197 protein-coding genes and 2 pseudogenes (1 of these 199 only partly in view) are annotated in these 227,535 nt (G+C 74.0%); 88 read left to right on the plus strand and 111 right to left on the minus strand.

From position 1 onward, the window contains the following. Positions 1-91: 91 nt before the first annotated feature. The 4 genes from ACF1AL_RS15275 to ACF1AL_RS15290 all read right to left on the minus strand — a co-directional run bounded on the left by ACF1AL_RS15275 (position 92) and on the right by ACF1AL_RS15290 (position 3,840). Positions 92-883, minus strand: coding sequence for an ATP-binding cassette domain-containing protein (locus ACF1AL_RS15275; protein WP_366838134.1), 792 nt, complete (start codon positions 881-883; stop codon positions 92-94). Then, positions 880-1,911: an ABC transporter permease gene (locus ACF1AL_RS15280; protein ID WP_366838135.1), complete on the minus strand. Its 1,032-nt coding sequence runs from the start codon at positions 1,909-1,911 to the stop codon at positions 880-882. The genes ACF1AL_RS15275 and ACF1AL_RS15280 overlap by 4 nt, the downstream gene beginning before the upstream one ends. Next, positions 1,908-2,921 carry a sugar ABC transporter substrate-binding protein gene (locus ACF1AL_RS15285; RefSeq protein ID WP_386584193.1) on the minus strand — a complete coding sequence of 338 codons (1,014 nt, stop codon included), beginning with the start codon at positions 2,919-2,921 and terminating at the stop codon, positions 1,908-1,910. The genes ACF1AL_RS15280 and ACF1AL_RS15285 overlap by 4 nt, the downstream gene beginning before the upstream one ends. A 181-nt stretch (positions 2,922-3,102) precedes the next feature. Further along, positions 3,103-3,840, minus strand: coding sequence for a GntR family transcriptional regulator (locus ACF1AL_RS15290; protein ID WP_384213718.1), 738 nt, complete (start codon positions 3,838-3,840; stop codon positions 3,103-3,105). A 129-nt stretch (positions 3,841-3,969) separates the two neighbouring features. Between ACF1AL_RS15290 and ACF1AL_RS15295 the strand changes: the two genes are divergently transcribed. Next, positions 3,970-4,998 (plus strand): Gfo/Idh/MocA family oxidoreductase, encoded by a 1,029-nt coding sequence (locus ACF1AL_RS15295; protein ID WP_391826118.1) that lies wholly within the window; start codon positions 3,970-3,972, stop codon positions 4,996-4,998. Positions 4,999-5,139: 141 nt separating this feature from the next. On the opposite strand, the gene ACF1AL_RS15300 is transcribed toward ACF1AL_RS15295, so the two are convergent. From ACF1AL_RS15300 to ACF1AL_RS15310, 3 genes are all read right to left on the minus strand, one after another. Beyond that, a complete protein-coding gene (locus tag ACF1AL_RS15300; RefSeq protein WP_391826119.1) occupies positions 5,140-6,324 on the minus strand; it encodes a cytochrome P450 in 1,185 nt (394 codons plus the stop codon). Between the two features lie 63 nt (positions 6,325-6,387). Next, positions 6,388-7,068, minus strand: coding sequence for a response regulator (locus tag ACF1AL_RS15305; RefSeq protein ID WP_391826120.1), 681 nt, complete (start codon positions 7,066-7,068; stop codon positions 6,388-6,390). A 133-nt stretch (positions 7,069-7,201) separates the two neighbouring features. Next, positions 7,202-8,491: a sensor histidine kinase gene (locus ACF1AL_RS15310; RefSeq protein ID WP_391826121.1), complete on the minus strand. Its 1,290-nt coding sequence runs from the start codon at positions 8,489-8,491 to the stop codon at positions 7,202-7,204. A 170-nt stretch (positions 8,492-8,661) separates the two neighbouring features. Between ACF1AL_RS15310 and ACF1AL_RS15315 the strand changes: the two genes are divergently transcribed. Further along, positions 8,662-8,862 (plus strand): hypothetical protein, encoded by a 201-nt coding sequence (locus ACF1AL_RS15315; RefSeq protein WP_366838141.1) that lies wholly within the window; start codon positions 8,662-8,664, stop codon positions 8,860-8,862. 31 nt (positions 8,863-8,893) lie between these two features. On the opposite strand, the gene ACF1AL_RS15320 is transcribed toward ACF1AL_RS15315, so the two are convergent. Both ACF1AL_RS15320 and ACF1AL_RS15325 read right to left on the minus strand, forming a co-directional pair. Next, positions 8,894-9,289: a ribonuclease domain-containing protein gene (locus ACF1AL_RS15320; protein WP_366838142.1), complete on the minus strand. Its 396-nt coding sequence runs from the start codon at positions 9,287-9,289 to the stop codon at positions 8,894-8,896. 114 nt (positions 9,290-9,403) lie between these two features. Beyond that, positions 9,404-10,219 carry an AIM24 family protein gene (locus tag ACF1AL_RS15325; protein WP_366838143.1) on the minus strand — a complete coding sequence of 272 codons (816 nt, stop codon included), beginning with the start codon at positions 10,217-10,219 and terminating at the stop codon, positions 9,404-9,406. Between the two features lie 190 nt (positions 10,220-10,409). Between ACF1AL_RS15325 and ACF1AL_RS15330 the strand changes: the two genes are divergently transcribed. Beyond that, entirely contained in the window at positions 10,410-11,183 is a 774-nt protein-coding gene (locus ACF1AL_RS15330; protein ID WP_391826396.1) for an SDR family oxidoreductase, read from the plus strand. Positions 11,184-11,398: 215 nt separating this feature from the next. Here the strand turns inward: ACF1AL_RS15330 and alc are convergent, their stop codons facing one another. Both alc and allB read right to left on the minus strand, forming a co-directional pair. Beyond that, entirely contained in the window at positions 11,399-12,514 is a 1,116-nt protein-coding gene (gene alc, locus ACF1AL_RS15335; protein ID WP_366838144.1) for an allantoicase, read from the minus strand. A 79-nt stretch (positions 12,515-12,593) separates the two neighbouring features. Next, entirely contained in the window at positions 12,594-13,931 is a 1,338-nt protein-coding gene (gene allB / locus ACF1AL_RS15340) for an allantoinase AllB (RefSeq protein WP_391779751.1), read from the minus strand. A 295-nt stretch (positions 13,932-14,226) separates the two neighbouring features. Here allB and ACF1AL_RS15345 point away from each other — a divergent pair, with 295 nt between their 5' ends. Then, positions 14,227-15,030, plus strand: coding sequence for an IclR family transcriptional regulator (locus ACF1AL_RS15345; protein WP_366838146.1), 804 nt, complete (start codon positions 14,227-14,229; stop codon positions 15,028-15,030). Positions 15,031-15,388: 358 nt separating this feature from the next. After that, complete coding sequence (locus ACF1AL_RS15350) at positions 15,389-17,779, plus strand: ATP-binding cassette domain-containing protein (protein ID WP_391826122.1); 2,391 nt, start codon at positions 15,389-15,391, stop codon at positions 17,777-17,779. A gap of 91 nt (positions 17,780-17,870) precedes the next feature. Here ACF1AL_RS15350 and ACF1AL_RS15355 read toward each other — a convergent pair whose 3' ends face one another. Continuing rightward, entirely contained in the window at positions 17,871-18,179 is a 309-nt protein-coding gene (locus tag ACF1AL_RS15355; protein ID WP_391658050.1) for a DUF5955 family protein, read from the minus strand. 180 nt (positions 18,180-18,359) lie between these two features. On the opposite strand from ACF1AL_RS15355, the gene ACF1AL_RS15360 reads away from it, so the two are divergent. Beyond that, positions 18,360-18,968, plus strand: coding sequence for an NTP transferase domain-containing protein (locus ACF1AL_RS15360; RefSeq protein WP_386417377.1), 609 nt, complete (start codon positions 18,360-18,362; stop codon positions 18,966-18,968). Between the two features lie 222 nt (positions 18,969-19,190). After that, complete coding sequence (gene aceB / locus ACF1AL_RS15365; RefSeq protein ID WP_391826123.1) at positions 19,191-20,816, plus strand: malate synthase A; 1,626 nt, start codon at positions 19,191-19,193, stop codon at positions 20,814-20,816. Between the two features lie 51 nt (positions 20,817-20,867). On the opposite strand, the gene ACF1AL_RS15370 is transcribed toward aceB, so the two are convergent. From ACF1AL_RS15370 to ACF1AL_RS15410, 9 genes are all read right to left on the minus strand, one after another. Further along, complete coding sequence (locus ACF1AL_RS15370) at positions 20,868-21,770, minus strand: HipA family kinase (protein ID WP_384213598.1); 903 nt, start codon at positions 21,768-21,770, stop codon at positions 20,868-20,870. A gap of 129 nt (positions 21,771-21,899) precedes the next feature. After that, positions 21,900-23,657, minus strand: coding sequence for a class I adenylate-forming enzyme family protein (locus ACF1AL_RS15375; protein WP_391826124.1), 1,758 nt, complete (start codon positions 23,655-23,657; stop codon positions 21,900-21,902). Further along, positions 23,654-25,429 (minus strand): CoA transferase, encoded by a 1,776-nt coding sequence (locus ACF1AL_RS15380; RefSeq protein ID WP_391826125.1) that lies wholly within the window; start codon positions 25,427-25,429, stop codon positions 23,654-23,656. Before ACF1AL_RS15380 ends, ACF1AL_RS15375 begins: the two co-directional genes overlap by 4 nt. Further along, the gene (locus ACF1AL_RS15385) at positions 25,426-26,247 is read right to left on the minus strand and encodes a methyltransferase domain-containing protein (protein ID WP_366838155.1); all 822 of its coding nucleotides are present in this window, start codon (positions 26,245-26,247) and stop codon (positions 25,426-25,428) included. Before ACF1AL_RS15385 ends, ACF1AL_RS15380 begins: the two co-directional genes overlap by 4 nt. Before the next feature lie 92 nt (positions 26,248-26,339). Continuing rightward, positions 26,340-27,908: an AMP-binding protein gene (locus ACF1AL_RS15390; protein WP_391701890.1), complete on the minus strand. Its 1,569-nt coding sequence runs from the start codon at positions 27,906-27,908 to the stop codon at positions 26,340-26,342. Further along, a complete protein-coding gene (locus tag ACF1AL_RS15395) occupies positions 27,895-29,265 on the minus strand; it encodes an FAD-dependent oxidoreductase (protein ID WP_391826126.1) in 1,371 nt (456 codons plus the stop codon). The genes ACF1AL_RS15390 and ACF1AL_RS15395 overlap by 14 nt, the downstream gene beginning before the upstream one ends. After that, entirely contained in the window at positions 29,262-30,236 is a 975-nt protein-coding gene (locus tag ACF1AL_RS15400) for a UbiA family prenyltransferase (protein ID WP_391658041.1), read from the minus strand. Before ACF1AL_RS15400 ends, ACF1AL_RS15395 begins: the two co-directional genes overlap by 4 nt. A 189-nt stretch (positions 30,237-30,425) precedes the next feature. Next, the gene (locus tag ACF1AL_RS15405; protein ID WP_391826127.1) at positions 30,426-31,568 is read right to left on the minus strand and encodes a DegT/DnrJ/EryC1/StrS family aminotransferase; all 1,143 of its coding nucleotides are present in this window, start codon (positions 31,566-31,568) and stop codon (positions 30,426-30,428) included. After that, complete coding sequence (locus tag ACF1AL_RS15410) at positions 31,565-32,659, minus strand: DegT/DnrJ/EryC1/StrS family aminotransferase (RefSeq protein WP_391826128.1); 1,095 nt, start codon at positions 32,657-32,659, stop codon at positions 31,565-31,567. Before ACF1AL_RS15410 ends, ACF1AL_RS15405 begins: the two co-directional genes overlap by 4 nt. A gap of 373 nt (positions 32,660-33,032) precedes the next feature. Between ACF1AL_RS15410 and ACF1AL_RS15415 the strand changes: the two genes are divergently transcribed. Genes ACF1AL_RS15415 through ACF1AL_RS15440 form a run of 6 tightly spaced genes read left to right on the plus strand, consistent with a single transcriptional unit; the run spans position 33,033 to position 39,130 of the window. Next, the gene (locus tag ACF1AL_RS15415) at positions 33,033-34,184 is read left to right on the plus strand and encodes a Gfo/Idh/MocA family protein (protein ID WP_391826129.1); all 1,152 of its coding nucleotides are present in this window, start codon (positions 33,033-33,035) and stop codon (positions 34,182-34,184) included. A 1-nt stretch (position 34,185) separates the two neighbouring features. Further along, positions 34,186-35,271 (plus strand): TIM barrel protein, encoded by a 1,086-nt coding sequence (locus ACF1AL_RS15420; RefSeq protein ID WP_391826130.1) that lies wholly within the window; start codon positions 34,186-34,188, stop codon positions 35,269-35,271. Further along, the gene (locus ACF1AL_RS15425; protein ID WP_391826131.1) at positions 35,268-36,548 is read left to right on the plus strand and encodes a M20/M25/M40 family metallo-hydrolase; all 1,281 of its coding nucleotides are present in this window, start codon (positions 35,268-35,270) and stop codon (positions 36,546-36,548) included. Before ACF1AL_RS15420 ends, ACF1AL_RS15425 begins: the two co-directional genes overlap by 4 nt. Positions 36,549-36,558: 10 nt before the next feature. After that, the gene (locus tag ACF1AL_RS15430) at positions 36,559-37,677 is read left to right on the plus strand and encodes an Ldh family oxidoreductase (RefSeq protein ID WP_391701866.1); all 1,119 of its coding nucleotides are present in this window, start codon (positions 36,559-36,561) and stop codon (positions 37,675-37,677) included. Further along, the gene (locus ACF1AL_RS15435) at positions 37,674-38,669 is read left to right on the plus strand and encodes a Gfo/Idh/MocA family protein (protein ID WP_391826132.1); all 996 of its coding nucleotides are present in this window, start codon (positions 37,674-37,676) and stop codon (positions 38,667-38,669) included. The genes ACF1AL_RS15430 and ACF1AL_RS15435 overlap by 4 nt, the downstream gene beginning before the upstream one ends. Further along, the gene (locus ACF1AL_RS15440) at positions 38,666-39,130 is read left to right on the plus strand and encodes a DUF6917 domain-containing protein (RefSeq protein ID WP_391779736.1); all 465 of its coding nucleotides are present in this window, start codon (positions 38,666-38,668) and stop codon (positions 39,128-39,130) included. The genes ACF1AL_RS15435 and ACF1AL_RS15440 overlap by 4 nt, the downstream gene beginning before the upstream one ends. 142 nt (positions 39,131-39,272) lie before the next feature. Here ACF1AL_RS15440 and ACF1AL_RS15445 read toward each other — a convergent pair whose 3' ends face one another. The 3 genes from ACF1AL_RS15445 to ACF1AL_RS15455 all read right to left on the minus strand — a co-directional run bounded on the left by ACF1AL_RS15445 (position 39,273) and on the right by ACF1AL_RS15455 (position 42,400). Then, positions 39,273-39,806, minus strand: a complete 534-nt coding sequence (locus ACF1AL_RS15445) for an EF-hand domain-containing protein (RefSeq protein ID WP_391658033.1) — start codon at positions 39,804-39,806, stop codon at positions 39,273-39,275. A gap of 359 nt (positions 39,807-40,165) precedes the next feature. Further along, positions 40,166-40,474, minus strand: a complete 309-nt coding sequence (locus ACF1AL_RS15450; RefSeq protein ID WP_391701857.1) for a hypothetical protein — start codon at positions 40,472-40,474, stop codon at positions 40,166-40,168. 399 nt (positions 40,475-40,873) lie between these two features. Beyond that, entirely contained in the window at positions 40,874-42,400 is a 1,527-nt protein-coding gene (locus ACF1AL_RS15455) for an IucA/IucC family protein (RefSeq protein ID WP_391826133.1), read from the minus strand. Between the two features lie 92 nt (positions 42,401-42,492). On the opposite strand from ACF1AL_RS15455, the gene ACF1AL_RS15460 reads away from it, so the two are divergent. From ACF1AL_RS15460 to ACF1AL_RS15470, 3 genes are read left to right on the plus strand one after another with little or no spacing between them, the layout of a single operon-like run. Further along, positions 42,493-43,983: an IucA/IucC family protein gene (locus tag ACF1AL_RS15460; protein ID WP_391826134.1), complete on the plus strand. Its 1,491-nt coding sequence runs from the start codon at positions 42,493-42,495 to the stop codon at positions 43,981-43,983. 44 nt (positions 43,984-44,027) lie between these two features. After that, positions 44,028-45,290, plus strand: a complete 1,263-nt coding sequence (locus tag ACF1AL_RS15465) for a VWA domain-containing protein (protein ID WP_366838172.1) — start codon at positions 44,028-44,030, stop codon at positions 45,288-45,290. Next, complete coding sequence (locus ACF1AL_RS15470) at positions 45,290-46,093, plus strand: hypothetical protein (RefSeq protein WP_391826135.1); 804 nt, start codon at positions 45,290-45,292, stop codon at positions 46,091-46,093. The genes ACF1AL_RS15465 and ACF1AL_RS15470 overlap by 1 nt, the downstream gene beginning before the upstream one ends. 453 nt (positions 46,094-46,546) lie before the next feature. Here the strand turns inward: ACF1AL_RS15470 and ACF1AL_RS15475 are convergent, their stop codons facing one another. After that, on the minus strand, positions 46,547-47,188 hold the full coding sequence (locus ACF1AL_RS15475; RefSeq protein WP_391701842.1) for a winged helix-turn-helix transcriptional regulator: 642 nt from the start codon (positions 47,186-47,188) through the stop codon (positions 46,547-46,549). Between the two features lie 81 nt (positions 47,189-47,269). On the opposite strand from ACF1AL_RS15475, the gene ACF1AL_RS15480 reads away from it, so the two are divergent. The 5 genes from ACF1AL_RS15480 to ACF1AL_RS15500 all read left to right on the plus strand — a co-directional run bounded on the left by ACF1AL_RS15480 (position 47,270) and on the right by ACF1AL_RS15500 (position 51,152). After that, the gene (locus tag ACF1AL_RS15480; protein ID WP_384213658.1) at positions 47,270-48,478 is read left to right on the plus strand and encodes a pyridoxal phosphate-dependent aminotransferase; all 1,209 of its coding nucleotides are present in this window, start codon (positions 47,270-47,272) and stop codon (positions 48,476-48,478) included. Positions 48,479-48,631: 153 nt separating this feature from the next. Further along, entirely contained in the window at positions 48,632-49,231 is a 600-nt protein-coding gene (locus ACF1AL_RS15485) for a histidine phosphatase family protein (RefSeq protein ID WP_391779731.1), read from the plus strand. Positions 49,232-49,304: 73 nt separating this feature from the next. Beyond that, positions 49,305-49,934, plus strand: a complete 630-nt coding sequence (locus tag ACF1AL_RS15490) for a hypothetical protein (protein ID WP_391779730.1) — start codon at positions 49,305-49,307, stop codon at positions 49,932-49,934. Between the two features lie 110 nt (positions 49,935-50,044). Next, positions 50,045-50,467 carry an acyl-CoA thioesterase gene (locus ACF1AL_RS15495; protein ID WP_391658027.1) on the plus strand — a complete coding sequence of 141 codons (423 nt, stop codon included), beginning with the start codon at positions 50,045-50,047 and terminating at the stop codon, positions 50,465-50,467. 220 nt (positions 50,468-50,687) lie between these two features. Next, entirely contained in the window at positions 50,688-51,152 is a 465-nt protein-coding gene (locus ACF1AL_RS15500; RefSeq protein WP_391826136.1) for a hypothetical protein, read from the plus strand. Between the two features lie 13 nt (positions 51,153-51,165). Here ACF1AL_RS15500 and ACF1AL_RS15505 read toward each other — a convergent pair whose 3' ends face one another. After that, on the minus strand, positions 51,166-51,567 hold the full coding sequence (locus ACF1AL_RS15505) for a winged helix-turn-helix transcriptional regulator (RefSeq protein WP_384213673.1): 402 nt from the start codon (positions 51,565-51,567) through the stop codon (positions 51,166-51,168). 115 nt (positions 51,568-51,682) lie between these two features. Here ACF1AL_RS15505 and ACF1AL_RS15510 point away from each other — a divergent pair, with 115 nt between their 5' ends. Next, positions 51,683-53,143 carry an MFS transporter gene (locus ACF1AL_RS15510; protein ID WP_391826137.1) on the plus strand — a complete coding sequence of 487 codons (1,461 nt, stop codon included), beginning with the start codon at positions 51,683-51,685 and terminating at the stop codon, positions 53,141-53,143. 149 nt (positions 53,144-53,292) lie between these two features. Next, positions 53,293-53,913, plus strand: coding sequence for an exonuclease (locus ACF1AL_RS15515; RefSeq protein WP_391826138.1), 621 nt, complete (start codon positions 53,293-53,295; stop codon positions 53,911-53,913). Positions 53,914-53,929: 16 nt separating this feature from the next. Here the strand turns inward: ACF1AL_RS15515 and ACF1AL_RS15520 are convergent, their stop codons facing one another. From ACF1AL_RS15520 to ACF1AL_RS15555, 8 genes are all read right to left on the minus strand, one after another. Next, entirely contained in the window at positions 53,930-55,255 is a 1,326-nt protein-coding gene (locus ACF1AL_RS15520) for a nucleobase:cation symporter-2 family protein (RefSeq protein WP_384213723.1), read from the minus strand. A 305-nt stretch (positions 55,256-55,560) separates the two neighbouring features. Then, the gene (locus ACF1AL_RS15525; RefSeq protein ID WP_384213682.1) at positions 55,561-56,946 is read right to left on the minus strand and encodes an 8-oxoguanine deaminase; all 1,386 of its coding nucleotides are present in this window, start codon (positions 56,944-56,946) and stop codon (positions 55,561-55,563) included. A gap of 69 nt (positions 56,947-57,015) precedes the next feature. Next, the gene (locus ACF1AL_RS15530) at positions 57,016-58,428 is read right to left on the minus strand and encodes a nucleobase:cation symporter-2 family protein (RefSeq protein ID WP_391826139.1); all 1,413 of its coding nucleotides are present in this window, start codon (positions 58,426-58,428) and stop codon (positions 57,016-57,018) included. A gap of 65 nt (positions 58,429-58,493) precedes the next feature. Continuing rightward, positions 58,494-59,429 carry a factor-independent urate hydroxylase gene (gene pucL / locus ACF1AL_RS15535; RefSeq protein WP_391658021.1) on the minus strand — a complete coding sequence of 312 codons (936 nt, stop codon included), beginning with the start codon at positions 59,427-59,429 and terminating at the stop codon, positions 58,494-58,496. A gap of 8 nt (positions 59,430-59,437) precedes the next feature. Beyond that, complete coding sequence (gene uraH, locus ACF1AL_RS15540; RefSeq protein WP_391826140.1) at positions 59,438-59,839, minus strand: hydroxyisourate hydrolase; 402 nt, start codon at positions 59,837-59,839, stop codon at positions 59,438-59,440. 8 nt (positions 59,840-59,847) lie between these two features. Further along, positions 59,848-60,357, minus strand: a complete 510-nt coding sequence (gene uraD / locus ACF1AL_RS15545; RefSeq protein WP_391779726.1) for a 2-oxo-4-hydroxy-4-carboxy-5-ureidoimidazoline decarboxylase — start codon at positions 60,355-60,357, stop codon at positions 59,848-59,850. Between the two features lie 247 nt (positions 60,358-60,604). Continuing rightward, positions 60,605-60,973 (minus strand): helix-turn-helix domain-containing protein, encoded by a 369-nt coding sequence (locus ACF1AL_RS15550; protein ID WP_366838189.1) that lies wholly within the window; start codon positions 60,971-60,973, stop codon positions 60,605-60,607. Beyond that, positions 60,970-61,227: a hypothetical protein gene (locus ACF1AL_RS15555; RefSeq protein ID WP_366838190.1), complete on the minus strand. Its 258-nt coding sequence runs from the start codon at positions 61,225-61,227 to the stop codon at positions 60,970-60,972. Before ACF1AL_RS15555 ends, ACF1AL_RS15550 begins: the two co-directional genes overlap by 4 nt. A gap of 150 nt (positions 61,228-61,377) precedes the next feature. Between ACF1AL_RS15555 and ACF1AL_RS15560 the strand changes: the two genes are divergently transcribed. From ACF1AL_RS15560 to ACF1AL_RS15580, 5 genes are all read left to right on the plus strand, one after another. After that, positions 61,378-62,217: a TIM barrel protein gene (locus ACF1AL_RS15560; protein ID WP_391779725.1), complete on the plus strand. Its 840-nt coding sequence runs from the start codon at positions 61,378-61,380 to the stop codon at positions 62,215-62,217. Positions 62,218-62,285: 68 nt separating this feature from the next. After that, entirely contained in the window at positions 62,286-63,200 is a 915-nt protein-coding gene (locus ACF1AL_RS15565) for a 2-hydroxy-3-oxopropionate reductase (RefSeq protein ID WP_391701809.1), read from the plus strand. Between the two features lie 221 nt (positions 63,201-63,421). Next, on the plus strand, positions 63,422-64,885 hold the full coding sequence (locus ACF1AL_RS15570; protein WP_366838193.1) for a catalase: 1,464 nt from the start codon (positions 63,422-63,424) through the stop codon (positions 64,883-64,885). Between the two features lie 428 nt (positions 64,886-65,313). Beyond that, positions 65,314-65,601, plus strand: coding sequence for a hypothetical protein (locus ACF1AL_RS15575; protein ID WP_391826141.1), 288 nt, complete (start codon positions 65,314-65,316; stop codon positions 65,599-65,601). A gap of 135 nt (positions 65,602-65,736) precedes the next feature. Further along, positions 65,737-66,453 carry a TIGR04222 domain-containing membrane protein gene (locus ACF1AL_RS15580; protein ID WP_391826142.1) on the plus strand — a complete coding sequence of 239 codons (717 nt, stop codon included), beginning with the start codon at positions 65,737-65,739 and terminating at the stop codon, positions 66,451-66,453. Between the two features lie 84 nt (positions 66,454-66,537). On the opposite strand, the gene gcl is transcribed toward ACF1AL_RS15580, so the two are convergent. Next, the gene (gene gcl, locus ACF1AL_RS15585; protein ID WP_391820894.1) at positions 66,538-68,325 is read right to left on the minus strand and encodes a glyoxylate carboligase; all 1,788 of its coding nucleotides are present in this window, start codon (positions 68,323-68,325) and stop codon (positions 66,538-66,540) included. A gap of 249 nt (positions 68,326-68,574) precedes the next feature. On the opposite strand from gcl, the gene ACF1AL_RS15590 reads away from it, so the two are divergent. Then, positions 68,575-69,195 (plus strand): hypothetical protein, encoded by a 621-nt coding sequence (locus ACF1AL_RS15590; protein WP_391779720.1) that lies wholly within the window; start codon positions 68,575-68,577, stop codon positions 69,193-69,195. A gap of 67 nt (positions 69,196-69,262) precedes the next feature. On the opposite strand, the gene ACF1AL_RS15595 is transcribed toward ACF1AL_RS15590, so the two are convergent. The 3 genes from ACF1AL_RS15595 to ACF1AL_RS15605 all read right to left on the minus strand — a co-directional run bounded on the left by ACF1AL_RS15595 (position 69,263) and on the right by ACF1AL_RS15605 (position 73,172). Beyond that, positions 69,263-69,799 carry a hypothetical protein gene (locus tag ACF1AL_RS15595; protein WP_391826143.1) on the minus strand — a complete coding sequence of 179 codons (537 nt, stop codon included), beginning with the start codon at positions 69,797-69,799 and terminating at the stop codon, positions 69,263-69,265. A gap of 116 nt (positions 69,800-69,915) precedes the next feature. Next, positions 69,916-71,505 (minus strand): AMP-binding protein, encoded by a 1,590-nt coding sequence (locus tag ACF1AL_RS15600; protein WP_391826144.1) that lies wholly within the window; start codon positions 71,503-71,505, stop codon positions 69,916-69,918. Then, positions 71,502-73,172, minus strand: coding sequence for an AMP-binding protein (locus ACF1AL_RS15605; protein ID WP_391826145.1), 1,671 nt, complete (start codon positions 73,170-73,172; stop codon positions 71,502-71,504). Before ACF1AL_RS15605 ends, ACF1AL_RS15600 begins: the two co-directional genes overlap by 4 nt. Positions 73,173-73,298: 126 nt before the next feature. On the opposite strand from ACF1AL_RS15605, the gene ACF1AL_RS15610 reads away from it, so the two are divergent. The 4 genes from ACF1AL_RS15610 (at position 73,299) to ACF1AL_RS15625 (ending at position 82,064) form a co-directional block, all read left to right on the plus strand. Further along, positions 73,299-74,177 (plus strand): LuxR C-terminal-related transcriptional regulator, encoded by an 879-nt coding sequence (locus tag ACF1AL_RS15610; RefSeq protein ID WP_391779716.1) that lies wholly within the window; start codon positions 73,299-73,301, stop codon positions 74,175-74,177. Between the two features lie 759 nt (positions 74,178-74,936). Further along, positions 74,937-77,753 carry an AAA family ATPase gene (locus ACF1AL_RS15615; protein WP_384214172.1) on the plus strand — a complete coding sequence of 939 codons (2,817 nt, stop codon included), beginning with the start codon at positions 74,937-74,939 and terminating at the stop codon, positions 77,751-77,753. 222 nt (positions 77,754-77,975) lie between these two features. Then, the gene (locus ACF1AL_RS15620) at positions 77,976-78,779 is read left to right on the plus strand and encodes a S1 family peptidase (protein WP_386420859.1); all 804 of its coding nucleotides are present in this window, start codon (positions 77,976-77,978) and stop codon (positions 78,777-78,779) included. A gap of 165 nt (positions 78,780-78,944) precedes the next feature. Continuing rightward, positions 78,945-82,064: a hypothetical protein gene (locus ACF1AL_RS15625; RefSeq protein WP_391826146.1), complete on the plus strand. Its 3,120-nt coding sequence runs from the start codon at positions 78,945-78,947 to the stop codon at positions 82,062-82,064. Positions 82,065-82,199: 135 nt separating this feature from the next. Here ACF1AL_RS15625 and ACF1AL_RS15630 read toward each other — a convergent pair whose 3' ends face one another. Beyond that, positions 82,200-83,300, minus strand: a complete 1,101-nt coding sequence (locus ACF1AL_RS15630) for a winged helix DNA-binding domain-containing protein (RefSeq protein WP_391779713.1) — start codon at positions 83,298-83,300, stop codon at positions 82,200-82,202. A 165-nt stretch (positions 83,301-83,465) separates the two neighbouring features. Here ACF1AL_RS15630 and ACF1AL_RS15635 point away from each other — a divergent pair. The 3 genes and pseudogenes from ACF1AL_RS15635 to ACF1AL_RS15645 all read left to right on the plus strand — a co-directional run bounded on the left by ACF1AL_RS15635 (position 83,466) and on the right by ACF1AL_RS15645 (position 85,624). After that, positions 83,466-84,148 (plus strand): annotated as a pseudogene (locus tag ACF1AL_RS15635) (MgtC/SapB family protein). A gap of 48 nt (positions 84,149-84,196) precedes the next feature. Next, positions 84,197-85,102: a polysaccharide pyruvyl transferase family protein gene (locus ACF1AL_RS15640; protein WP_391826147.1), complete on the plus strand. Its 906-nt coding sequence runs from the start codon at positions 84,197-84,199 to the stop codon at positions 85,100-85,102. A gap of 213 nt (positions 85,103-85,315) precedes the next feature. Further along, positions 85,316-85,624, plus strand: coding sequence for a DUF3040 domain-containing protein (locus ACF1AL_RS15645; protein WP_366837518.1), 309 nt, complete (start codon positions 85,316-85,318; stop codon positions 85,622-85,624). Between the two features lie 94 nt (positions 85,625-85,718). Here ACF1AL_RS15645 and ACF1AL_RS15650 read toward each other — a convergent pair whose 3' ends face one another. The 12 genes from ACF1AL_RS15650 to ACF1AL_RS15705 all read right to left on the minus strand — a co-directional run bounded on the left by ACF1AL_RS15650 (position 85,719) and on the right by ACF1AL_RS15705 (position 98,231). Next, on the minus strand, positions 85,719-86,615 hold the full coding sequence (locus tag ACF1AL_RS15650; RefSeq protein ID WP_386420862.1) for a glycosyltransferase family 2 protein: 897 nt from the start codon (positions 86,613-86,615) through the stop codon (positions 85,719-85,721). Further along, positions 86,612-87,475 carry a glycosyltransferase family 2 protein gene (locus ACF1AL_RS15655; RefSeq protein WP_391820903.1) on the minus strand — a complete coding sequence of 288 codons (864 nt, stop codon included), beginning with the start codon at positions 87,473-87,475 and terminating at the stop codon, positions 86,612-86,614. Before ACF1AL_RS15655 ends, ACF1AL_RS15650 begins: the two co-directional genes overlap by 4 nt. Further along, complete coding sequence (locus ACF1AL_RS15660) at positions 87,472-88,419, minus strand: glycosyltransferase family 9 protein (RefSeq protein ID WP_391826148.1); 948 nt, start codon at positions 88,417-88,419, stop codon at positions 87,472-87,474. Before ACF1AL_RS15660 ends, ACF1AL_RS15655 begins: the two co-directional genes overlap by 4 nt. Next, positions 88,416-90,062: a D-glycero-beta-D-manno-heptose 1-phosphate adenylyltransferase gene (gene rfaE2, locus ACF1AL_RS15665; RefSeq protein ID WP_391826149.1), complete on the minus strand. Its 1,647-nt coding sequence runs from the start codon at positions 90,060-90,062 to the stop codon at positions 88,416-88,418. Before rfaE2 ends, ACF1AL_RS15660 begins: the two co-directional genes overlap by 4 nt. Before the next feature lie 4 nt (positions 90,063-90,066). Then, positions 90,067-90,657, minus strand: coding sequence for an SIS domain-containing protein (locus ACF1AL_RS15670; RefSeq protein ID WP_391826150.1), 591 nt, complete (start codon positions 90,655-90,657; stop codon positions 90,067-90,069). Positions 90,658-90,689: 32 nt separating this feature from the next. Next, the gene (locus tag ACF1AL_RS15675) at positions 90,690-91,910 is read right to left on the minus strand and encodes a glycosyltransferase (RefSeq protein ID WP_386420868.1); all 1,221 of its coding nucleotides are present in this window, start codon (positions 91,908-91,910) and stop codon (positions 90,690-90,692) included. Next, entirely contained in the window at positions 91,907-92,839 is a 933-nt protein-coding gene (locus ACF1AL_RS15680; RefSeq protein ID WP_391701538.1) for a glycosyltransferase, read from the minus strand. The genes ACF1AL_RS15675 and ACF1AL_RS15680 overlap by 4 nt, the downstream gene beginning before the upstream one ends. Beyond that, positions 92,836-93,822 (minus strand): glycosyltransferase family 9 protein, encoded by a 987-nt coding sequence (locus ACF1AL_RS15685; protein WP_391826151.1) that lies wholly within the window; start codon positions 93,820-93,822, stop codon positions 92,836-92,838. Before ACF1AL_RS15685 ends, ACF1AL_RS15680 begins: the two co-directional genes overlap by 4 nt. Beyond that, positions 93,819-94,400 carry a D-glycero-alpha-D-manno-heptose-1,7-bisphosphate 7-phosphatase gene (locus tag ACF1AL_RS15690; protein ID WP_384214144.1) on the minus strand — a complete coding sequence of 194 codons (582 nt, stop codon included), beginning with the start codon at positions 94,398-94,400 and terminating at the stop codon, positions 93,819-93,821. Before ACF1AL_RS15690 ends, ACF1AL_RS15685 begins: the two co-directional genes overlap by 4 nt. Continuing rightward, positions 94,397-95,401, minus strand: coding sequence for a glycosyltransferase family 2 protein (locus tag ACF1AL_RS15695; RefSeq protein ID WP_391781305.1), 1,005 nt, complete (start codon positions 95,399-95,401; stop codon positions 94,397-94,399). Before ACF1AL_RS15695 ends, ACF1AL_RS15690 begins: the two co-directional genes overlap by 4 nt. After that, positions 95,398-97,047, minus strand: coding sequence for a carbamoyltransferase (locus tag ACF1AL_RS15700; protein WP_391781306.1), 1,650 nt, complete (start codon positions 97,045-97,047; stop codon positions 95,398-95,400). Before ACF1AL_RS15700 ends, ACF1AL_RS15695 begins: the two co-directional genes overlap by 4 nt. A 221-nt stretch (positions 97,048-97,268) precedes the next feature. Further along, positions 97,269-98,231: a UDP-glucuronic acid decarboxylase family protein gene (locus ACF1AL_RS15705; protein WP_366837533.1), complete on the minus strand. Its 963-nt coding sequence runs from the start codon at positions 98,229-98,231 to the stop codon at positions 97,269-97,271. Between the two features lie 129 nt (positions 98,232-98,360). Between ACF1AL_RS15705 and ACF1AL_RS15710 the strand changes: the two genes are divergently transcribed. After that, positions 98,361-99,152 carry a polysaccharide deacetylase family protein gene (locus ACF1AL_RS15710; RefSeq protein WP_366837534.1) on the plus strand — a complete coding sequence of 264 codons (792 nt, stop codon included), beginning with the start codon at positions 98,361-98,363 and terminating at the stop codon, positions 99,150-99,152. A 52-nt stretch (positions 99,153-99,204) separates the two neighbouring features. Next, entirely contained in the window at positions 99,205-99,648 is a 444-nt protein-coding gene (locus tag ACF1AL_RS15715) for an SRPBCC family protein (RefSeq protein WP_391781307.1), read from the plus strand. 35 nt (positions 99,649-99,683) lie between these two features. Here the strand turns inward: ACF1AL_RS15715 and ACF1AL_RS15720 are convergent, their stop codons facing one another. The 6 genes from ACF1AL_RS15720 to ACF1AL_RS15745 all read right to left on the minus strand — a co-directional run bounded on the left by ACF1AL_RS15720 (position 99,684) and on the right by ACF1AL_RS15745 (position 107,368). After that, a complete protein-coding gene (locus ACF1AL_RS15720) occupies positions 99,684-100,502 on the minus strand; it encodes a hypothetical protein (RefSeq protein ID WP_391826153.1) in 819 nt (272 codons plus the stop codon). A gap of 81 nt (positions 100,503-100,583) precedes the next feature. After that, positions 100,584-101,735, minus strand: a complete 1,152-nt coding sequence (locus ACF1AL_RS15725) for an XdhC family protein (protein ID WP_391826155.1) — start codon at positions 101,733-101,735, stop codon at positions 100,584-100,586. A gap of 52 nt (positions 101,736-101,787) precedes the next feature. Next, the gene (locus tag ACF1AL_RS15730; RefSeq protein ID WP_391826157.1) at positions 101,788-103,254 is read right to left on the minus strand and encodes an NCS2 family permease; all 1,467 of its coding nucleotides are present in this window, start codon (positions 103,252-103,254) and stop codon (positions 101,788-101,790) included. Positions 103,255-103,479: 225 nt separating this feature from the next. Continuing rightward, entirely contained in the window at positions 103,480-105,864 is a 2,385-nt protein-coding gene (locus ACF1AL_RS15735; RefSeq protein ID WP_391657990.1) for a xanthine dehydrogenase family protein molybdopterin-binding subunit, read from the minus strand. Positions 105,865-105,866: 2 nt separating this feature from the next. Then, a complete protein-coding gene (locus tag ACF1AL_RS15740) occupies positions 105,867-106,475 on the minus strand; it encodes a (2Fe-2S)-binding protein (RefSeq protein ID WP_391826159.1) in 609 nt (202 codons plus the stop codon). Continuing rightward, positions 106,475-107,368: an FAD binding domain-containing protein gene (locus ACF1AL_RS15745; RefSeq protein WP_391826161.1), complete on the minus strand. Its 894-nt coding sequence runs from the start codon at positions 107,366-107,368 to the stop codon at positions 106,475-106,477. Before ACF1AL_RS15745 ends, ACF1AL_RS15740 begins: the two co-directional genes overlap by 1 nt. Before the next feature lie 334 nt (positions 107,369-107,702). Here ACF1AL_RS15745 and ACF1AL_RS15750 point away from each other — a divergent pair, with 334 nt between their 5' ends. Further along, the gene (locus tag ACF1AL_RS15750; protein WP_366837543.1) at positions 107,703-109,376 is read left to right on the plus strand and encodes a PucR family transcriptional regulator ligand-binding domain-containing protein; all 1,674 of its coding nucleotides are present in this window, start codon (positions 107,703-107,705) and stop codon (positions 109,374-109,376) included. A 131-nt stretch (positions 109,377-109,507) separates the two neighbouring features. After that, positions 109,508-110,275, plus strand: coding sequence for a hypothetical protein (locus ACF1AL_RS15755; protein WP_366837544.1), 768 nt, complete (start codon positions 109,508-109,510; stop codon positions 110,273-110,275). A gap of 51 nt (positions 110,276-110,326) precedes the next feature. On the opposite strand, the gene ACF1AL_RS15760 is transcribed toward ACF1AL_RS15755, so the two are convergent. Together ACF1AL_RS15760 and ACF1AL_RS15765 are read right to left on the minus strand one after the other, a co-directional pair. Next, positions 110,327-111,172 (minus strand): class II glutamine amidotransferase, encoded by an 846-nt coding sequence (locus ACF1AL_RS15760; RefSeq protein ID WP_391826163.1) that lies wholly within the window; start codon positions 111,170-111,172, stop codon positions 110,327-110,329. A 432-nt stretch (positions 111,173-111,604) separates the two neighbouring features. Beyond that, positions 111,605-112,417 (minus strand): GntR family transcriptional regulator, encoded by an 813-nt coding sequence (locus ACF1AL_RS15765; protein ID WP_391826165.1) that lies wholly within the window; start codon positions 112,415-112,417, stop codon positions 111,605-111,607. A 156-nt stretch (positions 112,418-112,573) separates the two neighbouring features. Here ACF1AL_RS15765 and ACF1AL_RS15770 point away from each other — a divergent pair, with 156 nt between their 5' ends. Then, positions 112,574-113,407: a (2Fe-2S)-binding protein gene (locus ACF1AL_RS15770; RefSeq protein ID WP_366837547.1), complete on the plus strand. Its 834-nt coding sequence runs from the start codon at positions 112,574-112,576 to the stop codon at positions 113,405-113,407. A gap of 303 nt (positions 113,408-113,710) precedes the next feature. Then, positions 113,711-114,754, plus strand: a complete 1,044-nt coding sequence (locus tag ACF1AL_RS15775; RefSeq protein ID WP_366837548.1) for a DUF2637 domain-containing protein — start codon at positions 113,711-113,713, stop codon at positions 114,752-114,754. 91 nt (positions 114,755-114,845) lie between these two features. Here ACF1AL_RS15775 and ACF1AL_RS15780 read toward each other — a convergent pair whose 3' ends face one another. From ACF1AL_RS15780 to ACF1AL_RS15790, 3 genes are all read right to left on the minus strand, one after another. Further along, the gene (locus ACF1AL_RS15780) at positions 114,846-115,292 is read right to left on the minus strand and encodes an ATP-binding protein (RefSeq protein ID WP_386418979.1); all 447 of its coding nucleotides are present in this window, start codon (positions 115,290-115,292) and stop codon (positions 114,846-114,848) included. 365 nt (positions 115,293-115,657) lie between these two features. Further along, positions 115,658-117,400 carry a pyruvate dehydrogenase gene (locus ACF1AL_RS15785; RefSeq protein WP_391781381.1) on the minus strand — a complete coding sequence of 581 codons (1,743 nt, stop codon included), beginning with the start codon at positions 117,398-117,400 and terminating at the stop codon, positions 115,658-115,660. 61 nt (positions 117,401-117,461) lie between these two features. After that, positions 117,462-118,349, minus strand: coding sequence for a protein phosphatase 2C domain-containing protein (locus ACF1AL_RS15790; RefSeq protein WP_391826167.1), 888 nt, complete (start codon positions 118,347-118,349; stop codon positions 117,462-117,464). Positions 118,350-120,150: 1,801 nt separating this feature from the next. On the opposite strand from ACF1AL_RS15790, the gene ACF1AL_RS15795 reads away from it, so the two are divergent. The 3 genes from ACF1AL_RS15795 to ACF1AL_RS15805 all read left to right on the plus strand — a co-directional run bounded on the left by ACF1AL_RS15795 (position 120,151) and on the right by ACF1AL_RS15805 (position 122,483). Further along, entirely contained in the window at positions 120,151-121,134 is a 984-nt protein-coding gene (locus tag ACF1AL_RS15795; protein WP_391826169.1) for a helix-turn-helix domain-containing protein, read from the plus strand. Between the two features lie 185 nt (positions 121,135-121,319). Continuing rightward, positions 121,320-121,802 (plus strand): DUF456 domain-containing protein, encoded by a 483-nt coding sequence (locus ACF1AL_RS15800; RefSeq protein ID WP_366837552.1) that lies wholly within the window; start codon positions 121,320-121,322, stop codon positions 121,800-121,802. Positions 121,803-122,111: 309 nt separating this feature from the next. Next, entirely contained in the window at positions 122,112-122,483 is a 372-nt protein-coding gene (locus ACF1AL_RS15805; RefSeq protein ID WP_384208253.1) for a PPOX class F420-dependent oxidoreductase, read from the plus strand. 22 nt (positions 122,484-122,505) lie between these two features. Here the strand turns inward: ACF1AL_RS15805 and ACF1AL_RS15810 are convergent, their stop codons facing one another. From ACF1AL_RS15810 to rsgA, 3 genes are all read right to left on the minus strand, one after another. Beyond that, positions 122,506-123,003 (minus strand): methylated-DNA--[protein]-cysteine S-methyltransferase, encoded by a 498-nt coding sequence (locus ACF1AL_RS15810; protein WP_366837554.1) that lies wholly within the window; start codon positions 123,001-123,003, stop codon positions 122,506-122,508. Beyond that, positions 123,000-124,394, minus strand: a complete 1,395-nt coding sequence (locus ACF1AL_RS15815) for an AlkA N-terminal domain-containing protein (protein WP_391826171.1) — start codon at positions 124,392-124,394, stop codon at positions 123,000-123,002. The genes ACF1AL_RS15810 and ACF1AL_RS15815 overlap by 4 nt, the downstream gene beginning before the upstream one ends. Positions 124,395-125,002: 608 nt before the next feature. Further along, positions 125,003-126,124 carry a ribosome small subunit-dependent GTPase A gene (rsgA, locus tag ACF1AL_RS15820; RefSeq protein WP_391703752.1) on the minus strand — a complete coding sequence of 374 codons (1,122 nt, stop codon included), beginning with the start codon at positions 126,122-126,124 and terminating at the stop codon, positions 125,003-125,005. Positions 126,125-126,619: 495 nt separating this feature from the next. On the opposite strand from rsgA, the gene ACF1AL_RS15825 reads away from it, so the two are divergent. Next, positions 126,620-128,209, plus strand: coding sequence for a N,N-dimethylformamidase beta subunit family domain-containing protein (locus ACF1AL_RS15825; protein WP_391826173.1), 1,590 nt, complete (start codon positions 126,620-126,622; stop codon positions 128,207-128,209). 12 nt (positions 128,210-128,221) lie between these two features. Here ACF1AL_RS15825 and ACF1AL_RS15830 read toward each other — a convergent pair whose 3' ends face one another. Both ACF1AL_RS15830 and ACF1AL_RS15835 read right to left on the minus strand, forming a co-directional pair. Next, a complete protein-coding gene (locus ACF1AL_RS15830) occupies positions 128,222-129,544 on the minus strand; it encodes a radical SAM protein (protein WP_366837559.1) in 1,323 nt (440 codons plus the stop codon). A gap of 57 nt (positions 129,545-129,601) precedes the next feature. Beyond that, complete coding sequence (locus ACF1AL_RS15835) at positions 129,602-130,297, minus strand: pyridoxamine 5'-phosphate oxidase family protein (RefSeq protein WP_366837560.1); 696 nt, start codon at positions 130,295-130,297, stop codon at positions 129,602-129,604. Between the two features lie 105 nt (positions 130,298-130,402). On the opposite strand from ACF1AL_RS15835, the gene ACF1AL_RS15840 reads away from it, so the two are divergent. The 5 genes from ACF1AL_RS15840 (at position 130,403) to ACF1AL_RS15860 (ending at position 137,511) form a co-directional block, all read left to right on the plus strand. After that, a complete protein-coding gene (locus ACF1AL_RS15840) occupies positions 130,403-131,647 on the plus strand; it encodes an FAD-binding protein (protein WP_391703746.1) in 1,245 nt (414 codons plus the stop codon). Positions 131,648-131,768: 121 nt separating this feature from the next. Beyond that, the gene (locus tag ACF1AL_RS15845; RefSeq protein WP_391779544.1) at positions 131,769-133,013 is read left to right on the plus strand and encodes an ROK family transcriptional regulator; all 1,245 of its coding nucleotides are present in this window, start codon (positions 131,769-131,771) and stop codon (positions 133,011-133,013) included. Between the two features lie 39 nt (positions 133,014-133,052). After that, positions 133,053-135,914 (plus strand): glycoside hydrolase family 2 TIM barrel-domain containing protein, encoded by a 2,862-nt coding sequence (locus ACF1AL_RS15850; RefSeq protein ID WP_391826176.1) that lies wholly within the window; start codon positions 133,053-133,055, stop codon positions 135,912-135,914. 201 nt (positions 135,915-136,115) lie between these two features. Then, on the plus strand, positions 136,116-136,700 hold the full coding sequence (locus ACF1AL_RS15855) for a TetR/AcrR family transcriptional regulator (protein WP_391820919.1): 585 nt from the start codon (positions 136,116-136,118) through the stop codon (positions 136,698-136,700). Beyond that, positions 136,693-137,511, plus strand: a complete 819-nt coding sequence (locus ACF1AL_RS15860; RefSeq protein WP_391826178.1) for an alpha/beta fold hydrolase — start codon at positions 136,693-136,695, stop codon at positions 137,509-137,511. Before ACF1AL_RS15855 ends, ACF1AL_RS15860 begins: the two co-directional genes overlap by 8 nt. Before the next feature lie 21 nt (positions 137,512-137,532). Here ACF1AL_RS15860 and ACF1AL_RS15865 read toward each other — a convergent pair whose 3' ends face one another. The 3 genes from ACF1AL_RS15865 to ACF1AL_RS15875 form a co-directional block, all read right to left on the minus strand. Then, positions 137,533-138,312 carry an isocitrate lyase/phosphoenolpyruvate mutase family protein gene (locus ACF1AL_RS15865; RefSeq protein WP_391826180.1) on the minus strand — a complete coding sequence of 260 codons (780 nt, stop codon included), beginning with the start codon at positions 138,310-138,312 and terminating at the stop codon, positions 137,533-137,535. Further along, the gene (locus ACF1AL_RS15870; RefSeq protein ID WP_391826182.1) at positions 138,309-138,791 is read right to left on the minus strand and encodes a hypothetical protein; all 483 of its coding nucleotides are present in this window, start codon (positions 138,789-138,791) and stop codon (positions 138,309-138,311) included. The genes ACF1AL_RS15865 and ACF1AL_RS15870 overlap by 4 nt, the downstream gene beginning before the upstream one ends. A 62-nt stretch (positions 138,792-138,853) precedes the next feature. Further along, the gene (locus ACF1AL_RS15875) at positions 138,854-139,228 is read right to left on the minus strand and encodes a VOC family protein (RefSeq protein WP_391703727.1); all 375 of its coding nucleotides are present in this window, start codon (positions 139,226-139,228) and stop codon (positions 138,854-138,856) included. Positions 139,229-139,322: 94 nt separating this feature from the next. On the opposite strand from ACF1AL_RS15875, the gene ACF1AL_RS15880 reads away from it, so the two are divergent. Next, complete coding sequence (locus ACF1AL_RS15880) at positions 139,323-140,213, plus strand: MBL fold metallo-hydrolase (protein WP_391703724.1); 891 nt, start codon at positions 139,323-139,325, stop codon at positions 140,211-140,213. A gap of 12 nt (positions 140,214-140,225) precedes the next feature. Here the strand turns inward: ACF1AL_RS15880 and ACF1AL_RS15885 are convergent, their stop codons facing one another. After that, entirely contained in the window at positions 140,226-141,308 is a 1,083-nt protein-coding gene (locus ACF1AL_RS15885; RefSeq protein ID WP_391703721.1) for a rhamnogalacturonan acetylesterase, read from the minus strand. A 191-nt stretch (positions 141,309-141,499) separates the two neighbouring features. Between ACF1AL_RS15885 and ACF1AL_RS15890 the strand changes: the two genes are divergently transcribed. Continuing rightward, positions 141,500-143,179 (plus strand): rhamnogalacturonan lyase B N-terminal domain-containing protein, encoded by a 1,680-nt coding sequence (locus tag ACF1AL_RS15890; RefSeq protein ID WP_391703719.1) that lies wholly within the window; start codon positions 141,500-141,502, stop codon positions 143,177-143,179. Positions 143,180-143,182: 3 nt separating this feature from the next. Here ACF1AL_RS15890 and ACF1AL_RS15895 read toward each other — a convergent pair whose 3' ends face one another. After that, positions 143,183-144,262, minus strand: a complete 1,080-nt coding sequence (locus ACF1AL_RS15895; RefSeq protein ID WP_391826184.1) for a family 43 glycosylhydrolase — start codon at positions 144,260-144,262, stop codon at positions 143,183-143,185. A 166-nt stretch (positions 144,263-144,428) separates the two neighbouring features. On the opposite strand from ACF1AL_RS15895, the gene mmuM reads away from it, so the two are divergent. Further along, a complete protein-coding gene (gene mmuM / locus ACF1AL_RS15900; protein WP_391826186.1) occupies positions 144,429-145,370 on the plus strand; it encodes a homocysteine S-methyltransferase in 942 nt (313 codons plus the stop codon). Between the two features lie 110 nt (positions 145,371-145,480). On the opposite strand, the gene ACF1AL_RS15905 is transcribed toward mmuM, so the two are convergent. Further along, the gene (locus ACF1AL_RS15905) at positions 145,481-147,106 is read right to left on the minus strand and encodes a carboxylesterase/lipase family protein (RefSeq protein ID WP_391826188.1); all 1,626 of its coding nucleotides are present in this window, start codon (positions 147,104-147,106) and stop codon (positions 145,481-145,483) included. Between the two features lie 313 nt (positions 147,107-147,419). Here ACF1AL_RS15905 and ACF1AL_RS15910 point away from each other — a divergent pair, with 313 nt between their 5' ends. Further along, positions 147,420-148,466, plus strand: a complete 1,047-nt coding sequence (locus ACF1AL_RS15910; protein WP_391826190.1) for a LacI family DNA-binding transcriptional regulator — start codon at positions 147,420-147,422, stop codon at positions 148,464-148,466. A gap of 95 nt (positions 148,467-148,561) precedes the next feature. Here ACF1AL_RS15910 and ACF1AL_RS15915 read toward each other — a convergent pair whose 3' ends face one another. Beyond that, positions 148,562-148,717 (minus strand): hypothetical protein, encoded by a 156-nt coding sequence (locus ACF1AL_RS15915; protein WP_391662352.1) that lies wholly within the window; start codon positions 148,715-148,717, stop codon positions 148,562-148,564. A 197-nt stretch (positions 148,718-148,914) separates the two neighbouring features. Continuing rightward, a complete protein-coding gene (locus ACF1AL_RS15920; RefSeq protein WP_391703703.1) occupies positions 148,915-149,847 on the minus strand; it encodes an oxaloacetate decarboxylase in 933 nt (310 codons plus the stop codon). A 316-nt stretch (positions 149,848-150,163) separates the two neighbouring features. Here ACF1AL_RS15920 and ACF1AL_RS15925 point away from each other — a divergent pair, with 316 nt between their 5' ends. Next, positions 150,164-151,153 carry a teichoic acid biosynthesis protein C gene (locus tag ACF1AL_RS15925; RefSeq protein ID WP_391657962.1) on the plus strand — a complete coding sequence of 330 codons (990 nt, stop codon included), beginning with the start codon at positions 150,164-150,166 and terminating at the stop codon, positions 151,151-151,153. 73 nt (positions 151,154-151,226) lie between these two features. Here ACF1AL_RS15925 and ACF1AL_RS15930 read toward each other — a convergent pair whose 3' ends face one another. Beyond that, entirely contained in the window at positions 151,227-153,722 is a 2,496-nt protein-coding gene (locus tag ACF1AL_RS15930; protein ID WP_391826192.1) for an ATP-dependent Clp protease ATP-binding subunit, read from the minus strand. Positions 153,723-153,983: 261 nt separating this feature from the next. On the opposite strand from ACF1AL_RS15930, the gene ACF1AL_RS15935 reads away from it, so the two are divergent. Both ACF1AL_RS15935 and ACF1AL_RS15940 read left to right on the plus strand, forming a co-directional pair. Then, on the plus strand, positions 153,984-154,619 hold the full coding sequence (locus tag ACF1AL_RS15935) for a VOC family protein (RefSeq protein WP_391826194.1): 636 nt from the start codon (positions 153,984-153,986) through the stop codon (positions 154,617-154,619). Positions 154,620-154,702: 83 nt separating this feature from the next. Further along, positions 154,703-155,101 (plus strand): VOC family protein, encoded by a 399-nt coding sequence (locus ACF1AL_RS15940; protein ID WP_366837589.1) that lies wholly within the window; start codon positions 154,703-154,705, stop codon positions 155,099-155,101. Positions 155,102-155,166: 65 nt separating this feature from the next. Here ACF1AL_RS15940 and ACF1AL_RS15945 read toward each other — a convergent pair whose 3' ends face one another. Continuing rightward, on the minus strand, positions 155,167-155,862 hold the full coding sequence (locus tag ACF1AL_RS15945) for a helix-turn-helix transcriptional regulator (protein ID WP_366837590.1): 696 nt from the start codon (positions 155,860-155,862) through the stop codon (positions 155,167-155,169). 130 nt (positions 155,863-155,992) lie between these two features. Then, positions 155,993-157,150: a YihY/virulence factor BrkB family protein gene (locus ACF1AL_RS15950; RefSeq protein ID WP_384208304.1), complete on the minus strand. Its 1,158-nt coding sequence runs from the start codon at positions 157,148-157,150 to the stop codon at positions 155,993-155,995. A gap of 135 nt (positions 157,151-157,285) precedes the next feature. Between ACF1AL_RS15950 and ACF1AL_RS15955 the strand changes: the two genes are divergently transcribed. The 15 genes from ACF1AL_RS15955 to ACF1AL_RS16025 all read left to right on the plus strand — a co-directional run bounded on the left by ACF1AL_RS15955 (position 157,286) and on the right by ACF1AL_RS16025 (position 172,376). Then, positions 157,286-158,920, plus strand: coding sequence for an acyl-CoA dehydrogenase family protein (locus ACF1AL_RS15955; protein WP_391820934.1), 1,635 nt, complete (start codon positions 157,286-157,288; stop codon positions 158,918-158,920). A 305-nt stretch (positions 158,921-159,225) separates the two neighbouring features. Then, positions 159,226-160,515, plus strand: a complete 1,290-nt coding sequence (locus tag ACF1AL_RS15960) for a GAF domain-containing protein (RefSeq protein ID WP_366837593.1) — start codon at positions 159,226-159,228, stop codon at positions 160,513-160,515. 267 nt (positions 160,516-160,782) lie between these two features. Next, positions 160,783-162,015 carry a hypothetical protein gene (locus tag ACF1AL_RS15965; protein ID WP_391820935.1) on the plus strand — a complete coding sequence of 411 codons (1,233 nt, stop codon included), beginning with the start codon at positions 160,783-160,785 and terminating at the stop codon, positions 162,013-162,015. 74 nt (positions 162,016-162,089) lie between these two features. Further along, positions 162,090-162,662 (plus strand): GNAT family N-acetyltransferase, encoded by a 573-nt coding sequence (locus ACF1AL_RS15970; protein ID WP_366837595.1) that lies wholly within the window; start codon positions 162,090-162,092, stop codon positions 162,660-162,662. A gap of 127 nt (positions 162,663-162,789) precedes the next feature. Beyond that, the gene (locus ACF1AL_RS15975; RefSeq protein WP_360594463.1) at positions 162,790-162,873 is read left to right on the plus strand and encodes a putative leader peptide; all 84 of its coding nucleotides are present in this window, start codon (positions 162,790-162,792) and stop codon (positions 162,871-162,873) included. Positions 162,874-163,002: 129 nt separating this feature from the next. Continuing rightward, a complete protein-coding gene (locus ACF1AL_RS15980; RefSeq protein ID WP_391657956.1) occupies positions 163,003-164,703 on the plus strand; it encodes a nitrite/sulfite reductase in 1,701 nt (566 codons plus the stop codon). Then, positions 164,700-164,882: a hypothetical protein gene (locus ACF1AL_RS15985; RefSeq protein WP_366837597.1), complete on the plus strand. Its 183-nt coding sequence runs from the start codon at positions 164,700-164,702 to the stop codon at positions 164,880-164,882. The genes ACF1AL_RS15980 and ACF1AL_RS15985 overlap by 4 nt, the downstream gene beginning before the upstream one ends. Continuing rightward, positions 164,879-165,589 carry a phosphoadenylyl-sulfate reductase gene (locus ACF1AL_RS15990; protein ID WP_391657955.1) on the plus strand — a complete coding sequence of 237 codons (711 nt, stop codon included), beginning with the start codon at positions 164,879-164,881 and terminating at the stop codon, positions 165,587-165,589. The genes ACF1AL_RS15985 and ACF1AL_RS15990 overlap by 4 nt, the downstream gene beginning before the upstream one ends. Beyond that, a complete protein-coding gene (gene cysC / locus ACF1AL_RS15995; protein ID WP_391826197.1) occupies positions 165,586-166,158 on the plus strand; it encodes an adenylyl-sulfate kinase in 573 nt (190 codons plus the stop codon). Before ACF1AL_RS15990 ends, cysC begins: the two co-directional genes overlap by 4 nt. Before the next feature lie 91 nt (positions 166,159-166,249). Further along, positions 166,250-167,188, plus strand: coding sequence for a sulfate adenylyltransferase subunit CysD (gene cysD, locus ACF1AL_RS16000; protein WP_366837600.1), 939 nt, complete (start codon positions 166,250-166,252; stop codon positions 167,186-167,188). Between the two features lie 2 nt (positions 167,189-167,190). After that, positions 167,191-168,525, plus strand: a complete 1,335-nt coding sequence (locus ACF1AL_RS16005) for a GTP-binding protein (protein ID WP_366837601.1) — start codon at positions 167,191-167,193, stop codon at positions 168,523-168,525. A 236-nt stretch (positions 168,526-168,761) separates the two neighbouring features. Then, the gene (locus ACF1AL_RS16010) at positions 168,762-169,874 is read left to right on the plus strand and encodes an aliphatic sulfonate ABC transporter substrate-binding protein (RefSeq protein ID WP_391820936.1); all 1,113 of its coding nucleotides are present in this window, start codon (positions 168,762-168,764) and stop codon (positions 169,872-169,874) included. Positions 169,875-169,910: 36 nt separating this feature from the next. Next, positions 169,911-170,696, plus strand: a complete 786-nt coding sequence (locus ACF1AL_RS16015) for an ABC transporter ATP-binding protein (RefSeq protein WP_366837603.1) — start codon at positions 169,911-169,913, stop codon at positions 170,694-170,696. Continuing rightward, entirely contained in the window at positions 170,683-171,624 is a 942-nt protein-coding gene (locus tag ACF1AL_RS16020) for an ABC transporter permease (protein WP_391657952.1), read from the plus strand. The genes ACF1AL_RS16015 and ACF1AL_RS16020 overlap by 14 nt, the downstream gene beginning before the upstream one ends. 5 nt (positions 171,625-171,629) lie before the next feature. After that, positions 171,630-172,376 (plus strand): sirohydrochlorin chelatase, encoded by a 747-nt coding sequence (locus ACF1AL_RS16025; RefSeq protein WP_391820937.1) that lies wholly within the window; start codon positions 171,630-171,632, stop codon positions 172,374-172,376. Positions 172,377-172,488: 112 nt separating this feature from the next. Here the strand turns inward: ACF1AL_RS16025 and ACF1AL_RS16030 are convergent, their stop codons facing one another. Then, positions 172,489-173,148 (minus strand): NAD(P)-dependent oxidoreductase, encoded by a 660-nt coding sequence (locus ACF1AL_RS16030; protein WP_391826398.1) that lies wholly within the window; start codon positions 173,146-173,148, stop codon positions 172,489-172,491. 9 nt (positions 173,149-173,157) lie between these two features. Continuing rightward, positions 173,158-174,021 (minus strand): annotated as a pseudogene (locus ACF1AL_RS16035) (EamA family transporter); the annotation flags it as partial. 79 nt (positions 174,022-174,100) lie between these two features. Here ACF1AL_RS16035 and ACF1AL_RS16040 point away from each other — a divergent pair. Next, a complete protein-coding gene (locus tag ACF1AL_RS16040; RefSeq protein WP_384208324.1) occupies positions 174,101-174,982 on the plus strand; it encodes a LysR family transcriptional regulator in 882 nt (293 codons plus the stop codon). Between the two features lie 80 nt (positions 174,983-175,062). On the opposite strand, the gene ACF1AL_RS16045 is transcribed toward ACF1AL_RS16040, so the two are convergent. Both ACF1AL_RS16045 and ACF1AL_RS16050 read right to left on the minus strand, forming a co-directional pair. After that, a complete protein-coding gene (locus ACF1AL_RS16045; RefSeq protein WP_366837607.1) occupies positions 175,063-175,680 on the minus strand; it encodes a DsbA family protein in 618 nt (205 codons plus the stop codon). 97 nt (positions 175,681-175,777) lie between these two features. Then, complete coding sequence (locus ACF1AL_RS16050; protein ID WP_391820939.1) at positions 175,778-176,323, minus strand: DUF1697 domain-containing protein; 546 nt, start codon at positions 176,321-176,323, stop codon at positions 175,778-175,780. A 427-nt stretch (positions 176,324-176,750) separates the two neighbouring features. Between ACF1AL_RS16050 and ACF1AL_RS16055 the strand changes: the two genes are divergently transcribed. Next, positions 176,751-179,000: an MMPL family transporter gene (locus ACF1AL_RS16055; RefSeq protein WP_391779561.1), complete on the plus strand. Its 2,250-nt coding sequence runs from the start codon at positions 176,751-176,753 to the stop codon at positions 178,998-179,000. Positions 179,001-179,101: 101 nt separating this feature from the next. Here the strand turns inward: ACF1AL_RS16055 and mgt are convergent, their stop codons facing one another. The 5 genes from mgt to ACF1AL_RS16080 all read right to left on the minus strand — a co-directional run bounded on the left by mgt (position 179,102) and on the right by ACF1AL_RS16080 (position 184,505). After that, positions 179,102-180,307, minus strand: coding sequence for a macrolide-inactivating glycosyltransferase (gene mgt, locus ACF1AL_RS16060; protein WP_391826199.1), 1,206 nt, complete (start codon positions 180,305-180,307; stop codon positions 179,102-179,104). A 42-nt stretch (positions 180,308-180,349) separates the two neighbouring features. Continuing rightward, positions 180,350-181,135: an ErmE/ErmH/ErmO/ErmR family 23S rRNA (adenine(2058)-N(6))-methyltransferase gene (gene erm / locus ACF1AL_RS16065; protein WP_391826201.1), complete on the minus strand. Its 786-nt coding sequence runs from the start codon at positions 181,133-181,135 to the stop codon at positions 180,350-180,352. Between the two features lie 270 nt (positions 181,136-181,405). Beyond that, a complete protein-coding gene (locus ACF1AL_RS16070; protein ID WP_391826203.1) occupies positions 181,406-182,707 on the minus strand; it encodes an ABC transporter substrate-binding protein in 1,302 nt (433 codons plus the stop codon). Positions 182,708-182,739: 32 nt separating this feature from the next. Next, positions 182,740-183,573 carry a carbohydrate ABC transporter permease gene (locus ACF1AL_RS16075; RefSeq protein WP_391826205.1) on the minus strand — a complete coding sequence of 278 codons (834 nt, stop codon included), beginning with the start codon at positions 183,571-183,573 and terminating at the stop codon, positions 182,740-182,742. Beyond that, positions 183,570-184,505 carry a carbohydrate ABC transporter permease gene (locus tag ACF1AL_RS16080; protein ID WP_386418951.1) on the minus strand — a complete coding sequence of 312 codons (936 nt, stop codon included), beginning with the start codon at positions 184,503-184,505 and terminating at the stop codon, positions 183,570-183,572. The genes ACF1AL_RS16075 and ACF1AL_RS16080 overlap by 4 nt, the downstream gene beginning before the upstream one ends. Positions 184,506-184,653: 148 nt before the next feature. Between ACF1AL_RS16080 and ACF1AL_RS16085 the strand changes: the two genes are divergently transcribed. Next, positions 184,654-185,514, plus strand: coding sequence for a phosphotransferase enzyme family protein (locus tag ACF1AL_RS16085; RefSeq protein WP_391826207.1), 861 nt, complete (start codon positions 184,654-184,656; stop codon positions 185,512-185,514). A gap of 75 nt (positions 185,515-185,589) precedes the next feature. Here ACF1AL_RS16085 and ACF1AL_RS16090 read toward each other — a convergent pair whose 3' ends face one another. Continuing rightward, a complete protein-coding gene (locus tag ACF1AL_RS16090) occupies positions 185,590-186,525 on the minus strand; it encodes a LysR family transcriptional regulator (RefSeq protein ID WP_391826209.1) in 936 nt (311 codons plus the stop codon). Positions 186,526-186,619: 94 nt separating this feature from the next. On the opposite strand from ACF1AL_RS16090, the gene ACF1AL_RS16095 reads away from it, so the two are divergent. After that, complete coding sequence (locus ACF1AL_RS16095) at positions 186,620-187,600, plus strand: DMT family transporter (protein WP_391826211.1); 981 nt, start codon at positions 186,620-186,622, stop codon at positions 187,598-187,600. 215 nt (positions 187,601-187,815) lie between these two features. Here the strand turns inward: ACF1AL_RS16095 and ACF1AL_RS16100 are convergent, their stop codons facing one another. Further along, complete coding sequence (locus ACF1AL_RS16100) at positions 187,816-188,538, minus strand: 3'-5' exonuclease (protein ID WP_391657941.1); 723 nt, start codon at positions 188,536-188,538, stop codon at positions 187,816-187,818. Positions 188,539-188,645: 107 nt separating this feature from the next. Then, positions 188,646-189,884, minus strand: coding sequence for an SAV2148 family HEPN domain-containing protein (locus tag ACF1AL_RS16105; RefSeq protein WP_391820946.1), 1,239 nt, complete (start codon positions 189,882-189,884; stop codon positions 188,646-188,648). Positions 189,885-190,289: 405 nt separating this feature from the next. Between ACF1AL_RS16105 and glgX the strand changes: the two genes are divergently transcribed. Next, positions 190,290-192,401 (plus strand): glycogen debranching protein GlgX, encoded by a 2,112-nt coding sequence (gene glgX / locus ACF1AL_RS16110; RefSeq protein WP_366837621.1) that lies wholly within the window; start codon positions 190,290-190,292, stop codon positions 192,399-192,401. 69 nt (positions 192,402-192,470) lie between these two features. Here glgX and arr read toward each other — a convergent pair whose 3' ends face one another. Next, a complete protein-coding gene (gene arr, locus ACF1AL_RS16115; protein ID WP_391826213.1) occupies positions 192,471-192,899 on the minus strand; it encodes an NAD(+)--rifampin ADP-ribosyltransferase in 429 nt (142 codons plus the stop codon). 220 nt (positions 192,900-193,119) lie between these two features. Then, on the minus strand, positions 193,120-194,487 hold the full coding sequence (locus ACF1AL_RS16120) for an MFS transporter (RefSeq protein ID WP_391826215.1): 1,368 nt from the start codon (positions 194,485-194,487) through the stop codon (positions 193,120-193,122). An 81-nt stretch (positions 194,488-194,568) separates the two neighbouring features. On the opposite strand from ACF1AL_RS16120, the gene treY reads away from it, so the two are divergent. Next, positions 194,569-196,920, plus strand: a complete 2,352-nt coding sequence (treY, locus tag ACF1AL_RS16125; protein WP_391826217.1) for a malto-oligosyltrehalose synthase — start codon at positions 194,569-194,571, stop codon at positions 196,918-196,920. A gap of 107 nt (positions 196,921-197,027) precedes the next feature. Then, positions 197,028-198,278 carry a M14 family zinc carboxypeptidase gene (locus ACF1AL_RS16130; RefSeq protein WP_391826219.1) on the plus strand — a complete coding sequence of 417 codons (1,251 nt, stop codon included), beginning with the start codon at positions 197,028-197,030 and terminating at the stop codon, positions 198,276-198,278. A gap of 367 nt (positions 198,279-198,645) precedes the next feature. Here ACF1AL_RS16130 and ACF1AL_RS16135 read toward each other — a convergent pair whose 3' ends face one another. From ACF1AL_RS16135 to ACF1AL_RS16145, 3 genes are all read right to left on the minus strand, one after another. Beyond that, the gene (locus ACF1AL_RS16135; RefSeq protein WP_386418947.1) at positions 198,646-199,068 is read right to left on the minus strand and encodes an SSI family serine proteinase inhibitor; all 423 of its coding nucleotides are present in this window, start codon (positions 199,066-199,068) and stop codon (positions 198,646-198,648) included. Next, complete coding sequence (locus tag ACF1AL_RS16140) at positions 199,065-200,447, minus strand: M14 family zinc carboxypeptidase (protein ID WP_391779572.1); 1,383 nt, start codon at positions 200,445-200,447, stop codon at positions 199,065-199,067. The genes ACF1AL_RS16135 and ACF1AL_RS16140 overlap by 4 nt, the downstream gene beginning before the upstream one ends. A gap of 97 nt (positions 200,448-200,544) precedes the next feature. After that, a complete protein-coding gene (locus ACF1AL_RS16145) occupies positions 200,545-201,096 on the minus strand; it encodes a DUF1707 and FHA domain-containing protein (protein ID WP_366837628.1) in 552 nt (183 codons plus the stop codon). Positions 201,097-201,294: 198 nt separating this feature from the next. On the opposite strand from ACF1AL_RS16145, the gene treZ reads away from it, so the two are divergent. Continuing rightward, positions 201,295-203,040 carry a malto-oligosyltrehalose trehalohydrolase gene (treZ, locus tag ACF1AL_RS16150; RefSeq protein ID WP_391826221.1) on the plus strand — a complete coding sequence of 582 codons (1,746 nt, stop codon included), beginning with the start codon at positions 201,295-201,297 and terminating at the stop codon, positions 203,038-203,040. A 113-nt stretch (positions 203,041-203,153) separates the two neighbouring features. On the opposite strand, the gene ACF1AL_RS16155 is transcribed toward treZ, so the two are convergent. From ACF1AL_RS16155 to ACF1AL_RS16170, 4 genes are all read right to left on the minus strand, one after another. After that, a complete protein-coding gene (locus ACF1AL_RS16155; protein ID WP_391826223.1) occupies positions 203,154-204,083 on the minus strand; it encodes an aminoglycoside phosphotransferase family protein in 930 nt (309 codons plus the stop codon). A gap of 52 nt (positions 204,084-204,135) precedes the next feature. Then, complete coding sequence (locus ACF1AL_RS16160) at positions 204,136-205,263, minus strand: M24 family metallopeptidase (RefSeq protein ID WP_386418943.1); 1,128 nt, start codon at positions 205,261-205,263, stop codon at positions 204,136-204,138. A gap of 269 nt (positions 205,264-205,532) precedes the next feature. Continuing rightward, on the minus strand, positions 205,533-206,132 hold the full coding sequence (locus ACF1AL_RS16165; RefSeq protein WP_391703621.1) for a PDZ domain-containing protein: 600 nt from the start codon (positions 206,130-206,132) through the stop codon (positions 205,533-205,535). Positions 206,133-206,278: 146 nt separating this feature from the next. After that, positions 206,279-207,145: a LysR family transcriptional regulator gene (locus ACF1AL_RS16170; protein WP_391826225.1), complete on the minus strand. Its 867-nt coding sequence runs from the start codon at positions 207,143-207,145 to the stop codon at positions 206,279-206,281. Positions 207,146-207,231: 86 nt separating this feature from the next. Here ACF1AL_RS16170 and ACF1AL_RS16175 point away from each other — a divergent pair, with 86 nt between their 5' ends. Continuing rightward, on the plus strand, positions 207,232-207,969 hold the full coding sequence (locus ACF1AL_RS16175; RefSeq protein WP_391703616.1) for a hypothetical protein: 738 nt from the start codon (positions 207,232-207,234) through the stop codon (positions 207,967-207,969). A gap of 69 nt (positions 207,970-208,038) precedes the next feature. Here ACF1AL_RS16175 and phsA read toward each other — a convergent pair whose 3' ends face one another. Further along, complete coding sequence (phsA, locus tag ACF1AL_RS16180; protein ID WP_391826400.1) at positions 208,039-209,925, minus strand: O-aminophenol oxidase PhsA; 1,887 nt, start codon at positions 209,923-209,925, stop codon at positions 208,039-208,041. Between the two features lie 198 nt (positions 209,926-210,123). Here phsA and ACF1AL_RS16185 point away from each other — a divergent pair, with 198 nt between their 5' ends. Next, positions 210,124-211,056, plus strand: a complete 933-nt coding sequence (locus tag ACF1AL_RS16185) for a hypothetical protein (RefSeq protein WP_391826227.1) — start codon at positions 210,124-210,126, stop codon at positions 211,054-211,056. On the opposite strand, the gene cyc2 is transcribed toward ACF1AL_RS16185, so the two are convergent. Continuing rightward, positions 211,049-213,211 carry a germacradienol/geosmin synthase Cyc2 gene (cyc2, locus tag ACF1AL_RS16190; protein WP_391826229.1) on the minus strand — a complete coding sequence of 721 codons (2,163 nt, stop codon included), beginning with the start codon at positions 213,209-213,211 and terminating at the stop codon, positions 211,049-211,051. The genes ACF1AL_RS16185 and cyc2 overlap by 8 nt on opposite strands. A 156-nt stretch (positions 213,212-213,367) precedes the next feature. On the opposite strand from cyc2, the gene ACF1AL_RS16195 reads away from it, so the two are divergent. Then, positions 213,368-214,207 carry an alpha/beta fold hydrolase gene (locus ACF1AL_RS16195; RefSeq protein ID WP_391826231.1) on the plus strand — a complete coding sequence of 280 codons (840 nt, stop codon included), beginning with the start codon at positions 213,368-213,370 and terminating at the stop codon, positions 214,205-214,207. Continuing rightward, a complete protein-coding gene (locus ACF1AL_RS16200; protein ID WP_391779577.1) occupies positions 214,204-215,466 on the plus strand; it encodes a cytochrome P450 in 1,263 nt (420 codons plus the stop codon). The genes ACF1AL_RS16195 and ACF1AL_RS16200 overlap by 4 nt, the downstream gene beginning before the upstream one ends. Before the next feature lie 3 nt (positions 215,467-215,469). On the opposite strand, the gene ACF1AL_RS16205 is transcribed toward ACF1AL_RS16200, so the two are convergent. The 6 genes from ACF1AL_RS16205 to ACF1AL_RS16230 form a co-directional block, all read right to left on the minus strand. Continuing rightward, positions 215,470-216,654: a damage-control phosphatase ARMT1 family protein gene (locus ACF1AL_RS16205; RefSeq protein WP_391826233.1), complete on the minus strand. Its 1,185-nt coding sequence runs from the start codon at positions 216,652-216,654 to the stop codon at positions 215,470-215,472. Positions 216,655-216,740: 86 nt separating this feature from the next. Further along, on the minus strand, positions 216,741-217,397 hold the full coding sequence (locus ACF1AL_RS16210; protein ID WP_366837642.1) for a ScbR family autoregulator-binding transcription factor: 657 nt from the start codon (positions 217,395-217,397) through the stop codon (positions 216,741-216,743). A 254-nt stretch (positions 217,398-217,651) separates the two neighbouring features. Continuing rightward, a complete protein-coding gene (locus tag ACF1AL_RS16215) occupies positions 217,652-218,605 on the minus strand; it encodes a glycine betaine ABC transporter substrate-binding protein (protein ID WP_391820957.1) in 954 nt (317 codons plus the stop codon). Positions 218,606-218,728: 123 nt separating this feature from the next. Next, positions 218,729-219,397, minus strand: coding sequence for an ABC transporter permease (locus ACF1AL_RS16220; protein WP_384208395.1), 669 nt, complete (start codon positions 219,395-219,397; stop codon positions 218,729-218,731). Then, positions 219,394-220,092, minus strand: coding sequence for an ABC transporter permease (locus ACF1AL_RS16225; RefSeq protein ID WP_391779579.1), 699 nt, complete (start codon positions 220,090-220,092; stop codon positions 219,394-219,396). The genes ACF1AL_RS16220 and ACF1AL_RS16225 overlap by 4 nt, the downstream gene beginning before the upstream one ends. Further along, positions 220,089-221,219, minus strand: a complete 1,131-nt coding sequence (locus tag ACF1AL_RS16230) for an ABC transporter ATP-binding protein (RefSeq protein WP_391779580.1) — start codon at positions 221,217-221,219, stop codon at positions 220,089-220,091. Before ACF1AL_RS16230 ends, ACF1AL_RS16225 begins: the two co-directional genes overlap by 4 nt. 217 nt (positions 221,220-221,436) lie before the next feature. On the opposite strand from ACF1AL_RS16230, the gene ACF1AL_RS16235 reads away from it, so the two are divergent. From ACF1AL_RS16235 to ACF1AL_RS16245, 3 genes are read left to right on the plus strand one after another with little or no spacing between them, the layout of a single operon-like run. Beyond that, a complete protein-coding gene (locus tag ACF1AL_RS16235; RefSeq protein WP_391779581.1) occupies positions 221,437-222,033 on the plus strand; it encodes a LysE family translocator in 597 nt (198 codons plus the stop codon). A gap of 3 nt (positions 222,034-222,036) precedes the next feature. Beyond that, entirely contained in the window at positions 222,037-222,738 is a 702-nt protein-coding gene (locus ACF1AL_RS16240; RefSeq protein WP_391657923.1) for a B3/4 domain-containing protein, read from the plus strand. Positions 222,739-222,747: 9 nt separating this feature from the next. Further along, entirely contained in the window at positions 222,748-224,226 is a 1,479-nt protein-coding gene (locus tag ACF1AL_RS16245; RefSeq protein WP_391826235.1) for a PLP-dependent aminotransferase family protein, read from the plus strand. Between the two features lie 111 nt (positions 224,227-224,337). Here ACF1AL_RS16245 and ACF1AL_RS16250 read toward each other — a convergent pair whose 3' ends face one another. The 4 genes from ACF1AL_RS16250 to murC form a co-directional block, all read right to left on the minus strand. Continuing rightward, a complete protein-coding gene (locus tag ACF1AL_RS16250; RefSeq protein ID WP_391826237.1) occupies positions 224,338-225,573 on the minus strand; it encodes a PP2C family protein-serine/threonine phosphatase in 1,236 nt (411 codons plus the stop codon). Between the two features lie 119 nt (positions 225,574-225,692). After that, positions 225,693-226,433, minus strand: coding sequence for a PP2C family protein-serine/threonine phosphatase (locus tag ACF1AL_RS16255; RefSeq protein WP_384208410.1), 741 nt, complete (start codon positions 226,431-226,433; stop codon positions 225,693-225,695). Between the two features lie 92 nt (positions 226,434-226,525). Beyond that, positions 226,526-226,933: a peptide-methionine (R)-S-oxide reductase MsrB gene (gene msrB / locus ACF1AL_RS16260; protein WP_366837653.1), complete on the minus strand. Its 408-nt coding sequence runs from the start codon at positions 226,931-226,933 to the stop codon at positions 226,526-226,528. Between the two features lie 13 nt (positions 226,934-226,946). After that, positions 226,947-227,535, minus strand: the end of a protein-coding gene (gene murC, locus ACF1AL_RS16265; RefSeq protein WP_384208413.1) for a UDP-N-acetylmuramate--L-alanine ligase. 800 nt of this gene lie beyond the right edge of the window; the window shows 589 of its 1,389 coding nt (coding positions 801-1,389); its start codon lies beyond the right edge, outside the window — the gene reads right to left on this strand; its stop codon occupies positions 226,947-226,949.

Consider the following 227,535-nt stretch of genomic DNA (forward strand, 5'->3'; position numbering starts at 1 on the left):
CAACGGCTCGATCACCGCCCACGACTCATCTGTCAGCTCATGACGACGCACCACGAACAGACCAACGAGCCCACCACTTTGCGGACACGACCTAGGGGCGCTGCAGTTCGTGGCGGAGAGCGTCGAGGTCGCTTCCGCCGGCCATCTGCTGGGTCAGTTCGTCCAGGGTGATCTCGTCGCGGGTGTGGCTGCCCACCATCGTGCCGCGCTTGAGCAGGACGAACCGGTCGCCGACCAGGTAGGCGTGGTGCGGGTTGTGGGTGATCAGCACGACACCGAGACCCTCGTCACGTGCCGCCGCCACGTACTTCAGGACCACGCCGGACTGCTTCACGCCGAGCGCGGCCGTCGGCTCGTCCAGGACGAGGACCTTGGCGCCGAAGTGGACCGCCCGCGCGATCGCCACGCACTGGCGTTCGCCGCCGGACAGGGTGCCGATGGGCTGGTCGACGTCGCGCAGGTCGATGCCCATGCGCAGCAGCTCCGCGCGCGTGGTGCGGCGCATGTGGTCGACGTCCATGCGCTTGAAGGGGCCGGCGCCCTTGCGCGGCTCGGAGCCGAGGAAGAAGTTGCGCCACACCGGCATCAGCGGGACGACCGCGAGGTCCTGGTAGACCGTGGCGATGCCCCGGTCCAGCGCCTCGCGCGGCGAGGACAGCCGGGTCTCCTCGCCGTCGATGCGCAGGACACCCTCGTCGTGCTGGTGCAGACCGGCAATCATCTTGATCAATGTGGACTTGCCGGCGCCGTTGTCGCCGAGGACGCAGGTGATCTCGCCCGCGTGGACCTCGAGGGACACGCCCTGCAGGGCGCGGATGTTCCCGTAGTGCTTGCTGACGTCCGACAGCTCCACGAGCGCCGTACGGGCCTCGGTCTGCGTCATGTGGTGGCCTCCGCGCGCTTGCGGACCCAGGCGTTGAGCAGGGTCGCGAGGAGCAGCATCGCTCCGAGGAAGAACTTGAACCAGTCGGGGTTCCACTCGGCGAAGACGATGCCCTTGCTGGTCATGCCGAAGATGAACGCGCCGACCGCGGACCCGACCGCGCTGCCGTAGCCGCCGGTGATCAGGCAGCCGCCGATGACGGCCGCGATGATGTAGATCAGCTCGTTGCCGACGCCCTCGCCGGACTGGACGACGTCGTAGCTGAACAGCAGGTGCTGTCCGGAGATCCAGGCGCCGAAGGCCACGCCCATGTAGAGGCCGATCTTGGTCCTGGCGACGGGGACGCCGACCGCGCGGGCCGCGTCCTGGTTGCCGCCGACCGCGAAGATCCAGTTCCCGGTGCGGGTGCGCAGCAGGATCCAGGAGCCGACGGCGACCAGGCCGAGCCACCACAGGATGGTGACCTTGAAGTCGACGCCGCCGACGGTGAGGGTCGAGGCGAAGACGTCGTGGGCGGTCGGGAAGCCCTCCATGTCGGCGATGGTCTTCGTCGACACCGTGCCGTCGATCAACTTGGTCAAGCCGAGGTTCAAGCCGGTCAACATCAGGAAGGTGCCCAGCGTGATGATGAAGCTGGGCAGCTTCGTCCGGGTCAGCATGAAGCCGTTGAAGGCGCCGATGGCCAGCGTGACCAGCAGGGACACCCCGACGCCGACCCAGACGTTCGCGGTCATCTGAAAGCTGAACATGGACGAGATCAACGCCGACGACGTCACCATGACGCCGGCCGACAGGTCGAACTCGCCGCCGATCATCAGCAGGGCGACCGGCACCGCCATGATGCCGATGGTCGAGGAGGCGTACAGCACCGTGCTGAGGCTGGAGGCGCGCAGGAAGCTGTCGGCGAAGAACGCGAAGAAGACGAAGACGGCGAGCGCGCCGACCACCGAGCCCAGCTCGGGGCGGGCGAGCAGCTTGCGCAGCGGCGAGGTCTCGACGAGCCGCTCGTCGGCGGTGGTGGCGGTCATCGGGTGCCTCGCCGGGCGTACTCCTGCAGCGCGGCCGCCTGGTCCTTGGTGATGATCTGCGGGCCGGTCAGGACGGGCCGCCCGCCGCCGAGGACGTCGTTGTTGTACTTGTACAGCCACAGCAGGTCGACGGCCTGGTAGCCCTGCAGGTAGGGCTGCTGGTCCACGGCGAAGCCGAGGGTGCCGTCCTGGAGCTCGGCGGCGACCTTGGCGTTGAGGTCGAAGGTGTCGATCTCGGCCTTGCTGCCCGCGTCCGCCTTGGCCTTCACGGCCGTGTCGGCGTAGGGGGCGCCGAGGGTGACGACGGCGTCGATGGACTGGTCGGCCTGGAGCTTGGCCTCGATACCGGACTGCACGTCGGGCATGTTGGTGCCGTTGACGTAGACGCGCTGCAGGGTGCCGTGGAAGGTCTTGCCGATGCCGTCGCAGCGCTGCTCGTGGCCGACGTTGCCCTGCTCGTGCAGGACGCACAGGGCCTTCTTCCTCCCGCGCTTGTTCAGCTCCTCGCCCACTGCCTCGCCGGCGATCGTCTCGTCCTGGCCGACGTGGGTGAGCGCGCCGAACGCCTTGGACTCGGCGGAGCCGGAGTTCACGGTGATCACCGGGATGCCGGCCTTCTCGGCGCGGGCGACGGCGGCCTTCATGGCGTCGGGCTTGGCGAGCGTGACGATGATGCCGTCGACCTTCTTGTCGACGGCGGCGTCGACCAGCTGCGCCTGCTGCTGGGCCTCGTCGTCGTGCGAGTACAGGAAGTTGATGTTGTCCTTGACCGCGGCCTGCTTGGCGCCGCTCTGGACGATGTCCCAGAAGGTGTCGCCGTCACCGGAGTGCGTGATCATCGCGAAGGTCCAGCGCGGGGTGTTCACCGCCGCGCGGCCCTGCGCGGCCGCGGCCTTGCGGGCGTCCTCGGCGCGTTTGCCGCCGGTACTGCTGCACGCGGTCACGGACAGCGCCGTCACGCACAGCACCCCCGTCAACGCGATCCCTGTCCAGGTCCGAAACCGTGCCACGAGGCAGTGCCCTTCTTGCTGTGTCTGTGCGGAGTAGCGATCGGGCCGGCCTGTCCTGTCTCACCGGCCCCAAACGCCCCAGTATCAAACACAGGGCACTCCGGCCACGTGACCGGGGTGCCGCGTCGGTCACGTTGTCCGGACATTGCGACCATCGGGGGCCGCCCGGCGGTGCGGGCGGTCAGGAGCGGACGAGCAGCTGGAACTCGAAGGAGTAGCGGCTCGGGCGGTAGATGTGGTCGCCGAACTCCACCGCGCGGCCGGTGTCGTCGAAGGTGGTGCGCTGCATGGTCAGCAGCGGGGCGCCCGCGCTCTCGGCGAGCCGCTCGGCCTCGTCGGCGGTGGCGCCGCGGGCCCCGATGGACTGGCGGGCGCTGTGCAGGGTGATCCCGGCGCTGCGCATCAGCCGGTACAGGCCGGTGGACTCCAGCTGGTCCGTGTCCAGGTCCAGCAGTCCGGGGGGAAGGTGGTTGCACAGGTACGCCATCGGCTCGCCGTGCGCGAGCCGCAGCCGCTCCACCCGGTGGACGTCGCTGCCCTCGGGGACGCCGAGAGCGGCCGCGACCTCGGCGGACGCCGGCACCACCGCGTTGACCAGGACCTTGGTCGCCGGGCGCTGTCCGGCCGCCTCCAGGTCGTCGTAGAGGCTGCTCAGCTCCAGCGGGCGCTTGACCTGGCTGTGCACGACCTGGGTGCCGACGCCGCGGCGGCGCACCAGCAGGCCCTTGTCGACCAGGGACTGGATGGCCTGGCGGACCGTCGGCCGGGACAGGCCGAGCCGTGCGGCGAGCTCGATCTCGTTGCCGAGCAGGCTGCCCGGGGTGAGGGTTCCGTGTTCGATCGCCGCTTCGAGCTGCTGGGAGAGCTGGAAGTACAACGGCACGGGGGAACTCCGGTCCACCCGGAGGTCGAGCTGCACGGTCGGGTCCACATCTGGTTTCGGCACGGCCCGAGCGTAGCTCCGTGCGCTGTTGACGGGAAGTTGTGTAGTTCGGTTGTCCGGACATACGCATTGACAGGGTGGCGATCGCGACCGCACTTTGTTTCCATGCGCATCGGGGTCATCGGTACGGGCCGGATCGGCACCATCCATGCGAACACCCTCCGTCGCCACCGCGACGTCGGTTCGCTGATCCTCACGGACGCCGACCCGGCGCGGGCCCAGGAGCTCGCGCTGCGCCTCGGCGAGACGGCGGCGCCCGGCGTGGACGAGATCTTCCAGTGGGGGGTCGACGCGGTCGTCATCACGACGGCGACACCGGCGCACGCCGAGCTGATCGGGCGGGCGGCCCGCGCGGGACTGCCGGTGTTCTGCGAGAAGCCGATCGCCCTCGACGTGCCCGGCACGCTCCAGGCCATCGCCGAGGTCGAGGCCGCCGGCACGGTCCTGCAGATGGGTTTCCAGCGGCGCTTCGACGCCGGGTACGCGGGCGCGCGCGAGGCCGTGCGCTCGGGACGGCTCGGGCGGCTGCACACCGTGCGGGCGATCACCTCCGAGCAGGCTCCGCCGCCGCCCGCGTGGCTGCCGCTCTCCGGGGGGCTGTACCGGGACACGCTCATCCACGACTTCGACGTGCTGCGCTGGGTGACCGGGCGGGAGATCGCCGAGGTGTACGCCGCCGGGTCCGACGCGGGCCCGCCGATGTTCCGTGAGGCGGGTGACGTGGACACCGCCGCGGTGGTGCTGACGCTGGACGACGGCACCCTCGCCACCGCCACGGCGACGCGGCTGAACGGCGCCGGGTACGACGTGCGCATGGAGCTCGCCGGGGAGCGGGACCAGATCGTCGTCGGGCTGGACGACCGCACGCCGATCACCTCCACGGAGCGGTCGGGGCCGCCGGCCGCGGACAAGCCGTGGAGCGGATTCCTGGAGCGCTTCGCCCCGGCGTACGAGGCGGAGCTGGCGGCGTTCGTGGAGGTGGTGCGTGGGGAGCGGGCCAATCCGTGCGACGGGCGTGAGGCGCTGCAGGCACTGCGGGTGGCGGAGGCCTGCGAGTGGTCGCGACGGGAGCGCCGGGCGGTGCGGCTGACGGAGATCCCGGACGCGGCGGCGACCGCGCCGGGGCGGGTGTGACGGGGCCGGCCGTGGACGCGGTGGTGACCGCGCCCGGGCGGGCGTGACGGCCCCGGAGGCCGTGGCGACCGCGCCGGGGGGGGGTGTGGGCCACTACCCGCGGTGGCCCCCGGTGCGGACCACGCCCCGTGCCCCCGGCGGCTACCAGCGCACCGGCAGGTGACGCACCCCCCTGATCAAGGTGCCGGGGAGCCAGGGGCCCGCCGGGCCGGCCAAGGAGAGGTCCGGGGCGCGGTCCAGGAGCGCGCGCAGGGCGGTGCGGGCCTCCAGGCGGGCCAGGGGCGCGCCGAGACAGTAGTGGATGCCGTGACCGAAGGCGAGGTGGCCGCGGGTGTCGCGGCGGATGTCGAAGCGGTCGGCGTCGGGGAAGCGGCCGGTGTCGCGGCCCACGGCGGTCAGGCCGACGAGCACCGGCTCGCCCCGCTCGATGCGGGCGCCGCCGATCTCCACAGGCTCCGCGGCGAACCGGAACGTGGTGTTCTCCACCGGCCCCTCCCAGCGCAGCGTCTCCTCCACCGCGCCGTCGACCAGGCTCATGTCGGCGCGCAGGGCGGCGAGTTGGTCGGGATGGGTGAGCAGGGCGTACACCGCGTTGGTGATGAGATTGACCGTGGTCTCGTGCCCGGCGATGAGCAACACGAAGGCCATGCCGCGCAGTTCGCCGGCGGAGAGCCGGTCGCCGTCCTCCGTGACCGTGCGGATCAGATCGCTGAGCAGGTCGTCGCTGGGGCCCGAGGAGCGCTTGTCCTCGATCAGCTCGGCGAGATACGCACCGAGCCGGGTGAAGGCGTCCTGCTCGCTCGCGGCGCTGGTGGGCGCCACGGCCTCGGTGGACATGCGGCGGAACTCCGCGCGGTCCAGGTCGGGCACGCCGAGCAGTTCGCAGATCACGGTGATCGGCAGCGGGTAGGAGAACGACTCGACCAGGTCGGCGCTGCCGAGCGGCAGCATCGCGTCGAGCAGGTCGTCGGTGATCTGCTGGATCCGCGGGCGCAGGCGCTCGACGCGGCGCATGGTGAACGCGCGCGAGACCAGCCCGCGCAGCCGGGTGTGCTGTGGCGGGTCGGTGGTGAGCAGGTGCTTTCCGATGAACTGGTCGTCGAGGAAGGCCTGTCCGATGCGTGCCGTGTCCTTGACCAGCCGCGGGTCGGTGAGCGCGGCCCGCGCCTCCTCGGGGCCGACGACCAGCCAGGTCTCCTGGTACCCGTCGCCGGCGGGCAGGCGCACCCGGTGCACGGGGCCGCGCTCCCTGAGCCGCGCGTACGCCGGATGCGGGTTCGCGGTGAACCCCGCGCCGAACTCCTCCACGTCGATCACATCGCCCACGGCTCTCCCCCTCGTCGCCGGCCGCTCGGTGGCCTCTGTCTCCCCAACGTGCGGGCGTGCCCGTCAGTGCCCGCCGCGGCTCTCCTCGTCGACCAGCCCGGCGTCGTACGCCAACAGGGCGACCTGGACACGGTTGTTGAGGCCGAGGCGGGACAGGATGCGCGAGACGTGCGCCTTGACCGTGGCGACGCTCATGTAGAGCTCGGCGGCGATCTCCGCGTTGGACAGGCCGCGGCCCACCGCGACCGCGACCTCGCGTTCGCGCTCGGCCAGCGCGGCGAGCCGTTCACGCGCGCGTGCGCCGCGCGTGTCGGCGGCGGTGCCGGCCGCGTGCCGCATCAACTGCCGGGTGACGGCGGGCGACAGCACCGGATCGCCGGCGGCGACCTTGCGGACCGCGTGCAGGATCTCGGCGGGCGGGGTGTCCTTCAGGACGAAGCCGGCGGCGCCCGCGCGCAGGGCGCGCAGCACCTGGTCGTCGGCGTGGAACGTGGTCAGCAGCACGACCTGGGGCGCGTCGGGGCGGCCGCGCAGCCGCTCGGTGGCGGTCAGTCCGTCCACGGCAGGCATGCGGATGTCCATCAGCACGACGTCGGGGCGGCTGCGGTCGACCAGCGCCTCGACCTCGCCGCCGTCGCCCGCCTCGCCGACGATCTCGATGTCGTCCGCACCGCCCAGCATCAGGGACAGTCCGGCGCGCACCAGTGGGTCGTCGTCGACGAGGAGCACTCTGATCACAGTCATGGCCTTACCAAACCACGGCCGCCGCACGGTTCGTGACGGGTTGTCGGCAGCCGTACCGCGTCCGGGGACGACCGCACGAGCCGCGCGGCGAACGGGACGTGGCGGGCCGCGCAGGCCCCTGCACCGGTCCCGCTCACGCCCGCCCGCTCCTCTGCTCCCCCGGCCACGGCAGCCATGCCCGGACCTCGAAGCCGCCGTCCGCGCGCGGGCCGTGGCGCAGCTGACCGCCGGCCAGCGTGGCACGTTCGGTGAGGCCGATCAGGCCCTGGCCGGAGCCGGGGACCGGCGGGGCGTCGCGGGTGGACGGCGGGTTGTGCACGACCACGGTGAGGCCGTCGCCGGGAGCGCCGGTGACCGTGACGGTGACCTCCGCGCCGGGTGCGTGCTTGCGGGCGTTGGTCAGCCCCTCCTGGGCGATGCGGTAGGCGGTGCGGCCCACGGAGGCGGGAACCCGGGCGGGCTCGGTGACGTGCTGGTCGAGCGTGACCTTCATGCCGGCCTCGCGGGACTCGGTGACCAGCGCGTCCAGCGCGGCGAGCGTGGGCTGGGGGCGGCCCGCGTCGTCGGAGTCCCCGGCGCGCAGCACGCCGATGATCTCCCGCAGGTCCTGCAGGGCCTCGTGGGCGCTCTCCCGGATGACGCCGGCCGCCCGCGCGATCTCCTCGCCGGAGGCGTCGGGGCGGAACTCCAGCGCTCCGGCGTGCACGCTGAGCAGGGTCAGCCGGTGGGCGAGCACGTCGTGCATCTCGCGGGCGATGGCCTCGCGGGCGAGCCGCTGCGCCTGCTCGGCGCGCAGCCGGGCCTCCGTCTCGGCCCTCCGCGCCCGGTCCCTCAGGCTCAGCAGCAGCTGCCGCTTGGACCGGACGAACATGCCCCAGCCGACGACGGCGACGGTGAACACCACGACGAAGGCGACGGAGGCGAGGTAGGGGAGGTCGGGGTCGGGGCGCAGCCAGTAGTACAGCGGGCACAGGGCGAGCTGGGCGCCGCCCACCCAGGCCACGTACCGGAAGGGCCGGTGCACGGCGAGGGTGAACAGGGCGACCAGGCAGGCGCCGCCGGCCGTGTCGGAGACCAGCCCGACGGCGGTCAGGGCGACGGCGAGTCCGACCGGCCAGCGGCGGCGCAGCCACACCGCCGCGCAGGCGAGACCGCCGAGCGTCTGGTCGGCGACGGCGAGGGCGTGCGGGAGGTCGGGGTTGTCGCGGACCGTCTGGGCGGCGGTGAAGCCGATGAGGACGGCCAGCGCGAAGCAGGAGAAGTCGACGACCCAGTCGCGCGCGGTGCGGCGGGGCCGCCCGGAGCGCCCGGTGACCGGGTCCGGTTCATGGGTGAGCGCGGACGGCAGCCACCACCGCCGGCCGGGGAGCACGGGCGGCTGCACCGGTCCCGCGTCGTTCGTCGTCGGCTTCACGGTCGACAAATCTACGCAGGGCGCGGCGCCCGCACCCGCCTGTGCGGGCCGTCGTCGACCGAAGTCGCCCGGGTGCAGACTTTGGTCGTACGGCCCCTCCGCGGGCGGCTACCGAGGGCGCGGACGGCTCGCCCGGCGGCCGACGCGGGTGACGGGGCCACGGCACGAGGCTCGTGCCCATGAAGGCGTTGCTGGAGTGTCTGGGATTCGTCGCCCTGGTGCAGGGTGCCCTCGGTCTGCTGCACGAGTTCACCGGCTGGGACGCGGGTCTGGTGCAGCGGATCGGCTTTCTCGACGGCCACGAGGTGTACGCGAGCGTCGCGCTGATCGGGCTGGCGATCGCGCTGTTCGCGGCCGCCGAGAGCCGCAAGGCGGACTAGTACCGACGGGAAGCTCAGGACGGGGCGTGGCTCAGCAGCCGAAGTCGATCAGGTCGAACGTGGCGTAGTGGTCGGCGGTGTAGTAGTCCTCCTGGTACCGCTCACCGGTGACGATGCGGCGCGCGCCGCGGGTGGGGGAACCAGGCGTGATCACCGTGTACTCGTGGTAGTAGCCGCCGGCCCGGGCCGGCAGGACGCCTTCGCGGTTCTGGAAGACGCTGCCGTCCTGGTCGTAGGGGAACGGGCCGCCTTGCTCGATGAGGTTCAGGGTGTCGTGCGCCTGGGAGGGCAGGTCGCCGGCGCAGATGCTGCCGACGGACGCGGTGGCGGCACCGGCCGGGCCGGCGGAGACGGTGCCGCCGACGAGGAGGGCGGACAGGACGGCGGCGGTGGCGCCGAGGCGCGAGATACGTGGGGGGAATCTCATGGCGTCATGATGACGCGCGTAGATGATGGCATGTCAATGACAATCACAGGGTCTCCCCCTTCTCCTCCCGTGTGTTCTCGGGCCGTTAACCCGTCAGCGCCCGCTCGGTGACGCTCACCCGGCGTGGGTGGAGAACAGTCCTCCGGTCGGGCCCTGCTTGTCGCCGCCCTGGGCCTTCTTCAGCGCGTTGGCGAGGGACTCGATGGTCAGCGACTGCAGGATGACGCGGCCGTGGCCCTCCAGGGTGGCCAGGGACAGCCCCTCGCCGCCGAAGACGGCGTTCATGATGCCCTGGCGGTTCAGGCCGCCGACGCGCTGGACGCCGTACTGGATGCCCTCCTCGAAGGCGACGACGCAGCCGGTGTCGACCTCGATGCGGCCGCCGAAGTCGGCCGGGTTCAGGTCGATGAAGTTGCCCGCGCCCGCGATGATCACCGTGCCCTGGCCGGTGAACTTCTCCAGGACGAAGCCCTCGCCGCCGCTCATGCCGGTGCGGCCGCCCTGGAAGGCGATGCCGAAGTCGACGGTGGACTCGGCGGCCACGAAGGCGTCCTTCTCGGCGAACCACGCGCGCGTGCCGTCCAGCTCCAGGGCGCGCATCTCGCCGGGCAGCACGCCGGCGAAGCCGACGGTGCCCCCGCCGCCCTGCGCGGTGAAGTACTGGAAGGCGATGGACTCGCCCGCGAGCATGCGCTGGCCGACCTGCATGGCGGTGCCCATGGCCTGGCGCAGCATGCCGCCCATGCCGCCGCCCCCGGCGCCCGACTGCTGCCCGCCGTTGCCCGACGGGCCGGACAGGCGGGTCTCCATGGTCACGTTCGTCGTCTTGAACAGGAACTTCCCGGCCTCGCAGTACACGGTCTGGCCGGGGTGCAGGTTGACGACCGCCATCTGCATGGCGTTGCCGACGATCTCTTGCTGAAGTGTCACGCCTGTGACAACGCGGGAGGGCAGCGGGGAAGTTCCGGTGGCCTGCGCCGGACGGGCGACCCGGGGGCGCGCGACGCCTGCCCCCCGGCCGCGGGGCCGTGATCTCGATGTCCGTTCGCCGCCAGCGTGGGCCGGCGCGGGGCGGTGGGATGAGGACATGGCCGAGAACACGACGAACGCGACGAACCTAATGAACACGATCAACACGACCAACACGATGAACGCGACGAACACGGCTCTCGACGGCAAGGCGGCCCTGGTCACCGGTGGCAGCCGGGGCATCGGTGCCGCGACGGCCCTGCGGCTGGCGCGCGGGGGCGCCGACGTGGCACTGACCTATGTCGACGCGAAGGAGTCGGCCGAGGACGTCGTACGGGCCGTAGAGGCCCTCGGACGGCGCGCGGTGGCGCTCCGCGCGGACGCGGCGGACGCCGACGAGGCGGCGGGTGCCGTGGAGCGGGCCGTCGATGCGCTGGGCGGGCTCGACGTCCTGGTGAACAACGCGGGCGTCGGGGTGCTGGGCCCGCTGCAGGACCTGTCGCTCGCCGACGTGGACCGGGTGCTCGCGGTGAACGTGCGGGCGGTCTTCCTGGCGGCGCGGGCGGCCGCGGCGCGGATGGGCGACGGCGGGCGGATCATCACGATCGGCACCTGCATGGTGCAGCGGGTGCCCGGTCCCGGCGGCACGCTGTACGCGATGAGCAAGTCGGCGCTGGTCGGGCTGACCAGGGCGCTCGCCCGTGAGCTCGGGCCGCGCGGGATCACCGCGAACATCGTGCACCCGGGCCCGATCGACACCGACATGAACCCCGCGGACGGTCCCTTTGCCGCCGGTCAGGCGGCGATGACGGCCCTGGGCCGCTTCGGCCGGGCCGAGGAGGTCGCCGACACGGTCGCGCACCTGGCGGGCGCCGCGTACATCACGGGCGCCGAGTTCGCGGTGGACGGCGGCCACGCGGCCTGAGCCGCCGACGCCGACGCGGACGCGGACGCCAACGCCGACGCCGACCATGACGCCGACGAGGCCACGCGCCGCGGGTCCCCCTGCGGCGCGTGCGGCACGCGGGCACGCGCGCGTGCCCGTGTCGGCGCCTGCCCGTGTACGGAACGCACGCGCGCGTGGGGCGCACCGGTGCTGTCGGGCCGGTGCGCCCCACGGGTCCTGCGGGAGGCCGTGGATCAGCCGCCCAGTTCCTGGTGGCGGGCCGCCAGGCGGGTGGCGCCGGCCTCGGTCAGGGAGCCGAACAGGCGCAGGCGGGAGATGCCGCCGTCGGGGAAGATGTCGATCCGCGCGTGCGTGCCGACGGCCGGGGCCGGCAGGACGAAGCGGTGGTTGGTGTCGGGCTGCATCCGGGTGCGCGGGAGGATCTCCACCCACTCGCCGTCCTCACCGTCCTTGACGGACACCGACGCCCAGCCGGCGCTGTTGCCCTTGAGGTAGGCGGTGTCGATCTCGAGGGCGCGGATCTCGGACTGGGCGACCAGCTGGTAGCGGATCCAGTCGTTGCCCTGGTCGCGGCGGCGGCGGGTCTCCCAGCCGTCGTCCATCTTGCGCGAGCGGCCCGGCTGGATGGTGTTGCTGGCCGGCGAGTAGAAGAGGTTGGAGGCGTCCTCGACGCGGCCGCCGTTCTCCAGCGCGACCACGTCGAAGGTGCCGAGCACCTCCAGCCACTTCGGGTCGGGTACGACCTCGCCGTAGACGCGCAGGCGGGCGATGCCGCCGTCGGGGTGCTGCTTGAGCCGCAGGTGCGTGAAGCGCTGCTCGGCGGTCACCTCGAAGCCGTTGGCGGCGTGGCCGCCGACGGGCGTGCGCGGGACGATCGTCGTCCACTTCACGTCGTCGCCGAGCAGCTCCTCGGGCGACGGGGAGCCCGGTACGGAGGTGGCCTCGACGGAGACGGCCTGCGGGTAGTTGCCGCGGAAGTGGGCGGTGTCGACGACGACCCCGCGGATCACGCCGGGGGCGCCGAGGCGGATCAGCGCCCAGTCGTGGTCGTCCTCGGTCGGCCAGGGATGCTCGGCGGAGGCGCCGCGCCGGCGGCGGGTCTCCCAGCCGTCCATGACCTTGCCCTTGTGGCCGAAGTGCTCGGGGTCGAACTCGGCGGCCTCGGGGACCAGCAGGTTCTCCCGCTGGGCGAAGAACTCGTCGTTGGCGGCGATGACACCGGCGCCGAGCTGCCGGTCGGCGAGGTTGGCGTGGTGGGTGAAGGGGAAGTCGGCGGTGCGGTAGTCCGCGTACGGGTCGCCGCCTCCGTAGGGGTTGGCGTCGCCGGTGAAGCTGGGTATCGCCGTCACGGTGATCAGGTCCTGCCTTTCAGGTCTTCGGGTCGCTACGGGGTGGGAGTGGTCGGTGGTGTCCCTTCGCCTCGCGGCGTCACGCGGGCCGGTTCAGCAGACGGCCCCTGGGCTCGGTGAACTCGCCGTCCGCGACGATCCGCTCGCCGCGCAGCCAGGTGGACCTGACCACGCCGTACAGGGTCCGCCCGGCGTAGGCGGTGACGCGGTTGCGGTGCTGGAGGGCGGCCGGGTCGACGGTGAAGGTGGCGTCGGGGGCGAGGACGGCGAAGTCGGCGTCGCGGCCCACCTCGATGGCGCCCTTGGAGCCGAGGCCGACCAGGGCGGCCGTGCGGGCGGACATCCAGCGCACGACGTCCTCCAGGCCGTGGCCCCGCTCGCGGGCGGCGGTCCACACGGCGGACAGGCTGAGCTGGAGGCCCGAGATGCCGCCCCAGGCGGTGGCGAAGTCGTCGGTCTTCAGATCGGCGGTGGACGGCGAGTGGTCGGTGACGACGCAGTCGATGGTGCCGTCGGCGAGCGCCTCCCACAGCAGGTCCTGGTTGGCGGCCTCGCGGATGGGCGGGCAGCACTTGAACTCGCTCGCGCCGTCGGGGACCTCCTCGGCGGTGAGGGTCAGGTAGTGCGGGCAGGTCTCGACGGTGATCGCCACGCCCTCCGCCTTGGCCTGCCGGATGAGCGGCAGCGCGTCGCTGGAGGACAGGTGCAGCACGTGCACGCGCGCGTTCAGGCGCCTGGCCTGCGCGATGAGGTTCGCGATCGCGGTGTCCTCGGCGTCGCGCGGGCGGGAGGCGAGGAAGTCCGTGTAGCGGGGGCCGCCGTGCTGCGGGGCGGCGTCGAGGTGGTGCGGGTCCTCGGCGTGCACGATCAGCAGGCCGTCGAAGCCGGCGATCTCGGCCATGGACTGGGCGAGCTGTTCCTGGTCGAGGTGCGGGAACTCGTCCACGCCGGAGGGCGACAGGAAGCACTTGAAGCCGAAGACGCCGGCGTCGTGCAGCGGGCGCAGGTCCTTGACGTTGTCCGGCAGGGCGCCGCCCCAGAAGCCGACGTCGATGTGGGCCTTGTCGCGGGCCACGTCCTGCTTGACGCGCAGGTGGTCGACCGTGGTGGTGGGCGGCAGGGAGTTGAGCGGCATGTCGATCAGCGTGGTGATGCCGCCGGCCGCGGCCGCGCGGGTGGCGGTCCAGAACCCCTCCCACTCGGTGCGGCCGGGGTCGTTGACGTGCACGTGCGTGTCGACCAGGCCGGGCAGCAGGACGTCGTCGCCGAGGTCCTCCAGGCGGGCCGTGGCCGGTACCTCCGCGTCATGGGGCAGTACGGCGGTGATCGTGCCGTCGGCGACCACGACGGACGCGGGCCGCGTCCCCTCGGGAGTGATGACGCGCCTCGAACGCAGGACCAGTTCAGCGTCGGACACCCGGACCCCTCTCTGAAGCCGCCGGGGCACGCCTCGGAGGCGTCAGCGGCCTCCGCGCGTCTTCCACACAGCGGAATTTCAACGAACTGTTGAAGCTATCTCGGGAGTCTTCACTCCCGCCTTCGCGTCGTCAAGGGCACACTCATCCACAGTGCACCCGATCCGTCCACCCTGGACGTTTCCACAAAGCGGAATTAGAATTCCGTCAGTTAGAACGTAGCTACGCACAAGCGGGGAGTCAACCGCCTGCCGGGTAGGCTGCTGCCTCTTCAGTCAGTCCCGAAAGGAACGCGCCGTGCCGACGTCCAGCGCCAGCACCACCGACTCCGCCAAACCCGCCGCCACGGGGGGTGTCCAGTCCCTGGAGCGCGCCTTCGACCTGCTGGAGCGCATGGCGGACGCCGGCGGCGAGGTCGGGCTGAGTGAGCTGTCCGCGAGCAGCGGGCTGCCGCTGCCGACCATCCACCGCCTCATGCGCACCCTGGTGGCGTGCGGCTACGTCCGCCAGCAGACCAACCGGCGCTACGCCCTCGGTCCACGGCTGATCCGGCTCGGCGAGTCCGCGTCCCGGCTGCTGGGCACCTGGGCGCGCCCGTACCTCGCCCGCCTGGTGGAGGAGACCGGCGAGACCGCCAACATGGCCCTGCTCGACGGCGACGAGATCGTGTACGTGGCGCAGGTGCCGTCCAAGCACTCGATGCGCATGTTCACCGAGGTCGGCCGGCGCGTGCTGCCGCACTCCACGGGGGTGGGCAAGGCGCTGCTCGCCGACTACCCGCCGGAGGAGGTGCGCGCGCTGCTGCACCGCACCGGCATGCCGGCCGCCACGGACAAGACGATCACCACGCCGGACGACTTCCTGGCCTCCCTGGAGGAGGTCCGCCGGCTCGGCTACGCGGTCGACGACAACGAGCAGGAGATCGGCGTGCGCTGCCTCGCGGTGTCCGTGCCCAACTCCCCCACCGCCGCGGCCATCTCCATCTCCGGTCCCGCGGGCCGGGTCACCGAGGCGGCGACGGACAAGATCGTGCCGGTCCTCCAGCAGGTCGCCGAGGAACTCTCCGAGGCCCTGACCAGCTCGGGCGCCAACGGAGGCTGAGCGCACCGCGCGCGGCGTGCGCGTCGCCCCGGCCGGCCCTCGGACCGGCCGGGCTATTGCCGCACCCGCGCACGGCGTGCCCACCGGCCGGGTCGTCCCCGTACCCCGCGCACGGCGTGCCCACCGGCCGGGTCGTCCCCGTACCCCGCGCACGGCGTGCGCACCGGCCCGTCCCCGTCCGCCGAGGTGAGGTCCGGCCCGGCCCGGCCCGGCCCCTGGCGAGGATCAGGATTCGAGAAGCGCGAACCGTGCCGCTCGCCGTAGCGTGAGCGGCACGGGCAGCGCGCACCCGTGGCCGCGGGGAGCCGCGCCGGGCGGGCGGTGTCCGTGATCGAGGGTCTGACCGGATGGAGACACGATGACCAAGGCCACGGGGAGGGGTTCCGCGACGCCCGCGCGGCACGCCGCCGACCGCCACGACCTGATCCGCGTGCACGGGGCGCGCGAGAACAACCTCAAGGACGTCAGCGTCGAGCTGCCCAAGCGCCGGCTGACGGTCTTCACCGGTGTCTCCGGTTCGGGCAAGAGCTCGCTGGTGTTCGACACCATCGCCGCCGAGTCGCAGCGGATGATCAACGAGACCTACAGCGCGTTCGTGCAGGGCTTCATGCCGACCCTGGCGCGCCCCGACGTCGACGTCCTGGACGGCCTGACCACCGCCATCAGCGTCGACCAGCAGCGCATGGGCGCCGACCCGCGCTCCACGGTCGGCACCGCCACCGACGCCAACACGATGCTGCGCATCCTCTTCAGCCGGCTCGGCACCCCGCACATCGGCTCCCCCAAGGCGTTCTCCTTCAACGTCGCCTCCATCAGCGGCGCGGGCGCGGTCACCGTGCAGCGCGGCGGGCAGACGGTGAAGGAGCGGCGCAGCTTCAGCATCACGGGCGGCATGTGCCCGCGCTGCGAGGGCCGCGGCTCGGTCACCGACATGGACCTCACCCAGCTCTTCGACGACTCCAAGTCCCTCAACGAGGGCGCGCTGACCGTCCCGGGCTACAAGTCGGGCGGCTGGAACCACCGCCTCTACACCGAGTCCGGCCTCTACGACCCGGACAAGCCGATCCGCAAGTTCACCAAGCGGGAGCTGCAGGACTTCCTGTACCGGGAGCCGACCCGGATGAAGATCGCGGGCATCAACATGACCTACGAGGGTCTGGTCCCGCGGATCCAGAAGTCGATGCTCGCCAAGGACAAGGAGGCGATGCAGCCGCACATCCGGGAGTTCGTGGAGCGGGCGGTCACCTTCACGGTCTGTCCCGAGTGCGAGGGCACCCGGCTGAACGAGGGCGCCCGGTCGTCGAAGATCAAGGGCCTGAGCATCGCCGACGTGAGCGCGATGCAGATCAGTGACCTGGCCGCGTGGGTGCGCGGCCTGGACGAGCCGTCGGTGGCGCCGCTGCTGGCCTCGCTGCGCGACACCCTCGACGGCTTCGTGGAGATCGGCCTCGGCTATCTCTCGCTGGACCGGCCGGCGGGCACGCTGTCCGGGGGCGAGGCGCAGCGGGTGAAGATGATCCGGCACCTCGGCTCCTCGCTCACCGACGTGACCTACGTCTTCGACGAGCCGAGCATCGGGCTGCACCCGCACGACATCCAGCGGATGAACGACCTGCTGCTGCGGCTGCGCGACAAGGGCAACACGGTGCTCGTGGTCGAGCACAAGCCGGAGATGATCGCGATCGCGGACCACGTCGTCGACCTCGGCCCGGGCGCCGGCACGGACGGCGGGACGGTCTGCTTCGAGGGCACCGTGGAGGAGCTGCGGGCGAGCGGCACGCTGACCGGGCGCCATCTGGACGACCGGGCCCGGGTGAAGGACACGGTCCGCACGCCCACCGGGAAGCTGGCGATCCGTGACGCGACCACGCACAACCTGCGGTCCGTCGACGTCGACATCCCGCTCGGCGTGCTGGTCGTGGTCACCGGTGTCGCCGGTTCCGGCAAGAGCTCGCTGGTGCACGGGTCGATGCCCGCCGACGCGGGTGTGGTGTCCATCGACCAGAGCCCGATCCGCGGCTCACGGCGCAGCAACCCGGCGACCTACACCGGGCTGCTCGACCCGATCCGCAAGGCGTTCGCCAAGGCCAACGGCGTGAAGCCGGCCCTGTTCAGCGCGAACTCGGAGGGCGCCTGCCCGACCTGCAACGGCGTCGGCGTCGTCTACACGGACCTGGCGATGATGGCCGGGGTCGCCACGACCTGCGAGGAGTGCGAGGGCAAGCGGTTCGACGCGTCGGTCCTGGAGTACAAGCTCGGCAGCCGCGACATCAGCGAGGTGCTGGCGATGCCGGTCAGCGAGGCGGAGGAGTTCTTCTCCGCGGGCGAGGCGAAGACGCCGGCCGCGCACCGGATCCTGGACCGGCTGGCCGACGTGGGCCTCGGCTACCTCACGCTGGGCCAGCCGCTCACCACGCTGTCCGGCGGCGAGCGGCAGCGACTGAAGCTGGCCACGCAGATGGGCGACAAGGGCGGTGTCTACGTCCTGGACGAGCCGACGACCGGCCTGCACCTGGCGGACGTGGAGCAGCTGCTCGGGCTGCTGGACCGGCTGGTCGACGCCGGGAAGTCGGTGATCGTGGTGGAGCACCACCAGGCCGTCATGGCCCATGCGGACTGGATCATCGACCTGGGTCCCGGGGCGGGCCACGACGGCGGGCGGGTCGTGTTCGAGGGGACGCCGGCCCAGCTGGTCGCCGCGCGCTCGACCCTGACAGGTGAGCATCTCGCCGCGTACGTCGGCGGGTAGCCTCCGCCGGTTCGGCGGCCCGCCCGGTGCCTCGGGGCCGGGCGGCCGCCTTCTCGCCCGCCGGATCGTCCTGCCGGTCGGGGGTGGCGCGTCAGCCCGGTCCGCTGAACGACTCCACCGCCGTGCGGACCTCTCTCAGCGCCTCCGACAGGGCGCTCACCGAGCCGATCGCCCCCGCTATCAGCAGCAGGGAGCGGCGCAGAAGGGCCGGCTCGGGTGCGCCCCGGGCGGCCATGGCCGTCAGCGCGGCCAGCTCTTCCTCCGCTATGTCCCGGTCCCGTAACTCGGCCGGGTACGCGGCCAGTTCGCGGTGCAGCCGGGACGCCGCCGCGCGCAGCCGGCTCGCGCGCAGGTCCCCGTCGCCGCCGGTGACCGGTTTGTGCTGGACACTGTGCAACACGGCCCTCCCCCTCGCACTCCGTCGTGCGAATCTCCCTGTGCCGTCGCCCGCGCCGGGTGCGGTGAGCCGGGCGGGGGAGCCAGTAAACGCCACCCCGCCCGGCGAGCGCCAGTCCGCTGCGTCATCGAGTTGCTGCGCTGCGTGAGCCGCGCAGGCCGCGGGGTGCGGTATGCAGGGCGCATGACGACTTCCGAGACACCTGAGAGCCCTGTCGCGGGGCTGCTGCTCGCCGCCGGGGGCGGCCGGCGGCTCGGCGGGCGGCCCAAGGCGCTGCTGGAGCACCGGGGGCGGCCCTTGGTCGAGCACGCCGTCGGGGTGCTGCGCGCGGCGGGCTGCACGCGCGTGCACGTCGTGCTGGGCGCGGCCGCCGACGCCGTACGGCAGCGGGCGCGACTGGAGGGCTGTGTGCTGGTCGACAACCCGCGGTGGGAGGAGGGGATGGGCTCCTCGCTGCGGGCCGGGCTGGCCTCGCTGGCCGGGTCCGGGGCGCGGGCCGCGCTCGTCTCGCTCGTCGACCAGCCGGGGATCGGGCCGGAGGCGGTCGCGCGCGTGCTGGGCGCCTACGAGGACGAGCGCACCCTCGTCTCGGCCGCCTACGACGGGGTGCGCGGCCATCCGGTGCTGTTCGGCGCCGCGCACTGGGCGGGCATCGCGGCGACTGCCTCCGGGGACCGCGGGGCACGCGCCTACCTGAAGGAGCACGCGGACGCGGTGCGGCTCGTGGAGTGCGCGGACGTGGCACAGCCGTACGACATCGACACCGAGGCCGACCTGGGCCACCTTGAGTGAACGGGGTGGCACCGAGCGCCACCTTTCCTCGACCCAGAGAATCTCGACATCAACAAACCATTGAACTTCCACCATGCGATAACTACTATCCACTGTTCAGAAGCACCCGACCGCACAGCGGGTGCGAACTGCCCCATTTCTGCCTCCAGGCACCCCGTGCCAGGGCAGGGTGGCGATGCACGTGGTTCGCTGAAACAGCTCCCCGTAAGGAAGTGACCGCTCATGTCCGCACCAGCGCCGTCCACGCTGGCCATCGTCGACGCCGAGCCCCTGCCGCGGCAGGAAGAGGTCCTCACCGACGCGGCGCTCGCCTTCGTGGCCGAGCTGCACCGGCGGTTCACGCCGCGCCGCGCCGAACTCCTCGCCCGCCGTGCCGAGCGCCGCGCCGAGATCGCCCGCACCTCCACCCTCGACTTCCTGCCCGAGACGGCCGCCATCCGCGCGGACGACTCCTGGAAGGTCGCCCCGGCCCCGGCCGCGCTGCAGGACCGCCGTGTCGAGATCACCGGCCCGACGGACCGCAAGATGACCATCAACGCCCTGAACTCGGGCGCGAAGGTCTGGCTCGCGGACTTCGAGGACGCCTCCGCTCCCACCTGGGAGAACGTCGTCCTCGGCCAGCTCAACCTGATCGACGCCTACACGCGCTCCATCGACTTCACCGACCCGAGGTCGGGCAAGACGTACGCCCTGCGCCCGAACGAGGAGCTCGCCACGGTCGTCATGCGGCCCCGCGGCTGGCACCTGAACGAGCGGCACCTCGTCGACGCCGACGGCACCCCGGTCCCGGGCGCCTTCGTCGACTTCGGCCTGTACTTCTTCCACAACGCCCAGTGCCTGCTCGACCTCGGCAAGGGCCCGTACTTCTACCTCCCGAAGACGGAGTCGCACCTGGAGGCCCGCCTCTGGAACGACGTGTTCGTCTTCGCCCAGGACTACGTCGGCATCCCGCAGGGCACCATCCGCGCCACCGTCCTGATCGAGACGATCACCGCGGCGTACGAGATGGAGGAGATCCTCTACGAGCTGCGCGACCACGCCTCCGGTCTGAACGCCGGCCGCTGGGACTACCTGTTCTCCATCGTCAAGAACTTCCGTGACGGCGGCGAGAAGTTCGTCCTGCCGGACCGCAACGCGGTCACCATGACGGCCCCGTTCATGCGCGCCTACACCGAACTCCTCGTGCGCACCTGCCACAAGCGCGGTGCCCACGCGATCGGCGGCATGGCGGCGTTCATCCCCTCCCGCAAGGACGCCGAGGTCAACAAGGTCGCCTTCGAGAAGGTCCGCGCCGACAAGGACCGCGAGGCGAACGACGGCTTCGACGGCTCCTGGGTCGCCCACCCCGACCTGGTGCCGATCGCCATGGAGTCCTTCGACAAGGTCCTCGGCGACCAGCCGAACCAGAAGGACCGGCTGCGCGAGGACGTCGACGTCAAGGCGGCCGACCTCATCGCCATCGACTCCCTGGACGCCAAGCCCACCTACGGCGGCCTGGTCAACGCCGTCCAGGTCGGCATCCGCTACATCGAGGCCTGGCTGCGCGGCCTCGGCGCCGTCGCCATCTTCAACCTGATGGAGGACGCGGCCACCGCCGAGATCTCCCGCTCCCAGATCTGGCAGTGGATCAACGCCGGTGTCGTCCTCGACAACGGCGAGAAGGTCACCGCCGACCTCGCCCGCAAGGTCGCCGCCGAGGAACTGGCGCACATCCGCGAGGAGATCGGCGAGGAGGCGTTCGCCGCCGGCAACTGGCAGCAGGCGCACGACCTGCTGCTGCAGGTCTCCCTCGACGAGGACTACGCCGACTTCCTCACCCTGCCGGCGTACGAGCAGCTCAAGGGCTGAGCCGGGCACGCGCCGAGGGGGCCCGGGATCACCCGGGCCCCCTCGGGCCGTTCAGCCCAGGTGCACCGACCAGTCCTGCCGCGCGGCCGGCTTGCCGTGCAGGTCGGGGACGCGCTTCAGCCAGTCCGGGCGGCCCGCCTGGGTGCGCTCCGCCCGCCGGGCCTCCTCCGCGGCCAGCTCCTCGCGGCTCGGGAAGTCGGTCGGCAGCCACGCCCCGGAGGCCCGCACCCGCGCGTGCAGATACGCCACGTAGGCCTCGCGCATCTCCTCGGGGCTCGCGAAGTCCGTCAGCCACGCGTCGGGCACCTCGGCGACGATCGCGCGCAGCAGCTCCTCGGTGACCCTGGGCGCCAGTTCGGCGTCGGCGGCGCGCACGTCGGGGCCGTAGTGGCCGAGGGCGTGGTGGCGGAAGTCGTAGGCCTTGGCGGGGTCGGCGCCGTCCCAGCGGTGGTGGAAGACGAGGGCGGCGCCGTGGTCGATGAGCCACAGCCGCGGCGGGGCGACGCCGAGGGTGGGCCACACCATGAGGTTGGAGCTGTGCACCGTGCGGTCGACGTTCGCGGTGAGCGCGTCGAGCCAGACGATACGGCCGGCCTCCAGCGGGTCCACCGGGAACATCCCGGCGACCTCGGGAGTGAGGTCGACCGCGCCCGGCAGGTAGTCCATGCCGAGGTTGAGGCCGTGGCTGGCGTCGTGCAGGTCCCGCACCTCCTGGTGCGGCTCGTGCGCGGCGATCCCCGGGTCGAAGTGCACCAGCACCAGCTCGGGGAAGCGCAGGCCCAGCGCGCGGGCCAGCTCGCCCACGATCACCTCGGCGACCAGCGCCTTGCTGCCCTGCGCGGAGCCGGTGAACTTGACCACGTAGGTGCCGAGGTCGTCGGCCTCGACCACTCCGGGGACGGACCCGCCGGAGCGCAGGGGTTCGATGTATCGCGTCGCGACGACCTCTCTCATCGGCTCCCACGACCCCACCGGTCGTATGCCTTGCATTCCATGTCCAGCTCCGGCGTCAGGCGAACGGGCTCCCGCCCATCATCGCCGACGGCGCGCCGGCCCGGCGGCCCGCCCGCCCCGCCATGGCGCTCAGTGCGGGCTCTCGACCTCGGCCGCCGCCCGGGCGGCCAGGGTGCGGTGGCAGATCTTGCCGGTGGGGCCGAGCGGCATCTCGTCCACCAGCAGCAGCCGTTCGGGGTGCTTGCGGCGGGCCAGGCCCCGCGCCGCCAGGTGGCCGGTCAGGTCGGCCAGCGCCGGCGCGGGCCCGCCGGGGACCGGGCGGACGCACGCGCACAGCCGCTCCCCCAGGTCCGCGTCCGGCACCGGCACACAGACCGCCTCGGCCACCGCGGGATGGGTGCCCAGGGCGTGTTCGACCTCGGCGAGGCTGATGTTGAGGCCGCCGCGCACGGCGATCCGCTTGAGCCGGCCCAGCACGTGCAGCCTCCCCCGCTCGTCCAGCAGGCCGAGGTCGCCCGTGCGCACCCAGCCGTCGGGGGTGCGGTAACGGGCGTCCAGCTCGGTCGCGTTGACGTAGCACAGGGGCGTCATGGGGCCCAGCGCCTCGATCTGCCCGGCGCTTCCGGCGGGCACGGGCGTGCCGTCGGGGCCGGTGATCCGGATCCGGGCGACGGCCGGGTCCGGGGTGCCCGCGCTGGTGCCGGGCGGCTCCTTCTCCCCGGCCGTGTGGCAGTTCACGCCGTCCGAGGAGCCGTAGACGGTGACCACCGGCCGTCCGAGGCGGCGGCGGCACGCGCGGGCGGTGGCCTCCGGGAGAGGGGCGCCGCTGGAGACGACCGCCGACAGCGACGAGGTGTCCTCGCCCGGCCGCTGCGGCAGGTCGGCGATCCGCCGGAGCATGGTGGGCACCGCGAAGAGCAGGGTGGGGCGGTGCTCGGCGACCAGCCGCAGCGCCTCCCGCGGGTCGAACGCCGACCGCACGATCAGGGTGCCGCCCAGAGCGGCCAGGGTGACCGGTGTGCCCAGCGAGCCGAAGGAGGAGGCCAGCGGGACGAGGACCAGGTGGCGGGGCGGCCGCGTGGCGTCCGGGTCGAGGCCGCGCACGTACCGGGCGCGGCCCCCGGCCAGGGTGTGATGGCTGTAGGCGACCATCTTCGGTTCGGCCTCGGAACCGGACGACACCAGGATGCGGGCGGGTCCGTACGGGTCGATGCGGGCGGGTCCGTACGAGTCGGCCGGGCGGGGCGGCCAGGGGCCCGGGGGGTGCACGCGGTCCGCGCCGGCCAGGGGGTTCGGGCCGGACGTGCGGACGCCGTCCCGGCCGGAGAGCAGGTGCAGGCCCGGCCCGCCCCCGCCGGACACGTACACCGCCCCCAGATGGGGCAGGTCCGCGACGGCGTCGGCGCGGGAGGGCGAGGCGAGGACGGCGCCGGCGGCCCGTGACCGGCCGAGCAGTGCCCGCAGGTCCCGGTCGTCGCCGCCCGGCGGGATCGGCAGGGCCACCGAGCCGATCGCGTAGACGGCGAGCTCCGCGGCCACGGCGTCGCGCCCGTCGGGCAGCGCGATCGCCACCACGTGCCCCTCCCCCAGACCGGCCCCGGCGAACAGACCGGCGATTTGGCGCACGTGCGCGTCCAGCTCCGCGTAGGTCAGCGCCCCCGCGTCGTCCACCAGCGCCTCGCGCCGCGGATGGGCGCGGACCCGGGCGGCGAAGAGCGTGTACAGGTCGGCGTCCGGGCACAGTCCCGCCGCCACCCAGGCACGCCGGCGCGCGCGGGGCACCAGATCGGGGAACGGCACGCCGGCGCGCGAAGTCCACACCGGCGGCCCTTCCGGGCGCGCGGGCGGGGCGGTGGTGCGAGGACGGGTCGCGGGGGTGGCGGTCATGCGAACTCCCAGGGCGGGCAGGGGCGGGCGTGGCCACCGGCCGGGCCGGCGGGGACGACGGCCGCCCGGAAGGCGGGATCGCGGGCGAGCGCGGTCAGATCGGTGAGGACGGGTGTCGCGGACAGGCCGGCCTCCGCCAGCCGTGCCGTCCACTCCTCGCTGGTCCGGCGGGCGAAGCGGGAGGTGAGGTCGCCGGGGGCGCCGGCGCGGTCCAGCAGGCGCAGCACCGCGTCGGGGTGCGCGCGTGCCTCGGGCCCGAGGTGGAGGTGGCCGTTCGCGGTGCGCAGCGGCCGGTCCAGCGGCGTGAAGCGGACCCGGTGCGCGGGGCGCGGGACGACGGCGGCCGCGGAGAGCAGGGAGGAGTCCACGCGGCAGCCCCGGCCGGTCGTCTCCCGGGCCGCGAGTGCGGCGAGCACTCCTTGGGCGCAGACCAGGCCGCCGAGGACGTCGGTGAGGGTCATCAGGGAGGGGGCCGGGGGCTGGTCGGCCGGCCGTACCGCCGCGGCGAGGCCGCCGTGCACCTGCGCCAGGTAGTCGGTGCCCAGGGGCGGCGGCCGGTCGCCGAAGGCGTCCCCGAAGCCGGAGGCCCACGCGTACACCAGGGCCGGGTGCGCGGGCAGCAGGTCGGCGGCGTCCAGGCCGAGCCGGGCGGCCTTCCCGGGGGCCCAGTTGTGCAGGAAGACGTCGGCCCCGGCGACGAGCGCGCGGACGGCGGCGCGGCCGTGCGCGGTGGTCAGGTCGGCCTCGACCACCGGCTTGCCCGCGTTGAGGGCGCCGAAGCGGGCCGAGCAGTCCCCCGCCAGCGGGGCGAGCCAGCGCATCGGGTCGCCGCCGGGCGGTTCGACGCGGATCACCTCGGCGCCGAGCAGCCGCAGGACGTGGCTGGCGAGCGGTCCCTGCACCCTGCGGGTGGACTCCACCACCCGCAGGCCGGTCAGCGGCAGGGCGGCTCCGCGGGCGGGGGACGCGCCGGGGGCCGGTTGCGCGCGGGGCGGGGGCACCGCAGCCGGTGCCGGGGTGAGCCGCCAGGGGGCGGGGCGGACGGCGGGGGCCGGGTCGGCGCCGACGGCGAGGAGACTGACGCCGGTGTCCCGCGCGGCGTCCCGCAGGTCCGCGAGGCAGCGGCGGCGGGCGGCCTGCCGCAGCGCCTCGGGCAGCGGGCACACGGCGGTGGCGAACCGCTGCTGGAACGGCTGCCAGCCACGGCCGGCGAGCGCCGGGGCCACCCCGAGCCGCGCCCAGAACTCCCGCCACGCCGACGGGTCGAGCGTCTCGATCTCCACGCGGACACCGTCGGACGTCTCCAGGGTGGCCAGGCCCTCAGCGGGCGGTGGTGTCCGCGACACCTGGGGGTCCGCCGGCTCCGAGCCGCCGTCGTCGGCCGTCGCCGCGGCGAGGTACTGGCCGATCGCGAGCAGGGCTCCCTGCGCCACCGAGGTGCGCACCTCGCGCAGGTCCAGGCCGCGTGCCCGCGCCACGCGCACGGCGGTGACCCCCTGCGCGGCGAGCACCCCGGCCACCGTGGAGGCGTAGTCGACGGCCAGCGGGAGCGGGCCGCCGGTCGCCCGGCCGTGGACATGCATGAGCCCGCAGGCGGCCTGCACGGCGCGTTCGTCCGGCAGGTCCGCGTCCACCGGGCCCACCCAGTCGAGGGTGTACGGCACGTCGTCCCCCGCGCGGCCGGCCCGCTCGGGCGCGGCGTGCCGCAGCAGCCGGTCGGCGACCACGGCGGCGACGGCCGGCCGGGTGGCGGTGCGCGTGCGGGCGGTCACGGCGCCGCCCGGCCGGGCCTGCGGCCCTGCACCGAGTACAGGACGCTGGAGGCGGCGCGGAAGGCGGGGTCCCGCATCAGCTCGCCCACCCGGTCCAGTTCGCCGGCGGTCATGCCCTGCTCCGTCAGCCGGTCGCGGAGGTTGCGGGTGTGGTTGAGCTGGAGCCCGAGGCCGGGGTCCCCGGCGTGCCGTACGCCGATGTGCAGGTGGACGTCGAGGGCGGTCAGCCCCGCGGCCCGCATCGCCGCCGGCACCTTGCGGCCCCAGTGCGGGTCGCCGCCCGCGGCCCGCATGGCCGCCTGCTTGGCCCGCAGGAAACGGGTGTACAGCGCCTCGGCCCGCGGATCCGGGGTGAGCAGCGGCGGCTCGTAGGAGGCGTCGATCTCGTCGATCTGCAGCAGGCCGCCGGGTCTGAGCGCGCGCACCAGCTTGCGCAGGACGGTGTCGCGGGAGGGCAGGTGCTGCAGCACCAGGCGGGCCACGACCAGGTCGTAGGCGGCCTCCGGTAGCGGGTCGCGGGCCACGTCGAGGGCGGCGACCTCCAGGCCCGGGCCGGGCGTCAGGTCGCGGGGGTCGAGGTCGGTGGCGAGCACCGAGCCGCCCGGTGCGACCCGGTCGGCCAGCCAGCGCGCGATGCTGCCGCCGCCCGCGCCGATCTCCAGACAGCGCCAGCCGGGGCCGACCCCCGCGGCGGCCAGGCGCGGCAGGGTCACCGGGTCGTAGGCGGCGGCGAGGCAGCGGTGCTGGTCCCGGCTGTGCGCGGTGCCGTTGGCGAAGACCGCGCGGGTGCCGTCCCGGGCGGGAGCGTGCTGGGACACGGTAGGACTCCTCTCCTCACAACAGGGCTCGGTGTTCACGCGGGCATCGGAGGCTCGGTGTTCACGCGGGCATCGGACGTACCGCCACCTCTTCAGGTCGTGACCGGGGCGCCGGTGAGGCGGTGGGCCAGGACGGCGCGGCGGACTTTGCCCGTGCCGGTGCGGGGGACCTCGTCCCAGGTGAGGACGGCGGGATCGCGCAGCGGCGGCAGGCCCTGGACGGCCTGTTTCCACGCGTCGGGGTCCAGCCGGCCGTCGGCGGTGACCACCACGGGCAGCGGAGCGCCCTGCGGGGCGCCGAGGACCACGCATTCGAGGGCCTGCGGCAGCCGCTGCTCCAGCATGTCCTCGGTCCGCAGGCAGCTCAGGCCGGGCAGGCGGTCGACCGCGCGGTCCAGGAGGCTGACGCTGCCGTCCCGGTGGTGCACGCCCAGGTCGCCGGTGGACCACCAGTCACCGGCGCGTTGGGCGTCCCAGCGCGCCGGTTCGCCGAGATAGCCGAGGGCGAGGGCGGGGGTGCGGACGAGGAGCAGACCGGGCCGGCCGCGCGGCACCGGGCGCAGGGTGTGCGGGTCCACCACGCGCAGCCGGGTGCGGCCCGGCACCGGGCGGCCCAGTCGGCGCGTGGTGGTCTCCGCGTCGGGGGCGAGCGCGCTGCGCCGGGTGTGGAAGCGAAAGGTCAGCGGTCCGGTCTCGGTCTGGCCCCAGCCCTGCATCCACAGCGGCCGGGGGCGGCGGCTGGCGGCCAGGTACGCGCGCAGGGTGGGCGGGTGCACGGCGTCGTAGGTGCTGATGTAGAGGCGGACGTGGCGGAAGGGGTTGTCCAGCCGGGCGGTCAGGGGCCGCAGCCGGACGTAGGCGGCGGGCAGGGCCTCGACGACGGTCGGCGGGTGGGCGCGCAGCAGCGGGTCGGCGCGGTCCGGGTCGTCGCCGGTCAGGATGACGATCCCGGCGGGCGCGAGCGACAGCACCACGGCCGTCCAGCAGAACGTGCGCCCGTGTCCGTACGCCCCGGCGTGGGCGAGGACGTCGTCGGGGCCGATGCCGATACCGGGCAGGCGCACCGCCTCGAAGCGGGCCAGCTTGTGCACGAGGGTGCGGGTGGAGTGGACGACCAGCTTGGGCACGCCGGTGGTCCCGGAGGTGTGGTGGACGGTCAGGGGTTCGTCGGCGTGCCGCCGCACGGGTGGCCGGGGGCGGGAGGCGTCCAGTGCGGCGAAGTGGACCGCGCCGGGCGCGGCGGCGTCGAGGGTGACGCAGACGGGCGCGAGCGGGCCGGTGACCGTGTCCCGGCACCGGGCGAGCAGCGCGGAGGTGGTGACGAGCGCGGCCGGGCGCAGCCGTTCCAGCAGGGTGCGCAGGCCGGTGGTGTCCAACCGCGCGGACAGCTGTGCGGGGACGGCGCCGAGCCGGACCGCGGCGCAGGCGAGCAGGTCGCAGTCCCAGTGGTTGTCCTTGAGGATCGCCACGCGGTCCCCGGCGCGGACCCCGGCGTCGGCGAGGCGGGCGGCGGTGGCGCGGACGAGGGCGGCGAGTTCCGGGACGGTCCAGCGGGTGCCGGAGTGCGGGGCGATGTCGAAGGGGCGGTCCAGCCGGACGACGGTGCGGGCGCCGGCCGCGGCCGCGTCGTCGAACAAGGTGCCCATGTCACGCGGTCGCACGGATCGCCTCCGCTCGCTCGGTGCCGGCCGGACGGTGTCCGCCGAGCCGGCTCAGGACACGGGAGGCGGCCAGCGCGCCCGCCCGGACGGCGCCCTCGGAGGCGGGCCGCAGCATGACCCAGTCGCCGGCGTACTCCACGGCGCGCACGGGGCGGGCCAGGAAGGCGCCGCGTTCCCGCAGGGCCTCGGGGGTGGCTTCGGGCAGGCCGTGACGGAAGGCGTGCACGAGGTGGTCGCGGCAGGCGCCGCCGATGCCGGGGACATAGCGTTCGGCCGCGTCCGTGAGGAGGCGGGCGACGTCGTCGGGGGCGGCGTCCAGCAGTTCGGGGACGCGGCGCGGGCCGGCCACGAGGGTGACCAGGCCCCGGCCGGCGGGGGCGCGGCCGGGGTCCTTGGCGTGGTCGACGACGACGCCGGAGAGCACGTCCTCCTCGACGGCCGGGGTGAGCAGGACGTGCACGGGGCGGCGGGCGGCGGGGGCGAGCGGCCGCTCCAGCAGGCAGCTGACCTTCAGCATGGGGGTGAAGGTGCAGGCGGTGAGGAACGGCCTTTCGTCGGCGGGGGCGTCGGGGCGCAGGGCCGCGGCGACGGGTGCCGGTACGGCGAGCACGGCGGCCCGCGCCCGGACCTCGCCGTCGTCGCACCGCAGGACGGCGTGGTCGCCCGCGTCGGTGACCTCGCGCACCGGGTGGCCGGTGACGACGTCGGTGTCCGCGGCGAGCCGGCGGGCCAGGAAGTCCATGCCGTCGCGGTAGGTGTGCCAGCCGGCCGGGGAACCGGCCTCCAGCAGCAGGCTGACCAGGGGTGCGGCCGCGGAGCGGGCGGTGTCCCAGCCGAAGAAGCAGCCCGCGACCGGCTGGAAGAGGTAGTCGTGCAGGTCGCGGTGGTAGCGGGCGGTCGTCTCCCGTACGGTGGCGGCGCCCAGCGGGCTGTCCTCGGGGCGGTCGCCGTCGAACCGGGCCCGGCGGCGGCCGGTGCGGGCGGTGAAGGCCGCCAGGTCGAGTCGCGCCCGGGCGGACAGCCCCGCTCCGGTGACCACGGCCGAGGGCTCGCCCACCCCCGAGTGGACCCGGCCGTCGCGCCAGACGGCCACGCCGCCGCCGACCCGCGGTACGTCCGCGGGGGTGGCGCCGACGCGGCGCAGCAGCTCCCACGTCGCGCGGTACCCGCGGGGCGCGACCTGCTCGGCGCCGGTGTCCACGGTCCAGCCCTGCCGGCGCACGGACCGCATCCTGCCGCCCACCTGCGGCAGTTGCTCGTACACCCGGACCGTCAGCCCGGCGCGGCGCAGTTCGTGCGCGGCGGTCAGGCCGGCGATGCCCGCGCCGACGACGGCGACGTCCAGTTCCGGTGTCATACGGCGGCCACCGTCCCGGCCAGCACGTTGGCCACGGCCATCAGCACGACGCTCAGCCGGTGCACCGCGAAGCCGGTGCGGCGGGCGGTCATGATGTCGCCGCGGACGAACCCGGTGAGGTACTGGCGGGCCCGCAGCGCGCTCGCCGGCAGCATCAGCAGCACGAACCACCAGGGGGCCGCCCCGGTCGCCGAGGCGAGCGCGCCGATGAGGAACTCCGCGGCCGACAGCGCCCCGATGAAGACGGCGTTGCCGCGTTCCGAGACCAGGGCCGCCACCGTCGGGCGGCCCACGGCACGGTCGCCGGCCACGTCGTTGGTGTTGGAGTAGACGCCGAACATCAGCGGCCCGAAGCCGAACAGCACCGCCTGCACCATGAGGAAGCCGGAGAAGCCCCCCGTCACCAGGCCGTAGGGCACGATCACCAGCACCGCGCCGAGGGCCACCAGGAACACCTCCTGGAAGCCGTGGTAACTGATCTTCAGGCCGTAGGAGTACTGCAGCGACACCACGAACAGCGCGCCGGCCGCGACCAGCGCCCACAGCGGACGGTGCGGTGCGATGCCGGCCGCCGCCGCCCACAGCACCGCGCCGGCCGCCGCGCAGACCCACGCGAAGCGCAACGCCTGAGGCACCGTCAGGGTCCCGGCGACCAGGGGCTTGCGCGCCTTGCTGCGCAGCGGGTTGTCGGGGCCGTAGTTGGCCAGGTCGCTGCCGTCCCGGTAGCCGGTGACGTCGTCGAGGGCGACCATCGCCATGAGGACCGCGACCTCCCCGGCCAGGAACAACGCCAGTACCGCCGCCTGCCGGGCGGTGAGGGCGCCGGCGGGGAACAGCGCCGCGGTGAGGGCGAGGAAGATGCCGAGGTAGTAGTCGTAGACGTCGAGTTTGCCGAGCCGCGCGTAGACGCGCAGGCGGCCGGCGCCGTGGGCGGTGGCGGCCGGACGGCCGGCCGCGATGCTGTCCGTCATGGGTACCTCTTGGGGGGTGGGGGGTGTCTGCGTCCGAGGGGGTGCGGCGAGGCGCGGTGGCCGGGCGCCCCTCCTCGGGTGGGCGGCCGGGGCGTCCGAGACGGCCGGTCAGCCGGGGTCGTACGAAACGGCCGGTCAGCCCGGGTCGTCCGAGACAGTCGGTCAACCCGGGTCGTCCGAGACGGCCCGTCAGCGGTGTCCGGTGGCGAAGGCGCACACGAGGTCCGCGACGTGCTCGACCTGTGCGTCGGTCAGCAAGTGGTGCACGGGCAGGGCGAGATGGCGGCGCGCGGCCTGTTCGGCGTGCGGCCAGTGGGCACCGGGCGGTGCGTAGGGGGCGAAGGCGGGATGGGCGGGCAGCGGGCGCGGATAGTAGACGTGCGTGGCCACCCCGTGCGCGGCGAGGTGGGCGCCGAGTGCCTCCCGGTCGTCGGCGAGGACCGTGTAGACGTAGAAGCACCGGCCGTCCTGTCCGGGCGGTGGCGGTACGACGCCGTGGCCGGCCAGCGGGGTGAAGCGCTCGGTGTAGTAGGCGGCGATCCGTGCGCGCCGGGCGAGGCGTGCCGGGAAGCCGGCGTAGCGGTGGGTCTGGAAGGCGGCCTGGATCTCGTCGAAGCGGCTGTTGAGTCCGACGGCGTGGTGGACGAAACGCCGCCCCGCGTACTGGCCGTGGTTGCGCAGCATCCGGACCCTCTCGCCGAGCGCACCGTCCCGGGTGACGACCACACCGCCCTCGCCGGGCATGCCGCAGGTCTTGACCTGGACAAAGGAGTAGACGCCGGCCTCGCCCCACAGTCCGGCGGGGACGCCCCGCAGCACGCCTCCCTGGGCGACCGCCGAGTCCTCCGGCAGGCGCAGCCCGCGCCGCCGGGCCAGCTCGGTGAAGCGGGGCATGTCGGCCATCACGGAGAACATGTGGGCGGGCATCACCGCCTTGGTCCGCCCGGTGACCAGCCGGTCCGCCTCGTCGGGGTCCATGGTCATGGTGTCGGGGCGGATGTCGGCGAAGACCGGTGTGGCGCCGGTGCCGGTCACCGAGGCGGCCAGCGGCGCGCAGCCGAACGCGGGCACGATCACCTCGTCGCCGGGGCCGATGTCCATGGCCCGCAGCACCAGGGAGAGCGCGGACGTGCCGCTGGAGCAGGCGACGACGTCGGCGGCCCCCAGGTCCTCGCGCAGCAGGTCCTCGAAGGCGGCGGTGCGCCGGCCGAGGATGAAGCGCTGCTCCGGGTCGAGCCCCACCTCGCGGAGCAGGGCGAGCAGGGCCGTACGGTCGGCTTCGAAGAGGGCGGGAGGGAAGAAGGGGACGGCGGGAGCGGGCGGTGCGGTCATGCGGTCGTCCTCGTTCCGGCGAGGAAGGAGCGGAGGGTGGCGCAGACGCGGTCCACGTCCGCGAGGGTGAGATCGGGGTGGAAGGGCAGGGCCACGGCGTGCTCGGCCGCGGCCTCGGCGTGCGGGAAGTCGTCCCGGCGGTGGCCGAGACGGGCGAAGGCGGGCTGGTGGGGCAGCGGCACCGGGTAGTAGACCTCGGTGCCGATGCCGTGCCGGTCGAGGTGGGCGACCAGGGCGTCGCGGTGCTCGGTCTCGATCAGGTAGACGTAGAACACGTCGCGGTCGTCCGGTGTCCGGGCGGTGGTGCGCGGCAGCCGCACGATGCCGGGTACGTCCCGCAGGCGTGCGGTGTAGGCGTCGGCGAGTGCGGCGCGGCGGGCGATGTGCTCCTCCAGCAGGGGCAGTTTGGCGAGCAGGACGGCCGCCTGGAGGTCGTCCATCTTGCTGTTGACGCCCGGCAGGGCGCTCTCGGTGGAGATGGCCGGGAAGTCGTTCAGGGTGCGGCCCGCCCTGCCGTGGTGACGCAGGGCCGCGACGGTGGCCGCCACGTCCGGGTCGTCGGTGAGCACGGCGCCCGCGTCGCCGAGCGCGCCGAGCGTCTTGGAGGGAAAGAAGGACAGCACCCCGCCGGCGCCGTGCAGGCCGGCGTGCACACCGCGCCGGCGCATGCCGATCGCCTCGGCGCTGTCCTCCACGACCGTCAGCCCGTGCCGCCGGGCGACCTCGCCGACGGCGGCCGTGTCGGCCATGGTGTGGAAGAGGTGGACCGGCATCACGAACCGGCTGCGCGGGGTGACGGCGGCCTCCAGCGCCGCCGGGTCCATGGCGTAGGTGTGCGGGTCGATGTCGACGAACTGCGGCTGCCCGCCGGCCAGGACGACGGCCGACGCGGTCGCGAAGAACGAGTACGCCGGGACCAGCACGCCGTCCCCGGGGGCCAGTCCGCAGGCCCGCAGCAGCAGCACGAGCGCGTCGGTGCCGCTGTTCACACCGATGACGTGCCGTGCGCCGGTGTAGTCCGCGAGGGCCGCCTCCAGCTGACCGACCTGCTGTCCGTGGGAGAACTTGCCGCTGTCGAAGACCTCGCCCACCGCCTTTTCGATGGACGGCCACAGCTGTTCGAAAGTCGCCGCCTGGGAGAAGAAGGGAATCGGCCGGGCTGTTTCCGGTCCGGCCGGTAACGCGTGTCCGTCCCGCGCCGCGAGCTGTCCGTCGGAAGGCAATCTCTCACCCGTCTCGTCCGTGGTCCGTCTTCCTTCGGAATGCCCACGCTAAGGGGCGACGGAACGGACGGAGAAAGGAAGGGAATCATCTTCACACGTTGTGGGGAAAAGCGCTCGGGCACGCTTGACCCATTCCGCGCCGGGCAGCAATAGTCCTGCCGCGTAATGGAGTTGCGCCTTTGCCTGGCCGAATTTCCCTCCCGCGCGCTCCCATTCACCCTGACTTTCTCCAGGAGGCCTTGTGCTGCAGCCCCTCGTGGTCGGGCTCGGCCGGTCCGGATCCGGACTTCACTTGCGGACCCTCGTGCGCCTGGCCCGGCGGTCGGCGGCCGCGGGGGACCCGCTCGTCGCCCTGCCCACCGTCGGCTGCGACCCGCGCGCCCGCGCGTTACGGCCCCTGGGCGCGCCCGGCGAGGTCACCGTCGTCGCCACGCTCGAAGAGGCCCTGGCGCACGTGGACCCCGCGAGGACGGTCGCCCATGTGTGCACCCCGCCCCGGCTGCGGCACGAGCTGATCGCAGAGCTCGCCGGTCACGGCGTCCGCCGGCTGATCGTGGAGAAGCCGCTCGCCACGTCCCCGGACGAACTCGACGCCCTCGTCCGGCTCCGTCAGGAGGCCGGCCTCGATCTGGTGGTCGTGGCGCACTGGACCTCCTCCCGGCTCGCCGCCCGGCTGCGCCGGCTGATCCGCGGCCGGCACCTCGGCGCGCTGCGGCGCATCACCGTGGACCAGCACAAACCCCGCTTCCAGCGGTCGCTGACCTCCGACGGGCACACGTCCGCGCTGGACGTGGAGATCCCGCACTCCCTGGCCCTCGCGCTGGACCTGGCCGGTCCGGCCGAGCTGCGCACCGCGCGCTGCTGGGACCTGCTGTGCGAGGACCGCCGGCTGCCCGGGCTCGGCGGCGCGCACGTCGAACTGGAGCACCGGTCCGGCGTGGTGACGCTGCTGCGCTCCGACCTCGGCGCGCCCGTCCGGCAGCGCAGCGTCGTCTGCGCCTTCGAGGGCGGGACCGTCACGGCCCACTTCCCGCTCAGCGAGGACGACGACCACGCCCAGCTCCTCGTCGTCCCCTTCGACCGCGGCCCGCAGCCGCCGGGGGACGGCCTCCCCGGCGGGCCGGGAGCGGTGGCCGGGGCCGGGCACCACGTCTTCCGCGACGACGCCCTGACCGCCTTCCTCGAAGACACCTACCGCGGCTTCGCCGCCGGAGGGGCAGGCGCCGCCGGAGGAACGGGCGCCGCCCAAGGAGCGGGCACCGCCGGAGGGGCGGGGGCCGCCCAAGGAGCGGGCGCCGCCGGATTCCCCCTCGCCTGCGCCGCCACCCGCCTGCTGTGCGCGGCCCGCGAGCGCAGTGCCGCCGTGCCGCCCGTCCGCGCCGGGAGCCGCTGAGATGACCGGACAGCACGCGAGCGGGCCGGGCCTCGGAGGGTTCGGCCCGCCGGCCGGCATCGGCGACGAGGCCGCGCCCGACACCGACGGCCAGCTGGCCGCGCTGCGGCGCCTGGGCTGGAACACCATCGAGCTGCGCTCGGTCGACGGCGTCGCGCTCGCCGATCTCTCCCGGGCCGCCTTCGCCGCGCTGGCGCGACGGCTCGGGGACGCCGGCGTCACCGTCGTGGCCGTCGCCTCCCGGATCGGCAACTGGTCCCGCCCCGTCACCGGCGACTTCGGCGTGGACCTCGCCGAACTCGACGTCCTCGCCGAGCGCTGCGCCACGCTCGGCTGCCGTCTGGTGCGGATCATGTCGTACCCCAACGACGGCCTGCCGCAGGAGGAGTGGGCCGACCGCGTCATCGCCCGCACCGCCGTCCTCGCGGACCGCGCCGCGCGCGCGGGCCTGGTGCTGGCGCACGAGAACTGCGCGGGCTGGGCCGGGGACCGGGCCGACCGTGCGCTGCGCCTGCTGCACGCCGTCGACAGCCCGGCACTGCGCCTGCTGTTCGACATCGGCAACGGCGTCCCGTACGGCTACCACGCCCCGGACCTGCTGCGCCCGCTCGCCCCGTACGTCGTCCACGTCCACGTCAAGGACGCCGTGCGCACCCCGGACGGCGGCGCCGCCTACACCCTGCCCGGCGCGGGCGAGGCCGGGGTGGCGGAATGCCTGCGGATCCTGGCCGCCCAGGGGTACACGGGCGCGCTCTCGCTCGAACCGCATCTGGCCGTACGCCCGCACGAGGGCCTGACCCGGGCCGGCGAGGACGCGGCCGACCTGTTCGTACGGGCGGGGCAGGCGCTCACCGCGCTGCTGGACGGCGGGCGGCCACCAGCCGGACGACCGGATACCGACCCTTCGGACACCCGGCTGCCGCCCGCCGATCGGCCGCAGCCTCGTCAGCCGCACGCCGGGCCGGCGGACACCCCACAGCCGCACGCCGAGCCGTCGGACACCGGGCTTTCGGGCCCCGCGCCTTCGGACACCGGGCCGACGGGCGCCGAACGGCTGGGCGCCGCCCCCGCGGGCGGCGCGGCGTGAGCGCACTCTTCACCGGCCGGCACCGTGAGCTGCTGCTGGAGCTGCTGCGGCTGCCCAGCGTCAACCCGCTGGAGGCCGGGCCCGACGATCCGCCGTCCCGGCTGCCCGACCTCCTGCGCCGGTACGCCACGGCCGCCGCCGCGTCCGGGTTCCGCACCGTGCGCCTCGCTCCCCCGCCCCCCGCCTGCCTGGACCGGCCCGGCGTACCGGCCACGGTCCTGGCCGCCGCCCGCGATCCGCGGTTCCTGGCCGGGCAGCCCAGCGCGCTGCTGCGGCTCGGCCCACGGCTGCCCCGGGCGCGCACGGTGATGTTCAACGTCCATCTGGACACCGTCGCCGGGTACGCCCCGCCTGCCTTCGACGGTGCCCGGTTCACCGGCCGGGGCGCGGTCGACGCCAAGGGTCCCGCGGTCGCCCTGCTCGCGGGGCTGGAGGCCGCCGCCGCCCACCCGGCCGTCGGACGGGAGGTCGCCGTCCTGGTCCAGGCCGTCGCCGGGGAGGAGGGCGGCGCCCTCGGCACGTACGGCACCCGCCCGCTGCTGGAGGCCGGTCACCACGGCCGCCTCAACGTGTTCTGCGAGCCCACCGGGCTGCGGGCCCTGCCGCGGGCCACCGCCGCCCTGACCGCCCGGATCACGGTCGCCGGCGAGGACGCCGTGGACGACCAGCCGGACGCCGGGCACAACGCCACCGTGCTGCTCGGTTTCCTCGCCCAGCACCTCGCCGCCCGCCTGGACGGCTGTGTGCCCGGCGGGCGGGTGTGCGTCGCGGGACTGTCCACGGGGCGCACGCACAACCGGGTCCACGGCACCGGCACCCTGCTGCTGAACCTGTCCTACCGGTCCACCGCCGACGGCGACCGCCTCGAAGCCGCGGTGACCCGGCACCTCGCCGAGGGGCTGGACGACTTCGCCGAACGCTTCGCCGGCACCCGGGAGTTCGCCCGCACGGCCCGCGACGCACGGCACATCACCCGGCTCGGCTGGGACAAGCGGGGGCTGCCCGCGCTGGACGACCACGACCCGTGGGCCGAGAAGCTGCTGGCCCGCGCGGGCGCCCGGCCGGCGGCCGGCGACCCTGGCTTCACCTGCGACGCCGTCTGGGCCGCCGGCCTGGACGACGCGTTCACCGCCGTGCTCGGCCCCGGCGATCTCGCCGCCAACCGCGCCCACGCGCCGGGCGAGTTCGTCGACCTGGCCGACCTGGAGGACTTCGCCGGCGTGATCCACCGGCTCGTCACCCTCTTCGCCGAAGAGCACCGACCCTCTCTCCCGTGAGGAACCCCGGATGACCGCACCCCCCGCCCGCCCCGTCGCACCCGACCACACCCCCGTCCTCGTCGGCCACGAGGAGCTGCGCGACGCGCTGACCGGCCTGTTCGCCGGACACGGCATCCCGGCCGCGCGGGCCCGGCTCGCCGCCGAGGCGCTCTGCCACGGCGACCTGACCGGCCAGGACTCGCACGGCGTGTTCAACCTGACCCGGCTCTACCTGCCGCTGCTGGAGTCGGGGCGCTGCGATCCGCGCGCCGAGCCGCGCACCCTGACCGACCTGGGGGCCTGCGCGGTCGTCGACGCCCGCCGCGCCCTGGGCCTGTGGGCCGCGGCCGAGGCCATGGACGACGCCGTGGCCCGGGCGGCCCGGCACGGCATCGGCCTGGTGTCGGTGCGCGGGGCCACCCACTTCGGGTGCGCCGGCTTCCACGCCCTGCGCGCCGCGCGGGCCGGGATGATCGGCGTGGTCGCGAGCAACTGCGGCGGGCAGCGCATCGCCCGGCCGCCGGGCGGCGCGGTGGCGATGCTCGGCACCAACCCGCTCAGCGTCGCCGCGCCCGCGCTCGACGCGCACCCGTTCCTGCTCGACATGAGCACCACCGTCGCCCCGACCGGACGGGTCCGCGTCGCCGCCCGGCGGGGCCTTCCGGTGCCGGCCGGCTGGCTGGAGGACGCGGCGGGCGCCCCGGTGACCGATCCGCACGCCTTCGACCGCGGTGAGGCCTTCCTGCGCTGGCTGGGCGGCACCGCCGAGACCGGTGTGCACAAGGGGTACGGGCTCGGCATCGCCGTGGAACTGCTGGCGGCCGTGGTGTCCGGCGCGGCCGTGGGACCGGCGCCGGACGCCCTGGACGGGGACGGCCGGCCGCACGGCAGCGACGACGACATCGGCTTCCTCCTCCTCGCGATCGCCCCCGAGGTGCTGCGTCCCGGCGCCGACCTGGCCGCCACCACCCGGTCCCTGTTCGGCACGCTCGTGGCCTGCCCGCCGGTGCCCGGCGGGGAACCGGTGCGCTATCCGGGCTGGTGGGAGGCGGAGCGCGCCGCCGAACGCCGGCTTCACGGCATCCCGCTGCCGCCCCACCTGCACGCGGAGCTGACCGCGCTGGGCCTGCTGGGCGGCGACCGGTGACCCGGCCGCTGCGGCTCGCCGTCGTCGGGCTCGGCGCGATCTCGCCGTACTACCTGGCCGCGGCGCGGCGGCTGCCCGGGTGGGAGCTGACCGCCGTGTGCGACGCCCGCGCCGAGGCGCTGGAGCGGGTTCCCGGCCCCGTCGCGCGCTTCCGCGACCACCGCGCGCTGCTGTACCGGGCGCGGCCGGACGCCCTGGTGGTGTCCGTGCCCAACGACGTGCATCTGCCGCTGTGCCGGGACGCGCTGGCCGCCGGCGTCCCGGTGTGCGTGGAGAAGCCCCTGGCCCTGACCGCGGCCGAGGGCCGGGTCCTGGTGGACCTGGCGCGGCGCGCGGACGTCCCGCTGATGACGGCGTTCCACCGCCGCTACAACGCCGCCGTCCGGACCCTGGCCCGCCGTACGGCGGGCCGGGAGATCGTGTCCGTGCGGGTGCGGTACCTGGAGCGCATCGAGGAGCACCTGGGCGGCGAGGACTGGTACCTGGACCCGGCCCGCTGCGGCGGCGGCTGCGTGGCCGACAACGGGCCCAACGCGCTGGACCTGGTGCGGCTGCTGCTCGGCGACCTCACCGTCACCGGCTGCGCGATCCGGCGCGACGGCCACGGCGTGGACCGCCAGGCCGTGATCGGGCTGCGCGGCGGCGCGGCGACCGCGTCGGTGGAGCTGGACTGGTCGTATCCGGGCGAGTGCAAGGACCTGGAGGTGGAGCTGGCAGGCGGGGAGGTGCTGCGCGCGGACATGCTCGCCGGGCACAGCGGCTTCAAGGCGTCGCTGTGGCACGAGTACGAGGCCGTGCTCACCGAGTTCGCCGCGCTGGTGCGGGGCCGCGTCCCGGCCGGCCCGGGGGCCCATGGGGGTCTGGCCGCGCTGGAGCTGGTGGAGGCGGCCTACCGCTGTGCCCGGCCCGCGTCCGGGACGATCGCCCGTCCGGCGGCCGAGGCGATCGCCCGTCCGGCGGCCCAGCCGAGTGCGGCGGAGGTGGACCGGTGAACCCGTCGGAGGACGGCTCGAAGCGCGAGGTGCGCGGGGCGCTGGTCAAGGTCCTGGTGCATCGCCGGACCGACCGGGGCATGCGGCTGGAGGAGCACGCGGCGCGCTGTGTCCGCCGGGGCGAGGTGCACGAGCTGGTCACCACCGACCAATGGGACCCGCGCCCCGGCGCCCGGATCGACCGGGTGGGCTTCCTGGGCTTCGCCGAGCTGGCGTGCGGCGGGGTGATCGACCGGGGGGACCTGGTGCGGATCGGGCAGACGACGGTGGGCACGGTGCTCGGCTTCGACGCCTGCCATCTGCCGAACCACTACAACATCCTGATCCACACGCCGGGCCCGGTCAGCGGCCGGGACCTCGGCCTGCAGCCGGAAACCCCGGTGGTCTTCGTCCAGGGGCGGCCCGGCGAGCCGGTCACCGGCCCCGCCACGCCCGGAACCCCCGCACCCGGCGGCTCCTGAGACACCGCGCCCCGGATGGTGCCGCCCTCGCGGGCCGCGCCATCCGGTGGCCGTGGGTCCCGGGCAAACGGCCCCGGTGACCCGGGCGGCCGAGCGCCCGGGTCACGCGTGCCGGTCCGCCGGGTCGGCCGGGGCCGCCGGGTCAGCCGAGCAGCTCGACCTCCAGCCGGCCGAAGTGGAAGTCGCGGACGACCTGGAGCAGTTCGTCCTCGGACAGCCGCCCGTCGCCGTTGAGGTCCACCTTGCCGAACATCTGCCCGGCCTGGGAGGCGGGGACGCCGACGGCGGTCAGCCAGGCCTGGAACTCGCGGGCGTCGATCTCCCCGTCGTGGTTGTCGTCGCACAGCTGGATGAGCGCCTTCACGACGGGGCCGAGGGCCTGGTCGAAGCTCGCCTCGCCCTCGCCGAACAGCATGTTCCCGGTGGCGTCGAGGAACTGGTCCCGGGTGATGGCGCCCCCGGAGCCGACGCCCGCCTTGTCCGCCAGGTAGTCGAACAGCCCCTGGAAGGCCCGGTGGAGCTGCTGCACCTCCGGCGAGTCGGCGCTCTTGCCCAGGTTCTGGGCGATGCGGGCGGCCTCACCCTGGAAGTCGCTCGCCTCCAGGACACCGTTGCCGTCGGTGTCCCACTTCTCGAATCGCTTCACCAGACGGTCGTTGGCGACAGCGGTGCTCATGTGTGTCTCCTTGCCCCGGGGTCGTCCCGGATCGTGTGACGGACTGCGGCACCTGGGCAGGGCCGCGACCACGCAGGGCGGTGCCGCTGCGCGGAGTTCGAGGGGCCGGTGGAAAGGCCGGCGGGGAAAAGGAATCAGAGGACGGCGGCCGCGCGGCCCACGGCCTTGCCACGGCCGTGCGGAAACAGCGCGCATTCCGGCGGCAAGACGAAATGGACCTCACACCTGAAGGCGTGTGGCTTCCGGGATTTCGACTTTTCCGTCTCGTGGGGCGCGCGGCAACCGCTCATGAATTCCGTGGAATTACTCTCCCGCGCACCGCCCGCTGCCGAATTGGGGCAACGGACCGCGGAGGGTGGTCAAGCGGAGAAGCTGCCGCTGCCGGGCGCCACGTGCGAGCCGTATCCGGGCTGCACGGTGAGGCCGGGGGTCAGGCAGAACGGGTCCCCGTAGATGACGACCGGCCGGTCGGTCTGGTTGGTCAGTACATGCGCGTCGGGCGGAAGCTTCTGGCAGCCGCTCGGGTCGTGGTAGACGGTCAGCGGCGCGAGTTCGGTGGAGAACACCACGACGTCTCCGGGCTCCGCCGCGCGGGCGGTGACGGTGCCCGCGCTCGCCGCGAGCAGCGCGCCCGCCGCGGCCAGCAGGACGGTACGAGTACGGCGCATGGGGCCGCCTCCTTGTCGGTGGGGGGCTGTCGAGATGATTGTTTGCTCCAGCACAGCGCCTTAAGCCAGAGGCATCTGCCATGAGCCCGAACCAGGGATGGAGTCAAGCGAAGTTGACCACCCCCCGCGCGACGGTCTGCGCCCCCTCTGCCCACCCCGCGCGCCGCCCCCGGGCGCACGCAGGGCCCTCCCGCACGGGTGGTGAACCGGTGGAATCCCCTGCCATGAGAGGGAGTTGGTGATGCCGCGCGCCCCTGCGGCCGCCGTCCCGGCTCCCCGGACGCAGGACTGGCACCCGCCCGCGCCGACGGGGCCGACGGCACGGCGTCCGGTCCGGGCGCGGTGGTGGCCGGATACCGCCGGTGGCCGGATTGCGACGTCGCTCCGGCGAAGGTGATCTCAGCCGGCGGCCAGCGGGTTGGGCAGCGGCAGGTAGCGGGCGGCGGCACCGTCGGCGCCGGTCCAGCGCAGCAGCAGGTTGGTCTTGCCGGGCAGGGTCGGCGAGGCGAGCAGCGCGGCCGCCTCGGGCAGCCCGTGACGGCCCAGCTCGCGGCGGGCCGCCGGCCAGGGGTCGAGCCCGGGGTGGCGCTCGGCCAGGGCGGCGGCGACCTCGCCGAGGTGGTTGACGACCAGGCAGTACACCAGCCGCTCCCAGCCGGCCCGCGGGGTCACGTCCGGCAGCAGCTTGACGCCCTCGGCGTCCCGGAAGAGGGCCTGCACGGGCATTCCGGCGGCGTCGACCGCGACCAGGGTGTTCTGCAGGTGTGCCTCCAGGACGACCCCGTGGTCGGCGTAGGCGGCGAGGGCGGGCGGGACGACGGCGCGCAGATACGCCTCCCACCAGGCCGCCGGATCGGCCGCGGCGGCGAGCGGACTGCCGTCGAAGCCCTCCACCAGGGCGGCGGCGAGCAGCGGGGTCGCGCCGGGCAGCAGGGCGCCGCGCAGACCGTCGCGGACCACGACGGCCAGCTCCTCGAAGGCGAACGAGGTGGTGCGGTAGCCGCGGTCGCTCAGCCAGGCCGCGGGTCCGCGGAGCGCGGCGAAGGCGTGCCCGGCGGCCTTGTCGGTACGGCGCAGCCGGCGCAGGTCGTGCTCCCACAGCCGGCGGATGTCGTTGGTGATCCGCACGTCGAGGCTGAACTTGAGGAACAGGTCCTCCCCGGGCGCGTACAGGGTGCGGATCGCCGCCGTCGGCCACGCCTGGAAGGCGGTGGCGCCGAGCCGGATCAGCCGTCCGTCGGCGAAGGCGTCCGCGAGGGCGGGCGCGGCCAGCCGCAGCTGCCAGGGGTGGGCGGGCAGCAGCCGGTAGCCGGGCGGGGCCTCGCCGAGCGCGTCGAGGGCGCTGGTGTCCCCCTCCTCCACGACGGTGTCGGCGCGCACCCCGAGCAGCGCCAGCGGGAAGCGGGCGTGCGCCTCGGGGGCGTACGGCAGCCAGCCGGCCGGCGGGCCGCCGCCGCGCGCCTTGGGGGCCGGGTGGTGGGGGTGGCCGGTGATCAGGGACTGTTCGGAGCGCAGGTACGGGTCGGCGGGCGCGCTGGCGTGGGCGCGGGCGGCGAGCAGGGCGGCGACCACGTCCCGGCTGTCGGTCATCTCGGCGACCAGCCCGGGGTTGGCGAGCCCGGTGTGCCGGCGCAGCTCGTCGGCGACGAGGGCGACCAGCCCGGCGTGGTCCAGCGGCCGCCAGGCGCCGCCGTCGTCCTGGACCTCGGGGTGGGTGGGGCGGCGAGCGCCGCGCGCCCGCAGCAGCCGGCCGGAGGCGGCCAGCCGGTGCACGGGCCGGCCGTCACGGGTGCCCGCCGGGTGGGCGGCCTCGCGCAGCAGGCAGTTCAGCAGCGGCGCGGCCGCGTGGGCGTCGGCCCGGGCGGCGAGGTCGTCGCGCGGCGCGGGATCGCCGATGGTGGGAGTCAGGAGGTCCACGCGATCCACTCGTTCCCTACGGTCCTGTCGTTCGGAGACGATCAGTATCCCTGCCGTCACGGCCCGCCGTGACGCCGTCCGCGTACCCGAGGAGCCCGCCCGTGCACCGACCCCCCACCGCCGAGGCGGAGGTCGCCGCAGAACTCGCCGCCGAGCGTCCCGGACTGCTGCCGGGGTACCGGGCGGCGCTGCCCGGCGCGCGTGCCGCCGTCCTCACCCGCTTGTGGCGGGCCTTCGGCCATGAGCCGCTGCCGTGGATCACCCGCCGCGAGGAGTACGGCGACGGGCTCACCCTGCGCCTGGCCGACGGCCGCCGGCTGCACGGCCCCGTGCCGGACGCGTACGCCACCGGCGGCTACGTCACCGCCGTACACCTCGACGGGGTGGCGTACGAGCGGCCCGAGCGGCTGATGACGGACCTGGCGGTACCGCACGCGGCGGGGTTCGCGGCCGAGCTCGGCCACAGCGTCGCCTCGCTCGCGCTGTCCCGGGCCGGGCAGGAGGACGGGTGGCCGCCGGGACCGCCCGTGCACGGCTGGGAGTGGGAGCAGCGGGTCGTGGACGGGCACCCCTACCACCCGTGCTGCCGTGCCCGGCCCGGTTTCTCGGTGGCGGAGCAGCTGGCGTACGCGCCGGAGCACCGGCCGGTGGTGGAGCTGGGGCTGCTGCCGGTGGCGGCGGAGGACTGCCTGGTGGCCGGTGACTGGCCGGGGTGGCTGCGGGAGGAGGGGCGGGTGATGCTGCCGGTGCATCCGTGGCAGGCGGCGCATGTGCTCAAGCGGTCGGGTGAGGGGACGCTCGCCGCTCATCCGCTGATGGCGTTGCGCACGCTCGCGCTGCCCGGCGGGCCGCATGTGAAGACCGCGCTGAGCGCCCGGCTGACGTCGTCGGTGCGGGACATCTCGGTGGGCTCGGTACGCATGGCGGCGTCGCTGTCGGCGTTCGGCGAGACGCTGGCGGAGCGCACGGACGGGCTGCTGCACATCACGCGCACGCTGGGCGCGGCCACGGCCCACTCCCCCGACCTGGCGGCCCTGCTGCGCGAGGCGCCGGAGGTGTACGCGGGGCCCGGGGAGAGTGTCGTGCCGGTGGCGGCGCTCACCGGCCCGCACTCCCCGGCCTGGCTCGCCGCGTTCGCCCGGCTGGCCCTGACCGTGGGGCTGCGGCTGCTGGAGCTGGGCGCGGCTCTGGAGGCGCACGGGCAGAACCTGCTGGTGGTGCTGGGCCCGGCGGGCGAGCCGCGGCGGCTGGTCTACCGGGACCTGGCCGACATCCGGGTCAGCCCGGCCCGGCTGGCCCGGCACGGCATCGCGCTCCCCGGCGATCTCGCGGGGCGGATCCTCACCGACGACGTGACGGCGCTGCGGCGCAAGCTGTTCGGCTCCCTGGTGGCGGGGGCGCTGGCGGCCACCGCGGGCGGCACGGCCGCGCTGCGGGCGGCACTGGAGGCGGCGGTGCCTCAACTACCTAGCACACCCGACCTGGTGGCGCTGCGTCAGGAACCCTTGCCCGTCAAGGCGTTGACGCTGATGCGGCTGTCGCCGGACGTGCCGGGGGACCAGTGGACGGTGCTGCCCAACCCGTTGCGGTGAGACCCGTTTTGAAGCCGGGGCCCGCTGATCAATAAGATCCGCCGATGATCAGAAGACAACGGCTGGCGGCGGGCCTCGGCGCCCTGCTCGCCGCGCTCGCGGCCGGGCTCGCGTTCCCGGCCGGGGCGGTCGCCGACGAGACCACCGCAAGCGCACCGAAGGTCGACCTCGTGATCGACGTCAGCGGGTCGATGCGGACGCGGGACATCGACGGCCAGTCGCGGATGTCGGCGGCCAAGCAGGCGTTCAACGAGGTGCTGGACGCCACGCCCGAGGAGGTCCAGCTCGGCATCCGCACCCTGGGCGCCACGTACCCGGGCGACGACCGGCAGACCGGCTGCAAGGACACCGCGCAGCTGTACAAGGTCGGCCCGCTCGACCGCACCGAGGCCAAGACCGCGGTGGCCACGCTCAACCCGACCGGCTGGACGCCGATCGGGCCGGCCCTGCTCAAGGCGGCCGGCGACCTCGACGGCGGCACCGGTTCCAAGCGGATCGTGCTGATCAGCGACGGCGAGGACACCTGCGCCCCGCTCGACCCGTGCGAGGTGGCCCGCGAGATAGCCGCCAAGGGCATCGGCCTGACCATCGACACGCTCGGCCTGGTGCCGAACGTGAAGATGCGGCGGCAGCTCAGCTGCATCGCGGAGGCCACCGGCGGCACCTACACCTCGGTGCAGCACACGGACGAACTCGCCGACAAGGTCAATCAGTTGGTGGACCGTGCGGCCGACCCGGTGGTCACGCCGGTCGCGACCGAAGGCGCGGCCTCCTGCGCCAAGGCGCCCACGCTGAACTCCGGTCTGTACACCGACCGCGAGGAGTTCGGGCAGCAGCGCTGGTACCGGGTGGACGTGAAGCCCGGCCAGGAGCTGCGCGCCTCGGTGAGCGTGGCCGCGGACCGCTCGATGCACCCGGACTACGGCGTGCTGCTGCGCGCCGTCACGGTGCACGGGCGGGAGATCGTGCGCGGTGAGGCGGCCGGCACCGGCCGCACCGACGTGATCTCGACGGGTCTGCGCTACCCGAAGGCGGACAGCGACGACGACAACGCCCCGGCGGAGACCGTGTGCCTGGCGGTGACGAACTCCTTCTCGGCGGCGCCCGGCGTGAAGACCACGCCCGGCATGCCGGTGGAGCTGACCGTGGACGTGGTCGACGGACCCTCGCAGGCCGACGACGTGGCGTCCTTCGGGCTCGGCCGCGGCTGGTGGCTGCTCGGTCTGCTGGTGCTGATCGGCTTCCTCGCGGGTGTGGTGTGGGGCTGGCTGTCGCGCTGGCGTGTCGCGGTGTGGAGGACCAACTGATGAGGATCACTCACGCGCTGGGCGCGGCCCTGTTGACGCTCGGCCTCGCCGCCGCCCCCGCGGCGGCCGACTCCTCCCCGTCCGCGAGCCCGTCGGGCGGCACCTCGGCGCCGGCCTCGGCGGGCACGTCGTTCCGTACGGCGACGGAGGTCGAGCAGGGGCAGACGGCCACCGCGAGCGCCTCCACCGGTGACTACCTGTACTGGTCGTTCCCCGCGGACGCGAAGCAGCGGCCCACCGTCAGGGCGACGGTGAAGCTGCCGCAGACGCACCTGCGGCAGACCTGGCAGGTCGACGTGTACGACGGCCTGCGGCGCCGGCAGGCGTGCCAGTACGGCGCCCAGACCCGCACCGCGGACGCGGGCACCGCCTCGCTGGAGCTGGCGTGCGTGATGCGCACCGTGCGCGCCTGGTCGGAGCCGTGGGCGGACGACCCGCTGCCGGGGACGTACTACGTCCGGCTGACGGCGGTGGACGTGCAGACGGCCGACCTCGGGCAGCCGGTGGACGCCGAACTGCGCGTCGATTCCAAGGACATCGGCGGCGCGGCGGCCGTGGACGGCCGGCTGGCCGAGCCGCTGGTGCCGGGTGCCGCCGTCAAGGCACAGCGGGACAAGGACGACTCCAAGGCTGCGGCCGTGCTGGCCAGTGTCGAGCCGGACGGCGGCTGGTCGTCCGGCTGGTGGTCGGACCGCTGGGTGTGGACCGCGATCGGCGGCGTGCTGGCCGCGCTCGCGGGCATCGGCGGGTACGCGCTGACACGCGGCCGGGGCCGCCCGCCGTACGTGCCGCCCAACGCCTGACAGCTCACCGAAGGCCCGCCGCACACGCCGCGCGGCGGGCCTTCGGCGTTCGGGGCGTAGGCCATGCGGCGGGCCCTCGGGGTTCGGCGCGTGCGCCAGGCGGCGGGCTCTCGGGGTTCGGCGCGTGCGCCAGGCGGCGGGCTCTCGGGGTTCGGCGCGTACGCCAGGCGGCGGGCCCTCGGGGTTCGGCGCGTACGCCAGGCGGCGGGCCCTCGGCGTTCGGTGCGTACGCCACGCAGCGGGCCCTCGGGGTTCGGCGCGTACGCCACGCAGCGGGCCCTCGGCGCTCGGCGCGTACGCCACGCAGCGGGCCCTCGGCGCTCGGCGCGTACGCCACGCAGCGGGCGGCCCTGGGCGCTCGGGCGGCGGGCCGCCTCGGGTGCCCCGGCGCGGCGAGCCGTCGGGGCCGCGTCAGGGGTGTCCGGTGTTCCGGGCGAGGGGCGCGCCTGTGGTCTACGCGGTGGGGCCGTCCCGGAGTTCCTTGGCGAGGGGGCCGTCGCCGGACAGGTCGGCGTGGCCGGTGCGGACGGCGTCGGCGAGGCGCAGCCGTCCGCCGGCGATGGCCGTGGCGGTCGCGGAGTCCAGGACGAGCCGGGCGTCGGGCTCGCCGGGTGCGGGACCGTCGCCGTAGACCGGCCCCTGAGCCGCCCCGGCGTGCAGATGGAACACGCCTTCCTCCAGCCGTACTTCGAGCAGCCCCGGCCCCTCGATCGCGCGCAGCAGCGGCAGCGCGAACCAGTGCGCGCGGACCGCGTCGGTGGGCCGCCGCTCCCCGAGCTCGGCCTCGCCCCACGCGCCGAGGGCCTGCAGCACGGGCAGCAAGTCCCGTCCCCGCGCCGTCAGTTCGTACACGAAGACCGCTCCCGGGGGCGGCAGCCGGCGACGGGTGGCGAGGCCGCCCTGCTCCATGTCCTTCAGCCGTGAGGCGAGCACGTCCGTGCTGACGCCCGGCAGGTCGGCGTGCAGGTCGGTGTAGCGGCGCGGTCCGGCGAGCAGCTCCCGGACGATCAGCAGGGTCCAGCGGTCGCCGACGAGGTCGAGGGCGCGGGCGGTGGAGCAGTACTGGTCGTAACTACGGCGCGAGCGGGGTGACATGCGACGCAGTCTAGACGTCTTGTTGGACTTTCCAAGCTCCCGCTTGGTAAAACCAAGCATCACGAGTTCCGGGAGGGGCCCATGGAGTTCCGGCAGTCGAACAAGCTCAGCGAGGTCTGTTACGAGATCCGCGGGCCGGTGATCGAGCACGCCAACGCGCTGGAGGAGGCCGGGCACAGCGTGCTGCGGCTGAACACCGGCAACCCGGCCCTCTTCGGCTTCGAGGCGCCGGAGGAGATCCTCCAGGACATGATCCGGATGCTGCCGCAGGCGCACGGCTACACCGACTCGCGCGGCATCCTCTCCGCCCGCCGCGCGGTCGCCCAGCGCTACCAGACGCTCGGTGTGGAGGTCGGCGTCGACGACGTGTTCCTCGGCAACGGCGTCAGCGAACTGGTCTCCATGGCCGTCCAGGCGCTGGTCGAGGACGGTGACGAGATCCTCATCCCCGCCCCGGACTTCCCGCTGTGGACGGCCGTGACCACCCTCGCGGGCGGCAAGGCGGTCCACTACCTGTGCGACGAGCAGGCCGAGTGGTACCCGGACCTGGCCGACATGGAGGCGAAGATCACCGACCGCACCAAGGCGGTCGTCCTGATCAACCCCAACAACCCCACCGGCGCGGTCTACCCCAAGGAGATCGTCGAGGGCATCCTCGACCTCGCGCGCCGGCACCACCTGATGGTCTTCGCCGACGAGATCTACGACCAGATCCTGTACGACGACGCCGTGCACCACTCGGCCGCCGCGCTCGCCCCCGACCTGGTGGTCCTCACCTTCTGCGGCCTGTCCAAGACGTACCGGGTGGCGGGCTTCCGCTCCGGCTGGCTCGTCGTGACCGGGCCGCGGCAGCACGCCAAGGACTACCTGGAGGGCCTGACCATGCTGGCCTCCATGCGCCTGTGCGCCAACGCGCCCGCCCAGTACGCCATCCAGGCCGCGCTCGGCGGCCGGCAGTCCATCCACGAGCTGACCGCGCCCGGCGGACGGCTGCGGGAGCAGCGGGACGTGGCCTGGGAGAAACTGAACGAGATCCCCGGAGTCTCGTGCGTGAAGCCGAAGGGGGCGCTGTACGCGTTCCCGCGCCTTGACCCGAAGGTGCACCCGATCCACGACGACGAGAAGTTCGTCCTGGACCTGCTGCTGCGGGAGAAGATCCAGGTGGTGCAGGGCACCGGCTTCAACTGGCCGCGCCCGGACCACTTCCGCGTGCTGACCCTGCCGCACGCGGAGGACCTGGAGGCGGCCATCGGGCGGATCGGCCGGTTCCTGAGCGGATACCGGCAGTAGACGGATACCGGCAGGAGACGACGGATACCGGCAGTAGGCGGCCTGACGGGCGGGCATCCGGGGGGCGTGCGGGGCCGAACGGATGACCGGCCCGGGGCCCCGGGCGCGTCGGACCTCGCGCGGCGGGAGGGCCGGGCCCGTAGCCTGTGAGGCGTGGGTGATCTCTTTCTCGTGCGGCACGGTGAGACCGAGTGGTCGCGGTCCGGCCGGCACACCGGGTGGACGGACGTCCCGCTGACCGAGCACGGACGGGAGGAGGCGCGCCGGCTGGCGCCCCTCGTCCGGTCGCACCGGATCGGCGCCGCCTTCGTCAGCCCGCTGCAGCGGGCCCGGGAGACGGCCGAGCTGATCGGGGTGCACGACGCGCGGGTGGACGCCGACCTGCGGGAGTGGGACTACGGCGGGTACGAGGGCGTCACCACCGTGCAGATCCAGCGGGAGCGGCCCGGCTGGTTCCTGTTCACCGACGGGGTCGCGCCCGGGCCGCCGGAACGCCCCGGGGAGAGCCCGGAAGAGGTCGGCGAGCGCGCCGACCGCATGCTCGGCAAGGTGGACGCCGCGCTCGCGAACACCGAGGGTGTCGTCCTGCTGGTCGCCCACGGGCACTTCCTGCGGGTGCTGACCGCCCGGCGGCTCGGGCTGCCGGCGGAGCAGGGGGCGCTGTTCCAGCTGGCGACCGGTTCGCTGTGCCGGCTGGGCACCGAGCACGGGCGGCCGGTGATCGCGGGCTGGAATGTCAGACCCCCGGCGTAGCCTGCGAAGCGGGTGAGATCCCGCCGCCGTCCGCGTCCTGCGGCGGGCGCCCGCGCGCAGGAAGGAACACGCCGTGACCCGACCGCCCACCGCCGCCCAGCGGCGTGTCATCGACGCCGCCGATCCCGTCACCGGACGGCTGCGCGGCACGCCGGCGCAGCTCGCGGCACTGGTGCGGCACGGACTGGCCTTCCGCCATCCGCGGCCACCGCACGACCACTTCCTGACGCCGGCCGGGCACCGGATACGCGAGACCCCGGTGACCGCGCCGCCCGAGCCGGCGCCCGCGGAGCCGGCCACGGGCGTCTTCACCGCGCGGGTGGGCGGCGAGGAGGAGCCGCCGGACACCGGACCGGCGCGGGTGCGCGAGGTGCACAGCGCCTGGCAGGGACTGCTGGAGCTGCGCCGCATGACCAACCCGGACGGGTCGGTGGACCGGCCGTGCGGCTGGGAGCGCACGCACCTGGTGCGGGCCGCGGCGCTCGCCCTGGAGGCGGCGGGGATACGGCCGGCCGGCGGAGGCCGGGAGGGCTACCGCGTCCGGGCCACACCCCAGCCGGAGGCCGTCGCCGTCCACGCGGACGACCCGCGGTCCCTGAGCGCCTGCGCGACCGCGCTGGAACGGGCGGGCTGGCAGACCGGCGAGTACACCGAGCCCCGCACCAGGGCCCGCTATGTGCTCGCCTCCCCGCGCAGGGTGTGAGGACGTCGCCGCGCACGGGCGGGCGTGCCGGGCGTGCGGAAGTCGCTTCGCACCGGCGGACGGGCGTGCCAAGATCGATGGGCAGTGCACCGAAGACGAAGGGGGAAGTGATGAGCGAGCCGTTCTCCGTGCGGATCACCGTCCGCGGCTACGAGACCGACGTGCAGGGGCACCTGAACCAGAGCGTGTACCTCAACTACGCCGAGCACGCGCGCTGGTCGCTGCTGCAGGCGGCCGGGATCACCCAGTCCCGGCTGATCTCGACCGGCGTCGGCCCGGTCGCCCTGGAGACCACCATCCGCTACCGGCGCGAGCTGCTCGCCGGTGACGAGGTCGACGTGACGTGTGCCTTCGAGTGGGGCGACGGCAAGACCTTCCGCATGCACCAGACGATCCGCAAGACCGACGGCACGGTCGCCGCCGAGATCACGGCGGTCGGCGGCCTGCTGGACCTCAAGGCCCGGCGCCTGGTGGCGAGCCCGCAGGCCCACTTCAAGGAACTGGCCGAGGACCCCGCCCTGTTCGGCCTGTGATTCAAGGGAAGGCAAAATCGAGGGCCCGGGGACGCTGTAGTTGTAAAGTGAACGAAGTGTGCGCGGTACGCTGTGTACCGGCACCGTGACGCGAGGTGTCCGCTCCTGACTGTCGGTTCGGAAGACCGGATTCACCCACGTGCTGAAGTTCTCCTCGTTCCTCCAGGGTGCTCGGGGCCCGCGTAGACGCACCCCGACGCGTTCCGGACCGTCGTCCGACGTGACCGCACAAGCCGCACCCGCCGACACCGGCGCCCTCGCCCTCACCGCCGCCGAACTGGCCGACCTGCTCCAGGTGCTGGACCACGCGCGGGAGCAGATCACCGAGCTGAGCAAAGCCGACGCGGACACCGTCGCGGCCGCGAGCGGATCCGCCCTGATCCCGGTGCTGTGCGCGCGGGCCGGCATCGCCGCCCTGCGCGGACACGGCAGCATCCCCCTGCTCGCCCCGGAAGCCGGCCTCCTCGAGGCGGCCGTGCTCAACCTGCAGTCGTACCAGGGCAACGAGGCGGTCCTGTGCACGGGCCACGCCCTTCTGGACGCCCTCGACAGGCGCGAGCACGTCACCGGCCGCCTGGTCGTGGTGCACGGCATCCTGGCCTTCGACGGCGACACCGAAACGGAAACGGACGGCCCGGCCAGCGCCCTGACCCCCGACGGGGGCGGCCTGAACGCGCCGTTGTAGCAGCACCCGCTCCCTAGGCGTCGACCAGGTCCGGGTTGTGCTCGGTGTCATATGCGGCGCGGGCCTCGGCGATGTACTGCCGGTTGCGCTCGGCCCAGTCCGTGAGGCGCTGGAGGGTCTCGTGGAGCTCGCGGGCGACCGGGGTGAGCGCGTACTCCACCCTCGGCGGCACCGTCGGGTGCACGGTCCGGGTGACCAGGCCGTCGCGCTCCAGCTGGCGCAGGGTGAGCGTGAGCATCCGGCGGCTGATGCCCTCGATCCCGCGCTCCAGTTCGGTGAACCGGATCGGACCGTGGGCGGCCGCGACAAGGATCTGCACGCTCCACTTCCCGGCGACCCTGTCAAGGACTTCCCGAACGGGGCAGGCGTGCGCGTTCACGACCTGCGGGGTAACACCGGTGTTCCTCTGGGACATCGAACTGCCTCCTTACGCCGGCCTTCAGGGTCACTCACGATGACCTCCGTTACAAGTCGTGCACCAAGGGCACGACCGATGCCCTGGCAACGAAGGATCCCGGAGGCCGTTTCCCATGTCGACCCTGACCGAGTCACCGGCGCGCGGCGCGGCCGGGCGGCGGACGCACCCGCGCTGGGCGTCCCTGGCCGTGCTGTGCGCGGGCACCCTCATGACGATCCTGGACGGCAACATCGTCACCGTGGCGATGCCCGCCATCCAGCGCGACCTCGGCTTCAGCGGCCCGGGGCTCGCCTGGGTGGTCAACGCCTATCTGATCGCCTTCGGCGGGCTGCTGTTGCTGGCCGGGCGGCTGGGTGACCTGGTGGGCCGCAAGCGGATGTTCACCACGGGGCTCGCCGTGTTCACCACCGCCTCCGTGGTCTGCGGCGTCGCCACCGGTCAGGGGATGCTGATCGCGGCGCGGGCCGCGCAGGGCGTCGGCGGGGCGATGGCCTCGGCGGTGGTGCTCGGCATGCTCGTGTCCCTCTTCCCCGAGCCGCGTGAACAGGCCCGCGCCATCGCGGTGTTCAGCGCGGTCGGGGCGGCCGGCGGGGCGCTCGGCACGTTCCTCGGCGGCGCGCTGACCCAGTCGGCCGGCTGGCACTGGATCTTCCTGATCAACCTGCCCATCGGGGTGGTCGCGTGGTGGGCCGCCGTCCGCGTCCTCGCCCCCGAGCGCGGCGCCGGCCTGGGCTCAGGCGCCGACTACCCGGGCGCCGCGCTGATCACGGCCGCGCTCATGCTCACCGTGTACGTCATCGTCGGCGCCGCGGACCGCGGCGTCACCGCGACCGTGGCGTCGGCGGTGCTCGCCGTCGCCCTCTTCACCGGGTTCGCTGTACGTCAGGCGCGGGCCGCGCGTCCGCTGCTGCGGCTGCGCCTGTTCCGGTCCCGCGTGCTGAGCGGGGCGAACGCCGTCCAGGTGCTGATGATCGCCACGATGTACGGCTTCCAGTTCATCGGCGCGCTGTACCTGCAGCGGGTCCTCGGCTACGGCGAGCTGGCCACGGGCACGGCGTTCCTCCCGGCGCCGGTGGTGATCGGACTGCTGATGCTGGGGCTGTCGGCCCGGGTCGTGGGACGGTTCGGCCCGTACCGGGTGCTGCTGGCCGGGCTCGTCCTCATCACCGCGGGGACGGCGCTGCTGGGCCGGGCGCCGGCCGACGGGGTGTACGCCCGGGACGTGCTGCCGGCGATGCTGCTGCTGTCCGTGGGGTTCGCCGCGGCCATGCCCGCACTGACCGGGCTCGCGATGTCCGGGGCGCGCGAGGAGGACGCGGGACTCGCGTCGGGACTGTTCAGCACCACGCAGGTGGTGGGTGGTTCGCTGGGGCTCGCCGCCCTGTCCACCCTGGCCGCGAGCCGCACCGGCGGCCTGCTGCAGCGGGGTGCCGAGCTGGTCCCGGCCACCGCGGAGGGGTACCGGCTGGCCTTCCGGGTGGCGACGGGCATCGCGGTCACGGCGCTGCTGCTGGCGGCGGCGGTGCTGCGCCCGCACCGAGGCGGCCGGCCCGCACCGGACGCCTCCCGGTGATCCCGCGCTCCCGGCAGGACGCGCCACCCCGCTCGCACGGCACTGAACCGGCCGGTCCGCACAGAGCGCGCCGCCCCGCCCACCGTCCCGCCCTGCCGGGCCGAAACCGGGATGCGCGGGTCCGCAAGGGGCTGGCATGCTCCGGTGCCATGTCCGCACGCCGTGTCAGACCCAGCCTGTACCTCTCCGTCGACATCGAGGCCGACGGGCCGATTCCGGGGCCGTACTCGATGCTCAGCCTGGGCGCGGCGGTCGCCGGGGTGCAGGACGCGGACGGGTTCCGGGCCGCCGATCCCGAGGAGCGGACCTTCTACCGGGAACTGAAGCCGATCAGCACGGAGTTCGTGCCCGAGGCGCTCGCGGTGAGCGGGCTCGACCGGGAGCGGCTGGCGGCCGAGGGCGCCGAACCGGCCGTCGCGCTCGCCGAGTTCGCCGCCTGGGTGCGGGAGGTGAGCGAGGGCGCGCAGCCGGTGATGTGCGGCTATCCGGCGCCGTACGACTGGACGTTCCTGTACTGGTATCTGGTCCGGTTCACCGGCGGCAGCCCCTTCGGGCACTCGGGCTGCCTGGACATGAAGACGCTGTACGCGGCCAAGGCGCGGGTGCCGCTGCGGGCCGTCGCCAAGCGGACGATGCCGCCCGAGCTGCTCCCCCGCCGGCGGCACACCCATCACGCGCTGGACGACGCCGTCGAGCAGGCGGAGTTGCTGGCCCGGCTCATGGAATGGCCGGGGGTGACGGTGAACAACCCGTCTCCCCCGGCCGGTTAAGTCCTGAGCGTCCCTCTCAGTGCGCAGCGGCGATCTCCTCCCCGGCCTCCATGGGGTGGGTGACGTCCTGGGCCTCGCGGCCCTTGCCGATGTGGTTGAAGATCAGGTTGAGCAGCACGGCCGTCACACAGCCCGTGGAGATGCCCGAGTCCAGGACGATCTTCGCGGTCTCGGGGAAGGAGTGGTAGAACTCCGGCGCGGTGATCGGGATGATGCCGACGGCCAGGGAGACGGCCACGATCAGGACGTTGTTGTCCTTGTCCAGGCCGGCCCGGACCAGGGTCTGGATGCCGCTCGCCGCGACCGAGCCGAACAGCACCACGCCGGCGCCGCCGAGGACCGGGCGGGGCACGACCGCGATGAGCGAGGCGGCCATCGGGCACAGGCCCATCAGGACCAGGAAGCCGCCGCCGGTCGCGACGACGTAGCGGCTGCGGATCCTCGTCATCGCCACCAGGCCGATGTTCTGCGCGAAGGCGCTGCACATGAAGCCGTTGAACAGGGGGCTGATCGCCGAGCCGAGGGTGTCGGCGCGCAGGCCGGCCGCGATGGTCTTCTCGTCGGCGGGCCGCTCGACGATCTCACCGAGCGCCAGCATGTCGGCGGTCGACTCGGTCATCGACACCACCATCACCACGCACAGGGACAGGATCGCGGCGAGCTGGAACTGCGGGGCGCCGAAGTGGAACGGGGTGGGGAAGCCGACGATGTCCGCCTCGCCGACGGGGCTGAAGTCGGTGACGCCGAACGGTATCGCGATGAGCGTGCCCGCGACCAGGCCGAGCAGGACCGCGATCTGCTTGACGAAGCCGGTGGTGAACCGGCGCAGCAGCAGCACGATCAGCAGGGTGATGCCGGCGAGGGTGAGATAGGTCGTCGACCCGTAGTCGTCGGCCTTGGGGTTGGGCCCCTGGGCCCAGCCGAAGGCGACGGGCAGCAGGGAGACGCCGATCAAGGTGATCACGGAGCCGGTGACGACCGGCGGGAAGAAGCGAATCGCCTTGCAGAAGATGGGGGCGGCGAGGAAGCCGAGCAGACCGGCGACGATGACCGCGCCGAAGATGATCGGCAGGGCGTCGGACTTGTCGTGGGTGGAGGCGACCACCGCGGTCATCGGGGCGACGCCGGCGAAGGTGACGCCGTTGACGAACGGCAGGCGGGCACCGATCTTCCAGATGCCGAGGGTCTGCAGAAAGGTCGCGAGGCCCGCGGTGAACAGGCAGGCGCCGGTGAGGAACGTCAGGTCGGTGCCGGACAGGCCTACGGCCGCGCCGACGATCAGGGGCGGGGCGACGACTCCGGCATACATGGCGGCCACGTGCTGCAGGCCGCTGGTCGCCATTTTCAGGGCGGGGAGCTTCTCGTCCACCGGGTGGGTGGCGAGCTTTTCGTCTACGGATTGGGCGGCCACGGCTGCTCCTCCGGGCGGGTAACACGTCGTGGGGCGACGTGGGTTTCTAGGAGGTGGTGCGAGGTCGTGCGGGACCTGACGGGGGGTGGCACTGGTGAGCGGTGAACGGTGTGACCGTTCCGGGGCGCGCGTTCGCGCGCGCCCCGGAGACGGCTTCCGTGGATCCCGCTCGGATCCACGGTCCCGGCCGGGAGCCGTCCCTCCCGGCCGGAGTACTTGAGGACCCTGCGAGGGGATCAGCCCTGCGCGCTGATCCGGGCGAGGCGCTGGGCCTCCTCGCGGGTGGAGCGGGCGACGGCGTCCTCGTCGACGGTCAGCAGGCGGCCGTCCTCGACGATCTGCCGGCCGTTGACGAAGGAGGCGGTGACCGGGGCGGCCGCGCCGAACACCAGCGCGGTCACCGGGTCGGCGATGGAGGCGTGGGCGAGCGTGTCCATCCTCCACAGCACCACGTCGGCCAGCTTGCCCGCCTCCAGCGAGCCGATCTGGTCGGCGCGGCCGAGCACCTGCGCACCGCCGTGGGTACCGAGCCGCAGCGCCTGGCGGGCGTTCAGCGCGGCCTCGCGGTGCGCGCCGAGGCGGTTGATCAGCAGGGCGTTGCGCAGCTCGGTGTGCAGCTCACCGGACTCGTTGGACGCCGTACCGTCGACGCCGAGGCCGACCGGGACGCCGGCCTTGAGCATGTCGGGGACGCGGGCGATGCCGGCGGCGAGGCGGGCGTTGGACGACGGGCAGTGGGCCACGCCCGTCCTGGTGCGGGCGAACGCGGCGATGTCGGAGTCGGTCATGTGGACGCAGTGCGCCATCCACACGTCCTCGCCGAGCCAGCCCGTCGACTCGAAGTAGTCGGTCGGGCCCATGCCGAACAGCTCGTGGCAGAACTTCTCCTCCTCCACGGTCTCCGAACCGTGGGTGTGCAGCCGTACGCCGAGGCGGCGGGCCAGCTCGGCGCCGTCGCGCATCAGCTCGGTCGACACGGAGAACGGCGAGCAGGGCGCGACCGCGACCTGGGTCATGGCGTCGAAGGAGGCGTCGTGGTGCTTCTTGACGGTGTCCTCGGTCGCCGAGAGGGCACCCTCCAGCGTCTCCACCGCGAAGTCCGGCGGCAGGCCGCCGTCCTTGACGCTGCGGTCCATCGAGCCGCGGGCCAGCGTGAAGCGCACGCCCATCTCGGCGGCGGCCTTGATGATCGCGCCGGACAGGTCGCCGGAGCCCTGCGGGAACACGTAGTGGTGGTCCATGGCGGTGGTGACACCGCCGCGGGCCATCATGGCGAGCGAACCCTGCGCGGCCGAGTAGCACATCTGCTCGTCGATCCGCGCCCACGTCGGGTACAGCGCGACCAGCCAGTTGAACAGGTTGTGGTCGGTGGCCAGGCCCCGGGTGATCCACTGGTAGAAGTGGTGATGGGTGTTGACCAGACCGGGAGTGGCCAGATGGCCGCTCGCGTCGATCCGGCGCACCACGTTCTCCAGGCCCTCGGGGGCCTTGCCCGCGCCGACCGACTCGATCCTGTTGCCGGCGAGGACGAGGTGTCCCGACGCGTACTCGGTGTCGCCCGCGTCCACGGTCGCGATCGCACAGTTCTCGATGACGATGCGCTGGGCTGCCGATGGTGCCATCGTGCTTCCTTGTCTTTCAGTGGCGGCCCGTGAACGGGAGAGTGTCCACGGGGAGGGCACGGCAGGACCCTAGGAGGATTTGAGTGCCGGGGCGGTCCGGCCGCTCCGGGTGCCGAGATGGTGGAAGAACAGATTGAGTGCGACCGCGACGAGCGCGCCGGCGCTGATGCCGGAGCCGAGCACGGTCTGCGCCCAGGCCGGGAAGTCGGCGTAGAAGGTGGGGGCGGCCAGCGGGATGATGCCCGCGCCGAGCGCCACGGCCACCAGGATGATGTTGGAGCTGTCGTCCAGGCCCGCCTCGGACAGGGTGCGGATGCCGCTGACGGCGATCGAGCCGAACAGCACGATGCCCGCGCCGCCGAGGACCGGCATGGGGACCAGGGAGACGACCGCGCCGAGGACCGGGAAGGCGCCGAGGACGAGCAGGGTGCCGCCGGCGACGGCCACGACGTAGCGGCTGCGCACCCGGGTCAGCGAGACGACGCCGACGTTCTGGGCGAAGGCGGAGGTGGGGAAGCCGCCGAAGACGGGGCCGATCAGGGTGGCGAGGCCGTCGGTGCGCAGGCCCCGGGTGATCGTCTTCGCGTTCGCGCGGCGGTCGCAGATCTCGCCGAGGGCGAGCATGCCGGCGCTGGACTCGGTCATCAGCACCAGCATCACGATGCACAGCGACAGGATGGCCGCGGGCTGGAACTCGGGGGCGCCGAAGGCGAACGGCGTGGGCAGCGCGGCGACCGGCGCCGAGGTGAAGGAGCTGAAGTCGGCCATGCCGAAGGGGATGGCGACCAGCGTGCCGACGAGCAGGCCGAAGAGCAGGGCGACCTGCTTGACGAAGCCCTTGCCGAAGCGCTGGATCAGCAGGATGACGGCGAGGGTGAAGCCGGCCAGCGCCAGGTACTTCATGGCGCCGAAGTCGGGGGCGGTCTTGTCGCCGCCCTGGGCCCAGCTGACGGGCACGGGCATCAGGGTGACGCCGATGAGCGTGATGACGACGCCGGTGACCAGCGGCGGGAAGAAGCGCAGCAGCCGCCCGAAGAAGGGGCCGACGGCCAGGCAGAAGACCCCGGCGACCATCACCGCGCCGTAGATCGCGGGGAGTTGGTGGCCCTGGTCGTTGGTCTCGGCGATCGCGAGGATCGGCGCGATGCCCGCGGAGGAGGCGGCGTTGACGAAGGGCAGCCGGTTGCCGACGAAGCCCTTGACGCCGATGGTCTGCAGGATGGTCGCGACGCCCGCGATGAGCAGGGACGCGGCGATCAGCCGGGTGCGGGCCGCGATGTCGAGTCCGCAGGCCTGGCCGATGATGAGCGGAGGAGTGACAACGCCTGCGTACATGGCGGCGATGTGCTGGAGCGCGGCGGGGACGAGCCGCGAGAGGTGGAGCTTCTCGTCCACCGGGTGCACGGACGTGACGGCGTCCTCGGTGTGCACCGGCGGGGTGGAACAGGAGCCTTTCACCGGCTCCCTTGCAGGCTGTGCCATGGTGTTCCCTCCGGTGTGGCGCATCCCCGGCCCCGGCGTGCGGGGCCGGGGACACGCGTCCCGCGTCAGAGGTTGGTCATGTCGACCGGGATGAGCTGCTCGGCGCCGTCCCGCAGGATGGTCGCCTCGATCAGGCCGTAGGGGCGGTCGGCGGCGTAGTACACGGCGCCGTCCTTGGCCTCGTTGTCGATCCCGAAGGGCGACAGGTCCGAGCGGAAGTGGTGCTTGTTCGGCATCGAGAAGCGGATCTCCTCGACCTCGTCACGCGAGTTCAGCACCCGCACACCCATCTCGAAGAGGGTCTGCTGGAGCGAGTACGAGTAGGTCTCGGCGAACGCCTGCAGCGCGTGCTTGCGCACCCCGTTGTACGAGCGGTCCCAGTCCGGGGCGTGCGAGTCGATGCCGTCCCAGTTGTGCCGCCACCAGGTGGAGACGGTGGTGGCGAGGATGCGGTCGTAGTCCTCCTGGAGGGTGGTGTACTTGTCCTTCAGGAAGCCCCAGAACTCGGAGTTCGTCGTGTTCAGGACGGTCAGGTCCTTGAACCCGGACAGCACCTGGATGCCGTGGCCGTCGTAGGTGATCTGCGCGACGCGGGTCTCCTGGCCCTTGCGGACGAAGGAGTGGGCGATCTCGTCGGCGCCGACGAAGCGGGCGCCGCCCTTGGAGGTCTCGATCCGCTCCCAGCCGTACTCCTCGATGCGGATGCGGGCCCGGTGGATGGACGAGGTGTTGTCCACGAAGTGGCGGGCGAGCTTGACGCCGAAGTCCTCGGCGCTCTCGATCCCGTGCTCCTTGGCGAAGGCGTACACCGTGTTCTTGGTGGTGTCGGTGGGCAGGACGTTCGCGTTGGAACCGCTGCGGTGGACCTCCTCCATGTCGCCGGACAGGGCGACGGAGACGTTGAGGTCCTTGATGTGGTGCGTGTCGCCGTCACGCGTGATCTTTACGACGCGGTTCTCTGCCTTGCCGTACTGGTTCTGTCCCAGGACGAAACGGGTCATGGTGTCGGTCAGCTCCCTCGGTAAACGGAGTAGCCGAACGGGTTGAGCAGCAGCGGAACGTGGTAGTGCTCGCCGGGCACCACCGCGAAGGCGATGGTGACCTCGGGGAAGAACACGGGCCGGCCGTTCTCGCTGTCCCGGAGCGCGGGGGCGTCCTGCTGGGCCGCGGCTTGTTTCTTGGCGAAGTACGTCTCGGTGTCGAAGTCGAGCCGTACGTGGGTGGTCCCCTCCGGCAGGGCCGGGAGGTCCTTGCACCGCCCGTCCGCGTCGGTGGCCGAACCGCCGAGTGCCTGCCAGTCCGCGTCCGGCCCGGAGCGGGCGGAGAGGCGGACGGCTACGGCCTCGGCGGGCCGGCCTACGGAGGTGTCCAGGATGTGCGTCGACACCGAGGCGGTGGTGCTGGTGCTCATGGCTGCTGTCAGTCCTCTTCGACGAGTCGTGCCAGTCGGATGCGGTTGATCTTGCCCAGCTCGGTGCGGACGATCTCCCGCTCCTGCTCCGGCGCGTTACCGATCCGCTCCTTGACGGCGTCCCGCATCTGCTCACCGGTACGGCCGGTGGCGCAGATCAGAAAGACATGACCGAACTTCTCCTGGTAGGCCAGGTTGAGTTCGAGCATCTCCGCCTTGAGCTCCTCGGATGCGCCGGCCATGCCGCGCTGTTCCCGCGCCGAGGTGGGGTCCCCCGGCTTGGGGCGGCCGATCGGCGGGTGCCCGGCCATGGCCTCCTCGAGGTCCTTCTCGGTCAGCTCGGCCATGGCGGCGTCGCTGGCTGCGTAGAGGTCCTCGGGGCCGGCGTAGGGGCGGGCGGCCAGCAGCCGCCGCGCCCATGCCGTGGAGCTGCACGCCTCGTGGAGCGCGGCGAGCGCCGCGTCCTCCTCCAAGGCGTTGAAGCGGGCCAGGCCCGGCGGCGTGGAAGTCGAAGTCACGGGTGCCTCCGTGGCCTTGTGCTGTTCGGGCTGCCGATAGCTAACGCCCTCCGGAAACACTGCGTCAACAGTTTGTTGAAAATTCGGGGTAACAAATACGAGCGCTTGACGAACGGGGTCCGCGGGGGTACCCGAGAACGCCGGGAGCCGCCGTCCGGACGTGCCGGGCGGCGGCTCTCCAAGGGGGCGGCCGGGCACCGACCGGGCTCCGGACCAGGATCTCACCCGGACCGTGACCCAGGCGGGATCAGGCGTCCTTCTGCCGGTTCAGGTAGTTGTAGACCGTGAAGCGGCTGACGCCGAGCGCGCCGGCCACCGTTTCGACACCATGGCGGACCGAGAAGGCGCCGCGGGCCTCCAGTATGCGGACGATCTCCTGCTTGGCCTTGCGGTCCAGGTCGGCCAGCGGCATGCCCTTGCGGCGCTCCATCGCGGCCAGGATGTGATCGAGGGAGTCGGCGAGCTGCGGCAGCCGTACGGCGACGACGTCCGCGCCCTCCCAGGCCAGGACCACGTCGTCGGGACGGGCCTCGTCCGGCGGCACCATCTCGCCACCGATCGCGTCGATCAGCGGCTTCACGGCCGCGATGAACGGCTCGTCCCCGGTGCCGGTCACTCGCCCTCCCCGTTCCCGTCGATCACGTTGACCTGCAGCGAGATACGGGTGGCGCCGGCGGCGAGGCTCTTGCGCAGCAGCGCGTCCACCGCGGTGAGCACGGCGTCGGCACCGCCCTCCGCGGTGTTGCCGAACGGTCCGACGTCCACGGCGTCCAGTTCGGCGGCCTCGATGACCTCGCGGGCGACCACGGCGTGCGGCGGCGCCTCGTCGAGATCGAAGGGCTCGGTCGTGAACTCCACTCTCAATCGCACGCGCACAACCTAACGCCCGGCACGCGGTTTCGGACGTCCACGGAACGGGCCCCTCTTGACAAGCACCGACACCCGACGGCAATCTTCCATTACGCAGAAACGAACTTCCGCCATACGGAAACTCGACCACGGAAGGGAGCGCGGCCCCCGATGGGATTCGCAGACCAGCGCTTCAACGTCAACCTGTCGATCCTCTTCACGGAACTCCCGCTCCTGGAGCGACCCGCGGCCGCCGCCGCGGCCGGCTTCACCGCGGTCGAGCTGTGGTGGCCCTGGATCGAGACCCCCACCCCCGAGCAGTCCGAGCTCGACGCCCTGAAGAAGGCGATCGAGGACGCGGGCGTGCAGCTCACGGGCCTGAACTTCTACGCCGGGCAACTGCCCGGCCCGGACCGGGGCGCCCTGTCGATCCCGGGCGCGGAGTCGGAGAAGTTCCGCGCCAACATCGACGTGGCGATCGCCTTCGCGCAGTCGCTCGGCTGCACCACGTTCAACGCCCTGTACGGCAACCGCGTCGACGGCGTGGACCCGGCCGAGCAGGACGCGCTCGCCCTGGAGAACCTGACGCTGGCGGCGCAGGCCGTCGGCCGGGTCGGCGGCACGATCCTGATCGAGGCCCTCAACCAGCCCGAGTCGCCGAAGTGCCCCGTCGTGAGCGCGCCCAAGGCGATCGAGATCGTCGACCAGGTCAACGAGGCGACCGGCCTCGGCAACGCCAAGTTCCTCATGGACCTGTACCACCTGTCCATGAACGGCGAGGACCTGCCGTCGGTCATCGAGCAGTACGCGGCGAAGACCGGCCATGTGCAGATCGCCGACAACCCGGGCCGCGGCGCCCCCGGCACCGGCTCACTGCCGCTGGAGGACCTCCTCGACCAGCTGAAGAAGGCCGGTTACGACGGCTGGGTCGGCCTGGAGTACAAGCCGGGCGACCGGCCCAGCGCCGAGGCCTTCGACTGGCTGCCCCGCGAGGCCCGCGCCGCCCGCTGACACCCGGGGCGCCCGTCAGCCGGCGCCACCTCACCGACGTAGCACAGCAGTAAGAGAGGCACCCCGTCATGAGCAACCTTGCAGATTCCTCCCGCCCGACCCGCCCTGCGATCGCCTGGATCGGCCTCGGCATCATGGGCTCCCCCATGTCCGAGAACCTGATCAAGGCGGGTTACCAGGTCACCGGCTTCACCCTCGAGCAGGAGAAGCTCGACCGCCTGGCCGCCGCGGGCGGCACCGCGGCCTCCTCCATCGCCGAGGCCGTGCGCGACGCCGACGTGGTCATCACGATGGTGCCCGCCTCCCCGCAGGTCGAGGCCATCGCCTACGGCCCGGACGGCATCCTGGAGAACGCGAAGTCCGGCGCCCTGCTGATCGACATGTCCTCGATCACCCCGCAGACCTCCGTCGACCTGGCCAAGGCCGCCAAGGACAAGGGCATCCGCGTCCTGGACGCCCCGGTCTCCGGCGGCGAGGCCGGCGCCATCGAGGCCGTACTGTCGATCATGGTCGGCGGCGAGCAGGCCGACTTCGACGAGGCCAAGCCGATCTTCGACGCCCTCGGCAAGACCATCGTGCTGTGCGGTCCGCACGGCTCGGGCCAGACCGTGAAGGCCGCCAACCAGCTGATCGTCGCCGTGAACATCCAGGCGTGCGCGGAGGCCGTGGTCTTCCTGGAGAAGTCCGGCGTGGACCTGCAGGCCGCGCTCGACGTCCTCAACGGCGGTCTGGCCGGCTCCACCGTGCTGACGCGCAAGAAGGACAACTTCCTCAACCGCGACTTCAAGCCGGGCTTCCGCATCGACCTGCACCACAAGGACATGGGCATCGTCACCGACGCCGCCCGCAACGTCGGCGCGGCCCTGCCGGTCGGCGCCGTGGTCGCCCAGCTGGTCGCCTCGCTGCGCGCCCAGGGCGACGGCGGCCTGGACCACTCGGCCCTGCTGCGGGCCGTCGAGCGCCTCTCCGGCGCCCAGGTCTGACCTCCGCCGGACCAGGTCCGACCCTCCCGGAACTTCCGGGCCGTGGCGGCGCCGACACCTGTCCCGTCGCGCCCACGCGCCGCCACGGCCCGGAACCCACGCATGCCCACCCGTTCAACAAAACGTTGAAATAGACTTCAACAAACTGTTGACGTGCCTGGTCAGGCGTCCCTACGCTCACTCCACCGCCAGGCTTCAGCAGTCCCGTTCGGAAGGTCCCCATGTCGAAGCGCGTGCTCACGACCGAGTCCGGCGCCCCCGTCGCCGACAACCAGAATTCCGCCTCCGCCGGCGTCGGCGGCCCGCTCCTGATCCAGGACCAGCAGCTCCTGGAGAAGCTCGCGCGCTTCAACCGCGAGCGCATCCCGGAGCGCGTGGTGCACGCCCGTGGTTCCGGCGCCTACGGCCACTTCGAGGTGACCGACGACGTCACCGGCTACACCCACGCCGACTTCCTCGGCGAGATCGGCAAGCGCACCGAGGTGTTCGTGCGCTTCTCCACCGTGGCCGACTCGCTCGGCGGCGCGGACGCCGTCCGTGACCCGCGCGGCTTCGCGGTGAAGTTCTACACCGAGGAGGGCAACTACGACCTCGTCGGCAACAACACCCCGGTGTTCTTCATCAAGGACCCGATCAAGTTCCCCGACTTCATCCACTCGCAGAAGCGCGACCCGTTCACCGGCAAGCAGGAGCCGGACAACGTCTGGGACTTCTGGGCCCACTCCCCCGAGGCCACGCACCAGGTGACCTGGCTGATGGGTGACCGCGGCATCCCGGCGTCCTACCGCCACATGGACGGCTTCGGCTCGCACACCTACCAGTGGACGAACGACAAGGGCGAGGGCTTCTTCGTCAAGTACCACTTCAAGACCGACCAGGGCATCCGCTGCCTGACCAGCGAGCAGGCCGCCGAGATCGCGGGCAAGGACCCCAACTCCCACCAGACGGACCTGCTGCAGGCCATCGAGCGCGGCGTGCACCCGTCCTGGACGCTCTACGTCCAGATCATGCCGGCGGCCGAGGCGGCCAACTACCGCTTCAACCCGTTCGACCTGACCAAGGTGTGGCCGCACCGGGACTACCCGCTGCAGCGCGTGGGCCGCCTCGTGCTGAACCGCAACCCGGACAACGTCTTCGCCGAGGTCGAGCAGGCCGCGTTCTCCCCGAACAACTTCGTCCCGGGCATCGGCCCGTCGCCGGACAAGATGCTCCAGGGCCGCCTGTTCGCCTACGCCGACGCGCACCGCTACCGCCTGGGCGTGAACCACACCCTGCTGCCGGTGAACGCGCCGAAGGCCGTCCCCGGCGGCGCGAACAACTACGGCCGCGACGGCTTCATGGCGCTCAACCCGCAGGGCCGGCACGCCAAGAACTACGAGCCGAACTCCTACGACGGCCCCGTCGAGACCGGCCGCCCGCTGTCGGCGCCGCTCGCGGTGTCCGGGTACACCGGCAACCACGAGGCCCCGCTGCACACCAAGGACGACGACTTCGTGCAGGCCGGCGAGCTGTTCCGGCTGATGTCCGAGGACGAGAAGGCCCGTCTGGTCGCGAACATCGCCGGCGGCCTGTCCCAGGTCTCCCGCAACGACGTGATCGAGAAGAACCTGGCCCACTTCCACGCCGCCGACCCCGAGTACGGCAAGCGCGTGGAGGAGGCGGTCCGCGCCCTGCGCGAGGACTGACCCTCCGGGCGGCCGTCAGGCTGCGTCCGGAACCCGGCGGGGAGGCCGGGATCCGGACGCGTACGACCCGCCGCCGCGTGATCCGGATGAGGGGTGATCACGCGGCATGGCGGGCAGGGCGAGGACCGCGGTGGCCTGCGAGCCAGTGCGGTGGTCAAGGAACGTGACAGGACTGCCGACGTGAGGCAGGACCGTCCGGCTCCGTCGCACCCACCGCGGTCCCAGCCATTCCCCCGGTCACCGGGGGCCCACAGACTCCGTCCGGCGGCGCGAACGTCCTGTCGCGCCCAGTCTCGCGCCGTCGGACGGCCACAACCGAACAAGACCCACCGGCCGGACGGCGCCGGATGCGGACGGTCCCGCATCCGGCGCCGCTCGGCGTTTCCCGCCCGGGTGCGGCCCCGCCCGCGCGGCATCAGCCTGGAGTCATGACGCACGCAACCGAGCATCCCCATGTGGTGGTGCACCCGCCCGCGCTGGACGGTTCCCGGCGGGTCACCGCGGGCGACGAGACCCTGGGCGTCGCCACGCACATCGACGACGTCGCCGAGTTCCTGCGGCTGGCGGACCTGTATGTGACGGACGTGGCCGAGAGCGACTTCATCGAATGGCAGGGCGGCGGCCCCGACGACTGGCCGGGTCTCTCCGAGCACCACGAGGCCCCCGCCGGCGGCACGTCCCCCGCCGCCCAAGAAGGCGTACACAAGGCGACGTAGCGGCCGTACGCAACCCTCAAATCAAGCTCTGAACCCGGCCCGGGAAGGCTTCGACGCCCCCCGGGCCCGGGCACATCCCCCTCACACGGGGCCCGCCGGCACGGGGGCGGCGGGCCCCGCACGGGGGTGAGGGACATGAGCGCGCAGGCGACGACGGCCCCGCCGGGGCCCCACGAGACCGCCCTGCTGCGGGCCGGCCCGCGCGCCGCCGTCACCGTCGCGGTCACCGCGCTGCACCTGCGCGGCGCGGTCGCGGCCGGGCGGCCGGGCACCCTGCGCAGGACGGCGGGCGGCGAGGCGCCGGCCTTCCGGCATCCACTGGAGAAGGCCGTGCGCACCGCGCTGTACCGGCCCGCGGGGCCCCGGGAGTTGCTCGAACGGGCCGTGGTGCGCCGCGCCCTGGCCAGGATGCGGGCCGACCTGGTGGCGGCCGGTCTGCTGCGCCCGCTGCCGCCGCGCCGCACCCGCGCCGCCCGCCGGCACTTGGCGGACCTGCGCGAGCGCCACCCGCTGCCCGAAGGGCCGGGTGGGACGGCGGAGGAGGACGTCCTCTACGCCGTCGCCCTGCACGGCGAGGCGGCGCTGACCGTGCTGCTCCCCGGCTTCGCCCGCGCCTCGCGGCTGACCGGCCGCGGCGCGCTCGCGGACGAGGGTCTCTTCCCCTTCGGCGCGGGCGCCGGCATACGCGGCATTCTCGGCGGCGAGGCCTTCCTGGACGGGGACGACGACCGCGACGGGGGCGGGGACGGGACGGACGGCCATCACGGCGGCCACGACAGCGGCCATCACGGCGGCTACGGCCACCACGACTCCGGTGGCTTCGGATGCGGGGGCGGGGGCGGCGGCGACTGACCCCGTGGCCCGGATGCCGCGCCGGGCATGCCGAAGGGCGGCCCCTCCCCCGGTGGGGAAGGGCCGCCCTCGGACGGACCGGTGTCAGACCTTCAGCGGCTTGATGGCGGTCGGGGCGTGGCCCGGCTCGGTGGCCAGGTCCTCGAACTCGCTGATGTCGCTGATGTCCATGGTGCGGCTCATCGAGATGTTGGTGATCCGCTCCAGGATCGCCTCGACGACGACCGGCACCTGGTACTCGGCGGCCAGCTTCTTCGCCTGCTCGAACGCCGCGCCCAGCTGGTCCGGCTCGGTGACCCGGATCGCCTTGCAGCCCAGGCCCTCGGCGACCTTGACGTGGTCCACGCCATAGACGCCGATCTCGGGCGAGTTGATGTTCTCGAACTCCAGGTTGACCTGGAAGTTGATGTCCAGGCCGATCTGCGCCTGGCGGATCAGGCCCAGGTAGGAGTTGTTCACCAGCACGTGGACGTAGGGGACCTTGTGCTGGGCGGCGACCGCCAGCTCCTCGATCATGAACTGGAAGTCGTAGTCGCCGGAGAGCGCGACGACCGGGGACTCCGGGTCGGCCTTGGCGACGCCGATCGCGGCCGGGATGGTCCAGCCGAGCGGGCCGGCCTGGCCGCAGTTGATCCAGTGGCGCGGCTTGAAGACGTGCAGCATCTGCGCGCCGGCGATCTGGGAGAGGCCGATGGTGGTGACGTAGCGCGTCTCCGGGCCGAAGGCCTTGTTCATCTCCTCGTACACGCGCTGCGGCTTCATCGGCACGTTGTCGAAGTGCGTACGGCGCAGCAGCGTGGCCTTGCGCTCCTGCGTGGAGGCGACCCACGCGCTGCGGTCGGGCAGCTTGCCCTCGGCCTTCAGCTCCTTGGCGACCTGGACGAACAGCTCCAGGGCGGCCTTGGCGTCGGAGACGACACCGTAGTCCGGCGGGAAGATCTTGCCGATCTGGGTGGGCTCGATGTCGACGTGGACGAACTTGCGGTCGCCGCGGTAGGTGTCGAGCTTGTAGCCGGTGTGGCGGTTGGCCCAGCGGTTGCCGATGCCGAGGACGAAGTCCGACTCCAGGAAGTTGGCGTTGCCGTAGCGGTGCGAGGTCTGCACGCCGACCATGCCGGCGTTCAGCTCGTGGTCGTCGGGCAGGGTGCCCCAGCCCATCAGGGTGGGGATGATCGGGGTGCTGGTCAGCTCGGCGAACTCGACCAGCAGGTCGGAGGCGTCGGCGCCGATGACGCCGCCGCCGGCGACGATGACCGGGCGCTCTGAGGCGAGCAGGAAGGAGATCGCCTTCTCGATCTGCGCGCGGGTCGCGGCCGGCTTGTAGACCGGCAGCGGCTCGTAGGTCTCGGGGTCGAACTCGATCTCGGTGAGCTGCACGTCGATCGGCAGGTCGATGAGGACCGGGCCTGGGCGGCCGGAGCGCATCAGGTGGAAGGCCTGCTGGAAGACGCCGGGGACCTGCGCGGCCTCCAGGACGGTCACCGCCATCTTGGTGACCGGCTTGGCGATCGAGGCGATGTCGACGGCCTGGAAGTCCTCCTTGTGGATCACATGGGTGGGCGCCTGGCCCGTGATGCACAGGATTGGGATCGAGTCGCCGATCGCGGAGTACAGACCGGTGATCATGTCGGTGCCGGCCGGGCCGGAGGTACCGATGCAGACACCGATGTTGCCCGGCTGGGTCCGGGTGTAGCCCTCGGCCATGTGGGAGGCGCCCTCGACGTGGCGGGCGAGGGTGTGGTCGATCCCGCCGCCCTCCTTCAGCGCCTTGTAGAACGGGTTGATCGCCGCGCCCGGCACACCGAACGCCTGGGTGACGCCCTCGCGCTTGAGGATCTCGACTGCCGCGCGGGCAGCGGTCATACGAGCCATGGAGTACTCCTGCTTCGGCTGTCGGATTCGCTCTCCCCGTCGCGCCCTGCGGTGAGCTCGTGTCCGCGTCCAGTCCATCCGCCGGCCGGTCGTCCCCGTGCGATCCGGTGAACTTCCGTATAGCGGAAACTTACTTCTACTATCTGGAAGCAATGTAGGGGGCGGGACGAAGACCGTCAAGAGACGGACAAGGGGTGGACCGGTGGAGCACCATGGGAGCGCCGAGCCGAGCCATGCCGGGGAGGGGCCATGCCCGAGAGCGTGCCGGTGCGCTGCCCGTCCTGCCGTCGCGAGCGGCGCTACACCGCGCCCGCGTACGCGTGTGCGTGCGGGGCCGCCGTCGTACCGCCGCTGGATCCGGCGGCGGTGCCGACGGCCGTCACGCACCGGGTGTGGGACGAGCAGTGGGTGTCGCTGCGCTGCACGGCCTGCGGGCGCGCGGGCCAGTGGCCGCAGCCGGAACTGGGCTGCCCGTGCGGGACGCTGGTGCGGATACCGGTGGCGCGGGACGGGACGGGACCGTGGGACGAGGTCGTGGCGGCCGCGCGGCTGCTGCACCGGCTCGGGCACCGGGACGTCCGCCGCGCCGGACGGCGTCCGTCCGGCGGTGTCGCCCTGATGTCCACCGGCCTGCTCGCGCATGTCACCGCGGGCGGACGCCCGGCCGCCCTGCGGGACGTGGAGATCCTGTGGCTGGCGGCGATGGCCCGCTCGGCGCGGTGCGTCCACTTCTCCGGGGCCGGCTACACCGCCGACGCCCGCGCCCGCGCGGACGGCCTGGCCGTCCCCCTGTTCGCGCTCACCGCGGCCACCACGCCCCGCCCGCTCAACGACGCCGCCCGCGCCTTCCTCGGGCCGGCGGCGGACTGAGCCCGCGGCGCCCGCATCGCGCGGCGGCGCGGGCGGGGACGGGGCCTCCCGCGCCACGCGCCGGCGCTCAGGCCCGGGACCTACGGCGGCGCCAGTAGTGGGTGGTGACCGCGGCCAGGAGCGGGCCCCAGGCCGGCAGGGGGAGGTAGCAGGCGTTCATCAGCCACAGGCCCCGGCGGGTGATGTCCATCTGCGCGTGCAGCGTCGTCCACACGAACAGCGCGCCGTAGACGGTGCAGGCCGGCGCGCCCAGCCCGGCCGGGACGACGGCCGCGAGCACGGGGACGGGGCGGCCGCGCAGGACCGGCAGCCACCGGGGCCACCGCTCGCCCCACGGGCGGACCAGCCCCAGCGTCAGCGCGGTCGGCGCCTCCTGCGCGAGGGACAGCAGCGGCAGCGCCAGGTAGCCCCAGCCGGGGAGCAGCATCGCCTCGTACTCGGTGTCGCCGAGGCCGAGCGGCACGCCGAGCACCACGGCGAGACGCCACAGCCCGGAAGGCAGGTTCACCCAGACGACGGCGGCCGCCGCACGCCGCGCCCACCCGGGCACGGGCGCGGCGGTGCCGGGCGTCACAGGGGCGGCGGGGGCGGCGGCGACGGTCATCGGGGGCTCCTCGCATCGGGTGCTTACTGCGTCGCACCCGATGCTGTCGGCCACGGCCCCGCGCCCGCGTCCGGCCGCGGGGCGAACCCGCCTCCCCCCGCGCGGTGGAGGCGGCCTCAGCCGGCGTACCGCTGCCGGAGCTCCACCTTGCGGACCTTGCCGGACACCGTCATCGGGAAGGTGTCCAGCAGCTGCAGCCGGCTGGGGATCTTGTAGTGGGCCAACTGCCCCTCGCAGAAGGCGCGGACGTCCTCGAGGGTGGGCGGGTCGGCCGGGTCGTGCGGGATGACGCAGGCCAGCACCTCCTCGCCGTACTTCTCGTGCGGGACGCCGACCACCTGCACGTCGCGGATCTTGGGGTGGCCGTAGAGGAACTCCTCGATCTCGCGCGGGTAGATGTTCTCCCCGCCCCGGATGATCATGTCCTTGATGCGGCCGACGATCTCGACGTACCCGTCCTCGCGCATCATCGCGAGGTCGCCGGTGTGCATCCAGCGCCCGGCGTCGATCGCCTCGGCGGTCTTGTCCGGCTCCTGCCAGTAGCCGAGCATCACGCTGTACCCGCGGGTGCACAACTCCCCCGCCCCGCCGCGGGGTTGGGTGATCCCGGTCGCCGGGTCGACGATCTTCACCTCCAGGTGCGGCAGCACCCGGCCCACGGTCCCGGTGCGGTGCTCCAGGTCGTCCTCCATCCGCGTCTGCAGCGACACCGGGGAGGTCTCGGTCATGCCGTAGCAGATGGAGACCTGCTCCATGTGCATCTCGGCGACCACCCGCTTCATCACCTCCACCGGGCACGGCGAACCCGCCATGATCCCGGTGCGCAGCGAGGTGAGGTCGTAGGAGGCGAAGCCGGGCAGGTTGAGCTCGGCGATGAACATGGTCGGCACGCCGTACAGCGAGGTGCAGCGCTCCTGCTGCACCGCCTCCAGCGTGGCGGCCGGGTCGAAGGACGGGGCCGGGATCACCATGCACGCACCGTGCGAGGTGGCCGCCAGGTTGCCCATGACCATGCCGAAGCAGTGGTAGAAGGGCACCGGGATGCAGATCCGGTCCTGCTCGGTGTAGGCGATCAACTCGCCCACGAAGTACCCGTTGTTGAGGATGTTGTGGTGGGAGAGGGTCGCCCCCTTGGGGAAGCCCGTCGTGCCCGAGGTGTACTGGATGTTGATGGGGTCGTCGCAGGACAGCGCCTCGAAGGTCACGTCCGGGGTGGCGCGGGCGAGCAGCGCGTCCCAGCTCGGGTCGCCGATGTGGACGACCTCGCGCAACGCGGGGCATCTGCCGCGCACTTGCTCGACCATCGCCCGGTAGTCGCTCGTCTTGTGGCTCACGGAGGCGACGAGCAGCCGCACACCGGACTGGTTGAGGACGTACTCGACCTCGTGGGTGCGGTAGGCCGGGTTGATGTTCACCATGACGGCGCCGATGCGGGCGGTGGCGTACTGCACCAGCACCCACTCCGGGCAGTTGACGGCCCAGATGCCGACCCGGTCGCCCTTGGCGATCCCGCTCGCGGCCAGCGCCCGCGCCAACGTGTCGACGTCGGCGCCGAACTGCGCGTACGTCCAGCGCCGCCCCGACGGCACGTCGACGAGGGCCTCGCGCTCAGGCCAGGCGGCGACGGCCCGGTCGAGGTTGGCGCCGATGGTGTCGCCGAGCAGGACGGTTTCGCTCGTGCCGTGCGTGTACGACAGCGCGCTCACCGGAAGTCCTCCTCGCGGTACTCGTCGTCCGACCCCGCGGCCGTGGCCTCGCGCAGCTCGATCCGGCGGATCTTGCCGGACACCGTCTTCGGCAGCGCGCCGAACTCCAGCCGCCGGATCCGCTTGTACGGCGCCAGCACCTGACGCGAGTGCTCGAAGATGACCTTGGCGGTGTCCGGGCCGGGCTCGTAGCCCTCGGCGAGCACGACGTACGCCTTCGGCACCGCCAGGCGCAGCTCGTCCGGCGCGGGCACGACCGCCGCCTCGGCGACCGCCTCGTGCTCCAGCAGGGCGCTCTCCAGCTCGAACGGGCTGATCTTGTAGTCGCTGGCCTTGAAGACGTCGTCGGCGCGGCCGACGTAGGTGAGGTAGCCCTCCTCGTCGCGGGAGGCGATGTCGCCGGTGCGGTAGTAGCCGCCGGCCATCGCCTCCGCCGTACGGTCGGCGTCGCCGTGGTAGCCGGTCATCAGGCCCACCGGGCGCTCCGCGAGGTCGAGCGCGATCTCGCCCTCGGTGGCGCCGGGCGCGCCGGAGACCGGGTCGAGCAGCTCGACGCGGTAGCCGGGGCTGGGGCGTCCCATGGAGCCGGTCTTGAGGACCTGGCCGGGGGTGTTGGCGACCTGCACGGCGGTCTCGGTCTGCCCGAAGCCGTCCCGGATGGTGCGGCCCCAGGCGCGCCGCACCTGCTCGATGACCTCCGGGTTGAGCGGCTCGCCGGCCGCGACGACCTCGCGGGGCGGGGTGGCGAGCTGGGACAGGTCGGCCTGGATCAGCATGCGCCACACGGTCGGCGGGGCGCAGAAGGTGGTGACCCCGGCCCGGTCCATCTCCGACATCAGACGGGCCGCGTCGAAGCGCGTGTAGTTGTGGATGAAGACGGTCGCCTCGGCGTTCCACGGGGCGAAGAGATTCGACCAGGCGTGCTTGGCCCAGCCCGGCGAGGAGATGTTCAGATGCACGTCGCCCGGCTTCAGGCCCACCCAGTACATCGTCGCCAGGTGCCCGATCGGGTACGAGGTGTGGGTGTGCTCGACCAGCTTGGGGCGGGCGGTGGTGCCCGAGGTGAAGTACAGCATCAGCGGGTCGTCGGCGCGGGTCTTGCCGTCCGGGACGAACCCGGCGGGCGCCGCGTGGCCGTCCTCGTACGGTTCCCAGCCCTCCGTGGGCAGGCCGCCGACGCTGATCCGGGTGTAGGTGCCGGGGACCTCGTCGAACTTCTCCGTGTCGGCCGCGCGCACGATCACGTGCTTGACCCGGCCCCGCTCCACGCGGTCGCGCAGGTCGGCGGGGCCGAGCAGCGGGGTCGCCGGGATGACCACCGCGCGCAGCTTCATCGCGGCCAGCGCGGTCTCCCACAGCTCCGCCTGGTTGCCGAGCATGACCAGGACGCGGTCCTCGGGGGCCACGCCGCGGTCGCGCAGCCAGTTCGCGACCCGGTCCGAGCGGTCGGACAGCTCCGCGAAGGACAGCTTGGTCTCGGTGCCGTCCTCCTCGACGATGTGCAGCGCGGTGCGGTCGTTGCCGTCAGCGACGACGTCGAACCAGTCGAGCGCCCAGTTGAAGTACTCGGGGCGCGGCCAGCGGAAACCCTCGTAGGCGGCTGCGTAGTCCTCGCGGTGCTCCAGCAGGAAGTCCCGTGCCCTGCGGAAGTCGTCCGTCGCCGTCATCTGTCCTCCTGTTGTGCCGGACCATTGCCGGGCGGCTCGGGTACATCGTGTAATCCGTGATGCAGGTCTCACTACCCCCGAACGGGGGTGGAGGCCGCGGAACCACCGCAGTGAGGGGTCGAGCAGGTGACAGCGGACGCGCCCGGAGTGATGGAGATTCGCGGTGCGCTGGCGCGGCTGCGCCGGGGCACCGGACTGCCGGTGGCCTTCGGCGGGCTCGTGGACGCCGGGCACCGGTGGATCCGGATCAGCGAGCTGAACGGCAACGACACGGCGGCGCTGCGCTCGCTCGCGGTGACCGCCGGCAACGGGCTGGGCGGCAAGGCGATCGCCCTGGCCCGGCCGTGCGCGGTGGTGGACTACTCCTCGTCGCAGCAGATCAGCCACGAGTACGACGCCGCCGTCGCCGAGGAGGGACTGCGCTCGGTGCTCGCGGTGCCGGTGGTGGTACGGCGGCGGGTGCGGGGGGTGCTCTACGGCGCCCTGCGGAGCGCTCAGCCGCTGGGCGACCGGGTGCTGGGGGCGGCGGTGGCCGCGGCGCGGGACGTGGAGCAGGCGCTGGTCGTGCGGGACGAGGTGGGGGAACTGCTGGCGGTGGGCGCGGCGGCGGGCGCCGCGGCCGCGGACGCCGCGCGGGCGGGCGGGGCGGCGGCGGCCGGGGCCGGGTGGGAGCAGGTGCGGGAGGCGCATGCGGCGCTGCGGGCACTGGCACCCCGGATCGGTGACCCCGCGTTGCGGGCGGAGCTGCTGGCGGTGTGCGGGCTGCTGACGCCCGGGGCGGCGGGGGCCGGGGCCTCCGGCGGGGTGGGGGCGGCTCTCACTCCTCGGGAGGTGGATGTGCTGGCGTGTGTGGCCGCCGGGGCTACGAACGCGGGGGCCGGGGAGCGGCTGGGGCTGGGGGTGGAGACGGTGAAGTCGTACCTGCGGTCGGCCATGCGGAAGCTGGGGGCGCACACGAGGGGGGAGGCGGTGGCGGCTGCTCGGCGGGCGGGCGCCCTGCCGTAGCCTCCGGCGGTTGTGCGGGTGGGTGCGGTGTGTTGCCGGGTGCGGTGTCTTGCCGGGTGCGGTGTCTTGCCGGGTGCGGTGTCTTGCCGGGTGCGGTGTCTTGCCGGGTGCTGGTCTCGTCGTGGCTGGTCGCGCAGTTCCCCGCGCCCCTGAAATGCCTGCGGCGGCCCGCGCGGGTCCGGTGACCGGTTGCGGTAGCGCCTTCTGCCGGTGAGTGAGTCGGGGCCGCGGTGGGGGGTGTCCGTCCTCGGTACGGCCCTACGTTTCTCCGAGAGGCTGACGAAAGGCAATGCCGTCCGCTGCGGGCGGACACCCCCCACCACGCCCCCTTCTCGCCGTCGGCGGCTATCCGCCTACGTAGCTGCGGGCAGTCGTGCCGCTGGGGCGGCACGGGTGGGCGCAGCGGCACCCCGCAACGCCGGGCCGCGCAACCCCGGCGGTGACCCCGGCGCCGGGCGCCACGCACTCCGGGGCACCGCGCCCCACGGCGGGCATCGCACCCCAGGGCACCGCGCCCACGGCGGCCACCGCGCCCCCGGTGCATCGCACCCCACGGCACCTGACCCACGGAGTTCACCGCCGCCCCTGATGTCACCGCGCAGCCGGGCGGCACGCCCTACGCTTTCGGGGGGAGGTGGGGCGTGAATTTTTCGTCGAGTGAGGGTGTTGTTATATCCCTCACGACCTCGTCCGTCCGAATTTCCTGCGCGGTTGCCTAGAATTTGGCCCGGACACGACACACGGAGGGGAGCGGTAACCGTGCGACGGGACTTCCAGGAGCCTGCCCGATGCCGCCCCGACCTGGTCATCGGCCGGGAGGAGCTGTTCACCGCGGCGCGTGAGCGGCTCGCGTCCGGGGGCAGCGTCCTGCTGCACGGACCGGCCGGAATAGGAAAATCGACCGTGCTGCGGGCATTGGCCGCGGAAAACTCCTTCCAAGCGGGCACCGTCCTTCGCTGCTCGGCGACCGAGTCCGAATCGCATCTGCCGTTCCTCGCGCTGGCCGACCTGTTCGGGCTGGTCCTGGACCGGATCGCCGACCGGCTGCCCGGCGCGCAGCGCACCGCGCTGGAGTCCGCGCTGACCGGACGGGGCGAGTCCACGCTGCAGCGGGACGGCCTCGCGCTGCGACTGGCCGTGCTGTCCGCGCTGCGGGCGCTGGCCGAGGACGGCCCCGTGCTGGTCGTGGCCGACGACTTCCAGTGGCTGGACCCGGCCAGCGCCGAACTGCTCGGCTTCGCCGCCCGGCGGCTCGGCGACACACCGGTGCGCATGCTGTGCGCGGTGCGCACCGAGGCGCAGGAGTACGACCGGTACCTGCGGGCCTGCCCGCCCGACACGCTGGCGGTGCGGCTCGGCCCGCTGACCCGGGCGCAGGTGTCCGCGCTGCTCGACCACCGGGGGTACGGCGGGCTGCCGCGCTCCACGGTGCGGGAGATCCACCGTACGAGCGGCGGCAATCCGCTCTTCGCGCTGGAACTGGGGCGGGCGCTGGCCGAGAACCCGACGCCGCCGCGACCGGGCGAGCCGCTGCCGGTGCCGACCTCGCTGCGGGCCCTCGTGCTCAGCCGGCTGGACCTGCTGTCCGCCGAGGCGCGCCGCACGCTGCTGGTGGCCAGCGCCGGTGCCCGCCCCACGGCGGCGCTGCTGCACGCGGCCGGCCGGGACAACGCCGAGGCCGAGTGCGCGCAAGCCGCCGAGCTGGGGCTGCTGACGACCGAGCCGGAGGCGCCGGCGGTGCGGTTCGCGCACCCGCTCATCTCGGCCGCGCTGTACGCGGAGGCCCCCGCGCACGAGCGGCGCGCCGCGCACGCCGCGCTGTCCACGGCGGCGTCCGACCCGATCGAGCGGGCCCGGCACCTGGCGCTGGCCACGACCGGCACCGACCCGGACGTCGCCGCCTCGCTGGCGGAGGCCGCCGCGCTCGCCCGGGACCGCGGGGCACCCTCGGTGGCGGCCTCGCTGGGGCTGCTGGCCGCCCGGCACACCCCGGCGGACGGGACGCCCGCGCCGGACGAGCGGCGGCTGCAGGCCGCGGAGGACGCGATCACGGCCGGTGAGGTGGACCTGGCCCGGGACATCGCGCGGGAGGTGCTGACCCGGGCCACCGTGCCGGCGGAGCGGGTGCGGGCGTGGATGGTGGTGATCGAGGCGGCCGGGCAGGCCCTCGGGGACGTGGACGCCGTCTTCCCGCAGGCGCTCGCCGACGCGGGCGACGATCCGCGGCTGCTGGCCCTGGTCCACTACCAGCTGGCCTGGCGCGCGCTGGTCGTGGAGGGCGACTTCGCCGAGGCCCGGGAGGAGGCCGCGCACGCGGCGGAACTGGCCGCGCGGGCCGGCGACCGGCGCACCGAGCTGATGGCGCTGTCCTTCCAGGCGTCCACCGAGACCCTGATGGGTCATCCGAACGCGCCGGTCACGGTCAAGCGGGCACTGCAGGAGCCGCAGGACCCGCATGTGGCGTGTCATCACAACGGCGCCGCCGCGGCCCGGTTCCGCTGGCTGGTGATGAGCGATCAGCTGCCGGAGGCGCGGACGACGATCAGCGCGCTGCTGCGCGAGGTGCGCCGGCGCGGCATGGTCGAGAGCGAGGTGCACTTCCTGCGCGCGCTCGCCGAGACGGAGTTGCTGTCCGGGCACTGCGGGCGGGCCCTGGACCTGGCCCGGGAGAGCCTCCGGCTGGCCCGTGACTCCGGCATCGGGGAGAGCGCCTCGGCGATGCTGGCCTCACTGGCGGAGGCCTCCGCCGGGGACGTGGAGCGCGCGGAGGCGCTGGCCCGGGAGGCCGCGGCGCACGCCGAGGAGGACGGCGACCAGATGTACCTGTCGCGGGCGCTGGCCGCCCTGGGCCACGCCCAGTTGGTCGCCGGGGACGCGCGCGGGGCCGTGGTGTCGCTGCGCCGGGTGCGGGAGCTGGAGGCGGGCCTCGGCATCACCGACCCGGCCCGGGGCCGCTGGCACGGCGACCTCGCGGAGGCGCTGGTGCGGATCGGTGAGGTGGGCGAGGCGCAGGAGGTCGTGGACACCGCGCGGGAGCACGCGCTGCGGCTGCGGCGGGAGAGCGTGCTCGCGGTGCTGGACCGCGCCGAGGCGCTGGTGCGGGCGGCGCGGGGCGACACGGAGGGTGCGCTGGCGCAGCTGACGTCGGCTCAGGACCGGCTGGCGAAGCTGGGGTACGGGCTGGAGGAGGCGCGGGCGGCGTACGCGCTGGCCCGGCTGCGTGCGGGACGCCCGGGCCCGGCGTCGTACGACGAGGCGGCGCGGCTGTTCCGCCGCTGCCGCGCGCTGCCGTGGCTGCGGCAGGTGGAGGCGAGCGCCGAGGCCGCGACGGCGGCGGCCGTGCAGCGGCCCGCCCCGGCGCCGGCCGGGCTGCACACCGCGCTGGACTCGCTGGCCTCGATGGAGCGTCAGGTCGCCGGTCTGGTCATGGAGGGCGCCACCAACCGGGAGATCGCGGCCCGGCTGTTCATCAGCGTCAAGACGGTCGAGGCGACGCTGACCCGGGTCTACCGGAAGCTGGGGATCCGCTCCCGGGTGGACATCGTCCGCCTGGCGGCGGGGCGTCACGCGAAGTGAGCCCGGCGCGGGTTTACTGCCCTCGTGGGGGCGAGGCCCCGCGACCGAGGGTTTTCCCTGCCCGACTCGGTTAGGGGGTTCCCTCATTGGGAGCGGGGCGGCCGCGGTCCTAGCGTGAGGGACGTGCCGCTCGCCCGGGCACACGGGGGTCGGTCCCGCGACCCCCGTGCACCACCCCCACACCCGTGCGAACCCCCACCGGCAACCCCACCGAGGAGACTGATGTCCGGGCTCACCCGTGCGAGAGCGACGGCGAGGAGGACCGCGGCCGTGGCCGTCGCGTCCGCCGCGGCCGCCGCCACGGCGGTCCTCGGAACTCCCTCCGCCGTCGCCGCCCCGCAGCCGATCGTGGGCGGTACGACCACCACGACGGCGGCGTACCCGTTCATGATGCAGATCACGGACGCCGGGCAGAACCAGTTCTGCGGCGGCACCCTCGTGGCCCCCACCAAGGTGGTCACGGCCGCGCACTGCATGGCCGGCGAGACCACCTCCAGCGTCCGCGTGGTCGGCGGCCGCACCTACCTCGACGGGACCAACGGCACGGTCAGCCGGGTCAGCAGGATCTGGATCGACCCGGACTACACCGACGCCACCCGCGGCGACGACGTCGCCGTGCTGACGCTGGCCACGTCGATGCCGTACGCGACGGCGAAGTACGTCGCCCCGACGGACACCCCGGTGTACGCGGCGGGCACCACGGCCCGCATCCTCGGCTGGGGCACGACCGCGGAGAACGGCGGCTCCTCCAACCAGCTGCGCACCGCCACGGTCCCGATCGTGTCCGACGCGAGCTGCAAGACTTCCTACGGCTCTGACTTCGTGCAGAGCGACATGGTGTGCGCCGGATACCCGTCCGGTGGCGTGGACACCTGCCAGGGCGACAGCGGCGGTCCCCTGCTCATCGGGGGCGTCCTGGCAGGGATCACTTCCTGGGGTGAGGGATGCGCGGAGGCCGGTTACCCGGGTGTGTACACCCGGCTGACCACCTTCTCCGCCCTCGTGACCGCGCAGGTCACGTCCTAGCCCCGAGGACTCCTGAGTATCCCTCAGGTGAATACCAGGGGGGCGTTGCGAGCTTCCACGAGCAGCCCGCAGCGCCCCCCTTCCAACACCGCCCAGCGGGCGTTGTCGGACCCCTGTGCGATCATCACGGCGAATCAGTGATCATCACTTCCGGGGGGACCGGGAATGCCTCGACCCAGGGCGCGAAGACGCGCGCCGTTCACCGCTTGGCCCGCCCTGTTCGCGCTCGTGCTGTCGCTGCTGCTCCCGGTCCTGGTGACCGGTCCGGCGGCACCGGCTCGGGCCGCGGACGGCGTGGACCTCACCGACTGTGTGAGCACACCCGTGAACGACTGCGGCACCGCTCCCACGGCGGTGACGCCGCCGGGCGCCTGCCGTTCCTTCACGGCGCCCACCACGGGGCCGTACGACGTCCTCGGGATCGCCGAGTCCGACGGCACGCGCACGCGTCTCGCGGTGTACGACGAGACGGGTGCGACGGTGTGCGAGCCGTCGGGCGACTGCCGGCTGACCGCGGGCGGCACCTACCGTGTCGCCTCCGACCGGCCGACGCTGGTCCTCGACCGTTCCTCCGCGCGTGGCTGCACGGCGGCCGCGGTCCCCGGCACCGCGGCCGGCTCCTTCGACGCGCCCGGCGAGACGGACTGCCTGTCGCTGTCGCTGCCCGAGGGTGCGCAGCTGCAGTACCTCACGCAGCTCGACGCTCCCCCGCCTTACCTCCCCGCGGAGGTGGTGAACCGGGCGGGCGAGACGGTCTGCCCCAGCGCGGGCATGGGCGACCACTCCTGCGAGCTGACCGGGCCGGCCCCCTACCGTGTGCTGCTGTCCGCCGCCGCCGGCGCGGCCCCCACCGGAACCTACCGGCTGGCTCTGTACCGCACGGACGTCCCGGAGGGCTGCCCCGTGCTGCCGGCCGGTGACTTCACGGCAGACGGCCCCAAGGGCACCGTGAAGGGTTCCGCCGAGGTCTTCTCGCAGTGCTTCTCGATCCCGGCCGGCGACCACACCACGACCGAAAGCATCCACGCCGAGTACGCCGACGGCACCCCGGCCACCGCCGAGTACACGGTGATGGACCCGACGGGCGCGCAGGTGTGCGGCACCCGCTCCGCCGTCTGCTCGCTCACGCCCGGCACGGGCTACACCGTGCTCGTACGCGCCCACCTGTACGCGTACTTGTCCCTCGTCCGCCGGGACGTGACCGGCACCGCCCGCGGATGCGTCGCGCAACCGGCGACGGCGGCGGGCGGCGTCTCCCGGGGCGGCCCCCTCGGCAAGCCGGGCACCCTCGTCTGCCACCAGGTGACCACCGACGACGCCCGGGACGTGCTCCACGTCGACCTGCGGGACGCCAAGGACGAGGCGAGGGCCTTCGTGTACGACGCCGAGGGCCGGCCTGCCTCGTGCCCCCTGCTGAGGCATGCCTGCGCCCTGACCGGCTCGACGCGCTATCAAGCGGTGTTCAGCACGCCGTACCGGCCCGCGCCGTCCTACCGGATCGACGCCCTGCGCATCGCCACCGCGGCCGGTCCGGCACCCGAGTGTGTGCGCGTGCCCAACCTCCGCAACCCCTACGGGCCGATCACCGGCACGCTCGACGAGGACCACCCGGCCGTCTGCGCCGTCCTGCCCACCATGTCCGCCGACGACCTGCTGGTGCCGGTCAGGGACACGGCCGGGGGAACGTCGACCACGGCCAAGGCCTCCCTGTGGGACGCCGGGCTCGTCGACCGGTGCCGCTTCGAGCGCGGCTCCTATCGCTGCGCCCTCGGCGACCAGCCCGACGTGTCGAAGCCCTCCCCGAGCACCCTCGTCCTCGGCCTGCCCGACTGGGCGTCGCAGACGGCCTACGCCGCCGACGTCACGTGCAACACGGCCGTCCGGCCGCTGTGCGGTGGCGAGCCGGTGTCGGCCACGTCCGTCTCTCCGCCGTCCGCCCCGCGCGGCGCGCGGGTGACGCTCACCGTGCACGGCACCTCGCTGAGCCCCAAGGACCCGGTCGTGCTGACCAGGAACGGGACGACGCTGCGGGCCACGCCCGTCGCGGTGTCGCCGGACGCCAGGACCCTGACGGTGACGGTCGATCTGAGCACCGCGGCCGTCGGCGAGTGGCGGGCGCACGTCTACGCGCTGGGCGCGGATCACGTGCCGGGCACCGTCACGGTGACCCCGGCGGTGTCCGGTCTCGGCAGCTACGTCCCGGTCACCCCGACCCGGCTGATGGACACCCGGTCGGGGATCGGCGTGGCCGCGGGCAAGGTCGGCCCGGGCGGCACGGTGACGCTGCAGGTCACCGGCCGGGAGGGCATCCCCGCCACCGGGGTGAGCGCCGTCGTCCTGAATGTGACGGCGACCGGCCCGACGGCGTCGAGCTTCGTCTCCGTCCATCCGAACGGCACCCCCCGCACCAGCGCCTCCAACCTCAACTTCACCGCCGGCCGGACCATCCCGAACCTCGTCGTCGTCCCCGTCGTCAACGGCAAGGTCGACTTCTACAACCGCTACGGCACCGTCGACCTCGTCGCCGACGTCGCCGGGTACTACGTCACGGACGGGACGGGGGCGACGTACAAGCCGCTCACGCCGACCCGGCTGATGGACACCCGGTCGGGCATCGGGGTGCGGGCCGGAAAGGTCGGCGCGGGGCAGACCGTGACCCTTCCGGTCACGGGCGTCTCCGGCATCCCGGCCACCGGTGTGACGGCGGTCGTCCTGAATGTGACGGCGACCGGCCCCAGCGCGTCGAGCTTCGTCTCCGTCCACCCGAACGGCACCCCCCGCACCAGCGCCTCCAACCTCAACTTCACCGCCGGCCAGACCATCCCGAACCTCGTCGTCGTCCCCGTCGTCAACGGCAAGGTCGACTTCTACAACCGCTACGGCACCGTGGACCTCGTCGCCGACGTCGCCGGGTACTTCACCACCGACGGGACCGGCTCGGCGTACAAGCCCATCACGCCGACCCGGCTGATGGACACCCGCTCCGGCATCGGTGTCCGGCAGGGCAAGGTCGGCCCGGACCAGACGGTCACGCTCGGCGTGCCGGCGGAGGTGACGGCGGTCGTCCTGAACGTGACGGCGACCGCCCCCAGCGCGTCGAGCTTCGTCTCCGTCCACCCGAACGGCACCCCCCGCACCAGCGCCTCGAACCTCAACTTCACCGCCGGGCAGACCATTTCCAACCTGGTCGTCGTCCCCGTCGTGAACGGCAAGGTCGACTTCTACAACCGGTACGGCACCGTCGACCTCGTCGCCGACGTCGCCGGGTACTACTACCTGTCCTGACGGCCGGTCGATGCCGGGAAGGAGGGGCCGTGGCGGAACGCGCCGCGGCCCCTTCGCCGTTCCGGCCCCCGCGCCGGGGCGAGGCGCGTCGGGGGCGTACGCGGCGCGCGGGCCGTCAGCGGCCGGCGCGGGCCGTCAGCGGCGTACCGTGCCGAAGCGGACGGTGTGCGACGCCTGCGGGTGCAGGGTCGTCAGCAGCCGCTCCGCCTCGGCCGTGACCTCCGCGCGGCGGGTGCGGTCCAGCGGGGCGAACGGTTCGATGACGAGGGCGTCCGCCTCCAGGGTCCACAGTCCTGCCAGGAAGCCGTCGACGAGGAGGGTGCGGTAGGCCTGGTTGCCCTGCCAGTTGCGGCCCCAGTACTCGGGCGGGACGACCCGGCCGCGGTCGGCGTGGGAGAGCAGCAGGTTGTCGAACTCCGGCAGGAAACGGGGCGGGGCCGGGGTGTCCGGGTCGGGGCGGGGAGCGTCGGGCAGGTCGAACAGCTCGACGCCGTGCTCGTCGCGGAAGGTGACCAGCCGGGGCCGGAGCCGTTCGAAGGCGTCGCGCAGCCGCGTCAGGCCCGCCCAGGTCTGCATGTCCTTGACGGAGGCCGGGCCGAAGGCGGCGAGGTAGCGCAGCACGGTCGCGTCCGGGCCGGCGGGCGGCTCGGTGGGACGGCCCAGCCAGTTCTCGGCGGTGGTGAGCGCGACCTGGCCGCTCGCGCCCCACAGTCCGCGCGGGGTCACCTGGACCAGCGGCAGCGTGCAGCGGGCGGCGACGCCGAGGGCCTGCGGGTCGGCGTCCGGCCAGTGCGGCCGCAGGGCCTCGCGCAGTTGCTTCATGGTGCGCGGCTCCTCCTCCACCAGCTCCCGGGCGAGCGCGGCCAGCCGGCCGAGGTCGACGCCGGTCAGGCCCGTGCGGAAGGCGGTCAGCTCCCGCTCGCGGGCCGGCTGCACCAGGGGGCGCAGGGTGAGGCAGTCGTCGGCGGTGTGGGTGTGGATCGTGGAGCGCAGAGTGACGATCCGGGCGACGGCACGGTCGGCCATCAGCCGGGACAGCTGCTCGGGCGCGAAGCCGTCGAGGCGGGCGGCGAGCGCGTAGTAGGGCGGTGTGACGTTCTGCGCCTGCAGGCCGAGCAGGTGGCCCACCGCCTCCTCGGCGCTCAGCGGCGACCGGGCCAGCAGCAGCTGCCGGGCGAGGGTCGCGCGGTTGAGGGCACGGGTGCCGAGCACGGGAGCCGTCGTCGTCTTCACCATGGTCCGACGCTAGCGGCCGTCGCGGACAACCACTGTCCGCAAGGCTCACCGTGTCCGAGAAGGGGGAGGACGTGGTGTGCGCGACAGTGGGGGCCGGTCGCGGACGGGTGCGGGCGGGCCACGGGTACCCCGTCCGCGTTACGTTCGACGTGCTCGGGAGGTGGGATGTCCGCGCTGGCGGTGCCGCTGTGGGACGTGTCCAACGGCCAGGGACTGCGGCAGCTGGCCGAGCTGGGGCTCGCGCTGCTGCTGTCGAGTTTGATCGGCTGGGAGCGGGAGGCGCAGGCGAAGAGCGCCGGGCTGCGCACGGTTTCACCAACGTGCTGGGCCTGGACCACGTCTCCTTCGACCCGTCCCGGGTGGCGGCCCAGATCGTCTCCGGCATCGGCTTCATCGGCGGCGGGCTGATCTTCGTACGGCGGGACGCGGTGCGCGGGCTGACCACGGCGGCCACGATCTGGCTGACCTGCGCGGTCGGCATGGCCTGCGGGGGCGGGCTGCCGGTCCTGGCGCTGGCGGTGACGGCACTGCACTTCCTCGTGGTGCGCGGCTACCCCCCGCTGTCCGCGCGGCTGCGGCGCGGGGCGGCGGTCGCCGAGGTGGAGGTGCGGCTGACGTACCGGACGGGGCGGGCGCTGCTGCCGCGGCTGCTGGAGACGTGCACGCGCCGCGGGTTCCGGATCGTGCACGTGCGGGCGCAGGACGTGCCGGAGGAGGGCGCGGACCGTACGGCGCGGGTGCTGCTGCGGCTGGAGGGCCGGGGCGACGCCGGGCGGCTGACGTCGGAGCTGTTCGAGGTGGACGGCGTGCTGGACGCCGGGCTGGACGTCGGGACGGACGACGCCTGACGGCATGCCCGGCATGCCCCGGGCCGCCCGGGGGCACTCGGGGGCACTGTGCGAGGACGGATTCTGCTGACGGGGTGGTTCACCTTCCGCGACGGGGAGGCGACCGCCGGGGACGTGCTGGCGCTGGACCGGGTGCGGGCGGTGCTGGACCGGGAGGGGCTGCCGTACGACGTCGTATGGAGCCCCGGCTTCCGGGCCCGCGCCCTGCACCTGGACGAGGTGCGCCCCGAGGCCTACACGCACCTGGTGTTCGTGTGCGGGCCGCTGCACGGCCGGCAGGTCGAGGAGCTGCACCGGCGGTTCCCGCACTGTGCGCGGATCGCCGTCGGCACCTCGGTGATCGACCCGGCGAGCCCGGCCGTGACCGGGTTCCACCGGGTGCTCGCCCGGGACGCGCCCGGCGCCGCACCGGCCCTTGACCTGGCGGCCCGCGCACCGGCCGCGCCCGCCCCGCCCGTGGTCGGGGTGGTGCTCACGCACGGGCAGCACGAGTACGGCGGGCAGCGGCGGCACGCCGAGGTCGCCGAGCGGGTCACCTCCTGGCTCGCCGGGCGCGACTGCGCGCGGCTGGAGCTGGAGACCCGGCTGGACGCGCACGACTGGCGGCTGTGCGGCACGGCCGCCCAGTTCGAGGCGGTGCTCTCCCGGCTGGACCTCGTCGTCACCGACCGGCTGCACGGCCTGGTGCTGGCGCTGCGGGCCGGGACGCCCGCGCTGGCCGTCGGCCCCGTCGCGGGCGGCGCCAAGGTGAGGGCGCAGGCGCGGGCCTGCGGCTGGCCCGCGCTGCTGCCGGCCGACGAGGTGGACGAGGCCGGGCTCGCACGGTGGTGGGACTGGTGCCTGGGCGAGGGCCGCGAGCGGGCCCGGCGGACCGCGGCCCGCCTGCGCGGGGACGCGGTCGAGGACGGCGCGGACCTCCTGCTCGACGCCCTGCGGACCCCCGTGCCCGGTTAGCCCGCCCGGGCCTGCTGCCCCGGCACCCGGTGAACCCCTGCTGCCGGTCTGGTGCGTCCGGGCCTGCTGCTCGACACCGGCGGACCCCTGCTGCCGGTCGGTGCGTCCGGGCCGGCTGTTCGGCGCCGGTGGACCGCCGTCGCCGGTTAGCCCGTCCGGGGGGAGGGGCACCCGCACAGGGCGCCCCTCCCCGTACGTCCCCCTGGAGGCACCGTGTCGACCGGCCGACTCCCCGACCACGAACAGCGGATCCTCGACGAGCTGGAGCGGGACCTGCGCCGCGACCGGCGGCTGTCCCGCCGGCTGCGCACCCTGCAGCGGCGACGCAGGTCCTGGCTGTCCTCCCTCGCCTCCTACCGGCCGCATCCGCTGACCGTCGCCGTGCTGCTCGCGGTGGCGGTCGGGCTGATGGTCGCCGGCATCACCACCTCGCACCCCGGCGTCATCTGGGCCTTCGCCGTCATGTGGCCGGTGACGCTGTTCGCGGTGTTCCGGCTGCTGTGCCGGTGGACGGAACCCTGAGCGCGGCCGGAGAACGCCGACCGAGCCACCCGGACGTGTGTGAGGGGGCCGCCGTACGCCACGGCGGCCCCCTCACACGCGTCCACGCCCCCGCTCAGCCCACGTACTTGCGCGCCTTCGAGCCGCGCTGGGTGTCCTCCAGCAGCCGCATCCGTGCCTCGACCTCCGCCGGCAGCACCCGCCGCTCCCGAAGCACCCACGGCAGCGCGGCCGCGGCCTCGGCGAAGGCGCGCAGCGACACCGTGTCGCGCGGGACCGTGCGCGCGAGGTGCACGGTGCGGCGCAGCGCGGGGCGGGCCGGGCGGCGCAGCCAGGTGAACCACAGCGTGTTGCGGATGCCGTGCGCCCGGCGCAGCGTGGAGTCCCGGGCCCGGGAGGGTTGGTGATGGATCGTCAGATGGTCGGCGTACGTCAGCCACCAGCCGTTCGCGGCGAGGTCGGCGGCGAGCAGCTCCTCCTCGCCGCCCAGCCACAGCCGCGGGTGGAAGCCGCCGGCCGCGCGGAAGGCGTCGGTGCGCAGCACGGTCGCGGCGGCCAGGAAGGAGCCGAGCGCCGGGCCGGGCAGCCACCGCGGGCCGCGGACGGGCGAGTTGCGCAGTTCCTCGGTGATCGGGTCCTCGCCGGCGCCGGGTTCGACGAGGATGCGCGCGGTGACGGTGGCGAGGGCGGGATGCCGGTCGAGCAGGTCGGCGGCGCCGGACAGGGCGCCGGGCGACCACCAGGAGTCGTCGTCGCAGAACGCCACGTAGGGGGTGCGGACCTCGCGCACGGCGAGGTTGCGGCCGACGGCGCCGAGATTGCGGCCGGGCCGCAGCAGCCGTACCCGGGGATGGCGCTCGGCGACGGCGCCGGCGGTGCCGTCCGAGGAGCCGTTGTCGACGACGATCACCGGCGGGCGCTCCGGGAGTTCGGCCAGGCGGTCGAGGGTGCGCAGCAGTTCGGCGCGCCGGTTGTGGGTGATGACGACGACGGTGGTGCGCGGGTCGGTCATGGGCGGGCTCCGTCCAGCGTGCGGGCGGCACGTTCCAGGTGCGGGGGCAGGCGGTGGCGGGCGCGCAGGGCGGCGGGCAGCCGGGTGAGGGTCTCGCGCAGCGCCTGCCGGGCGACGGGGTCGCGGCGGGCGCCCGCGGCGAGCGCCCCGGTGCGGGCCAGGGCCTGCGGGAGGGGGCGGCGCAGCCAGGCGGTGAGGACGTCGTTGCGGCGCTGGGCGGCGGGGCGGCCGGGGCGCGGCGACGCCGGGTCGGGGTGGTGGTGGGCGACGACGTCGGGGCAGTGGGTGACGCCCCAGCCGCGGGCGGCGAGGTCGTAGGCGAGCAGGGTCTCCTCGCCGCCGAAGAACAGCACCGGGTGGAAGCCGCCGGCGTCCAGGTAGGCGGCGCGGCGCACCACGCTCGCGCAGGCCAGGAAGCCGAGGACCTGGACGCCGGGCAGATCGGTGGCGGGGCCGAGCGGCGAGCGGGCGAGGACGTCGTTGAGCGGGTCCTCGTCCTCGGCGGGGCCGACGAGGGTGCGCGCGGAGATCAGTCCGAGCCGGGGATGGGCGTCGAACAGCTTGGCGGCGAGTTCCAGGGCGCCCGGTTCCCACCACGAGTCGTCGTCGCTGAAGGCGACGTACGGGGTGGTCAGCGCGCGGACGCCGGCGGTGCGGGCGAGCGCGCCGCGGTTGTGCGGCAGGGCCAGCACGCGCACGTGCGGGAAGTCGCGGGCCAGCAGGGCGCGGGTGCCGTCGGTGGAGGCGTTGTCCACGACGAGGATCTCCGGGCGCTCCGGCAGGGCGGTGAGCCGGCGCAGGGTGCCGGCCAGGCGGTCCGCGCGGTCGCGGGTGGCGATGACGATGCCGAGTTCGGTCATGACGGAAGGTCCTCGCAGGCGTGCAGGACGTCGTCGGGGGTGATCCGCAGCAGGGCCGGGTCGGGGCGGCGGCCGTGCGGGTCGCCCTCCTCGGGGCCGGGCCGCCACAGCGCCCGGTGGCGCGGGTCGTCGGGGGGACCCCAGCGGCTCGGCGGGACGGGCCCGAACAGGGTCACCGAGGGCGTGCCGTGGGCGACGGCGAGGTGCGCGATGCCGGTGTCGCCGCTGATCACGGTGTGCGCGCCGGCGACCAGCGCGGAGAGCCAGCCGAAGGGCAGACCGCCGCCGAAGGTGTCCGTGTCGGGCAGGTCGGCCGCCTTGGCGAGCCGGGCCACCAGGTCCTCCTCGCCCTCTCCCCCGGTGACCACGACCCGCCGGCCACGCTCGCGCAGGGCGCGCGCCACGGCCGCGTACCGCTCGACGGGCCAGCAGCGCGACGGCGCCCCCGCGCCGGGGTGCAGGACGACGGCGTCCGGGGCCGGGGACGGTCCGGGCGGCACGGGCAGCCGCAGGTCGGAGGGGTCCGCGGGTACGCCGTAGTACCTCAGGAAGCGGCACCAGCGGTCCCGTTCGTGTTCCTCCGCCCACCACGGCGGGCCGTCGATCTCCGGGGTGCCGGGGTGCGCGAACGCCCACAGCCGGCGCGGGCCGAGCGTCTGGAGCAGCCGGTGGCTGGGCGGCCCGTTGCCGTGCAGGTCGACGGCGAGGTCGGGCGGCGGCCCGGTCCACTCGATCCGCTCCGGTACGGCACGGCCGGGCGCGGACGCGGGCAGCAGCCGGTCGACGGCTTCCGTGGCCTCGGCGACCGGGGCCAGGGCGGCGGGCGCGGCGAGGATCAGCTCGTGGCCGGGGAAGGCGCGGCGCAGGGCGCGCAGCGCGGGCACCCCGGCCAGCAGGTCGCCGAGGCCGAGGGCGCGCAGGACGAGCAGCCGGGGCCGGGTCACCGGGCGCCCTCCGCGGCGCGGGCGATCAGCGCGGTGGAGGAGCGGCCGTCCAGGTAGGGCAGCAGGACGGCCTGGCCGCCCCACTGGCGCAGCTGCGCGGCCTCGGGCAGGTCGGCGCCGGTGTAGTCGCCGCCCTTGACCCACACGTCGGGGCGCAGCTCGGCGAGCAGCCGCTCGGGGGTGTCCTCGTCGAAGACGGCGACCGCGTCGACGCAGCCGAGGGCGCGCAGCACGCGGACCCGGTCGGCGAGCGGGTTGACGGGGCGGCCCTCGCCCTTGCGGCGGCGTACGGAGGCGTCGGAGTTGACGCACACGACGAGGCAGTCGCCGATCCGCCGGGCGGCCTGGAGCAGGCCGACGTGCCCGGCGTGCAGCAGGTCGAAGCAGCCTCCCGCGGCGACGACGGTCCCGCCGGCGGCGCGGACGCGGGCGGCTACGGCGAAGGGGTCGTCGTCGGGTGCGTCCCGGCCGGCGTCCGCGGGGGCGGGCGGGGTGCCCGTCCCGCCGGGTGCCGGGCGGGTGCCGCCGGGTGCCGTCGCGGTGATCGCGGCGGCCCCGCCCGCGCCGACGAAGGCCGTCGCGGCGGCGACGGCGCCCTGCAGCGCCTCCCCCACCAGCGCGCCGTCGGCGAGCAGTCCGGCCGCGGTGGCGGCGAAGCGGTCACCTGCGCCGCACGGGTCGCCGTCGTGGGCGGCGGGCGCGGGGACGAGCAGCGGGTGGTCGCCGTACGACAGCAGCGCCCCGCGCACGCCCAGGGTCACGGAGACGGCACCGACCCGCCAGTGCCGCACGAGCGCGGCGGCCTGCCCGGCGGCGGCGTACAGCTCGTGCCCACGGGACCCGTGCGCCGCCGGCTCGCCGGCATCTCCGGCGGCCACGCGCCCACCGCGCGGCGCAACCGCCCCGGCCGCAGGCTCCCTCGCGGCCCCCACCGAGGGCTTGCCCGTGCCAGGGGTCGCGTCCGCGTCGGAGCCCGGCGAGACCGCGTCCACGTCGGAGCCCGGCGATGACGCATCCGCGCCGGACCGCGCCCGGGACGCTTCGTCTGCCTCGGCTCGGTGTGCGAACGCCTGTGCCTCCGAGCGGGCCGGGGTGACGAGGCGGGTGCCCGGGACCGGGGGGCCGCCGCGGGGGTGGGGGTCCCAGACCAGGGGCGGGCGGGCGGTCAGTTCGTCGCGCAGGGCGTCCGCCGCGCCGCGGCCGTAGTCGGAGACCAGGACGGCCGGGGCCGCCCGCAGCGCCGCGCGGGCGGCGTCGGTGGCCGCGCGGACCCGTCCGTCGCCGCGGTCCAGCCGGACGACGGGGCGGCCGCGGGCCAGGACCCGGGTCTTCTCCGACAGCGGCCCGGTCAGCGGCAGCGCGATCACCTCCACGCGCCCGTCGAGCAGTTCGCGCAGCCGCCCGCTCGCCGGGTCGTCGCCGAGGCCGGTGATCAGGGTGACCGGCCGGCCGTCGGCGGCCGCGAGGTACGCGGCGAGGGCCGCGCCGCCGGGCCGGACCCGTTCCTCGCAGTCGTCGACGACCGGCACCGGCGCGTCCGGGGCGAGCCGGTCGGCGTGGCCGGTCAGGTCGCGGTCGAGCAGCGCGTCGCCGACCACGACGAGGGGGGCCTTGGCAGAGCCGTGCGTGCCGTGCGCCGTCATCCGGTCACCTCCCGTTCATCCGCTCCACTGCCGCGTCGAACGCCTGGCAGATCATGTGCACCGCGACCAGATGGAGTTCCTGCACGGTCGCCGTGGAGGCGGCGGGCACGCACAGCGCCTCGTCGCTGCCCGCCATCAGCGGGTTGGGGGCGGCGCCGGTCAGCGCCCACACGCTCAGGCCGGCCCCCCGGGCCGCGTCGGCGGCGGACAGCAGGTTGGCGCTGGCGCCGGACGTGGACAGCAGCATCAGCACGTCGCCGGGGCGGCCGTGCGCGCGGACCTGCCGGGCGAACACCTCGTCGACGCCGTAGTCGTTGGCGATGGCGGTCGTGGAGGAGGTGTCCGCGTGCAGGGCGATCGCGGAGAACGGCGGCCGGTCGTCGCGGTAGCGGCCGACCAGCTCGGCGGTCAGGTGCTGGGCCTGGGCGGCGCTGCCGCCGTTGCCCGCGGCGAGGAGGCGTCCGCCGCCGCCGAGCACCTTGGCGAGCTGCTCGCCCCACCGCTCGGTGAGGGCGGAGCGCTCCCTGAACCGTCCCAGCGCGTCGAGGAGTTCGTCGCAGTGCGCCGCCACCGGCGACGGTGCGTGGGTGCTCATGCCGGCACCTTTCGTGTGTGCGGGAGCGCTCATCACGCCACCTCCGTGCGCAGGCCGCGCCCGACGGCGACCTTGCGGTAGACCTGTTCGACGCCGTCGGCGACCCGGTGCCAGGTGTAGCGGGCCAGGACGCGTTCGCGGCCGGCCTCGCCCATCCGGCGGCGCAGGCCGTCGTCGCCGAGGAGTTCCCGTACGGCCGCGGCGACCGCCCAGGCGTCCCCGGCCGGGACCCGGCGTCCGGTGACGCCGTCGGCGACGGTGTCCTTGTGGCCGCCGACGTCGGTGGCGACGACCGGCACGCCGCAGGCCATGGCCTCCAGCGGCACGATGCCGAACGGCTCGTAGACGGGCGTGCACAGCACCAGGTCGGCGCTGCCCATGACGGCGGGCATGTGCGCGGGGTCGACGGCGCCGATCAGCCGGACCCGGTCGGCGACACCGGCGCGTTCGGCGAACTTCAGCAGCCGCTCGGCCTCCGGGTCGGTCTCCAGCAGTCCGGGCGGCGGGCCGCCGGCGACGATCAGTTCGGTGTCGGGGATGCGGGTCAGGGCGCGGATCGCCTTGTCGTAGCCCTTGCGGCGCACGAGCCGCCCGCAGGACAGGATGCGGTGGCGCTGTTCGCGCGGCGGCACGTGGCGGCGGTCGCGGGCGCCGGGGTGGAAGTGGTCGGCGTCCACGCCGCACGGCACCACGGACACCTGCTGCGGCGAGACGCCCATCTCGGCCAGCTCGTACACCTCGTCGGTGCAGGTGGCGAGCACGCGGCTGCAGCCGCGGCCCAACTGACGCTCGATGCCGATGCGTTCGAAGGGGCTGGTGTCGCGGCGGCCCTGGTGGCGCCGCTTGACGGTGCCGAGGGCGTGGAAGGTCTGCACGACGGGGACGCCGTGGGGGTGGGCGCCGATCCGCGCGGCCATGCCGGACATCCAGAAGTGGGCGTGCACGGCGTCGGGCCGTTCGCGCTGCCAGGCCCGCGCCAGGTGCGCGCCGAAGCCGGGCATGTACGGGAACAGCTCGTCCTTGGGGACGGGCCGCGGCGGTCCGGCCGTCACGTGCTCGACGACGGTGCCGCCGGGCATGGTCACCCGCTCGGGCAGGTCGGTGGAGTCACGCCGGGTATAGACGGTGACGTCGTGTCCGCGGGCCGCCAGCTCCTCGCTCAGGCGGGCGACGTACACGTTCTGGCCACCGGCGTCCACCCCGCCGAGCACCGCGAGGGGGCTCGCGTGCTCGGACACCATGGCGATCCTCATCGGGTCACCTCCTTCAGCAGCCGCTCCCAGTCGTCCAGGAAGCGGGTGAGCCCGTAGCGGGCGAGCGCCGCGGCGCGTGCGCCCTCGCCGACCGCGCGCGCGTGCAGCGGGTCGGCGACGAAGTCCCGTACGGCGTCTTTCAGTACGTCGATGCGGTTGGAGACCACTCCGGCGCCCTCGGGCACCGCCTCGGTCACCTCGGTGGTGGCGAGCGCCACGACCGGCATCCCCAGGTGCATCGCCTCCAGCAGGGACAGGCCGAGGGAGGTCCAGCGGACCGGGTGGAGGTAGAGCCGACGGCGGGCCATCTGCGCGTGCAGTTCGCGCTGCGGCAGGTCGTGGGTGCGCACGCCGGGCAGGTCCAGCAGGTCGGTCTTCATGCCGAACACGTCCAGCGAGGCGGCCTCGGCGAAGTACGGCAGCAGGTCGGTGCCGGTGGTCCGGCCGCGCCGGACGGGCTCGTTGACGACGACGGCGGCGTGCGGCAGCTCGCCGGTCCACAGCGGGCCGGGGTCGACGATGCCGTGTTCGACGACGGCGGTGGGGGCGCGGCCGTTGTCCCACATCAGCCGGTTGAAGTGGGTGACGTGCACGATCGGGACGTCGCTCTGGTCCGCCATCGGGTGGCGGGTGTCGGGGACGTCGCCGTGCGGGGCGTTGTGCTCCAGGTACACCAGGGGCGGGCGGCGGCCCAGCCAGTCGTCCACGAGGGCGAGTTCGTGCGGGCGTTGCAGGACGACGAGGTCGATCTCCTCGTCCCGCAGCCGCTCGGGCGGCACCTCGATCACGGTGCCGGGCCAGTCGAAGGTGCGGGCGCGGCCGAGGCCGTCGGGTCCGCGGTCGGGGGTGACGGGGACGAGGTAGGTGTGCGGGCCCTGGACGAAGGACGTGGTCCAGGAGCCGTGCACGTGCCAGATGAGGATCCTCATGCCTGCATCACCTTCTCCACTGCGGCGACCACGTCGTGGGCGGTCACGGACTCGAGGCACGGGTGGCCCGGGACGGGACAGGTGCGGGCCCGGCTGCCGGCGCAGGGCGCGCTCTGGTCGCCGAGCAGGACGTAGGCGACGCCGTAGGGGCGCCAGCGCTCGGCCGGGACGACGGGGGCGAACAGGGAGACGACGGGGGTGCCGACGGCGGCGGCGAGGTGCGCGGGCCCGGTGTTGCCGGTGACGACGGCGGCGGCGCGGGCGAGGACGCCGGCGAGGGCCGGGGCGTCGGTGCGGCCGCCGAGGTCCAGCCCGGTGTCGCCGGCGACGCGCGCGGTGAGCTCCCGCTCGCCGCGCCCGCCGGTGACGGCGACGCGGTGTCCGGCGGCGGTCAGTTCGCGGACGGCGTCGGCGCAGCGGCCGGGGCTCCAGGCGCGGGCGGGGACGCTGGCGCCGGGGTGCAGGACGACGTAGGGCTCCTCGCCGGTCAGGTCGCGGGTGTCGGGCGGCGGCAGGATCGCGAGCCGGCCGTCGTCGACGCGCGGGAAGCCGGCGGCCTCGGCGAGGTCGAGGGCGGCCTCGGCCTCGTGGGCGTGGGGGGCGCGCTGGTGGCGTACGTCGAGCAGGGAGCCGGGGTAGTCGACGCTGTCGGCGGCGAGGTGCCGGACGCCGGCCAGGCGCAGCAGGAGCGCGGTGGGCAGCGGGGACTGGTGGAAGGAGGTCAGGATGAGCGCGGTGTCGGCGTCGAGGGCGCCGGTCAGCCGCTCGATCTCGGCGCGCCGCACGGGCGGCGGGTCGAAGCCGGCCCAGGGGGCGTCCCAGACGACGACCTCGTCGACGCCGGGCAGCATGCGGGCGGCGGGCTCGCCGAGGGGCCCGCACAGCAGGGTGACGTGGTCGGCGCGGGCGGCGACGGCACGGATCGCGGGCCCGGCGAGCAGGACGTCGCCGAAGCTGTCGAGCCGGGTGACGAGGGCCTTCATCGCGTCTCCCGCCAGGCCTCGGCGAGCGGGCGCTCGTCGGCCAGGACGTGCCCGCGGGGCGGCCCGTCGAGCAGGGCGCGTACGGCGGTCACGAGGTCCTTGGCGACGTGGTCGGCGCTCGCGGTCTCCTCCGGGCGGGTCACCGGGGTCGGGACGAGGACGCCGTGGGCGCCGGCCCGGCGGGCGGCCTCGACGTCGGCGCCGATGTCGCCGACGACGGCGAGCCGGCCGGGGGGCGTGGACAGCTGCCGCGCGGCCCACAGGACCATCCCGGGCTGCGGCTTGCGGCAGGGGCAGCCGTCGTCGGGGCCGTGCGGGCAGTACGCGAACACGTCGAAGGGGCCGAGGAGTTCGTCGACGCGCTCGTTGACGCGGCGCACGTCGGCCTCGGTGATCAGGCCGCGGGCGACGCCGGACTGGTTGGTGACGACGCCGGTGCGGACACCGTGGGCGCGCAGCAGCGCGACGGCCTCGCGGGCGCCGGGCATGGGGCGCACCCGGTCGGGGTCGCCGTTGTAGGGGACGTCCTCGACGAGGGTGCCGTCGCGGTCGAAGAGCACCGCCCGGATCGCCGTCACAGCGCCACCTCCCGCCAGGGGGCGGCCCCGCGGTGCCGTACCAGGCCGCTGAGCCAGTGCCAGGTGGCGGCGGGCGGGATGAGCACGCTGGTGGCGAGCATGGTGTCCACCTCGTGCCGGGTGCGCGGGCCGGGCGCGATGCGCGCCCAGGCGAACTCGGCGGTGCCGGCCGCCCAGCCGAGCGCGGCAAGCAGGGCGGCCCGCCGGCGTCCGGTGAGCGCGCAGCCGAGCGCGGTCAGCCCGGCGGCGGTGGTGGCCATGTGGCCGCGGATGCGGCCGCGCGGGGCGAGGGCCCGCTGCCACCAGTCGGGGCCGTGCAGGTGGCGCATGAGCGCGTCGTCGGCGTTGCCGCGCTGGGCCCGCAGGGACACCCAGCGGTCGGCGGGCCGCACGGGGTGCCGGGTGGTGCGCCGGCCCTGCCGGATGCGCCAGCCCGCGTCGAGGACGCGCAGGGCGAGGTCGGCGTCCTCGCGGAAGGCGCGCCGGAAGCGTTCGTCGAAGCCGCCGACCTGTTTGAGCGTCTCGGTGCGGTAGGCCATGTCGGCGGTGATCCAGCGGGCCTGGGCGAGGCCGGCGGTGGCGCGTTCCCAGTCGGTGGGCCGCCGGTGCCCCGGCAGGGGGACGGCGATGACGCCCTGGACGGCGCCGGTGTCCAAGGTGGCCTCCTCGAGGTCCTGGACGAGCTGGTCGCACCAGTGCGGGCCGACCTGCACGTCGTCGTCGAGGAAGGCCACCCAGGGGGCGGTGACGGCCTGGGTGCCGGTGTTGCGGGCGGCGGCCGGGCCGCGTCCGCCGCCGGTCACCACGAGGGTGCGCTCGCGCAGGTCGCCGAGGACGCTGAGCGGGTGGTCCAGCGCCTGCGGGTCGGGGTCGGGGCCGGGCCGGTCGTCGACGAGGACGATCTCGTCGGGGCGCGGTCCGGTCGCGGCGGCGAGCGCGGCCAGGCAGTCGGCGAGCGTGTCGCGCACGAGCGTGGGGATCACCACGGCGTAGGCGGTCATGCGGGGGACCCCTTCGCGTAGGCCCGGCCGCGGCGCACCACGTACGGACCGATCGCCAGCAGGTCCACGGGGGCGGAGCCGAAGCACTCCAGTGCGTCGCGCGGGTCGTCGACCATGGGGCGGCCCGCCGTGTTGAGGCTGGTGTTGACGACGACGGGAAGTCCGGTTCGGCGCTCGAACGCAGCCAGCATGCGGGCGACGAGCGGTTCGCGCCGCTCCTCGACGGTCTGGATGCGGGCGGTGCCGTCGACGTGGACGACGGCGGGGATGCGGTCGCGCCAGGCGGGGTGGACGTCGTGCACGAACAGCATGTAGGGGCTCGGCAGCGGCCCGTCGAAGAGTTCGGCGGCGCGTTCGGCGCGCACCATCGGCGCGACCGGGCGGAACTCCTCGCGGCCCTTGACGTGGTTGAGCCGTTCGAGGTTCTCGGCGCGGCCGGGGTGGGCCATCAGCGAGCGGTGGCCGAGGGCGCGCGGGCCGTATTCGCTGCGGCCCTGGAACCAGGCGACGATGCCGTCGCGGGCGAGTTCCTCGGCGACCGCCTCGGCGATGTCGTCGGGGCGCTCGTAGGGCACACAGGCGGTCTCCAGCCAGGTGCGCAGTTCTTCGTCGCTCCAGCCGCGGCCCAGGTCGGCGCCGGGCATGGGCTCGGTGTCCTCGGCCTGCGCGGCGAGGAAGAGGGCGCCGCCGAGGGCGGTGCCGGCGTCGCCGGCGGCGGGCTGCACCCACACGTGCTCGAACGGGCCCCGCTGGGCGATCTTGGAGTTGGCGACGCAGTTGAGGGCGACGCCGCCGGCCATGGTGAGGGCCTCGCCGCCGGCCTCGCGGTGCAGCCAGCCGACGAGCTCCAGCAGGGTCTCCTCCAGGACGGCCTGGGCGCTGGCGGCGAGGTCGGCGTGGTCCTGGGTCCACGGCTCGTCCTTGCCGCGGGCCGGGGCGAAGGACGCCCAGTCGACGCCGCGGGCGCGAAAGCCGCCGTCGCCGGTGGCGTGGACGTGCGCGCGCAGCCGGTCGAGGAAGCGCGGCTTGCCGTAGGAGGCGAGCGCCATGACCTTGAACTCGTCGCTGGACCGCAGGAAGCCCAGGTGCTCGGTCAGCTCCTCGTAGACCAGGCCGAGGGAGTCGGGCAGGGCCTGTGTGCGCAGGGTGTCGAGTTTGCCGTCGTCGAAGCGTCCGGCCAGGTGGGAGGCGGATTCGCCGCGCCCGTCGAGGACCAGGACGGCGCTGTCGGGGTGCGGTGAGGCCGGTCCGGCGGAGGCGGCGTGCGCCACGTGGTGGGGGACGAAGACGACCCGTTCGGGGTCGAGTCCGGGCAGCGCCTCGGCGAGGAATTCGGGGGCGCGGCGGGCGTACTCCAGGCGCAGAGGGTCCCAGGGGTCGTTCAGACCCATGTCGGCGGCGGGCCGGGCGAGCCCGGGGTCGAAGGAGTACGTGACGGCGTCCAGGTCCTGCGGCCGCAGCCCGGCGTGTTCCAGGCACCAGCGCGCCGACAGCTCGGGCAGTTCCCAGGCGGAGAAGGGCACCGGCCGCTTGCCGTGCTTGCGCCGGCTGAACCGCTCCTCCTCGGCGGCGGCGACGGTGCGTCCGTCCACGACCAGAGCGGCTGCCGGGTCATGGAACAGGGCGTTGATTCCAAGGATGCGCATGGGGCTTGCTCCGTCCCGGGAGGCGGTCGGGGGCTCTGGGCTGTGCGGGTGCCGCACTGCAGCTGTCTCAAACACGTGAAGACAACTGCGGCCACGAAGGGGTGATTTGTCACGTTACGTAAGGAAATGGGACCGCAGTGTGAGGCTGCGAGGGCGCCGGAAGCCCCCGTGCGGCCGTAAGGCGAGGCACCGGGACGGCGAGATTCGGCCAGTGGTGCGGCTCAGGCGGCCACGGACCGGGAGAACCAGCCGATGGTCCGCTTCAGGCCCTCGGTCCAGTCGACGCGGGGCTGCCAGCCGAGCAGCTCACGGGCGAGCGAGGTGTCGGGGCGGCGGCGGCAGGGGTCGTCCACGGGGCGTTCGACGAAGCGGACGCGGGAGGCGGAGCCGGTGAGGTCGATGATCCGGCGGGCCAGCTCCAGCATGGTGATCTCCTCGGCGCCGCCGATGTTGACGGGGCCGCTCTCGCCGGAGGCGGCCAGGGCGAGGATGCCGTCCACGGTGTCGTCGACGTAGCACAGCGAGCGGGTCTGGCCGCCGTCGCCGGCCACGGTGAGGGGCATGCCGTCCAGGGCCTGCGCGATGAAGGTGGGCACGGCACGGCCGTCCCCGGTGCGCATACGGGGGCCGTAGGTGTTGAAGATGCGCACGATGGCGGTGTCGGTGCCGTGGACCGAGCGGTGGGCGGTGACCAGGGCTTCCGCGAAGCGCTTGGACTCGTCGTAGACGCTGCGCGGGCCGTTGGGGTTGACGTTGCCCCAGTAGCTCTCGCGCTGCGGGTGCTCCAGGGGGTCGCCGTAGACCTCGGAGGTGGAGGCGAGCAGGAAGCGGGCGCCGTCGGCTTGCGCGCGCTCCAGGGCGAGGCGGGTGCCGGTGGAGCCGACGTCGAGGGTCTCCAGGGGCAGCCGCAGGTAGTCGGCCGGGGAGGCCGGGCAGGCGAAGTGCAGCACCAGGTCGAACCGGCCGGGCAGGGCCCGCCAGGCGGCGGGGTCGGTGGCGTCGCCGCGGACGAAGCGGAAGCCGGGGCGGGTGTTCAGCTCGGCCACGTTGGCGCGGGAGCCGGTGGCGAGGTTGTCCAGGCAGACGACGTCGCAGCCGTCGTCGAGCAGCCGGCCGCACAGGTGCGACCCGACGAATCCGGCTCCGCCGGTGACCAGCACCCGGCGCCAGGGGTGTGCGCTCACGGTGCTCTCCTTCCTCTCGCCTTCACTTGCGTGTCCGCGCGAGTAACCGGTGAGCACCGTCACATTCATGAATCAGGCAGCGACAATGGACTATGCATTCCGTGTATACACGCTATGTATAGTCGCTCCATGCCTTCACTGACCAGGAAGACGACAAGAACGGGGAACGCGTTCCGGGCCGCGGCGGTCTTCTCGGCCGCCGCCGGACTGACCCTCGCCCTCAGCGGCTGCACGCGCCTGGACACCACCGCGCCGAGCGACGCCCGCGCCCACCCGGCGACCACCGTCCAGGCGGCCGGCTACGGCACGGTCGACTGCCGCTCCGCCAAGTGCATCGCGCTCACCTTCGACGCCGGCCCCAGCGAGAACTCCGCGCGGCTGCTCGACATCCTGAAGCAGAAGCGGGTCCCGGCGACGTTCTTCCTGCTCGGCAAGCGGCACATCGAGAAGTACCCGGAGCTGGTCAAGCGGATGGCGGCCGAGGGCCACGAGGTGGCCAGCCACACCTGGGACCACAAGATCCTGACGCAGATCAAGCCGGACGAGATACGCGACGAGCTCAAGCGTCCCAACGACGCGATAGAGCGCCTGACCGGGCGCAAGCCCACGCTGATGCGCCCGCCGCAGGGCCGCACGAACGACACGGTGAACGAGATCTCCAAGGAGATGGGCCTGGCGGAGGTCCTGTGGAGCGTCACCGCCAAGGACTACACCACGAACGACTCCGCGCTGATCGAGAAGCGCGTGCTCGACCAGGCGTCCCGGGACGGCATCATCCTGCTGCACGACATCTACCCGGGCACCGTCCCGGCGGTCCCCGGCATCATCGACGCGCTGAAGGAACGCGGCTACGTCTTCGTGACCGTGCCGCAGCTGCTCGCGCCGGGCAAGGCCGAGCCGGGGAAGGTGTACCGGCCCTGAGGACGGGCCGTGTCCGGCGCGGCACACCGGCCGGAGTCCCTATGATCACGACGTGGTCGACTTCCGCCTCGAACGCACCGTGCCGCTCTCCCAGCCGGAGGCCTGGCGCCGGATCACGCACTGGCCCGGGCACGGTGCGGTGGTCCCGCTGACCCGCGTCAGAGCGCTCACGCCGCCGCCGACCCGCGAGGGCACGGTGATCGTGGCCCGCACCGGGATCGGTCCGCTCGGCTTCGACGACCCCATGGAGGTCACGCTCTGGCAGCCGCCGACCGAGGAGGAACCGGGCCGGTGCCGCCTGGAGAAGCGCGGCCGGGTCGTCCTCGGCTGGGCCGAGCTGGAGACCCGTCCGGGTCCCGGCGGCCGCACCAAGGTGGTGTGGCACGAGGAGATCGGCGTGAGGTTCCTCCCCCGCGCCGCCGGCCCCCTCCTCGCCGCGTCGGCCCGCACGGTCTTCGGCAGGGCGCTGAACAGCCTGCTGCGCACGCCGGTCTGAGTGGCCGTCAGCACCCGATCCCAGCTGACAGATCGTCAGGCGCCGTCCGCCGGAGGACGGGCCAGTTTGTCCTCGCGGTCGCGGTCGCCGTCGGTGCGGGTGCTCAGGAGGGTGTCGCAGACCTCGCGGAGCTTGTCCGTGGCCTGCTTGGAGAACAGGCCGCACAGGCCCGCGATGCCGGCGAAGCCGTACGGGTTGGTGGCACCGGGACCCGAACTGCCGGCGAACAGGCCGCCGCGCAGCAGGAAGTAGACCAGCAGCGCCAGCGCGACCCCGATGCCGGCCCGCAGCAGGTACCACCACAGCCAGCTCGCGTACAGCCGCCGGTTGCCGACGTAGGTGGCGAAGGACGTGGCCGCGTGCACGAAGCTGCCCAGCGCGCTGGAGCACACGACGACGAGCAGCATCGCGGTGTCGGCGGTCAGTGCCCAGCCGCCGAGCCCGAACGGCGCCCACCGCGAGGTCGCGCCCGGCGCCGCGTCGGCCCGGACGACGTCCAGCAGCACGGGCCACAGGCTCAGCAGCGCCCCGCACACCACGACGAGGTCGGCCAGCAGGAAGACCCCCAGCACGGTCGTCGCCCAAGGGGGCATCCGCCGCAGCGGTCCCGCCGCCGGCTCCGGGCCGCCCGGCTCGTCCGGCTGCTGACCGCCCGACTCCTTCGGCTCCTGACCGCCCGGCTCTTCCTGCTCCGGGCCGCCCGGCAGGTCATCCGACTCCTTGGAACCCCGGCCGCCCGGCTCGTTCCCGGACTCCCCCGGCCCCCGGCCGACCGGCCCGTCCGCGGACTTCCCCGGTTCCGGCTCCGGCTCCTGTTCCGTCCGTGGTCCGGCCACGCCCGGTGTCTTCGGCACCCCGCTCACCCCGCCCCTCTCCCCGACCGGCTGCTCACCTTGCAGGTCGACGGGCGTCGTACGCAAGTTCGCCCGGCGGGGTCAGGCCACCGATCCGATCCGGCGCGCCGGGACCGTCGCGGGGTCGTGGTGGATCGGGGTGTGCGCGCCGGTGAGGGACACGCCGCTGCCGCCGCGCCGGGACGCGACGATCTCCGCGGCGATGGACAGGGCGGTCTCCTCGGGCGTACGGGCGCCGAGGTCGAGGCCGATCGGGGAGCGCAGCCGGGCGAGTTCGAGCTCGGTGACGCCCACCTCGCGCAGCCGCTCGTTGCGGTCCAGGTGGGTGCGGCGCGAGCCCATCGCGCCGACGTACGCCACCGGCAGCCGCAGCGCGAGCTGGAGCAGGGGGACGTCGAACTTGGCGTCGTGGGTGAGGACGCACAGCACGGTCCGGCCGTCGACCTCGGTGCTCTCCAGGTACCTGTGGGGCCACTCGACGACGATCTCGTCGGCCTCCGGGAAACGGGTCTTCGTCGCGAAGACGGGCCGCGCGTCGCACACGGTGACGCGGTAGCCGAGGAACTTGCCGATCCGGACCAGCGCCGACGCGAAGTCGATCGCCCCGAAGACGATCATCCGGGGCGGCGGCACGGAGGACTCGACCAGGAGCGTGAGCGGTGCGCCGCAGCGCGAGCCCTGCTCGCCGATCTCCAGGGTGCCGGTGCGGCCGGCGTCGAGGAAGGCGCCCGCCTCGGCGGCGACCGTGCGGTCCAGTTCGGGGTGGGCGCCGAAGCCGCCCTCGACGGAGCCGTCGGGGCGGACCAGCAGGGCGCGGCCGGTCAGTTCGGCGGGGCCGGTGACGATCCGCGCGACCGCCGCCGCCTCCCCACGGGCGGCGGCGGCCAGCGCGGCCGCCACCACCGGGCGGACCGGATCGCCGGCCCGCACCGGTGTGACGAGGATGTCGATGACGCCGCCGCAGGTCAGGCCGACGGCGAAGGCGTCCTCGTCGCTGTACCCGAAGCGCTCCATGACGGTCTCGCCGTCCTGGAGCGCCTGCCGGCACAGCTCGTACACGGCGCCCTCCACACAGCCGCCGGAGACCGAGCCGATCGCCGTGCCGTCGGCGTCGACCGCGAGTGCGGCGCCGGGCTGGCGGGGCGCGCTGCCGCCGACGGCCACCACGGTGGCCACGGCGAAGTCACGGCCCTGCCCGACCCACCGGTTCAGCTCCTCGGCGATGTCCAGCATCTGTCCTGGTCTCCTTCAAACAGCGGTGGTGTGGAGGGTGCCCGCAAGGCGGCTAGTGCACGCCGAGCCAGCCCTCGATGGGATGCAGTGCGAAGTACACGAGGAAGATCGCCGACAGGCCCCACATGAAGGCGCCGATCTCCCTGACCTTGCCCTGGGCGATCTTGATGACCGTGTACGAGATCACGCCGGCGGCGACACCGGCCGTGATGGAGTACGTGAACGGCATGATCACCACGGTCAGGAAGACCGGGATGGCCGTGGCGCGGTCGGCCCAGTCGACGTGCCGGGCGTTCATCATCATCATCGCGCCGATGACCACCAGGGCCGCCGCGGCGACCTCCTGCGGGACGATCGCGGTGATCGGGGTGAAGAACAGGCAGGCCGCGAAGAACAGGCCGGTGATGACGGAGGAGAAGCCGGTACGGGCCCCCTCGCCGACGCCGGTGGCGGACTCGACGAAGACGGTCTGCCCGGAGCCGCCCGCGACACCGCCGACGACACCGCCGGCGCCGTCGATGAACAGGGCCTTGGACAGGCCGGGCATCCGGCCCTTGTCGTCGGCGAGGTTGGCCTCGGTGCCGACGCCGATGATCGTGGCCATGGCGTCGAAGAACCCGGCGAGGACGAGGGTGAAGACGATCACGCTGACCGACATGACGCCGACGTCGCCCCACCCGCTGAAGGACACGTTGCCGAAGAGCGAGAAGTCGGGCATGGACACGGGGCTGCCGTGCAGTTCGGGCGCGCCGTTGACCCACTGCTTGGCGTCGATGACGCCGGCGGAGTTCAGCACGGCCGCGACGAAGGTGCCGCCGACGATGCCGATGAGGATGGCGCCGGGGATGTTGCGGGCCTGGAGGGCGAAGATCAGCAGCAGGGTGGCGGCGAAGAGCAGGACCGGCCAGCCGGAGAGCTCACCGCCGGGACCCAGGATGACGGGGCCGCCGCCGGGGGACGGGTTGCGGCCCACGAAGCCGGCCTTGACCAGGCCGATGAAGGCGATGAACAGGCCGATGCCCATGGTGATGCCGTGCTTGATCGGCAGCGGGATCGCGTTCATGATCATCTCGCGCAGGCCGGTGGCGACCAGCAGCATGATCACCACGCCGTAGGCCACGCACATGCCCATGGCCTGCGGCCACGTCATGTGGGGGGCGACCTGGCTGGAGATGACGCCCGAGACGGACAGGCCCGCGGCGAGGGCCAGCGGCACCTTGCCGACGAAGCCCATGAGCAGGGTGGTGAAGGCCGCGCACAGCGCGGTCGCGGTGATCAGGGCCTTCTGGCCCAGGGTGTCCCCGGCGACGTCCTTGCCGGAGAGGATCACGGGGTTGAGCAGCAGGATGTACGCCATCGCCATGAAGGTGGTGATGCCGCCGCGCACCTCACGCGGAATGGTCGATCCCCGCTGGGATATGTGGAAGTACCGGTCGAGCCAGGACCGTCCCGCCGGGACGCGGCTGCCCGCGCCCGCGTCTTCGGCGGCGGTCCTCGGCTCCACTGACTGCTGGGTCATGGTGCCATCTCCCAAGGTTCAAAGGGGCACCCGCATGGGAACCGGCGGCACCCGAACGGGCCGTGGCTGCGGGATTTGGGGAATGGACGACCCGGGGGACGGCCCGAGACGAACGAACTGCGGGTACTTCAAGGACCGCGAGCGGTGCGGAACTCAAAGGGGTTTCCTCCGGGCGGCGCGTGGAGGGTGTGACGTTCCCTGCGCCGCCCGGAGAGTCTGCGCGTGCTACGCCGTGCCGGTCAGGTGCTCGGGCCGCACCGGGGTGCGGTCGAGCTCCAGGCCGGTGGCGTTGCGGATCGCCGCGAGCACGGCCGGCGTCGACGACAGGGTCGGCGCCTCACCGATGCCGCGCAGGCCGTACGGGGCGTGCTCGTCGGCGAGTTCGAGCACGTCGACCGGGATGGTCGGCGTGTCGAGGATGGTGGGGATCAGGTAGTCCGTGAAGGAGGGGTTCTTCACCTTCGCGGTCTTGGGGTCGACGATGATCTCCTCCATCACCGCCACGCCCAGGCCCTGGGTGGTGCCGCCCTGGATCTGGCCGACGACGGAGAGCGGGTTGAGCGCCTTGCCGACGTCCTGGGCGCAGGCCAGCTCGACCACCTTCACCAGGCCCAGCTCGGTGTCCACCTCGACGACCGCGCGGTGCGCGGCGAAGGAGTACTGGACGTGGCCGTTGCCCTGGCCGGTGCGCAGGTCGAAGGGCTCGGTCGGCCGGTGCCGCCACTCCTCCTCGACCTCCACGGCCTCGTCCTCCAGCACGTCGGCCAGGTCCGCGAGGACCTCGCCGCCGTCGGTGACGACCTTGCCGCCCTCCAGCAGGAGTTCGGCGGTCGCCCACGCCGGGTGGTAGGTGCCGAACTTGCGCCGACCGATCTCCAGGACCTTCTCCCGGACGATCTCGCAGGCGTTCTTCACGGCGCCGCCGGTGACGTACGTCTGCCGGGAGGCCGAGGTGGAGCCGGCGGAGCCGACCTGGGTGTCGGCGGGGTGGATGGTCACCTGGGTGACGCCCAGTTCCGTGCGGGCGATCTGGGCGTGGACGGTGACACCGCCCTGACCGACCTCGGCCATCGCGGTGTGCACGGTCGCGACCGGCTCGCCGCCGACGACCTCCATGCGCACCTTGGCGGTGGAGTAGTCGTCGAAGCCCTCGGAGAAGCCGACGTTCTTGATGCCGACGGCGTAGCCGATGCCGCGGACGACGCCCTCGCCGTGCGTGGTGTTGGACAGGCCGCCGGGCAGCTGCCGGACGTCGGAGCCCTCGCTGGACTCCCACTGGCGCTCGGGCGGCAGCGGCATCGCCTTGACGCGGCGCAGCAGTTCGGCGACCGGGGCCGGGGAGTCGACCGGCTGCCCGGTCGGCATGATCGTGCCCTGCTCCATGGCATTGAGCTGCCGGAACTCCACCGGGTCCATGCCGAGCTTCTTGGCCAGCTTGTCCATCTGCGCCTCGTAGGCGAAGCAGGCCTGGACCGCGCCGAAGCCGCGCATGGCGCCGCAGGGCGGGTTGTTGGTGTAGAGGGCGATGGCCTCGATGTCGACGTCGTCGATCACGTACGGGCCGACGCTCAGCGAGGAGGCGTTGCCGACGACCGCCGGGGAGGCGGAGGCGTAGGCGCCGCCGTCCAGGACGATCCGGCACTTCATGTGCGTGAGCTTGCCGTCCTTGGTGGCGCCGTGCTCGTAGTAGAGCTTCGCCGGGTGGCGGTGGACGTGCCCGAAGAAGGACTCGAAGCGGTTGTAGACGATCTTCACCGGCTTGCCGGTGCGCAGCGCGAGCAGGCAGGCGTGGATCTGCATCGACAGGTCCTCGCGGCCGCCGAACGCGCCGCCGACGCCGGCCAGGGTCATGCGCACCTTCTCCTCGGGCAGACCGAGGACGGGCGCGATCTGGCGCAGGTCGGAGTGGAGCCACTGGGTGGCGATGTACAGGTGGACGCCGCCGTCCTCCTCGGGCACGGCGAGGCCGGACTCGGGGCCGAGGAAGGCCTGGTCCTGCATGCCGAAGGTGTACTCGCCCTCGACGATCACATCGGCCCGCTTGCGGGCCTCCTCCACGTTGCCGCGGACGATCGGCTGGCGGTGCACGATGTTGGGGTGCGGCACGTGGCCGGAGTGGTGGTCGTCGCGGCCCTCGTGGACGAGGATCGCGTCCGGCGCGAGGGCCGACTTCTCGTCCGTGATCACCGGCAGCTCGCGGTACTCGACCTTGATCTTGGCGGCGGCGCGGCGGGCGGTCTCCGGGTGGTCGGCGGCGACCAGCGCGACCGGCTCGCCGTGGTGGCGTACCTTGCCGTGCGCGAGGACCGGGGTGTCCTGGATCTCCAGGCCGTAGTTCTTCACCTCGGTGGGCAGGTCGTCGTAGGTGAGGACGGCGTACACGCCGGGCGTGGCCAGGGCCTCGCCGGTGTCGATCGAGACGATCTCGGCGTGGGCGACCGGGGAGCGCAGGATCTGACCCCACAGCATGTCCTCGTGCCACATGTCGGACGAGTACGCGAACTCGCCGGTGACCTTCAGGGTGCCGTCCGGGCGCAGCGTCGACTCGCCGATGCCGCCCTTGGTCTGGGAACCCTGGGTGATTTTGGTGGGTGCACCGTTGGTCGGCATGCTCAGACCCCCTCGGACTGGCGGGCGGCCGCCAGGCGGACCGCGTCCATGATCTTCTCGTAGCCGGTGCAGCGGCACAGGTTGCCCGAGAGCGCCTCGCGGATGTCGGCGTCGGTCGGGTTCGGGTTGCGCTCCAGCAGTTCGTCGGAAGCGACGAGCAGGCCCGGGGTGCAGAAGCCGCACTGCACGGCGCCGGCGTCGATGAACGCCTGCTGGATCGGGGAGAGCTCGCCGCCCTCGCCGGTCTGCGAGTCGGTGCCCTTGGCCTGCCTCCCCCAGGCTTCGCCCGGGGGGACCCCCAGCTGGGCGTCCTGCAGGGGCGTGCCGCAGGCGCCGGAGGCGCAGCCGCCCTCGGCGCGCTGCTTGGCGTAGTCGGCGAGGCCCTCGACGGTCACGACGTCGCGGCCCTCGACCTGGCCGGCGGCGACGAGGCAGGAGCAGACCGGCACGCCGTCCAGGCGCACGGTGCACGAGCCGCACTCGCCCTGCTCGCAGGCGTTCTTCGAGCCGGGCAGGCCGAGGCGCTCGCGCAGGACGTAGAGCAGGGACTCGCCCTCCCAGACGTCGTCGGCCTCCTGCGGGCGTCCGTTGACGGTGAAGTTGACGCGCATTACGCAGCTCCCTCGGTGGTGCGGCGGGCGCCGCGGTAGGACTCCCAGGTCCAGGTCAGCGTGCGGCGGGCCATGACGCCGACCGCGTGGCGGCGGTAGCTCGCGGTGCCCCGGACGTCGTCGATCGGGTTGCAGGCGGCGGAGCACAGCTCGGCGAACTGCTTGGCGACCGACGGGGTGATGATCTTTCCGTTGTCCCAGAAGCCGCCCTCTTCGAGCGCGGCGTTCAGGAACTCCTCGGCGGCCTTGGCGCGGACCGGGGTCGGCGCGGCGGAGCCGATACCGGTGCGCACGGTCCGGGTCTGGGGGTGCAGCGCGAGCCCGAAGGCGCACACCGCGATCACCATGGCGTTGCGGGTGCCGACCTTGGAGTACTGCTGGGGGCCGTCCGCCTTCTTGATGTGCACGGCGCGGATCAGCTCGTCGGGCTGCAGGGCGTTGCGCTTGACGCCGGTGTAGAAGGCGTCGATCGGGATCAGGCGGGTGCCGCGCGCGGCCGACTCGACCTCGACCTCGGCGCCGGCGGCGAGGAGGGCGGGGTGGGCGTCACCGGCGGGAGAGGCCGTGCCGAGGTTGCCGCCGACGCCGCCGCGGTTGCGGATCTGCGGGGAGGCGACCGTGTGCGAGGCGAGCGCGAGGCCGGGCAGCTCGGCACGGAGATTTTCCATGATCTGGGTGTACGGGACGGAGGCCCCCAGCCGCACGCTGTCCTCGCCGACCTCCCACTCGGTGAGCTCGCCGATGCGGTTGAGGTCGAGGAGGTACTCGGGCCGGCGGTGGTCGAAGTTGATCTCGACCATCACATCGGTGCCACCCGCAATCGGCACAGCGGTGGGGTGCTCGGCTTTCGCGACGAGCGCCTCCTCCCAGCTGGCGGGGCGAAGGAAGTCCATGACCGGCTCTCTTCTTCGTCTCGTGGGTCGTACAGATTGAGCCAATCCGTGTGCGGCGGGCGCGGCTCGTTCATGTGCTGTTAACGCGCAGTGGACTCAGTACACCGCCCACTGCTCCATGGGGGTCAGTCACGGAAACCATGAAGGAGTTGGCTGGCCACGAGAGGCATCTTGTAGATTCGTATGAACGGAGGGCATCGGTAACCTCCGCGCCTTCCTCTGGACACAGGGGACACAGCCCAGGAGCCCGCGGCGCGTCCGCCCGGCCAGTTCGCCAGGCCCTCGGCACCAGATCCATCCGTAGTATTCGAGACAAAGAACGGCGGCGACGAGAATGCGGCTGCGCGCACTGCTGGACACCGACGCGCTGGGCCTGAGGCTCCTCGGCGGCGAGGACGAACTCGACCGCGGCGTGCGCGGTGTGATGACGACCGACCTGCGCGACCCCAGCCGCTACCTCTCCGGCGGTGAGCTGGTGCTCACCGGCCTGGCCTGGCGCCGGGACGCCGACGACTCCGAACCCTTCGTGCGCATCCTGGTGCAGGCCGGCGTGGCCGCGCTGGCGGCCGGCGAGGCGGAGCTGGGCGATGTCCCGGAGGACCTCGTCGAGGCCTGCGCCCGCCACCGCCTGCCGCTGTTCGCGGTGCACGAGTCCGTGGCCTTCGCGACGATCACCGAGCACGTCGTACGGCAGGTGTCCGGCGAGCGGGCCGGGGACCTCGCGGCCGTGGTGGACCGGCACCGGCGCATGATGACCTCCGGCCCCGCGGGCGGCGGCCCCGACGTGGTGCTGGACCTGCTCGGCTCCGACCTCGACCTGCGGGCCTGGGTGCTCTCCCCCACCGGCCGGCTGATCGCCGGCTCCAAGGTCGGCGGTCCCGCGCTGCCCGCGGAGGTGTGCAGCCGGCTGGCCGCACAGCACCTGGCGGCCACCCGCACCGGCCGGCGCGGCCCGCACCGGGTCACGGTCGGCTCGACGACGTACTCCCTCTTCCCGGTCCGCAGCAGCGGCCGCTCCCCGCAGGCGGCCCGGGACGTGCGCGAGACCGTGCTGTCGGACTGGCTGCTCGCGGTCGAGGCGGACGCCTCGGACTGGGCGGAGGAGCGCCTGGACCTGCTGCAGGGCGTCACCCAGCTGATCGCGGTGGAACGCGACCGGCGCGACGCGGCCCGCACGGTCCGCCGCCGCCTCGCCCAGGAGGTCCTGGAGCTGGTGCAGACGGGCGCCGCGCCCGCCGAGATCGCCGCGCGCCTGCGCGTCGCGGCCCCCGTGCTGCTGCCCGGTCTGGGGGCGGCGCCGCACTGGCAGGTGGTCGTGGCCCGCGCGGAGTGGGACGGCGGGGACGTCGAGGGCGGCCCGGTCGCCCAGTCCCTGCTGGAGGAGATCCTGGTCGACCCGCAGGCCACCGGCCCCGAGCCCTCGGACCGGATCGCGGTCGCCCACACCGGCGACGAGGCGATCGCCCTGGTGCCGCTGCCGGCGATGTCCACGGAAGCCGACGGCAGCGAGACCGGCATCCTCGCCGACGCCCTGCTGCAGGCGATCCGCGAGCCGCTGGCCGCCGGGCTGGACGGCGACGGCCGGGTCACGCTCGGCGTGAGCGCGGCCGTGCACTCGGCGGAGGGCCTGCGCGGTGCGCTGGAGGAGGCCCGGCACGCCCGCCGGGTGGCCGCGGCCCGCCCCGGCCAGGTCTGCGCGGCCGGCCACCAGGAGCTGGCCTCGCACGTGCTGCTGCTGCCGTTCGTCCCCGACGACGTCCGCCGCGCCTTCACCGCGCGCCTGCTGGACCCGCTGCGCGACTACGACCGCCGCCACCGCGCCGAGCTCATCCCGACGCTGGAGGCGTTCCTCGACTGCGACGGCTCCTGGACGCGCTGCGCGACCCGTCTCCACCTGCACGTCAACACGCTGCGCTACCGGGTCGGGCGAATCGAGCAGTTGACGAGCCGGGACCTGTCGCGGCTCGAGGACAAGCTGGACTTCTTCCTGGCGCTGCGCATGAGCTGACCGAAGACCGACCCGACTTTGTGAATTCCTTCACCCACCCCCTTGGCCCGGCGCCGCGATTGGTGCTGGAATGCCGCCACCACTCATAGCTCGATGGCGTGCTCGGGGAGGGCAACGTGGCGCATACCGCCATGTCTGGTACCGGAACGACCGCAGCTGACGATCCCCTCCAGACCGCGGTGTGGCGGCTGCGCTCGCGCGCATGCTGGGCCGACGCGGCGGAACTGCTGAAGCCGGACACCCCGGCGGCCGCCCTGCAACGGGCCGCGCTGCTCGCCGAGGGCTGCCTGTACACCGAGCAGGGCTGGGAGGAGGCCGAGGACGCGCTGCGCACCGCGGAGGCGCTGGCCCACACCGACGACGAGCGCGGGGCGGCCGCTTGTGAACGCGGGTACGTGGCCTACGCGGCGACCCTGCACGGCGTGCGCGACCGGGCCGACGAGGCACGGGCCGCGCTCGGCCGGGCGGCGGCGCTGATCCCCCGCGAGTCCCGGGGCCGGGCGCTGCTGGACTTCCGGCGGGGTCTGGTCGCGCAGAACCTGGGGGACGCGCCGCAGGCCGCTCGGGCCGCGTTCCGCCGGGCGCACGCGGCCGCGACGGCGAACGCCGACGCGCTGCTGCTGTCGTTCACCTGGCGCCACCTCGCGGGGCTCGCCCTGCGCGAGGGCGAGCTGGCCGAGGCCCGGCACGGCTTCGCCGAGTCCCTGCGGCTGCGGGAGGAACTGGGCTACCTCGTCGGTACGGCGCCGGCGCTGCTGTCGCTCGCGGACACGGAACCGGAACCGGAGGCCTCGCGCCTGCGGGAGGAGGCGCGACGGCTGTTCCGGCTGCTGGGCGGCGTCCCCACCTGGCTGGCGGCGCAGCTCGCCCCGCCCTCGGCGGGCGCGGCGACGGCCTGAGCAACCGCGGGTGGGGCGCCGGCCTCACCCGCGGGCGGCGGGGCGCCGGCCTCACCCCGTGCGGGCGGGGCGGAGGGGCTGGAAGTCGTGGAGGGCGTCGTGGCCGGGCTCGACGACGCCGTAGGTGCTCTCCGGCACCTCGTTCCAGGCCCCGGGCAGGTCACCCAGGGGTTCGGAGACCACCAGGCGGGTGTCGTCGGAGAGGTCCCTGAGGAAGGTGACGTCCGGGTGCAGGGCGCGCAGCGCGTCCACCTCGGTGCTGTAGTACAGCGACCGCGACGCCCTCTGGCTGGAGTAGCGGAAGGCCCACAGGCGCGTGCCGTCGGCCACCGCGACGGTCATCTGGAGCGGGTGCGCGACGCCGTGCCGCTCCCCGGTCTCCTCGATCAGGCCCGCCATGCGGGCCACGGCGTCCGGCGGGTCGTGCTCCAGACCGAGGGTGAGCGCGAGGAAGAACATCAGCTCGGAGTCGGTGGAGCCCTCGATGTCCGGGTACAGGGCGGGGTCGACGGCCAGCGCGAGGTCGCGCCGCAGGCGGGGGTGTTCCGCGATCGCCCCGTTGTGCATCCACAGCCAGCGGCCCCAGCGGAAGGGGTGGCAGTTGGTCTGCTGCACGGCGGTGCCGGTGGTGGCCCTGATGTGGGCGAAGAACAGGCCCGAGGTGACGTGGGTGGCGACCTCCCGGAGGTTGCGGTTGCTCCACGCAGGGCCGGTGTCCCGCAGCACCGCGGGGGTCCGGGCGTGCGGCACGTACCAGCCGATGCCGAACCCGTCGCCGTTGGTGGTCTCCACACCCATGCGGGAGTGCAGGGACTGGTCGATCAGATTGTGCGCGGGCTCGAACAGGATCCGGCTGAGCAGGACGGGCGAACCCGAGTAGGCGATCCAGCGGCACACGGGGACTCTCCTTCCGCCGGCGCGGGCAGGCGCGGAGCCAGGACCAGTATCCGCCGCCGGGGGGAACGCGGCACGCCGACGCCCGTGCGACGCACCGCTGTCGGGCACCCGCCGGGCGCACCGCTGTCAGGGACCCGCCGGGGGCGCCGCCGTCGGGCCCCGCGGGGCGCACCGCCGTCAGGCGCCCGCCGGGGGCGCCGACGTCAGGGACCCGTCGGGGGCGCCGCCGTCGGGACCCGCGGGGCGCACCGCCGTCAGCGCCCGCCGGTGGCGCCGCCGTCAAGGCACCCGCCCGCCGAGCGTGCCGCCGTGAAGACACCCGCCGAGCGCACCGCCGTCAGGCACCGCCGGGCGCCGCACCGCCGGGCGCACCTCCGTCAGGCACCCACCAGGCCCACCGCCGTCGGGCCCCCGCGCAGGGCGGCGCCGGCCTCACGCGCCCGTGAAGTGTTCCTCGACCAGTGCGCGCACCACGTCCAGGTCCCCCGCGACCAGGGCGTCCAGCAGCGTCGTGTGCTCCGAGGCGTCCGCGAGCAGGTCGGCGTGGCCCAGGCGTCCCAGCCGGCCGCCGGCCAGCGGCCACTGCGCCCGCCGGTGCAGGTCGTCCGCGATCCGCACCAGCTGCGCGTTGCCGGACAGCGCCAGCACCGCCCGGTGGAAGGCCCGGTCCGACTCCGCGTACGTCGCCCGGCACCCGGTGGCCGCGGCCCGTACCGTCGCCTCGGCCAGCGGACGCAGCTGTGCCCACCGCTCCACCGGCACCACGCGCGCGAGCCGCAGGACGACGGGCACCTCGATCAGCGCCCGCACCTCGGCCAGCTCGGCCAGTTCGCGCGCGTCGCGGACCACGACCCGGAAGCCCCGGTTGGGCACGACCTCCACCGCGCCTTCGAGCGCCAGCTGCTGCATGGCCTCCCGCACCGGCGTGGCCGACACCCCGAACCGCTCGCCGAGCGCGGGCGCGGAGTACACCTCGCCCGGGGTCAGCTCCCCCGCGACCAGCGCCGTGCGCAGGGCGTCGAGGATCTGCCCGCGCACCGAGGCCCGCTGGACGACGGGGCGCCGCTCGGCGGGCCGCTGCTCGACGGGCCGCTCCCCGTGGGTGTGCTCGCCGCGCACCCCCTCGTGCCGGCCGGTCTCGTGCCGGTCGACGTCCGCGGCCGTCGGCTGCTGCGGCACGTGCAGGGTCCGCGCCCGCGCGGCGGGGACCCCGCTCCCGGGGGAGTCCTGCGCACCCTGCGTCACGGGTCCTCCTCCGGGCTTGTCGGTACTTGGGGTCATTACGACGGGTTGTTACTCGTCCGTCAAGCACCTTAGGGCCAGATCCCGGCAGTTCAAATCCGACGACGATCCACTAAGGTAAGGCTTACCTACAGCAGCCCTTCGGAACGGTGATCCCCCATGCCCGTCCCCACCTCCCCCACCGCGGCCGCCTACGCCCGCCTCGCCGAGGTCCACCCCGGGCTGACCGTCACCGAGCTGCCCCCGCACACCGCGCCGCCGCACGGCGGGACCTGGACCTCGGCCGCCGCGCTGGCCCACGACCCCGCCGCCCTGGACGCCTTCCTGGCGTGGGACGACGCCCAGGTACAGCGCGACTACGGCACCCGTGCCCGCCCCGACGTCGTCGCGAGCTTCGCACTGCACCGCTACGCCTGGCCGGCCTGCCTCCTGGTCACCGTCCCCTGGTTCCTGCACCGCCGTGTGCCGCGCATCCCGGTGACCCACCTGTCGTACGACCGCACGGCCGGGCGCATGGCACTGCGTCCCGCCTCCTTCGCCTGCCTGCCCGGCGACCCGGCCGCCGCCCTGCCCGGCGCCCGGGTGGTGCCCGGCGAGGAGGCGCTGCGGGCCGAGGTCCGCGCGGCCGTCGCCGAGCACGCCGAGCCCCTCCTCGCCGCGTTCGGGCCGCGCATGCGGCGCCGCGGCCGGGCCCTGTGGGGCATGGTGACCGACGAGCTGGTGGAGAGCCTGTGGTACGTGGCCCGGCTGCTCGGCGAGGAGGAGCGGGCCCGCCGCGAGCTGGCGCTGCTGCTGCCGGGCGCCACGGCGCCGTACGTCGGCACCGCGGCCTTCCGCGAGCTGACCGGCCCGGACGGCGCCGGCGTGCCGACCCGGGACCGGGCGAGCTGCTGCATGTTCTACACCGTGCGCCCGCAGGACACCTGCGCCACCTGCCCGCGCACCTGCGACGCCGACCGGCTGCCCAAGGTCTCCGCACGCGCCGCGAGTTGACGGACCCTCGGGCGCGCCCGGTCCCGTACGTCCTCTAAGATCGGCCACGAGTGGGACACGCGCACGGGCACAGCCGTTTCACACCTTCCTCACCACGCGCAGGAAGTTTCCGTGGAACCACCCGTGCGGGTAGTCTTATTCGAACTCAACTCCCGCCCCTCAAGCGGCAGTTCGAGCAGAACGCCGTCCTGGGCATCCCCTTGCACCTCCTTGGCGGCCTCTTGCCCCGAAACCCCCTGAGGGCCGGCGGGATTGGGCCACTATGGCGGGCGTTACGCCCTATCCCAAGGCAAGGGACCCCAGATGAGACTGACCGACATATCGCTGAACTGGCTGCTTCCGGGCGCCGTACTGCTCCTGGGCATGCTGGCGGCGGTGGCGGTGCTCGCGCGCGGAAAGCGCTCCTCCGGGGAGAACGCGAGCGCGGACGACTCGTGGGAGCGCGCCGAGGAGCGCCGCAGGCGCAAGGAGGCCCTCTACGGCACGGTCTCCTATGTGCTGCTCTTCTGCTGTGCGGCGGTCGCGGCCGCGCTCTCCTTCCACGGACTGGTGGGCTTCGGCGAGCAGAACCTGAACCTGTCCGACGGCTGGCAGTACCTGGTCCCGTTCGGCCTGGACGGGGCGGCCATGTTCTGCTCCGTGCTCGCCGTCCGTGAGGCCAGCCACGGTGACGCGGCCCTCGGTTCCCGGCTGCTGGTGTGGATGTTCGCGGCCGCGGCCGCCTGGTTCAACTGGGTGCACGCCCCGCGCGGCGTCAACCACGCCGGCGCCCCGCACTTCTTCGCGGGCATGTCCCTGTCGGCGGCCGTGCTGTTCGACCGGGCGCTGAAGCAGACCCGCCGGGCGGCGCTGCGCGAGCAGGGCCTGATCCCGCGGCCGCTGCCGCAGATCCGCATAGTGCGCTGGCTGCGGGCCCCGCGTGAGACGTACAAGGCCTGGTCGCTGATGCTCCTGGAGGGCGTGCGCAGCCTGGACGAGGCCGTGGACGAGGTGCGCGACGACAAGCGGCGCAAGGAGGAGGCCCGCCGGCTGCAGCGCGAGAAGGACCGCGTGGAGCGGGCGCAGCTGAAGGCCATCAGCCGCGGGCACGGCGGCTTCCCCGGCCGTGGCGCGGGCCGCGAGGTGGAGGTGCAGGCGGTGGAGCGCGGCGGCAACGAGCTCTCCGCGGAGCCTGCCATATCGACGCCGGAGCAGCTGCCCGTGCGCGCGCGTCCCTCCCTGCAGCCGGTCCGCACCGGCGCTGACCCGATCACGGTGGACCTCACCGCCGAGGACGACACCCAGGCCCTGCCGCGGCTCGACTCCCTGGAGCGCAAGCTCAAGGACCTCGAGCAGCAGTTCGGCTAGGAGCCGGGAGTCCGGCCGGTAGCCGGGAGGAACGTGACGGGGCGGGGCCGCGACCGGCAGGGTCGCGGCCCCGCCCCGTTGCCCGCCGTGGTCAGGCGGCGCGCAACTCGAACCACACGGACTTGCCCACGCCGTGCGCCCGCACGCCCCAGGCGTCCGCGAGCGACTGCACCAGCATCAGCCCCCTGCCGTGCGTACCGTCGTCGGCGTCCGGTACGCACAGCCGTGGTCTGCGGCCGGTGAAGTCCCGCACCTCCACCCTCAGGCCCCGCGGCCAGATCGTGGCCGTCAGCACGGCCTCCCGGTCGGTGTGCACCAGCGCGTTGGTCACCAGTTCGCTGGTCAGCAGCTCCGCCACGTCGGATCCCGCGGTCCTCCCCCACTGCCCGAGCAGCTCCCGCAGGGCCCTGCGCGCCTCCGACACGGCCCGCAGGTCGCGCCGGGCGAGCCGGCGCCGCAGCTGCGGCGCCGGTATCCGGTCCCCGTCACCGTCCGTCCTGTCCTCCACCGCCTCCGTCGAGAAGGCCCCCGTCGTCACCGGTACGCTCCTTCGTGCCTGTCCGGTCATGTCCCCCGCCCGCGTGCCGATGGCCGTATCCCTCCTGCTCGAACACGTTCACGGGGATCCTTGCCCGACCGGCCGGACGGCAGTCCTACGGGATCGGCGACGACCGGGAGTTCGGCCACCGGCCGGGACGGCGGGGCACGCGCGTGCCCGTCCGCGCGGGCGCGGTGGGGGTGCCCACGGGGGCTTTGACGGCCCCGTCGGCGGCGCGTCCGCGGGGCGAGTGGCCACAGGGGACACACCGCACCCCCGGCGCGGCCCGGGAACTTGGCCAGAATCCGCCGTTACGGCCGGGGCGTCACCCCTCTATGGCCGCGGCCGGCCGGGGTGGGAGGGCCTCAGGGGCGCGGCACGTTGCGCAGGTTGGAGCGGGCCATCTGGACCATGCGGCCGACTCCGCCGTCCAGCACCATCTTCGAGGCGGACAGGGCGAAACCGCTGACCATCTCGGCGCTGATCCGCGGCGGGATGGACAGCGCGTTGGGGTCGGTGACGACGTCGACGAGGGCCGGTCCCTTGTGCCGGAAGGCGTCCTTGAGCGCGCCGGCGAGCTGCTTGGGCTTCTCCACCCGGATGCCGTACGCCCCGCAGGCGCGGGCGACGGCGGCGAAGTCGGGGTTCTTGTTGGCGGTGCCGTAGGAGGGCAGTCCGGCGACCATCATCTCCAACTCGACCATGGACAGGGAGGAGTTGTTGAACAGCACGACCTTCACCGGCAGGTCGTACTGGACGAGCGTGAGGAAGTCGCCCATCAGCATGGTGAAGCCGCCGTCGCCCGACATCGACACCACCTGCCGGCCCCGGTCGGTGAACTGCGCGCCGATCGCCATCGGCAGGGCGTTGGCCATCGAGCCGTGCGAGAAGGAGCCGATGATGCGGCGGCGGCCGTTGGGCGAGAGGTAGCGGGCGGCCCACACGTTGCACATCCCGGTGTCCACCGTGAACACGGCGTCGTCGTCGGCGAGTTCGTCGAGGACGGCGGCCACGTACTCGGGGTGCACCGGGACGTGCTTGTCCACCTTGCGGGTGTAGGCCTTCACCACGCCTTCCAGGGCGTCGGCGTGCTTCTTCAGCATCTTGTCGAGGAAGCGCCGGTTCTCCTTGGCCCGCACCCGCGGGATGAGGCAGCGCAGCGTCTCGCGGACGTCCCCCCACACGGCGAGGTCCAGCTTGGAGCGGCGGCCGAGGTGTTCGGGCCGCACGTCGATCTGGGCGATCTTCACGTCGTCGGGCAGGAAGGCGTTGTACGGGAAGTCGGTGCCGAGCAGGATCAGCAGGTCGCACTCGTGGGTGGCCTCGTAGGCGGCGCCGTAGCCCAGCAGTCCGCTCATCCCGACGTCGAACGGGTTGTCGTACTGGATGAACTCCTTGCCGCGCAGGGCGTGGCCCACCGGGGACTTGATCTTCTGGGCGAACTCCATGACCTCGGCGTGCGCGCCCGCGGTGCCGCTGCCGCAGAACAGGGTGACGCGTTCGGCCCCGTCGATCAGGTCGACCAGCCGGTCGATCTCGGCGTCGCCGGGGCGGACCGTGGGCCGGGCGGTGACCAGGGCGGTCTCGGCGGCCCGTTCGGGCGCGGGCTCGCCGGCGATGTCGCCGGGCAGGGTGACCACGCTGACGCCGCTGCGGCCGACGGCGTTCTGGATGGCGGTCTGCAGCAGCCGCGGCATCTGCCGGGGGTTGGAGATCAGCTCGCTGTAGTGGCTGCACTCGCGGAACAGCTGGTCGGGGTGGGTCTCCTGGAAGTAGCCGAGGCCGATCTCGCTGGAGGGGATGTGCGAAGCGAGGGCGAGCACCGGGGCCATGGAGCGGTGGGCGTCGTAGAGGCCGTTGATGAGGTGCAGGTTGCCGGGGCCGCAGGAGCCGGCGCAGGCGGCGAGCCGGCCGGTGATCTGCGCCTCCGCGCCGGCGGCGAAGGCGGCGGTCTCCTCGTGGCGGACGTGGATCCAGTCGATGGCGGCGTTGCGGCGGACGGCGTCGACGATCGGGTTGAGGCTGTCGCCGACCACGCCGTAGAGGCGTTTGACGCCGGCGCGGGCGAGGATGTCGACGAACTGTTCGGCGACGTTCTGCTTGGCCATGGCTACTCGTCAGCCCCTTCGGTGTCCGGCGGATGCTTCCATGGAGACACAGCGGCCGCGGTTACGCCTCCCACACGGCCGCGGCCGTACGGTCGTCGGCGTACCCCTTGACCCGCACCTGGGCGTCGGCGAGGAACGCGGCCAGACCCGGCGGTCCGGGGGCGGACCACCGGTCCGCGAGGTGGGCGGCGAGTTCCGGTTCGCCGCGCAGGGGTTCGGCGAGGCCCTCGGTGCACATCAGCAGCACATCACCCGGACGGCCGAGCGAGGCACGGAAGCGGAAGGGCTCGCGGGGCGGCTCGGGCGCGGGTTCGTACGGGCTGGGCGGCGTCGGGATCCCGAGGTCCATGGTGAGCCGGTCGCCCTCCGGGGTCTCGGCCGGCGGCGACCCGAACCCGACGACGGCCTCCCCCTTCGGCACCTCGGTCACCCGTGGCTCCAGGTCCTGCCACTCCCCGCCGCGCAGCCGGAACAGTCCGCCGTCGCCCGCGCCGAAGAAGACGCGGGTGCGGCAGGCCGGGTCGGCGGGCAGCAGCAGACAGCGCAGGGTGGCGGAGTACTCCTGCGGCGCCAGGCCCTGTTCGGCGGCGGTGGCGCGCAGCTTGCCCAGGCTGCGGTCGGTGAGCCGGTGCAGCCCGGACTTCAGGTCGCCGCGGCGGGCCGCCCGCAGGTCCTCCACGAGCCGGGCGTGACTGCGGCCGACGGCCCGGCCGATCCACCGGCACACCTCGGCCGCGGCCCGGTGCGCGCCGGGTGTGGCGCGGGCGCCGGTCGCCATCGCGACGAGCACGAGGGCGTGCTCTCCGCTGCCGAACCGGGCGGTGAGCAGCGCGTCCCGCCGCGGCTCCCCGCGGTAGCGGGCGGAGTCCCCGCGCACCGACACGGCCCGCACCGTGCACGCCCCGTACCGGGCCCCGTCCAGCACGGTGTCCGGCACGAGATCGTCCAACGCGTCCGGATCCGCGCCGGGCAGCGCGGTCGGCTCGGCGTCGTAGGTGGGCGGCCCGGAACCGACGTAGGCCCGCGGGGGAACGGCGACGGGGGGCTGGGGAGGTGCGGCCGGAGCGGCGGCGGACGCCGGCTCCGGCCCGGCGCCGCCCGGTGAGGCGTAGGCGGGCGGCGCGGGGTAGGACGGCTGGGGCTCCCCTGCCCGGGGTGGGGCGGGGGCGGTCCCCTCGGGGCCCGTCGCCTCGGGGGCCGTCGGGAGTGAGGCGGGGGCGGTTCCTTCGGGGCCCGTCGGGAGTGAGGCGGGGGCGGTTCCCTCGGGGCCCGTGCCGGTCGGTGCGGCGGCGGTTCCCTCGACGGAGCGGGTGGCGGCCCGGGGGCCGTCGCCCCGGCCGTACGGGCCGGGCTGTCCCGGGAGCTGTGCCTGACGGTCCTCGAAGCCGGCCGGTGTCGACCCCGGCGGGAAGCTCTGGGGCTCGGACGGGGTCGCGGGCGGGGGTTCCCAGGGCGCACGGGGACGCCAGATCCGACCGGCCGCGCGCCCGGTACCGGGGTCGGCCGGGGCCCCGCCGCCTGGCGTCGGACCCACGGGAGCCTCCCCGCCGCGAGCCGGACCGGCCGGTGTCTCACTGCCGGGAACCAGACCCGTCGGGGTCCCACCGCCGAAGGCGGGACCGGCCGAAGTCCAGCCGTCGGGAGCCGGACCACCGGATGCGGCGGCGGCCGGGGCGGCGCCGGTAGCCGGATCGCCGGATGCGGCGGTGGCCCGTGCACCGGGGATCTGCCCGCCACGAGCCGCACCGGCCGGCGTCCCGTCGCCCGGGATCCGACTGCCCGGGGCCTCGCCGCCGGGGGCTGGTGCGGTCCGGGGGGCGTCGGGGCGTGGGCCGACCGGTGGGTCACCGGGGGCGTCGTCCGTCGTGCCGGTCCTCGGGGCCCGCATTGTGGCGTCGGCCGACGGTTCGGGTGGCGGCGGGGCGGCATCGCCGTGCGGTGTCGTCGGCGGCGTCGGCGGCGTCGGTGTCGTCGGTGTCGGCTCGGTGTTGCCGTACGCCGGCTGCAGCGAGGCCGGGGGGCGGTCGCGTTGGGGTGGTACCGCTGCGGGCGGAGGTGGCCAGGTGGGGGGCGCGGGGGGCGCGTCCCGGGGTGGCGGGCCGGGCCGGGCGTCGGACGGGGCGTCGGGGCGATGCTCGCGTGGGGCGACGGGCGCGGTGGCCGAGCGGCGGCCGAGCGTGTCGCTCGCCGAGGCGAAGCGGTCGTCCAGTGAGTCGGGCGCGTCCGTGGGACCCGTGTCCGCCGTGGCGTCGTCGTACAGCTGCCCCCACCAGTCGTCCTCCCGGCCGGTGGGCCTTCCCCCCTGCTGGCTCATGCCCCCAATTGTCCACCGCACGGCCCGGATGAAAACGGGGCATCGGGAAAATCCGGCCCCCCGGGGCGCTTTGGACGGCGTGTCCGACGGCGTGTCGGGTGAGTCGTCGAACACCGGGACGAACCCCCGTGCGGCTCCAGGGACTTGGTGGCCGCCGGGCGGTCCCACCCCCCACGGGAGGACCGCCCGGCGACAGCGTGGTGACCGGGCCCCGGATCCCCTTCACGCGCGACGCGCGCGTCTCGGGCCCCGGCCACGTCGGGAATCGGCCGCACGGCGAACCGCCGGGCGATCACACGGAGCGGCCGTGGCCACACCTTGGCAGAGCGAGCGGTGCTCCGGCGATGATGTTCGGCGGCGGGTTTGCGCCGTGGCTGTTTTCCGCCACGGCCCGGGCGCGCGGCGGCAGCGGAACTTCGCGGGAGGGCACGCACTGATGCTGGTGGCGATCGGGCTGGACGAGACCGACGAGTCGGCGTACCGCGCCCTCGTGGCGCTGGGCGCGGCCGACGTACCCGACCTGTCCCGCCGCCTCACGCTCGCCGAGCGCGACACCGAGCGCGCGCTGCGCCGGCTGGAGCGGCAGGGCCTGGCCGCGCAGTCCTCCGGGCGGCCGGGCCGCTGGGTGGCCGCCCCGCCCGGCGTGGCGCTCGGCGCGCTGCTCACCCAGCGGCGGCACGAGCTGGAGAAGGCCGAGCTGACCGCCGCGCTGCTGGCTCAGGAGTACCGGGCGAGCGCCACCGAGCCGGCCGTGCACGACCTGGTGGAGGTGGTCACCGGCGCCGCCGCCGTCTCCCAGCGTTTCCTGCAGCTGCAGCTCGGTGCAACCGAGGAGGTGTGCGCACTGGTCACCGGCAGGCCGATGGTGGTCTCCGGCATGGAGAACGACGCCGAGGAGCAGGCGGCCGGCCGGGGCGTGCGCTACCGCGTGGTCGTCGAGCGATCGGTGCTGGACCTGCCGCACGGCCTCACGGAGCTGACGGCGGCGCTCTCCCGCGACGAGCAGGTCCGGGTCGTCGACGAGGTGCCGACCAAGCTGGTGATCGCCGACCGTGCCCTCGCGCTCGTGCCGCTCACCTCCCGCAGCGCGGAGCCCGCCGCGCTCGTGGTGCACGCCAGCGGGCTGCTGGAGCTGCTGTCGGGTCTGTTCGAGTCGGTGTGGCACGGCGCGCTGCCGCTGCGGCTCGGCCCGCGGGGTGTGACGGAGGAGGGCCCGGACGGCCCCGACGGCACCGATCTGGAGATCCTGTCGCTGCTGCTCGCGGGGCTGACGGACGCGAGCGTCGCCAAACAGCTCGATCTGGGCCTGCGTACCGTGCAGCGCCGGGTGAAGCGGCTGATGGAGCTGGCCCGGGTGACCACGCGACTGCAACTGGGCTGGCACGCGTATGAGCGCGGCTGGGTGAGCCGGGAGGGCTGACGGCCCGGCCCCGCCGCTCCCCTGCCGCGCGCACCGCCGACGCCCGCGGCCTCGCCCACCGGTCGCACCGCCGACGTCCGCGGGCTCGCCCACCGGTCGCACCGCCCGGCCACGCGCCCGCCCCGGCGCCCCGCCGCCGTACCGCCCCATCTGCGGGTTCTCGCTCGGTCCGGCACTCTGGGCAGATGGGAGTGTGGGAACTCCTGCTGGTCGGGGTGGTGCTGCTACTCGGCCTGTGCGGAGTGCTGCTGCCCGGTGTGCCGGGGTCGTGGCTGGTGTGGGCCGCCGTGCTGTGGTGGGCGCTGAAGGACCCGCAGCCGGTCGCCTGGGGCGTCCTGGTGGGCGCCACCGCGGCCCTGCTGCTGTCCCAGGTGGTCCGGTGGGCGCTGCCGCCGCGCCGGCTGCGCGAGTCCGGCGCCACCCCGCGCATGGCGGTGTACGCCGGGCTGGGCGCCCTGGTGGGCTTCGTGCTGATCCCGGTGCTGGGCGCGATCCCGGGCTTCCTGGGCGGGATCTACCTGTGTGAGCGGCTGCGCCTCGGGCGGCACGGCGAGGCCCGGGCGGCCCTGCGCACGGCGATGCGTTCGGGTGGCTGGAGCGTGCTGGCGGAGCTGTTCACCTGCCTGCTGATCACGGCGGCCTGGCTGGGCGCGGTCATCTGGGGCTGAGCGGCCCGCCGTCATCCGGGGCTCGGGCGGAGCAGCCCGGCGTCATCCGAGGCTCGGGCGGAGCGACTCGGGCCGAGCGGCCGTAGGGCCGGGGGCCTAGGGGGTGTCTCGTCGATCAGGCCGGATCAGGGAGCGGCGTCTGGTGCCGTGCATCGCAAGGCGGAGGAGGGAGTCGATGCGGAGCATCGGCGAGTGACGACAACGCGGCGAGGTGCGGTGCCAGACGCCGCGAGCCCGGCGTGATCGACGAGACACCCCCTAGGGCGAGGTTCCGATGTGCCGGGCGGCGGGCGGTGCTTGGCTGGGGCCATGACGGAATTCAGCGAGGCCGAGCGCGCGTACCTGCGGTCCCAGCGGCTGGGCCGGATGGCCACGGTCGATCCGGCGGGGCAGCCGCAGGCCAACCCGGTCGGCTACTTCCTCCAGGACGACGGCACCGTCCTGATCGGCGGACTCGCCATGGGCACCACGAAGAAGTGGCGCAACCTGCGCCACAACCCCAAGGTCGCCCTGGTCGTCGACGACGTGGTGAGCGTGCGCCCGTGGCGGGTGCGCGGTGTCGAGATCCGCGGCGAGGCCGACCTCCTCGTCGGGCCGCACGAGCTGGGCCCGCACTTCAGCGAGGAGGTCATCCGCATCCGCCCGAAGCGCATCCACAGCTGGGGCCTGGAGGGCTCCTAGGAGCCCGGTGCGCACCAGGCTCCTAGAGCGTCCGCAGCACGCCCTCCAGTGTCAGCAGCCGGGTCTTGCGCTCCAGGCCGCCCGCGTAGCCGGTGAGCGAGCCGTTCGCGCCGATCACCCGGTGGCAGGGGCGCAGCACAAGCAGCGGGTTGGCGCCGATCGCGCCGCCGACGGCCCGTACGGCGGCCCGCGGGGCACCGATCCGCGCGGCGATCTCGCCGTACGTCGTGGTCGCGCCGTAGGGCACCGAGTCCAGCGCCTCCCAGACCCGTACCCGGAAGGCGGTGCCGTGGGCGCGCAGCGGCAGGTCGAACTCCTTCAGGTCGCCCGCGAAGTACGCGGCGAGCTGTTCCGCGGCCGCGCGGAAGGGTCCGTCGTCCTGCCGCCAGCCGTCCAGCACGCTCCGCCCGCCCTTCTGCTCTGGCACGGACAGCGAGGTCAGGGCCCCGTCGGCGTCGGCGGTGAGCAGCAGCGGGCCGAGCGGGCTGCCGAGGCGGGTGAAGTACGTCGGGGTGGTCATCGGTTCTCCAACTCCCCTGCGGCGAGCAGGTGCTGTACGGCGTAGGAGCGCCAGGGGCGCCAGGTGCCGGGGACGGTGAGGCCGGGAGGGGCGACGTCCGGGTCGCCGAGCGCGCGGGCCCGGATCACGGCGAGGGTGGCGGCGTCCATGCCGGGCAGGGCGCGCAGGGCCTGCTCGGCGTCGTCGCGGTCGGCGCCGGGGTCGAGCCGCAGGCCGCCGTCGGCCAGGGCGGCGGCGAGCGCGCCGAGCGGCCCGCCGGGCTCGGCCTGGGCGAGGACGGCCGGCTCGGGGAAGAGGTGGCTGAGGCTGCCGCAGGGCGCGTCGAGCCGCTTGCCGTACCGGGCGACCAGGTGCGCGGACCCGGCCGGCCCGGCCAGGGCGCGCAGCGCGACCTCGTCGGGATCGGCGGCGCCCGGTGAGCGCAGTCCGGGGCGGGCGGCCACCAGCGGGGCGAGCCCCGGGTCGGCGCCGAGCCGTTCGTCGACGGCGTACGGGTCGGCGTCCAGGTCGAACAGGCGCCGCAGCCGCTGCACGGCCGTGGTGAGGTCGCGCGGGTCGGTCAGGTGCAGACGGGCGCTCAGCCAGCCGCCGGGGTGCGCCGCCGACGCCCGGGTCTCGACGCCGGTGCGCTCCTCCACGGCGGCGATCCCTGTGCCGTACGGCAGGCGCAGGGTGCGCCGGTAGACGCGGGCGCCGGGCGGGCCGGCGACCTCCTCGACGCCGGGCCCCGCCTCGCGGGCCAGCAGGTCGAACACCGGGCCCGCCTGGTACGGCCCGCGGTGGGCCAGCCGCAGCGGGATACCCGCGCCGGGCGTCTCGCCCCGGCGGGCGCCGGGCGCGGCGGCCCTCAGCTCGCTCGGGGTGGACGCGTAGACGGCCTTGATCGTGTCGTTGAACTGACGGACGCTGGCGAAGCCGGAGGCGAAGGCGATCTCGGTGATCGGCAGCTCGGTCGTCTGCAGCAGCACCCGCGCGGTGTGCGACCGCTGGGCCCGGGCCAGCGCGACCGGTCCGGCGCCCAGTTCGGCGGTGAGCTGCCGCTGCACCTGCCGGGCGCTGTAGCCGAGGCGTGCGGCGAGCCCGGCGACGCCCTCCCGGTCGACCACGCCGTCGCCGATCAGCCGCATGGCGCGGCCCACGACGTCGGCGCGCACGTTGTGGTCGGCCGAGCCGGGCACGGCGTCGGGACGGCACCGCCGGCAGGCCCGGAACCCCGAGCCCTGCGCGGCGGCGGCCGTCGCGAAGAAGCGCACATTGCGGCGCTTGGGCGTCACGGCCGGGCAGCTGGGGCGGCAGTAGATCCCGGTGGTCTCGACGGCGAAGAAGAACTCCCCGTCGAACCGGGCGTCCCGGCTCCGCACGGCCTCGTACCTGCTGTCGTCGTCCCTCACGCCCTCCAGTCTCCGCCACGCGGCCCACCCCGGCTGGCGGAAATCGGACACGGAGATGGGCCCGCCCCGGGCCACCGGGCGACGGCTGCGGCGCCGGGGGGGGCGGGGCGGCACCCGACGGCATTCGGAAGCCGCACCCGGACATCGGTCGGGCTACCGCTCCGAGCGACGGGCCCCAGGTTCCGGCAGCCCGGACAACGGCTGCCTCACCGCCGGTGCCGGTCAACGCCCGGCGCACCAGGCCGGAACCCCACCGGACATCCCGTAGCGCCCCCGGCCTCCGGACCACGCACCCCGAAGGCCCAGGGCGCACGGGACGACGGCTGCCGCCCCGAACGCCGGCCCCGGCCGGACACCAGGTGCCACCCCGAACGCCGGACCCCGCCGGACACAGGTGCCGCCCCCGGCGCCGAGCCGCCGGACCGTCCGCCACTGGGGGGCGGAAACGCGCCCCGCACCCGGACCCGGCCCTGCCGCCCTGCCGCCCTGCCGCCGGGGCGCCGGAGCGCCGGGGCGCCGGGGCGCCGGAGCCGGACCAGGCGCCCGGCCCGGCCGCATGCCAGGAGACGCCGGTCCGACCCCGGCGTCCCCTCACCGCGCGGCGTGCGCTAGCGCAGGCGTCCGCGTTTGGCCTCCATCGCCGCCTTCCCCGCCGCGCCCTTGCGCTTCCATTCCTTGCGGATCTCCGCGCGCAGCCGGGCGTCGGTCTTGGCGACGATGTACTGGTTCTCCCGCTGGAGCTTGCGATAGCTCTCCAGCCGCCGCTCCGGCAGCTCGCCGGCCTCCAGGGCGGCCCGCACCGCGCACCCGGGCTCGCTCTCGTGGGCGCAGTCGTGGAACCGGCACCGCTCGGCCAGTTCCTCGATCTCGGCGAAGACCTGCCCGACGCCGCTCCCGGCGTCCCACAGCCCGACGCCACGCAGGCCGGGGGTGTCGATGAGGACCCCGCCGCCGGGCAGGGCGAGCAGATTGCGGGTGGTGGTGGTGTGCCGGCCCTTGCCGTCGACGTCGCGGACGGCCTGGACGTCCATCACGTCCGTGCCGAGGAGGGCATTGGCGAGGGTGGACTTGCCGGCGCCGGACTGCCCGAGCAGCACGGAGGTGCCGCCGCCGAGGACGGCGGCGAGCGTGTCGAGCCCGTCGCCCTGCTCGGCGCTGACGGTCAGCACCGGCACGCCCGGCGCGGCCGTCTCGACGTCCTGGACGAGGTACGACCGCGTCACCGGGTCGGGCACGAGGTCGGCTTTGGTCAGCACGACGACGGGCTGCGCCCCGGACTCCCAGGCGAGGGCGAGGAAGCGCTCGATGCGGCCGAGGTCGAGGTCGGCGCCGCAGGAGACGGCGACGACGGCGTGGTCGACGTTGGCGGCGAGGATCTGCCCCTCGGACCGCTTGGAGGAGGTGGACCGCACGAAGGCGGTGCGCCGCGGGAGATAGGCGCGGACGTAGCGGGGGTTGCCGGCGGGTTCGACGGCGGCCCAGTCGCCGGTGCACAGCACGCGCATCGGGTCGTGGGGGGTGACGAACGCGGTGTCGGCGCGGATCGTGCCGTCGGCGGTGACGATGTCGCACTGTCCGCGGTCCACGCGGACGACCCGGCCGGGCAGCAGCCCTTCGGCGGCGTACGGGGCGAACGCGTCGGCCCAGTCCGCGTCCCAGCCGTAGGCGGCGAGAGCGGAGAAGGCGGAGGTGGAGGTGGAGGTGGAGCCGTGGTGGTTCTGCGGGTTCAAGGGGTGACCCTTCGCGAGGGGCGGCCCCGGCAGGCGCGCGCATACGGCGCGGCGGATTCGGTCAGCCGGCGGCCACGGAGGTGGACGTGAGGGATTCCTGGATGCGGGCAGCGCCCATCGCAGTGACAGCCATCGGTCGACACCTCCTCGGTCTCTCGCTCGCGGGTGACGGCGGCCGGGAGGGCCACCGCGCGGGTCGCCCTCACACTAGAGAGAGGGGCACCCGGAGCGCCACCGGTTTTCCGACGACCGGTTCCGAAGGGCCGGGACACCCGGCGTCGGCCGGACGACCGGTTGAAGGGCCGGGACACCCGGCGTCAGCCGGACGACCGGTTCCGAGGGCCGGGCGCGGCGCCTCCGTCGGCCGCCCGGACTGCCCGACGCCGGACGCCGGACGCCGGACAGGCGAACGGACGCACGGCCGAGGGCGTTCTCCAAATCGCGGCCCCGCACCCCCAGGGAGGTGACGTGAGCGCGGCACACGGAACGGGCGGGATGGATCGCCGGCGTTTCCTCGGCCTGTGCGCCGGGGCGGGCCTCGGTGCCGTCGGCGCGTGCACTGCCCGTCGCGAGCGGCCGCAGCCGCCACGGCCCACCACCGCCGGCCCCACCGCGCGGCCCCGGCCGGAGGGCGAGCGGGGCGCCTCGGGCACCGACGACTGGCACTTGGCCGCCACCGGACCGCCGGAGGCCGTCGCCGGCTACACGGACCGCGTGAGCGTCGCACCGGGCGAGCCGTTCGGGCTGCACGTGTCGACGACGGCCGCGTCCTTCCGGGTCGCCGCGTTCCGGGTCGGCTGGTACGGCGGGCGGGAAGCCCGGCTGGTCTGGGTCTCGGGCCGGGTGCCGGGCCGGGCCGGGGCCGCGCCGCGGCTGCTGCCGATGACCCGTACCGTGCGCGCCGACTGGCCGGTCTCCCTCACCGTGGACACCACCGGCTGGCCGGAGGGCGCCTATCTGCTGCGGCTGGAGGCGGACAGCGGCCACCAGCGCTACGTCCCGCTCATCGTGCGCTCGACGGTGGGCGCGGGCCGCACGGTGCTGCTGCACGCGCCGGCCACGTGGCAGGCGTACAACAAGTGGGGTGGCAGCAGCCTGTACTCCGGTCCGCTGGGCGACTACGCGAGCCGTTCCCTGGCGGTGAGTTTCGACCGTCCCTACGACGGCAACGGCGCGGAGAAGTTCCTGGTGTACGAGCGGGCGCCGGTGGTGCTGGCCGAGCGGCTCGGGATCGCGACGGCCTACACGACCGGCGTGGACGTGCACCGGGATCCGGGGGTGCTGCGCGGGGCGCGTGCCGTGGTGTGCCTGGGGCACGACGAGTACTGGACGCCCGAGCAGCGCGCCCAAGTCACCGCCGCCCGGGACGCGGGCACCAACCTGGTCTTCCTCGGCGCGAACACCTGCTTCCGCCGGATCCGGCTGGAGCCCCGCACGGGGACGCAGGCGCGCACGGCGCTGTTCCACGCGCGTGCCGGGGCGCCCGCGCCGGGCGCGGAGGCGGAGCCGCGCACGGTGGTGTGCTACAAGAGCGCCTTCCGCGAAGACCCCTTGTACCCCTCGCACCCGGACCTGGTCACCACCGACTTCCGGCAGCCCCCGGCCGCCGACCCGGAGTCCTCGCTGACGGGGGTGCTCTACGAGGGGTATCCGGTCGACGCGCCGTACGTCGTCCTCGCCGCCGGGCAGTGGCTGTACGCGGGCACGGGGGTGCGGCCCGGCGAGGCGTTCCCCCACCTCGTCGGCGTGGAGTACGACCGGGTCACCCCGGGGTTCCCGACGCCGGCCCCGCTGGAGATCACCGCGCACTCGCCGCTGGTGTGCCTGGGCCGGGCGAGCCACAGCGACTCGGCATACGGCACGACGGCGAGCGGGGCCGGGGTCTTCGCCACGGGCACGATGCGCTGGGCGGAAGCCCTGCTGGCCGGCACCGGTGCGCTCGGCCACGACCACGGCATGGACCGGCGCACCCGTGCCTTCGTCACCCGCACCACCGAGAACGTGCTGCGCGCCTTCGCGCGGGGCCCGGCGGCCCGGTACGCCCCGGCGCCGCACCCCAACACGGTGGAGGTGTACTGCGCTTGACGGAGGGGGCGCTCAGTGCGCGGGGGCCGGGTCCGCCGCCGGGAGGCTGTCCATGAAGGAGCTGACGGAGAACACGGCACGGCCGGGTCCGGGCGGGCCGTACCCGGGGGGCGAGGAGAGCCCGAAGTCCTCCATGGTCTGCCGGTAGGCCTGCAGCAGCCGGATGTGGTACTCCAGCGGCGCGCCCTGCGGGTTGGCCTTGCCGAGCGGGGTGGTGGGCTCGGGGCACCAGGTGGTGAACCGGGGCGTGATGCCGTGCGACATGAAGAAGCGCAGGCCCTCGGTGGTGGAGGCGATGGCCTCGTCGACCGTCTTGAAGCCGAAGGGCTCGGCCATCTCGACGCCCGCGACGAAGTTGGGGATGACGTTGCGCGCGCCGAAGACATCGGCGGAGTCGAGGATGCGCCGGTGCCACTCGTCGCGGCCGACGTACCGCTCCTTGCCGGGGCAGTACATCTTGAACAGGTACTCGTCCCACACCTCGTAGTTGGGGTGGTAGATCTGCACGCCGTAGTCCTTGAAGCGCTGCACGTCCGCCTTGGGCAGCGCCTGGGCGACGACCTTGCCGATCCAGCGGCCGGGGAAGCGCTCCTCGATGGCCTTGGCGTAGTGGCCGTAGAAGTCGGCCTCGTCGCGGCCGGAGACGGTCTTGGTGATGGCGCCGCCGGTCAGGGTGTAGGCGGTGGAGGCCTTCTGGGTGTCGTACCGGTCGATGATCTCCAGGGCCTCCAGGACCTCCTCGACGTCCTTCACCCCGGTGTAGGGACGCCCGGCGGCCTTGTGCTGGCGCCAGTTGTGGTTGATGTCGCAGTACTGGCACTCCTCCTTGGCGCCGAAGTACTGGCAGACCCGGAAGACGGTGAGGTAGATCAGGTAGCCCCACTGGATGGTGGGGGCCACCTCCATCACGGACTTGCCGTTGGAGAGCTTGTGCCGGTAGTACTCCGGCATCGGCGGCACGCCGACGTCGGCGATGCGCTTGCCGTCGAGGTAGAGGCCGAGCATGCCGTGCTCGTCGGCGGCGACCCGGTAGGGCGAGGCGGGGTTCACCCGGACGGAGACGACCGTGCGGCGCAGGTCGTAGGGGCCGCCGGTGAGGATGATCTCCTCGGGCGGGCGGCGCAGCGCGGCCTCGCCGAGCTCGGGCAGGGTGCCGTGGTCGAAGGAGAAGATGAAGTACGACTTCGGCTTCACCTCACCGCTCTCGTTGTCGCTGAGCGCCGACGGGTCGAAGGCGACTCCGCCGCGCAGCAGGTCCTCCTTGAAGACGGCTTCCCGCGGCACCTGCGGAAACCGCTCCATCAGATCCTCGACCAGCGCGGTACGGCTGCCCATCCGACTCTCCTCCCGGTTCAGGCGTACGACTCCTCACGGTATGCCCTGCCTCCCGCGTCAGCCGTGCCGGGTCCCCTCACGCGCCGCGATGTGCCCCGGGACGGGGGTGCCGGCGGGCAGCGCCGGGTCGGGGACGGGCGCGCCCCAGACCTGGGTGAGCGGCAGGGTGCCGGCCCACAGGCCGAGGGCGGCGTCGGGTCCGTCGCCGTCGTCGGGCGCGCCGGTGCGGATCTTGACGGAGGCCTCTTCGAGGGAGACGGCGAGCAGGGTGGTGGCGGCCAGCTCCTTGCGGCTGGGGCGGCGCGCGTACGCCCACTGCCCCGGCGTCGCGTGCTCGGTGAGCCGGCGCAGGCCCTCCAGCTTCTCGTCGGGGTCGGTCACGGTGCGGGCGTCGCCGTGGATGACGGCGCTGCGGTAGTTGACGCCGTGTTCGAAGACGGAGCGGGCGAGGACCAGGCCGTCCACGTGGGTGACGGTGACGCAGACGGGCGCGGACCCGGCGAGGCTGCGGCTGGCGACGGAGCCGTGGACGTAGAGCCGGTGCTCGTCCCGTCCGTAGACCGTCGGGAGGACCAGGGGCCGGCCGTCGATCACCACGCCCAGGTGGCAGACGAACCCGGCGTCCAGGATCGCGTCGAGGTCCGCCCGGGACAGGCTGCCCTGCTCGCGCAGGCGGCGGTGCCGGGTGCGGTCGGTCTGCGGAAGGATGGCGGGCAGCGGCTGCGGCGCGGTGGCGGGCGGGAGTGACGTCATGGCGCGGAATGTACCGAAACCGCATCCTGGGAGCCAGGTGGTTTCGGAAACAGTGGGTCCGCTTGATGGAGACAACGGAATCGGTTGATCGGGAGGGGCGCCTCGATGAGGGAGCGCGTGACGAACTGGGCGGGCAACATCACCTACACGGCCAAGGAGCTGCACCGGCCGCGCTCGCTGGACGAGCTGCGCGGGATCGTCGCCGGCAGCGACCGGGTGCGGGTGCTGGGCAGCGGGCACTCCTTCAACGCGATCGCCGACCCGGGTGCCGAGGGCGTCCTGCTGTCCCTGCAGGAGCTGCCCGCCGAGGCCGACGTCGACACGGCGGCGCGCACCGTGCGGGTGGGCGGCGGGGTGCGCTACGCCGAGCTGGCCCGCCGGGTGCACGCGCACGGGCTGGCGCTGGCCGCGATGGCCTCCCTGCCGCACATCTCGGTGGCCGGTTCGGTGGCGACCGGCACGCACGGCTCGGGCGTCGGCAACGGGCCGCTGGCCGACGCGGTACGGGAGGTGGAGATCGTCACCGCGGACGGCTCCACCGTCGTCCTGGCTCGGGGCGACGAGCGTTTCGGCGGCGCGGTCACCTCGCTCGGCGCGCTGGGCGTCGTCACCGCGCTCACCCTCGACCTGGAGCCGGCCTACGAGGTCGAGCAGCATCTGTACACCGAACTGCCGCTGGAGGGAACGGACTTCGAGACGGTCATGGCGTCGGCGTACAGCGTGAGCCTGTTCACGGACTGGCGCGCGCCGGGGTTCCGCCAGGTGTGGCGCAAGCGGCGCACCGACCAGCCGCTGCCGGACTTCCCGTGGGCGGTGCCGGCCAAGGTGGCGCTGCACCCCGTGCCGGGGATGCCGGCGGAGAACTGCACCGAGCAGTTCGGTGTGCCCGGGCCGTGGCACGAGCGGCTGCCGCACTTCCGGGCGGAGTTCACGCCGAGCAGCGGGGCGGAACTGCAGAGCGAGTACCTGCTGCCGCGCGAGCACGCCGTCGGCGCGCTGCACGCGATCGGCTCCCTGGGGGACACGGTCGCCGGCGTGCTGCAGACCTGCGAGGTGCGCACCGTCGCCGGCGACGCGCAGTGGCTCAGCCCCTCCTACGGGCGGGACACGGTCGCCGTGCACTTCACGTGGGTGGAGGACACTGCGGCCGTGCTGCCGGTGGTGCGCCGGCTGGAGGAGGTCCTGGAGCCCTTCGCGCCCCGGCCGCACTGGGGGAAGGTGTTCACCACCCCGGCGGCGGCGCTGCGCGGGCGTTACCCCCGGCTCGCCGACTTCCGCGCGCTGGCCCGGGAACTGGACGCGTCGGGGAAGTTCACCAACGCCTTCGTGGCCGAGCTGCTGGACGGCTGAACGTCCCCCCGCAATGGCCCCGGAGACTTCCACGAACCCTTTCGCCAACCGTTGTGAAAAGTCCCGGGCGCCCCTAGCCTGAGGAAGCCGGCAGGAGCCCGAGGGCGAAGGAGGCGATCCGGTGAAGCGCACCTCCCGCGACATCCGCACGGCGAACCGCTACGAGGTCCTGCGCCGGATCATCGCCTCCTCGCCCACCTCCCGGCAGGAGCTCGCGGCCGCCACCGGCCTGTCCCTCGCGACGGTCGCCACGCTCGTCGGCGAGCTGCTCGACCTGGGACTGGTCACGGAGGTCGGCTTCGCGGACTCCGCGGGTGGCCGACCCCGGGGGCTGGTCGCCGTCGACACCACCGGCGGCTTCCTGGTCGGCGTGGACCTCGCCGAGACCTACGTCCACGCCGAGCTGTTCGACCCGGGGCTGAACGTCCTGGCCCGCGCCGAGGAGCAGGTGCCGCCCGGCGAGAGCCGCCCCGAACGGCTGGCCGCCCGCGTGGCCGCCGCCGTCGGCGCGGTGATCGCCCGCGCCGGCGCCGCCGGGGACCGGGTGCTCGGCGTGGGGGTGAGCGTGCCGGGGCAGGTGGACCGGGACTCGGGCGTCGCCGAGTACGCGCCCAACTGGGACTGGCACGACGTCCCGCTGCGCGACCTGCTCGCCGAGCACATCCCGTACCCGCTGCACCTGGACAACCCGCTGCGCGCCGGCGCGGTGGCCGAGCTGTGGTTCGGCGCCGCCCGGGGCCACGACGACGCGGTGGTGGTCACCCTGGGCACCGGGGTGGGCGCCGGCCTGGTGCTGGGCGGCGCGGTGCACCGCGGGGTCAGCAACAGCGCGGGCGAGTGGGGGCACACCACGCTCGTCCTGGACGGGCGGCCCTGCCACTGCGGCAGCCGCGGCTGCGTGGAGACGTACGTCGGCGCGCCCGGCATCATGCGCCACCTGGCCGACCTCGCGCCGCACAGTCCGCTGTCGCACCCCGGGGACCAGACCGCGACCATCGACGCGCTGGCTCGGGCCGTGGCCGCGGGCGACCCGGTGGCCACCCGGGTCGTCCGGGAGACGGCCCGCTACCTCGGCGCCGCGATCGCCGACCTGGTGAACGTCCTCAACCCGGAGGTGGTCGTCCTCGGCAGCTGGGTCGCCGCGCGCCTGGGCGAGCCGCTGCTGCGGGCCGTGCGCGAGGCCGTCGCCGGGCGCGCGCTGAGACGTCCGCTCGCGGCCACCGCGATCGTCCTGTCCCCCCTGCCCACCGACCCGGTGTGCCTGGGCGCGGCCACGTTCGCCCTGGAAGGCGCGCTCCAGGACGCCGGAGCCGGCCGGGCGCGGCGCGCCGCCCCCACGAGGATCCGCACCGCGCCCCCGTCCTGACAGGGGCGGGAGCCGTCACTTCTCACCGTCTGGAGACCGATGACCGTGCCCACGACCACCATCGCGTACGTCGAGAGCGTCTCCCCCGGCGACGGGGCCCTGCCACCGCGGGCCTGGTACGCCTCCTCCGACGCCGCCCGGCTGTCGCTGAACGGCAGCTGGCGCCTGCGCCTGGCGCCGACGGCGGACGCGCACGACGACTCCTTCGCCGAGCCCGGGTACGACGCCGGGGACTGGGCCGAGGTCACCGTCCCCGGGCACTGGGTCCTGCAGGGCCACGGCGCCCCGATCTACACCAACCACCTCTACCCCTTCCCGGTCGACCCGCCCCGGGTGCCCACCGAGAACCCGACCGGCGACCACCTGCGCGTCTTCGACCTGCCGGAGGACTGGCCGGCCGACGGCGGCGCCGTGCTGCGCTTCGACGGCGTGGAGTCCTGCGCCCGGGTCTGGCTCAACGGCACCGACCTCGGCGTCTTCCAGGGCTCCCGGCTGCCGCACGAGTTCGCCGTCGGGCACCTGCTGCGGCCCGCAGGCAACGTCCTCGCCGTCCGCGTCCACCAGTGGTCGGCGGGCTCCTACCTGGAGGACCAGGACCAGTGGTGGCTGCCGGGCATCTTCCGGGACGTCACCCTGCTGCACCGGCCGCCCGGCTGCGCCGCCGACTTCTTCGTGCACGCCTCCTACGACCACGTCACCGGCGAGGGCACCCTGCTCGTCGACTCCGACGTCGACGGCCGGGTCACGGTGCCCGAACTGGGCGTGGACGTCGCCACCGGCGAGCCGGTCACCGTAGCGGTCGAGCCCTGGTCGGCGGAGACGCCGCGGCTGTACGACGGGGTGCTCGCCACCGAGGGCGAGCGGGTGGCGCTGCGCATCGGGTTCCGCACCGTCGAACTGCGCGACGGACTGATCCGGGTCAACGGCACACCGGTCCTTTTCAAGGGCGTGAACCGGCACGAGTGGCACCCGGAGAAGGGCCGCGCGCTGGATCCGCGGACCCTGCGCGAGGATGTGCTGCTGATGAAGCGTCACAACATCAACGCGGTGCGCACCTCCCACTACCCGCCTCACCCCGCCTTCCTCGACCTGTGCGACGAGCTGGGGCTGTGGGTGATCGACGAGTGCGACCTGGAGACCCACGGCTTCACCGAGCAGGAGTGGCGGGGCAACCCCGTCGACGACGACCGCTGGACCCCGGCCCTGCTGGACCGCGCGGCCCGCATGGTCGAACGGGACAAGAACCATCCGTCCGTCGTGCTGTGGTCACTGGGCAACGAGGCGGGCACCGGGCGCGGCCTGACCGCGATGGCGGAGTGGATCCGCGGCCGCGACACCTCCCGGCTGCTGCACTACGAGGGCGACCGCACCTGCCGCGACACGGACGTGTACTCGCGGATGTACGCCGCGCACGAGGAGGTCGAGCGGATCGGCCGCGGCCTGGACGGCGGCCCGCAGAAGCGGCGTTCCCTGCCCTTCATCCAGTGCGAGTACGCGCACGCCATGGGCAACGGGCCGGGCGGACTCGCCGACTACCAGCGGCTGTTCGAGACGCACGAGCGGCTCCAGGGCGGCTTCGTCTGGGAGTGGATCGACCACGGCATCGCCCACCCGGAGCTGGGATACGCCTACGGCGGCGACTTCGGCGAGGAGCTGCACGACGGGAACTTCGTCTGCGACGGGCTGCTCTTCCCCGACCGGCGGCCCTCGCCGGGCCTGGTCGAGTACAAGAAGGTGATCGCCCCGGTCGGCATCGAGGGCGACGCCGGCGGCGCCACGGTGCGGGTGACGAACAAGCAGGACTTCGCCGGCCTGTCCGCGCTGGAGTTCACCTGGTCCTACGAGGTCGACGGCGAGAGCGTCGCCCAAGGCCCGCTCGCCGTCCCGGCCCTGGCGCCCGGCGCGTCCGCCGACGTCAAGCTCCCCGAGCCGCCCGAGGCGGACCGCCCCGGCGCCGAGACCCAGTGGACGGTGCGCGCGCTGCTGGCTGCGGACACGGCGTGGGCGCCCCGGGGGCACGAGGTGGCCTGGGGCCAGTGGACGGTGTCCCGCCGGCCCGTTCCGCGCGTGGCCGCGAGCGCCCGCCCGGAGCGGGCCGGCGACCGGATCACCCTCGGTCCCGGCGTCTTCGACGCCCGCACGGGTGCCCTGCTCGCGGTCGGCGGGGTGGCCGTCGAGGGGCTGCGGCTGGACGTGTGGCGAGCGACGACCGACAACGACGACGGCGCCTCCTGGCAGGACCACGTCCGGTACGGGCCGTTGTGGCGCAAGCTCGGTCTGCACCGCATGCGCCACCGCCTCGACGCGGTGCTGACCGCCGACGACGCGCTGACCGTGCGCACCCGGGTGGCGCCGGCCGGCCGGGAGATCGGCCTGCGCACGGTGTACCGGTGGACGTCCGACGGCGACCGGCTGAGGCTGACGGTGTCGGTGGGGCCGGAGGGCGATTGGACGGTGCCGCTGCCCCGGCTCGGAATCCGTTTCGCGCTGGCCGCGGCCGACGAGGTGCGCTGGTTCGGCGGCGGGCCCGGTGAGGCGTACCCGGACACCCGGGAGGCCTCGGCGATCGGCCTGTGGCACGCCACGGTGGACGCGCTGCAGACGCCGTACGTGCGCCCGCAGGAGAACGGCGCCCGCGCCGACGTGCGCTGGGCCGAACTGGGCGGGCTGCGCATCGAGGGTGACCCGGAGTTCTGGCTGACCGCGCGGCGCTGGACGACACAGCAGCTCGACGCGGCCCGCCACCGCACCGACCTCACACCGGGCGACCGGGTGTGGGTCACGCTCGACCACGGCCAGCACGGCATCGGCTCCCAGTCCTGCGGCCCGGGCCCGCTGCCGCGGTACTTCCTGCACGCCGAGCCGGCCGAGTTCTCGTTCGTCCTCTCACCGGCCGCCTGACCCACGCCGCAGGCGCCGCCGCCGAACCGGGCGGCGGCGTCCGCGCGTGCGCTCCGGCGGCCGGCACAGGCCGTCGGTCCACCAGGTGGTGTACGCGTCAGCCGTGCCGGGACCGTGACGGCGGGCGCCGGCACCGCTTCCGGCCGGTACCCTTCCTGCACTAGGCTGCAACCTAGACCCCCTAGGAACGGAAGGTGCCGAATGGCCCGTGCCGGCCTCACCGCCGACCGTCTCGTCGCGGCCGCCGCCGAACTCGCCGACGAGGCGGGCTACGAGAACGTCACCCTCTCCGCGCTGGCGCGGCACTTCGGCGTGAAGGACGCGAGCCTGTACTCGCATGTGCGCAATCTGCGGGACCTGCGCACCCGGCTGGCCCTGCTGGCCGGCGGCGAGATGATCGACGCGATCGCCACCGCCGTGGCCGGCCGCTCCGGCAAGGACGCGCTGGCCGCGTTCGCCGGCGCCTACCGGGCCTACGCCCTCGCGCACCCGGGCCGCTACGCCGCCACCCAGATCCCCCTCGACCAGGCCCTCGTGACCGACTCCCCCGCGCTGCGCCGCACCGCGGAGATCACCTACGGCATGCTGCGCGCCTACGGCCTGCACGAGCCCGACCTGACCGACGCCGTACGCCTGCTGCGCAGCACCTTCCACGGCTACTGCGCCCTGGAGGCGGGCGGCGGCTTCGGCGCCCCCCGGGACGTGCAGCGCTCCTGGGAACGCGCGATCGACGCCCTGCACGTGGCCCTGGAGAACTGGCCCCGCGAGGAGAGCACCGATGACTGACCCGTCCTACGACGTCCACGGCAGCGGACCGGTGCTCCTGGTGCTGCCCGGAGGCGCCGGGCACCCCATGGGCCTGGAACCGCTGACCCGGCGGCTGGCCGCGCGTTTCACCGTCGTCGTGCTGGACCCGCTCGGGCTGGCCCACGGCCGACTGGGGCAGCCGGTGGCCGGACAGCGGGTGGAGGACTGGAGCGAGGCGGCCCGGCGCGTGCTCGACGCGGTCCTTCCCGCCGGCGAGTCCGCCCGCGTCCTCGGCACCAGCTCCGGCGCCATCGCCGCGCTCGACCTGCTCGCCCGCCACCCGCGGCGGCTGCGGCACGTCGTCGCCCACGAACCGCCGTGCGTGGCCGCCCTGCCCGACGGGGAGGCGCGGCACGAAGGGTTCCGCGCGGTGTACGACACCTACCGCCGCGCGGGGCTCGCCGCCGCCGGGGCCCGGCTCGCCGCGGAGCTGGAGGAGCGCCCGGCACCGGACCTGCCGCCGGGGCGACCGCCGTCCGCGCAGGAGGAGCAGGGGACGCCCATGGGGATCTTCCTCAGCCGCGTCCTGGTCCCCTTCTCCGGGTACGTGCCCCCGGCCTCGCTCCCGTCCGGCCGGCTCACGATCGCCGCCGGGACCGCCTCCCGGGGGCAGGTGCCGTACCGGACGGCCGCCGTGCTGGCCGAGCGGCACGGCTGCCGGTTCACCGAACTGCCGGGCGGGCACCTGGGCGCGGTCGAGCACCCGGAGGCGTTCGCGGACGCCGTCACCGAAGCCCTGGGCGTCACGCCCGGCGCGGGCCCGGCTCCCGCGGGTTCCGCGACGCCGTGACGCCGTGACGCCCCCGCGCGGTCAGCCGGACGGCGGCCGGGTGAGCGCCTGCACCGTGTCGTACGAGAGTGCCGTGCCCTCGGGCGTCCGCCCGGCGCGCACCCGGACCGCCGCCTCCACGGCCGCGCCCAGCGCCTGCCGGTAGAGCAGCGAGCCGAGGCTGATCCGGCGTACGCCGAGGTCGGTCAGCCGGTCGACGCTCGGGCCGCCGGGCGTGTACAGGATGTTCAGGGGCACCGACAGCTGCCGCACCAGGGCGGCGATCTCGGCGGGGTCGGCCAGGCCGGGCACGAACACCCCGTCGGCGCCCGCCTCCTGGTACCGCTCCAGGCGGCGCAGCGTCTCCGGCGGGCCGGCATCGCCGCCGCTGCCCCCGCCGGGCCAGTGCGTGTCGGTACGGGCGTTGACGAACAGACCGGGCACCGCCGCCTTGACCGCGGCGATCTTGGCGGCGTGCCGGCCGGCGGAGCCCCGCCCGTCCTCCAGGTTGATCCCGGCCACGCCCACCGCCCACAACGCCTGTGCCAGCAGGGCGACGTGTTCGGGGTCGTCGCTGAACCCGCTCTCCACGTCCACCGTCAGCAGGAACGGACCCGAGCCCAGCAGCAGGGCGAGACGGAGGGTCTCCTCGCGGGTCGCGGCGGCCGCGTCGGGCAGGCCCGCCGCCGCGGCGACACCGAGACTGGTGGTGCCGATCGCCGGGAAGCCCCGCGCGGCCAGGGCGTACGCGGAGGCGTGGTCCCAGGCGCACGGCAGCAGCAGCGGCTCGCCCGCGCGGTGCAGCGCGGCGAAGGCGGTCACGACAGGTCCCCCACCGCGTCCGCGTAGTACACCGACTCGGCCACATGGCGGGCGAGTTCGCGAAAGCTCCAGCCCTCGCCGGGAGAGTCGTCGAGCGCGGCGTCGGCGAGCGCGTCGAGGCGCACGGCCCAGATGCGGGCGAGCCGGGTGAGCCGGCTGCGGGCCTCGTCGAGGTCCTCGCGGGTGAAGGGGGCGAGGTCGGCGGGCGTGGTGACGGCGGAGGCGTGCCAGTGGTCGGGCAGCGGCGGCTCCCCGGCCGACCGGGCCTCCAACTCGGCGAGATGGTCGACGAGGTGGTCGGCGACCCGGCGGATCGCCTTGTGCGGGGTGTACACCCGGTCGTCGACGTGGACGGGCGTGCCGTCCCAGGCGGTCCAGCTCTCGGCGAGCGCGAGGACGTGGTCGACCATGGCGGTGACGGCCCGGGCAGGCGTGTCATCGTGCGTGCGGGCGGGCGTGTCTGCGGCGTGTGCGGTCATGCGGGCACGCTAGGCGCCGGACGCTTCGGCGCGGACCGAAGCGTCCTCGCACGGCGGGCCGTTCAGCCGGTGGCGGCACGCTCCGCCGCGCCGCGCTCGACGCAGAACTCGTTGCCCTCGGGATCGGCGAGGACGGCCCATCCGGTGCCGTCCGGGTTGCGGCGGTCGCCGACGAGGGTGGCGCCGAGGCCGAGCAGCCGCCGCACCTCCTCGTCGCGGGTGCGGTCCTGCGGCTGGAGGTCGAAGTGGACCCGGTTCTTGGAGGTCTTGGTCTCCGGCACGGTGACGAACAGCAGGCCGGCGCCCTCGATGAGCGCCTCGGGGTCTCCCGGCTTGTCGTCGTCGTGCAGGGGCAGGCCCAGCACCTCGGACCAGAAGAGGGCGAGCCGGTAGGCGTCGGCGCAATCGATCGTGGTGTGGCGAATGGCAGAGGTCACACCGGGATTGTCGGCGAGAGGGAGCGCGCGGACAACGCGATGACCGATCCTGCAGGGGCAACGGCGTGACCGCGGACGAGGGACGGCTGGGAGCATGGGCGACACCGGATACACCACGGCCGAGTACGGCGGGATCACCGTCCTCGTCGGCGCCGGCCGGGGCGCCTACCCGTACGGCAACTCGCTGCTGGTGCGGGGCAGCGCGGAGACCCTCGTCGTCGACCCGTCGCTGTCCCTCGTCGACGGCGCGCCCGCCGCAGACCTGGTCCTGGTCAGCCACGCGCACGAGGACCACATCGCCGGACTCGGAAGCTACGACGTCCCGGTCCACGTCCATCGGGGCGACCTCGCCGCGCTGCGCTCCCGCGAGGCGATGGTCGCCGGGCTCGGCCTGCCGCCGGACGCGGCGAAGGAGGTGGACGCGGCGTTCCGCGACCGGTTCCATGTGCGCGGACGGCCCGACGCGCTCGGCTTCGAGGACGGCACCGTGTTCGACCTCGGCGGGCGCACGGTGACCGTGGTGCACCTGCCCGGCCACACCGCGGGTCACTGCGGTTTCCTGGTGGAGCCCGACGGCTTCCTGTTCGTCGCGGACATCGACCTGACCTCGTTCGGCCCGTACTACGGCGACCCCGGCAGCAGCCTCGCCGCCTTCGAGGCGTCGATGCGCCGCTGCCGGGAGATCGACGCCCGCTGGTACGGCACGTCCCACCAGAAGGGGGTCGTCGAGGGCGCGGAGGAGTTCCGGCGCCGGCTGGACGCCTTCGCCGGCGTGGTGCGCGCCCGGGACGCGGCCCTCCTCGCGCTGCTGCGTGAGCCCCGCACCGTAGAGGAGATCGTGGAACACCGGCTGGTCTACCGGCCCCACGTGGAGGCCCCGCACGTGAGGCCGGTCGAACGCCGGACGGCGGTGCGGCACCTGGACCGCCTCCTGAACGCCGGCTTGGCCGAACGCGTGGACGAGAACCGCTTCCGCGCGACGTAGCACCCGCCCCGCTCAGCCGAGCCCGGGCGCGGTGGCCCCCTCCCCCGCCTCCCCTTCCGTGCGCACCAGCCCCGCCGGGATCAGGTGCCGGGCGACGAGCGCGTCGCGGACCAGGCCGGCGTACACCGTGGCGCCGCGCACGGAGGTGTGGGTGTTGTCCCGCTTCTCGTCGTACAGGTACAGCGCCTTGGAGCCCTCCACGCCGAGGGACTCCACCAGGGCCTTCGTCGCAGCCGTGAGGTCGACGAGCGGCACGTCCTCGGCGGCGGCGACGGAGCGGATGACGGCCGGGTGGTCGACGCCGAGGCCGTTGACGAGCAGCGCGGTGCCGTTGTTCAGGGTGCCGTCGGCGTTGAACCAGCGGCGCACGATCGGTGTCACGAGGACCGGGTCGCCGCCCCGTTCGCGCACTCCGGCGACGAGGGTCTCCAGGTTGGCGCGGTAGGTGGCCGCGTCGGTGGTCTTGTCGTTGTGGGCGAGCTGGACGAGGACCAGGTCGCCGGGGCGGATCAGCGGGCGGACGGTGGCCCACAGCCGCGGGTCCTGCAGATAGCTGACGGTGCTCTCGCCGGAGTCGGCGTGGTTGGCGACGGACAGCCCCTTGCGCAGGTACTGCGGCAGTTGCTGGCCCCATCCGGAGTAGGGGTCGCCGGGCTGGTCGCAGACCGTGGAGTCACCGATGAGCAGGATCTGGCGCGCGTGGTGCGCGGGCGTGACCCGGATGCCCGCGAGGGCGGGGGCCGCGCCGCCGACGGCCAGGTCCAGGCCGGGGCTGCCGTCGGGTCCGGTGGGCTCCCCCTCGGGGGTGCGGACGTCGACCGTGAAGCTGCGGGCGACGCGCTCGCCGGCCGGGACGGCGGTCTCCGGGAGCAGGGTGCGGCGTGTCTCGCCGGTGAGGGAGGTGCGGGAGGCGGTGTCCCCGCCGAGGAGCACCTGCACGTCGTAGGTGCCGGGCGGGACGTCGACGTGGCAGGCGGTGGCGGTGCAGTGGGCGGTGCCGGGCGCCTGGCCGGGCGCCGCCGCGTGGGCGGGGGTCCCGGTCAGCGCGGCTCCCAGGGCGGCCGCCGCCAGCGCGGCGGCATTGAAACGTCTCATGCGCGGCTCCTTGCTCGATTGCGGCCTGACCAAGCCGAGACCGTACCGCTTCGGACAAGCGCTTTCTAGCCCTTCATCACGGATCTCGCCCTTGCCAACTTCTTTCCTGCGCAAGCCCTTTCGTGAAATCGATTCAACTGTCACGCTGCCTCTCGCCCGCACGCCCACCCCCCTTCGAAGGAGGCACCCCCATGCCCGGATCCGGGAGCGGAGCAGTCCCCCGCCGTACCGTCGTCCTCGGCTCGGCGGCCGCCGCCGCAGGCGCGGCCCTCGCCGGTCCCCTGGCCGGTACCGCGTCGGCCGCGGGCTTCGGCTGGAGCGACGACGGCACGCACTACGTGGTCGACACCGGCGCCCAGCTGGTTTTCAAGGTGAGCAAGACCAACGGCGACCTGACCTCCCTGGTCTACCGGGGCACCGAGTACCAGGGCTACGGCGGCAAGAACTCCCACGTGGAGTCCGGGCTCGGCGCCTCGACGGTGACGCTGCGCCAGTCGGGCCCGACGATTCTCATCTCCGTCGCGTACGGCACGCTGCGGCACTACTACGCGGCCCGCAGCGGCGAGAACCACCTCTACCTGTGGACGCACAAGGCCGACGACTCCGTCACCGCGACCCGGTACATCCTGCGCGTGAAGGCGGGGATGTTCCTCAACGACGAGCCCGACTCCTACACCTACGCGCCGACCACGATCGAGGCCTCGGACGTGTTCCGCAAGGCCGACGGGCAGACCCGCTCCAAGCACTACGCGAGGCGGCGCGTGATCGACTACGACTGCGTGGGCTGGACGACCGGGAGCGTCGGCCTGTGGATGGTGCGCAGCAACCACGAGAAGGCGTCCGGCGGCCCGTTCTACCGCTCGCTGCTGCGCCATCAGAGCGCGGACGGCGGCGGCCTGTACGAGATCCTGTACTACGGCGAGAACCAGACCGAACCGCAGCGCTACGGTCTGCAGGGGCCCTACGTCATCGCGTTCACGGACGGCGGGACGCCCCCGGCCGCCCTGTTCCCGGGCACGCTGACCACCCCGTGGGCGGACGCGCTGGGCATCTCCGGCTACGTCCCGGCGAGCGGGCGGGGCCGGGTCGCGGGCGTGGGCATCGCGGGCCGGGACACGGCGTACCCGTACACGGTGGGGCTCGCCAACTCCGATGCCCAGTACTGGACTTCGGCGCGTGCCTCCGACGGCTGGTTCTCCCTCGGCGGGGTGCTGCCGGGAACGTACACACTCACCGTCTTCAAGAGCGAACTCGCCGTGCACACCTCGCAGGTGAGCGTGTCCGCCGGTGCGACGACCACGCTGAACACCCTCACGATCCCCGCGGGCAACGACCCGTCCGGCGCGAGCGCGATCTGGCGGATCGGCGAGTGGACCGGCACCCCGAGCGGCTTCAAGAACGCGGACCTGATGACGTACGCGCACCCGTCGGACGTGCGGGCCGCCCCTTGGACCGGCAATGTGGTGATCGGCGGCGGCGAGGAGACCTCGGGCTTCCCCTGCTATCTGTGGAAGGACGTCAACAGCGGTCTGCTGGTGTACTTCCGGCTGACCGCGGCCCAGGCCGCCGCCGCCCACACCCTGCGCATCGGCGTGACGACGGCCTACGCCGGCGGCCGGCCGCGGGTCACGGTCAACGACGTCTGGACCTCGGCCGTCCCGGCGCCGCCCGCCCAGCCGGGCACGCGGTCGCTGACCGTGGGCTCCTACCGGGGCAACAATCACACGTTCACCTACAGCGTCCCGGCGAGCGCCTGGCTGACGGATCCGAGCCGGTACAACGTGCTGCGGATCGACGTGGTGAGCGGTTCGGGGACGACCGGCTTCCTCAGCGCGGGGACGGCCGTCGACGCGATCGACCTGCTGGTGTGAGCCTCAGGCGGGCCCGTCCGCCACCGGCACCCCGAAGTCCGGGGTGCCGTCCGGCCTCCAGCCCAGCCGCTGGATCCGCGTGTGCCGGTTCGGGTCGTCCAGCGGGTCGCCGGTGATGTCCTTGTACGGCCGGGCGTGGTAGACGAGGACGTCGGTGCGGCCGTCCTCGGCGACGGTGAAGCAGTTGTGGCCGGGGCCGTACTGGCCGGTGCTGTCGTTGCTGGTGAAGACCGGAACCGGGGACTTGGTCCAGCTCGCGGGGTCCATCAGGTCGCTGCCGGCGTCGGCGGTGAGCAGTCCGACGCAGTAGTGCCGGTCGGTCGCGGACGCCGAGTAGGTGAGGAAGACCCGGCCGTGGCGTTGCAGGACGTACGGCCCCTCGTTGACCTTGTAGCCGACGCACTCCCAGTCGAACTCGGGTGTGGACAACCGCACCTGAGGGCCTTTCAGGGTCCACGGGTCGTCCATCTCGGACAGCCACAGGGCCGTGTTGTTGTCCATGCCGGGTTCGTGCTGGGCCCAGCACAGGTAGCGGGTGCCGCGGTGGGTGAAGGTGGTGGCGTCCAGGGAGAACGTCTCCCACCGGGTCGTGATCCGCCCCTTCTCCACCCAGGTGCCCTTCAGCGGGTCGGGGCTCGCGTTCTCCAGCACCCAGATGCGGATGCGCCACACGTCCTCGGCGGGCGCGGCGGCGAAGTAGACGTACCACTTGCCGCCGATGCGGTGCAGTTCCGGCGCCCAGATGTGGGCGGCCATGTCACCGGTGGGGTGGGCCCGCCAGATCACGGTCTCGGCGGCGGTGGACAGGCCGCCGAGGGTGCGGGAGCGGCGCAGGACGATCCGGTCGTACTCGGGGACGGTGGCCGTGAAGTAGTAGGTGCCGTCGGTGTGGCGGTGGATGTGCGGGTCGGCGCGCCGACGGACGAGCGGATTGCCGTACGGCGCGGGACGGCGGGGCGCGGCCTGCGCCGTGCCGGGGACGGCGGCGAGGGCGCCGGCGCCCGCGGCGAGGGCGGCGCCCTTCAGCAGGAGGCGGCGGCCGGCGGCCTGGGGGTGGTCGGGCAGGTCGTGCTCGCGGCTCATGGGACGGCCCCTCTGATCGGAACGCCGATCTGATCGATATGTCGAACGCCATCTGTGATCTCGAACGCACACAAGGTAAGGGTGACCGGCAGGGAGGTCAACGGGTGTGCCGGGCCCCGGTGGACCGCGTTTCCGCCCGCCCCGGCGCCTCGACTAGCGTCGAGTCATGACCAGCGAGAGCCCGCAGCCCCCCGCCTCCCCCGTGCCCTTCGCCGAGGCCCTGACGGCGGGGACCCTCGTCCTCGACGGCGGCATGTCCAACCAGTTGCAGGCCGCGGGGCACGATCTGAGCGACGAGCTGTGGTCGGCGCGGCTGCTCGCCGAACGGCCCGAGGCCGTCGCCGAGGCCCACCTCGCGTATGCCGAGGCGGGTGCCGACGTGGCGATCACCGCCAGCTACCAGGCCACCTTCGAGGGCTTCGCCAGGCGCGGCATCGGCCGGGCGGAGGCGGCCCGGCTGCTGGCGCTGAGCGTGGAACTGGCCCGGCAGGCGAGCGCACAGGCCCGCGAGAAGGGCGTCACCCGGCCGCTGTGGGTGGCCGCGTCGGTCGGCCCGTACGGCGCGATGCTCGCCGACGGCGCGGAGTACCGGGGCCGGTACGGGCTCACGCCGGCGGAGCTGGAGCGCTTCCACCGCCCCCGGATGGAGGCGCTGGCGGCCGCCCGGCCGGACGTGTTCGCGCTGGAGACGGTGCCCGACGCCGACGAGGGGGCGGCGCTGGTGCGGGCGGTGCGGGGGCTCGGGGTGCCAGCGTGGCTGTCGTACACGATCGACGGGGAGCGCACCCGGGCCGGGCAGCCGCTGGAGGAGGCGTTCGCGCTCGCCGCCGACGCGGACGAGGTGGTCGCGGTCGGCGTCAACTGCTGCGCCCCGCAGGACGTGTCCGCCGCCGTCCGGATCGCGGCACGCGTCACCGGCAAGCCGGTCGTGGTCTACCCCAACAGCGGCGAGACCTGGGACGCCGGGGCCCGCGCCTGGCAAGGCCGGTCCACCTTCACTCCCGAACAGGTCCTCGCCTGGCGCGACGCGGGCGCCCGGTTGATCGGCGGCTGCTGCCGGGTGGGGCCCGAGGCGATCAGCTTGATCGCCCGGACCCTGGCGGCCTGAGGCCACGCCGGACGCCTCGGCCTCCGCCGGTCACGGCCGGACCGGTGGACGCGGAAGACCACGTGCCGGCCGGACGGCACCGCCTGGGCCTCTTAGCCCCGGTGTCCGGGTCAGTGGCGGCGCAGGGCTGCCGAGCGGCGCAGGCGGCGGACGGCGGAGCGGAGTTCCACGGTGCGGGTGGCGGCCGGGGCGTCCGCTGCGGGCACCGTGTCCGGGACGACGGCCCGGGCGGCGGCGTCCAGGCGCCACAGGCCCAGTTCGCGGTCGCGCGGCCCGAGAGCGGTGTAGGGCTCGCGCACGGTGTCCGGGCGGCCCTCCTCGCGCGGGGCGGCCAACTCGCCGAAGACCCGCACCGGGTGCGCGATGTCCCACGGCTCCCACCCCGGGTCGCCGTCGGTGACGAAGCGCACCCAGGCGCGGTGCATCTGGTCGGCCAGCCGCTGCGGCCCGCCCTCGCCGGCCAGCTTGGTGGACTCCGGGACCTCGCCGGTGTCGAAGACGAAGCCCAGTTCCAGGGCGTGGCAGGCGCCGAGCCCGGGCAGCAGGGACGGCCAGGCGAACTCGTAGACGTAGGACGTGCCGGGGCGGGCGTCGGCCAGGCGGTGCAGCGGGATGCGCAGCAGATGGTCGGTGACGAGCTGGCCGACGATCTCCGCGGTTCCGGCGTCGGGGTGCAGGGCGCGGTAGCCGCGCACGACCTCGTGTCCGCAGTGGCAGCGGGCCATGGCCCCGGCGAGGGCGACCGGGCCGAGCCGGTCGACGCGCTCGACGAGGCCGCCGGGCACCAGCCACAGCCGGTACTCGTCGCGGGTCCAGCCCATCAGCAGCTCCGCGCCCGCGGCGGCGTCGCCGTCGACGAGGGCCTGCAGCGGGTCGCGGGGCACCAGGTCGCCGTCGACGACGATGCCGAACGACGGCCCGCCCAGCACCGGGCTGCTCAGCCGCCCGACCTCGGCCTGTGTGCGCAGCAGCAGCTCCGGGTCGACGGCGGCGAAGGCGTCGGCGGTGGCGGGCACCTTCAGCCGGGCCGCCATGCGGCGCACCATGCGCCGTACCTTGTCCCGGTCGAAGGCCTCCGGCGGCCCGCTCTGCAGCACGGCCCGCCGGAACAGGCCCTGGGCCTGCGGTGCGGCGATCAGCGCGCCGATGCTGATGGCCCCGGCGGACTGGCCGGCCAGGGTGATCCGGGCGGGGTCGCCGCCGAAGGCCGCGATGGCCTCGTGCACCCAGCGCAGGGCGGCGAGCTGGTCGCGCAGGCCGGGGTTGGCGGGGGCGTCCGGGAAGAGGCCGTAGCCCTCGACGCCGAGGCGGTAGTTCACCGAGACGAGGACGACGCCGTCGCGGGCGAAGGACCGGCCGTCGTAGACGGGGACGGCGGAGGAGCCGCGGGTCAGGGCGCCGCCGTGGAACCACACCAGGACGGGCAGCCGGGCCGCGGGGTCCGGGTCGGGCGTCCAGACGTTGAGGTTGAGGCAGTCGTCGCCGGGCACCACCGGGTCCGACAGGTACTTCTCGAAGGCCTCCGAGTACGGCGGTTTCGGCGGCGTCGGCCCGAAGGCACCGGCGTCGCGGACCCCGTCCCACGGCTCGGGCGGGGCGGGAGGGCGGAAACGGCGCGGCCCGACGGGGGGTGCCGCGTAGGGGATGCCGCGGAACACCGCGATGCCGCCGTCGTACCTGCCGCGTATCCGCCCGTGGGGGGTCGCGACCTCCGGGTCCGTCTGGCCTGCCGTCATGTGCCCACCAGCCCTTCACCGCGCTGCACCGGTATCACCAGAGCACCACAGCAGCGCCCGCTATTCCGTCGCTCGAGGGTCGCACTGGGCCGTTCGGCGTACGACGGGGAGGGCCGCGCCCGGGGGCGCGTCGCCGAAAGTTTCCGGCCCCGGCGGCGCCGGCCGTGCACCGGTGTCTTCACCTGGCGGGGCGGCCGACCTAGGATAGCAAGCGCTTTCTGATCGCCGGTGTCCTGTCGAAGCTTTTCGGAGGCGCCGGCAGCGCTGGTCGGACGGTCGATGGCCCTCGGGCGGGCCGGAGAGGTGGTTCCCGATGGTCCGTACGGGAGGGGCGAGCGTGGCGGCCGGGCCGACCCTGGCGGTGGTCGCGCGCGAGGCCGGGGTCTCGGTGCCGACCGCGTCCAAGGTGGTCAACGGGCGGGAGGACGTGGCGCCGGAGACCCGCCGCCGGGTCACCGAGGCCCTGGACCGGCTCGGCTATGTCCGCCGGCCCCGGTTCGACGCGCTGCGGCCGCCGCGGCTGGTCGACCTCGTCCTGCACTCGCTGGAGAGCTCCTGGTCGGGCGCCGTCCTGCACGGCGTGGAGCAGGCCGCCCACGACGCCGGCCTGGACGTGGTGGTCTCCGCCGACCCGGACCGCGGCCACCCCGGCCGGCCGCACCGGGGCTGGCTGGACCGGCTCGCCGCGCGTGGGACGGCCGGCGTGCTGTTCAGCCTGGCCGAGCTGACGGAACCGCAGTACGCGTGGCTGCGCCGGCGCCGCGTCCCGTTCGTGATGATCGACCCGGTGGCGGAACCGCCGCCGGGCGTGGTGTCGGTGGGCGCGGCGAACTGGCAGGGCGGGGTCACGGCGACGGAGCACCTGCTGGCCCTCGGCCACGAACGGATCGCCGTCCTCGCCGGGCAGCGGCGCGCGGTGTGCGGTAGCGCGCGGGTGGCGGGCTACCGCTCGGCGCTGTCGGCGGCGGGGGTGCGGCCGCGCCCGGAGTACGTCCGCCACGCCGGTCTCGACGCGACGGCGGCCCGGCGCCGTATGCGGGAACTGCTGGCGCTGCCCGAACCGCCGACCGCCGTGTTCGTCTGCTCCGACCGGCTGGCGCTCGGGGTGTACGAGGCGCTGGCCGAGCAGGGGCTGCGGGTGCCGGACGACGTCAGCGTCGTCGGCTTCGGTGACCTGCCCGAGGCCCGGTGGAGCACACCGGCTCTGACGACGGTGCGCCAGCCCCTGGCCGAGATGGCGGCGACGGCCCTGGGCCTGCTGCTGCGGATGATGGACGGCGACCCCCCGGAGAGCACCCGCACGGAACTGTCGACCCGCCTGGTGCGGCGGGCGAGCACGGCGCCACCGGGGGCGGGGTGAGCGGCCACGGGTACGGCCGGGCACCGCTCGGGTGCCCGGCCGTCGGGGTGGCGTGCCGTGTCACGGCGCGCCCCTCGCCTCGCCCGCGCGGCCGGTCAGCGCCCGCCGGCCGGTCCGGTCGCGTCGAGCAGGGCGTGCATCAGGTCCACGGCGCTGCCGTCGTGGTCGCTGCCCGCCGTGCCGCTGCCCGTCTGGAGGTTGGCGGTGCGGTCCACCTCCAGGACGGAGTCCGCCCGGGAGTTGTCGATCACGGTGATCAGGCTCCCGTTCGCCACCGCGGGGGCCGCCGAGGCGCTCAGCAGAGCCGCGGTGAGCGCCGCCGCCGTACGCAGCCGTGCAGCGGCGGGCCGTGCAGCGGCGGGGCGTGCTGCCGGCCGTGGCGCGGCGTGCCGTTCGGCGGTCGGCCGTGGCACGGCGTGCCGTTCAGCGGCGGCCGACCGTGCTCCGCTCATGCCGGCACGCCCTCGGCCTCGGCCCCGGCCCCGACGCTCGCCCCCGCCTGCGCGGACGCGTCCCGCTCACCGGCGGAGCCGGGGGCGGGCGTGCGCAGACGGGCGATGTTGCGTTCCAGCAGGCGGGTCGCCGCGGCGACGCCCACGCCGCCGGTGGCGTCGACCTCGGGGAGCCGGCCGTCCGCCTCCTTGAGCCCGGCGAGCGCGGAGTCCATCGCCTCGTGCGCGGCGAACAGGCACGGCGTGGAGTAGATGGCGACGTCCACACCCAGGCCGGACAGCTCGCTCAGCGACAGCCGGGGCGACTTGCCGCCCGCGATCTGGTTGAACAGCAGCGGTTTGCCGCCGACCACCTCGCGGATCCGGCGGATCCACTCCACGCTGCGCACCCCGTCGACGAGGACCACGTCCGCGTCGGTGGCCGCGAGCCGCTCGGCGCGGTGCAGGATGTCGTCCTCGTCGGTGGCGTCGGTGCGGGCCACCACGACCAGGTCGCGGCGCGTCTTGAGCACCTGCTCCAGCTTGTCGAGGTACTCCTCCAGCGGCAGCACCTGCTTGCCGTCGGCGTGCCCGCAGCGGCGGGGCCGCTTCTGGTCCTCCAGGATGACCCCGGAGGCGCCGATCCGCTCCAGCCCCTCGACGACGTGGCAGGCGACCTCGGGGTCGACGTAGCCGTCGTCGATGTCGACGAGCAGGTGGTGGTGCGGGAAGGCGCCCCGCAGCCGCTGGACGAAGGCCACCATGTCCGGCCAGGCGATGAAGCCGATGTCGGGCAGGCCGTAGTAGGACGCGGCGAAGCCGAACCCGGAGACGAACATCCCGTCGTAGTGCCGGGCGGCGATCGAGGCCGAGTACATGTCGTACACGCCGATCAGCGGGGTCGTCCCGGGTGCGGCGATCTGCTCGCGCAGCTTGTTCCCGTAAGTCAACGTTCAGCTCCTTGAGTGGGGTTGAACACATGCGCCCGAAGGGCCGCCGCGTGGGACCACGGAAGCCCTTTACCAAGACAAAAGGATCTCTATACCCGCAGTGGACCGTCTTGTTGGGAGCGCTTTGCTCACCCCAATGGAGCAAAGTGTTCACCGGAGAAACGTCACTGAACGGCCATCCGCGGACAGGTGGGACCGCGGGATCCCCCGAGTGGGCGAGGCCGCCGTTCGTGGCATACAGTCACGGCTCCCCGCCACTCCGGCCGGAGGCGTCACCCGGGGATCTCTGTGACATCCCGTCGGAACAAGGAGACACATGTCCCGTACCGCTGGCTGGAGCCGCCGTTCCGTGCTGCGCGCCGGATCCGGACTGGGCCTCGCGGCCCTCGGCCTGGGCGCCGCCGCCTTCCCCGCCTCGGCCACCGTCCCCGCTACGCAGCGCTTCGACCTGACGCAGCCGTCGTACGACCTCTTCCGCGACAGGACGCTGCACGACGACACCGTGCAGCAGGGCTTCGCGTTCGACAACGTCAACCGGCGGCTGTTCGTGGCGCAGCGGCGCAACGGCACCTCGGACACGGCCGGCGACCTGTGCATCACCCAGCTCGACTTCGCGGGCAACTACGTCGGCTACATGCACCTGACCGGCTTCGGGCACGGTGTCGCCTTCGGCGCGCAGGGCGTGGGCGGCGACACCTACCTGTGGACCGAGGTCGACTCCGTCAACGGGTACGGCCAGCGGCTCGCCCGGTTCAAGTTCACCAGCGGCACCACGCTGTCGAACACGTCCTCGGCGCTGACCAAGTTCACGCCGGTGGCCGCCGCCACGCAGCACACCTGCTCCATCGACCCGGTGAACAACCGGCTGATCGTCCGTCACCAGCTGTCCGACGGCAAGCACATAGCCGTCTACGACCTGGACGCCGCCACCCGGGGCGACTTCTCCGCCCCGCTGGCCGACTTCAAGCAGCCGGCGCTGCCCACCCTGTCGCCCACCTTCCAGGGCTACACCGCCTACGGCCAGTACCTGTACGTCCTGACCGGCGACAGCTACGACGTCAACGGCAAGGACGCGAGCGGCAACTGGATCGTCAACTCCGAGGTCACCAGCATCGACATGAACACCGGCGCGATCGCGCAGGGCCCGGTGCTGACGAAGGCCGGCTCCACCCTGGACTTCCGTGAGCCGGAGGGCCTGGCCATCTACCAGACCGTCGCCGGCGAGGTGCGCCTCTTCCTCGGCTTCGCCTCGGGCGTCTCGGGCGACCGCCGGTCCAACCTGTTCTACAAGAACGCACTGGTCTGACCCACCGGGTCCGGCGGCTCACCCGCGGTGGCCGCCGGACCCGGGAGCCGCGCCTCGCCCCGGCGCCCGCCGCTCAGGCCGCGTGCGCGGGACGCTCCACCCGGCACACCAGGGCGTCGTTCACGACGTCGGCGACGATCGTGTCCCCGGGGTCGGCCTCGTCGGCCAGCAGCAACGAGGCGATGCGGTTGTCGAGTTCGGCCTGGATGGTGCGGCGCAGCGGGCGGGCGCCGAACTCCGGCTGGTGGCCGTGCGCGACGAGCAGCTGCTTCGCCGCGTCGGTCACCTCCAGCTCCAGCCCCTGGGCGCGCACCCGGCGCCGGCTGGCGTCCAGCAGGAGTTCCACGATCCGGTCGAGGTCGGCCTCGGTGAGGGCGTGGAAGACGACGATGTCGTCGATGCGGTTGAGGAACTCCGGCAGGAACCGGCCGCGCAGGTCCTGCATCAGCTCGTCCTTGATGGCGCCGACGTCGCCGTGGTGGGCGAGGATGCGCTGGGCGCCGATGTTGGACGTCATCACGACGACCGTGTTGCGGAAGTCGACCGTGCGGCCCTGGGCGTCGGTGAGCCGCCCGTCGTCGAGCACCTGCAACAGCGTGTTGAAGACGTCCGGGTGGGCCTTCTCCACCTCGTCGAAGAGCAGCACGCTGTACGGCTGGCGGCGCACCTTCTCGGTGAGCTGGCCGGCCTCCTCGTGGCCGACGTATCCGGGCGGGGCGCCCACCAGCCGGGAGACGGTGTGCTTCTCCTGGAACTCGCTCATGTCGAAGCGCACCAGCCGGTTCTCGTCGCCGAAGAGCAACTCGGCGAGCGCCTTGGCCAGTTCGGTCTTGCCGACGCCGGTCGGGCCGAGGAAGAGGAAGGAGCCGACGGGCCGGTTCGGGTCTCCCATGCCGGCCCGGTTGCGGCGCACCGCCTGCGCGATCGCGGTGACCGCCTCGTCCTGGCCGACGACCCGGGAGTGCAGGGCGTCCTCCAGTTTCAGCAGGCGCTCCTTCTCGGTCTCGGTCAGCTGGGCCACCGGGATGCCGGTGCGGCGGGAGAGGACCTCGGCGATGTCGCCGGCGGTGACCTCCATGACGCCCTCACGCCGTTCGGCCACCCCGGCGATCTCCGTCTCCACCTCGGTGATGCGGTCCTTGATCTCGGCCGCCTTCTCGAAGTCCTCGGCAGCGACGGCCTGGTCCTTCTCCCGGTTCAGCTTGGCCAGCCGGTCCTCCCGCTCGACGACCTCGGTGGACTTGCCCAGCGAGCGCAGCCGCACCCGCGCCCCGGCCTGGTCGAGCAGGTCGATGGCCTTGTCCGGCAGGAAGCGGTCGGTGACGTACCGGTCGGACAGCTCGGCGGCGGCGACGAGGGCGTCGTCGGTGTAGCGGACCTGGTGGTGGGCCTCGTAGGAGTCGCGCAGGCCCTCCAGGATCTGCACGGTCTCCTCGACGCTCGGCTCGGGCACCATCACCGGCTGGAAGCGGCGCTCCAGCGCGGCGTCCTTCTCCACGTGGCGCCGGTACTCGTCGAGGGTGGTGGCACCGACGACGTGCAGCTCGCCGCGGGCGAGGGCGGGCTTGAGGATGTTGCCCGCGTCCATCGAGCCCTCGCCGGTGGCGCCGGCGCCGACGACGGTGTGCATCTCGTCGATGAACAGGATCGTCGACTCGGAGGCGGCCTTGACCTCGTCGATGACGTTCTTCAGCCGCTCCTCGAACTGCCCGCGGTACTGGGCACCCGCGACCACCCCGGTCAGGTCGAGCGCGACGACCCGCTTGTCCTTCAGCGTCTGCGGCACGTCGCCTGCGACGATGCGCTGCGCGAGGCCCTCCACGATCGCGGTCTTGCCGACGCCGGGCTCGCCGATGAGCACGGGGTTGTTCTTCGAGCGGCGGGAGAGGATCTCCACGGTCTGCTCGATCTCCTCGGCGCGGCCGACGACCGGGTCGAGCCGGCCCGCCTTGGCCTCCTCGGTGAGGTCGCGGCCGTACTCGTCGAGGGTGGGCGTCGCGCTCGGCTCGCGGCCCTCGGGCCGTTCGGGGCGTGCGGCGGTCTCGGCGGCCCGGCGCAGCCCGTCGAGTTCGGCGCCCGAGCCGGTGAGCAGCCGGGTGGCCGCGGCGTCGGGCGTGTCCAGCAGGGCACCGAGGATGTGCTCCGGGCCGATGTACGACACGCCGGTCGCCTGGGAGCGGGCGTGGGCGCGCAGCAGCACCCGCTTGGCGGCCGGGGTCAGTCCGGGCCGCGCCGCCGGGGTGCCGCTCTCGCCGGGCAGCGCGGCGGCGACCTGCTTCGCCAGGCCGTCGGGGTCGATGCCGGCCTGGGCGAGCAGGCCGCGGGCCGGTTCGACCTGGGTGCAGGCCCACAGCAAGTGCTCGGTGTCCAGGTCGGCGCTGCCGTCCTCGGCGGCCTTGCGGGTGGCCCGGTTGAGCAGGTCCTGCGCGGACTCGGTCAGCAGCCGCCCGATCGGCACGCGCTGAACCTGCGGCGGTGAGGCGCCCGGCGACATGCCGAAGAACCGGTTGAGGATCTCCGAGAACGGGTCCTGGCCGCCGAAGGAGGAACCGAGGGGGGACATCGTCATGATCGCCGTCCGGAACGTGGAGGGTCAGGGGCCAAGCACTGCGCACGTCGGGGTGGGCGGGGTCCGCCGGCGCGCACGGCCGGGCCGGTCGTCGTCCTCTCGGTGGACCGCACCGTCCTCCAGTGGAACAACAGCGTGGCGCCCCCGCAACGCGAGCACCGTCCGCCGCCCGGCCGCCTGAGCACGCGGCTGCCCGGCAACACCGGTGGGGCGCGGGAAGGGCGTCGACCGGTCCGGGGGCGGCGCGTAGGCTCGGCCGGGATGAGCGCGATTCCCGCATTCCTGGACCACCTCGTCCTCGCCACGCCCGAACTGGACGCCACGGTCGCCGAGTTCACCCGGCGCACCGGCGTGGCCCCGGCGCCGGGCGGGGCGCACGTGGGGCTCGGCACCCGCAACCACCTGGTGGGGCTGGGCGGCCGCCGCTATCTGGAGATCATCGGGCCGGACCCGGAGCAGGCCGGGTACACCGGCCCGCGCCCCTTCGGCGTCGACCGGCTCACCGCGCCCCGGACGGTCACCTGGGCCGTCGCCCCGCCCGACCTGGACGCGGCCGTGGCGAGCGCCCGCAGCCGCGGGTACGACCCCGGCCCGCCGCGGCCGATGAGCCGGCGCCGGCCGGACGGCACGCTGCTGAGCTGGCGGCTGACCGACGGGCCCGACGCCCACCCCTCCGGTCTGGTGCCGTTCCTCATCGACTGGGGCACGACCGTCCACCCCACCGACTCCGGCCTGCCGGTCGTCCCGCTGCTGCGGGTGACGGCCACGGCGCCGGACCCGGACGCGCTGCGCCCGCTGCTCGCCGCGCTCGGCACGGACCTGGACCTGGCCGAGGGCCCGGTGGGGATGTCGTTCACGGTGGAGGCGGCGCACGGACCGGTGACCTTCGGGACGTGAGGCGCGGGCGTGAGGCACGGGCGTCCGGCGCGCTGTCCGATTCGTTCAAGACGGCCGGCCGCGGCGGCTCCTACGGTGGCCGCATGACTCCACGATTCGACGCCATCGGACTGGTGGTCTCCGACATGGCCGCCTCCGTCGCCTTCTACCGGCGGCTCGGCTTCGCGTTCCCGGACGGGGCCGAGCGCGAGCCGCACACCGAGGCCGGGCTGCCCGGCGGGCTGCGGCTGCTGCTGGACACCGAGGACACCGTGCGCTCCTTCCACCCCTCCTGGCGGCCCCCCACCGGCAGCGCCCGGGCGGGCCTCGCGCTGCGCTGCGCGGACCCCGAGGAGGTCGACAGGGTGTACGACGAGATGGTGGCCGCCGGCCACCACGGCGAGCTCAAGCCGTGGGACGCCTTCTGGGGCCAGCGCTACGCCGTCCTGCACGACCCGGACGGCAACGGGGTGGACCTGTTCGCCCCGCTGGAACAGGGCTGACCCGCCCCGGGCCCGGTGTGTGCCGGCGCCCGGCGTGTGCCGGCACACACCGGGGATGCGACGGGTCAGCCGGCGGGCGGGCCGTGCAGCAGCTCGCCGAGGGGCATGCCCGCGAGGGCGCGTACCTCGCGGGCGAAGTGGGCCTGGTCGGCGTAGCCCGCGCGGGCCGCGGTGTCGGCGTACGGCAGGCCGGAGCGGGCCAGGCCGAGCGCGCGCTGCAGCCGCAGGACGCGGGCGAGGGTCTTGGGGCCGTACCCGAAGGCGGCCAGCGACCGGCGGTGCAGCTGCCGGGCGCCGATACCGAGGGCGTCGGCGGTTTCGCCGACCGGGCGGCCCGCGTCGAGGGCGCCGACCAGGCGCCGCAGCAGCGGGTCGGGCGGCCCGGCGTCCGCCGCGCAGTCGAGCGCCGTCTCCTCCAGGGCCCGCGCGGGGTCCGCGGCGGCGGCGACCCGGGCGCGCAGCCGCCGCACCCGGGCGGCGGGCCACAGGTCGGACAGGTCCACGCGGCGGTCGCGCAGTTCGTGCGCGGGGACCCCGAGCAGGGCCGGGGCGGTGCCGGGGAAGAAGCGCACGCCGACGAACGGGGCGGGCGGGCCGGGCGGGACGTACGCGCGTGTGTCGGGGCCGGCGACGAGCAGCCGCCCCTCGCTCCACATCAGGTCCATGCAGCCGTCGGGCAGCACCACCGGCGCACCGGCGACCGGCGGACGGTTCGTCCACACCACGGCCCCGGGCAACCGGGCCGCCCACTCCGCGTACACAGCGCCAGGCTACGCGGCCGGCCCGACGCGCCGCGGGCTCACCCTGCCCACCGTCGGCGTCCGCGCGGGCGGCTCCACCCCGCACCCTGCCGGTACCGCCGCGGGCCGGCCGCGTGGGCGCGCTCGGGTGTCACTTCTCGGGCGAGTCGCCGGACTCGCCGTTGCTCTTGTGGGTGCTCTTGGCGTGGGCGCGCAGGCGGCCCGTCACGTCCTCGGGGGGCAGGAAGCGGGACCAGCGTTCGGGGAACTCCGACGGCATGTCCGGGTCCTCCGGGTCGGTCTCGCGGCTCGCGGCGTGGCGGGCGACGTACTCGGCGACCTGGGCCTCGCGCACCCGCTCCTGCGCGGCGCGCGCCGCGGCCGTGGCGGCGGCCGGCCACACGCGGTCGATCGCGGCGTTGACCGCGGCCCCGACGAGCACCGCGAACGCGGACACACCGATCCACAGCAGGACGGCGACGGCGGCGGCCAGCGAGCCGTAGATCGTCGCACCCTCGATGGTGTGCTGCAGGTAGATCCGCAGCAGGAAGCTGCCGAGCACCCACATCGCGAGGGCGACCAGCGCGCCGGGGACGTCCTCGATCCACGGGGAGCGCACGGGGACGGACACGTGGTACAGCGTGGTCAGGAAGGCGATCGACAGCACGATCACCACCGGCCAGTACAGGACCTGGACCACCGTCGTCGACCAGGGCAGGATCCCGACCACCGCGTCCGGGCCCGCGACCATCAGCGGCAGCGCCACCGAGCCGATCAGCAGCGCCACGATGAACAGCGCGAAGGACATCAACCGGGTCTTGACGATGCCGCGCACCCCGTCGAGGCCGTACATGACGGTGATGGTGTCGATGAAGACGTTCACCGCGCGCGAGCCCGACCACAGGGCGAAGAGGAAGCCGATGGAGATGACGTCGGGCCGGCCGCCCTTGAGGACGTCGTCGAGGATCGGCTGGGCGATGTCGCGCACGCCCCGGTCGGACAGGACGGTCCGGGAGGCCTCCAGGAGGTTGTTCTTGAGGCTGGTGATGGTGTCGGTGCCGGTCCAGGCGTCGACGTAGCCGAGCAGGCCGATGAGGCTGAGCAGCAGCGGCGGCACCGACAGCAGGGAGAAGAACGCCGCCTCGGCGGCCAGGCCCAGGATGCGGTACTCGATGCAGGAGTTGACCGTGTCCTTCAGCAGCAGCCAGGCCGTGCGGCGCTTGGAGACGTTCCGGTAGAGGGCACGCGCCCGGTGGAGGCGACCGGAAGGGCTCGGCGGGGGCTCGGGTGGCTGACTTGCTGACTGCACGACCTAAAGGTATCCGCCGCGCGCGGCCTCGCTCACATCGCAGGTCGTCCCGGCGTCCGCGGGGCCCGGCCGGTGGCCGCCCGGCTCCGTGTCGGGCGGGTCATGAGGGGGCGACCGGCGGGTAGGTTGCGGTACATGGCAGGCAGCACGCACACCGTGACCAACCAGCCGGAGCCGCTGGCCGGATACGACGTCTTCTCCGCCGACCGCGCGCTGGTGGCCGCGGTGGAACGGCACCTGGATCCCGCGCTGCACGACGCGGCGTTCGAGGAACTGTCCGGGCTCGGCCGCTCGGCCGGCTCGGCGCAAGTGCAGGAGTGGGGTGCGCAGGCCAACGACAACCCGCCCCGGCTGCGCAGCCACGACCGCTACGGCAACCGGATCGACGAGGTCGACTTCCACCCGGCGTGGCACCGGCTGCTCGGCAAGGGCGTCGGCGCGGGCCTGACCGCGGCGTGGCAGCGGCCCGGCGGGCATGTGCGGCGGGCGGCCGCGTTCCTGGTGTGGACGCAGGTCGAGGCGGGCAACACCTGCCCGCTGTCGATGACGCACGCGGCGGTGCCCGCACTGCGCGCCGACCCGGAGCTGGCCGCCGTGTGGGAGCCGCGGCTGACGTCCAGCGTCTACGACCGGGGGCTCAGGCCGGCGGCGGACAAGGCGGGCGTGCTGTTCGGGATGGGCATGACCGAGAAGCAGGGCGGCAGCGACGTCCGGGCGAACACGACGGCCGCGCGGCCGCTCGCCGAGGACGGGACGTACGAGCTGACCGGGCACAAGTGGTTCTGCTCGGCGCCGATGTCGGACGGCTTCCTGGTGCTGGCGCAGGCACCCGGGGGCCTGACGTGCTTCCTGGTGCCGCGGGTGCTGGAGGACGGCTCGCGCAACGTCTTCCTGATCCAGCGGCTGAAGGACAAGCTGGGCAACCGGTCGAACGCCTCGGCGGAGGTGGAGTTCGCCGGGACGTGGGCGCGCCGGGTCGGCGCGGAGGGGCGCGGGGTGCGGACCATCATCGGGATGGTCGCGGCGACCCGGCTGGACTGCGTGCTGGGCTCGGCCGGGCTGATGCGGCAGGCCGTCGCGCAGGCGGTCCACCACTGCGAACGGCGGGAGGCGTTCGGCGGGAAGCTGATCGACAAGCCGCTGATGCGCAATGTTCTGGCCGATCTCGCGCTGGAGTCGGAGGCGGCGACGACGCTGGCGCTGCGGCTGGCGGCGGCCTGCGACGACGACTCCGAGCAGGCGCGGGCGCTGCTGCGGATCGCGGTGCCGGCGGCGAAGTACTGGGTGACCAAGCGGTGCGCCCCGCTGGCGGTGGAGGCCGCCGAGTGCCTGGGCGGCAACGGGTACGTCGAGGAGTCGGGGTTGCCCCGGCTGGTGCGCGAGTCGCCGCTGAACTCGATCTGGGAGGGCGCGGGCAATGTGCAGGCGCTGGACGTGCTGCGCGCGTTGCAGCGCGAGCCCGCCGCGCTGGACGCGTATCTGCGGGAGGTCGGGCAGGCGCGCGGAGCCGATCACCGGCTGGACGCGGCGATCAAGGACCTGCTGACCGAGCTGGCGGACCTGGAGGGCGTCGAGGCGCGGGCCCGGCGGCTCACCGAGCGGCTGGCGCTGGTGCTGCAGGGGTCGCTGCTGGTGCGGTTCGCGCCGGCGGAGGTGGCGGACGCGTTCTGTGCCGCGCGGCTGGGCCATGACGGCGGGGCGGCGTTCGGGACGCTGCCGCACACCCTGGACCTGGCGTCGATCGTGGAACGGGCCCGTCCGGTGGCCTGAGCGGTCGCGGACGCCGGGTGAGCGGCGGCGGACACGGGGGTGGTGCTGCGCCGACACGGCACCACCCCCGCAATGGCCCCATGCAAGGCCAGGTACGCCGCTCGGGGACGGCGTGGCTCAAGTTTCAACCAATCGGTCGGCGATCCACCAGGGTTGCAGGGGGTTGCAATGTGTCCGGAGTGCGTCCCTCCGTCACCGGCGGTCGGCAGTATGAGACAGGTATGGCGCAACCAGCGGAACAGACCGGAAAACGCCGCCCGTTCGGGGTTGACATCCGGTATGCACGCCCTTCCCGGGAGGATCCAGTGGCGAACTCGCCGATCAACGTGACGCACCTCGCCGCCGTCGACGCGGCGCGCGCGGCGCGGGTGCTCAGCGAGGTGCGCGAGGCGGCGCTCGCGGGGCAGCGGGCCCGTCCCGCGCCCCGCCCGGTGATCGGGGAGTCCTGGCGGCGCATGCTGCGCAGCGGGGTGGACCCGGAGCACGACTTCCGCTCCGACCTGCTGAGCGACGAGGAGCTGCGCCGCCGGCGCGAGGAGTCGCCGCTGCGGCAGGTGCTGCCGGTGCTGCGGGAGGGGCTGCTGTCGGTGGCGGACGTCGCCCGTCACATCATGGTGGTCGCCGACGCCGAGGGCCGGGTGCTGTGGCGGGAGGGCTGCGCGCCGGTGCTGCGCAAGGCGGACCGGCTGGGCTTCCAGCTCGGCGCGGACTGGCGCGAGGACGTCGTCGGCACCAACGGGGTGGGCACCCCGGCGGTGGTGCGGCGGCCGGTGCAGGTCTTCGCGGGCGAGCACTTCGTGCGCAGCCAGACCTCCTGGACGTGCACGGGCGCGCCGATCACCGATCCGCGGGACGGCAGGCTGCTCGGCGTGGTCGACGTCAGCGGGCCGCTGGAGACGATGCATCCGGCCACGCTGGCCTGGGTGGACTCGGTGGCCAAGCTGGCCGAGGCGCGGCTGCGCGAGCTGCACGTGGACGCGCTGGAGCGGCTGCGCGCGGTGGCGGCACCGGTGCTGGCGCGGGTCGGCGGCCGGGCGCTGGTGGTGGACCGGGACGGCTGGACGGCGGCCGTGACGGGGATGCCGTACACCGCGCGGGTGGCGCTGCCGCGGGCGGCGGGCCCGGGGCGGCGGTGGCTGCCCGCGCTGGGGCTGTGCTCGCTGGAGCCGCTGGCCGGCGGCTGGCTGGTGCGGGCCGTCGACGAGCCGCCGGTGCCGGGCGCGACCCGGATCGTGCTGGACCTCGCGCAGCCGCGCCGCTGGTCGGTGACGGTCAGCTCGGCCGCCGGCAGCTGGAGCCACGAGCTGAGTCCGCGCCACGCCGAGCTGCTGTACCTGCTGGCGGTGCGGCGCTCCGGACGCACCGCGGCGCAGCTGGCGCGGGACATGTTCGGGGATCCGGCGCGCACGGTGACGGTCCGGGCGGAAATGTCCCGGGTACGGCGCTATCTCGGGACGTTCCTGGCCCACCGCCCGTACCGCTTCTGCGAGGACGCGGAGGTCGACCTGCTCCTCCCGGACGACCCCCGCGACCTGCTCCCCCACTCGACGGCCCCGGCCGTGGAGGAGGGGCGGGGCACGCCGGTGGGGTCGTAGGCGGCCGCGACCGGCGCCCCGGCACGCCCCGAAGCCGCGTGTGGCGCCCCGGCCCGCCCCGCAGCCGGGTGTGGCGCCCCGGCCCGCCCCGCAGCCGGGGGTGAACGCGGTGCCGACTCCCCGGAAGTCGGGCTTTTTCGGGCAACTGGTCGGTCCGGGCGCGGGGGTGGGGGTGGCTGCCGTAGCATCCCCTACGGGTCACCCCACCTGCTCCTCGCGTCAACCTCGGGATCATCAGGCGCAGTTGGCCCGCCTCTGGAGGACGGTATGAAGCATCGCGGACGGCACCGCCGGCGCAGGCGGGGTGCGGCGCTGCGCGCGGTCCTGGCCGGGACCGCCCTGGCGCTGACCGCCGCGGCGACGATGATCAGCGCCTCCCAGGCCACGGTCGCCGACGATCCCGGCGCGCTGCGGGCGCTGTCCTCCCCCACCGGCTCCGACGCCCCGCGGCTGGCCGCCGCCCCGGTGCCGCGCGCCGCGCTGGACCGGCTCACCGCGGCCATGGGACGGCCGGTCGGGGTGGCCGGGGCGCTGCGCGGCGCCGACCACACGCTGCGTTCCGCGCCGGACTGCACGGAGGACGAGAAACGGGCGCTGCCCGTCGCGCCCGCCGCCACGCGCGCGTACTGCTTCGCGGGCGCCGACACCGCGGGCTGGCGGCCGGGCGCGGTGGCCGTGTCCGGCGACGGCGACGGCCGGGTGCTGGCCTCGGCCTGGTCCCGTGGCGACCTCACCCGGGTGGCGTTCGTCGACGCGAGCGACCCGCGGCACCTCGCGTACACCTGGGCGCTGCTCGCCGTCCCGGTGGACCAGGGCCACGGTTACCGGGGGCTGGCCACACCGGTCTTGGGGATGGCCTGGGACCAGGACACCCTGCTGGTCACCGCCGGCGAGCGGGACCGGGCGGTGCTGTACGCCTTCGACGTGCGCCGGGTGCTGCGGGCGGGCGTCGACAGCAGAGCCGTGGGCCGGGTGCCCGGCGGCTGGTCGGCGGGCGGCGCACGGTTCGTGCTGCCGGCCGTCGCCTCCTACGCCCCGGTGGGTGACGTACCGCGCCCCGCCGGGCTCGGCCTGGACCGCACGGCGCGGCCGGACGCGCTGGCCGTCTCCGAGCGGGTGCCGGCCGGCGAGCACCGGCCGACCCGGCTGTGGCGCTACCGGCTCGGCGCCGACGGGCTGCCGCTGACCGGCGCCTCGGGCGAGGCCGTACCGGACGCGGTGTACACGACGAAGGCGACGGAGGTGCGGGGCGTCCTGCCGCACGGCTCCCGGTGGTACGTGGCCCGCGCGGGCGAGACCCCGGACGGGCGGGGCACGCTGTGGCGCCAGGACGCCACCGGGGCCGGCACCACGCACTGCGGCTCCGACGACACCCACGTGTGCTGGAGCGCCCCGCCGCAGTCCCTGTCCTACGCCCCCGGCACCGGCGAGGTGTGGTCCCAGTCCGGCGGCATGCTCTTCGCCCTGCCGCTGACCTCGCTGGACGCCGGGCTGGGCTGAGCGGGCGCGGGCCGTCCCGAGCGGGCGGGGCCCGGCGTCGACACGGCCACGGACGGGATGGTTCCCTGTCCCCCATGGCCAACATCCCCGTGACCACCTGGTCCCTCGAGCAGACGTCCCCGTCCGACCTGCTGCCGGCCGCCGCGCCGGAGGGGGACGTGCGGATCGTGCGCGCCGAGGTGCCCTCACCCGAGTTCAGCCGTTTCCTGTACGCCTCGGTCGGCGGCGACATCCGCTGGACGGACCGGCTCGGCTGGAGCCACGCGCGCTGGCTGGAGCACCTGGACCGGCCCGGCGTGGAGACGTGGGTGGCGTACGACCGGGGCACGCCCGCGGGATACGTGGAGCTGGAGGCCCAGGACGACGGGGTCGTGGAGATCGTGTACTTCGGGCTGCTCCCTGCCTTCCGCGGACGCCGGATCGGCGGCCACCTGCTGTCGTACGGCACCGCGCGCGCCTGGGACCTCGCGGACCGCTGGCCGGGACTGGCGCAGACCAAGCGGGTGTGGCTGCACACCTGCAGCAAGGACGGCGAGTTCGCCATGGACAACTACCAGCGCCGGGGCTTCACCCTGTTCGACACCAAGGTCGAGGAGGAACCGGACGTGCCCACTCCGGGGCCGTGGCCGGGGGCCTACCCGGCCTGACCTGCGCGGACAAGCCCCCGCGCACCGCATGTGACCGACGACACCCTTGTCTCGCCCAGCGAGACAAGGGTGTCCGCATGATGGACGAAGCTGGACTGTGTCCAGATCGCCGTGCCACGCTTCCGTCATGCCCGGAACTGGAATTGCCTTGGTGAGTCGGCGGCACGTCGACCTCGGCCGCATGTCCAGCGCCATCTGTCCGATGCGCTGAGATCGCACAGCACCACCGGTTCCCCGTTTTCCGTCGCCCCCTTGCGCAGCGCCGCGCACGCATGCCCGCGTGCGCCCATACGCGCAGGTCAGAGCATCGTTCCCGTCTGTCCCGAAGGACGTGTCACCCATGGCCGCCACCCCACAGAACCCTGCCGCCTCCGCGCCCCGCCGCAAGGTGAGCCGTCACCGCGGTGAGGGTCAGTGGGCCGCCGGGCACTTCACCCCGCTCAACGGCAACGAGCAGGTCAAGAAGGACGACGACGGTCTCAATGTGCGGACACGCATTGAGACGATCTACTCCAAGGGCGGCTTCGACTCGATCGACCCCAGCGACCTGCGCGGACGCATGCGCTGGTGGGGCCTGTACACCCAGCGCAAGCCCGGGATCGACGGCGGCAAGACCGCGGTCCTGGAGCCGGAGGAGCTCGACGACCGCTACTTCATGCTGCGGGTGCGCATCGACGGCGGTGCGCTGACCACGCAGCAGCTGCGGGTCGTCGGCGAGATCTCCCAGGAGTTCGCGCGCGGCACGGCCGACATCACCGACCGGCAGAACGTGCAGTACCACTGGATCCGGATCGAGGACGTGCCCGAGATCTGGAACCGGCTGGAGGCCGTGGGTCTGTCCACGGTGACCGCCTGCGGTGACACCCCGCGTGTGATGATCGGCTCCCCCGTCGCGGGCATCGCCGAGGACGAGATCATCGACGGCACGCCGGCGCTGGAGGAGATGAAGCGCCGCGTCCTGAACAACCCGGCGTACTCGAACCTGCCGCGCAAGTTCAAGACCGCGATCTCCGGCTCGCCGGTGCTGGACGTGGTGCACGAGATCAACGACGTCGCGTTCGTCGGCGTCCGCCACCCCGAGCACGGCCCCGGCTTCGACGTGTGGGTCGGCGGCGGCCTGTCCACCAACCCCAAGCTGGGCGTGCGGCTCGGCGCCTGGGTGCCGATCGACGAGGTCCCCGACGTCTACGAGGGCGTCCTCTCGATCTTCCGCGACTACGGCTACCGCCGGCTGCGCAACCGCGCCCGCCTGAAGTTCCTGGTCGCCGACTGGGGCGCGGAGAAGTTCCGCCAGGTGCTCGAGGACGAGTACCTCGGCGGCCGCAAGCTCATCGACGGGCCCGCCCCCGAGCAGCCCGTGCAGCAGTGGCGCGACCACATCGGCGTCCACCGCCAGAAGGACGGCCGCTTCTACGTCGGCTTCGCGCCGCGCGTCGGCCGGGTGGACGGCTCCACCCTGACGAAGGTCGCCGATCTCGCGGAGGCGCACGGCTCGGGCCGGGTGCGCACCACCGTCGAGCAGAAGATGATCATCCTCGACGTCGCGCAGGACCAGGTCGAGTCGCTGGTCGACGAGCTGGAGGCGCTGGACCTCACCGCCCGGCCGTCCTCGTTCCGGCGCGGCACCATGGCCTGCACCGGCATCGAGTTCTGCAAGCTGGCCATCGTCGAGACCAAGCAGCGTGGCTCCACCCTGATCGACGAACTGGAGCGCCGCCTGCCGGAGTTCGACGAGCCGATCACCATCAACCTCAACGGCTGCCCGAACGCCTGCGCCCGTATCCAGGTCGCGGACATCGGTCTCAAGGGCCAGCTGGTCCTCAACGACCAGGGCGAGCAGGTCGAGGGCTACCAGGTGCACCTCGGCGGCGCGCTCGGCCTGGAGGCCGGGTTCGGCCGCAAGGTGCGCGGCCTGAAGGTGACGGCGGACGAACTGCCCGACTACATCGAGCGCGTGCTGAAGCGCTTCCAGGCCGAACGCGAGGACGGCGAGCGGTTCGCCACCTGGGCGTCCCGTGCCTCCGAGGAGGCCCTGTCGTGAGCGAGCGAGCGGCGCCCTTCTACTGCCCGTACTGCGGCGAGGAGGACCTGCGTCCCCACGAGGAGGGGCACGGCGCCTGGGAATGCGCGGCCTGCAACCGCGCCTTCCAGCTGAAGTTCCTCGGGCTGCTCGCCCAGGGGCTTCGCAAGCGAGCCGACAACGGAGGGGACTCGATATGACGACGGCTCAGCACACGCGCACCGACGACGAGCTGAAGGCGCTGGCCGAGCAGGCGGGCCGCGACCTGGAGGACGCCTCCGCGCTGGAGATCCTGCAGTGGGCGGTCGACACCTTCGGCAAGGGCTTCTGCGTGACCTCCTCCATGGAGGACGCGGTCGTCGCGCACCTCGCGTCCCGCGTGATGAAGGGCGTGGACGTGGTGTTCCTGGACACCGGCTACCACTTCCCGGAGACCATCGGCACCCGCGACGCGGTGGAGGCCGTGATGGACGTCAACGTCATCACGCTCACCCCGCGCCAGACGGTCGCCGAGCAGGACGCCGAGTACGGCCCCCGGCTGCACGACCGTGACCCCGACCTGTGCTGCAAGCTGCGCAAGGTGCAGCCGCTGGAAGAGGGCCTCAAGGGCTACCAGGCCTGGGCGACCGGCCTGCGCCGCGACGAGTCCCCGACCCGGGCCGACACCCCGGTGGTCGGCTGGGACGCCAAGCGGCGCAAGGTCAAGGTCTCCCCCATCGCCCGCTGGACCCAGGACGACGTGGACGCCTACGTCACCGAGCACGGCGTGCTCACCAACCCGCTGCTGATGGACGGCTACGCCTCCATCGGCTGCGCCCCGTGCACCCGGCGGGTGCTTGAGGGCGAGGACGCGCGCGCCGGCCGCTGGGCGGGCCGCGCCAAGACCGAGTGCGGGCTGCACGGATGACGACGAACCACCAGGACGATCAGGAGAGCGACGTGACGAGCGGAGCCACCGTCTGGCTCACGGGTCTGCCGAGCGCCGGCAAGACCACCATCGCCTACGAGCTGGCCGGCCGGCTGCGGGCCGAGGGCCGGCGGGTGGAGGTGCTCGACGGCGACGAGATCCGCGAGTTCGTCTCGGCGGGCCTCGGCTTCTCCCGCGAGGACCGGCACACCAACGTGCAGCGCATCGGCTTCGTCGCCGAACTGCTCGCCCGCAACGGCGTGACGGTGCTCGTCCCGGTCATCGCGCCGTACGCGGACAGCCGTGACGCGGTGCGCAAGCGGCACGAGGCGAACGGCACGCCGTACCTGGAGATCCACGTGGCCACGCCGGTCGAGGTGTGCTCCGTACGCGATGTGAAGGGCCTGTACGCCAAGCAGGCGGCGGGCGAGCTGACGGGGCTCACCGGGGTCGACGACCCGTACGAGGAGCCCGAGACGCCCGATCTGCGGATCGAGTCGCAGAACCAGACCGTGCAGGAGTCCGCGGCCGCCGTGCACGCCCTGCTGACCGAAAGGGGACTCCTGTGAGCGACGCACGCGCGGCCGCCGGGCCGCAGCCGACCACGAAGGCCGCACCTCTGCGCCGCGCGGGCGGAGAAGCGAACGAAAGGGATGCAGCGTGACGACCGTCGCCACCACCGCCCAGGAGGGCACGGACACCCCGTACGCCCTCTCGCACCTGGACGCCCTCGAGTCCGAGGCCGTGCACATCTTCCGCGAGGTCGCGGGCGAGTTCGAGAACCCGGTGATCCTCTTCTCCGGCGGCAAGGACTCGATCGTCATGCTGCACCTGGCGCTGAAGGCGTTCACGCCGGCGCCGGTGCCGTTCTCGCTGCTGCACGTGGACACCGGGCACAACTTCCCCGAGGTCCTCGAGTACCGCGACCGCACGGTGGCCCGGCACGGGCTGCGGCTGCACGTGGCGTCCGTGCAGGACTACATCGACCGGGGGGTGCTCAAGGAGCGCCCGGACGGCACCCGCAACCCGCTGCAGACGCTGCCGCTGACGGAGAAGATCCAGGCGGAGCGGTTCGACGCGGTCTTCGGCGGCGGCCGCCGCGACGAGGAGAAGGCCCGCGCCAAGGAGCGGGTGTTCTCGCTGCGCGACGAGTTCTCCCAGTGGGACCCGCGCCGCCAGCGCCCCGAGCTGTGGAACCTGTACAACGGCCGGCACGCGCCGGGCGAGCACGTGCGCGTCTTCCCGCTGTCCAACTGGACCGAGCTGGACGTGTGGCAGTACATCGCCCGCGAGGGCATCGAGCTGCCCGAGATCTACTACGCGCACGAGCGCGAGGTGTTCCAGCGCTCCGGCATGTGGCTGACCGCCGGCGAGTGGGGCGGCCCCAAGGACGGCGAGACCGTGGAGAAGCGCCTGGTGCGCTACCGCACGGTCGGCGACATGTCCTGCACCGGCGCCGTCGACTCCGACGCCGACACGATCGAGAAGGTGATCGCCGAGATCGCCGCCTCCCGGCTCACCGAGCGGGGCGCCACCCGGGCCGACGACAAGCTGTCCGAGGCGGCGATGGAAGACCGCAAGCGCGAGGGGTACTTCTAAAGATGAGCACGACCACGACCGAGGAACTCTCGGCCACCACCCTGCTGCGGTTCGCCACCGCCGGTTCCGTCGACGACGGCAAGTCCACCCTGGTGGGCCGGCTGCTGCACGACTCCAAGTCGGTCCTCGCCGACCAGCTGGAGGCCGTGGAGCGGGCCTCCGCGAGCCGCGGCCAGGAGGGCCCGGACCTCGCGCTGCTCACCGACGGCCTGCGCGCCGAGCGCGAGCAGGGCATCACCATCGACGTGGCCTACCGCTACTTCGCCACCCCGCGGCGCCGGTTCATCCTGGCCGACACCCCGGGTCATGTGCAGTACACGCGGAACATGGTCACCGGCGCCTCCACCGCCGAGCTGACGGTCATCCTCGTCGACGCCCGCAACGGCGTCGTCGAGCAGACCCGCCGGCACGCGGCCATCGCGGCGCTGCTGCGGGTGCCGCACGTCGTGCTCGCCGTGAACAAGATGGACCTGGTCGGTTACGAGGAGAAGGTCTTCGCGGCGATCGCCGAGGAGTTCACCGCGTACGCCACCGAGCTGGGCGTGCCCGAGGTGACCGCGATCCCGATCTCGGCGCTCGAGGGCGACAACGTCGTGGAGCCGTCCGCGACCATGGACTGGTACGGCGGCCCGACCGTGCTGGAGCACCTGGAGACCGTCCCGGTCGCCCACGACCTCAGGCACTGCCACGCGCGGCTGCCCGTGCAGGTCGTGATCCGGCCGCAGACCGCCGAGCACCCCGACTACCGCGGCTACGCGGGCCAGATCGCCGCCGGCACCTTCCGGGTCGGCGAGTCGGTGACCGTGCTGCCGTCCGGGCGGGCCACGAAGATCGCCGGCATCGACCTCCTCGGCGAGTCCGTCGACGTGGCCTGGACGCCGCAGTCGGTGACCCTCCTGCTGGAGGACGACATCGACATCTCCCGCGGCGACCTGATCGTGCCCAGCAAGGACGCCCCGCCGACCACGCAGGACATCGAGGCGACCGTCTGCCACGTGGCCGACCAGCCGCTGACGGTGGGCCACCGGGTGCTGCTCAAGCACGGCACCCGCACGGTCAAGGCGATCGTGAAGGACATCCCGTCCCGGCTCACGCTGGACGACCTGTCCCTGCACCCGCACCCCGGCCGGCTCGCCGCCAACGACATCGGCCGGGTGAAGATCCGCACCGCCGAGCCGCTGCCGGTCGACTCCTACGCCGACTCGCGCCGCACGGGCTCGTTCATCCTGATCGACCCGAACGACGGCACCACGCTCACCGCGGGCATGGTCGGCGAGTCGTTCGCCGCGCCCGAGCCGGTCAAGGACGAGACCGACGACGACGGCTGGGACTTCTGACCCATGAACTCCTACGACTACTACGGGACGTTCGCGAAGGAGGGCGGCCGCGTCGGCAGCGGCGCCCTCGGCAGCGGACAGGGCGGGGTGGCCCGATGTGCGCTGTGACGTACGCGCACTGCCTGCGCGCCCCGTCCCCCCACCCGCCGTCCCGGAAGAGACGAAAACCCTTTGCCGACTTCCCGGCCACGACCTAGAAGACCGTGACCGCCGGGCCTCCGAGAGGACACCCTCCCGTGCCTGCCACCCGTTCCACCCTGCTCCGCCGCGGCATCGCCGTCGCGACCGCTCTTCCCCTGCTCACCCTCGCCGCCTGCGGCTACGGGTCGAAGACCGAGGACAAGCCCGCCGCCCAGAAGGTGGCCGCGGGCGCCAAGAAGGTCGACGGACTGGACTCCGTCAAGATCGGCTACTTCGGCAACCTGACCCACGCGACCGCGCTGGTCGGGGTCAACAAGGGCTTCTTCCAGAAGGAACTGGGCGCCACCGAGGCCAAGTACCAGGTCTTCAACGCCGGCCCGTCCGAGATCGAGGCGCTGAACTCGGGCTCGATCGACATCGGCTGGATCGGCCCGTCCCCGGCGATCAACGGCTACACCAAGTCCGACGGCAAGAGCCTGCGGATCGTCGCCGGTTCGGCGTCCGGCGGCGTCAAGCTCGTCGTGAACCCGGCGAAGATCAAGTCCGTCCAGGACGTCAAGGGCAAGAAGATCGCGACCCCGCAGCTGGGCAACACGCAGGACGTGGCGTTCCTGAACTGGATCGCCGAGCAGGGCTGGAAGGTCGACGCGCAGAGCGGCAAGGGTGACGTCTCGGTGGTCCGCACCGACAACAAGGTCACCCCGGACGCCTACAAGTCGGGGTCGATCGACGGCGCGTGGGTGCCGGAGCCGACCGCGTCCAAGCTGGTCGCCGAGGGCGCCAAGGTGCTGCTGGACGAGTCCGACCTGTGGCCGGACAAGAAGTTCGTGATCACCAACGTGATCGTGTCGCAGAAGTTCCTGGCGGCGCACCCGAACGCGGTCGAGGCGGTGCTGAAGGCCTCGATCCAGGCGAACCAGTGGATCAACGCCAACCCGCAGGAGGCGAAGGCCGCGGCGAACGCGCAGCTGAAGGCCGACTCGGGCAAGGCGCTGCCGGCCAAGGTCCTCGACCCGGCGTGGCAGTCCATCCGGTTCACCGACGACCCGCTGGCCGCGACCCTCGGCACCGAGGCCCAGCACGCGGTCAAGGCCGGTCTGCTCAAGCAGCCCAAGCTGGACGGCATCTACGACCTCACCCTCCTGAACAAGGTGCTGAAGGCCGAGGGCAAGCCCGCAGTCGCCGACGCCGGACTCGGCGCCAAGTAAGCCCCACCGACCGAGAGTTCCCAGGAGGTGACGACCATGGCCACCGCTACCGTGAAGGCCGAAGGCGTCCAGGCAGTCGAGTACGCCGCTCGGATCGAGCACGTGTCGAAGTCCTTCGCCGGGCCCGCCGGGCAGCAGCTCGTGCTGGACGACATCAGCCTCGATGTCGCCCCGGGCGAGTTCGTCACCCTCCTGGGGGCCTCGGGCTGCGGCAAGTCGACCTTGCTGAACCTGGTGGCGGGCCTGGAGCGGCCCACCGCCGGCGGTATCACGACCGACGGGCGTCCGGCTCTGATGTTCCAGGAGCACGCCCTGTTCCCGTGGCTGACCGCGGGCAAGAACATCGAACTCGCCCTGAAGCTGCGGGGCGTACCCAAGAGCGAGCGCCGCGGCCGCGCCGAGGAGCTGCTCGAACTGGTCCGGCTCAACGGCTCGTACGGCAAGCGGGTGCACGAGCTGTCCGGCGGTATGCGCCAGCGCGTGGCGATGGCCCGCGCGCTCGCGCAGGACAGCCGGCTGCTGCTGATGGACGAGCCGTTCGCGGCCCTGGACGCCATCACCCGCGACGTCCTGCACGACGAGCTGACCCGGATCTGGCAGGAGACGGGGGTGTCGGTGCTGTTCGTCACGCACAACGTGCGTGAGGCGGTCCGGCTCGCCGAGCGTGTGGTGCTGCTGTCCTCCCGGCCGGGCCGCATCGCGCGCGAGTGGCGGGTGGGCATCCCGCAGCCGCGGCGCATCGAGGACGCGCCCGTGGCCGAACTGTCCCTGGAGATCACCGAAGTACTGCGTGGGGAGATCCGCCGCCATGGCCAGCACTGACACGACCGACACGACGGCGGACGGCCGGGTGAGGGCATCCGCCGACAGCACCGACGGTGCCGGCCGGGCCGGCGGGCTCGGCGGCCTGGAGGCGGGTCTGGACGCCCTGGAGTCCTCGGCGACCGGCCGGCCGCCCTTCCGCGAGACCTTCGTGAAGAAGATCCTGCCGCCGATCGTCGCGGTCGCGGTGGTCCTGGTGGTCTGGCAGGCCCTGGTCTCGCTGAAGGTCGTCGACGACCCGACGAAGCTGCCCACGCCGGCCCAGGTCGGCGCCGAGTTCAAGGACGCCTGGCTGCAGGGCACCCTGCTCGGCTTCATCTGGACGTCCATCTCGCGCGGTCTGCTCGGCTTCCTCTTCGCGCTCGCCATCGGCACCCCGCTGGGGCTGATCGTGGCCCGGGTGAAGTTCGTGCGGGCGGCGATCGGCCCGATCCTGTCCGGGCTGCAGTCCCTGCCGAGCGTGGCGTGGGTGCCGCCGGCGGTGATCTGGCTGGGCCTGGACAACTCGATGATGTACGCGGTGATCCTGCTCGGCGCGGTCCCCTCCATCGCCAACGGCCTGGTGTCCGGCATCGACCAGGTGCCGCCGCTGTTCCTGCGGGCCGGCCGCACGATGGGCGCGACCGGCCTGAAGGGCGCCTGGCACATCGTCATGCCGGCCGCGCTGCCCGGCTACCTCGCCGGCCTGAAGCAGGGCTGGGCGTTCTCGTGGCGGTCGCTGATGGCCGCCGAGATCATCGCCTCCTCCCCCGACCTCGGCATCGGCCTGGGCGCGCTGCTGGAGAACGGCCGCAACGCCAGCTCCATGTCCATGGTGTTCGAGGCGATCATCCTGATCCTGTTCGTCGGCATCGCGATCGACCTGCTGATCTTCAGCCCGCTGGAGCGGTGGGTCCTGCGCAGCCGCGGCCTGCTGGTGAAGAGCTGATTCCCATGTCCCACACCCCGGTCCTCCTCGTCATCGCCCACGGCAGCCGCGACCCGCGGCACGCCGCGACCGTGCACGCCCTCGTGGAGCGGGTGCGCTCGCTGCGGCCCGGCCTGCGCGTGGAGACCGGGTTCCTGGACTTCAACATCCCCTCCGTGCAGGGGGTGCTGGAGTCCCTGGCGGCTCAGGGCGTCCGGGACGTCGTCGCCCTGCCGCTGCTGCTGACGCGCGCCTTCCACGCCAAGGCGGACATCCCGGCGGTGCTCCGGGAGGCCCCGCGCGGCCTGCGCATCCGGCAGGCGGACGTGCTGGGTCCCTCGCCGCTGCTGCTGTCGGCGCTGGAACGGCGGCTGTACGAGGCGGGGCTCACCCCCGCCGACAAGTCCTCGACCGGGGTCGTGCTGGCCTCGGCGGGGTCCACCGACCCGGAGGCGATCGCAGTGATCGCAGCAATCGCGCGGGAGTGGCGGCACACCGGTTGGTGCGCCGTGCGGCCTGCGTTCGCCTCCGCATCCCTTCCCCGGACGGACGAGGCGGTGCGCGAGCTGCGGGCGCGGGGCTGTGCCAAGGTCGCGGTCGCGCCGTACGTGCTGGCCCCCGGGTTCCTGCCGGACCGGATCGCGCGGGGCGCGGAGGCCGCGGACGCGGATGTCCTGGGAGATGTGCTGGGGGCGGCGCCGGAGGTGGCGCGGGTGCTGGTGGAGCGGTATGAGGCTGCTCTGGTGCCGCTGCCTGCGGCGCTCGGGGCCTGACCACTGCGTCTGCCGGGTTCCTGTTGTTCTGCGGCCGCCGCGCAGGCCGGGCCGCTCGCGCCCGCGCGGCGGAGCCGCACACCAGCAGGGCCCCACGCCCCTTCAGGGCGCTTCAGACACCGTCGGCGACAGTGACATGACGGTCTGTGCCCCCGTTCTCCAGTTCGTCGAGTATCGCCACGGCCAGGTCTTCCGCGCTGATCCGTGACGTGCCGTCGGGGGCGGTGAGCAGGGTGTCGGTGCCCCGGCGGTAGTGGCCGGTGCGGGGGCCGGGTTCCAGTCGGGCCGGGGGGCTCAGGTAGACCCAGTCCGCGCTCTCGTGCTCGCGGCAGGCGGCCAGTTGGGCCACTCCGGCCGCCGCCACCGCTCGGTACTCGTCGGGGACGTAGGCCGGGTTGTCGGCGACGAGCAGGCCGTCGTCCCCGGGGCTGCGCAGGGCGCCCGCGCCGCCGACCACCAGGACGCGTATGCCACGCTCGGCGGCGGCGTCCAGCACCGTGCGGGTCGTGGTGGTGAGGAAGGCCGCGTCGGCCGGGAAGGTGCGGACGGTCACGACGACGGCGTCGGCGCCGGTCAGGGCCTCGCGCAGGGCGGACGGGTCGGCCGCGTCCACGGGGACCGGGGTGACGTGCGGCTCCTCGTTCACGGGCTTGCGGGAGAGGGCGAGCACCCGGTGGCCGCGTGAGCGGGCCTCGGCGATCACCCGGCTGCCGACCATCCCGGTGGCGCCGAGCACGGCGATCGTCAGGGTGGTCGTCTTGCGTGTCGTCATCGAAGGTCGTCTCCTGATGTCGAGTTGGGCCGCGAGCATGGCGGCCAGGGCGAGGACGAAGCCGGCGGTCTGCGGCCAGGTCAGCGACTCCCCGAGCGTGATGCCGACGACCGCCGCGACCAGCGGGGAGAGCAGGACGAGCGGGGCGGACGCGCCGACCGGGAGCCGGCCGATCCCGCGGAACCACAGCGTGTAGGCGATGAGCCCGCCCATGCTGCCCAGCCACAGGTAGCCGGATGCCGCGGGTGCGTCGATGTGCGGCGGCGCCCCTTCGACCGCGAAGGTCAGCGGGAGCAGCAGCAGTCCGCCGGCAAAGAGCTGCCAGCCGGCCAGGGTGAGCGGGCCCACCCCGGCGGGGCGCCCCCAGCGCTTGGTGAGGACGACACCGGCGGCCATGCCGGCCGTACCGCCGAGGCCCGCGAGCACCCCCACGGCGTCCAGCCGGGCCTGCGGTCCGAGGACGACGAGGGCGACGCCCACGACGCCGAGCACGCCCCAGGTCCACCGCCAGGCCGTCGGCCGGTCGTGCAGTACGGCGATGGCGAGGGCGGCGACCAGCAGCGGCTGGGTGGCGCTGAGGGTCGCGGCGACACCGCCGGGGAGCCGTTCGGCCGCGACGAACAGCAGCGGGAACAGGGCGCCGATGTTGAGCACGCCGAGGACGGCGGTCTTCCACCACCACGCGCCGTGCGGCAGCCGGCGGGTGAGGGCGACACCGACGAGCCCGGCGGGCAGGGCCCGCATCAGCCCCGCGAACAGCGGATGGCCGGGCGGCAGGAGTTGCGTGGTGACGGCGTACGTCGTGCCCCACGCGGCGGGAGCGAGCGCGGTGAGGGCGACGGTCGCCGCCTGCCGCGCGGAGGAGGAAGGCATGGGAAGAGTGTCGGCAGCACCCTGCCCATGAGTCCAACACATGGTTGCCATGCCAGCCATGCACCGTGACCATGGATGGGTGGATCTCCAGCAGATGCGCTACGTCGTCGCCGTCGCCGACACCCGCAACTTCACCCGCGCCGCCGAGCGCTGCTTCGTGGTGCAGTCCTCGCTCAGTCACCGGATCGCCGCGCTGGAACGGGAGTTGGGCGTCAAGCTGTTCGCGCGCACCAGTCGTCGCGTCGAACTCACCTCTGCCGGGGCCGCGTTCGTCGCCGCCGCCCGCGAGTCCCTGGCCGCCGCCGAGCGCGCGGTGGCCGACGCGGCCGCCGCGACGGGGGTGGTGCGGGGCCGGCTCGCCGTGGGGGTGATCGTGACGACGGCGGCCGTGGACGTGCCGGAGCTGCTGCAGCGCTACCGGGCCCGGCACCCCGAGGTGCGGGTCACCCTCCGCGCGGGCCGCAGCGACGACCTGGCGGCGGCGATCCGCGACGGCGACCTGGACATCGCCTTCCTGGGCATGCCCGAGGACCAACGGCCCGGTGGGGTGGAGACGGTGGCCCTCGCCCACGACGAGCATGTGCTGGTGGTGCCGGCCGGGCACCGGCTCGCGGGCGCCGCCCGGGTCGCGCTGGCCGACATCGCCGAGGAGACGTTCGTCGACTTCATCGGCGGCACGCCCGCCCGGGCCCAGTCGGACCAGGCGTTCGCCGCCGCCGGTCTGGTCCGCGACGTGGCGTACGAGGCCGGTGTGGTGGAGCTGATCACCGGGCTGATCGGGCGGGGTCTGGGCGTGGCGCTGCTTCCGTCGGCGTTCATCCGCCCGCTGGCCGCGGCCGATCCCGGGCTGGTGCTGGTGCCGGTGACGGACGGGCCGCGCCGGGTCGAGTATCTGGCGTGGAGCCGCTTCAACCCGAGCCCGGCGACCCGGGCGATGCTCGACGTGCTCGGCGTCGGGTGACCTCGCGTGGTGGCCGGTGCAGGGCCCGGTCTCCCGGTTCCGCGCCCGTGACCCGGTTCCGCGCCCGGTGGTGTCCCGGTTCAGTCGAAGGACAGTCCGCCGGTGCGGGTCCGCTTGAGTTCGAACAGGTCCGGGTCCGTGGCCAGGACCCGGAAGCTGTCGAAGAGTTCGGCCGCCCGCGCGCCGCGCGGGACGGCCCGCAGGACCGGGCCGAACCACACCGTCCCGTCGACGTGCAGCGTCGGGGTCCCCACGTACGCGCCGGTCTCCGGTTCGGCGCCGGCGAGGTGGCTCGCGCGTACGGCGTCGTCGTGGGCGGGGTCGTGGGCGGCGGCGGCGAGGTCGGCGGGCAGGCCGAGTTCGGCGAGGGACTCGGCGATCACCGCGTCGAAGTCCTCCTGCCCGCGCTCGTGGATGCGGGTGCCGAAGGCGGTGTACAGGTCGCGCAGGATCTTCTCGCCGTGCCGTTCGGCGGCGGCCACCGCGACCCGGACCGGGCCGATCGACTTGTCGACCAGTTCCCGGTACCAGTCGGGCAGTTCGTTGCCGGTGTTGTGCAGGTAGAGGCTCATCACATGGAAGCGGAGGTCGAGCGGGCGGTGCCGTTCGACCTCCAGCAGCCAGCGGGAGGTGATCCAGGCGAAGGGGCAGGCGGGGTCGAAGTAGCAGTCGACGCGGGTGGGCGTGGCGCTGGTCATGACGGTGACGCTACCGGCCGGGCGGCCCGCTGGAACGGGCCATTTCCCGGCCGGTTGCGTGGGCCACTCGGCACCGAGGGGACGGGCCGGTGCCGGCTCAGCCCTGGGTCATCTCCACGAGCTTGACCACGGTGTTCCAGTTGCGGGTCGTGGCGATCAGGCCCTTGGTCACGCGCGGGCGGGACAGGGCCTCGGCGAGCTTGGACCGGCCGAGGCCGTCCGGGGCGTACAGATAGAGGGCGCGGTCGCCGAGGCGGAACTCCTCCGGGGCGTAGGCGGCCGGGTCGATCTCCGCGTACCGCTCGGGGCCGGCCTGCGCGGAGAAGTACGTGACGTGCAGCTGCTTGGGCTCGAGGTCGGCCGCCGGGAAGGGACAGGCCTCGGCGATCGCCTTCAGATAGGCGTGGTCGCGCACGATGACGCCGACCGGGAAGCCGAACCGCTGCTCGATCGCCGCCGTGAGGTCCGCGGCGAGGGATTCCTCGTCGCCGTGCTCCGAGGAGAACACGGCCTGGCCGCTCTGCAGATAGGTGCGTACGTCGTCCAGGCCGAGGCCGGTCATCAGGGTGCGCAGGTCGGCCATCGGCAGCTTCTTGCTCCCGCCGACGTTGATTCCGCGCAGCAGTGCCGCATACGTCGTCATCCGCCCACCATAGAGCGGCCGTCGTGCCCCGTGGGGGCGGGCACGGCGGCCGTGGTCCCGGAAGGGATTGCGCGAAACTCTGGCCGATGAGGCGGGTGGAGATCAACACCTGCACGCAGCTGTGACTTGTTCAACAACCTTTCGTAATCACAAAGCGGATCCCTGAGGGCAGATCCGGACACGCGCGATCACCTGCGGCACTGCGCTGCTCCGCGCCCCGCACCCTGAGCCCCGGCCCCCAGCCCGGCGGACAGATGTAGGGGGCACCCTCCGCCCCTGTGGGGAGGCGGCGGGGGCCCGAGGGGAGGAGAGGCGGCGGGCGCAGCTCACCGGGCAGCACGACGAGACGGCTTTATCCCGCCCCTACCGTCGAAGCGGAAGGTGGCGGCAGGGGGCCGTCGCCGCGCACGAGGGGGGCAAGCCCGTCATGGGGAGTTCACAAGCGCGGGTGCGGGGGCTCGCGGCCCGGGCCGGCGGCTGGAGCGCCCGGCACCGCTGGGCGGCGGTCGGCATCTGGGTGCTGTTCGTCGTCCTGGCCATGGGGCTGGGGTCCGCGGCGGGCCGGGTCGACGTCGACGAGAGCGACCAGCTCAAGGGCGAGACGCACACCGCGGCGCAGATCATCAAGGACGCCGGGATCGACGAGCCCGCGAGCGAGACGGTCCTGATCCAGGCGAGGGACGGCCGGCTGACGGCGACCGACGCGGAGTTCAGGTCCGCGGTGGACGCCGTCGTCAAGGCGGTCGACGGCACCGGCGCGGTCACGGACGTGACGTCGCCGTACACCACGAGGACGATCTCGAAGGACGGGCGCAGCGCGCTGGTGCAGTTCGACATGCGCGGCGACGCGGACACCGCGGGCGACCGGGTGGAGCCGGTGCTGAAGGCCGTCGAGGGGGTGCAGAAGGAGCACGCCGGAACGCTGCGGATCGAGGAGATCGGCGGCGCGAGCATGATGAAGACGTTCAAGGACGCGTTCGGGGACGACTTCAAGAAGGCCGAGTACTCCGCGGTGCCGGTGGCCCTCGGCATCCTGCTCATCGCCTTCGGCGCGCTGGTGGCGGCGCTGCTGCCGGTCGCGCTGGCGATCACCGCGATCATGGCGACGATGGGCCTGATGGGCCTGGTCAGCCATGTGCAGCCGATGAGCGACACCGCCAACTCCGTGATGCTGCTGGTCGGTATGGCGGTCGGTGTCGACTACTGCCTGTTCTACCTGCGCCGTGAGCGCGAGGAGCGGGCGGCGGGCCGGGACGCGCGCACCGCGCTGCGGATCGCCGCCGCGACCAGCGGCCGGGCGATCGTGGTGTCCGGGGTGACGGTGTGCGTGGCGATGGCGGGCATGCTGTTCACCGGGCTCGCCACCTTCGAGGGGATGGGTCTGGCCTCGCTGATGGTGGTGGCCGTCGCCATGGTCGGTTCGGTGACCGTGCTGCCGGCGCTGCTGTCGCTGCTGGGTGAGCGGGTGGAGAAGGGCCGTATCCCGTTCCTGGGCCGTCGCCGCCGCAGGACGGGCGGGGAGAGCCGGTTCTGGTCGGCCGTCCTCAAGGGCGTGCTGGCCCGGCCGCTGGTGTCCGTGGTCGTCGCGCTCGGCGCGCTGCTCGCGGTGGCCGCGCCCGCGCTCGGCATGAAGACGCAGCAGCTCACCCTGGACCAGGAGTTCGGTGACTCGCTGCCCATCGTGCAGACGTACAACCGGGTCAACGACGCCTTCCCGGGCGGTTCGGAGCCGGCCGAGGTGGTCGTGCGGGCCAAGGACATCGACGCCCCCGAGGTGAAGGCGGCGCTCGCCGACTTCCGGGACCGGGCGATCTCCTCGGGCGCCTCGCGCGGCCCCGTCGACATCAAGGTGCACGAGAAGCAGAACGTCGCCTTCGTCTACGTGCCCTTGGTCGGCGGCTCCGACCAGGACAAGGCGGGCGCCAGCCTGGAGAAGCTGCGCGACGAGGTGCGCCCGGCGACGCTGGGCAAGGTCGCGGGCGTCCAGGCGCCGATCACCGGGCAGGTCGCCGGCTCGCACGACTTCAACGACCAGCTGGTCGGCTCGGTGGTGCCGGTGTTCGCCTTCGTGGTGGTGTTCGCCTTCGTGCTGATGCTGCTGTCGTTCCGCTCGCTGACCGTCGCGATCACCTCGATCCTGCTCAACCTGCTGTCGGTGGGCGCCGCGTACGGCATCCTCGTGGCGGTCTTCCAGCACGGCTGGGGGGCGTCCCTGGTCGGCGCGGAGGGCGTCGGCGCGATCATCACCTGGCTGCCGCTGTTCCTGTTCGTGATCCTGTTCGGCCTGTCGATGGACTACCACGTGTTCGTGGTCTCCCGGATCCGCGAGGCGCGGCTGCGCGGCCGGTCGACGAAGGACGCCATCGCGCACGGTGTGGTCACCACGGCGGGTGTGGTCACCAGCGCCGCGGTCATCATGGTCGCCGTCTTCGCGATCTTCGGCACGCTGTCGATGCAGTCGATGAAGCAGATGGGCGTGGGCCTGGCGGCCGCGGTCCTCATCGACGCCACGGTCATCCGCGGGGTGCTGCTGCCGGCGGTGATGGCGCTGCTGGGCGAGCGCAACTGGTACCTGCCGAAGTGGCTCCACCGCCTCCCGGACCTCACCCACGACGAGGCGCCGGAGGCCATCGCGGCGGAGCCGGCACGGGGCGAGGAGGAACCCCTGCGGGTCTGACCCCCCGCCTGTCGACGAAGCGAGGGGCCCGCCGGTCCGGAGACGACCGGCGGGCCCCTCGCGTCTGCCCGAGAACCCGGGCCCGGCCCGGCCGGACCGGCTCAGCGGGGCGGCAGGGCGGCTTCGATGAGGTCGGCCGCCCGCTGCGTGCCGCCCTCTCGGGCCATGTCGGACCGGATCTCCTTCAGCCGGCGCGCCACCTCCGCGTCGTCGACCAGGGCGAGGGCGGCCTCGCGCAGTGCCTCGGCGGTCGCCTCCTCGGTCGCCAGGCACCGCGCCACCCCGAGCTGCCGCAGCACGTCCGCGTTGCCGAACTGGTCCGCCGCCTGCGGTACGGCGATCATCGGCGTGCCCGTGGCCAGTCCCTCCTGGCTGCCGCCCGCGCCGGCGTGGGTGACGAACAGGTCGGCCTGCTTCAGCACCGCCATCTGCGGCACCCAGTCGCGGACCTCCACACTCGCCGGTACGTCGCCCAGCTCCGCGGGGTCGACGTGCTTGCCGATCTGCAGCACCGTGTGCCAGCCGGGCAGCTCGCCGAAGGCGCGCACGCACTCCCGGTAGAACGCGGGCTGCTTGGTGAAGGCGGAGCCCAGCGACACCAGCACCACCTTCTCGGCGCCGGCGGGCCGCTGCCAGGTCCCCTGGGCGGCGCGGTCGCCCTGGCAGGCGCCGACGAAGGTGTAGACGCGCTCGTCGACCCGGTCGGCGTGCGGCTGCAGCGCCTTCGGGATCAGCACCAGCGAGCGGGCGGGCCGGCCGGTGAAGGAGTCGGGGTCCTCGGTGATGCCGTTCTCCTCCAGCCAGGCCCGGAAGCGGGCGTAGTACGCCTGGCCGCGCGGGGTCTTGCGCGGCTCGGCCCACAGGGGTTCGGCGACCTCCTCCCAGTAGCCCTCCCAGGCGACGAGGGCGGGAGACAGGGAGATCGCCGGGACGCCCCAGCGGTGGGCGAGGACGCGGCCCGCGTAGGAGGCGATGTCGTGCAGCACGAGGTCCGGTTCGTCGCCCCGGTAGGCCTCGGCCATCTGCGGCAGGGCCTGCACGGCGTCGTCGAGGAACGGCTCGACGTTGTCCAGCAGGGTCTCGCCCCACGCCGACGGGTCGTCGTCGGGCGAGGGCAGGACGGAGTTCCACGGCTTGGGTTCGGCGCCGGTCTCCGCGACCTTGTCCGCGAAGACCGGCGGGATGGCGTAGGTGACCCGGTGCCCGCGCGCGACGAGCTCCCGGATCACCTCGAGGCTGGGGTTCACATGGCCGTGCGCGGCGATGGAGAACATGGCGATGTGGGCCCGACGGGGCTGACTGGTCATGCCCAGCACCCTATGGCGAGACGGTACGTATCGTCTACGCGATTATCGAGGGGCGTGCAGCACGGCGTACAGCCGCAGCCAGTGGTCCGGCGCCACCTCCCCCACCGGCGCCCGGGGATCGAGCCCCGCCGCGCGGAACGCGGCGTCCACCCTTCGCGCCGGATACGCGCGGCGCAGCGAGGCGTGCAGCGAACCGCCGACGCCGGAGAAGCCGAGCGCGACCAGATCCCGCCAGCGGGCCTCGTCCGCCGGGCCCAGCAGCGGGGTGCGGCGGCGTTCGAGGCGCAGGACGCCCGCGTCGACCCGGGGCACGGGCGTGAACCGGCTGCGGTCGATCCTGGCGACCAGCCGCCACTGGAAGCGCGGCCAGGTGCGCACGGTGAGCAGCGTCCAGCGGCCGTAGTCGCCGGTGCGTTTGCGGGCGTACTCCAGCTGGGTGAGCAGCGTGGCGTCGGTGAGCGTGCGGGCGCGCAGGCACCAGTCGACGACGGCGGCGGTGCGCGAGAACGGCACGTTGCCGGCGACGGAGAACGGCGTGCCCGGCGGCCGTGCCGCCAGGAAGTCCCCGGCGACGACCCGCACCTGCGGGGCGTCGGAGAAGCGGGTGCGCAGCCCGGGGACGAGCCGCGGATCGATCTCGTAGGCGAGCAGCCGGGTGCAGCGGGGCGCGAGCGCCGCCGTCAACGCGCCTTTGCCGGCGCCGACTTCGAGGAGCAGCGGGGCGGTGCGGCCGGGCGGCACGGCGAGCCGGGCGAGGCGGTCGGCGGTGGCGCGGTCGGCGAGGAAGTTCTGCGAGAGCGTGCGGGAGACACGCGTGGGGCGGGCCATGGCCTGCGGTCCTTGTCTTCCGGAAAAGGGGAGAGGGCAGCCGAGGGCCCTGACCGGAAGACAGAAGAGGGGGCAGCCGAAGCGGCCGCTGGGGATCAGCGGGTGCGGCTCCCGGCACCGGTCAGGGCTCCGGAGCCGCGCCGCACTCGACGGGAGTGCGCGCAGCTCCGGCCGTGACCGGAGATGAAGATCGCGTTGAAGGCTGCCACGGACGTCACGTTAGGGCGGCGCGGGACGGGCGGGCAACGCGTTTTTCCCCGCCGGAGTGGCTCAGCGCTGGTAGCGCGCGAGGACCAGGTTGCCGTCCCGTTCGAGGCGGCGGCGCAGTTCGCTGAGGCCGATGGCGCCGCTGTAGTACTCCTGGAAGGCGGGGGTGGCCACCTTGTCCTTCCACTCGGGGTAGCCGCGCACCGACTGGGCGGGCGCGGAGGTGAGCCGCTCGGCGAGGGCGGTGCCGGTCGCCCAGCCGTCCCGCGCGGTGTGCAGCGCGGGGTCCTTCAGCGCCTCGGTGCCGGTGGGCAGCATCCAGTCACCGAGCGCGAGCCGGACCATGTTCGCCGGGCGCAGCAGGAAGTCGAGGAACGCGGCGGCCTCCTTCTTGTGCGGGCTGTCCTGGGCGATCGACAGGGTCTGCGGGCTGACGCCCTGGGTGAGCCCCGCGGCGCCGGCCGGGGCGGGCAGCACCTGCCAGGCGAAGCCCTCGGGGGCCTGCTGGGCGATCTGCTGCCGGTAGGAGAAGCCGAGCGGCACCATCGCGTACCGGCCGCCGAAGAAGCCGGGCAGGGTGTCGGAACCGCCGCTGCCCAGCGTGGAGCGCGGGGCGCTGTGGTCGGTGGCGAGCTGGGCGCGGACGGTGGCCGGCACCACGGCGTCGGCAGCGGTGAAGCGGACGGTGACCTTGCCGTCCGGCCCCCGGTGGAAGAGCCGGCCGCCCGCGGACAGCGACAGGTTGAGCGTCGCGGACACGGGCTCCTTCAGCGGCCAGGCCACGCCGTACCGGCCGTTCCCGCTCAGCCGCTGCGTCACCCGCCGGAACTCCGGCCAGGTCCAGGGGCGTTCGGGGGTGGGGATGCGGACGCCGGCGCGGCGCAGCCAGGTCGCGTTGGCGACGAGCACGCGGGGCTCCTGGAGGAACGGCACGCCGTAGACGCCGTCGCCGAAGGTCGTCGTCGCCCAACTGTGCCGCGGGATGTCCTCCCTCAGCCGCCGCGGGAGCAGCGAGGTGAGGTCGGCGAGGTAGCCACCGTGCGCGAAGTCGGCGAGGTCGTCGGCGGCGTCGTGGAGCACGTCGGGGGCCTCGCCGCCCTCGAAGGCGGTCAGCAGCTGGTCGTGGACGCTGTCCCAACTGCCCTGGACGTACTCGACCTCGACGTCCGGGTGGGTGGCGTTCCACTCGCGCACCAGGTCCTTGGTGGCACGCACGGACTCGTCCTGCCAGGCCAGCGACTGGAAGCGCAGGGTGATCCGTCCGTCGTCCCGGCCCTGGGGCGAGCAGGCGGCGAGGAGCACCAGCAGGAGCGCGGTCAGCAGCCGGACGCGCCCCGGCGCCCGAAGTGCAGGTGCTGTACGCATCGCTCCCTCACCGAGTGCCGGCGCTGTGCGCATCACCCCCTCACCGCCCCGGCGAGCAGGCCGCCCGCGATCCGCCGCTGGACGAGGGCGAAGAAGACCAGCGACGGGATCGTGGCGAGCACCGACGCGGCGGCCAGCGGCCCGAGGTCGGCGACGCCCTCCGCACCGATGAAGTGGGTGAGCACGACCGGCAGGGTCTGTTTCTCGGGGCTCTTGAGCAGCACCAGCGCGAAGAAGAACTCGTTCCAGGCGGTGACGAACGCGAACAGCGCCGTCGCCGCGATCCCCGGCGCGAGCAGCGGCGCCGTCACCGACACCAGGGTGCGCAGCCGTCCGGCGCCGTCCACGGCCGCCGCCTCCTCCAGCTCGGCCGGCACCGCCCGCACGTACCCGGTGAGCAGCCACAGCGCGAACGGCAGCGCCCACACGACGTACACCATGACCAGCCCGGCCGGGGAGTCGACCAGCCGCAGAGCGCGCAGCACCAGGAAGAGCGGGATGATCAGCAGCACGAACGGGAACGCCTGGCTGACCACCACCCAGCCGCTCGCCGCCCGGGCGAGCCGGGAGCGCCGCCGGGCCAGCACATAGGCCGCCGGGGTCGCCAGGCATACGGCGATCAGCGCGGCGGCGAGGGCGATGAGCAGGGAGTTCCCGGCGGCCCGCAGCAGCGGCTGTTCGTCGAAGGCCTGCCGGAAGTTGGCGAGGGTGGGGTGGCGCGGGATCCACGTCGGGTGCAGGGCGGCCAGCTCACGCGGCGGTTTGAAGGCGGTGGACAGCAGCCACAGGAAGGGCAGGGCGAGGAAGGCGAGGTACGCGAGGAGGGCGGCGTACTGGCCGGCGCGGGCGCCGGTGCGCGGTCTCATCGCTCCTCGCCTCCTCGCAGCCGGCCTGCCAGGAACACCGCGAGGCATACGGCGATCACCGCGACGAGGACGCAGCCCATGGCCGCCGCGTAGCCGAACTGGCCGTAGCGGAAGGCCTCCTCGTAGGCGAAGAGCATGGGCAGCCGGGTGCGGCCGCCGGGCCCGCCGCCGGTGAGGACGTAGACCAGGGCGAAGGCGTTGACGTTCCAGATGAGGTTGAGCGCCGTGATGGCGAGGGCGATCGGCCGCAGCGCCGGCCAGGTGACCGCGCCGAAGCGGCGCCAGGCGCCGGCGCCGTCCAGGGCGGCGGCCTCGTGCAGGTCGCGCGGGGTGTTCTGCAGTCCGGCGAGCAGGGCGACCGTGGTCTGCGGCAGGCCGGCCCAGACGCCGACGACGATCACCGCGGGCAGGGCGGTGGACAGGGAGCCGAGCCAGTCGCGGCCGCCGCCGAGGCCGAGGTCGCGCAGGGTCTCGTTGAGGACGCCGGCGTCGGTGCTGTAGACGAGCCGCCACATGATGCCGACGACGACCTCCGGCATGGCCCAGGGGACGATCGCGAGGGCGCGGGCGAGCCAGCGCAGCCGTAAGTCCTGGTTCAGCAGCAGGGCGAGGCCGAGCGCGAGCAGGAACTGCGGCACGGTCACGCCGGCCGCCCACACCAGGCCGATGCGGAACGACTCCCAGAACAGCGTGTCGTGCAGCAGGTCCCGGAAGTTGAGGGAGCCGATCCAGTGCACGGGCGCGGCCCGGCCGGACTGGGCGTCGGTGAACGCCAGCGCGATGCCGTACACCAGGGGGCCGACGCTCAGCGCGAGGACGGGCAGCAGCGCGGGCAGGACGAGGAACCATCCGCCGCGGTCGAGGGCGCGTCCGGGCGGGCGGGAGCGCCGGGCGGCCCGGGCCGGCCGCGTCACGTCCGCCACTGCCGTCACCGCATCATCCCCTTGGGACACGTCTGGGTTGGCATGGCCATGGTCGTGCGGTGCGGCGTCCGCCGTCAAGGGACCGCACACCAGGGCCGACCTGTGCGAATGCGAGACTGGCGCGCACACGGTTCGGAACGGAACACGGAGGCGGACGATGGACGAGGCGCGGGCGCGGGAGGTACTGGCCGCGGCGAAGGTCGTGCCCGATGCAGGGGAAGCGCGGCTGCTCGCCCTGGGCGAGAACGCGGTGTTCGCCGCCGGCGACCTGGTCGTCAAGGTCGGCCGCGACGCGGACCTGCTGGACCGCGCGCGCCGCGAGCTCGACATCGCACGGTGGCTGGCCGAGGCGGGCGTGCCCGCGGTCCGCGCCGCCGAGCCGGAACCGCTCATGGCCGACGGCCACCCGGTGACCGTCTGGCACCGGCTGCCGGACGCGGTACGGCCCGCCGAGCCCCGCGACCTCGCGGCACTCCTGCGGATCGTGCACGCCCTGCCCGCGCCCCCCGTCGCGCTGCCGCCCCGCGAACTGCTGGGCGGCGTGGAGCGCTGGCTGCGCCTCGCGGCCGACGCGATCGACCCGGCCGACGCCGCCTACCTGCGCGAGCGCCGCGACGGCTTCGCGTCGGCGGCGGCCGCGCTCACCCCGCATCTGCCGCCGGGCCCGATCCACGGCGACGCGCTGCCCCGCAACGTCCACATCGGGCCCGACGGCCCGGTCCTGGTCGACCTGGAGACGTTCTCCAGCGACCTGCGCGAGCACGACCTGGTGGTCATGGCCCTCTCCCGCGACCGCTACGGCCTGCCCGCCGACGCGTACGACGCCTTCACCGCCGCCTACGGCTGGGACGTGCGGGAGTGGGAGGGCTGCGCGGTCCTGCGCGGCGCACGGGAGACGGCCAGCTGCGCCTGGGTCGCCCAGCACGCCCCGAGCAACCCCAAGGCACGAGCGGAGTTCCGGCGCCGGGTGGACTCACTGCGCGAGGGCGACACGACGGTGCGCTGGTACCCGTTCTGACGGCCGGCATCGGCCCGTCCGCCGTCCCTCGGGTCATCACCCCCGTGATCGGCGCCCTCGTCCCGGCCCTTCACCTCACCCGGCCCCCTCTGCGGCGCCTTCCTCCTCGGCGTCCCGTCGGCTGATCGCCCGCGCCGCGTGGCGCAGTTCCGTCAGGACCGTGCGGACCGCCGTGCGGGCCGTGCGCTCCGGGCGGCACAGGACGTCGATGTGGCGGCGGGCCCGGACCCCGCCGAGCGGCCGCAGGACCAGCCGCGGGTGCGGGCGCATGGTCCAGCGGGGCATCAGCGCGATCCCGCCCCCGGCGGCGACGACTTCGGCGACCACCGCGAACTCGTTGATGCGGTGCGCCAGCCGCGGCCGGCGGCCCGCCGCCGCGGCGATCGCGTCGATGACCGCCAGCACCGGGAAGCCGTCGTGCACGGTGATCCACGGCTCGCCCGCCACGTCCCGCGGGCTCAGCCGCCGCTTGGCCGCGAGCCGGTGGCCGGCGGGCAGGGCCACGTCGAGCGGTTCGCGCAGCAGCGTGGTCGCGGCGACCGTGGCCGGCCAGGGCGGGGCGTGGTCCAGGCGGTGGGCGAGCACGAGGTCGTAGACGCGGGTCAGCCGCGGGAAGTCCTCCTGCGGCACGTCCTCGTCGGCGAGCGCGAGCCGCGGCCGGCCCGGCGCGGCGAGGGCGCGCAGCAGCGGCGGGAAGAGGGCCGCGCCCGCGCTGTGGAACGCGGCCACCGACACTTCCGCGTCGGCCCGCCCCACGAACTCCTCCACCGCCTGCCGGGCCCGCGCCAGCGCCGTCTCCACGTCGACGGCCGCGGCCGCGAGCGCCTGCCCCGCGTCGGTGAGCACCAGGCGCCGGCCCTGCCGCTCGGTCAGCGGCACCGGCAGGGTGCGCTGCAGCAGCCGTAGCTGCTGGGAGACCGCCGACGGCGTCACCAGCAGTGCCTCGGCGACCGCGGTGACGCTGCCCAGCTCGCCGAGCTCCCGCAGGATCCGCAGCTGCCGTTCGTCCATTCCCGCAGTGTAGGGCGATGGTGAAGGGCTGCTGAAAGATCGTTGTAGGAAGTCGTGCTGGGCTTCACGGTCGTCGCTGGTGCACCGTGGGCGGGTGTCCGACGCCCGCCGTACCGATGCGGTACTCCTCCTGGTCGCGCTCGTCTGGGGTTCGAGCTATCTCTCCGCCCAGACGGCCACGGCCGCGCTGCCCGTGCTGACCGTTCTCCTCGCGCGCTATGCCCTCTCCCTCCTGGCCTGCGCCGGTGTGATCGCCGGCCGCCGCGGGCCGCGCCGGGTGCGGCGCGACGAGTGGCGGGCCGGGCTCCCGCTCGGCCTCACCCAGGCGGCGGTCCTGGTCGTGGAGACCTACGGCGTCGCCCACACCACGGCCGCCAACGCGGGCCTGATCATCAGCCTGACCATCGTGCTCACCCCTCTCCTGGACCGCTCCGGCCACCCGGGCGGACTGCCGGGTTCCTTCTACGCCGCCGCCGGCGTGTGCGTGCTCGCCGTCGGGCTGCTGATGTCGGGCAACGGCTTCCACGCGCCGCGCCTCGGCGACGTGCTGATGCTGGCCGCCGCCGGCGTGCGGGCGGTGCACGTCGCGCTGGTGGGCCGGCTCACCGCCCGCAGGTCCGTACGCCCGCTGCAGCTGACGGCGGTGCAGACGGCCGTCGGCACCGCGCTGTTCCTGCCCGCGACCGCCGCGGATCTGCCGGGACTGGTGCGCGCACCGGGCGCCACCTGGGCCCAGCTGCTCTACCTCGCCCTGTTCTGCAGCGTGTTCGCCTTCCTCGCGCAGACCTGGGCGGTGCAGCGCACCTCCGCCAGCCGGGCCAGCCTGCTGCTGGGCACCGAGCCGGTGTGGGCGGCCGTGGTCGGCATCGCGCTCGGCGGCGAGCACCTCACGGCGCTCACGGCGCTGGGCGCGGCGCTGATGGTCGCCGGAACGTACTGGGGTCAGGCGGTGGAACGCGCCCACCGGGCCCGCGCCGCCCGGGAGGCACCCGGCCACCGCGTCGAGGGCGGGGCGCTGCGCCCGCCGGCCGCCGATGCCCCGTCAGTTCACCAGGAGACGGCCGCTCCACGGTGAGTCACGCCCGCCACCGGCCACCCGCGTCAGCTCACCGGGAGGCTGCCACTCCAACGTGACTCACGCCCAGAGACCTTGCGCTCACCGGGAGGCTGCCACTCCAACATGAGTCAGCCCAGGGACCTTGAGCTCACCGGAAGGCCGGCGCCCCGCCGTGCTTCACCCCCGCATGGCCCGGTGAACTCACCGGGCGGCGGCTGCCGCCCCGCTCCGCGTCACACCCGCTCCCCCGCGACCTCCCTGAGCGGCCAGGTGCCGTCGACCACCGCGTCCGTCTCGCCCTTGCGGCGCAGAAAGCTCTGGAAGTCCGCCGCCCAGTCCGCGTACCACTCGACCTGGCGGCGGTGCAGTTCCGCCGGGCCGAGGTCCGCGATCTTGGGGTGGCGGCCGGCTATCGCGCCGGCCAGGCGGGCCGCGGCGAGGGCGTCGGCAAAGGCGTCGTGCGCGGAGTCGAGCGGGACGCCGTACTCCGCGCAGACAGCTTCGAGGTTGCGCTTGCCGCGGCGGTAGCGGTCGGCCCAGCGGTCGATGGTGTAGGGGTCGACGACGGGGGCCGGGTCCGCGCCGCCGAGCCGGTCGCGCAGCGACGGCAGGCCGTGGCGCCGCAGTTCGGCGGAGAGCAGGGTGAGGTCGAAGGCGGCGTTGTAGGCGACGACGGGGACGCCCGCCTTCCAGTACCCGGTGAGGACGTCCGCGACGGCGTCGGCGACCTGGTCCGCCGGTCTGCCCTCGGCCGCCGCCCGCTCGTTGCTGATGCCGTGCACCGCGACCGCGTCGGCCGGGATCTCCACTCCCGGGTCGGCCAGCCATTCGCGGTGCCCCAGCACCTGCCCGCCCCTGACCTCGATCACGGCGGCGGTGACGATGCGTGCCTCACGCGGATCCGTGCCGGTCGTCTCCAGGTCGAAGCCGACGAGCAGCTCGCGGTGCCAGGCCATGGCGGCCCCCCTTCTCGGTGGTGCTGTCCCCCAGTGGCCTCCACCATCGCACGGCCCACTGACAACCGGCCGCCGCCCCGGACTCCGGGCCCCACCGCCGGGACACTTCAGGACACGGGCCGCGAATCCGCCCAAGCCAGCTCGAACTCCTCCTTGTAGGTGGAGAAGAGCCCGGCGTCCTCGACGCCTTCCGACGTCACCACCCGGTTGCCGCCGCGCAGCACCAGCACCGGCGCCTCCATGCCCCGCGCCCGCCGCAGATAGGACTGCACGACCGCGATGCCGTCCGCGCCGTCGCCGTCGACGAGGTAGGCGGTGAAGCGCGGGGTGTCGTCGTAGACCTGGATCTCGAAGGCGCCGGGGTCGCGCAGCCGGGCCCGCACCCGCCGCATGTGCAGGATGTTCATCTCCACCGCGCGGCTCAGCTCGCCCCGCTTCATGCCCAGTTCCCGCTCGCGCCGCTTGACGGCGCTGGAGGCGGGGTTGAGGAAGAGCAGCCGGATCCGGGCGCCGGCCTCGGCGAGGCGCACCAGGCGGCGGCCGGAGAAGTTCTGCACGAGCAGGTTGAGGCCGATGCCGATGGCGTCCAGGCGGCGGGCCTGGCCGAAGATGTCCTCGGCCGGGAACTGGCGCAGCAGCCGCACCCGGTCCGAGTGCACGGCGACCACGTCCGCGTAGCGGTCGCCGACGAGGTCCTCGACCGCGTCGACCGGCAGCCGGCGCGCGGACGGCACGTCCCCGCCGGCGCCGAGCATCTCCAGCAGGCGCGCGGAGGCCCGTTCGGCCTGGCCGAGGACGGCCTCGGACAGCGCGCGGTTGCGGGAGACGACGTTGCGGGTCACCTCGAGCTCGTCCAGGGCGAGTTCGACGTCGCGCCGGTCGTCGAAGTAGGGCTCGAAGCACGGCCAGTGCTGCACCATCAGCTCGCGCAGCTGAGGCAGCGTCAGGAAGCTGATGACATTGTCGTCGGCCGGGTCGAGCAGATAGCCCTTGCGGCGGCTGACCTCGCGGACGGCGGCGGCGCGCTGGACCCACTCCTGCCCGGCGGGCCCGGCCGCCGCGACCACCCACTCGTCACCGTGGACGGGCTCGTAGACGGGCCGCAGCACGGCGGCCACGACGGCGCGCAGCCGCTGCTCGACGAGGTTCAGCCAGATGTAGGCGCGGCCGGCCCGCTGGGCGCGGGTGCGCACCTCGCGCCAGGCATCGGCGTCCCAGTCCAGCTCCGGTCCGATGGCGCCCGTCTGCATGGGTCTGGCCAGCGACACCGTGCCGGGCGGGACCTCTGCGGAGTTCCCCTCGTGACCCTCGTCACCAGGGGGCAGCTCCAGCTCTCCCGAGCCCACCCGCGCACCGCCTTCCGCTCCCCCGAGCACTCCCCGCTCTCAACGATCAAGGAAGGGTACTCCGCGAGCGGCCGGCGATGCAGCCCGATGGACAGGGTCGGCTCTCAACTACCCGCATCCGCGCGGACGTTCCGGGCCCGGGGTGCGCGGGGAGTGAGCGGATTCATAGCGAAAGGTGACACCCGGTCACTTTCGCACGGACGTTCCCCTGCTCCGTGGACCCCACCGTCGCCATTCGCCCCGCGCACCTCAGGGCTCACACGCACCCCACGACCGGAGGCACCCTGCTTCCCCGCCCGGACGTCCGACAAAAGGGACGTACGTCATAGGTGCGTCCCGCACTTTGGGGGAGACTCGCCAGCAAGGCGCTCCCTCAGGCGCCGTACACCTGAAAGAGTCGTATCCATGCAGGTCTGGCCTGGCGAGGCGTATCCACTCGGTGCCACCTATGACGGCGCCGGAACCAATTTCGCGGTCTTCACGGAGGCCGCCGACCGAGTAGAGCTGTGTCTGCTGCACGACGACGGCTCGGAGACGGCGATCGAGCTGCGCGAGAGCGACGCGTTCGTGCGGCACGCGTACGTGCCGGGCGTGATGCCCGGACAGCGCTACGGCTACCGGGTGCACGGTCCGTACGCTCCCGAACGCGGGCTGCGGTGCAACTCGGCGAAGCTGCTCCTGGACCCGTACGCGCGTGCGATCAGCGGCTCGATCAACTGGGGTGAGGAGGTGTACGGCTACCACTTCGACGCCCCCGACCGGCGCAACGATCTCGACTCCGCGCCCCACACGATGACGTCGGTGGTGGTCAACCCGTACTTCGACTGGGGCGACGACCGCAGTCCCCGTACCGAGTACCACCACACGGTGATCTACGAGGCGCACGTGAAGGGCCTCACCATGCGGCACCCGGGGCTGCCGGAGGAGCTGCGCGGCACCTATGCGGCGCTCGCCCATCCGGTGGTGATCGATCATCTGGTGGAGCTGGGCGTGACCGCCCTGGAGCTGATGCCCGTGCACCAGTTCGTCAACGACCACCGGCTGGTCGACATGGGCCTGAACAACTACTGGGGCTACAACACGATCGGCTTCTTCGCACCGCACAACGCCTACGCCTCCTGGGGCGACCGCGGGCAGCAGGTGCTGGAGTTCAAGTCGGCGGTGCGGGCGCTGCACGAGGCCGGCATCGAGGTGATCCTGGACGTCGTCTACAATCACACCGCCGAGGGCAACCACCTGGGGCCGACGCTGTCCTTCAAGGGCCTCGACAATCCGCGCTACTACCGGCTCGCGGACGACCCCCGGTACTACATGGACACCACCGGCACCGGGAACTCGCTGCTCATGCGGTCCCCGCACGTACTGCAGCTGATCATGGACTCGCTGCGGTACTGGGTGACGGAGATGCACGTCGACGGGTTCCGCTTCGACCTCGCGGCGACGCTGGCCCGGCAGTTCCACGAGGTGGACCGGCTGTCGTCGTTCTTCGACCTGGTCCAGCAGGACCCGGTGGTCTCGCAGGTGAAGCTGATCGCCGAGCCGTGGGACGTCGGCGAGGGCGGCTACCAGGTGGGGAACTTCCCGCCGCTGTGGACCGAGTGGAACGGCAAGTACCGCGACACCGTCCGTGACCTGTGGCGGGGCGAGCCGCGCACCCTGGCGGAGTTCGCCTCCCGGCTGACCGGGTCGTCCGACCTGTACCAGGACGACGGGCGCCGGCCGCTGGCCTCGATCAACTTCGTGACCTGCCACGACGGCTTCACGCTGCACGACCTCGTGGCGTACAACGACAAGCACAACGAGGCCAACGGCGAGGACAACCGCGACGGCGAGAGCCACAACCGGTCGTGGAACTGCGGGGCCGAGGGCGAGACCGACGACCCCGAGGTGCTGCGGCTGCGCGCGCGGCAGATGCGCAACTTCGTGGCCACGCTGATGCTGTCCCAGGGCGTGCCCATGATCAGCCACGGCGACGAGTTCGCCCGCACCCAGAAGGGCAACAACAACGCCTACTGCCAGGACAGCGAGCTGGCGTGGGTGCACTGGCCCAAGGACGGCGGGCACCCGATGCTCGACTTCACCCGCGCGATGGTGTGGCTGCGCCGCGACCACCCCGTCCTGCGGCGGCGCCGCTTCTTCCACGGCCGCCCCGTGGAGGGCACCCACGACGACCTGTCCGACATCGCCTGGTTCACGCCCGAGGGCCGGGAGATGACCCAGCGGGACTGGGAGTCGGCGCCCGCCTCGGCGCTCACGGTGTTCCTCAACGGCAACGCGATCTCCGAACCGGGGCCGCGCGGCGAGCGCATCACCGACGACTCGTTCCTGCTGATGTTCAACGCCTCGCCGAAGCCGCTGGACTTCGTCGTGCCGGTCGATCACGGCCGCCGGTGGCAGGTCGTCGTGGACACGTCCCTGCCGGAGGGCGTCCCGCCGGACGCGGGCCCCGAGGTCGAGGCCGGCGAGAAGCTGACCCTGGTGGACCGCAGCCTGACGGTACTGAGGCGACCGGCCTAGGGGCCCGCCGGCCGGCCCGGGGCGCCCCCGTCCCTGCTCGATGCGCAGGGGCGGGGGCGCCCCGGGGCGTCAGTCCAGGATCGTGGCGGCGCCGCGGCGGCGGAGGTCGGCCAGCCCGTTCAGCATGGCCTCGATCTGCTCGGGGGTGTGCCCGACCCAGTCCTTGAGCTCCGACACGACCCGCACGGGCTCGCGGGTGCGGAAGGAGCGGGTGGGGTTGCCCGGGAACCTCTTGTCGGTGACGTTGGGGTCGTCCTCCAGCTCGCCGGTCGGCTCCACGACGTAGATCCGGCCCGGTCCGTCGCCGGCCGCCAGCTCGGCGCCCCAGGCGGCGGCGTCCAGGGTCTCGGAGACGTAGACGTGACGGGACGTGCGCCCCTCCTCGAAGTTGGACGCGTAGCCGGGGGTCAGCAGGTCCCCCGGGGCGAGGTCCGCCTTCGTCCCGTGCAGATACGTTCCCGCCTCGTACACCTCGAAGGGGACAGGGGCGTCGGTCATGGGCTGCTCCTTCGGCGTGGGGTCGCCCACCAGGGAACCACAGCGCCGTCGGGAGGACCCCGGAACCAGCCGGCAACGGCTCGATCACCGCCCCCGCCCGACCGGCGCGAGCGGGTTCAGGGGGTGTCTCGGCCGAGCCCGGCCCGATCGACGAGACGCCTCCTCAGGACGCCTGACCCAGCAGACGCCCCTCAGGACGCCTGACCGACTAGACGCCTCCTCAGGACGTCTCCACGCGCGCGTGCAGGGGCTCCGCGGCGCGTTCCGTGTACGGCACCGGGCGGGCCGTCAGGGCGACGACGGCGGCGAGGCCGGCCGCCGCGGTGCCGGCCGCGAAGGCCGCGCCCGGGCCGTGGGACTCGGCGAGGCGGCCGGTGACGGCCACGGCGAGGGCCTGACCGGCCACCAGGGCGCTCGTCGCGGACGCCATCGCCTCGGCGAGCCGGGCGGGCGGCACCGCGCGCTCGGTGAGCGCGAACACCGTGATCAGATGCGGGGCGTACGCGGCGCCGAGGACGGTGACGACGGCGTACAGACCGGCCAGGGAGTCCGTCCACAGCAGCGGCACCGACAGCGCGCACGCCGCCGCGGTGGCCACCCGCCAGCGGACCCGCAGCCCGACCCCGGCGGGCAGGAACGCCGTCGACAGCCCGGCGAGGGCGCTCATCACCCCCATGGCGGCGTAGACGAGCCCCGCCTGGTCCGCCTGCCCCAGCCGTCCGGTGAGGGCGGTGATCCCCGCCTGGCAGGCTCCGAACATGGCGCCCTGGAGGGCGAGCGCGGCCCGCAGGGCGTTCACCGAGCGGGGCATCCGCGCGCGCCGACCGGGCCGGACCCGGCGGGCCCCCGCACGGCGCCCGACCGGCCCGTCGGGTGCCGAGTCCGCCTCATCGGCGCGCCGCCCGTCCGCGCGGCGTGCCTCCCGGCCCGGCGCCCCGTCGCGGTCCCGACGGGACGGCGGGAGCGTCGCGCGGGCCGTCGGGTGCAGGGCGAACGCCGTACCGCACCCGGCGACCAGGACGGCCGCCCCGGCCAGCGCGAGGGCGGGGTGGGCGAGGACGGCGGCGAGGCCGACGAGGGCCGGGCCGAGGACGAAGGAGATCTCGTCGAGGGTGCTCTCGAAGGAGAGCGCGGCGCCGACCGTGGACTCCCCCGCCCCGGCCCGGCGGGCCAGCGCCACCAGGCGGGCGCGGCCCAGCGGGCCGATCAGCGGCACACTGGCGCCCGCCGCGGCGGCGAGGACGGCCAGCAGCGGCGTGGACAGCCCGGCGAGCGCCCCGGCGACCAGCGCGCCGATCGCGAGCGCGTTGGCGAGGGCGAAGACGAGGACCACGGGCCGCTGTCCGTGCCGGTCGGCGAGCCGCCCCACGAGCGGGCCGCACGCCACCTGACCGGCCGCGAGCGCCCCGCCGGTCACGCCCGCCGCGGCCAGGGAGCCGCTCGTCCGGGCGACGAGGAGCACGCTGCCGAACTGGATGGTCGCCGTCGGCAGCCGCGCCAAAAAGGACACCACGGGCAGCAGCGGCCCGCTCAGCCCGATGACCCGGCGGTAGGTTCCCGGCGCCGGGCGCCGCCCCGTCGTTCCCATCACCCGAAGCTAGCCACACGCGCGCGTGCAGGAGGATGAGCCGATGACACGAAAGGCGGCAGGGCGGGTACGTACGTTTCCATGACACGCGAGCGCCCCGCCCCCCTCGTCCCGACGGCCACCTACCGGCTGCAGCTGCAGCCCGCGTTCCCGTTCGCCGCCGCCGCGGCAGCCGTGCCGTACCTGGCGTGGCTCGGCGTGTCGCATCTGCACCTGTCCCCCGTCCTGCAGGCGGTGCCGGGCTCGGCGCACGGCTACGACGTGGTGGACCACGCGCGCGTGCGCGACGAGCTCGGCGGCGAGGAGGGACTGCGCGCCCTCGCCCGCACCGCGCGCGAGCACGGCCTCGGACTGATCGCGGACATCGTCCCGAACCACATGGCGATGGCACCGCGCCACAACCGCGCCCTGTGGGAGGTCCTGCGCGAGGGCCCGAAGTCGCCGTACGCGCGATGGTTCGACATCGACTGGGAGGCGCAGGGCGGGCAGCTGCTGGTGCCCGTGCTCGGCGGCCCCCTCGGGGACGTGATCGGCGACCTGCGCGTGGACGGCGACGTGCTGCGCCACCACGACCACGTCTTCCCGCTGCGCGAGGGCACCGAGGACCTGCCGCTGCCGCAGCTGCTGGACGCCCAGTGGTACCGGCCGGTGTGGTGGCGGCTGGCCCGCACGGAACTGAACTACCGGCGGTTCTTCAGCATCTCGGAGCTGATCGGCGTGCGCGTGGAGGACCCGGAGGTCTTCGACGCCACCCACGGCCTGATCCTCAAGCTGCTCGACGAGGGCGTCCTCGACGGGCTGCGCGTCGACCATCCGGACGGCCTCGCCGACCCCGACGCCTATCTGCGGCGGCTGCACGAGGCGAGCGGGGGCCGCTGGACGGTCGTGGAGAAGATCCTCTCCGACGGCGAGCACCTGCCGCCCTCCTGGCCCGTCGCGGGCACCACCGGCTACGACGCCCTGCGGCACATCGACGGCCTGTTCGCCGACCCGGCCGGCGCGGACGAACTGCTGGCCGCCTACCGGCGGTTCGCGGCCCCGCAGACGGACCGGGGCGGCGACTGGGCGGCGACGGCCCGCCGCGCGGCCTACAGCGTGCTCACGCACGAGCTGGCCGCCGAGGTCGACCGGCTCACCCGGGTGGCGCACCGGGCGTGCGCCGGTTCGTCCGAGCCCGCCCTGCGCGACCGCGCGCCGTGGGCGCTGCGCACCGCGCTGCAGGAACTGCTGGTGCGCCTGCGCGTGTACCGGCCGTACACCTCCGTCGACGCCTCGTCGGTGATCACCGAGGAGGCGGCCGAGCAGGCCAAGCAGGCGTTCCTGGTGCCCGAGGAGGGCGGCGCGGTCGACGTCGTGCGCGACCTGCTCCTCGGCCGGTACGGCGACGGCCCCGACCAGGTCGAGCTGCGCGCCCGGTTCGCGCAGACGGCGTCGGCGCTGCGCGCCAAGTCGGTCGAGGACACGGCGTTCTACCGGTACGTGCCGCTGCTGTCGGCGACCGAGGTGGGCGGCGAGCCGGGCGCTCCGGCGGTGTCCCCCGCGGACTTCCACGCCTACTGCGCGCGCGTGCAGCGCGACTGGCCCGCGACGGGCACGGTGGTCTCCACGCACGACACCAAGCGCAGCGCCGACGTCCGCGCCGCGCTCGCCGTGCTCACCGAGTGCCCGGAGAGCTGGGCGGAGCTGCTGGACACCGTCACGCGCGCGGACGAGGGCGCGCCCGACGCGCAGCTGGCGTGGGCGGCCTGGCAGACGGTGTTCGGGCTGGGCCCGGCCGACCCGGAGCGGGTGCGCGAGGCGCTGCTGAAGCACGTGCGGGAGGCCGGCCTGTACACGAGCTGGACGGAACAGGAACCGCCGTACGAGGAGGCGGTCGCGGCCTTCGTGGCGGCGGGACCGTGCGGGGTGCCGGGCGAGCGGATCACCGCGTTCCGCGAGGAGCTGGCGGAGCACATCCGGGCGAACGTGCTGGGCACCGCCCTGGTCCAGCTGACGATGCCGGGCGTGCCGGACGTCTACCAGGGCACCGAGGCCGAGTACCGGGCCCTGGTCGACCCCGACAACCGGCGCCCGGTGTCCTTCCCGCCCGCGGACCCGGGCGACAAGGGCGCGCTCACCGCGGCGGCGCTGCGGCTGCGCCGAAAGCGGCCCGAGGTCTTCGGCACCTCGGCGACGTACGAGCCGCTGACGGCCGAGGGACCCGCGGCGGACCACTGCCTGGCCTTCGCCCGCTCCGGGCAGGCGGTGACGGCCGTGACCCGGCTGTCGCGGCGGCTGGCGGAGTCCGGCGGCTGGCGGGACACGGTGCTGGCGCTGCCGCCGGGACGGTGGGCGGACGCGCTGGATCCGGCGCGGGAGTTCGCGGGGCACACGCGCGTGTCGGAGCTGTTCGAGCGGCTGCCGGTGGCGCTGCTGGAGCGCGTCGCCGAGTGACGCCCAAGGCCGCCGTCACGACCGTGCGACGGCGGCTCCCGGCTCCTTGACAGGGGCACGCGTCCGTGGGGTACTGCCAGGGCGAGGCACGGGACGACGAGTCGGGGGTGAGTCTCCTGCCGGAGCTGCGCTACCCCAGTGTTCCCGAACTGGTCGCGTCCGCACAGGCGCTGGCCGGGGAGCGGCCCGGCCTGTGCGCACTGCGCCAGGTGGGCGTCTCCCGGGCGGGCCGGCCGCTGCACCTGCTGTCCGTGGGACACGCCCCGCGCGCGGTGCTCGTCGTCGCGGGCGCCCACGCCAACGAGCCGGCCGGCGGCGCCACCGTGCGGTCCCTCGCCGAGCGGACCGTACGGGAGAGGGCTCTGCGGGACGGCGTCTCCTGGCACTTCCTGCTGTGCGCGGACCCCGACGGGGCGAGCCTGCACGTCACGCCGGCGCCGCGCAGCCTGCTCGACTACCACCTGGGCTTCTACCGGCCCGCCGGGCCCGAGCAGCCGGAGTGGTCGCCGTCGGTGCTGCCGCCGGACCGGCTGCCGCCCGAGACGCGGGCGCTGACCGCGGTGATCGACGAGGTGCGGCCGTACCTGCAGGTGAGCCTGCACGGCACCGATCTGGGCGGCACCTGGGTGCAGTTGACGCGGGACATCCCGGGGCTCGCGGAACCGTTCGCGAAGTCGGCGGCCGAGCTGCACATACCGGTGGAGGCGGGCGCCTCGGACGCCGCGGGCTGGCCCGCCTCGGGGCCGGGCGTGCACGTGATGCCCGCGCCGGGGGCGGGCGCGGCCTACCCGAGCATGCCGGACGACGCCCGGCACAGCACCTGGTACCACGCGCACCGCCACGGCGGGCTCACCGCGATCGTCGAGGTGCCGATGTGGGCGAGCGACCTCGTCGGCGATCCGGCGCCGCACCCCGCCCCGGCGGCGGCGCTCGGGCGGCTCGCGCACCGGCTGCGCGGCGACGCGCTGCTGGTGGAGGAGATCCTGGCCGAGGCGCGGCCGCGGCTCGCGGGCCACGACGATCCGCTGCTGCGGGCCGCCCTGTGGACGCTGGCGCTGGTGCCCGGGCTCGCCGAGGACTGGGTGCGCACCACGCCGGCCGACACGACGATGGCGTACGTCGGCAGCGTCGACGCCTTCGCCCGGCGGCTGCCGCTGCGGGCGGCGGCGATGCTGCTGCGGGTCCTCAGGGACGCCGGCGACCGGGCGGCACCGCGTCTGGAGCGGCTGGTGGTGCACTGGAGCGAGAGCTTCGCCCGCCGCTTCCACGCCCGCTGGGTACCGCTGCACGACCAGGTCGAGCACCAGGCCCGCACGGTCGTCACGGCGGCCCAGCAGGCGCGCGAGACGCTGGACTGAGCGCTCGGGGGGCGGGGGGCGGCTTCGGGTCGGCTCCGGGTCGGTTCCGGGTCGGTGACGGCCCCGCGGCACGCAGTACGCCGCACCCCGCACCCCGCACCCCGCACCCCGCACCCCGCACCCCGCACCCCGCACCCCGCACCCCGCACCCCGCACCCCGCACGCCGCACGCCGCACGCCGCACGCCGGCCGAACGGGCCTGAGGGCGTCGCGTCACGGCCGCCCGGCACGGGCCGCCGGCCGCCGAGCAGAGCCGGCGCCGCACACGCGCGCGTCCAGCGGCCGGCCCCGCCCACACAACGGCACCCGCGCGTGCCGCCCCCGCGGCGCATCACGCAGCCCCGCGGCGCGGCCCCGCCGCGTCACCTCACCCGCGTCGCTCCTCGGCGTCCACCGCGAACACCGCGCCCGTGCGGGCCCGCATCTCGCAGCGGTTGGCGAAGGTCTCCCGGTAGGTGACGGGGCGGCCGTGCCAGCGGCCGTGGGCCTCGGCGGTGACCGGGGCGTAGACGAGGGTGCAGATGGCGTCCTTCCGGGCCGGGAGGGCGCCGATGTCGCCGTCGACGGTGGCGAGCTGGGCGCAGGCCTCGGCCGCGCGCGGGTGGCCCTGGGGCGGGTCGCACCGCAGCAGGGCGCCCCGCGTGTCGCCGGACCGCTCCTCGCCGCGGGTGACGGTGATCTCGAGCCAGTCGCCGTGCCGGGTGACGAGCGCCGTCGCGGGGGCCGTCAGGGTGAGGACGGCGGCCGCGGCGAGCAGCCCGGCCGCCGCCGGTCGTGTCAGATGGGTCATTCCCGGTGCATCGGCACCGCACGGCCGGAACACCAGCCCGGCTCACCCGAACGGGAGCGCGCGGACGCGTGTTCGCCGGCCAGTTCGAAGGCGGCGAGCACCACGCGCGACTGGTACTCCACCTGGCGGACCACCGGGATCCACACCGCCCCGTGGCGGTCGCGGTAGTCGGCACAGCCGGTGTCGATGAGGTGGTCCAGTTCGGGCAGGACGCCCGCCGGATCGCGTCCGCTCTGTGTGACGAGCCGGTGCAGCAGCCCGGCGGTGCGCAGGACCAGCCGCCGCCCGGCGATGCGCAGGGCGGTCAGGTGGGCGGTGCTCAGCGGCGGCAGGGCGTGGCCGGGGACGGCCGTGTCGGGGTCCCAGGCGTCGGCCAGGCCGGGGCAGACCAGTACATAGTCGTCGACGGGGGCGAGCAGCCGCGCCGCGTCCGCCGTGCCGGTGACATGCGGCCGGATGCGCGCGAGGAGGCGCTCCAGGAGCCGCGTCTCGCTCCGCAGCGTGGCGCTCACGGCCCGCAGCACCGCGTCGGCGTCCGCGGGCGTGGAGCCGTCCTCGACGGCGGCCACGCCCCACATGGGGGCCTCGACGATCGCGGTGACGGTGCCGTGCCGGTGCGGATGGAACCAGGTGGACTGCACGGCCGCCTCGGTGATCGCGGCGGCCAGGTCGCGCGGGCGGGGCGGCGGGATGCGGTAGACGGCCGGTCCGATGCTCGGCCAGTACAGGGTGTCGTAGGGGCCGAGTTCGCGGGGGATGCCGAGGCGGCCGGCGGCGTGGGCGACCCGCTGGTCGAGGCCGGGCAGGTCGTGGGTCACCTCGACGAAGCCGCCGCCGATGTCGACGCCGTGCAGGGAGGCCTGGAAGAAAGGTTTCAGCTCGTCCTGGAGGTCGAGCAGCGCGCGGGTCTCCGGCAGCGCGGCGGCCTGCGCGCCGTCCGGCAGCCACTCGGGCTGCTCCAGGAACCCGGGGCGGAAGAAGCGCCGGAAGTAGCGGCCGAGGGTGTACGGGCCGGACAGCCAGCCCTCGTTGCGGCGCAGCCCGTCGGGGTCGAGGCACAGCAGCAGGTTCCAGGTGGCGTCGGCGCCTTCCGTCAGGCCGGGGTCGGCGAGCGCGCGTTCGGCCAGCCGGAGCGCCGTGGCGCCGCCGGCGGGCTCGTTGGCGTGCGGCCCGGCGACGACGAGGGCGTGGCGGCTGCCGTGTCCGACGGAGAGCAGCCACAGCGGCTCGCCCGCGCGCGAGGTGCCGACGCGGCGCAGCCGGGCGTCCCGGGGGTGGCGGGCGGCCAGCGCGGCGGCGCGGGCGGCCAGCTCGTCCACGCCCGGGTAGCGCAGGAGCGGCGGCAGGGCACACCTCCACGTGCGGTACCGACGGTTCACCTGGTGTGCATGGTGTACGGACAGTCAGTCACGGTACGGCGGGTACGTCAACACCACGGCGGTCAAGCCGATTTGGAACGGCACCGGCGGTCGGCGTTCACTGCCCGGAGAGCCGGAACGCCATCTGCCCGAAGGACACGAGGTCGCCCTCGCGGACGACGGCCGAGCCGACCACGCGGCGGCCGTTGACCGTCGTGCCGTTGGTGGAGCCGAGGTCGCGGAGCACCCACATGCCGCCCTGGTGGCGCAGCTCGGCGTGCACGCGGGAGACGGTCTCGTGGTTCAGCCGCAGGCCGCTCGCGGGGTCGCGGCCGATGCGCAGCGGGTGGCCGCTGCCGGGGTGGGGCAGCAGCAGCTTGGGCAGCCGCTCGGCCTGCCAGGCGCGGCGCAGCCGTACGGTGAAGCCCGACACGGCCTCCACGGCGCCGAACAGGGCGCGGGAGAGCCGGCCGTCCTGGGGCAGGTCGGCGGTGAGCGCGGCGAGCTCGTCGGCGTGGCGGGCGGCCAGCGCGAGCTCCATGCGCCGCACGAACGTGTCGTGGGACAGCCGGCCCAGGGCGACGCCGTCGCGCAGCACCTTCAGAGCGTGGTCGCGCTCCGCGTCGGACAACCGCGCGGGGTACGTGGAGAACTCGAAGGACGACGTCACACGTGTGATTGTCGGTCAGCCGACAGCGGGTGTCCAGAAAACGGCGGATCGGCCGTCACGCGCGCGTGCGGCACGGACCCGGCGGGCGGCGACACCCCGCCGACACCCCGCAAAAGGGAGGATCGGAAAGCGGATTGATCGTGTGTGACGCACCATGGACGGGCTACATCACGGTGAGCAGACGAAGGGGAACCGTCCGTGCAGTTCGAGGTGTGGGCACCGCAGGCCGATCATGTGACGCTGACGTGCGACGGCGTCACGCACGCGATGGAGCGCGATCCGGAGCGAGCGGGGTGGTGGACGAAGGAGGCGGAGGCGCACGACGGCTCGCGCTACGGCTTCGCGCTGGACGACGGGCCGGTGCTGCCCGATCCGCGCTCGCGCCGGCAGCCGGACGGGCCGGACGGGCTGAGCGCGGTCGTCGACCACGGCCGGTACACGTGGCGCACGCCGCCGTCCGGCCGGCCGCTGCCCGGCGCGGTGCTGTACGAACTGCACGTGGGCACCTACACGCCCGAGGGTACGCTGGACGCCGCCGCCGAGCGGCTTGCTCACCTGGTGGAACTGGGCGTCACGCACGTGGAGTTGATGCCGCTGTGCCCGTTCCCGGGCACGCACGGATGGGGATACGAGGGTGTCTCGCTCTGGGCCGTGCACGAGCCGTACGGCGGCCCGGAGGCGCTGAAGCGGTTCGTCGACCGGGCGCACGAGCTGGGCCTCGGCGTCGTGCTCGACGTGGTGCACAACCACTTCGGGCCCTCGGGCAACCACCTCCCCGCGTTCGCCCCCTACCTCACGGACACGCACCACACGCCCTGGGGCGCCGCGGTCAACCTGGACGCGCCCGGCTCGGACGAGGTGCGCGCCTACCTGGTGGGCAGCGCGCTGGCCTGGCTGCGGGACTACCGCATCGACGGGCTGCGGCTGGACGCGGTGCACGCGCTGGTCGACACGCGCGCGTGCCACTTCCTGGAGGAGCTGTCCGCGGCGGTGGACGCGCTGGGCGCGGAGACGGACCGCCCGCTGTTCCTGATCGCCGAGTCCGACCTGAACGACCCGCGTTTCATCACGGCGCGCGAGGAGCACGGACTGGGGCTGCACGCGCAATGGAACGACGACTTCCACCACGCGCTGCACACCGCGCTGACCGGTGAGTCGCAGGGCTACTACGCCGACTTCGCGCGCGCCCCGCTCGCCGCCGTCGCCAAGACGCTCACCGGCGGCTACTTCCACGACGGCACGTACTCCTCCTTCCGCGGCCGCACCCACGGGCGCCCGCTGGACCGCTCGCGGACGGCCGCGCACCGGCTGCTGGGCTACAGCCAGACCCACGACCAGGTCGGCAACCGCGCCCAGGGCGACCGGCTGGCCGCGTCCCTCTCCCCCGGCCTCACGGCCTGCGCCGCGACGCTGGTGCTGACCGCGCCGTTCACGCCGATGCTGTTCATGGGCGAGGAGTGGGCCGCGTCCACGCCCTGGCAGTTCTTCACCGACCACACCGATCCCGAGCTCGCGGAGGCGGTACGGCGGGGCCGGCGGCGGGAGTTCGCGGCGCACGGCTGGGCCGAGGAGGACGTGCCCGACCCGCAGGACCCGGCGACGCGGGACCGCTCCTGCCTGGACTGGGACGAGCCGCGGCGTGAGCCCCACGCGCGCGTGCTCGCCTGGTACCGGCAGCTGATCGCCCTGCGGCACACCCATCCCGACCTCACCGACCCCGACCTCGCCGACACCAAGGTCGCCTACGACGAGGACGCGCGCTGGCTCGCCGTCCGGCGGGGCGACGTACGCGTGGTGGTGAACCTCGGCAAGGAACCGGCGGCGATCCCCCTGGGCACGCGCCCTGTCCGCGTCCTCGCGGCGTGGGAGCCGGTGCGGGAGCCGGGCGACGACGGGGTGTTGCACGTCCCGGGCGCGTCGAGCGTGGTCCTGGAACAGGCGTAATCGCTTGCGCAAGCGTTTGCGCGACCGGTGCGCGCCCTCAGGTGGCTGCACGGGCCCGGGTGCGCCCCGGGCGGACCGGCGGGCACCTCGGGCGGGCCGGCGGGCGGGCTCCCTCACCCGTCCTCGCGCAGCTCCGTGACCCGTTCCAGCAGGATGGCCTCCCAGGCCCGCTGCAGCTGGGTCTGCAGGAGTTCCAGGGGAGTGCCGTCGCGGCCCTCGAGGCGTTCGGCGAGGCGGATGACCGTGTCGCAGCGGGCCAGCCACAGGCCGCGCAGGCAGGGGCGGGCGCCGTAGCCGGCGAGGGTCGCGGCGCGGACGGCGGCGCCGGAGCCGACGGCGAGCGCGAGGCCGGCGATGTCCTCGGCCGGGTCGCCGAGGACGGCGCCGGTCCAGTCCAGGACGCCGCGCACCCGCCCGTCGCCGCTGACGACGAGGTGCTCGCCCGCGAGGGCGTGGTGGACGAGGACCGCGGTGCCCGTCTGCGCGGCGAGCTGCGCCGCGCCCGGCGGGGTGAGCTGGGCCAGGCGTCCGGGATCGAACTCCTCGGCGGTGGCCAGGGTCCGCGCGGCGGGCACGGCCATCCGGCGCAGCGCCTCCAGGGAGCGGGGGGCGGTGCGCGGCACGCCGAGCGTCTCGGCCTGCCGGGCGGGCACCGCGCGCAGCCCGGTGAGGAACCCGGCGAGGTCCGCCTCGCCGATGGCGGAGACGTCGTGCTCCTCGGCCGTACCGCCCGGCACCAAGGTGTCGAGGGTGTAGGTCAGGCCGGGGCTCCACTCGCCGTGGGCGATGCTGGTGGGCACGGCGACGGGGACGTGCGGGCGGACCAGGTCCCGCAGGCGCAGCTCGCGGCGCTGCCGGGCGGCGGCCTCCCGGTCCGGGGCGAGGCGCAGCACATGGCGGGTGCCGACCCACCACGTGCAGGGGCCGCCGCCCTCGGCGACGGGCCGGACCTCGGGTCCGGCCGTGTCGTCCCCGGCTTCCTTCAGCAGGGTTCGGACCAGTCTGCGGACGGTGTCCGCGGTGGGTGTCGGTGCCTGGGTCATGGTCGCGCCGTCGTCGCTCGCTCGATGGGTGATGGTGGTACCAGTGTCGCCTTCAGTCCACTATGACCATCTCGCGGGTGGTGTTGTTGAGCCGCCGGCCGCCGTCCTCGGTGACGGTGACGATGTCCTCGATGCGCACGCCGAACCGGCCGGGCAGGTAGATGCCGGGCTCCACGGAGAAGCACATGCCGGGCACGAGCGGCTGTTCCTCGCCCTCGATCATGTACGGCGGCTCGTGCGTGGTGACGCCGATGCCGTGGCCGGTGCGGTGGATGAAGTACTCCCCGTACCCGGCGTCCTCGATGACCCGGCGGGCGGCGCGGTCGACCTCCTGGCAGGCGACGCCGGGGCGTACGGCGGCGTATCCGGCCTCCTGGGCGGCGCGCACCACGTCGTGGACCCGGCGCTCCTCGTCGGTGGGTTCGCCGACGTGGACGGTGCGGGTGGTGTCGGAGCCGTAGCCGTCCTTGAGGCCGCCGAAGTCGAGGACGACCATGTCGCCGTGTTCGATGACGCGGTCGCCGACCTCGTGGTGCGGGTTGGCGCCGTTGGGTCCGGAGCCGACGATGGTGAAGTCGACCTGGGAGTGGCCGAAGCGGCGCAGCAGGTCGGCGAGGTCGGCGCCGACCTCGCGTTCGCGGCGGCCGGCGAAGGCGACCTTGCGGATCTCCTCGAACGCGGCGTCGGCGGCGGCGCCCGCGGCGGCCAGCAGCTCCAGTTCGGCGGCGTCCTTGACGGCGCGCAGCATGGGCAGGGCGTCGGTGAGGGCGGCGTAGGAACTGCCGGGCAGGGCCCGCTGGAGGCCGAGCAGGTGCATCGCCCAGGTGTTGTCGCTGATGCCGAAGCGGCCGCCGGCGCCGAGGAGGCCGGCGGTGGCGGCGTAGGGGTCGGTGCCGTCGGTCCAGTCGCGCAGGGTCAGGGCGGGCGCGCCGGCCGCATGGGCGGCGTCCGGGGCCTCCAGGGTGGGCACGACGAGGACGGGGTCACGGCCGGGGGCGAGGACCAGCAGGGTGAGGCGTTCGGTGACGGCGGTCGGGGCGTAGCCGGTGAGCCACACCAGGTCGGGCCCGGGGGCGACGAGCAGCCCGGCGAGGCCGGCGTCGGCGGCGGCCCGCGCGGCGCGTTCCATCCGGGCCCGGTAGTCGTCGGCGCCGAACGGTGCGGGCGCGGTGCCGGTCATCGGCCTCTCCTGTCTGACGAAGGGTCTGCCTGGCGTCCGGGAAGGATCTGTCCGCCTGCCAGCATCCTGCCCGCCGCACGGTGCCCACGCGAGCCGGTTTCCCCACCTGTGACTATCGGCGCCACGTCGATCGCCCGTCACAGCCGGTGACGGCCCGCGGGCGCACGGCCGCTTTACCGCGAGGTGCGCTCACGCGGCCGCCCGTCCGGGGCGCCGAGGTGGGCCTGTCGCGCGCCGCGCCGGACGGCTCACCGGCCCCGTTGCCACGATCAGGTGAGGACTCCCGGTACGGCGGTCAGCTGCTGGTAGCCACCGCTTCGGTGACGCACCGTCAGGACCACCTGTGCGCCCGGGCGTGCCCCGGCGATCGCCCGCGCCAGGTCGGCCGCCGAGTCGACGCGGCTCTGGCCGACGGCGAGCACGAGGTCACCGCGGACCAGGCCGGCCGAGTAACCGGGGCCGGGGATGTGCACACCGACGACGAGGGCGCCCGGCTTCTGTCCGTCCATCACCTCCACCCCGAGGGAGGCGCGCACCCGGCCGGCCGGGGCGGCGGGGCCGGTCGCCGGGTTCGCGGCCCCGTGGGAGGGCGCGCCGGCGGAGGCGTGCGACGGGCCGGGCGGTGCGTGCGGGGTGGCCTGGCGCTGCAGGTCGGCGAGCTTGCTCAGGCCGATCACCGTGGCGCCGACGGTGCCGAGCCCGACGCCGGCCAGGACCAGCACCGCCCCGACGAGCAGGCCGAACAGCAGGGTGGTGAGCCGCCGGCCGCGCCGCCGCGCGGCGTGCGGGCGCCGGGGCTGCCCCGCGGACGTGGTGCCGCCGGGGTCGCGGCCCGGCATCGGCTTGGGACGCAACGCAGTCTGTTCCATGGTTCGCCTCCGGCAGGTGCTCTACCCGGCGCACCACCGCGGAACGTGCCACGAAAGAGTGAGACTGACCAGCCGTCAACAGCGAATAGTCCCGCCGGGGGCGCTCGGTGGCCCCGGTTGGATGTGATCCGGCGGTGCCGGGCGGTTCACGCGCGTCCTCCGAGGGCGTTCGCGAAGGTCGCCGCCGCGCCGCGGGGTGGTCCCGCGTACAGGAGTTCCACGCGGTGCACGAGCCGCGGCGCGGTCACCGGGACGGCGATCGCCCCGGGCACGGTGCCGGCCGCCGTGCGCGGGAGCAGGGTCAGGCCGTGTCCCGCGGCGGCCAGCGCGGTCAGGGTGCGCACGTCGGTGCCCTCGTAGCGCAGGGCGGGCCTGAAGCCGTGGCCGCCGTTCACGGCCCGCAGCCGGGCCAGTGGCAGCCCCGCGTCGGGGGCGTCCAGCCAGCGCGCGTCGGCGAGATCGGGGAGCCGCAGCCCCGGACGCCGGGCCAGCGGATGCGCCGCCGGCAGCAGCACGCACACCGGCTCCTCGGCCACGCCGTACGCCGTCAGCGGGGCCACGTCGGGCAGCCGGAGCGGGTCGCTGGGCGCGGCGAGGCCGTCGGCCAGGGCGAGGTCCGCGCTGCCGGTGGCCACGGCCGCGGGCACCTCGTCGCGGGGCAGCACCCGTACGGTCACGCCCGCGGGCGGCAGCGCCGCCACCACGGCCGGCGCGAGCGCGGTGGCCGTGGCCGCGAGGGTCAGGCCCTGGTCGGGGGCGGCCACGATGCGGGTCACGTCGGCGCGGGCGGCGTCCAGGCGCAGCAGCAGCGGACCCGCGTGTTCCAGCAGGCGGTCGCCGGCCGGGGTGGGGGCGACGGGCCGGCGGGTCAGCAGCGGGGCGCCGAGGTCCTGTTCCAGCGCGGCGATGTGCTGGGAGACCGCGGACTGGGTGTAGCCGAGGGTGCGGGCCGCCTCGGAGAAGGAGGCCAGGCGGGCCACGGTGACGAAGGTGCGCAGCAGGTGCGGGTCCATGCCGCCAGCATCCCATCAGGAACCCTTATGGAGATTGCAGGGATCATCGTTGGACGTGAACGACGGACCGCGACCAGGATGAGGTCATGACCGACACCGTCTCTCCCGCCGCGAAGGTCGCCCTGGTCGGCGACCGCTCCCCCGACGTCGTCTCGCACACCCGTATCCCCGAACTGCTCCACACCCTCGCCGTCCACGACCGGCTCGTCCTGGACGCCTACTGGATCCCGTCCGAGGACGCCGCGGCCGAGGGCGCGGTGTCCGGCTTCGACGCCGTGTGGGTGGTGCCGGGCAGCCCGTACCGCAGCGAGGCCGGCGTCCTCGCCGCGATCCGTACCGCGCGCACCGAGCGCATCCCGTTCCTCGGCACGTGCGGTGGTTTCCAGCACGCGCTGCTGGAGTTCGCCCGGAACGTGTGCGGGCTGACCGGGGTGGCGCACGCGGAGAACGACCCCGACGCCGGGGACTTCCTCATCGAGCCGCTGGCCTGCTCGCTGGCGGGTCACGAGGACACGGTGCTGCTGGAGCCCGGCTCGCTCGCCCAGACCGTGATCGGGGCGGAGCGGACCGTGGAGCGCTACTCCTGCCACTACGGGCCGTCCCGCCACCTCGGCACGCTGACCGGGCACGGGCTGCGGTTCAGCGGGCACGACCCGCAGGGGCAGGTCCGCATCGCGGAGCTGCCCGGTCACCCGTTCTTCCTCGCCTCCCTGTTCCAGCCGGAGCTGTACGGCGACGGCGCGCGCCCGCACCCCGTGATCCGGGGCCTGGCCCGCGCCGCCGTCGACCACGCGGCCGGGGTCTCCCGCCCGGCGGCGGTCTGACACCACCCCGGGCACATCCGCCTGCGGTCTCGCCCCGCGACCGCGGCTCGGCGCACCCCGTGCCCGGTCTCAGCCCGTGTGCCCCTCCCCATGGCCGCCGTGGGCGCCGCCGTGGTCGAACTTCAGCGCCTCGGGCGGCATGACGACGAAGGGCCGCATCATGCCCATGTCCTCGTGCTCCAGCAGGTGGCAGTGGTACATGAACCGGCCGTACGCCCCGTCGAACCGGCCCATGACGCGCAGCAGTTGGCTGCCGGGCACCCGGAAGACGTCCTTGTGGCCGTGCTCGTTGGGCGCGAGCGGTATCGCGCGGGTCGCGTCGAACCGGATCGGTGTGCGGGTGCCGCCCACCGCCGGGTCGAAGCCGGAGACGTCGTAGGCGTCCCGGCCGAGGAGCTGGAAGTCGGCCAGGTGGATGTGCATGGGGTGCACGATCGGCGCGAGGTTGAGGAAGCTCCACTGCTCGTAGCTGCCCTCGCCGATGGTGATGCCGAGCCCGTCGTTGAAGGTCCGCGCGGTGCGCCGGTACGTCTTCGTCGTGCCGTCGGCCCCGGTGAGCTGGATGACGCCGTCGGCGGGGAGGCGGAGGCCGGACGGGTCGGCGACCTCGGTCATCTCCCAGATCTCCGGGTGGCCGCCGGCGCCCTTGGTGGCGGGCGGGGTCAGCACGATCAGCCGGTGGCCGTGCGGGATGTCGTGCGTGAGCCGGCGGAAGGAGCCGGAGAGCACCTCGGGCAGCTCGAAGGTGTCCGCCTCGCAGCTCTCCCGGACCCGGAACTCCAGGACCTCCGGGTAACGCACGTCCCCGGCCGGGTCGGGCACGCCCGGCGGCTGGTTGCGGCCCTTGTTCACCAGCCGCAGCGTCCGGCCGGCGAGGCCGCGGAAGTCGACGAGCAGGTCGAAGCGCTCGGCGGGCGCCGCGGTCAGCGTCGGCAGCGCGGCGTCGAAGTCGATCGGCACCGGGCGGGGCAGCAGCCCGCCGTCGCTGCCGATCTGGTGCACCACGCCCGGCACCGGGGTGCCGTCCTCGTCGACGAGGACGAGGTCGTAGATGCGTGCGTTGGAGGCGTTGACCAGCCGGAAGCGGTACCAGGCGGCGTCGACGTCGACGTAGGGCCAGATACGGCCGTTGACCGTGGTGTACGGGCCGGTGAACGGGATGGACACCGGCTTGCCGGTCTCCGGGTTGCTCTGCTGCACGATCACCGTCTTGTGCAGCAGCCGTCCGTTGAGGCGGCCGTCCTCGTCGGTGTCGAGGTTGCGGTCGGCCAGCAGCAGCGGGATCTCCCGGTCCCCGCACGGCAGACGGAGCGCGTCCTCCTCGTCGTCGCGGACGAGATAGGTGCCGTACAGGCCGGTCATCACGTTCCACCGCGTGATGTTCATGGCGTGGTCGTGGTACCACCACTGCACGGCCTGGTGGTCGTTCGGGTACTCGGAGAGCTGGGCGTCGCCGGAGCCGACGGCGTTGTCCGCCCAGCCGTCGTTGCCGCCGCCGGTCTGCGCGCCGTGCAGATGGGTCACCGACCAGGCGGGCAGGGCGGCGACGTCCTTGTTCGGCTCGACGCCCTCGCGGCCGGGCTCGGTGGTGGCGGGCGGACGCCCGTCGGTGCGCAGCGGCACCTCCACCGAGGTGACCGGGTACTCGCTGTCCTTCGGTATCCGGTTGGTCCAGGCGATGCGGACGCGCTGCCCGCGCCGCACCTCGATCGTCGGTCCCGGCACCTGGCCGTCGTAGCCCCACATCAGGGTCGGCGGCAGCTGCGGGTGCAGGCGCACCCAGGTGGGACGCAGGGCGATCTCGGTCTCGTGCAGCACGTCGGCGGCGGCCGGGCGCAGGACGGGCGGGACGGGCAGCGGCGCGACGTACGGCGTCAGTTCGGCCGGGGCCGGAGCCGTGGCCGCAGTCGGTGCCGGAGCCGGTTTCCCGTCGTCCGCTTTCTCACTCGCCGTGATGGTCTGGTCGACGAGGTCGGTCAAGGTGAACACCCCCGTGTGTTCTGTCGTCTGTTCCCCTCCCCCTGGAAGACTCCCGGCACACGGCCGAAGTTCCCTGAATGCCCTATTCCGGACAAGAAGATCCGGTGACCGGCGCGAGGGGCGGCGAGCGGGACGGCGGGGGCGTTGTCAGTGGGCGCTGTTACGTTCCGTGACATGACCGATCACGCGCTGCGGAAGCTGCGGGCGAACCCGCGCCTGGCCGAACTGGCCGCCTTCCCCTTCGACTTCGACGTGGACCGCGCGGCCCACGGCCATGTGGAACCGGTGCGGCTGGCCTCGGGCGGCCCGCTGACCGTGGTGGCCGGGGACGACACCGGCGGCACCTATGTCGTGTGCGGCGACGGCGCCGTGCTGCACGCCGACTCCGAGGGCGGCGCCTGCCTGATCGGCACGAGCGTCGACGAGGCGCTCGAGGTGCTGATCGGGCTCGCGGACTGGGGCGCGTTCGCGGATCTGACGCCCGAGGACGGCGAGGAGCGGATCCTCGCCCGCACGGCCGAGGTCGAGGAGGAGATACGGGAGCACTACGGCATCGACGCCGAGCGCGAGGAGCTGCTCGCCGGGCTGGGGCTGCCGCGGCGCTCCCCGGTGGAGCTGGTCGGCATGCTGCACCGGGCGCTGACGCGCACCGAGCCCGACCACGTGCTGCTCAACGCCCGGGAGCTGAACGCCTACCGGTTCCTGCACGACCCCGACGAGGTGCCGCCGCCGTGGGAGTACCTGGGCGTGGCGACGGACGGGTACACCGACCCGGCCGCGCAGCCGCTGGCGACCTGGACCCGGCCGGTGCTCGCGCAGGGGCGGACGGAGGCCGTGCGGGTCGCCCTCATCCGCCGCCTGGACGCCTTCGTCATGAACCAGGGCCTGTTGCGTCGGCCGGACGCGCCCGGCCGGCTGGACCCCTCCCCGCTGCGGGAGCTCGCCGAGGAGTTCGAGCACCTCGGCGACCTCCCCCAGGCGCTGCGCGCCCAGCGTCTGTACGCCGCCTTGCAGGACACCCCGGGGGAGCGGGCGGCCGCCGCCGCGACGGCCGCCCGCCTGGAGGAGGCGGCGCGCCGGGCACCGCGGGTCCCGGTCGTCAGCTGAGCGTCAGGGCGGGCACGGCGGGGGCGCGATCCGGCAGGAAGCCGTGGGCGCGGCGGCCGAGCCACTCGGCCTTGTAGCGGTCGACGCTGCGGTGCCAGTTGAGGATGCCGGACATCCAGTGCTGCAGGTCGGCGACATAGCCGTGCATGGCGGCGCGGGCCTCGTCCGACAGGCCGAAGTCGTCGTAGAGCACGGGCAGTTCGTGCGCGGCGACGTGCTCGAACTGCTCCATGCGCTGGGTCATCAGGTCGTGGACGACGCCGAGCGCCTGCGGATAGTCGCAGCCGAAGAAGTTCTGGACGACAAGGATCGCGTTGTGGATCTCCCCCTCGTACTCGATCTCCTTCTGGTAGGAGAAGACGTCGTTGAGCAGGCACGCGTAGTCGACGGCGGCGTTCTCCAGGGAACGCACCGGCCCGCTGCGGTAGACCTCGGGCGGGACGGCGGGCAGGTATCCCCTGCGGCACAGGCTCAGGGTGAGGTCCGAGCCGAAGGTCTGGCGGCGCATCTCCAGGTAGTCGACCGGGTCCGGGACGCGGTTCTGCAGCTGGTTGGACAGCTCCCACACCCAGCTCTCGGTCATCACGTCGATCGCGGCCTTCATGGTGATCCGCTCCTCGCGGCTCATCTCCGCCGTGGTGCGCGCCCACAGATCGGTCAGGGCCCGCTCCATGGCGTTGGCCGGGACGAGGGGTTCCTCGCCGTCGACGGGCATGCACGCGGACAGCCGGGCCGTGGTCAGGCGGGCGGCGGCCAGGTCGCGCCGGTGGCCGTAGACGAGCGGGTAGTAGTCGTCGCCGTAGGTGCCGAAGGCGAGCCAGTGGGCGCTGAGGTCGAGGGCCTCGGGGGTGCCGTCGGGGTCGATGCCGGCCGAGCACAGGGCGAGGTCGTAGGCGCGCAGCTTGTCCTCGTCCCAGACGCCCTCCTGGAGGATGCCCATCGCCCGGCACCAGTCGGCCAGGCGGGCGCGGGTGCCGTCGAGATGGGGGCTGAGCTCCAGCGGGAAGGGCATGTAGAGGTCGGGGATGCGGGACGGGCCGACCTTCTGGAACGGCACGTTCCGGTAGGCCCGCAGCCGGTCCTGAGCGGCCGCGGCGAGCAGCGCGCCGACGTCGGCGGCGGAGGTGCCGCGCCCGTTGAGCGCCTGCCACGGCGACTCCGACCGCGCCCCCTGGTTCATGTAGCGGCTGGAGCGCATGTGCCATTCGTGGCCGCCGGACTGCCAGTCCTGCAGCCCCTTGGTGTAGGCGGCGACGGCCGCCACCTCGGCCGGGGTGAGTCCGTGCTCCAGGGCCAGCGCGGGCACCTCGGTGAGGGCGGTGTGCTCGAACTGGTGCAGCCGCGAGGTGAGGATGTCGTTGACGGTGTCGGCGGCCTGCTGGGTGGTGCAGCCGAAGAAGGTCTCCAGCACCAGCACGCCGTTGCTGTTCTCGCCCTCGTCCTCCACCTCCCGCTGGTAGGAGAAGAGGTCGTTGCGCAGGTGCACGGCGTCGGAGAAGGTCTCCATCAGCACCCGCAGCGGCCGGGACCGGGCCACCGACGCGGGGACCTCGGCCGTCGCGTACTCCACGAGCCCCGCCGACCAGGGCGCGCCGCCCACCTTGCGGCGCATCTCGATGTACTCGACCGGGTTGGCGATCCGCCCCTCGTTGATGTTGGACAGCTCCCACATCGACTCGTTCAGCAGGTGCTCGGTGGCGACGGAGAAGCGGCGCCGCCAGTCCACCGACATGGACGGCACCGTGCGCTGCCACAGATCCTTGAGCCCGGCCTCCACCGGGTTCTCCGGCTCCGGCACCGGCGTGGCCGGGTCCAGCGGCATGAACAGCGGCAGCCGGTCGAGATGGGCCTTGCCCGCGGCGCGGTCCTGGGTGCGCTTGAACATGTCCAGGAAGTGGTCGTCGAAGAAGAACACCCACACGTACCAGTCGGTGATCAGCGACAGGGCGGGGCCGTCGCAGTCGGGGTGGGTGTAGGCGCAGAGCAGTCCGTAGTCGTGCGCTTCGAGGTCGGACTGCTCCCAGATCCCGGACCCCTCCAACATGCCCATGTCGCGCGCCCACTGCGTGGAGTGGGTCCGCGCCTCCTCCAGGTGCGGGTTCAGCCGCGCGGGATACGGCATGTAGAAGTGCGGGAGTTCGAACGGCTGCGTCATGGCCGGGGCCCTACCCAGGGCCGTCCGGGCGCATCCGGACGGGGGGACATGATCACACCATCGCGTGAACCGGCGCTCGAACAGCGCCGAACGGCCATCACGGGAACCCGCGCACGCCCCTGGACGCCCGCGCCGGCCGCAGTCCACGGTGGTCCCATGACGACGTTCACGCTCCCGCACGAGCTGCTCGGCGACGGCGCCCACAAGGTGTTCGCCGTGCACGGCTGGTTCGCCGACCGCTCCGCGTTCGCGCCCGTACGAGACGACCTGGACCGCACCTCCTTCACCTACGCCCTGGTCGATCTGCGCGGCTACGGCGATGCGCGGGACGCCGACGGGCCGTACACCACCGGGCAGGCCGCCCGGGACCTGGTGGTGCTGGCCGACCGGCTCGGCTGGGACCGCTTCTCGGTCGTGGGCCACTCGATGGGCGGCGCGGTCGCGCAGCGGCTGCTCGCCGTCGCCCCGCACCGGCTGCGCCGGCTGGTCGGGGTGTCGCCGGTGCCCGCGTGCGGGCTGGCGCTGCCGCCCGAGCAGTGGGACCTGTTCGCCGACGCCGCGCACCGGCCGGAGAACCGGCGCGCCATCATCGACGTCACCACCGGCGGCCGCCGCCCCGCCGCCTGGCTGGACCGGATGGTGGCGCGCTCGCTCGAACGCAGCGACGACAAGGCGTTCCGGGCCTGGCTGGACTCCTGGGCCGGCCAGGACTTCCAGGCGGACGTCGAGGGCGCGCGGCACCCGGCGCTCGCCGTGGCCGGGGCGCTGGACCCGGCCCTGTCCGCGGACCTGCTGCGGCGCACCTGGGGCGCCTGGTACCCGCACGCGCGGGTGCACGAGCTGCCGGGCGCCGGGCACTACGCCATGGACGAGACACCGCTGGAACTCGTCCGGCTGGTCGAGGACTTCCTGCGAGCCGACGACACGGACCCGGCGACCGCCGCGGAAGCGGCGGAAACGGCTCCCGCATCCGGCCCCGACGGCGAGGACGCATGACCCTGCCCACCGCCCCGCCCGTACCCGACGTCTTCGACCCCCGGCAGTACGCCGAGCAGGTCCCGTACGCCGCCTACCGGGTGCTGCGCGACCACCATCCGGTGGCCTGGCAGGCCGAGCCGGAGGTGCTCGGCTGGCCCGCGGGGCCCGGTTTCTGGGCGGTGACCCGGCACGCGGACGTGGTGCGGGTGCTCAAGGACGCGAGCACCTACTCCTCGCATCTGGGCGCCACCCAGATCCGGGACCCCGATCCGGCGGACCTGCCGTTCATCCGGCGGATGATGCTCAACCAGGATCCGCCGGCGCACGGCCGACTGCGCCGCCTGGTCAGCCGGGCGTTCACCCCGGGCCGTGTACGGCGGTTCACGGCCGTTGTCGAGGCGCGGGCCCGCACGCTGCTCGACGGGGCGCTCGCGACGGCCCGCGCCGGGGACGGCACCGTCGACCTGGTGAGCGCGGTCACCGACGACTACGCCCTGCTCAACCTGGCCGATCTGCTGGGCGTTCCGGAGAGCGACCGCGGGCTGCTGCTGCACTGGACGCAGCGGGTCATCGGCTACCAGGACCCCGACGAGGCGGGGCCCACCGTGCGGGACGCGGCAGGCCGGCCGCTGAACCCGCGCTCGCCGGCCCTGCTGGGCGACATGTTCGCCTACGCCGGGCAGCTGGCCGAGCACAAGCGCCGGCATCCGGCCGACGACATCATGACGGCGCTGGCGCACGACGCGGAACTGACCGGGCCCGAGCTGGAGATGTTCTTCTTCCTGCTCACCGTGGCCGGGAACGACACGGTGCGCAGCGCCGCCCCCGGCGGTCTGCTGGCGCTCGCCGAACACCCCGATCAGTACGAGGCGTTGCGCGGTGGGAAGGCCGGTCTGGACACGGCCGTGGAGGAGTTGCTGCGCTGGCACCCGCCGGTGCTCACCTTCCGCCGCACCGCGGTGCGGGACACGCGGCTGGCCGGCACCCGTATCCGGGCGGGCGAGAAGGTGGTCGTCTTCCACGCCGCCGCGCACCGCGACGAGCGGGCCTTCGCCGACCCGGACCGGCTGGACCTGGCCCGCTCCCCGAACCCGCACGTGGCGTTCGGGGACGGTCCGCACGTCTGCCTCGGCGCGCACTTCGCGCGGCTGCAACTGCGGTCGCTGTACGCCGAGGTGCTGCGGGCGCTGCCCGCGCCGCGCACGGCCGGACCGCCGCGACGGCTGGTGTCGAACTTCATCAACGGGATCAAGTCGCTGCCGGTCCGCACCGGCTGAGCGTCATCCGCTCACCTGGATCAGCGCGTGCGTCCCGCTGGTGCGCCAGCGCCGGTTCTCGCCGGCGTCCAGAGCGTCCCGTGTGGCGGCGTCGAGGCCGGTGACCACGTCCGACTTCAGGGTGCGCAGGGCGGCGACCGGGCCGGGGAAGTAGGCCGTGACCTCGGCGAAGGGGACGGTCGCCGGCCAGCTCCTGTCGCCCACCAGACGACGGTAGTTGAGGTCGCCCTTGAACACGGTCAGCGTGGCCGCTCCGAACTCGGCGCGCAGGTCGCCGGGCATCTCGGCGTACGCCAGCGGGCCGGCGGAGAAGGGGTGGGCGCGCACGACGAGCCGGCCCTCGGTCATGGCGTCCCACAGCCGCCGCCCGTGGGTGCCGGCGGCGCCCGGGGCCGCGGTGAGCCGGCGCAGGGCGTCGAGGACGTCGGCGGTCGTGGCGTCGGAGACGTAGTACGGGTGCGGCTTGACGTGCAGGACGACCCGCGCGATGTGGCCGTGGGCGAGCAGATGGGAGATCAGCAGCAGGTCGGGGACGAGTTCGCGGCCCGCGTTGTCGGCGACGAGGCAGAGGGTGCCGGCCGCGCGGCCGGGCGGGAGCAGCGCCCACAGCTCGGCGCTGTCGTCGGCGACGAGGGCGGGGGCGCCGGCCCCGGACGGGCTGCCGTCGGGGGCGGACAGGCGGAAGCCGAGGTCGGCGCGGTTGCCCCACAGGGAGCCGTGCAGCAGGGCGGTGGCCTGTTCCTCCGGTGCCCGGCCGGTGAGGGAGTCGAGCGCGGCCAGTTCCTCGTCGGTCTCGGGGGCGTCGAGTTCGGCGCGCTTGGCGGGCCGGAAGGGGTCGATACCGCGCCAGGGCCCCTCGTCGAGGTAGCCGACGGTCTGCAGCAGCAGGCGGTAGAAGTAGCTCTCGGACCACAGCCACGGGACGTCGAACCAGGACCTGCCGGTGTAGGTGCCCAGTCCCCAGGTCAGCCAGCGGTCGCGGTCCGGGGCGTGCTCGGGCAGCGGTGCGATGGCGCCGTCCGTGCACTGGTCGAGCAGCGCGTCGAGGCCCGCGCGCACGTCGGGGCCGTACGGGAAGGAGTCGCGCACCTGCCGGATGATCGCGGGGTGGCGTTCGGCGAGCACGGCGTGCGGGAAGGATCCGGGCTCGTCGGCGCGGAGCACCGGGGGCAGCGGGGAGTCGGGCATGCCGCTCACCGTACCGCCGGGGTCGCGGCAAAAGCGGCGCCGCTCGCCGTGCCGGCGGGAGGGCACCCGCGCTCGGGCCGCGCCGGCTACAGGACGGCGGCCGCGGCGGTCTCGCGTTCCAGCCGGGTGACGAGCGTCAGATAGCGGGGGCGGCGCGGCACGGGCACCAGGCCCCGGATCAGCAGGTGCCACATCTCGGCCATCCGGCGGGGCAGCCGGGCGACGGGCTCCAGGGAGCGGCCGACGACACGGGTGCCGACGAAGAAGGAGACGAGGGAGTGGGTGACGGCGTCAATGTCGACGTCCGGGTGCAGATCGGACTCGCGGACCGCGCCGTGCAGCCGGCGGGAGACCAGTTCACGCCACTCCGTGAAGGGGTGGCGCAGCGGGGGGCGGACCGGGACGGGACCGGTGGCGAGCCGCAGGCCGGCCCGGGCGATCGGCCCCTCCACGGACAGCCGGGCGAAGCCGAAGGTGATCCGCATCAGCGCTTCCAGGGACGGATAGCCGTGGCCGTCGACCTCGCCGGCGACCCTGCGGGAGGCCTCGGACTGCAACTCCAGGATGGCGTGGGCCAGATCCTCCTTGGCCGCGAAGTGGAAGTAGAGGGCCCCCTTGGTGACCTTGGCGTGCTCGACGATGTCGCTGAGGCTCGTCGATTCGTAACCGTGCCGGTCGAACAGGTCGGCGGCGGCGGTGAGGATCGTCGCGCGGGTCTGTTCGGCGCGTAACTGCCTCGGCATCGACAGGTCACTCCTGGGGGACGGGAAAAGAACGGACCGTGCCGTTTGTTTTACTCACTCCCCGTAGATGCTATCTCACCGGCCGCCGGGACCCACAGGCCACAAGGCCCCCACCCCGTCCGGCAGTCGGCGAGCGCCCGTCGTCGACGGACGCTCGCCTTCCGGTCGAGGGGCACTTAAAAACAGGACGCTCGGTCTTTTTACGTCGGATCAGCCGAGCCGCCGGACCGAACCACAGCCGTCGCCGACCGACTTCAGCCCAGCCCGACCGACTTCAGCCAGGCCTGCGCCACGTCCAGCGGGTCCTTCTTGTCGAGTTGGACCTGTGCGTCCATCGCGAGCAGGGCCTTGGTGTCCAGCTTGGCGGAGACGGCGTTCAGCGCGTCGACGCCCTGCTGCGGCAGGCCCTTCTTGTAGACGAGGGGCTGGACGTTCTCGAAGCCGAAGAGGTTCTGCGGGTCCCGCAGGACGACGAACTTCTCCTTCTGCACGGTGGGGTCGGTGGAGAAGAGGTCGGCGACCTGCACGGTGTTCTGCTTGAGCGCCGCCTGGGTGAGCGGGCCGCCGGCGTCCAGCGCCTTGAACGACTTGAACTCCAGGCCGTACACCGACTTCAGGCCGAGCAGGCCCTGCCGGCGCTTCTGGAACTCCGGCGAGGCCCCGATGACCAGGTCCCCGGCGATGCCCTTGAGGTCGCCGATGGCCGAGGACGACGTCAGGTGGTACTTCTGCGCCGTCTCCGCGTTGACGGTCAGCGAGTCCTTGTCCTCGGCGGGCGAGGGCTCCAGCAGCGTCAGTTCCGGCGCGAGCTTGGCCTCGATGGCCCGGGTGGTCTCCTCGGCGGACTTCGGCGCGGCCTTGGCGTCGAGGTAGGCGAGCAGCGCGCCGTTGTACTCGGGCAGGACGGTCAGCGAACCGTTCTTGATCAGGCCGTACGTGGTCTCGCGGGTGCCGATGTTGGGCTTGTAGGTGACCTTGATGCCCTTGGCCCGCAGGGCCTCGCCGTAGATGTCGGCGAGCAGGGTGGACTCGGGGAAGTTGTTGGAGCCGACGACCACCGTCTTGCCGTCGGAGGCGTTCTCCGTGAGCGGGTTGTCGCCCTCGCCGCCGGAGGAACACCCCGTCAGCAGCACCGTCGTCGCGGCGAGCACGACGGCGGCGCCGGGGAGGGTCCTGCGGGGCCTGCTGCGCTGGATGGTGGAAGTCACCCACTGATCCAATCCAGCCATTTCTCCCCCGTCAAGGGCATTCATGTGACCAATATGCGTTCGTCACAAGGCGGTTGAACGGGGACCGGCGGGGTATCCGCTGTGGCGTCCTCACCCGCGTCCTCACCCGCGTCCGCGCACCCCCGGTGACACCGCGCACCGGGCGAGGGCCCAGAAGAGCGCCAGGGTGACCAGCGCCAGGGCGGCCACCAGGGTGGCGCCGCCGACGACCTTCTCGTAGTCGTGCTGGTAGAGCCCGTCGATGACGTACCGGCCGAGGCCGCCGAGGCTGACGTAGGCCGCGATGGTGGCCGTCGAGACGATCTGGATGGCCGCCGAGCGCAGGCCGCTGAGGATCAGCGGGAGCGCCACGGGCAGTTCCACCTGGAAGAGGATGCGGCTCTCGGACAGGCCCATGCCCCGCGCCGCGTCCACCGGGGACGGATCGACCGAGCGCATCGCCTCGTAGGTGGTCACCAGGATCGGTGGGACCGCGAGCACGACCAGCGGGATCATCACGGGGACGAGCCCGAAGCCGAGCAGGATGAACATCAGCACCAGCAGGCCGAAGCTGGGCAGGGCGCGCGCGGCGGTGGCGATCAGCGCGAGCGCGTTGCCGCCACGGCCGGTGTGCCCGGTGAGCAGCCCCGCCGGCAGTCCGACGGCGGCGGCGATCGCCAGCGCGAGCAGCGTGTACCGCACGTGTTCGGCCAGCCGGGTGGGGATGCCGTCGTAGCCGTGCCAGTGGGCGCCGTCGCTGAAGAAGGCCTGGACGAAGTGGAGGACGTTCACCGGGTGGCCTCCTGCCGTGCGGCGGGATCCTGTGCGACGGGCGGGGTGGTGCGGGTGCCGCGCGGCATCCACGGGGTCAGCAGCAGGCGTACGGCGACCAGCACGGCGTCGGCGACGACGGCGAGGACGGCGGTGCCGAGCACCGACAGCCACACCAGCCGGGGCTGCTGGTAGGTCATGCCGTCGTTGAGGAGGTTGCCGAGGCCGCCCTGGTTGCCGATCAGCATGCCGACGCTGACCAGGGAGATGCTGGACGCGGTCGCCACCCGCAGCCCGGCAAGGATCGCGGGCACCGCGATCGGCAACTGCACGGTCAGATACCGGCGCACCGGCCCGAGCCCCATGGCGGTCGCGGCGTCGAGGGTCTCTGGCGGCACCGACCGCACCCCGTCGACGACGGCCGGGACCAGCACCACCAGGCTGTAGACGGCGAGCGGGATCATCACGGTCGTCTCGGTCTGGCCGGTGTAGTCGATGAGGACGACGAAGAAGGCCAGCGACGGGATGGCGTACAGCACGGTCGTCACCCCGAGCACGGGCGCGTACAGCCAGCGCAGCCGCACGCACAGCTGGGCGACCGGCAGCGCCACGAGCAGGCCGGCGAGGACCGGGAGCAGGGCCTCGCGCAGATGCAGCCCGACCAGGCCGAGGTAGGTGTTCTGCAGATCGCTGGGCAGGTCGAACAGGCCGTTCATCGCAGCGCCTTCGGCTCGTCGGCCCGCCCGGCGTGCGCCTCGCGGATCGCCGCCCCGATGGACGCCTGCGACACCACACCTCGGACCCGTCCGGACGCGTCGACGGCGACGGCCCAGCCGGTCGGTGACAGCACCGCGCAGTCGAGGGCGGCCCGCAGCGAGTCGGTGCCGGCGACGAACGGCCGCCCGTACGGCAGCAGTTCCTCCACCGCGATGCTCCCGGCGGTCAGCGCGCCGGGCTCACCCCAGCCGAGGGGCCTGCCGTCGGGGTCGGTCACGAGGAGGTAGGGCACGTCGGGCGCCTCGGCGGCGGCGAGCTGCTCGGCGGTGGCGTCGGCGGGGACGACCGGTGCCGTGAGCAGTTCCAGGCCGGCCGAGGGGAAGAAGGACAGCCGCCGGATGCCTCGGTCGGCGCCGAGGAAGTCCTCGACGAAGGCGTCTGCGGGGTGGGAGAGCAGCTCGGCGGGCGGCGCGTACTGGGCGAGCCGGCCGCCGGTGCGCAGCACGGCGACCATGCTGCCGAGTTTGACGGCCTCGTCGATGTCGTGGGTGACGAAGACGATGGTCTTGCCCAACTCGTCCTGCAGCCGCAGCAGTTCGTCCTGGAGTCCCTTGCGGACGACGGGGTCGACGGCCGAGAAGGGCTCGTCCATGAGCAGCACCGGCGGGTCGGCGGCGAGCGCCCGGGCCACTCCGACGCGCTGCTGCTGGCCGCCGGAGAGCTGGTGCGGGTAGCGCCCGGCGAGGGCGGCGTCGAGGCCGACGCGCTCCATCAGCTCGCGCGCCCGCTCACGGGACTTGGCCTTGCCCCAGCCCAGCAGCCGGGGGACGGTGGCGATGTTGTCGACGATCGTGCGGTGCTGGAAGAGACCGGCGTGCTGGATGACGTATCCCATGGAGCGGCGCAGGGTGTGCACCGGCTGCTGCAGGATGTCCGTGCCGTCGAGCAGGATGCGGCCCTCGCTGGGCTCGACCATCCGGTTGATCATCCGCAGGGTCGTCGTCTTGCCGCAGCCGGAGGGGCCGACGAGGACGGTGATCGCCTTCTCGGGTATCTCCAGGGTGAGCCGGTCGACCGCCACCGTGCCGTCCGGGTACCGCTTGGTGACTGATTCCATCCGTATCAAAACGCCGAACGCCCTTCGGTTGGCAGCACGTGCCCTCGCGGCGGGCGGCCGCCGTACACGCGTACGGGCCCCCGCTGCCGGGAGAGTCTAGACGGCGTGATCCGGCGCGGCCCGGAACGACGCGGTTATGGACTGGTCGGCGGGAGGGTCTTTGGCCCTGTCCGGCGGACCACACCGTGGGCAGGGTGGGAGACCTCGCACCCTCGCGGAGGTCTCCTTGAACGTCACCTTCCTGCTGACCACCCTGGTCGTGGTGGTCACCCCGGGCACCGGCGTGCTCTACACGCTGGCCGCCGGGCTCGCCCACGGCCGCCGGACGGGCGTGGTGGCCGCGTTCGGCTGCACTCTCGCCGGCTTGCCGCACCTGCTGGCCGCAGTCACCGGACTGGCCGCCCTGCTGCAGGCCGGCAGCGTCGCGTTCACGGTGGTGAAGTACCTCGGTGCCGCCTACCTGCTGTACATGGCGTGGTCGATGCTGCGCGACCGCTCGGCCCTGGTCGTCGAGCAGGACCCGGCACCGAGGCCGGCGGCCCGCGTGATCGGCTCCGCCGTGCTGGTCAACCTGCTCAACCCCAAACCGGCCCTGTTCTTCCTGGCGTTCCTGCCGCAGTTCGTCCCCGCCGGCGACATCGGCGCGATGCTGCGGCTGGGCGGCGTGTTCATGGCCATGACCTTCGCCGTCTTCACCGCGTACGCCCTGTGCGCGGCCGCCCTGCGGGAACGGCTGCCCCGGCGCCCCGGGCTGCTGACCGGCATGCGCCGCGGTTTCGCCGCCTGCTTCGTCGCCCTGAGCCTGCGGCTGGCGGTGGCCTGAGCGATGCGATTCCGGCACGCGGACGCGATCTGGTCCGCCCACCCGCTGCTCACCGCCGGCTGTCTGTACGCCGACGGGGTCGACGCCCACGCCGACACCTCCGCCCGCCTCGCGCCGTACACCGCCCGGGCCGCCGCCCGCCTGGCCGGGGCACCGGAGGGCGAGTTCCCCGAAGTGACGGCCTGGCGGCGGACGTTCTCCGGCCTGGGGCTGCGGCCCACGCAGTACCGGTGCGCGGCGGAGTCGCTGCTGCGGCGGCTGCGCAAGGAGGGCCGGCTGCCCCGCATCCACCCGGTGGTGGACCTGTGCAACGCCCTCTCCGTCGCGTACGCCGTCCCCGTCGCGGCGCTCGACGCGGACCGGATCACCGGTCCCCTGCTGGAGGTACGGCCCGCCCGCGGCGACGAGGTGTACACGGCGTTCGGCGGTGCGATCGAGCATCCCGCGCCCGGCGAGGTGACCTTCGCCGACTCCGCGGGCCGGGCGCACGCCCGCCGCTGGACCCACCGGCAGAGCGGCTTCTCGGCCGTCGGCCCGGACACCCGCCGGATCCTCGTCGTGACGGAGGCCGTGCACGACGGCGGCGCGCAGACCGTGCCCGCGCTGCTGAAGAGCCTCGCCGCCGAACTGGCCGCGCACTGGCCGGTGGTGACCTCGGACGCCGTCCTCACCGCCGGGGCACCGGAGTTCACGTTCGGGGACTGAGGGTGCAGCATGAGCGGCGTGAACGAGGCAGCGCCGGGCGTCCCCCGGGGATCGGACTTCCTGCAGCTCGACATCGGTGCCGCGCCGGCCGGCGGCAAGGCCGAGTGGCTGACCGGACGGCTGCGGCGGGCCATCGCCGACGGCCGGCTGGCCGTGGGCAACCGGCTGCCGCCCACCCGCGTCCTCGCCGCCGAACTGCGCGTGTCCCGCGGGGTGGTGACCGAGGCGTACCGGCGCCTGGCCGAGGACGGCCACGTGGAGGGACGCCGCCGCGGCGGCACGATCGTCGTGGCCGCGGCCCCACCCGCGCCCGAGCCGGCACCCGCCTGCGGCACACCCACCGTGTCCCGGCCCGTGTTCACCGACGACCCCGGCCCGGACGTCTTCGACGCGCTGCGCGCCGCCCCGGCACGGTACGACTTCACACCCGGCCGCCCCGACCTGACGGCGTTCCCGCGCGCCGCCTATCTGCGTGCCGAACGGGCCGTCCTCACCGGCCTGTCGGCGGACCACCTGGGCTACGGCGACCCGCGCGGCGCGCCGGCCCTGCGCCGGGCGGTGGCCGGCTGGCTGGCACGCAACCGGGACGTGCGCGTCGCCCCCGACGACGTCCTGATCGTCGCGGGCACCGCCCAGGCGCTCACCCTGCTGCACAGCGTGCTGCGCGCCGACGGCATCGACGCCGTCGCGCTGGAGGACCCCGGCTCGCTCGGCTCCCGCCAGCACCTGCGCAACGGTGGCCTGGCCACCCCCGCCGTACCGGTGGACGAGGCCGGCATCCGCGTGGACGCCCTGCGCGCCTCGGGCGCCCGCGCGGTCCTGCTCACGCCGGCCCACCAGTTCCCCACCGGCGTCGTCACCAGCGGCGAGCGCCGCCGCGAACTGCTGCGCTGGGCCCGGGACGGCGGCCTGATCCTGGAGGACGACTACGACGCCGAGCACCGCTACGACCGGCCGCCCGTACCGGCCCTGCGGGCGCTGCTCACCGACCGCGTCTGCTACATGGGCAGCGTGTCCAAGCTGCTCGCGCCCGCGCTGCGGATCGGCTGGCTGATCGCACCGCCCGCCTACCGCGCCGCGCTCACCGACGTCAAACGCTTCACCGACCTCGGCAACGCGGTCCTCCCCCAGCTCGCGCTGGCCCGGCTGATGGACTCCGGCGACCTGGAACGGCACCTGCGGCTGCTGCGCGGCCGCCACCGCCGCCGGCGCGACGCGATGATCGACGCGCTCGGGACGCACCTGCCCGGCGCGCTCGTGCACGGCGCGGCGGCCGGCCTGCACCTGACGGTCACCTACCCGGCCCCCGTCCCCGACACCGCCCTGGCGACCGCCGCCCTGGCCCACGGCGTGAAGTGCCACCCCCTGTCCTGGCACCGCCAGCACCCCGGCCGGCCCGGCCTGGTCCTCGGCTACGCGGCCACCCCACCAGGCGCGATCACGGAGGGCGTGGCAATTCTGGGCAAGCTCCTCCGCCGGCTGAGCTGACCCCAGGTGCACAGGCGCCCCTGAAGGGGCCGCTGGCCCCAAGGGGGCGCGGGGAACGGCGCGCGCAACCACGACGCGCGGCAAGAGGCCGCCGCAGGCACCTCACGGACCTCACCGAGGCCGAACCGCCAGCACGGCCACGTCGTCCTCGGCGTCCTGCGCCTCCAGCCGGACCAGCACCGTGTCCAGGATGTCCTCCAGCGTCGCCCCGGCCGGGAAACGCAGCCCCGCGAGCCGCTCCAGGCTGCGGTCGATGTCCTCGCCCCTCCGCTCGACCAGCCCGTCGGTGAACAGCAGCAGCGTGTGCCCGGCGGCCAGCCCGTACGTGGCGGACTCGTACCCCCCGAGCCCCGTCCCGAGCGGTGGCCCGACCGGCAGCGGCAGCAGCCGCGTCCCGGCGACCTCGTCGATGACGACGGGCGGCAGATGACCGGCCCCGGCCAGCGTGACCTGGGCGCGCGCGGGGTCGACGCGGGCGATCAGACACGTGGCCGGCCGGCGGTCCGGCTCCGCGGCGGCGAGGTCGTCCATCTGCCGCAGCACCCGGTGCGGCGGCAGGTCGGTCGCGGTGATCGCGCGCAGGGAGGAGCGGTAGGCGGCCATGTCGACGGCGGCCTCCACCCCGTGGCCCATGACGTCGCCGACGACGAGCAGGGTCCGCCCGAACGGCAGCCGCACGGTCTCGCACCAGTCGCCGCCGACCAGGGCCCGGCGCCCGGCGGGCAGATAGCGCACACCGACGTCGAGGTTCGGGTGGGGCCGGCCGGGCTCGGCGAGCAGGGCGCGCTGCAGGTCCCCCAGGGTGCGGCTGACGCGCGCGTACTCGTCGGCGTGGTGCAGGGCGGGGCCGGCGGGCGCGGCCAGCAGCGCGAGCAGTTCGGCCTCCGGTGCGCCCAGCGGCGCCTCGCGCCGGGCGCACACGAGGACGCCGTACAGCTGATCCGGGGTGGCGAGGGGCACGCACAGGGCCGTCCGCCCGCTCGCGGAGGTCACCGTCCACGGCGCGCGCGGCGTCCCTGCGCGGACGGTCCCGGTGATGCCCCGCACGTCCGGCAGGGCGTCCGGGTCGCCGCTGATCGCCTCGTACCCGGAGACCGGGCCGCCGCCTTCGCCCCCGGAGGGGTGCCCGCCGACGCGCACGACCGCGGCGGAGCAGCCGGCGAGCCCGCTCGCGGCCCGCGTCAGTTCCGCGCAGGTGAGGTCCGCGTCGAGAGTGGTGCCGACCCGGGTCAGCGACGACCGCAGCCCGGCGAGCCGCGCGTCACCCGTGCTCTCGGACTCCGCCCCGCCGGAGGCGCCGGCCGTGCGCGCCGCGGCGGACCGGCGCAGCGCTCTGATCCGTCGCACCACACTCACCACGATGAAATCGTGACAAAGCTCGACCCGCCCCGCAGCACGCAGACCCGGCAGGTCCGGCAGGCAGCCGGGCCGGCCAGGCGCGCCATGTCCGGCAGGCCCGCGAGCGGCTACTCCCCTCCCACGCGGACGACGGCCAGGGTGATGTTGTCCGGGCCGCCCTCGTCGATCGCGGAGCGCCACAGTTCGAAGGCCGCCCGGCCGTCGTCGTGCTCGCGCAGCACCGCGTCGAGGACGTCCTCGGTCACCGGGTCGGTGAGCCCGTCGGTGCAGACGAGATAGCGGTCGCCGACCGCGAGCGGCACGGCCGTGACGTGGGGCCGCACGTCGTGGTGGGAGGGGGAGCCGCCGAGGCACTGGGTGACCAGGGACGTGGTGCGCTGCCCCGGCTGGAGCGGCGGGCTGTCGTCCACGCTCACCTGGCGCAGCCCCTCGGGGGAGGCGGCGAAGACCCGGCTGTCGCCGACGTTGAAGACCAGCACCGACTCGGGCAGCAGGACGAGGCCGGCGACCGTGGTGCCCATGGCGGTGAGCTCGCTGCCCTCGGCGGCCTGGTACACGGCCCGGTTGCAGGCGATCAGCGCGTCGCGGACGGCGTCCTCGTCCTCCAGCGCGATCCCGAGGCGCGCGAGCCGCCGGACGACGAGCGCGCTGGCCACGTCCCCGCCGGGGTGTCCGCCGAGCCCGTCGGCGACGGCGACGACCAGTGGCGACCGCAGCGGGAAGACCAGGGTCTGCGGGCTCTCGGTGACGGTGGCGCACAGCGTCCACGGCCCCGCGACGAGACTGTCCTCGTTGCGTTCCCGCAGCAGCCCGGGATGGCTCAGCGCGCTGACGGCGACGTACGGCATACGGGCCCCACCGCCTTCCTGCCCCGCAGGCCACGGCGGCGCCGAAGGCCCCGGGCCTCCCTTGCCAGTCTAGGGCGGCCCGGGGCGCGGGATCAGCCCGCGTCCGGCTCCAGGCGCAGCGAGATGCTGTTGATGCAGTAGCGCTGGTCGGTGGGGGTGGGGTACCCCTCGCCCTCGAAGACGTGCCCGAGGTGGGAGCCGCAGCGGGCGCAGCGCACCTCGGTGCGGACCATGCCGTGGGAGCGGTCCTCGATCAGTTCCACCGCGTCGGTGTCCTTCGGGTCGTAGAAGGACGGCCAGCCGCAGTGGGACTCGAACTTGGTGTCGGAGGTGAACAGTTCGGCGCCGCAGGCCCGGCAGGAGTAGACACCCTTGGTCTTGGTGTCCGTGTACTCACCGGTGAACGCGGGCTCGGTGCCGGCCTGGCGCAGCACGGCGTACTCCGCCGGGGTCAGCTCCGCGCGCCACTGCTCGTCCGGCTTCTCGACGTCGTACGCCATGTCGGCCAACCCCTTACTTGTCCGCGAGACGGTCCAGGATGCGCGGTCCGAGGTCCGTGACGTCGCCCGCGCCCATGGTGAGAACGAGATCACCGGCCCCGGCCATTCCCGCGACCACGTCCGGCACCTCGGCCTTGTCGTGGACGGCGGTGACGGCCGCGCCCGCGGCGCGCGCGGCGTCGATGATCAGCTCGCTGGTGACGCCGGGGATCGGGTCCTCGCGGGCCGGGTAGATGTCGAGGACGACGGAGGCGTCCGCGAGGGCGAGCGCCTGGCCCATCTCCTTGCCCAGTTCCTGGGTGCGGGAGAACAGGTGCGGCTGGAAGACGACGAGGATGCGCGCGTCGCCGGCGGCGGCCCGCATCGCCTCCAGGTCCGCGGTCATCTCGGTGGGGTGGTGCGCGTAGGAGTCGATGACCTGGACGCCGGCCGCCTCGCCCTTGAGCTGCAGGCGCCGCTTGACGCCGGTGTACGCGGCGATGGCCGGGGCCAGCTCGGCGGCCGGGATGCCGAGGGCGGCGCCGGCGGTGAGCGCGGCGACCGCGTTGAGGGCGTAGTGCCGGCCCGGGACGGACACCGTGAACGTCAGCTCGCGGCCGTCG

The organism is Streptomyces sp. NPDC014801, from assembly GCF_043082085.1.
GTDB lineage: Bacteria > Actinomycetota > Actinomycetes > Streptomycetales > Streptomycetaceae > Streptomyces.

Excerpts from the sequence above, each read along its gene's own strand:
- ACF1AL_RS15275 (WP_366838134.1), bottom strand. The coding sequence starts at position 883 with ATGACGCAGACCGAGGCCCGTACGGCGCTCGTGGAGCTGTCGGACGTC.
- ACF1AL_RS15280 (WP_366838135.1), bottom strand. The coding sequence starts at position 1,911 with ATGACCGCCACCACCGCCGACGAGCGGCTCGTCGAGACCTCGCCGCTG.
- ACF1AL_RS15295 (WP_391826118.1), top strand. The coding sequence starts at position 3,970 with ATGCGCATCGGGGTCATCGGTACGGGCCGGATCGGCACCATCCATGCG.
- ACF1AL_RS15305 (WP_391826120.1), bottom strand. The coding sequence starts at position 7,068 with ATGACTGTGATCAGAGTGCTCCTCGTCGACGACGACCCACTGGTGCGC.
- ACF1AL_RS15315 (WP_366838141.1), top strand. The coding sequence starts at position 8,662 with ATGAAGGCGTTGCTGGAGTGTCTGGGATTCGTCGCCCTGGTGCAGGGT.
- ACF1AL_RS15320 (WP_366838142.1), bottom strand. The coding sequence starts at position 9,289 with ATGAGATTCCCCCCACGTATCTCGCGCCTCGGCGCCACCGCCGCCGTC.
- ACF1AL_RS15330 (WP_391826396.1), top strand. The coding sequence starts at position 10,410 with ATGAACACGATCAACACGACCAACACGATGAACGCGACGAACACGGCT.
- ACF1AL_RS15350 (WP_391826122.1), top strand. The coding sequence starts at position 15,389 with ATGACCAAGGCCACGGGGAGGGGTTCCGCGACGCCCGCGCGGCACGCC.
- ACF1AL_RS15360 (WP_386417377.1), top strand. The coding sequence starts at position 18,360 with ATGACGACTTCCGAGACACCTGAGAGCCCTGTCGCGGGGCTGCTGCTC.
- aceB (WP_391826123.1), top strand. The coding sequence starts at position 19,191 with ATGTCCGCACCAGCGCCGTCCACGCTGGCCATCGTCGACGCCGAGCCC.
- ACF1AL_RS15370 (WP_384213598.1), bottom strand. The coding sequence starts at position 21,770 with ATGAGAGAGGTCGTCGCGACGCGATACATCGAACCCCTGCGCTCCGGC.
- ACF1AL_RS15375 (WP_391826124.1), bottom strand. The coding sequence starts at position 23,657 with ATGACCGCCACCCCCGCGACCCGTCCTCGCACCACCGCCCCGCCCGCG.
- ACF1AL_RS15395 (WP_391826126.1), bottom strand. The coding sequence starts at position 29,265 with ATGACACCGGAACTGGACGTCGCCGTCGTCGGCGCGGGCATCGCCGGC.
- ACF1AL_RS15400 (WP_391658041.1), bottom strand. The coding sequence starts at position 30,236 with ATGACGGACAGCATCGCGGCCGGCCGTCCGGCCGCCACCGCCCACGGC.
- ACF1AL_RS15405 (WP_391826127.1), bottom strand. The coding sequence starts at position 31,568 with ATGACCGCACCGCCCGCTCCCGCCGTCCCCTTCTTCCCTCCCGCCCTC.
- ACF1AL_RS15420 (WP_391826130.1), top strand. The coding sequence starts at position 34,186 with ATGACCGGACAGCACGCGAGCGGGCCGGGCCTCGGAGGGTTCGGCCCG.
- ACF1AL_RS15430 (WP_391701866.1), top strand. The coding sequence starts at position 36,559 with ATGACCGCACCCCCCGCCCGCCCCGTCGCACCCGACCACACCCCCGTC.
- ACF1AL_RS15445 (WP_391658033.1), bottom strand. The coding sequence starts at position 39,806 with ATGAGCACCGCTGTCGCCAACGACCGTCTGGTGAAGCGATTCGAGAAG.
- ACF1AL_RS15450 (WP_391701857.1), bottom strand. The coding sequence starts at position 40,474 with ATGCGCCGTACTCGTACCGTCCTGCTGGCCGCGGCGGGCGCGCTGCTC.
- ACF1AL_RS15465 (WP_366838172.1), top strand. The coding sequence starts at position 44,028 with ATGATCAGAAGACAACGGCTGGCGGCGGGCCTCGGCGCCCTGCTCGCC.
- ACF1AL_RS15470 (WP_391826135.1), top strand. The coding sequence starts at position 45,290 with ATGAGGATCACTCACGCGCTGGGCGCGGCCCTGTTGACGCTCGGCCTC.
- ACF1AL_RS15475 (WP_391701842.1), bottom strand. The coding sequence starts at position 47,188 with ATGTCACCCCGCTCGCGCCGTAGTTACGACCAGTACTGCTCCACCGCC.
- ACF1AL_RS15480 (WP_384213658.1), top strand. The coding sequence starts at position 47,270 with ATGGAGTTCCGGCAGTCGAACAAGCTCAGCGAGGTCTGTTACGAGATC.
- ACF1AL_RS15495 (WP_391658027.1), top strand. The coding sequence starts at position 50,045 with ATGAGCGAGCCGTTCTCCGTGCGGATCACCGTCCGCGGCTACGAGACC.
- ACF1AL_RS15505 (WP_384213673.1), bottom strand. The coding sequence starts at position 51,567 with ATGTCCCAGAGGAACACCGGTGTTACCCCGCAGGTCGTGAACGCGCAC.
- ACF1AL_RS15510 (WP_391826137.1), top strand. The coding sequence starts at position 51,683 with ATGTCGACCCTGACCGAGTCACCGGCGCGCGGCGCGGCCGGGCGGCGG.
- ACF1AL_RS15515 (WP_391826138.1), top strand. The coding sequence starts at position 53,293 with ATGTCCGCACGCCGTGTCAGACCCAGCCTGTACCTCTCCGTCGACATC.
- ACF1AL_RS15520 (WP_384213723.1), bottom strand. The coding sequence starts at position 55,255 with ATGGCGACCAGCGGCCTGCAGCACGTGGCCGCCATGTATGCCGGAGTC.
- ACF1AL_RS15525 (WP_384213682.1), bottom strand. The coding sequence starts at position 56,946 with ATGGCACCATCGGCAGCCCAGCGCATCGTCATCGAGAACTGTGCGATC.
- ACF1AL_RS15530 (WP_391826139.1), bottom strand. The coding sequence starts at position 58,428 with ATGGCACAGCCTGCAAGGGAGCCGGTGAAAGGCTCCTGTTCCACCCCG.
- pucL (WP_391658021.1), bottom strand. The coding sequence starts at position 59,429 with ATGACCCGTTTCGTCCTGGGACAGAACCAGTACGGCAAGGCAGAGAAC.
- uraH (WP_391826140.1), bottom strand. The coding sequence starts at position 59,839 with ATGAGCACCAGCACCACCGCCTCGGTGTCGACGCACATCCTGGACACC.
- ACF1AL_RS15560 (WP_391779725.1), top strand. The coding sequence starts at position 61,378 with ATGGGATTCGCAGACCAGCGCTTCAACGTCAACCTGTCGATCCTCTTC.
- ACF1AL_RS15565 (WP_391701809.1), top strand. The coding sequence starts at position 62,286 with ATGAGCAACCTTGCAGATTCCTCCCGCCCGACCCGCCCTGCGATCGCC.
- ACF1AL_RS15570 (WP_366838193.1), top strand. The coding sequence starts at position 63,422 with ATGTCGAAGCGCGTGCTCACGACCGAGTCCGGCGCCCCCGTCGCCGAC.
- ACF1AL_RS15575 (WP_391826141.1), top strand. The coding sequence starts at position 65,314 with ATGACGCACGCAACCGAGCATCCCCATGTGGTGGTGCACCCGCCCGCG.
- ACF1AL_RS15580 (WP_391826142.1), top strand. The coding sequence starts at position 65,737 with ATGAGCGCGCAGGCGACGACGGCCCCGCCGGGGCCCCACGAGACCGCC.
- gcl (WP_391820894.1), bottom strand. The coding sequence starts at position 68,325 with ATGGCTCGTATGACCGCTGCCCGCGCGGCAGTCGAGATCCTCAAGCGC.
- ACF1AL_RS15590 (WP_391779720.1), top strand. The coding sequence starts at position 68,575 with ATGCCCGAGAGCGTGCCGGTGCGCTGCCCGTCCTGCCGTCGCGAGCGG.
- ACF1AL_RS15595 (WP_391826143.1), bottom strand. The coding sequence starts at position 69,799 with ATGACCGTCGCCGCCGCCCCCGCCGCCCCTGTGACGCCCGGCACCGCC.
- ACF1AL_RS15605 (WP_391826145.1), bottom strand. The coding sequence starts at position 73,172 with ATGACGGCGACGGACGACTTCCGCAGGGCACGGGACTTCCTGCTGGAG.
- ACF1AL_RS15620 (WP_386420859.1), top strand. The coding sequence starts at position 77,976 with ATGTCCGGGCTCACCCGTGCGAGAGCGACGGCGAGGAGGACCGCGGCC.
- ACF1AL_RS15625 (WP_391826146.1), top strand. The coding sequence starts at position 78,945 with ATGCCTCGACCCAGGGCGCGAAGACGCGCGCCGTTCACCGCTTGGCCC.
- ACF1AL_RS15630 (WP_391779713.1), bottom strand. The coding sequence starts at position 83,300 with ATGGTGAAGACGACGACGGCTCCCGTGCTCGGCACCCGTGCCCTCAAC.
- ACF1AL_RS15650 (WP_386420862.1), bottom strand. The coding sequence starts at position 86,615 with ATGACCGACCCGCGCACCACCGTCGTCGTCATCACCCACAACCGGCGC.
- ACF1AL_RS15655 (WP_391820903.1), bottom strand. The coding sequence starts at position 87,475 with ATGACCGAACTCGGCATCGTCATCGCCACCCGCGACCGCGCGGACCGC.
- rfaE2 (WP_391826149.1), bottom strand. The coding sequence starts at position 90,062 with ATGACGGCGCACGGCACGCACGGCTCTGCCAAGGCCCCCCTCGTCGTG.
- ACF1AL_RS15670 (WP_391826150.1), bottom strand. The coding sequence starts at position 90,657 with ATGAGCACCCACGCACCGTCGCCGGTGGCGGCGCACTGCGACGAACTC.
- ACF1AL_RS15675 (WP_386420868.1), bottom strand. The coding sequence starts at position 91,910 with ATGAGGATCGCCATGGTGTCCGAGCACGCGAGCCCCCTCGCGGTGCTC.
- ACF1AL_RS15680 (WP_391701538.1), bottom strand. The coding sequence starts at position 92,839 with ATGAGGATCCTCATCTGGCACGTGCACGGCTCCTGGACCACGTCCTTC.
- ACF1AL_RS15685 (WP_391826151.1), bottom strand. The coding sequence starts at position 93,822 with ATGAAGGCCCTCGTCACCCGGCTCGACAGCTTCGGCGACGTCCTGCTC.
- ACF1AL_RS15695 (WP_391781305.1), bottom strand. The coding sequence starts at position 95,401 with ATGACCGCCTACGCCGTGGTGATCCCCACGCTCGTGCGCGACACGCTC.
- ACF1AL_RS15700 (WP_391781306.1), bottom strand. The coding sequence starts at position 97,047 with ATGCGCATCCTTGGAATCAACGCCCTGTTCCATGACCCGGCAGCCGCT.
- ACF1AL_RS15710 (WP_366837534.1), top strand. The coding sequence starts at position 98,361 with ATGCCTTCACTGACCAGGAAGACGACAAGAACGGGGAACGCGTTCCGG.
- ACF1AL_RS15725 (WP_391826155.1), bottom strand. The coding sequence starts at position 101,735 with ATGCTGGACATCGCCGAGGAGCTGAACCGGTGGGTCGGGCAGGGCCGT.
- ACF1AL_RS15730 (WP_391826157.1), bottom strand. The coding sequence starts at position 103,254 with ATGACCCAGCAGTCAGTGGAGCCGAGGACCGCCGCCGAAGACGCGGGC.
- ACF1AL_RS15735 (WP_391657990.1), bottom strand. The coding sequence starts at position 105,864 with ATGCCGACCAACGGTGCACCCACCAAAATCACCCAGGGTTCCCAGACC.
- ACF1AL_RS15740 (WP_391826159.1), bottom strand. The coding sequence starts at position 106,475 with ATGCGCGTCAACTTCACCGTCAACGGACGCCCGCAGGAGGCCGACGAC.
- ACF1AL_RS15745 (WP_391826161.1), bottom strand. The coding sequence starts at position 107,368 with ATGGACTTCCTTCGCCCCGCCAGCTGGGAGGAGGCGCTCGTCGCGAAA.
- ACF1AL_RS15750 (WP_366837543.1), top strand. The coding sequence starts at position 107,703 with ATGCGGCTGCGCGCACTGCTGGACACCGACGCGCTGGGCCTGAGGCTC.
- ACF1AL_RS15755 (WP_366837544.1), top strand. The coding sequence starts at position 109,508 with ATGTCTGGTACCGGAACGACCGCAGCTGACGATCCCCTCCAGACCGCG.
- ACF1AL_RS15770 (WP_366837547.1), top strand. The coding sequence starts at position 112,574 with ATGCCCGTCCCCACCTCCCCCACCGCGGCCGCCTACGCCCGCCTCGCC.
- ACF1AL_RS15775 (WP_366837548.1), top strand. The coding sequence starts at position 113,711 with ATGAGACTGACCGACATATCGCTGAACTGGCTGCTTCCGGGCGCCGTA.
- ACF1AL_RS15785 (WP_391781381.1), bottom strand. The coding sequence starts at position 117,400 with ATGGCCAAGCAGAACGTCGCCGAACAGTTCGTCGACATCCTCGCCCGC.
- ACF1AL_RS15795 (WP_391826169.1), top strand. The coding sequence starts at position 120,151 with ATGCTGGTGGCGATCGGGCTGGACGAGACCGACGAGTCGGCGTACCGC.
- ACF1AL_RS15800 (WP_366837552.1), top strand. The coding sequence starts at position 121,320 with ATGGGAGTGTGGGAACTCCTGCTGGTCGGGGTGGTGCTGCTACTCGGC.
- ACF1AL_RS15805 (WP_384208253.1), top strand. The coding sequence starts at position 122,112 with ATGACGGAATTCAGCGAGGCCGAGCGCGCGTACCTGCGGTCCCAGCGG.
- ACF1AL_RS15810 (WP_366837554.1), bottom strand. The coding sequence starts at position 123,003 with ATGACCACCCCGACGTACTTCACCCGCCTCGGCAGCCCGCTCGGCCCG.
- ACF1AL_RS15825 (WP_391826173.1), top strand. The coding sequence starts at position 126,620 with ATGGATCGCCGGCGTTTCCTCGGCCTGTGCGCCGGGGCGGGCCTCGGT.
- ACF1AL_RS15830 (WP_366837559.1), bottom strand. The coding sequence starts at position 129,544 with ATGGGCAGCCGTACCGCGCTGGTCGAGGATCTGATGGAGCGGTTTCCG.
- ACF1AL_RS15835 (WP_366837560.1), bottom strand. The coding sequence starts at position 130,297 with ATGACGTCACTCCCGCCCGCCACCGCGCCGCAGCCGCTGCCCGCCATC.
- ACF1AL_RS15840 (WP_391703746.1), top strand. The coding sequence starts at position 130,403 with ATGAGGGAGCGCGTGACGAACTGGGCGGGCAACATCACCTACACGGCC.
- ACF1AL_RS15850 (WP_391826176.1), top strand. The coding sequence starts at position 133,053 with ATGACCGTGCCCACGACCACCATCGCGTACGTCGAGAGCGTCTCCCCC.
- ACF1AL_RS15855 (WP_391820919.1), top strand. The coding sequence starts at position 136,116 with ATGGCCCGTGCCGGCCTCACCGCCGACCGTCTCGTCGCGGCCGCCGCC.
- ACF1AL_RS15860 (WP_391826178.1), top strand. The coding sequence starts at position 136,693 with ATGACTGACCCGTCCTACGACGTCCACGGCAGCGGACCGGTGCTCCTG.
- ACF1AL_RS15870 (WP_391826182.1), bottom strand. The coding sequence starts at position 138,791 with ATGACCGCACACGCCGCAGACACGCCCGCCCGCACGCACGATGACACG.
- ACF1AL_RS15880 (WP_391703724.1), top strand. The coding sequence starts at position 139,323 with ATGGGCGACACCGGATACACCACGGCCGAGTACGGCGGGATCACCGTC.
- ACF1AL_RS15885 (WP_391703721.1), bottom strand. The coding sequence starts at position 141,308 with ATGAGACGTTTCAATGCCGCCGCGCTGGCGGCGGCCGCCCTGGGAGCC.
- ACF1AL_RS15890 (WP_391703719.1), top strand. The coding sequence starts at position 141,500 with ATGCCCGGATCCGGGAGCGGAGCAGTCCCCCGCCGTACCGTCGTCCTC.
- ACF1AL_RS15895 (WP_391826184.1), bottom strand. The coding sequence starts at position 144,262 with ATGAGCCGCGAGCACGACCTGCCCGACCACCCCCAGGCCGCCGGCCGC.
- mmuM (WP_391826186.1), top strand. The coding sequence starts at position 144,429 with ATGACCAGCGAGAGCCCGCAGCCCCCCGCCTCCCCCGTGCCCTTCGCC.
- ACF1AL_RS15905 (WP_391826188.1), bottom strand. The coding sequence starts at position 147,106 with ATGACGGCAGGCCAGACGGACCCGGAGGTCGCGACCCCCCACGGGCGG.
- ACF1AL_RS15910 (WP_391826190.1), top strand. The coding sequence starts at position 147,420 with ATGGTCCGTACGGGAGGGGCGAGCGTGGCGGCCGGGCCGACCCTGGCG.
- ACF1AL_RS15925 (WP_391657962.1), top strand. The coding sequence starts at position 150,164 with ATGTCCCGTACCGCTGGCTGGAGCCGCCGTTCCGTGCTGCGCGCCGGA.
- ACF1AL_RS15930 (WP_391826192.1), bottom strand. The coding sequence starts at position 153,722 with ATGACGATGTCCCCCCTCGGTTCCTCCTTCGGCGGCCAGGACCCGTTC.
- ACF1AL_RS15935 (WP_391826194.1), top strand. The coding sequence starts at position 153,984 with ATGAGCGCGATTCCCGCATTCCTGGACCACCTCGTCCTCGCCACGCCC.
- ACF1AL_RS15940 (WP_366837589.1), top strand. The coding sequence starts at position 154,703 with ATGACTCCACGATTCGACGCCATCGGACTGGTGGTCTCCGACATGGCC.
- ACF1AL_RS15955 (WP_391820934.1), top strand. The coding sequence starts at position 157,286 with ATGGCAGGCAGCACGCACACCGTGACCAACCAGCCGGAGCCGCTGGCC.
- ACF1AL_RS15965 (WP_391820935.1), top strand. The coding sequence starts at position 160,783 with ATGAAGCATCGCGGACGGCACCGCCGGCGCAGGCGGGGTGCGGCGCTG.
- ACF1AL_RS15970 (WP_366837595.1), top strand. The coding sequence starts at position 162,090 with ATGGCCAACATCCCCGTGACCACCTGGTCCCTCGAGCAGACGTCCCCG.
- ACF1AL_RS15975 (WP_360594463.1), top strand. The coding sequence starts at position 162,790 with ATGCCCGGAACTGGAATTGCCTTGGTGAGTCGGCGGCACGTCGACCTC.
- ACF1AL_RS15980 (WP_391657956.1), top strand. The coding sequence starts at position 163,003 with ATGGCCGCCACCCCACAGAACCCTGCCGCCTCCGCGCCCCGCCGCAAG.
- ACF1AL_RS15990 (WP_391657955.1), top strand. The coding sequence starts at position 164,879 with ATGACGACGGCTCAGCACACGCGCACCGACGACGAGCTGAAGGCGCTG.
- cysC (WP_391826197.1), top strand. The coding sequence starts at position 165,586 with ATGACGACGAACCACCAGGACGATCAGGAGAGCGACGTGACGAGCGGA.
- ACF1AL_RS16005 (WP_366837601.1), top strand. The coding sequence starts at position 167,191 with ATGAGCACGACCACGACCGAGGAACTCTCGGCCACCACCCTGCTGCGG.
- ACF1AL_RS16015 (WP_366837603.1), top strand. The coding sequence starts at position 169,911 with ATGGCCACCGCTACCGTGAAGGCCGAAGGCGTCCAGGCAGTCGAGTAC.
- ACF1AL_RS16020 (WP_391657952.1), top strand. The coding sequence starts at position 170,683 with ATGGCCAGCACTGACACGACCGACACGACGGCGGACGGCCGGGTGAGG.
- ACF1AL_RS16025 (WP_391820937.1), top strand. The coding sequence starts at position 171,630 with ATGTCCCACACCCCGGTCCTCCTCGTCATCGCCCACGGCAGCCGCGAC.
- ACF1AL_RS16030 (WP_391826398.1), bottom strand. The coding sequence starts at position 173,148 with ATGACGACACGCAAGACGACCACCCTGACGATCGCCGTGCTCGGCGCC.
- ACF1AL_RS16045 (WP_366837607.1), bottom strand. The coding sequence starts at position 175,680 with ATGACCAGCGCCACGCCCACCCGCGTCGACTGCTACTTCGACCCCGCC.
- ACF1AL_RS16050 (WP_391820939.1), bottom strand. The coding sequence starts at position 176,323 with ATGACGACGTATGCGGCACTGCTGCGCGGAATCAACGTCGGCGGGAGC.
- ACF1AL_RS16055 (WP_391779561.1), top strand. The coding sequence starts at position 176,751 with ATGGGGAGTTCACAAGCGCGGGTGCGGGGGCTCGCGGCCCGGGCCGGC.
- mgt (WP_391826199.1), bottom strand. The coding sequence starts at position 180,307 with ATGACCAGTCAGCCCCGTCGGGCCCACATCGCCATGTTCTCCATCGCC.
- erm (WP_391826201.1), bottom strand. The coding sequence starts at position 181,135 with ATGGCCCGCCCCACGCGTGTCTCCCGCACGCTCTCGCAGAACTTCCTC.
- ACF1AL_RS16070 (WP_391826203.1), bottom strand. The coding sequence starts at position 182,707 with ATGCGTACAGCACCTGCACTTCGGGCGCCGGGGCGCGTCCGGCTGCTG.
- ACF1AL_RS16075 (WP_391826205.1), bottom strand. The coding sequence starts at position 183,573 with ATGAGACCGCGCACCGGCGCCCGCGCCGGCCAGTACGCCGCCCTCCTC.
- ACF1AL_RS16085 (WP_391826207.1), top strand. The coding sequence starts at position 184,654 with ATGGACGAGGCGCGGGCGCGGGAGGTACTGGCCGCGGCGAAGGTCGTG.
- ACF1AL_RS16090 (WP_391826209.1), bottom strand. The coding sequence starts at position 186,525 with ATGGACGAACGGCAGCTGCGGATCCTGCGGGAGCTCGGCGAGCTGGGC.
- ACF1AL_RS16100 (WP_391657941.1), bottom strand. The coding sequence starts at position 188,538 with ATGGCCTGGCACCGCGAGCTGCTCGTCGGCTTCGACCTGGAGACGACC.
- glgX (WP_366837621.1), top strand. The coding sequence starts at position 190,290 with ATGCAGGTCTGGCCTGGCGAGGCGTATCCACTCGGTGCCACCTATGAC.
- arr (WP_391826213.1), bottom strand. The coding sequence starts at position 192,899 with ATGACCGACGCCCCTGTCCCCTTCGAGGTGTACGAGGCGGGAACGTAT.
- ACF1AL_RS16120 (WP_391826215.1), bottom strand. The coding sequence starts at position 194,487 with ATGGGAACGACGGGGCGGCGCCCGGCGCCGGGAACCTACCGCCGGGTC.
- treY (WP_391826217.1), top strand. The coding sequence starts at position 194,569 with ATGACACGCGAGCGCCCCGCCCCCCTCGTCCCGACGGCCACCTACCGG.
- ACF1AL_RS16135 (WP_386418947.1), bottom strand. The coding sequence starts at position 199,068 with ATGACCCATCTGACACGACCGGCGGCGGCCGGGCTGCTCGCCGCGGCC.
- ACF1AL_RS16155 (WP_391826223.1), bottom strand. The coding sequence starts at position 204,083 with ATGACCCAGGCACCGACACCCACCGCGGACACCGTCCGCAGACTGGTC.
- ACF1AL_RS16160 (WP_386418943.1), bottom strand. The coding sequence starts at position 205,263 with ATGACCGGCACCGCGCCCGCACCGTTCGGCGCCGACGACTACCGGGCC.
- ACF1AL_RS16165 (WP_391703621.1), bottom strand. The coding sequence starts at position 206,132 with ATGGAACAGACTGCGTTGCGTCCCAAGCCGATGCCGGGCCGCGACCCC.
- ACF1AL_RS16170 (WP_391826225.1), bottom strand. The coding sequence starts at position 207,145 with ATGGACCCGCACCTGCTGCGCACCTTCGTCACCGTGGCCCGCCTGGCC.
- ACF1AL_RS16175 (WP_391703616.1), top strand. The coding sequence starts at position 207,232 with ATGACCGACACCGTCTCTCCCGCCGCGAAGGTCGCCCTGGTCGGCGAC.
- ACF1AL_RS16185 (WP_391826227.1), top strand. The coding sequence starts at position 210,124 with ATGACCGATCACGCGCTGCGGAAGCTGCGGGCGAACCCGCGCCTGGCC.
- cyc2 (WP_391826229.1), bottom strand. The coding sequence starts at position 213,211 with ATGACGCAGCCGTTCGAACTCCCGCACTTCTACATGCCGTATCCCGCG.
- ACF1AL_RS16195 (WP_391826231.1), top strand. The coding sequence starts at position 213,368 with ATGACGACGTTCACGCTCCCGCACGAGCTGCTCGGCGACGGCGCCCAC.
- ACF1AL_RS16200 (WP_391779577.1), top strand. The coding sequence starts at position 214,204 with ATGACCCTGCCCACCGCCCCGCCCGTACCCGACGTCTTCGACCCCCGG.
- ACF1AL_RS16205 (WP_391826233.1), bottom strand. The coding sequence starts at position 216,654 with ATGCCCGACTCCCCGCTGCCCCCGGTGCTCCGCGCCGACGAGCCCGGA.
- ACF1AL_RS16210 (WP_366837642.1), bottom strand. The coding sequence starts at position 217,397 with ATGCCGAGGCAGTTACGCGCCGAACAGACCCGCGCGACGATCCTCACC.
- ACF1AL_RS16225 (WP_391779579.1), bottom strand. The coding sequence starts at position 220,092 with ATGAACGGCCTGTTCGACCTGCCCAGCGATCTGCAGAACACCTACCTC.
- ACF1AL_RS16240 (WP_391657923.1), top strand. The coding sequence starts at position 222,037 with ATGCGATTCCGGCACGCGGACGCGATCTGGTCCGCCCACCCGCTGCTC.
- ACF1AL_RS16245 (WP_391826235.1), top strand. The coding sequence starts at position 222,748 with ATGAGCGGCGTGAACGAGGCAGCGCCGGGCGTCCCCCGGGGATCGGAC.
- ACF1AL_RS16255 (WP_384208410.1), bottom strand. The coding sequence starts at position 226,433 with ATGCCGTACGTCGCCGTCAGCGCGCTGAGCCATCCCGGGCTGCTGCGG.
- msrB (WP_366837653.1), bottom strand. The coding sequence starts at position 226,933 with ATGGCGTACGACGTCGAGAAGCCGGACGAGCAGTGGCGCGCGGAGCTG.